This window comes from Mucilaginibacter dorajii (assembly GCF_024808255.1).
Lineage (GTDB): Bacteria > Bacteroidota > Bacteroidia > Sphingobacteriales > Sphingobacteriaceae > Mucilaginibacter > Mucilaginibacter dorajii.
On sequence record NZ_JANTYS010000007.1, the window covers coordinates 1 to 230,686 of the forward strand.

Here is a 230,686-nt window from a genome sequence, read left to right on the forward strand (position 1 = left end):
AAAACAAATTAAACAATAAATAGATATTTGAATTTACAGCAATAAAACATTAGTAATAAAAAAGAGGCTGATCATGATTTATGATACAGCCTCTTCTTTGTTTTGTACCCGGCCTGGGTGTAAATTATAAGGTATAAGTCCTGAATGCGCCTTGATCGTTGGAAACATCAGTTAAGACAAGGGTATCCTTCGCAAGAAAGAATCTGAAAGAAGTCGATGGCAAATGAACGGGCCAATGCTGTCGCGTTAACAACGTAATTCCCCAAAACAAACGTAAAGCACTGTTCGCGATTATTTTGTGCCTCCACCAGTTATAAAAACAGGAGTCATCCTGAACTTGTTTCAGTACCCCACAGAACAGGTACCTGCGTCAAGTAATCTTAGCGCGTGGGGTGCCAAAATAAGTTCGGCATGACATTGGCTTTAAGGTCGCCTGCCTGCTCCCCTACAGCAGCGTCCCCTTCATAAACAGCAATGCTATTGAAAAGTAAATGATCAGCCCTGTAACATCAACCAAAGTAGCCACAAATGGTGCGGATGACGTAGCGGGGTCGGCGCCTAATTTTTTTAGGATGAGCGGCAACATGGAGCCTGCCAATGATCCCCATAAAACCACACCTACCAGTGCGCAGCCTACCGTTAAACCAACCAGCATCCAGTGCGGACCATATAGCGGCGAGAACAGCGTCCACGCGTAAATGCGGAAGAAACCGATGATGCCTAAAGTTGCACCCAGCATCAGGCCCGATAGTAGCTCACGACGCATTACGCGCCACCAATCGGCCACGGTAACTTCGCCAAGCGCCATGGCCTGTATAATTAGGGTGGAAGCCTGCGAGCCGCCATTACCACCACTTGATATAATCAGCGGGATAAACAAGGCCAGCACCACCGCTTTTTCTATAGATTTTTCAAAAAATCCCATCGCGGTAGCCGTCAGCATTTCACCTAAAAATAAAATAATGAGCCAGCCAACGCGTTTTTTTACCAGTTTAAAAAGGTTAATATCCAGGTAAGGCTCATCCAAAGCCTCGGTACCACCAATCTTTTGAATATCTTCGGTGTATTCCTCGTTGGCTATCCAAAGGATATCATCAACGGTAACAATACCTAATAATATATTTTCCTGATCAACCACGGGCAGGGCTGTGCGGTTATTCATCCTAAAAACGTTAATAGCCTCCTCCTGCGGATCGCTGGCACTAAGAGCAATAAGGCGACCGTCCATCAGGTCGGATACCTTGGTTTCGGGTTTTACCAACAGGATCTCACGGATCCGGATGTCATCCAGCAAAATACCATTTTCGTCAATTACATAGATAACATCAATGGTTTCGGAGTTTTTACCGTACCGACGGATGTGCGATAGCACCCGCGTAACATCCCATGTTTTTTTAACGGCAATATAGTCGGGTGTCATTAAACGGCCAACGCTGTCTTCCTCGTAACCTAAAAGCGATAAAGCCTCTTTACGGTTCTCGGGCGATAGACTCAATATCAGTTTTTTTACCGCGTCGCCATGCAATTCACTGAATAAGGCGGTACGGTCATCGGGGGGGAGCTCATTGATCAGGTCGGCAACCTTTTGTACCGAAAGCTTTTTAATGATCCTTTCCTGGGTGGGAAAGTCAAGAATGCGGAACACGTTTACCGCGCGGTTAAGCGAAAGGGTTTCAATAAACCGGGGGCCATGTTCGGGAAGTTCGTCAATGAGTTCTTCAACATCAGATATGTTGAGGTTGTTCAAATATTCCTGTAATTTGGTATTGTCTTCCTGTTCCAGTAGCAGTTCAACTTGCTCAACCATCTCTTCCATAAAAGGCCCTCGTTTTTACATCTTATTATTAACCTGTTTCAGTTTTTTATCGACGGCAAAAGTCGTTTATTTTTTCAAATAATCGGGCAAAATTTTCTCTTATCTTTGCGCTTTTTAAAGTGAGTGGTTGATTAAGTTAAATGGTTGATTAGGTTGTCAAAATCTAAACATAGTCAACCCAATCAACCGCTCACCTAATCAACTTAATCAACTTAAAAAATGGGTTTACAATGTGGGATAGTAGGTTTACCAAACGTAGGTAAATCAACACTTTTTAATTGCTTATCAAATGCCAAGGCGCAGGCGGCTAACTTTCCGTTTTGCACCATTGAGCCAAACGTAGGCGTAATTACAGTGCCAGATGAGCGTTTAACAAAACTTACCGAAATAGTACAGCCAAAAAGCATTGTACCAAACGTTATAGAAATTGTTGATATAGCCGGCCTTGTAAAAGGCGCCAGTAAAGGCGAAGGACTGGGTAACCAGTTTTTGGCCAACATCCGTGCTACCAACGCTATCATTCACGTATTGCGCTGCTTTGATAACGATAACGTGATACACGTTGATGGCTCGGTCGACCCCATCCGCGATAAAGAGATCATCGATACCGAACTACAGCTGAAAGATTTAGATTCAATAGAAAAAAAGATCCAGAAGGTTGAAAAAATGGCCAAAACCGGTGGCGATAAAGAGGCCAAGAAAACATTTGATGTTTTAACCATCTATAAAAATCACCTGTTGCAGGGTAAATCGGCCCGTACCGCTCCTGTTGAAGAAGAGGATAAAGAATATATAGCCGATATCTGGCTGCTTACCGCCAAACCGGTTATGTACGTTTGTAATGTAGACGAAGGTTCTGTAGCCAATGGCAACGCTTATGTAGACCAGGTTAAAGCCGCCGTTGCCGAAGAAAAAGCCGAAGTACTCATCATATCTGCCCAGATTGAAGCCGAAATTGCCGAACTGGAATCATACGAAGAGCGCCAGATGTTTTTGAACGACCTGGGTTTAACCGAATCTGGCGTAAACAAGCTCATTAAAGCCGCTTACCGCTTATTAAACCTGGCCACCTACTTTACCGCCGGTGTACAGGAAGTACGCGCGTGGACGATCACCCAGGGCTTTACCGCCCCGCAAGCTGCCGGCGTTATCCATACCGACTTTGAGAAAGGCTTCATCCGTGCCGAAGTGATCAAATACGACGACTTTGTAAAATTCAACGGCGTTGAAGCCACCATCAAAGAAAACGGCAAACTGGGCGTAGAAGGCAAAACCTACATCGTACAAGACGGCGATATTATGCATTTCAGGTTCAACGTATAGGTTTTTAGAGTTAAGAGTTAAGACAGCTGCATGCTGTTGTGGTGGTAAAGGGCAATTGTCCTCAAAACCATGTCATTGCGAGGCACGAAGCAATCGCGAACATTACAGAGCGAATACGCACAGCGACAATGACGAAACTAAAAACCATGTCATTACGGGCGCAGCGCGGCAATCTCTTAGCTATACAGAGCGAATATGCATGCCGACGAGTATAACTAAGGTTCATTAATACCTACCATATCAAAAATCCCCGGTCTACAGACCTACGCTGTAAACCGGGGATTTTTTATGCCTGCCGGTAATAAAATAATTGGGGCGTACCCCTGCCGGTAGAAGCAGGGCCGGGCTTTTGTTCATACGCCTGCAGGCATTACCGCACAGGCCGGTATCCACGCAATCCCTTACGCGGGTACAAATAAAAACCGATTGACGAATCTGCTCTTTCTATAAATTATTACTTAAGAATCTTGATGGTCTGCAACCATGTCTTTATTTCATTTTGAGCTTGCTTTTCCTTTTGTCCATTCATCACAAATAAAACTCCGTCTCTTTCTATACCGCCTTTAATTGAAAATCCCTCCAATACTTTGCTGCGGGGGCATAATTGTTTAACAGAATCAAAACCACTACCCACACCATAACCGGCATTTGTATTAAAGGGAATTACTGTTTTGCCACCCAGGTTATATTCATGCAAAAAGCTTTTCATTGGCGGTGGCATTTTCATATCCCAGGTTGGGAAGCCTACAAATACAACATCGTACATCTCAAAACTGTCAATCTTTGTTTTTAAAGGAGGCAAAAAGTTGGTTTCATTTTCTTTCACCACTTGTTGCACCGTTTCGCGGTAATTTTCAGGATATGGCTTTTGCAGCTCAAGTGCTACTAACTTTCCACCTACATAACTATGTATAATTTCGGCTATCGCCCTGGTGTTATTGGTGCGCGACAGGTATACGATCAATATCTTTTTGGGCGACTTGGTTTGTCCGTTTGTAAAAACCGGCAACGTACACAAGCTAATAAGTATATAATAAAAGATTGTCCTCTTCATTTGACACGCTTACTTTTTTGGTGGCGCTTCAACATCTGAAAATGAAAGCACAAATTGTGGCAACCTTGCCCCCTCAATATGAATTGCCGATAGTTCCTCATTAAATTTTGTTAGCTCATCAGTGGTAAAGCGTACATCGGCAGCACCAATATTTTCCAGCAAGTGTGCCATCTGTGTTGTTCCTGGAATAGGCACAATCCACGGCTTCTGCGCCATAAGCCATGCCAGTGATAGCTGACCTGGAGTTGCTTGTTTCTGTACTGCCCAGCTTTGTAATAATTTCATAAGCGCAAGGTTCTTGGGCAGATTCTCTGGCGAAAACCGGGATTCGCCGCCGCGGATGTCGCCAGAAGCGAAGCGTGTATTTTCATCGATAGCGCCTGTTAAAAAACCCACACCAAGTGGGCTCCAGCACACAAACCCAATGCCTAATTCCTGGCAAAGCGGAATGATCACCTGTTCTGGCCCGCGCCATAGCAGCGAGTATTCGTTCTGGATAGCGGTAATGGGATGAATGGCATGTGCCCTCCTTACGGTTTGCGCTCCCGGTTCAGAAAGCCCGTAGCGCAGCACTTTCCCCTCGCTAATCAAATCTTTAATTGCGCCAACTACATCTTCAATCGGCACAGCCGGATCCACGCGGTGTTGATACAATAAATCGATTCGGTCGGTACGAAGCCGTTTCAGCATTCCTTCAACTACTTCTTTGATGTGTTCGGGACGGCTGTTTAGGCCAGGTAGCCGCTGACCCGTTTTTGGGTCGATGTTCCAACCATACTTCGTTTCAATAACAATTTTATCCCGAAAGGACGACGTAGCTTCCCCGAGTATCCGTTCGCATTCAAAAGGCCCATAGGCTTCTGCTGTATCGAATAATGTAACGCCGCTATCAAATGCCTTTCTGATAATATTGATCATTTCGGGCCTGGAAGGAACCGTTGTTTGATAGGTACGGCTCATGTTTTGCACACCAAGACCAATACTCGAAACCTCCAGTTTACCTCCAAGCTTTCGGCGTCCCAAAGCGGATTTTGGCACCCACGTTTCTGATACCAGGTTTTGGGCAGCGGCATTTGAAGCAAGCAACGAGCTGCCTGCCAGTGCCAGGCTTGTTTTTAAAAGATCACGACGGTTCATATCCTATTGATTGATGTTAATGTTGCGGTGTTGCCGGTTGGTTATTATCGCCCTTCATTTTAACCGGCCTAAGGAGTGTTGAAAAAGTGAGTGACCCCATTTTCCATTTGCCGTTTTCTTTAAGGTATACTTCCGTTACCATAAAGGCATGGGTAACTTCGTTGCCGCCAACTACCGCCAGCAAATCGATATCATTTAAAAGGATGGCAGTATTACCAAAAATGTTTACTGCTGCTCCATAAACTTCAGCTTTCTTATACCAGATAAAGCCACCTTTAATCGTATTTAACTCCTGGGTTTTGCCCCAACTTCCGCCCATGTGCACAAACACGCAATTTTCGTTAAACAATCCGTTTAAAGCATCTACATTTTTGTCTGCCATCCATGTCCATTTTGTTTTAGAAAGATCAAGTATTTCCTGTTCTTCTTTGGTTATGCCCGTTGCTGCGGCACCTGGTAATTTAGCCTGGGCGTAACACAACTGCATACTAACTATGCATAGGAACATTCCGATAATTACTTTTTTCATGATTTGAGTTTTAAGGTTATATGTTGGTTAGTTTTTGACACTATTGTACTCTGCATCGGTTACGCGCTGCAGCCATTGGGTTTTATTAACCGCCCCTTTAGTGCTAACCGCGATATAGGTAAATGAACTGTTAGGGGCAGCTCCATGCCAGTGTGGAACGCCGGGAATACATTTAATGATATCGCCTTTATGTACTATTTGTATCGGCTTGCCTTTTTCCTGGTAATAGCCGGTACCATCGGTGATCATCAATATCTGACCGGCCGGGTGAATGTGCCAGTCCAGTTTGGCACCGGCAGCAAAAGTTGCTGTCGCGATGTTGCAATCAATCAGGCTATCAGCCTTGTTTAATTCAGTAAGCCAAACATCGCCGGTATGATTATTTGTCTTTGACAATTCACCTTTGGCGAAAATTGGTGCGGTTTGCGCTGCAGCGCGCATGCTTAACATACTGGCCACTGATAGTAAAAACAGGATCTTTTTCATATTTAATGATGTGATTTAGTTATTCAGTTTGCGCTCTCCCAACCATTTTACCATTTTGGGATCGCGGTGGTCAAAGAAACTGCTGGCATTGGTATCTAATGTTTTGATTTTTTCCATTTCTTCGGCAGTCAGTTCAAAATCAAGGCTGTTCAGGTTTTCTGCCATGCGCTCTTTACGAACAGATTTAGGAATTGCAACAACGCCCCGTTGGGTGAGCCAGCGCAACACTACCTGTGCAATCGACTTGTTATATTTATTACCAATAGATTGTAGCAAGCCGTTTTTGAAAAGATCGTTTCTGCCTTCTGCAAATGGCCCCCACGATTCTATTTGCACGTTGTTTTCGAGCATAAACTGATGAGCGTCGTTTTGCTGATGGAATGGGTGGGTTTCTACCTGGTTAACAGCAGGAACAATTTCATTATGGATGATCAGGTCGATCAGCCTATCCGGCTGAAAATTGCTTACACCAATAGCCCGTACTTTACCTTCCTTGTAAAGTTCTTCCATAGCACGCCATTCGCCGTATACGTCACCAAAAGGCTGATGGATAAGGTAAAGGTCAAGATAGTCCAGCTGAAGTTTCTTTAAGGATTTTTCAAAAGATTCTTTGGCTCCTTCATAGCCCTTAGATTTGATGAATAATTTGGTGGTAATGAATAAATCTTCTCTCGCTACCCCGCTTTGTTTAATCGCTTTACCAACGGCCTCTTCATTCATATAAGATTCGGCCGTATCAATTAACCGGTAACCGGTTTCAATGGCATTTAACACACTTCTTTCACATTCGGCCAGGTCGGTCACCTGGAATACGCCGAATCCTAAGATTGGCATTTCCACACCGTTATTTAATTTTACTGTTTGCATAAAAGATATTTAACACCACAAAGTTCGGTGCTTTTATCGGTCAGAATGGGATACAGATTACGGATGTTTATACCATTATTACCGATTTGGATGTAGTCATCCTTATCGGAATAAATAATAACTTAAATTTGATTCAAAACAATGTAATTATGGACAACATGCTCCGTTTCAACACCATTAGCGAATACAATGCGTTTAATAATAACGAGACCAAACATCCGCTAATCAGCGTCGTTGATCTGTCAAAGGCAGCTCCGCGACAAGGTTCACGTATGTATTTTGGCTTTTACATCGTATTCTTAAAAGATGTAAAATGCGGCGACATGGTATATGGCAGAAATACCTATGATTACCAGGAGGGAACCCTGGTATTTATGGCACCGGGGCAGGTTGCAGGCATCAACAGTAATGGCGAAATTTATCAGCCTAAAGGCAACGCACTTGCTTTTGATGCAGACTTAATACACGGCACATCCCTTGGCAAACATATCCAGGATTATAACTTTTTCGGATACCAATCAAAGGAAGCTCTTCATTTATCGGATAAAGAGAAAAGTATCATTTTGGATTGTTTCTCTAAAATTGATTACGAATTAGAACGCCCTGTTGATAAGCATAGCAAAAAGCTTATTGTATCTAACGTTGAATTGTTTTTAGATTACTGTGTGCGATTTTACGATAGACAATTTATAACCCGCAACCACGTGTACCAAGGTGTTGTTGAACGGTTTGAAAAGTTGCTCAATAATTATTTTATATCTGAAAAACCTCAGACAATCGGACTGCCCTCAGTTGCTTATTGCGCCGATGAATTGAACTTATCAGCAAACTATTTTGGCGATCTTGTAAAAAAGGAAACTGGCAAAACCGCGCAGGAATACATCCAATTTAAACTTATCGACATTGCCAAAGAGAAGATCTTTGATGGCGATAAAACCGTGAACCAGGTTGCCTATGAGCTGGGCTTCAAATATCCGCAGCACTTTGCGCGCTTATTTAAGAAACGGGTAGGGCAAACACCCCACGAATACCGAAATTTGAATTGAAAGATTAGGGAGCATTTCATGGTGCACCGGGAAGGCATCGCCAGCATGAGATTGGCGATTTAGTTGATTACCTTATGGTAACGGCGTTCCGGGGTGAGATCCGGGACGCTTTATAATAAACTTAGACTACATCCCACTCGCCCCGCTGTCCTAATCTCGGACGACTATGCCTGTAGTCCTCCGCCGTTCGAAGCCTCCGACTTCGGACGACTGTGCCTGTAGTCTCTGACTACAGTGTGGTAACCTTTTATTTTTTTAGAAAACAGAAAGTATTGCCTCTTGATCCTTCCCCCGCTGTCCGAAGCCTCCGACTTCGGACGACTAAGCTTGTAGTCTCCGACTACAGTATGTCCACCCATAACTCCACCTCACCCAATAAACAAATTTAATTAACCAGTTAACCTAAAACCTTAGTATAATTACGGCTATAATTTAAAGCATGACTGATATAAACGATAAGCTTACCATTCTGTACGATGTCTTGGTTGATAATGTGGATGCATTTCAGAATGAGCTGGCAAACCTGATCACCCAACCTGATACAATAGCCGACGTCAACCGTTTTACATCGTTGCTGAGCAACCTGAAAAATACCTGGTTTGTTGATCCTTTGCTGTTTCAAATTAGCCGAGGTAATAAGGGTGACATTTGGCTATGCGATTTTTTGTATGCCGCCGGTAATTTATTAGCAGAAGCTTCGGAAAAAGATGAATTTGTTGTGCCGAAAAACTTGGTTGCGAAGCTTGAATCCTGGATTATTGATCAAACTGGTGAACTGGCCTGGATGGCAGCGGGTTTGCTCAAATACTATGGATCGGAAAAGTCAGAACAGATCCAGCTAAAAAAATTGGAAGAACGTGGGGATTTTTTCTTAACCTATGTGGAATGCATTTTAGGCCTTTTACGTTTTAACGAAGCAAAATACATGCTATTGGCACAACAAATAGCTGCGGATGAAACCAGGGACATTAAACTGCGCGAGTTTTGCGATGGTTTAATTAAGGATAGGGATAAGTAAACTCAGATTTCAAGTTCGGATCGTCCTATAAAAACTAAATGTAACCACTTTATTTTTAATACTCTATCTTGGCCAAAACAATTAAATCACGTGGCATCAATTTACCAACTTGAGAAAAATATATTTACAGAAGCCGACTTTGACCAAATGAGTTGGCATGATTGTCATATACACTCGTTTTCTTTTAACGATAACTTTGAGTTGTTAATGGATATCGATTATCTGTTTGAATGGGTATACCCTAAAAAGGGAAGCAAATACTATAAATTTTGGATTGCTCCCTGTACGTTGATATTTGAAAATGTGTATGATGTAGAATTCGAGTTGGAACATAAACAACCTATCATAGAGTATATTGAAAGGGCAAATCCCCAAACACCCAAAAATGAAGAATACATAGGTAAAGAATTTGAATATGATTGGGATATTGTGATGATTAACGGAGAGATGACTTTTACGTCGGTTGGTTTTAAGCAATATGTAAGGCAACAACCAATCTTTTTAGGTACTCAAAAGCTTGAATTGGAAACCCGGGGTGGGATTTCTTTTGATACTGTATCCTCACCGCAGGGTTAGCTGATAACTGTTTTGAAATATACGTCGCAAAGCACACTTCATTTCGCCGGATCCGGGCATGCAGGCAGTTTCCGATTATAAGGTGGCACCCCGCTGTACAAAGTCTCCGACTACTGTATGTCAGCCTGCTATTTAATGATAGGAAATCGAAGATATCCGCCTCTTGATCCCCTGGCTGTTGCGGTTTTGTTGCGCTTTGCAAAATATGACAATTCTTAATTTGCTGATTATTAAAAAGATGCACTTTTCGAGTGTTTCACTTGTTGCGCAACACAACAGTTTTGGGAGGTATTAACCGGACTAAAAAGAAGTCTTAAATCTTGATTCTAAATCCTAAAAAGTGCTCTCGACCGTACACTTTTCGAACTCTATAATAGATGAATTAAAAGTTCTATCTACAATTGGAACTTAGAAAATTCAAGTACGATTAGGTTCGTGCCCAGCCTCGGGAGGTTATTAAATTCGTCCCCAGGCTGGACTTTTTTCGAACCAATTCATCGAAAATTTGCGAAGGATTGGAAATTTAGGCGAGAGTTTTTCAATTATTTAAACCACCATGTTATTTGTCTACGATTTTTTAAATAGGGTTTATTAGCTTATCAACATAACGAATTCCGCGAGTTTGTAATTCCGACTAAGCTTCATTTAAGGTAGCCCGTAAGGAAACCTATTTTAAGATAAAACGTCTTGTCTATTCGAATTACCCGCCGCAACAGCATGAACCTGTTTGTAGCTGGAACCCGTTACACTAAGGCAGTCGGCCAGGCGGTTTTGGGAGCAGGTGGGTATCCTCTGACAGCTACCGGTAGTAGCCGTTGCTGGCAGGCTTTCTCAGGCCAGTTCTCGGTTAAAAAAGGCATCGATCAAATACTGGTCTTCTGGAAAGTTGTAAACTTTGCTGATCATTCCGTCTTTAAATTGCCACAGTAGGCAGGACATCCTTTCGATATTTTCCCCGTCCGCAAGGTTGCTCCAGTTTAGGTGACAATCGATCACGTAGTCGTCGTTCACGCCCATCACCATGGGCCTGGCTTTAAAAGAAAAGGCCTGCAGCTGTTTAAAATAGGCGAGTACCTCGTCAATGCCGGTCTTGACACCGCTTGTCGGGTTCCTGCCGGGGATAACCCACTGAATATCCGGGGATAAGATCTGCCGCATCGCTTCCAGGTCATTTCCGGTGTAAGCGGTAAAAAAGGATTGTATCAATACTAAGTTCGGGTGTTGTTCAGACATGGTCTATTGGTTTTAAAGGATGAATTTTTTTACTTCAGTTTCCCCATCAAGTTTTCCCGGTAAACTTTCCCAACGGGCAGCTTTTTGCCGGCGATGGAGACTTCGTTACCTTCGAGGTATTTAATGGCTTTCAACGAGGCGATATAGGATTTATGGATGCGCGCAAACTTCGTCACCGGCAGCTGCTCTTCGAACTGGGTCAGCGTCTGCTTGGACATCACGCGTTCCTGGTCGGTATAAATAAAAATATAGTTGCCATAGGCTTCGATATAACTGATCTCGTCAAAAAAAACCTTGGCCAGCTTTTTGTCGGATTTGACCATCAAAAACAAATCTTCCTCCTTCACCGCCGCCGGCGCATCTGCGGATCTGTTAACCACCTTTTCGGTAGCCTGCACAAACCGGGGAAAGGAAAACGGTTTGAGCAGGTAATCGGTTACCGACAGTTCGAACCCTTCCAGCGCATATTCCGGGTAGGCCGAAGTAATGATCACCGCCGGGTATTTTTTGAGCGAACGCAGCATTTCAAAACCCGTCAGCCGCGGCATATTGATGTCCAGGATGATGAGATCAATATCCTTTGCTTTGAGTACCTGCATGGCCTCAAAAGCATCTTCGCAACTGCCTACCAGCCTCAAATAAGGCACTTGCCCGATGTAGTTTTTCAGGATGTCCCTGGCGATGGGTTCGTCGTCGACAATAATGCAATTGATGTTCATTAGCTTAGGTCTATTTCCAGGTTCACTTCGAAATATTCATTTTGTTTTGCTGTGGTTAGCTTGTACTGCTGCGGATAGATCAAATCCAGGCGTTGCTTAACGTTATTCAAACCCAAGCCACCTTTGGATTTGTTTTGAACGGGCACATATTCCGGGTCTACCGAATTTTTTACCCGAAGGTGCAAATGACTGTCTTTAACATCCAGCTGAATATGCACAAATACCGGATGCCCCTTAACCGCTGAAAAATGCTTAAAGCTGTTCTCCACAAAAATGATCAGCAGCAACGGTGCGACATACTGATCCGCATAGTCACCGGAAATATCTAATTTAATATCAGTTTTATCACTTAGCCTGATCCTTTCCAGTTCCACATAGTTGCTGATATAATCCAGTTCTTTCTGAACCGCCACATAATTTTGGTTAGTATCATACAGGGAGTACCGCAATAGCTCGGACAATCTCAGCATCAGGCCCGGCAGCTTTTTCGATTCGGCCACCGAAAGCCCATACAGGTTATTCAGTGTATTAAACAAAAAATGCGGATTGAGCTGCGCTTTCAGATGCCGTAACTCGTTTTCCTTTTGCTCTTTATCGCGGATCAAACGATCTACCCCTACTTTAGCCAATGAAGCCATCACCGTAAAGGCCACCATGCTGAAAGCAAAGTGCTGATCCTGCCAGTTAGTAACCACATCAGTAATATGGAACAAGGCCGCAAAGAGCTGTCCGATCCAATTTAGCAGGTAAGGTAAAAAATTGATCAAAATAATGAGTTGCACCAGGTAGAGCCCAATGCCGGCCAACCATTTACGACGTTTTAAAAACGGCAATACTAAAAGATTTTGGGCGTAACAGGGGATAGCCAGTTCCAGCATTTCCTGTAAGATCATACAAACCAGGGTGATCCCGGTCATGCGCTGGGGATATTCCTTCAGCAAAATGTACAGGAAGAAAACGATCACCCAAAACACCAGCTGGGTGTAAACCTTATAGGGCCAGGTAAATAAACGTGTCCAGTCGAAAGTTTTCATTATTCAAATAAACGATGGTCCGGCCTTACTGCCAAATTTTGGTGATAAACATATCCATTTTGATGATGAACGTTTCATCATCGCTGCAAATACGTTCATCATCGGGTGGCGTGTGTTCAGCACTTATATTTTTTGAGGTGTTTTTGGTGAAATACTTTTGGTTCATAATCTTAAAATCATGAAAACATTCATCACATCCGTCATCGCCTTATTCCTGCTGACCAGTTCGGCTTTTGCACAAACTGATACCGTTCAGGCCAACTTGTTCAAAGACATCCCGGCCTGGATGGCCGAATACCATGTGCCTTGCGTTGGCGTGGGTGTCATAGAAAATGGAAAGATCAAATGGGTCAAAAACTTCGGTGAATTGCAAGCCGGACATCCCGCCCCTAATAACACCTTATTCAATATCGCCTCCCAAACTAAGCCCGTTGCCGCCATGCTGACCTTAAAACTGGTACAAATGGGCAAATGGAACCTCGATGAGCCGCTGGCGCATTACTGGATAGACCCCGATATTGCAAACGATCCGTACTTAATGAAACTGACCACCCGTTTTGTGCTGAGCCACCAGACAGGTTTCCCCAACTGGCGCTCAGACAATGGCGGTACCAAACTCAAATTTAAGTTTGAGCCGGGCACCGCCTCCGGTTATTCCGGTGAGGGTTTTGAGTATTTGCGCCGGGCGCTGGAAGCCAGGTTACACCAATCCCTTGCTGTATTAATGGATACTTACCTGTTTAAGCCGCTGGGTATGAATAACACGCAATACTGGAGCGAAAACCTGGACACGACCCGTTTCGCCATGTGGCATGACGGCCAAGGCAGACGCTATACCACTTCGATCCAAACCCCGGTGAACGCAGCCGATGACCTGATCACCACCATAGCGGATTATTCCAGATTGGGAATCTATGCGATACAACTGGCTAACGAAGGCGGTCCTGTTTATGCAGAAATGATCAAACCGCAAAGAAGGACCAAACCCGGCAATGCCTCCGGCCTGGGCTGGGGCCTTGTAGATGGGCTGCCTGACGGTGCCTATGCCTTGCAACATGGCGGCTCGGATATCGGCGTACGAACCATGGCCGTTTTCCTGCCGGGATCAAAAAGCGGCGTTGTGATCATGACCAATGGCGATAACGGCGCATTCATCTGCGACCGCATCATTAAACGCGCCTTGCCGGAGGGTGCGCTGATCCTGGAAACCATGAACAAATCTGCAACCAGCCACGAAAGGATCGCTATAGCCGGCCAGCTGATTCAAAGCTATACCGGCACCTATGCCCAAAGCAACGGCAAATTGGTAAAAGTAGAAGCAGCCGGCAATGCCTTAAAAATATCCGGGGATGGTGTGCCAACCGTAGTCGTATTCCCCGAATCAGCCAACAAATTCTTTATGGACGGCTACGACGTGCAGCTGCAGTTTCCTGATACCAATTCCCTGGTCGTCATCGAAAGTGGCAAACAAGTGCTAAAGGTTAACCGCCAATAACATGAAAAGATATATCATCATTGCCTTATGCTCCTGCTGCCTGTTTACAGCGCAGGCACAAACGATCAAACAATTGAAACGGGACATGTACGGCATCGCCTCGGACGCCACCGAAGGACGCTTTACCGGATCGCCTGGTTACCTGAAAGCAGCGCGCTATGTCGCCGGGCAATTAAAAGCAGCCGGACTAAAAACGACGTTCCAGGCAGTGCCTCTGCTATGGGATAATTATGACGGCAGTACGATTAGCATTAACCAAAAAATTTACCCGCATCAAGGCGGTAATTTTATCATCCTGCAACATGCAGCTCCCAAACCTGGCGATTGGGTTGTTTTAAAAGACAGGCCCGATTCCGCTAACACAGCTGCTTTAATCAAGCTAAAAGTAGCTGGAGTGATCCTGCTGCCCAATGAACAGCAGGCAAAGGATTGGGAAACGACCGTGATCCGACAATACCGCTTTGGCTACATACACTACGCAGCAGATTACGTACCAAGCCAAGCATCACTTACCATCATCCTGCTCAGCCCGAACTTAGCTGAAAAGCTAAATAAAGACCCAAAAACTATAGCCGATATCAGGTTTAAACAAGACCGGGTGAACGGCTATAATATCATCGCAACACTGCCTGGCAGCGATAAAAACCTCAAGGGTCAAACCATCATCGCCGGCGCGCACCTGGATCATATCGGCAGGCTTGGCGGTCACATCTATAACGGCGCTAATGACGACGGCAGCGGCTGCGTGGCATTATTAGCTGCAGCAAAGACACTGGCTCATCATCCCGCCAAAAGGCCGCTCCTGTTCGTCTTTTACTGCGGCGAGGAGCTGAATTTATTAGGCTCCCGTTATTTGATGGATCACCCGCCCATAACCGTCAAAAACATGCTCATGAACATTAACCTCGAACAGGTCGGCAGCAGGCACCGTTCCTTTCCTGGTGTTTGGGCCGTCGGGGACCAACAATTCAAAAACAGCTTCTTTACTTTGAGTAAAACGTTTGCTCATCCGGATCTGAAGTTCAGTCCTACGGACAGCCTGCGCGACGAACTCAGCAATACGGACAGCTATAGTTTTATGAAAAAACAGGTACCCTCGCTTTTATTAAGCTCCGGCGGTTTTGACGAGCACCATACGCCCCAGGATAAAATTGACCTGATCGATTTTCCGCATCTGCAAAAAGTAAGCAGGCTGTTAAATCAGCTGATCCGGCAAATAGCGGACCATTGATGACAATGATATTTTGTTTTTGGCATGTATATTTATCAGATGTATAGAATTTTAACCCTCGCAATTTTCCTGTTGGTTTCCTCAGGGGTTTGCGCGCAGGAATGGGATTTTCATTATACACATGCGGATACCTTATCGATGCGTGTTCAGTATCATGGCAAGATTTACTATCTGACCAGGGAATTAACCGCACCGTGTAGCGGCCAGGTTCAAAAAGCCCGGGCCATCTTCGTGTGGATCACCAACAGCATCGCCTATGATTACAAAGCTTATAACAGGCAGGTAACCAGGGGCTATAACGAGCTAACGTTTCGCTGCCCTTCTGATGATACCCTTACCTGCGTTATCAAAGAAAAGGTTTGGGAGAACCAATACATCAACCGGGCTTTAGACCGAAAGAAGGTAGTATGCCAGGGTTATGCCATGCTGTTCAAACGAATGTGCGGGATTGCAGGCATCCATGCGGAAGTTATACCCGGATATACCCGGACAGCATATTACCAGGTTGGTACGCCCGGCGAACTGGACCATGTCTGGAACGCAGTGCAGCTCGATGGTAAATATTATCTGCTCGACCCGACCTGGGCGGCAGGGAGTTGTTCAAAAGATGATAATGACCGATTAAATAGTTTTGAGAAATTATATAATGATTTTTACTGGCTGACACCTCCTGAGGAGTTTGCGAAAGACCATTTTCCCGAAGATCCTAAGTGGACCCTGCTGCCGAAGTATAGCATAGAGAAATTTTCTGCAAACCCCTATTATGATCCAGGGGAATTATCCAGGATCACTTTGTTAGCCCCATCCTCGGGAATGATCAAAGCCAAAAAGGGAGACACCATACGCTTCAAATTGAAATATATGGGCCGCATCAATAAGCTGCAGATCAATACGAATATTTTTACCAACCCGGATACCGGGTACTATGAAGATCATAAACGTCATGAGCTGGCAAGATGGATAGTCGATTCACTGGCCGTTAAAAGACAGCAATATGTGCCGTTTAAGCGCACAGGTCTCGTTTACGAATTCGTCTATGTGGTCAGGGATTACACCCTGGAATACCTGGACATTCTATTTGACCGCTACAGGGTAATGCGGTTTAAGATCGATCACTGGCGGTAACACCAGTGGTATTATTTTTAACTTTAACTCAAATACCGGAAACAGGAAAAGACCATTATCCCGTTGCTCACGCCAATGGTATTACGGTTATGCAACAGCGCTGAAAACTTTCCTGATTAAAATGAAAATGGAAGACTATAAGCATTATAATAATTGATTTTAAGACTAATTGTTAATCCTATAAAAAGTTTGAGAACAGAATAATGAAAAAATTAATCCTCCTCCTCCTGGTCAGCCTGAATACCTTAATCGTTTTTGGCCAGACACACCCCAACGACCTGCGTTTCGCCGGCATGGATATATATGCTGATAGCGTATTGAAACAATTCCATATAGCCGGTTTTGCCGTGGCTGTCGTAGAAAACGATAAAGTGATCTATGCCAAAGGCTTTGGTTACCGCGATGAGAAAAAAAAGCTGCCGGTAACACCCAATACCGTATTTCCCATCAACTCCTGCACGAAAGCTTTTACAGATGCCCTTTGCGGTATCCTGGTAAATGAAGGAAAACTTGGGTTGGACCAACCGGTGCGCGATTACGTCTCCTGGTTCAGGTTCTATAATGAGTATACGACCGAACACGCGACCATAAGGGACCTGATGGCGCATCGTACAGGACTGCCAAGGCACGACCAGGTTTCTGATTTTTTTGACAATTCACAGCCAAGGGACAGTTTGATCTATCGTATCCGGTATTTACAACCCTTTGCGGAACTGCGCCAAAAATATCAGTACAACAACCTGATGTATACCGTGCTGGGTGTCGTGACCGAAAAGCTCACCGGGCAAAGCTATGAGCAAAATATAGCAGAACGGTTGCTGAAGCCGCTGGATATGTCCAATACCAGCCTGTCGGCAACCGGCCTGATGGCCAGTCCAGATCATTCCCTGGGCTACTATTATGACGAACAAAAAGGGCAGCTCATGGCGGGCGATTATGGCAATGAACCGAACCCGAACTGTCCTGCCGGCGGGATATGCTCCTCCGTTGCGGACATGAGCAAATGGCTGATCGCCTGGCTAAACGGCGGGAAATATAACGGTAAACAGGTGATACCCGATTGGTACGTAAAAGAAGCGATACGCCCGCAGACGCCGATCGACAATTATAATTATGGGCTGGGCTGGTATTTGTCCGCATTCCGCGGCGGTCATTTCCGGGTGGAACACAGCGGTACCGGGCGGTTTTCCAATTCAACCGTGTGTTTTTATCCATCTGCAAACGGCTACAGCAGCCCGCACAAGATCGGCATCGTTGTTTTATCGAACGAGTTTGGCGACTACCTCACCAGCCTGATACGCGACTATCTTTCGGATAAGCTCTTGAACGAAGGGCGCAAAGATCTTCCGGGCAGCAATGGCGAGTGGTCGGCCTGGTTCCCGGGCTATAAAGCGTATTTTGCCAGTATGCATAAACCCAATACCGGCGGGGACGGAACGCCAGTCAAACCTTCGCCGCTTTCGCATCCGGTAAACGCTTATACCGGGAAATATTATAACGCAGGATACCGCACCATTGAAATATACCTGAAGGGGGACCAGCTGCAAGCACGGTTTAATAGGGTTGACCTAAGCCTGAAGCATTTCAATTTTGATGTTTTTGATGCGTCACCCGGCGGGAAATTAAAATTCAATACCGACAATGACGGTAAAATCGCAGATATTACGATGCCGCTTGAAGAAATGGTGAGTGATATTGTTTTTGAGCGCACTAAATGACACCGGGGTCATATTTTGCAAGAGGCCGTATCATAAATCAAATGATATAGCTTTTAGCTAAATATAACTAATTATTAAAAATGGCTTAGGTCTATTTTTGGCTACTAATATGACTCATAAATCATAAGGTCTGTTACCGGGCAGTAAAATGCCTTATAATAAGTTCAATAAATACTTCGGTAAAGTTAGGTACTACTGAAGTTTTGTTCCCACAGTGTTTTTTTTTCGAACCAATTCATCGGAAAATTACGACGAATTGGAAATTTAGGAGAGAATTTTTCAATTATTTAAACCACCATGTTATTTATCTGCGATTTCTTAAATGAGGTTTATTAGCATGTCAACATAACCCCGCTGTCCGAAGCCTCCGACTTCGGACGACTAAGCTTGTAGTCTCCGACTACAGTGTGGTAACTGTTATTTTTTTAGAAAACCGAAAGCATAATATCTTATCTTGGCTCCGCAGGCTGTTGCGGTTTTGTTGCGCTTTGTAAAATATAAAAATCCATAATTGCTTGATTTTTAGAAGTGTACTAATTTTATACAGTTACACCTGTTGCGCAACAACACAACGCTTGGGGGAGGATATCGGCGGATTTAAAAAGAAGTCTTAAATCCTGATTCTTAACTCTTGATTCTAAATCCTAAAAGTGCTCCCGACGAGATTCGAACTCATATCGATGGTACCGGAAACCATAATTCTATCCATTGAACTACGGAAGCAATTGCTGCAAATATATAAAATTGATTGAAACCATATTTGCCGCAGTTTAAATTACTCGTCTTTTTCAGCAAATTAAATTTTGCCGTAGTTAACCTTATTTGGCAAGCCAGAGGGCTGTGCCCCCTAAATGGTCGGTTTGCATTACATTCGGGTCAATCATAGAGCCGTTTACCAGCTTCTGTGTTTTTTGTAAGATTTGAAATCCTCTCGTGGCAACTTCCGGCCCATTATAGGCCCTCCAGTAGTGACTAAACGACAGGTTATTGTACAATTGTTGTGAGGTAAGTCCGCAGCCATAGCCAACATACACACCCGGCACGTAGCCCGCTGCATGTACAGCGGCATACCAGGCCTGGCAATAAGCTATTACATCGGCCGCAGGGGCATTTTTGTCAACCTCTTCCAAATCCAGCCAGATATTGATACCTGGTGGCAGTCCAACTATTTCTTTGGCGTATGAAGCGGCGTAAGTGCCGTATGCTGTTCCAAGAGTTTCAGATGGCACCCATTGCGGTAGCGCGACATGCTGTACGGCCATGAGTGCAAGCCCGGCGTTTAAAATGCGTAATGCCTCGGCATGGGTAAGGTTGTTTTTAATGAGTTTCGCGGTACGCGGAATGTAACGGATACAAAAATCGTATCCCGCGTTTTTAAAACCGGTTGCCTGTGCAGCGGTAACGTGTGAGTTAATATCGAAACCTGATAAACCGGCAGCGGCTTTCTGAACTGTTCCGGGAAGGGCGAGTGGAATTGTAGTATTAGGCATAATGTTATTGGCTTAGGTGATACACTGATAAGCAGATGCTTACATGCTAATTTACTAAAAAAAAGCGACAAAAACAAGTAAAATGCAACGTAAAATCAGGTGCTTGCGCCTAAATTGCGCGATGCATCTGTTTAATGTTAACCTTGTAAAAACACAAAACACTGATTGTTAATTATTTATAAAATATATTTCTGAAATATGTTAAGTTATGTTAACCCAATTAGGTGCGTTTGCCCTGCCTTTATGGTGGCGAATTGTAAGTTGTTTTGTGGTTAATGATATAGTATATATTGGGCTGATCATTGCTCTTGCGATTACCTTACGAAAATCAAACCAATGCTTACAAAAATCAAACAATTGGCTTTGGCCATTTGGCAAGCTACTGAAATAGCCCTTAAACTTGCAGATACAAATTGAAAAACGAGGCCCCGCTGCCAGGATAACAAAGGCATCAAAATAACCCACAATAGTGCAGATTATTCCAGATGCGAACGATGGCGAGGCCTGTAATTATTTGTACCTTAGATTACTAATCAAACAATAAAACAACAACAAACAACACTACCATGATTGAAGCAAAAGCTTATGCAGCCCAGGACGAAAACACACCGTTGGCTCCCTGGTCTTTCGAGAGGCGGGAAGTAGGTCCGCATGATGTGCAATTTGATATTTTATTTTGCGGTGTTTGCCACTCCGATTTGCACCAGATTAAAAACGATTGGTTCCCGGGCATTTTCCCGATGGTACCAGGCCACGAAATTGTAGGCCGCGTAATTAAAGTAGGCGATCACGTAAAAAACTTTAAAGTAGGCGATTTGGCCGGTACCGGCTGTATGGTTGACTCATGCCAGGTTTGCGAAAACTGCAAACAGGATTTGGAGCAATATTGCCTGGAAGGCAGCACCCAAACCTACAACAGCTATGAGCGCGATGGCAAAACCCCAACTTACGGTGGTTACTCCAACACCATTGTTGTAAGGGAAGAGTTTGTACTTCACATATCAGATAAAGTTGACCTGGCTGCGGTTGCACCTTTACTTTGTGCCGGTATTACCACTTATTCGCCATTAAGGCATTGGAAGGTTGGCAAGGGCCATAAATTAGCGGTTTTAGGCTTGGGTGGTCTGGGCCACATGGCTGTTAAATTTGGCGTAGCCTTTGGTGCCGAAGTTACTGTGTTAAGTACTTCGCCTAAAAAAGAAGAGGATGCCAAAAAATTAGGAGCTCACCACTTTGTAGTAACCTCTGATGAAGCACAGGTAAAAGCTGCCAAAGGTACTTTCGATTTTATATTGGATACCGTATCTGCCGAGCACGATTTTAACATGTACCTATCGTTATTAAGAACAAACGGCGTACATATTTGCGTAGGTGTACCACCCAAACCAGCCGAAATACAGGCGTTCAGCCTGTTAGGCGGTCGTAAAAGTTTAGCTGGATCTGGCATTGGCGGGATCAAAGAAACCCAGGGAATGCTTGATTTTTGCGCCGAGCACAACATCGTATCTGATATTGAACTGATTGATATTAAAAACATCCAACCAGCTTATGACCGTATGGTTAAAGGCGATGTACGTTACCGTTTTGTAATTGATATGGCAACCCTTTAATTTATAAACTGAATAAATTGAGTTTATAAATTATTACCATCCGTACGGTTTAGATACGGCGACTACATAAATAGTTTTTAGCGGGCTTATTATTTCTTTCAGAACTGATAAGCCCGCTTCTTTTAAATTCCTTCTCACAAAGCTACTGTGTGTACACATCTTTTAGATCCGTATCACTAAACAAAAACATTGTCATTTCGAACCCTTGGAGGGAGGGATTTTGCAGGGTAAGGGTGAGAAATCTTATACGACAGGCTACATTTGCTTGTCACTCGTAGAAGATTTCTCTTTCGCGCCCTTCTCATCCCCTCCTTCGCTCTATCGAAATGACATTTTTCTTTTTTAGAAAGATGTGCACACACTGTAGATCACAAAGGAGGACACCCTTGACTTAAACTAACACCTCTAACAATCAAGACGCACTTGGTACTTACATCCTATAGTTTACATCAATGCCGGGCACACAACAAAAAACCCTACTTCTTTTCAGAAGCAGGGTTCATTGTATTTTTAGTTTTATATGAGATTATATCTCGAATGAAAAATCTTCATCAGCAGATGCTTTGGCTACTTCGTGGCCTTCGCTGTATTCGTAGCGTTTTTCAACTACATCCTGGTTAGCCCTGATGTAATCAACGGTTTCCTTTAACCCTTCGGCGAATTTTTCAAAGTCTTCTTTATATAAAAAGATCTTGTGTTTAATGAAAACGCCATCCTCCAAACGCTTTTTGCTTTCGGTTATGGTAACGTAATAATCGTTTGATCGGGTTGCTTTTACATCAAAAAAATACGTTCTCTTCCCGGCTCTCACCTTCTTTGAAAATACCTCTTCACGCTCTCTATTGTCAAAATCTCCCATAATGAATATACCTGTAATTAGTTTTGGTTGGCATAAATATAAATAAAATTTCAAAGTGCAAGTATTTTATTCAATTTTATTGCGCTTATTAAAACAAAACAGTGTTTTTTTTGTGCAGAAGTTAATTTTATTTACGCGTCCTGCTCTTCTTCCAGCAATTGTTTTTCGTATAACTCAAAGTAGGTGCCTTTAAGCTGCATCAGGTATTCGTGGTTGCCGTGTTCAATAATTTCGCCGTTATCCATCACCAAAATCTTATCAGCATTTTTTATTGTCGAAATGCGGTGCGCTATAATAATACTGGTTTTATCCTTCATCACCCGGCCAAGATTATTCAATATCTCTTCTTCGGTACGGGTATCAACTGCCGAAAGACAATCATCAAATATCAATATCTGCGGATGTTTAAAAATTGCCCGGGCTATAGATACCCGTTGCTTTTGACCGCCCGATAATGTCACGCCCCGCTCCCCTATCAGCGTTAAAAAGCCGTGTTCCAGCTCTACAATATTATTATAAACCGCGGCATCTTTGGCGGCCTGCTCTACCACAGGCAAATCCAACACATCGGCACTAAAGGCGATGTTGTTGGCAATGGTATCCGAAAACAGGAAAACCTCCTGCGGCACAAAACCTATCTGCGAGCGGTAACTCTCCAGGTTAAGCTGCTGTAACGGAATTTTATCTGCCAGCACCTCGCCCCCGGTGGCATCATACATACGCATCACCAGGTTGGCTATAGTTGATTTGCCAGAACCTGTACGCCCAATGATAGCCACCATTTGCCCCGGCTCTATCTTAAAGGAAACATTTTTCAGGGCCTGAATGCCGGTATCGGGATAGGTAAATGATACATTATTAAATTCGATAGCACCTTTGATGGGATGTGCGGGTGCTTTGGATGATATGATCTCGGGCTGCTCATGCAAAAACTCGTTGATCCGTTTTTGAGATGCGGCCGCACGCTGAATAAGCGAGGTTACCCAACCTAACGAGATCACCGGGAAGCTGAGCATATTAAGGTATACAATAAACTCGGCGATATTGCCCGATGAGATATTGCCCTTCATCACCTCTACCCCACCCACGTACATGGTAATTACGTTGCTTAACCCCACCAACAGCAACATAATGGGATAAAACAAGGCCTGCACTTTGGCCAGCGCCATGGAGTGTGTTTTATAATTTTCACTTTCGGCAGCAAAGTTTTCGCGTACAAAACCTTCCCGTACATATGATTTGATAACCCGGATACCCGAGAAGTTCTCCTGCACAAAGCTTGACAAGCCAGATAAGCGCTGTTGAATTTGCTCGCTGCGGTAGTTGATCACATTGTTTACATAATAAATAATGCCCGCCAGAATAGGCAGCGGCAATACCGAAAATATGGCCAGCCTTACATTTACCGTAAGCATGGCGTAAATAACCAGTACAAACAGCACCACCGTGTTAATGGTATACATGATACCCGGACCAAGATACATCCGCACCCGACTCACGTCTTCGGTAACGCGGTTCATCAGATCGCCGGTGTTATGGCGACGGTAAAAGGCTAAAGAAAGACGTTGATAATGGCTATAGATCTCGTTTTTAAGATCGTACTCAATATGGCGAGACATCAGGATGATGGTTTGCCGCATAAAAAACAGGAACAATCCGCGTAGTAAAGCTAATACCAACACCAATACCCCAAACAGCATCAAACTACTGCCAAAAATATCATAGATCATGCTTTGGCGATTAAAATCCGCGAACAGCTGATAAGCGCCAATATTTTCGGTAACTAAATCGAAAGCCACCCTAATCACCTGGGCGGGCAGCACACCAAAAATGTTAGATATAATTACAAACAGCACACCAGGAATTAAACGCCAGCGGTATTTGTAAAAGAATTTATTAAGGTATGCGAGATCTTTCATTTATGTTAGTCCGGAAGTCTGGAAAGTCGGTAAGACCGAAAGACGCGACAAACCGTGCAATCAAAAGTATTAAATTTTGAGCGGATTGGTTGCGATGGAAAGTCGGATTGGTGTAAGAAAAATGGGTACTACCCGCAGCAGCTATTGCCGGCCTGTATAGGCGGGCATTTTACCGTGCCGTAACTGCAAAATACACAGCAATCGCCGGGCAGGGGTTTTAGCCGGGCCTTACAGCCCTTGCATTCATAAAAATACTGGCAAGCATCCGTCGGCATGGTTTCTTCTTTTTGAAACCCGCATTGGGGGCAGGTGATTATGGATTGGAGTTGAATTGCCTTAGCCATTTACAATTTATTACATTTAACACATCAAAGATTAGCACATTTTACGGAAATTGCACCTGCCAAATTAAATGAATAGGAGTGCCACTTTTCCAAACATACAAACAGAAAAAGAAATAAAAGATTCCTTTTCCATCGGGTATGCCGAAGGGTTAAGTTTTACGCATCAACTTGTTTGCAGATTAAACTATCACCGCATCTTTTTGATTACACAAGGTGCGGGTAGCATCCAAATCGATGGTGTATTTTACCCCGTTACAGGCAACGAACTGTTTTTGTTAGCTAAGGGGCAATGTTACAAGTTTGAAGCTGGTACTGTGATCACCGGTTTTGAGCTTTGTTTTGGCGATTGCTTTTGGGATAAAACCCCGCCAAGTGCGAACAATTGCAAAGCGGTTTTATTTAACAATGCCACCGCCAACCAGCATGTATTTGTTGGCAATACTGATATGGTCGAACTTGATCTCCATTTTCGAGCTTTGCAAAACGAATTTATAAAAACCGACTATATCAATAAACCCGATGTTTTGGCGGCCTATCTGAAGATCATCATGATTAAAATAGCCAACTTAAAATTGCTGCTAACCGATGGGCAAGAAAGTCATGATAATCAATTGTACCGGCAGTTCCTGGAATTGGTGAGTAAAAAGTACCAAAGCACACATGAGGTTAACGAGTTTGCTACATTGCTGGGCATATCAACCAGAAAGCTTACCGATATTTGTAATAAATGCGGAGGCAACGGTGCCAAGGATATTATTAACGGACAGCTTATTGCCGAAGCTAAACGGGCTTTGCAATTTTCAAACAAACCTGTTAAAGAGATAGCCTTTCAACTAAACTTTGCCACGCCCGATCACTTCAGTCACTTTTTCAAGAAAAACACACAGGTGTCACCTTTCCAATACCGGTCGCACTTTGCGCATATTGGCATGTGATTTACTTTTTCTGACATTTTTTGACGACCGCACCCGGCTAATTTTGAGCAAAATTAAATATCAAAATTATGTCTGTAAATAAATTAAAATCGGTAGCCGGGATAGCCATCCCCGATAGTGCTATTGCAAGCCAGGCTACCGAGCTTTTGCTGGAGCACGGAACCGAATTCATTTATAACCACTCGTTGCGGGTGTTTTTATTTTCATCGCTTAATGGCAAACAGCGTAACCTTCAGTACGATGCCGAGCTGCTTTACGTAAGTTCTGTTTTTCACGACCTTGGCTTAACCAATCACTATAGCAGCGCCGGTTTAAGGTTTGAGGTAGATGGCGCAAATGCCGCCCGCGACTTTTTGAAAAGCCATGGCTTACCCAAAGACCAACTGCAATTGGTTTGGGATACCATAGCACTGCACACCACCATAGGTATTGCCGAGCATAAAGAAGCCGAAGTAGCGCTGATGTACTCGGGCGTTGGTCTTGATGTAATGGGCGAAGGTTATGAAAACCTGAGCCAGGAAAACCGCGAAGAGATCATCCACGCTTTTCCCCGAAATGATTTTAAGAAGAACATTATCCCTACCTTTTTTAGCGGCTTTGAACATAAAACCGAAACCACCTTTGGTAATATTAAAGCAGATGTTTGCGCCTTTATGATCCCCAATTTTCAGCGCAAAAACTTTTGCGACTGCATTCTGCATTCGCCGTGGAGTGAATAATTGCAAATAAACAGAGCAGGTATGCTAATAGATACCTGCCCTGTTTTATAACACAGCAATTTATAAAGCGGTAAACTTAAAGCTATGGATGATAACTTCAACATTTTGTCCGTTTGATGGGGCCGAACCACCGTACAGCCATAAATTCATGTGAACCGGCATAGATAAGGTACTGATAGATGTACCCGGCGAGTTGAATGTGGCAGTTTGGAACTGGTTGGCATCCCCATCCTGGAAACCATACAAACTTTGCAGTTTTACGCTGGTACTGGTACGTTTAAAACGATGCGTGGTATACGTGCCATTCGGTGTAGTAAACGAAGCGGTGTATACACCCGGACTTGCTGTTACACCTGTCGCGGGCCAGATAGTGTAGTTGAGGTTATCCCAGGCGGCATTACCCCAGCGGGCAATTTCAATATCCATTTCGTCGTGCTGGTCATTACCCGAGTAGTTGTACATCCCGAGGACAATGTTTTTATCAAATGAACCAAGCGTACCTTCCACCTGCCACTGGTAAGTACCGTATCCTAAGCTTGCTGTGGTGTACACTTCGGCACATTCCCAGTGGCCGGTTGCCGAATTATAAGCTGCTTTTAAATGCATCCAGCCATTGGCATCAACCCAGGCATAGGAGCCGTTCCAGTAATTTGGCCCCGGATAGGTTTGGCCCGTTGGCGCATTGATAACCCAGGTATAGCCGCCGAAGGATAAGGTGCTGGCTACTCCTTTCTTTTTTTCAACGGCGTTTACCGCTGCCGGTGCTGCCGTACTAACGGCCGGTTTTTCTTTTGAACATCCCGCGGCAATCATTGCAGCCAATAAAACAAAGCAGATTTTTTTCATGTTTTTAAATGATTAAGTGATTGAATTATTTATTTGTGAGCGTATTATTTCGGTTGATTTTTTAGGCATAGCAATTCCATTAACAGCCTGTTGGCTATTTTAAATTTTCACATGATGTTGTAGTTATTGGCTTATGTTATTCCCTGGCACTTAAAATTGCAGATCATAATTGGCGTTTTTTAAAAGGTAAATTATAAATCAACAATTAATATTTTATTGTTTAACTACAAGTGCAGAGAACCTTGCTTTTTTACCAATGGAATTTGAAAATATTTTTTTGGGGGAGGGGCGATGGAGATTTCGTCGTAAGGGACGTTATTTTAACCGTAATGGGAAGCGAAGAGGAGGAAATAAGAAAGTACTTCCATACCACTGCAAAAAAGCAGCGGACTATTGGTATAAATCTGATTGCAGTTTTAAGGCGACACAAGAGCGCCCCGCCCGCAAAGAGAGTTAACAAAAATACATATAAGCCAAAACATGAGGAATCCGCCCAACAACAGCGGCCTCATGCACAGGCTAATAAATTAAATAGCTCGCCTTAAAAGAAACAGGGGCCGTGGCTGCTCCCGATAGGGAATTTGTTAACCCTACCATGCGCATGGTCGCAATGTGAATGATCGCGGTACATTTTCGAATTACGATTGGCGTCGGGGAGTACTTCTGATTTAATAGTTTCAGTCTTGTCAGGCTGATTAACTGGTGCGTTTTTCTTCTTCATGACAATTTCTCCTGATTTAAGTTTGTATTACAATTGGTAGTACTAATTTAACCATAAGCGTGCTCATTTCCAATAGGTATTTAATATTTATTTAAGATATATTTTCATTCATTTAAGGCTGGCCTGGCCCCCTCCCCATTAGCATTTTCTGATACTACTATCCCAAAGGATACCGCTATCCTTTGGGATAGTAGTATCTTTTTCATAGCCGATATGGATAGGTTTGCATATATCATTAAAAACAAAAAAAATGAAAATATTACACCTGGTATCAAGCCCGCGCGGCGCGGCCTCATTCAGCGTTCAATTGGGGAATGCAATTGTCCAAAAATTACAAACCGCTAACCCCGGCAGTATCCTAACAACGCATAACCTTGCACAAACCCCTTTCCCACATTTAGAAGATGTGCATTTCCAGTCGTTTTTTACGCCTGCCGAAAGCCGGTCGCCAGAATTGCTTGAAGCGGTTAAACATTCAGACGCTGCCATTGCCGAACTAAAAGAAGCAGATGTGATTGTAATAGGTGTGCCTATGTACAACTTCACCATCCACTCTACCCTGCAAGCCTGGATCAACCATATTGCCCGGGCCAACGAAACCTTCAGCTACTCCGGAAATGGCCCCGAAGGCCTGGTAAAAAACAAAAAGGTTTACCTGGCTATCGCAACCGGCGGTGTGTATTCTGAAGGAGCCATGAAAGCTTACGATTTTACCGAGCCTTATTTACGCACGGTTTTAGGCTTTTTAGGGATGACGGATGTAACCACCTACCGTGTAGAAGGCTTAAAAGTGCCAACATTGCAGGATAACGCTCTCAACAAAGCGGTAGAAAGTATTGAAGTATAAGCCAATTATTAATCTCCTTTGCCAATAGCCGGCAAGGGAGATTAACATCTAAATAAAATATGCTTCTGTTGATGCTGCCAGTGAGAGCAGTTCCAACACTGGCTCAACTTCCAATTCGCTTGCCCAAAGTTCGGCCGCAAACTTTTTGAACGACAGCAACTCCCGCAGCAACAGGTGGGCTTCCTCATTTTCAAACTGATCAAAGTGCATAAAGGTTTTGCCATCGGCCAGCAGCCAGGCGCCGTACTTAATGCCCGAATGGTTCAACTGTTTCAATTCATTTACTACCCCGGCAATGTTGGCCTGGTTGGTGGTGGCGTATTCTGGCTTGGTGGTATAGTGTACGCGTACTACTTTCATGGAAACAAATTTTAATAAAGATAATCATCCAACAATTAATTTCCAGATCATACCTTTTCAAACACCATTCTATTTTCAAAATGACATTCAAACCAAACTTTTACCTTAAAACCCAACCCTCGCAAGTCAATTAAACTTTGGCAAAACCAAAAAAACAGCTACTTTTGTGCCGCCTTAAAACATTTACTGCGTAGCTAATGTCCGATCAACCATCAATGCAATCTATATTCAGTCAACTCGATACTTTCGGGCACAAAAAAGTGGTGTATTGCAGCGATCCGGAAACCAATCTGAAAGCCATTATTGCCATTCATGATACTACGTTAGGTCCTGCTTTTGGCAGTACCCGCATGTGGAGCTATAAAACCGAGGCCGATGCTTTGAATGACGTGCTACGTCTTTCAAAAAGCATGACCTACAAGTGCGCCATTGCAGGCCTTAATATGGGTGGCGGCTACTCAGTGATCATCGGCGATTCGCGCAGGGATAAAACCGAAGCGCTTTTACGCAAATTCGGTCGTTTCATTAAAAATCTTAACGGCGAGTTCATTACGTCAGAAGATGTTGGTACCAATCCGCGCGATATGGAATATATCCGCATGGAAACCGAGCACGTTACCGGCATCCCTGAAACACTTGGTGGCAGTGGCGATCCTTCACCTGTTGCAGCAAAAGGTGTTTTTATGGGGATAAAAGCCTGCGTTAAAGAACAGTTTGGCAGTGATACGCTTACCGGTCGTTCGGTAATTGTTCAGGGTGTGGGTCACGTTGGCGAGCACCTGGTACGCCTGCTTCGCGATGAAAATGTGAAGGTGTATGTAAGCGATATCCAGGAAGACCGGATTGGCCAGATAGCCAAAAAATACGGTGCCGAAGCGGTATCAAACAACAGCATCTTTGATATCGATGCTGATATTTACGCCCCATGTGCGTTAGGCGGCACGGTTAATACCCAAACCATCAATAAATTAAAATGCAGCATTATTGCAGGTTCGGCCAATAACCAGTTATTGAACGAAGCCGAACACGGCACCATGCTATTAGATAAAGGCATTTTGTTTGCCCCCGACTATGTAATTAACGCGGGCGGCATCATCAATTGCTATTCGGAACTGAAGGGTTTCAGCAAAAAACGGACTATCCAGCTTACCGAAAATATTTACGACGTTACACGCAATATTTTAAAACTTTCTAAGCTCGAAAACATTTCTACTACCGAGGCGGCCAACAAAATTGCCGAGAAACGGATAGCAGATATAAAAAAAGTAAAATCATCATATTAATTATTATAAATTAACCGTTTGCTATTTTATTAGCAAATCAAATCGTTCTTACACATGTTAAACAGAAGGCACCTACGGGTAAAAGTATTACAGGCATTGTATGCGTTCCATCAATCGGACACCAGAGAGATCAAACAGCACGAAAAAAACATGCTGGGCAGTATTGACGAGGTTTTTGAAATGTACATATGGATGTTGTCGCTGATTTCTGAAGTGGTTAGTTTTGCCGAAAACGACGCCGCCGAAAGAGCCAACAAACATTTACCCACCGCCGATGACCTTAATGCCAACCTTAAAATTATCGGCAACAGGTTTATCCTTTCCTTAAATGATAACAGGGACTATCTTATCGCTTTAAAAAAGTATAAGGTTGACTGGGGCTTTGAGCCCGAGTTGGCAAAAACTTTGTTCACCACGCTTAAAAACTCACCTGAATATGCCGAGTACCTGGCTAAAACAGGCGATACTATCCAAACGGATAAAGACATCATTAAATTTATTTTCAAAAAAGTAATACTGAAATCATCATTAGCCGAACAGGTTTTTGAAGACAAGTTTATTTTTTGGCCGGTAGATAGAGATGTATTGCAGGCTTTGATTGCCAAAACATTCAAAAACTTTTCGAGCGAGGATTACAAACAAAACCACCTGGCCGAAATTACCGGCAACTGGGTAGAAGACCGCGAGTTTGTGGTTGATCTTTTTGAAAAAAGCATCCGTTTTGATACACCTTACCAGGAACTGATAGCAGCCAAAACCACCAACTGGGAACCAGATCGTATTGCGATGATGGATACCCTGCTAATGAAAATGGCTATTACCGAGTTTGTTAACTTCACCTCTATCCCGGTAAAGGTTACTATTAACGAGTATTTAGAAATTTCAAAGGAGTTTAGCACACCTAAGAGTAATTCATTTATAAACGGTATCTTAGACAAGATTTTGATTGACCTTAGGACCGAAAACAAAGTCAAAAAAATAGGCAGGGGATTAATAGAATAACCATTATAGCGCTTTCAAAAATGAAGAAACTGTTTTTAAGCTTAGTAACCGCAGGTTTGTTATTATCGGCCTGTAATCAATCAAAAACTGGCAGCACAACCGCAGCAGATAGCACTGCCACACCAGCAACGGCCGGCGCATCAACACCGGCAGCAACTGTAGATACTGCTGCCGCGCCAAAAATGACGTTTGAAAAAGAAAGCCATGATTTTGGCAAGATCAAGCAAGGCGATAAGGTTAATTACGATTTTAAATTCACCAACACAGGTAAATCGCCGCTCATCATCAGCGAAGCACATGCTACCTGTGGCTGTACCATACCCGAGTGGCCTAAAGCTCCTGTTAAACCAGGCGAAAGCGGCGTGATCAAGGTTACTTTTAACAGCGCCGGTAAAACCGGTTTACAGGATAAACAAATTACCTGTACCGCCAATACCGTACCTGCGCAAACCATGGTACACCTTATTGGCGAAGTTTTAACTAAATAATTTTAATTTAAACAATGATAGCAACTATTTTTTTACAGGCCGCTGCCGGTTCACAAGGTTATGGCATGTTGATACCAATGGTATTAATTATCGTGGTATTTTATTTTTTCATGATCCGCCCACAGGTTAAAAAGCAAAAAGATCAAAAGAAATATGTAGATGAACTTAAAAAAGGCGACAGGGTTGTTACCACCGCCGGCATCCACGGCCGTATCATCGACATCAACGAAGCTACTTTTTTAGTTGAAGTTGATAACGGTAAGATCCGTTTCGATAAATCGGCAATTTCATTAGATGCTTCAAAAGCATTGAATACACCGGCTGTTGTGAAAGCTTAAGCTTTCACGAGCAAAGATTTTTGGATTAAAGAACAAGGATCTTTTAGCGACTAAAGATTTTTAGATTAAAGAATAAGGATCTAAATATTAAGAGAATCAAAAGGCGAAAGATGATTGGTAATTTTACCTTTAACCTTTCGCCTTTTTAACGAGCAAAGATTTTTGGATTAAAGAACAAAGATCAAAAAGTCCTTACTCCAAAAATCCTTTATCTAAGAAAGTCCTTATTCCTTGCTCCAAAAATCCTTTATCCCAAAGATATGGCTATAGTAAAATTATCAGCAACAGAACGCAGGAGGCTCTCGGTATTTTTTACCTGTTTGGGCGTGGCTATTGTTGCCTGGATCTTTACTACGCTATCAAATCCGTTGCCTTATACCATTGATGCCGCGGTAACCTACAAAAACACACCTCAGCGCAGGGCTTTCCATTCCTTACAAGCCGATACGCTTAAAGCCACTGTACAAGGTACTGGCTGGCAAATGCTTTTTTCTAAGATGCGCGACGATAGTAAGCCTCTTACTATTGATCTATCGCCGCTTGAAACACGCAATTATGTGGTATTAAGCACGCAGCTAAAGCAGATCAACGCCAAACGCGATGCCAACCAGCAGATTTCTTCTATCGACCCGGATACGCTCTATTTCGATTTCAGTAACAGGCTTACCAAAAAAGTACCGGTAACAGCTTTGATGAATATCAATTACCAAAAGCAATTTGCCATATCGGGCAATGTAACCATCAAGCCGGCATATGTAACGGTAAGTGGTCCTACGGATAGATTGAAGGAGATCACTGAGTGGAGAACTGATTCTGTCCATGCCCAAAAGGTAAACGAAACCATCAATACCCGCATAAATTTGCAACCTGTTAAGGAGGGCAACTTAAATGTGTATCCTAAAACCGTACAGGTAGTTATTCCTGTTGATGAGTTTACCGAGAAAACGCTTGATATTCCTGTTAAACTGATCAACAACCACAATTACGATAATGTAAAGGTGTTTCCGCAAAAAGTGAAAGTTACTTTCACTACATCGCTAAACCGGTATAAGGATATGACCGAAGATTTATTTGAAGCAACCGCCGATCTTGACCTTTGGCGCGATCATGGCTACTCCACCCTGCCGGTAACCATCAACCGCTTCCCTCCTTTTTGCAAAATTGTTAAAGTTGTCCCTGCTAATATCGACTTCATCATTAAAAAATAATGCTTAAAATAGGTTTAACAGGCAATATAGGCAGCGGCAAAACCACAGTAGCCAAAGTATTTGAACTGCTGGGCATCCCGGTTTTTTATGCTGATGATGAAGCCAAAAAAGTAATGGTTACAGATGCTATCCTCATAGATGCCATTAAGCAAGCTTTCGGTCAGAAATCTTACTTTGCCGACGGTAGCCTTAACCGCAAGCATATCGCAGCCATCGTTTTTAACAACCCAACCGAATTGGAGAAGCTGAACGCGCTGGTACACCCAGCGGTTTTCCGGGCATTTGATAAGCTGGAAGCCAATGCCAAAGGCGCTCCTTATATCATTCGCGAAGCTGCCATTTTATTTGAGAGCGGCTCTTACAAAACGTGCGACCGTACTTTAATAGTTACCGCTCCCCTTGAAAAACGCATGGCCCGAGTGGTTGAGCGCGATGGCATTTCACAAACCGAGGTACAAAAGCGCGAAGCCCGCCAAATGCCCGAAGAAGAAAAGAAAAAACTGGCCGATGATATCATCATCAATGATGATATTCAATTGGTAATACCGCAGGTTGTGGCGCTGCATAGCCAGTACTTATCCCTCGCCAACACAATATAACAAACAAAAAAAGCTTTTAGCTTTAAGCCTTCCGCTTTGGGCTCCAATATATGATACTTGACGATTTTGTACTGATAGATGAAAAAGGGCTGTATTGCAAGTATGGCGATTTTTACCTCGACCCCAAATTACCCGCCAAACACGCGGTAATTACCCACGCCCACGCAGATCATGCCATCAGCGGCAATACCGACGTATACTGCACCCGTGCCACCGCGAATGTAATGCAATTGCGTTATGAGCGATCTGCGGCCAAGGTATTACATATCATTGCTTTTAATGAACCATTTACCATTGGTGGGGTAACTATAACATTTATACCGGCCGGGCACATGTTAGGTTCTGCACAGATCCTGATGGAGTATGAAGGCACCCGCTACCTATACACTGGAGACTATAAGCTACAACCTGATGCCACCTGCGAGCCTATTGAATGGGTAACTACGGATGTGCTGATCACCGAAAGTACCTTTGCCGATCCGGCTGTGATCCATCCCGATCCGGTAGAGGAGATTAAAAAGATCAATGCCATTAAAAGCAATATCCTTTTGGGTGCTTATGGCCTTGGCAAAAGTCAGCGGCTTATCAACCTGATCACCGAGCATGCTCCTAGGAAGAAGATCCTGGTACATCATAAAATTATGCCCATCAATGCCATTTATGAAAAGATGGGCGTTGCGATAGGCAAGTACCAGGTGTATGGCCGTAAATTGATGAAAGTACAGGATGAGTTTGTATATATAGTCCCCCCTTTTACGTTTGATAGCTACATCAGGGCTACCGGCGTTAAGCGGCTATTTGCTTCGGGATGGAAAAACTTGCAGGTTAATAACCAGGATACCCTGTTTATATCAGACCATGTGGATTGGAACGATATCCTGGAAACCATCACCCGCACCCAACCCAAACAGGTATGGACGCTGCATGGCGATGGCAGGCACCTGAAAAACTATTTTAAAGACCAGGTGCTGGTAAAAATACTCAACTAATGTTACAGAAAGGCGTTGACTACTATATAAACGAGGATGGCAATTTTGTTTTCACCAAACAGTACCACCAAAAACGTGGTTATTGCTGTAAAAACAAATGCCTGCATTGTCCCTGGGATTACGGCAAACCTACAAAAGACAACAACGGCCCAGCCCCCGAGACAGAGGAGTAACGAAATGCCGATGTTGCGATGACAACAAATTAAAAATAATTAAACATATTTGCACTTTAGTCATTAAACTATTATGCGGATAGACGACGAAATACAAAGCACTAATTTTGAGGATAATTACCATAAAGTAGTCATCAACATTAACTATACGGCAGGTTGGTTAAGCAATCATTTTCGTTGTCATTTTGATAAGCATAACCTTACACAGCAACAGTTCAACATCCTGCGTATTTTAAGGGGGCAGTATCCAAAGCCTGCAACCATCAATTTACTAAAGGAGCGGATGATCGACAAAATGTCTGATGCCAGCCGGATTGTAGACCGATTGATTCAAAAAGAGCTCGTTTCACGCTGCACCAACAATAAAGACCGCCGTGCCGTTGATATCCGCATCAGCGAACTTGGCCTGCAAACCCTTGCCAAAATGGACGCGGATTTTAAAACCCGCGAAGGGCTCAAAGACAATCTTAGCGAAGAAGAAGCCGCACAGTTGAGTGATTTGTTGGATAAGTTGAGGGGATAGATTTTGGATGTGCAGATTTCAAATGTGCTGATATGCAGATGCTCTTCTGAACCACGATTAAACAGATTAAAAGATTGACAGATTCTGCATTTTCAAATCTTCAAATCCTCAAATAGCTTATTCATCTAAAATCTGCACATCTAAACTTTCGTCTCCTGCTTTAAGATATCTAATATCCCCGGTGTTATGTGTCCGAAGAAGGAGATCCCGGCGGCACCGTTTTTTAGGGCATATTGGATGCCTGTGCGTATTTCATCGTCATTCTTAAAATCGGAGATATACAGCCCCGCGTACAGCGGGAATTTGCCGTCTAAAAAGTGAACGCCTTCGGCTACGGCATCACCTATCCAGCGAACGCCTTCTTTATAAAAACCGTGGTATATCATGGGGCAAACGCCATCCAAATGAAAGTTTGTCCAGTCCTGCCTTACGTTACGGCGGGCAACTTCCGGCGTTGGGAAAACGGCGGCGGTAATGGCTTTTTTATGTTTTTTAGCGACCTCCGATATACTGTTAACCACCCTGATGATATTTCCGTAACGGAATAACCTCCATGAAAGACTGGCATCCGGGTATTGAATTGCTTTTACATCCTGGTTGTACTGCTCTTTAAACTTGGCCTGGCAAACTTCGCAGTAGCAAAAGTCATATTCGGGCAGCTCTTTGGTTTGCTCAATTTTATAGTGATCCCAAAGGTTTACGGGCAATACCACATCGCAGTAACGAACATAATCAAGGTGGATGCCGTCAACATAGTCCAAAGCAAGTATCTTGTCAACAGTTGAGGTTAAATAATCCTGCACCTCGGGGCGCGATGGGCAAAGCCACCTGTAATAGGTTACATAAGGTGGTTTATCGGCACATGAATCGCCATTGCGGCTTTTGCTGTACCAATCGGGGTGCTCGGTAAGCAACTCGGCCCGGTTAAAAGTCCAGATCCAACGGTGGGCCTCAATACCATGTGCCTTGGCTGCGCGAAAGTGGCGCTCACTATCGTTTTCAAAAAAAATGCCCGTTATGCCCGCCGCTTTGTAGGCAGTATAGCTGGTTTCCAGGTCGGCATCAGTATCTTTTAAATTGGGATTAATCCAGATCCAGTTTTTCATCACCTTCTTTTTGATAGGCAACTTTGCTTCGGCAGCAACACCTGTTAAAGGCAATTGCGCGGCAACACCGGCTAATAAACCGGCTTTTAAAAATTGACGTTTATTCATGGCGTAACGGCTTTAATTGTTCAATAAAACCTTCATGGTTTATGGTATAGGTTGAATTATTTCTCTCGTCGGTAATTTGGGCCTCAAACTGGCTTTTGGTAGCTTCAAGTGTTAGTTTGTTGGTATTACCAGTTACATCATACCTGCCATTAATACCCAACTTACTTAATGATACAGCATACTCATGATGCTCTTTATACCATTGTTTTTGGCGATAGTATATTAGCCACAGGTATTTCTTTTGCTCTTCACCATACGGCATTTTGAACACAACGTCATCAGCCTCATGGGTGCTAAATAAAAGGTATCCCCAATGCTCGGGGCTATGCATCGCGATTTCGCCCTGCGGCGACCATGCCCAATTGTGCTCCGGCAAATCATGACCGGCTGAGTCCTTTAGTTTTACGTTATGACCATCAACTATTTTGGTATCGTACTCCACCCTCGAAAAATTTAACCGGTAGATGGTGCCGTCCTTCGGGATTTGAGGGTTAAAGCCCATGGTGATGGCTTTAAACGGAATAGCCATTTCAACGGTCCACCCCTCATCAGTATCGGTCGTATTGTTCAATGTGCCCTGGATTTTAACCGCCGAACGTAGTCCATTAGCATCCCAGCCAATAAGGCCGCCACCGTGGTTGCGATAGGGCTTGTTCAAATACAAATCGAAAATGGTATTGAAGGCATTTACCTCTACCTCGTAATAATTATGCGTTGTTGAGCCCGGCTCTATAAACAGTTCAAAATCATTATCGTGATAAACAATGTCATCATGATTTTTCAAGGTAGCCCAAACCTGCGGCTCGCTCATACGAGCGGCTATGTACAGGCAGCTATCGTCCCAAAGCATTTTCACATTGGTTTTGTAGGGAGGCTTTGGTTTTAAGTCGCCCTCAATATCTACAAAATCATTTGTCCACCTGGCTTGCTGCCAAACCGCTTCATCAATGCTGCCATCAATAACCGGGGGATTGGCTATATGCCTTACCACGTAGTTTTGCGGAACATTAAACAGGTTTTCGAGCCCGGCAAAGGGGGATTGTGCCAGCGCTGTAGCAGGTGCAAAAAATATGGCGGCTATTAAAGCCGCCTTTATCTTATTGTTTAATTTTGATACTGCAGCCATTAACTACCCAGCTCTAAAATGCGATCAAACTCTTCGCGTTTTAATGCCATAACCGATAGACGGCCCTGCTTTACCAGGCCAACATCTCTTAACTGTTCGTCGGCCTTAATAGTTTCAAGCGTTACCGGCTTTTTCAAAGTTTCTACCGGCGATAGGTCAACCACCACCCAGTTAGGGTCTTCGGTAGTTGGGTCCTGGTAAAATTCCTTTACTACTTTGGCTATCCCTACTACCTCTTTACCCTCGTTGCTATGGTAAAACAGCACCAGATCGCCCTCTTGCATCAATTTTAAATTGTTACGGGCCTGGTAATTGCGTACGCCATCCCAAAAGGTACGACCATCCTTATTAAACTTTTCCCAGCTGTATTTAAAGGGTTCACTCTTAACTAACCAATGCTGCATTGTGCTATAAAATATGTATACCGTAAAGATGTTAAAAAGCTTCGATAAGTTAAGGTGGCTTTTGAAAAAAATAGCCTCTACCTCACCCTGCCCTCTCCAAAGGAAATGGTTCCGATTTGCGTGATTGAAACAACCACATCAAAAGGCAAATCAAAAAGCCCTCTCCTTTGGAGAGGATTTAGGTGAGGCTCTTTTTACCCCACGAATTTTCAGCTTCACCTTAAATTTTGCCAGGGGAACGTTATATTTAGGGAGTTTACCCGGCATAATACATTCTTTGGCCGGTCAATTCATTTCCTGGTGCTGTTTTACTTAGATATTTAATCATGAAAAAGATCATCTTGATTTTATTGCTCATTGCAACCAACACTCTCAGCTCCTATGCTCAACATCATTTTGAAAAGGTAGATGAGTGGCTATCTGCCAATGTAGAAAAAATGGGAGGTCGGGTAATTTTGGTAGTTTATAAAGATGGCAAGGTGATATATACAGGCAGCAAAGACGACATGACGATGAAGCAAAAATTTGTCACCAAAATGATTGCCCGCAAAATGGGGAAAGCACCCAACACCGATGCCTTTACGCCAACCAGCAAAATCCCTGTGGCCAGTTGCAGCAAATGGTTCAGCGCCGCCTTGGTCATGACCTTTGTTGATGAGGGTAAATTAAAATTGGATGATACCGTTGGTAAATATCTGCCTGTGCTTACCAAAAGCGGTAAAGGCGGTATCACCATAAGCCAATGCCTATCACATCTTACCGGCGTTAGAGCGCCCGACCTGAAAGAAAGTTTACAGGAGATGCGGCAGATGAACAGTATGGACGAGGCTATTCAAAACATTGCCGATATGCCTATGGAAGGCAAACCGGGCACGGTATTCAGATACAGCAACACAGGGCTGCAAATTGCCGGTGCCATTATTGAAAAAATAAGTGGCAAAAGCTTTGAAACGCTTTTTGCCGAGCGCATTGCCCAGCCCTTAAACATGATCAATTCTGATTTTGGCAAAGGTGCGGTGGCCTTACCTGCCGGCGGCGCATACAGCACCCCAAATGATTACCTTAACTTTTTGGCGATGATCCTTAACAAAGGTATGTTTAACGGCAAGCGCATCCTGAGTGAAAAAAGCATTATCGACATGCAGATAAACAGGATAACTGCCAACATAAAAGTAGCCTACTCCCCTGCTGAAGCCAGCAACGCGGGCTATGGTTTTGGCGAATGGGTGTTGAAAGTACCAGGCACACATAAGTCGTCATTCATAAGCAGTCCGGGATTATTTGGCAGCTTTCCATGGGTCAACAACGATAAACATTATGCGGCTTTTATGATGACTTTTTATATTAATAGTGAGGGTAGGAATAAGCGGTATTATGAGTTGAACGAGTTGGTGAATGAGGCTTTGTAAAATGCCACAAAAGAAGTGAGAGTGATACATCTATGGTGAGTATGCCCCGTTACAATAATAACTCCCGTAGCTAAAAACCTGCGGGAGTTATTGTTTTTTATTTTCTATCCGGTGCGAAAGCATCAATCGCAATCGCTGTTTTATCGCCAGATACAATTTCCTGTACCAATAAACCTGTAGCAGCCCCTAAACCTAATCCCATCATACCGTGCCCGGTAGCAATAACCAGGTTACTGAACTTATTGCTACGACCTATGTAAGGCAAGCCATCAGCAGACGACGGACGGAAACCAAACCAGATATCTTTTTCGGCAGGGATGGCCGGTTTTAAACCCGGGAAATACTTTGGTACCGATTCTACAATACCCTTTACCCGGTTCATGTTAATGCGACTGTTGATCTTATCCAGTTCCATAGTACCGCCGTAGCGTAAACCGCCATTCATTGGGGTGATAGCAACACGGGCTTCGGCTAATAAAGCAGGAATTTCCATGGCCGGTATTTCCTGCTTTATGTTAAACGAATAACCTTTACCCGGCATCAGCAAAATTTTGATCCCTAACAATTTTCCAATTGCCGGCGACCATGAGCCACCTGCCACAATATATTCATCGGCAGTAAATTTTTCACTGTGCGATAATACGCCGGTTACCTTGTCACCTGTAGTTTCAATTTTGGTTACTTCTTTGTTGGTTACCAGGTTTACACCGGCACCTTTCAGGTACCTAAGCAAAGCGGCCATCAGTTTATTTGGTGATAGATGCGCATCGCAACGGTAATGCACCGCGCCCAATACATCAAGCTGCAGATTGGGCTGTAACTTCACGCACTCAGCAGGGCTAAGCACCGCCATATCCAAGCCTAATTCCCGGCCCTTTTCGGCCATGTGAGCTTCTTCTTCGCCGGCTTTTTCTGTTTTGTAAAACATCAGGATGCCCTTCTCTACCAGATCGAAATCAAAACCAGGTTCCTTGCTCAGATCCTCATAAAGCTTTTTGCTGAGTAAGGATAGTTCTGTAAGCGGCGTTGCCGATCTTTCTACGTGGCCCGCGTTTGCTTTTTGCAGAAACTTTAATCCCCAGGAAATCAGCTGCGGGTTTAATGATGGTTTTACGTAGAACGGACTTTTGCTGTTAAACATCCATTTGATGCCCTGCGATACCATGCCCGGAGTAGCCAACGGAATAAAGTGACTTGGCACTATCATACCGGCATTGCCGTATGAGCAGCTATCCGTCATATCGCCTTTATCCAACACCGTTACCTGGTGCCCGGCCTTATGCAAATAATAGGCAGAACTTAAACCAACTATTCCACCACCTATGATCAGTACTTTTGACATTGTATTATTTGGAGCTTAATGCTAAAGGCGGAAGGCCTAAAGCTTGAGTTTTGTATTTAGTTTAGTACCAGCTTTTATTGCGCGGCACTTTTTATATGTCATTGCGAAGAACAAAGCAATCGCACGCTTACAGAGCGGATCTGCATAGTTCGCGATTGCTTCGTTCCTACCCATGACAAATATAAAAATATGTCATTGCGAGCGCAGCGTGGCAATCTCGTAGCCATACAGAGCGAATATGCATGGCGACGAGATTGCTTCGTTCCTCGCAATGACAAGGGGCGATGTTGTCATTTCCACCTTCACAGTCCGCGGATTTTACTACTCGCAATGACATAATGGCTAATAAAGCCTTATATCACCTGAAACCCATGCGCGTACGGGTCATCATCATCAATTTTGATAGTGTTGTAGCCGTAAACTTTGGCCCAACCTTCTACACTTGGAATAATGGCATCCAGTTCGCCTATCTTAACCTCTTCCTCTACCCTGCCTGTAAATTTGCTGCCTATGATGCTTTCGTGGATAAAAGGCTCGCCAACTTTAAGCTTGCCTTTGGCATGCCATTGCGCCATACGTGCCGATGTACCTGTACCGCAAGGTGATCTGTCAATCGCTTTATCGCCATAAAAAACAGCATTGCGGGCAGTCGAAGTCTCATCCAACACAGCACCTGCCCAAAGGATGTGGGTACAGGTATTGATGGTAGGATCCTGTGGATGTACAAACTGGTACTTTTCGTTGATACGTTTACGTAAAACCTGGCTCCAGGCAATCAATTGCCCCGCGGTATAGTTTTCAATACCGCCAAAATTTGCCTGCGGATCAACAATAGCGTAATAGTTACCACCGTATGATACATCAATGGTTAAAGTACCCAGATCAGGGCATTCCACTTCAAGATTGGTAGCTGCCAAATAGGAGGCTACGTTTTTCAACTTAACCGATATTACTTTTTTACCTTCCTGTTTGTACTCAATGAGCACCAAACCGGCTGGTGCTTCCATACGCACAATACCGGGTACTTTAGGCTGAATCAATCCTTCTTCAATAGCAATGGTGATGGTACCAATAGTACCGTGGCCACACATTGGCAAACAGCCGCTGGTTTCAATAAATAGCACGGCCACATCATTGGCCGGGTCATGAGGCGGATACAGAATGCTGCCCGACATCATATCATGGCCACGGGGTTCAAACATCAGCCCGGTACGTATCCAATCGTACTCTTTTAAAAAGTGCTGGCGCTTCTGGCTCATGTTATCGCCCTTAAGGGTTGGACCACCGCCTGCAACAAGCCTTACAGGGTTACCGCAAGTATGGGCATCTACACAAAAAAAAGTTTTACTACTCATATATAAGCTAAAAGCTTAAGGCGCAAGGCCAAAAGCTTTAATTATTTATTTACAGATGATGTGATTATTACGCCTCAACTTCGGCTAATTTACCCCAACTGCCAACCGGCAATTCAGGACGAACGGCTATCGCATCGTTAATGATCTTTAATACTTTAGCACGTTCTTCGCCAATTAAAGGCAAACGGGGAGCACGTACATTTTCGGTACCAATGCCATTAGCTACCTCGGCCAGTTTAATGTATTGTACCAATTTGGCGTGAATATCCAATTCAAGCACAGGTAAAAACCAACGGTAAATAGTTAACGCTTCGGCAATGCGGCCTGCTTTTACCAAACGGAAAATGGCAACGGTTTCTTTAGGGAACGCGTCAACCAAACCTGCCACCCAGCCATCGGCCCCCATCACCAGGCTTTCCATAGCCAGGGGATCAACACCGGTTAAAATAGCAAAGCGGTTACCAAAGCGGTTAATCATTTTAGTAACGTTTGATACATTACGGGTAGATTCTTTTACCGCCTGGATGTTATCATAAACAGATAGCTTTTCAAACATATCCAGCGTAACTTCAATTTTATAGTCAACAGGGTTGTTGTAAATCATTATTGGCAGCTTGGTGCTTTCGGCAACCGCGCCAATGAAGGCCAAAGTTTCACGCTCTTCGCTGTTGTAACGCATTGGCGGCAACAACATTAAAGCATCGGCACCAGTATCAAACGCCCTTTGGGCACAAGCTACGGCAGCTTTGGTAGTTTGCTCGGCAATGTTAAGTATTACAGGTACTTTACCGCCTACAAAATCAATAGTGTGTTTTAATAATGCAAACTTTTCATCATCGCTCAGCACGCTGGCCTCGCCTAATGAGCCGCCTAAAATGAAACCATCAACACCAGCTTCCAGCTGCGCGTTAAGGTTTACATCAAATGCATCAAAATCCAATTCGTCATTATCGGTGAACTTGGTGGTTACCGCAGGGAATACGCCTTTCCAGTCAAAAGTTATCATTGTATTTATTTTTTAACAAAATTAAGGTTGTAACAGCTTATTATTCATTTACAATTTAGCAATCATTAGCCGGATTTTAACTTGATTGATCTTTTTTTGTTAAAAAAAATGGAATTGACAGACATTTTGGGTTAAGATATGGTTAACAGCATCGCCTGAATCAGAATTTTCAGAATTTAAGAATTAGCAGAAAAGGGGAAATTATGGGCGTATAAATCTTGAACTTTTGAATTAGAACACGCTATAAATATGCAGAAGTTTATAGCGCTATGCCGAATTGAACGACCTAAAAGCCAGACTTACGAAGTTTTAAAAACTTCGTAAGTCTTCTAATTTTTCAAAAGGTTTTAATTCTTGATTCTTGCCTCTTAATTCTATTTCTTCAAAGACGAGTTCCTAATCCTCAAATCGGTTTTCAACACGATAGATTGCGGTTTGGCAGATGATGAACGGTCGTTAAGTTTCTCTAATAATACGGTGATCACATTATCAGCAATGGCTTCAACAGGCTGCGCAATAGCCGTTACCGGGGGCGAATGCAGTTTAAACACATCATAATCATCAAAAGAGATTACCGCGATATCGGTAGGGGCCTTTTTGCCCAGTTCGTTCATTACCTTCAATCCGCAAGTACCAATGTGGTTGGTGCCAAATAAGATGGCATCTATATTGGGATTTTCTTTAAAGAAATCGCGTAGCGGAACCATGATCTGTTCTTCATCCTGGTTAAATACGATCTCTTTTACGGTAGATTTTAGTCCATCGCTTTTTACAGCATCCTCATACCCCTTTACCCTATCCACCATTTGGGTTTGGTGCGATGCAAAGGTTACAAAGGCTATATTTTTAAACCCCTGCTCTATTAAATGTTTAGTAGCATTATAGGTACTGAAAAGATTATCTATCTCAATAAAGTCGGTTTTAACACCGGGCAAGTGCCTGTCAAACAAAACCACCGGCATGCCGTCTTTGATCAGCGATTCAATATCTTCCTCTATTCCTTCAGGCGGAGCCATGATGTAGCCATCCACATGCCTGTCGCGAAACATACCTATCAGGTCCTGGGTTTTGCTGGTGTCGTTATCGGTACTACAGTAAATGATCTTGTAACCATTTTTATAGGCGCGGTCTTCAATGAGGCGTGCAATACTGGCAAAAAAGGGGTTCGAGATATCCTCAACCATTAAACCAATAGTGTTTGATTTACCGGTACGTAAACTTTTAGCCAGCGAATTTGGCTTATAGCCAACTTCGGCCACGTATTTCATTACACGTTCAACCAGTTCATTGCTTATCCTTTTTTCCTGGGCGCGCCCGTTAAGGATAAATGAGATAGTAGTTTTTGATACGTTTAGCTCGTTGGCGATGTCAACAATTGATAGTTTCTTCTTCACCCGTTTATATTAGTTATTTCAAATATAGGGCAATATAAACATATTGTAAATACAACACCATCAGTTAATCGATTTATTTTAATACTAAATCGGTTAACTGTAAATATGATGATGACGGCTTATTGGATAGCGGCACCTAAACCGCTTTTTTATTTAGCCTTGGGTACATAAAGCCAAAGGCAAATATAACAAGGTAACAAATAATAGGCAAATAATAGGCCGTGGCTACATTGTGGTTGGCGATTAAACCCATCAGGTATGGGAACAGACCACCACCGACAACTCCCATTACAATCAACGATGACGCGAATTGCGTATCCGCCCCCATATCTTTTATTCCGAGGCTAAAAATAGTAGGGAACATAATGCTGAAGAAGAAATTAATAAACAGCAAGGCCACAAATGATGGCCAGCCAAATCCTTGTGCTACTATAACACACATGATAATATTGCAGAATGCAAAAGTGGCTAACAGTTTATAAGGCTTGATAAAACGCATGAGATAAGTACCTGCAAAGCGACCAACGATCATCATCACCATGCTTAAAGAAAAGTAGTAGCCTGCATTTTCATCACTAAAATGCATAATATCGTGGCCATAGTTTATAAAAAATGCCCAAGTTCCGCCTTGTGCTGCCACATTAAATAATTGGGTTATAGCAGCAAAAATAAAGTGGCTTGATCTTTTTCCTGTGGATACCTTTATTTGAGTAACGTTTACTAAAGAATCGTTAGCATACGAGTCGTCAGAAACAGCGTGTGGATCTGTTACCGGTGGTACTTTTAGAAATGAAAAACATAAGGCAACCACCGCAATCACTGCACCAATGATGATATACAGATGTTTAACAGATACCAGGTCGTTTGAATGTTCCTGTCCGGCTTTTAATATAAAATAACTGCCTATCACCGGCCCAATTACTCCACCAACACCATTGAATGCCTGCGAAAAGTTAATGCGTTGATCGCTGGTGCGCTGATCTCCAAGGGACGCTATAAATGGGTGTGCTACGGTTTCGAGCGTCGCCATGCCGCAAGCCAAAACAAATAACGCTATTCTGAAAAATGTGAATGATTCGGCATTGGCCGCGGGGATAAATAAAAATGCTCCTATGGAGTAAAGAATCAACCCCATTAAAACACCACTTTTATAACCAAACCTTTTCATAAACATACCAGCCGGGATACCCATAACAAAATATGCCCCAAAAATGGAGAACTGAACTAAAGCCGAACGAGACTTGGTAATATGCAGTACATTTTGGAAATGCCGGTTTAAAACATCGCCAAGGGTCATTGATACTCCCCACATTAAAAACAGTGAGGTCACAAATATTAATACCACAAGGTACTTGCGTTCGGTAAAGTTGGGCTTGGTGCTCATTATAAAGATTTATTGAGTTTCAATTGGTGAGGGCAAATTAATTGAAATCTTTGAATTATGCATATCTAAAACGATTTATTTTTTTTAATTAATCATTTTTTTACCACCTCCGCGTTTACTTTTATGAATGAACGCGCTATTCGTGTATGATTTCGGGGCCAATCGCATCCCCCTAAAACTAATTGTACCTGGCAATATAGATATCGCAGGTACAATTAACACTTTCAATAAGTCAATACAATTCGCTTTATTTGTTATTGTAAAATCCCCCAGCTCTTGTTTGGTTTACTGCCCATGGTAAGCAAAAGGCTACCACCCGCGGTTATATCTTTATAGTCGATATAACATTTGTTATAAACCTTACCGTTTAACCTGGCACTTTGAATATAAATGTTGGTTGCCGAATTATTCTGCGCGGTAATAGTAAATGTTTTGCCTTTGGCATATTTAGGATCGAGCTTTAAAACTACTTTGTTGAACACCGGACTGGTAATTTCCTGCCTTGTATCCCCGGGACAAACCGGGTGAATCCCACTGGCAGCCAACACATACCAGGCCGACATCTGCCCTACGTCTTCGTTACCCACCAAACCATCAACCGAGTTGTTGTACGCCCTGCGACAGATTTCACGGGTCCATTTTTGGGTAAGCCACGGCGCGCCCAGGCGGTTGTATAAGAAAGGTACATGATGTACAGGTTCGTTAGCATGATTATAATAATCGTTCCACATCATGTTATCGGGCGTTTTTCCAAAAAAGTTATTCAAATCGGCAATAACTTTTTCATTGCCGCCCATCATTTTGGCCATCCCTTGCACATCCTGTGGCACAAACCAGCCCTGCTGATAGGGGTTACTTTCAATGGTGCCATACCATTGTTTGGTACGGGCCGAATCGGGCCAGGCTTTCCAATTGCCTTTATCATCTTTAGGCCGATACCAGCCTTTTTCCGGATCGAATACATTTTTATAGGCCTGTCCACGGTTTATATATTTTTCGGCATCAGCTGTTTTGCCCAGCCATTTGGCCAATTGCCCGGTGCACCAATCGGTATAAGCGTATTCGAGTGTGTACGAAATGCTGAGGTCGCCGCCGGTGAACCCCTTATCGCCATTACCGAATTTTTCAACAGAACCAACAGCCAACCTGTAAGCCTCAGGCACATTAAAATTGCGGATCCCTTTAGCGTAGGCATCGGCTATAACCGATACTGCAGGGTTCCCCAGCATACAACCGCTGTAAGCGTTTAACAGTTCCCAACGTTCCAGGTAATCTTTTTGCTTTTCCTGGGCCAGGGTTACCAATGAGTTGATCTCATCGTTCACCAATGATGGATTGATGATGGTTTGCAAAGGCATCTGGCTCCTAAAAACATCCCAACCGCTAAAAATAGTACGCTTGTTAAAATTGGCCGCATGGTGTGCTTTGCCATCGCCACCAGGGTAATTGCCATCTACATCGCTCACAATGCGCGGATCTATCATCGTATGATATAACGCCGTATAGAAAACCGTTTTTTGCTCTTTGGTGCCACCTTCAACGTTAATTTTTGATAGAGCATTATTCCACAAAGCAATCGCTTTTTGGTGCACACCATCAAAATTCCAGTCTTTGATCTCGGCATTTAAATTGTTTTTTGCTCCCGTCATGCTGATAAAGGAGATTCCTGTTTTCAGGATCACCTCCTCATTGGCATGTGTTGCAAACTGCGTATAAAATCCGAGGTGTTTACCTTCCGTTTCTTTAACGCCCTTTAAAACCGGGGCGGCAGCTACCTGGTTAAGATATTTGGCGCTGGTTACATCGTTAAGCTTACGGCCCCAACCATCGGGGATATCGGCACTCCAAACACCAAAATCGGTTAAGGGCTTGCTAAACTCGGCATAAAAATAAACGGTATAATCAGCATGGCCGTCGCCATCACCCCAGCCACCACCATCGGGTGTACATTTCATCCAGCCTTCAATAGTGTGATCATTTACCACCTTTACATATTGCAGGGTTGATGTGCCCCCTACCCTGCGTGCCAGGTCAATTTGTATACGCGACTCTTTGTTTTGCGGAAAAGTAAATCTTAACATGCCGCTATGCGGGGCAGCAGTAGCTTCGGCCTTAATGTTATAATCGGTTAATAACGCGCTATAATATCCGGCAGATGCTTTTTCGCTCTTTTTATCATATTTAGATCTATAACCATGTAATGAGCCATCGGCTTTGCCTGCAATGGTTTTAAGTTTGCTGGTAGTAGGCATCACCAAAAAATTGCCCAGATCGCCATACCAGCCAATGCCGCTCATTTGGGTCATGGCAAAACCTTCAATACTGGTATGCTCAAAGCTATAGCCCGATCCGTTATCGCCGCCGGTAATTGTATTGGGGCTTACCTGTACCATACCATAAGGAGTGGCCGCACCCGGAAAAGTTTTGCCCAGTCCATGATATACGCCTGCATCGTCGGTATTGGTAGTAGCACCAATAAAAGGGTTTACGTAAGCGGCCGGCGTTTGCGCTTTTACAATTAGGGTGCTGATAGCAAGTGCAGCAGTAAAAATTACCGCGCAGTATTTTTTGCCCGGCAAAGCTTTAAAAACAGCCTGTTTAGTGTTGGTCATTTTTTAATCGTGAATTTACGTTTAGCAGATGGTTTTATTTAGATTGACAATTATAGGCCAAATTATTTAATAAAATCGATTTAGCAAAATGTGATTGTAAAATAAATTCACCCTTAATAGTATAATTTCCCCGGGGCTACAACGAAGGAAACGAAATCCCTTTGATCTTCCTGAACAATTCAACCGCGTACAGATCTGTCATCCCGGATACAAAATCTAATACCGACTGGATCTTTGAATAGTCATCCTCGTTTTTAGTAAGGAATTGTTTGGGGATCAGTTCTATCAGCTTTTTATGGTATTTTGAATTGTTTTGCAGATATGCCGGTATAAACTCCTCCAATATACCGCCCATTACTTTATAACCCGCGACTTCTATCTGTACTACCGATGAGTAATTATAGATCCTTTTTATAGAAAGCTTAGTAATGTTTTTCATGATCGACCTGAATGGTTCGTCAATCAAATCCATCAACGAATGATTAAAATCGCCATCAAGGATGGTTTGCTTTTCGCGGTAAAACAGTTTGGAACATTCCTGTATCAGGGTGTTGATGGAACGCGCCCGCAGGTAGCCAACTTTGGCATCGTCGTCATCAATGTCATCCAAACGGGTACGCATTTTAGGATCGTTACATAAGGGCAGCAGCAGGTCTTCAATTTCCTGGTACGATAGAATATTTAAACGGTGCGCGTCTTCAAGGTCGATAATGTTATAGCAGATATCATCGGCTGCCTCCACCAGGTAAACCAGCGGATGGCGCTTATAGATCAGCGGGCTATCCTGTACTTTAGTTAATCCCAACTCATCGGCTATCTTTTGAAAGCCATCTTGTTCCGATTGAAAAAAGCCATATTTTTTGGTGTAGATATTTGCCTTATTGCCCCCCACTATGGATGCGCAGGGATATTTGGCAATGGCGGCTATAGTTGCATAAGTAAGCGCGAAACTTCCGTTGCCCTTGCCAGAGTAAGCGTGCGTTAAGATGCGTAGCGCATTGGCGTTACCTTCAAAGTTAATTAAATCGGCCCATTGACTTTCAGTTACCCTGTCCCGGTATTGTTTACCATCGCCTTCGGCAAAATAGTGTGAAATAGCAGATTCACCCGAATGGCCGAACGCAGGATTGCCCAGGTCATGCGCCAGGCATGCCGCCGAAACGATGGTATCAATATCGCTCATTAACGGCAGACGGGCATCTATCCCAGGATCTTCTGCCTTAAGCCTGTTATAAAAAATACGACCTAATGATTTTCCTACGCTGGCTACTTCCAAACTATGCGTAAGTCGGTTATGTACAAACACACTGCCCGGCAAAGGGAATACCTGGGTTTTATTCTGCAATCTTCTGAACGGCGACGAGAATATGATTCGGTCATAATCGCGTTGAAACTCCGACCGGGCATCAACCTGGCTCGCTACGTATTTATCCTCGTAACCCCAACGTTTTGCCGATAATAACTTTTCCCAATTCATAAAATATGCAATTACCAGGTAGCTTTTAAATTCACAGGCAATATTATCCTATAATTCTCAATAAATTATAACCGTATGGACATTTTATAATCAGAATTATTCATTGGGTAATAGGTGATGAATCTTTTTATTGAGTCGCTTTTAGAAAGGTAGCCGCTACGCGGCACCTTGCGGGTGGTGGGGATTGGCTACCAATAGGTAGCCGCTATGCGGCAAAAAATAGCAATTGGCAATGATAAGCCCAACAAGATAAAATTGTCCATATCTCACAATCATGTCTGCCGCGCAGCGGCTACCTATTTGTAGAAAAAAAAGCAGAAGATTTTTATGCGCCGTAGGTGCTACCTATCCAATGTAGATGAAATCTGACAAATCTAAAAGCGATTTCCCTGCTACCCCTGCGCCACGCCGCCCAAACTTATCTTCTTAGCAATCAATTTATAAGCCAACACTAAACCGGTTAACAATAACGTACAACCCAAAATCCAGTTAATTAAATTATGCTGCGCTTTAAGGGCATTCATTAAATAGTTGCCTGCAACCCCATAAAGCACAAATGCCAACAGCGTGCCTGTGCCTATAGCGGTAATATAAACATTGTAATCCCCTGCTTTTGAAGCCAGCACCTCGCGGCCTTTTAGTACTGCCGTCCAACCCAGCCAAAAGGGTAAATGCAGCGGGTTAAGCAGGCTAAGTACCAGGCCCGAGTAAAATGGCTGCATCCCCACAAAGGGTAAATCATCCTGAAAACTACGCATATGAAACGCAGCCTCTAAAGTTTTGTAAGCTAGAAAAAAGATCACCACACACATAAAGGCGCTCAGGTATTTGAACAGCTTTTGCAGGTGCCCAAGTTTATCCAATAAAAACAAAGCAAGCCTTACCAATACAACTTCTACTATAATTGCCGCCAGTCCAAATTCTGCAGCGCCCATAAAATTACCTTTAAGCGCGTAGTTGGCCACATTGGCATTTAAGGTGCCAATGGGCAACGCCCCTATAAAACTGATGCTGAAAGCAACAAAAAACAACTTCAAATATTTGCTCATGGGTTAGGATACTAATTTTAGGTAATTGGTATTATTTTTTAGCATGGTGATACCCTGGCGGTAGGTCATGCATTTGAGGCCTTTGTTAAGGCGGTTTTGCTTGCTGATATCGCTTAGGAGTTTCCAATGGCGCATAATCTCTTTCCAGGCAAAAAATATGGAGTGTTTGGGATCATAGATGTGCGTTGGTTCGCTGCCTGCACCGTTCAACTCCACTATCGCCAGGTTTTGGCCGGCGCAAAGTTCATCCCAGGTATTGTACATGACGTCCATCCGCCCAAAATAAAACTCGGGGATCTGCTGGCACATTTTGTCAATGTTCTCTGTTAATTCATCGGTGATTAAATGGCTGAGGTCTATAAACTTGGCCCCCCGTGCGTGGTTGCCATAGGGCACCAATGTCAATGCTTCACCTGTAGGCAATATATTGTGCAAAATATCGGCATGGGTATCTTTCAATACAGGTAACTGTAGTAAATAACGCGGCTCGTTGATAATCAGCTCGACTATTGTCGATCTTCCATCGCCGGTTACGGTTAAAAACTCCTTGCCTACAATCCCCGAAATATGCCCTTTACTTTCGCCCGGCATGCGGTGATAAAAGATCCCGACTTCATTTTTATAAGGGATATAGGCCTGCAATAAAAAGTCGACCCTGATACTTTTAACATACTGGCTTAGCTCATCCAAATTATGCACCTTTTTTACCAGCACGCCCCTGCCGCCAATATCTGGCTTGGCTATCATCGGAAAACTGAAGCGATGCTCTTCTATAGCTTGTTTTATCAATTCCATATCGGTACCAGCGGTAAAAAACATGGTTTCGGGGTTGTACTTTTCAGGCATCAGTTTATAAATAAGCCATTTGCTTTCCATCGCGAAGCCTCCATTTTCTATTAGCGGATTTGCAGCGTTAAAAAAGAAAAACGAACGTGATTTAAAGCTAAGCCAAAACCAGTAAAACATTACCGGCAAATAAACCGTGTTGAACGACCAGTATTCCCAGTTCATCAACCTGATAAAAAAGCTTCTCAATTCTAAAAACCGGGGTAAAGTAAATTGAGGCTTTACCGGCGTAATCTCTTTTTCAATATGAAGCCCGCTTACATATTGCTTATCATCTTTCAGATCATGATAAGTCATGGTTACGTTTTGCTCGCTTACATCAATATTAGTGATGCTCATGGTTTTCATTTTCCCTTCGCGGTTTATCACCAAACCATCTTTCAAATCGCCGCTGCCTCCATAGTGGTGGAAGCGTAAAATATCATCAGCGGTTTTCTGGCATTGGCCGCGGTTCCAATCGCTAAACCAGCTATTTCTTTTGGCAGTAGCCATTTTATCATACAACGTTACCGACGACCATATATAAGCCATCTTTTCATCAAGCGGGGTAATGTGCTTGCGTCCACCATCCCAACGGCATTCATACAGTTTATTGCCCGAGTACAGCACTACAGTAAATGGTTCAATGCCATACAAGTTGAGTGTACTGTAAAACTCATAAGGGTTATCGGCTTTAATAATATCCATTAAAACCAGGCCCCTGCTTTTTTTATATCCAGGCTGCGGGGTATGTTTTATAAAAGCGCCGTTCAGTAACACCACCAGGTCGCCGTTATTTTTGGCAGCAATCCAACTGCCGTTACGGTCGACATCTTTGGGGTAAAGCAGGGTATTTTTGCCGTTGCTATATTCCCGCGGCGTAATGGCCTGCCCCCTGTTTACGCTTTCGTCCCGGTTCGAGGTTAGGTAAAACCCCTCCTTTTTAGGGATGTAGGTTACTGTGCACATGCCGCCCTGAATTTCAGTGTAGATGCTGCGACACCAAACTCCGCGGGAATCTCAAGTTCGGATATAGCCTCTACCCCTATTCTTATCAATGCCATGTGGTGCACGGTATGCTCCATATTGTAAACCAGCTCGCGTAAGTAATTGGTAATTACCTGGGCGCGGTGGTCAGCTTCGGCACCATACTCTACATTTAAAACAAGCTCCCTATCTGGCTTAACCAGGCTGGCAACTATTTGGTGCAGGGTATTAATGGCCACGTATTTATCAGATTCGATAGCGTGGTTACGAATGCGTTTATCGTAATCAACTATCCTGTCTTCGTAGCCTTTATTTAGTTCGATAAAAAACTCCAGGATGTGGCGGGTATGCTGGCCGATGGTAGATTTTGATAACACCTTTACCGGCTGCGTATATTGCTGGTTGGTTAATCCTTCAATTACATATTCTAATTGCTCCATTAAGTTGGAGATAGGTTCTTTCAGTTTCATGATGGTGGTATTTAAAATGATTAAGCCTGTTGATGAATGAATGGGATGTAAGAGATGAGCTGTTTTCTGTAAATGATGAGCAAAATTGCAGAGCAGATGAAAACAGCCAGCGCGAGGGTAAACAACTGCCCGCCATCGTTTTGAACTACAATGCCCAATTTGGTCAGGTGCGATAATATGGCACCGGCCATAATACCAACTGCTAATAAAGCACCAAGACTGGTGGTTTTAGGGATAACGATGAGTATAGAGGCTACAAGTTCCAAAGAACCTATCCCTATACGCCCCCAGGGTTCTAAACCAAGGGTAGTGAAAATATATACAGACTCTGGTGCTGCGCTAAACTTAAAGTATAAGGTTTGCAGCATAATAATGGCGGCCGCCAGGCGAAACAGCCATGTTAAAATGTTAAGTGGTACGCTTGTCATGATCGTTGTGTTTTTAAGTGAGTTGTGTTTGGTTGATGGTTTTATCGGTATTTGTTTTTACCAGTTTTATGGCCGCCTGGGCTATATCCCTGCCTAATTCTGCTTTTGATTTTAGGGGTAATGCCCTGAATACAAAATCCTTGTTGATGATGGTGATTTTGTTAGTATCGAAGCCGAATGTCGCCCCACTGTCCTGGGTGGAATTAAGGACAATGAGGTCAAAATTCTTCTTGTATAACTTTTTTAGGGCGTTTTGCTCTTCGTCGTTAGTTTCTAAAGCAAAGCCCACAGCAACCTGGTCGTTTGTTTTTACCTGCCCAAACTCGTAGGCTATATCTACGTTTTTAACCATTTTAAGGTCGAACTCGCTGGCCGATTTTTTCATCTTATTGATGTAGATCTCGGCCGGTTTGTAATCGGCCACGGCGGCAGCGAAAACGGCGATTTTTGCTGATGCGAAGTAAGCCTTACAGGCCGCGAACATTTCATCGGCCGAGTTAACGTTGATGGTGGTTAGGTTTGGATTGGTAAGCGTTAAGTTGACCGGACCAGATACCAATACCACGGGGTAACCTGCCTCTAAAAAGGCAGTGGCGATAGCATAGCCCATTTTTCCTGACGAATGGTTACTGATGTAACGCACCGGATCAATGGCTTCCCGTGTTGGCCCGGCGGTAATTAATACCAAAGGTTTCTCTGTTGCTGTGTTCATGATATTTAGCGTTTTATTGGCCTTTAATTTCCGGCCATTTTTCGTCGGCTGTTTTGATCAAAGCAGGTTGGTCTTTAGTCCACAGTTCTTTTACCTTGCTGTTATAGTTAAAGTAAAGCTTATCGTTTACCACCGTCCAGGTATCGGTTTGGGTTGGCGCTTTGTGACCTTGCGTAAGACCATAAGCACAGTAACCGCCATACTGAGGCGCGTATTTATCCGGATCGGCTTTAAAAGCTTCGAGGTTTTGACGGGTGGAGAACAGCCAGGTAGCTTCTTTCCAAGTGTAGCTTAAGCTATCGGCACCTTTAACAGGTTTTGATTCTTTAAAAAAAGCAACCGGGTCATACCCTTTAATGGCTTTGCCGCCTGGTGCAAAAATTTCTGACTTTTGAGCTTTAGCCTCTACAATGGTGAATAGCGCGAGTACGGCAATGATGATGGTACGTTTCATAATGTTTGTGCTTTTGATTGATGATGATTTGCCCGGTTTATTTGATGATCTTGTCCCAGTTGGCATCAGCCTTACGTTTCAGGTTGGCTTCGTCCTTATCCCAGGTTTTTTTGGTGTTGTTGAAAAACTTGTTGTAAAACAGGTAAAGCTTACCATCCAACAGTTTGAAGGTACCGGGATCGATGTCTACTTTCTCGCCGGTGGCACCCATGGCGTAAGCGCACCAGCCGCCATATTGCGGTTGATATTTGGCAGGGTTGGCTTTAAATAAATCCCTATCCTGTGTGGTAGCAAAACGGTAGGTAATGCCCTCGGCAGTTAGGGTGATATCCTTTTTACCTTCCTGTGCTTTTTGGACAGTGAAATAGCTAACCGGGTCATAACCTTTAATGGCTAAACCCTCGCTATCAAGGTTGTAATGTTTTTTATGAAGATCTGTGGCGGTTTGTGCCGATGCCATGCTGATGGTAAATGCGGAGGCCAAAAGCAGGCTGAATAATTTTTTCATGATATTTTTATAAGTGTTATGGTGTTTTTCCCGCTTTGTCGCAGGATTGCACCAAGCCTTACAAAAAATTTGAAAATAATTTAGGGAGATGCTGGTTTGTTGGGGCGCTTTTAGAAAGGAGGCACCTACGGAGCCCATACAAGAACAAGAGATTATTTACTATAAACACGTAACTCCTACGGAGTTCTAAAACGCAGACCACCTAATGAATTTAAAAAATGACTACAGGCTCCAGAGGAGCCACGTGTTTATAGCAAAACATGCGTATTCTGGCTCCGTAGGTGCCTCCTGAATTTCAAAATCGATTTCCCACGTTTTACTTGTAAACAAACCCGACGAACGTGTTATTTAACCGTCTGTAAAGTAAGCAGATGCGCTTTGATGATATCAAAATGCTCATAGGGGATGTAGTGATTGGCACCGGGTATAATGATCACTTTAACATGCTTATTGAAAGCCAGCTTTTTGGTGCCATAATCCACATTTTTTACCGTTACCAGGGGGTCTTTATCGCCATGAATAAACGTTACGGGCATAGTTAGGCGGTTGTAGCAGGTATCCATTTGATACAGATCTTTTTTAAAATACCAGATCTCGGTATTGCAAACCCTGAAGGGGCGTGGTAACAGGTATTGTAACGGGTTATAAACCACCCAGGCCCGCCATTTTTCGGCGGGTTCATCGTAGGGGGAGATTGAGCCGGCAAGGATGGTTACAGAAGTATAAGCTTCGGGATGATCCTGGGCAAGCTTTACTACTATCGGCCCGCCCAAACTATGCCCCATCAGGTGGAAGGGCTTACCGTTTCTTTCCTGCTTTACTATGCCATAAATGAGTTTGGATTGTTCCTGCAGATGATAGGCATGCCCGGGGTTGCTGTATCCAAAACCGGGCCTGTCAATAGCTATCAGCCTGAAATGCTTTAGCAGGTCGCGGTCCATCAAATATTCGCGGTACCGTTTCCATGAACCCGGCGATCCGTGGATAATAAAAATGGTGGGCAAGGTATCGTTACCTACTTTAACGTAATGTAAGCGTACGTTATCAACATAAGTATAGGTAAACCGCGGCTGCAAACTTTGCTCATCAAATTCAACTTCGGCCTTTTTATCGGGCATACGCATGTACCTGCAGGATGTGAAGGCGATTAACATAAAGGGTATGAAAATGAGTACGAATTGCCTGAATTTCATAAAATCACAATTAATTATTGGTGATTGAGAGGCGCAGGTGTTTAAGATGGAACGACAATAAAACCATGTCATTGCGAGGCACGAAGCAATCGCGAACTCTGCAAGACCGCTCTGCAAACGTGCGATTGCTTCGTGCCTACCCATGACGTTTTGTAAGAAACGTTTGTCATCCTGAACATAGTGAAGGATCTTCTTCGCTATAAAAGTCTGCAATTAGCAGGGCGAAGAAGATCCTTCGTTCCTGCCATTGACAAATTTGTAACTTACTGATTATTAGAGCTATTTTTAGTGCCATTTGCAATGCTATTATTTGTGCGCAAATAAAACTTACTCAGGATGACAAATCTTTTACGTCATTTTCCCTTCACAGTCCGCGGATTTTACCACTCGCAATGACATGGTAGGGTTCCAATGGAAAAGAGAAACGACACAGTAACGAGATTTCCTTTTGCAATACCATTTCAAACAACATCTTCTAAAGTATCAATTTATGCATCAATTAATTTTTATTATTATTCAACTGCTGTTCTATCTTGTCCTTCATCTCTTTTTTAAACTCGTCGTTGAGCTTCATTTCGGTGTGTGTGTCATCATGTAGCAGGTTATGCACCATTTTGTTGATGTTGGCACTCTGTTGCATAAATATGCGACAAACTACACAACCGGCCAGGTGAATTTTCAATTCCAGCTTTTCGCGCATGGTTATACTACTTAGTTGCTGCTTCTCGATCAAAAACGTAGCTTTCCTGCAGTTGTAGGCTATTTTAGTTATCTCATCCATTTCCATATCCTCCTGTATTTAATTCCAATTCCGTTGTAAACATGCCCTAAGATTAAGTTTGGTGCGGTGTATGATCACCCAAAAATTGGCTGTGGTAACTTTTAGTTCGCTGCAAATTTCCTCGGTTTTGGCATCGTCCATATGTTTCATGGTAAAAACAGCCAGCCACTGCGAGGGCAGTTTTTGCAGACATCGCTGTAAAATGCTGTTCAGCTCTTTATTCAGCATCGGGCAATCATCTTCCAGACCAAAAGCCTTTGGCACATGTTCCGGTCGCCAGTTGTTGTAATCGGGCACAAAGAAATCCGTTTGTCCTGCCCCGGCATCTAATGAAACCGTTTTTTTTGCCAGGCCCGATGAGGCTTTGCGGTAATTATCAATCACCTTGTTTTTTAAAATAGCCGTGAGCCAGGTTTTTTCGGAACTCCGGCTTTCAAAACCATCCACTTTCTCCAACGCGGCCAAAAAAGTTTCCTGCACCAGGTCGCGTGCTTTATCCTCATTATTGGTGCGCGTAAAAGCGTAGGTGTACAGGTAATCGGCATATTTATCAACCCATTGATGCGGATCGATCAAATACTCACCGCCAGACTGCGTTTGCTGCGGATTGTTAAGCATGTTATAATCAGTAGAATTATCCATAGTTAGAGGTATGTTTCATGATCAGGCCTGAAGCCCTGTATGTCCTTTTTGCCGGTTAGTCGTTTTTGATTGTGAAACCTTACAAGAAAATTAAAGTTTTTTTATAAAATACATTAAGATTCACTAAATCAACAGTTTAAATAAAAAACAAGCGTCATTGCGAGTGATAAAATTTCGCGAAATTCTGAAGGAGGGGATGACAATATAAAGCTATGTCATTGCGAGGCACGAAGCAATCGCGAACTGTGCAGATTCGCCCTGTATAGCATGCGATTGCTTCGTGCCTCGCAATGACATGATGGACTTGTCATGGGTAGGAGGCATTCGATTTTACACGACCATTAGTTCCGTACGCTGGCAACGACTCACGCCGGCAACGCTTCGCTGGCCGACCCTCTCTCCGACTAAAGCCGCACAGAGGGTAAAAAAAGCTTTTTATTTTCCAAACCCTCTTTGCAACGAAGTTGGAGAGAGGGTCGCCGGCGTAGCCTGGCGGGGTGAGTCTTCCCTTGGTTTGTTTAAACGATATAAGCCCTCATAGTTTGTGGCTTACTGAACCACCTTAATCTCCGTTCTCCTGTTCAACTGATGATCTGTTTCAGAACATTTTACATGATCGGCGCATTGATTTACAAGGTTGCTTTTGCTGTAACCTTTGGCAGTCATTCTTGTAATTGCAATGCCGTTTTTGACCAAATAGGCAACTGCCGCCTTTGCCCGGCGTTGGGATAGGGCAAGGTTGTAAAGATAAGACGCCCTTGAATCGCAGTAAGATGATAACACCACCTTTAAACCGGGGTATTGTTTTAAAACATCGACAAGCTTGTTCAACTCTGCCGCGGCATCGGGCCTGATAAATGATTTATCCAGATCGTAATAAATGATCCCAGTGGTGTAGCCCGCCGCCGGTAAACCTGTGACAGAGCCAGGCAATGAAGGTACTGCCGAAGTAATAACAGACCCGGGCGTTGATCTTAAAGGTTTAATGATTTTAATACTGTCTTTCACCAAAGCAAACTCATAAATATCATCATTGCCCTGTCCGTTTTCCCGGTTCGACGACAGGTAACCGCCCAAGCCATCATGAGTAATTAAATTAAAATCGTCGCTGGTACTATTGATGGGATATTTTAAGTTTTTAGGACTGCTCCAATTTGCTTTGCTACCTATGGCTGTGTAAATTTCATACCCCCCCATACCGGGTAGCCCTTTTGAGGCATAGTACAATACGCCATTATCATCCACAAAAGGAAAGTTCTCTTCCTCTTTGGTGTTTACCTTATTACCGCAATTAACCGGCTTAGCCCATGAGCCATCGGTTTCTTTCTGGCAATACCATAAATCTGTTTTACCCAGCCCGCCAGGCATATCCGAACTAAAGTACAAAAACCGGCCATTTTTTGACAGCGCCGCATTACCAACCGAGTATTGCTTAACATTGTTATAAGCAAAACCACCGCATATTACCCAGCGATCTCCTTTTTTGCAGGCCGTTACCAATTGCAGGCGGCGGGTGTAAAGCCTTTGCCCGGTGCGTTTATCGATTGGGAGGTTTTTTGAAGCCGTTTCTGTACTTAGGGTGATGTAGGCGGTATCGCCCTGCGCGTTCAGCGCCATTGGCCCGACGTGGTACGCGCCTTTAAATTCGGGGCTGTTTCCAGCGTCGATGATCAGCGCCTTGGTTTCTTTGGTTGTTAAATCATACTCATACAATTTAAACCAGCCGTTGCCGGTGCGGTTATCTGTTTTGCCATCGCCGGTTTCTCGGTCGGACGTGAAAATGATACCCGTTTTGCCATCGTAGCTCGCACCCCAGTCAGATGATTGAGTATTGGCAGCAATGGCATTGGTTACTTTATAGGCTGACGATTGTTTCATCCAAACGATAGCCGAATCGCAATCGTTGAGCTTTAAGGCCAACGCGCCCGCATCCTCTGTAAAGTAAATGCGGTATTGTTGTTTTGCCTGCTCAAATTTTTGGTTTCTCAGCAGTACTTCGGCATAAAAATAATGACTTAACTTTTCGGCTTTGGGATTGGCTATGATCCGCTCATACCATTGCCCGGCCTCGGCGTATTGGTTAATGTAGCGATAGCAGGTGGCTACGCGCTCCATTAGCTTTACATCGGCGTTTTTTCGTTCGGCCAGTTTAAGATATAGTTGAAGACTTTTGAAATATTCATACCGGTCAAAAAGCTTATCGGCCTGTTGCTTAATAGATAGCTGCTCCTGCGCGGTGGCAGCTTTTGCTACCAACAACATCCCTATACAAGCCAGTATAAACTTTTTCATCGTCTTAAAAATATCGTGGACTAACCTCTCGCCCGTTTTTACCTGGGAAACTGATACTCAATGAAAGCTCATGCGAGCCGCTTTGCGAACTTGCCAGCTTGCTTGTGGTGAAATCATAAGAGTATCCTATCCTAAAATTATCACTGATATAAAACTGCACAATACCAGCTACCGCGTCGGTTTTATCCAGGCTGGTTTGCAGGTTACTCTTATGCCACAGATCAACACCTGTACGGTACGATGCGCCTATCCAGATCCGCTTGTTGAATATCACGCTGTTGCTAACATCCACATTGGTAGGCCCTTTAAAATCCTCCTTAACCAATAAAGAGGGCTTCAAATCTATCGTCTCATTAAGCGGGATCATAGTCCCCCCCGTTAAATAGATGGTGCGCTGCTGTTTATACTGCTGCAAATGATCAAGCGTGTTACCCAACCCGGAAAGCAGGTTAAATATCGATGCCCCAATATATACGTTTGGCGAGTAATAATAGATGCCGAACCTGAAATCGGGCGTTATATTGCTTTGGGTGCCTGCCGGTATATTGGCGTCGCCATCATCCGTAGCGTTAAATTTGGCACCATCTAACCTATACTGTATTGCGCCAAAACCGATACCAAAACACAGGCGTTTGGTATCCAGTTCGTCCAACCGCAAGCGGTAAGCATAATTCGCATAAACCGACGATGTACTTTCGGGCCCCAGTTTATCAAACGTGGCTATCAGGCCTAAGCCTACATTTTGATTGGTGTTGTTGGTTAAGCCATCCACGGCTACAGTACCCGTTTTGGGGGCATCGTTAATACCCACCCACTGGATGCGGCTACTTAGGTTAAGCGTCCAATCTTCTTTATAACCCGCATACGCCGGGTTTACCGCTAAACCGTTAAATACATACTGGCTAAATTGTATGCTTTGCTGGGCCTGTAGTTTTAGGGTGAGTAAAACCAGGCCTGTCATCAGCATACATAATTTATAGCCGCGCATCATTTGCTTAGTTTTAAAAATACCCATCCTTTAAGCGACGTAACTTCGCCGGTATGCTCTTTCCTGTTCAGGATATAGAAATAAGTGGCTTCGGCAAGGCCGCTGCCATTCCAGTCATTTTTGTAGTTATCGGCCCGGTAAACTTCATTGCCCCAGCGATTAAAGATGAGTAATTGCGAACCTGGATAACTTTCTAAGCCCACAATTTTAAACACATCGTTTTTGCCATCGTTATTTGGTGTGATGATATTGGGGATCGCCAGATCGGTAGAGATCACTTTTAACACTACGGTATCGGCACAGCCATTTATATTGGTGTATAAAAAATGATATAAACCCAATTGGTCAAGCCCGGCGATGGTGGTAGTCGGGCTGGTGATATTGGTAATTGTGGCTTTGGCGACATCGGCAGCCAACTGTGTCCAGGTACCAATTCCTGTGCCTGCCATAGTAGCCTGGGCGTATTGAAATATAGTTTGATCGGGGCCGGCATTTGGCGCCAGGGTTACATGGATAATATTGGTTTTGATATTATTGCATCCAACACCAGATGGCAATGCATCACATTCATTAGCTGCATCAGTAGGTATAGCGGCATCGGGATTAGTGGCGTCCGGGTCGGTTACATCAGCCGGGCGCAGCATACCCGCCGAAACAGCAAGATCACCGTTGGCCGTGGCAGCGATGTTGCCGGTGATGGTAAAAGTGCGCACAGCACCGTTGGCTATATCAATATTGGCATGGTAGGCGTTGGCAGTAACCGCCCCGCCAGACGAAGCAGAGATCCCCGTAATTGACGCGCTGGTAACAGCTACATCTGTTAGCGTAGCCGGGAAATCAAAACTGAACTGCCCGCCACTAACATCATCCGGGCCACTATTTTTCACCACCACTTTATATACCGCTATCTGCCCCGAACAGGCATCCGAAGCGGTGATACTTTCTACCGATAGATCAGCCTCCCGGGTTACAAAACTTACCGAACTAATTACCGGCTTACTTTTAATATAACTCCAGGTATCTATGCATTTATTATTGCCAAAATCGGCATCGTTAAGCGGATTAGTAGTTGTACTCCCCCATTTATGCCCGTTGATAGCGCTGCTTAAACCCGTCAAATTTTTAACCGGGTTTGATGGTGTGCCAACCACGGTTATCGGGCTATCGTCCCAGTAAAGTGAATCATCGGGCGCATAGGTACCGTTGGTACGGGTAAGCAATAGCCCGTTCACGTTTCGTTCCACATCAAAAAACGGAAAGTGTACCTCGCCTGCTGTTGTTGCTATGGTAATACCGGCCTGGAAGGTGCTGTTGGTTGCAGGTACTTTATTGCCGTTGCCGTCAAGTCCATCCCAAAAAACCTGGTTGTTGCCCGCATTAGCCTGCCCGGTTAGTTTACGGTCGATGGCATCGGTATATAATCCGTTATGATTAATATCAAGGGTGATCACATAAGTGCCATTACCCGTAATATTAAAATTGAAATTGCCGCCCAAAGGGCTTGTACCGGCCATCCCGGGTGTCCCCTCGGCACCGGTAAAAGTTACGTTACTTATTACAGGCACTACAGGGGCCTGCAAAAGCCAGGTAGTGGCAGCTCCGGGTGTATTTGCCGTAGCAGGCAAATCGGCTGCGGGCGTATTGAAAAAGATCTTTTGGGTAACATCTGTTTCTGTATCCGGCGCGCGTGGGTCCTGCACGTTGATATTTGGGCTTAACCCATTTATACTTTTGTACGATGCCTTGCCGTCGTCGCCCCTGAAACCTTTGTTGTTTACAAAAAAGGTGAAGCCATTACCCGCCTGCCCGTTATTGTTGAGTATATACTGATAGCCATCTTTAGTAAGGATATGAAATATGGCATTAAAGCCCACATTAAATGTACCCAATATCCCCGAAAACACCTGCGTATAAACCCGGCCGTTTACAAAGCCGGTGTTGGCGGCATTACGCACAGACACATCAAAGGCGGTTATATATTCGGCCGCAGGCTGTGTCCAGTTTGCATTAGCGGCTACTGTAGGAGGGTTGCCATTCAGGTCACTCCCCAGGTTTCCGGCAATAAAATCTATTTCCCAAACACCTTCCTGCCCCGGCTGTACTGTTTTTATAAAGGGAGTATAACCACCCGCATTGGGCAGCGGACCAGCCTGTTCCTGCGCCCGGTTTTGGATAAGACCAACAAGCGCATCGGTGCCGCTGGTATAAGTATTGCCATCGGGCGCCCTCAAATTTATGGTGCCTGTACTAATACCCTGGGCGCTTGAACCTACGTAAATACGCTCGCCTGCTTTTACATAAACTTTCATGGTACCCAACGTGGGGAACGGGAACGAGGCGTTGTTTAATGTACTACTGGAGAAAAGATAAGCACGATTGCCTCCATTGGAATTGAGTTCCTTACTGCCCTCGGCCAATAAATTATTTGTATTTATTACGTTAATAAGCATTACCACAAATGCCATAGAAAAGCATCTGACTATCAACAACCTTAGGCGCGGATAAATATTGATTGAGGTGAAGGCTGTGCTTTGCAGCATGTATTTGTGTTTACAACGCTGTAAGTTATAAAAAGGAAGGGAATTTGGGCGAAAAATATTTTGTGGGTATCGTTCCTTATAGCGATGGGTTTTAAACCTTGAGTGTTCGAAAGATTTTTTATTCCCTCCCAACTGGCTGCTATTCCTTCTCACCCCCTATTTAAATAATCGTAAAATATTGATACGGATACCGTTATTGATTACAATCTGTTTAAATAGGCATTACATATATTAACAATTTGTTAAACCCATAGCCCAACAATATATCGTTATCAAAACAAAAATCCGGTTCTCTTGCATTTTTACTAATAACTGACTACTGTTTTCATAAAAAGTAGTATTTTTAGACAACTTTTCTGACCAGTATACCGGCAACGGTAAACTATTAATACTTAAGGGTATGAATGCCATTCACAACAAGGATATTGGGACAAAACAAAAAGCCCTTGCCATTAATCTTGACCCTAAAATATACGGATCATTCGCTGAAATTGGTGCCGGGCAGGATGTAGCCGCTAATTTTTTTAAAGCAGGTGCATCTTCAGGAACTATAGCCAAAACCATGTCGGCCTATGATATGGTGTTTTCTGATGCTATTTACGGAGTACAGGCAACACGCCGGTATGTGAGCGAGGCCAGGCTGATTTCCATGCTTGATCATGAATATGGTTTGCTTATTGAGCGCCTTGCAGCGCAACGAGGTGATTCTACCACCTTCTTCGCTTTTTCTGATACGGTTTCGGCCCTTAACTATAACAAAACCAACGATGGTCATGGCTGGATGGGCGTGCGTTTTCAGCTAACGCCCAACGGCCCGTTCAATGACGTGGTTATCCACGTAAACCTGCTGGATAATGATACCAACCTGCAACAACAGGCAGCGGGCATATTGGGTGTTAACCTGATGTACGCTTGTTTTTATTATAACGAGATTCCGCCGGTATTTTTGCTGTCGCTTATGGATAACCTTTCAAGAGACAGGATCCAGATAGATATGATCCGCTTTGAAGGGCCCGATTTTACCAAAGTTGATAACCGGTTGATGAGCCTTCACCTGGTTAAATACGGTTTTTCTGACGCGGCAGTATTTGGGCCTGATGGCAAAAATATGCAGCCTACCGAAGTGTTGTATAAAAAACATATCGTAGTGATTCGTGGCCGTTTCCGCCCGCTCATTAACGTACATATGGATATGCTCAACACCGGTGTAAAGCAGTTTTTACAGGAGCCCGATGTTGATAAATCAAAAGTGGTAGTATTAACTGAGCTTACCCTGCAGGCTTTAAAAGAGCGTAATGCCGACCTGAATGCGGATATTGACGAAAAGGACTTTCTTGACCGGGTTGATATCCTTTGCTCACTTGGGCAAACGGTAATGATATCCAACTTTCATGAATACTATAAGCTGGTAGCTTTTCTTTCAAAGATCACCAGGCTTAAAATAGGTATGGTACTGGGATATCCCAACCTTGAATACATCTTCTCTGAAGAGCATTATAAAGACCTGCCGGGCGGTATCCTGGAATCATTTGCTACGCTGTTTAGCCGTAAGGTTAAACTGTTCATATACCCTACCCTGCGCGACGGTGTGATCTTTAACTGCCTGAAATTTTATCCGCCGCCACATTTAATTGACCTGTACCGCTATCTGATAGCCAACAATAAAATTGAAGATATCAGGCATTATAATGAAGGCAACCTGCATGTTGATACCGATAAGGTACTAACATTAATTAAAGAAGGTGCCGAAGGATGGGAAAGCTACGTACCAACCGAAGTTGCCGCTGTGATTAAAGAAAGGTGCCTGTTTGGTTTTCATTGCGAAGTACCGGTAAATACCGAAACTAACGCAACCGATGACACTAATGCCAAACCAGCCTTAGATACCGTTTAATCAGCTACATGACAGATCTTAAACTGGAAGCCGCAAAAGCTGCTTTACAATATATAAAACCGGGTCAAACTATTGGCCTGGGTGCGGGCAGCACCATTGCCCACCTGGTGAATTTAATAGCGACCGAAACTAAACTTGCCGGTACGCTTACCTTTACATCATCTTCATTTAAAACAACCGGCCTGCTTGTACAGAAAGGTTTAAATGTAAAAGCCCCCGCCCTACTCAAATACATTGATATCTATTTTGATGGATGCGATCAGTTTGATCCCGAATTAAACGCGCTGAAAAGTGGCGGCGGTATCCATACTACCGAAAAAATACTGGCCTCAATGGCCGCTGAATTTATTTTACTGGGCGATGCTGCTAAATTTGCCCCGCAACTTGATACAACTTATCCCATGGTTATCGAGGTTTTGCCGGCGGCCTTACAAATTGTATTACACCAATTAACTACCAATTTTCCTGGTGCTACATTAAAACAAAGGATTAGTACCCAAAAAGATGGCGCGGTAATTTCTGATAACGGTAATATGCTGATAGACGTTTATTTTGACAAACTACTTCCTCTGAATGAACTAAACATTAGCATAGGCATGATCCCGGGTATTGTAGAGCACTCGCTGTTTTACAAGGTGGCTGCTAAAGCTATTATAGCGGGTGAAGATGGCATCAGTGTAATTACACCAAGCTATAAATAGCCCAATATCCGCCCCCTATTTCTCAAATTCATCCGGATTAACCTCTGGTTGGGCTGGCTCATCTGGCGGTAACTCCTGTGGCACATTTTCAGGGGCTTCTTCGGGCATTACCGGTTCACCCGGATCCGTTGGCTGCCTGATCTCGGGACTCCCCGGGTTTACCGGCATTTCATCCGGCTCAACAGGCATGGTTTGCTTCTTGCTCATATCTTTATAACCAATTAAACTCTTGTATGGTTTTATTTTGTTGCAATGGGCACCATCCGGGTGATTAACACAAGTAAAAACAGTAAAAAAAGAATAGCCACTTATACAACAAGCTAATAAACAATAACTTAATAAGTTTATTTATAAATTTCAGCTACAACACATCCTCAAAAGATATCATATGCCTACGAATGAAAGTGAGCATACCCCCTAAAACAGCGCATGAAGAAAGGATGAACAATTGCCCCTTAACATATTTTAACTATAATTCGTTTGGTGGTTTAAGTTTGCATTCCTTAATTTAGAAGCTTAATGTTAGCATTGTTATACTCATCCAAACTTCGTAGGCTATTACTTATTGGCCTGTTTTTTTTCTTTCTGCCAAGGGTGTCTTCGGCACAAAATCTCTTTCTGCAAAAAATAGAGATCTGCGATACCGCAAGCTTTTGTGTAGACTGTGGCAGCCCCAAGGCAACCTGCGATCCGTTTACGCTCGATCAGATCTCTGACCGCATCAATCGTAAATATATTTTAAAGGATGCCAGTGGCTCATTAACCTTCCAGGTACTGGTTGAACCTTCGGGTTTTAGCTGCGTGCTGAGTTATGATGATGCAACCAACAGCCCGCTTACGGCCGATTTGATCAGGTATTTGAACGGCTGTATCTGGAAACCGGCTATGGTAAACGGTCAGGCAGTATCATCGTCGGTAAATGTTGTTTTTAAATTTGCACATGGCGCCATATCGGGCAGAATGGCCAGATTAGACCTTAGGCAAATGGAGCCTGCCGGCGCGCCTGTTATTTATAACACCGCAACAACCTATACCAATCCATCCCTAAAAAATTACGATTTTAAGGTATGGACCAAATACAACTCGCCCCTGCCTGATAACATCAGCCAAACCAGCGCGATGGATAAACTGGATGTTTTGTGGTATGCTACATCCAAAGGCCTTACCCGCTTTGATGGCAAAACCTTTAACCCCGTTAATGAATATAACTCGCCTTTTAATGCCGAAACCGCTGTACAGGACATAGCTGTAGACAAGGATAACGACAAATGGGTGTACCTTGATAACCGCATTTACAAATACCGCGATGGAGCCGGATGGCAGATCTTTGATTTTAAGAAGTTTTTGGCACCGGGTGTTACCCATATTTTGAACAGTCGTAACGGCGAATTGCTGTTTACCACCAAAAGCGGTTTGGTAGTAGTACGGAAAGAAAAAGTTGTACTGCTGAACAAGAAAAACCTACCGGAGCTACCTTCGGGCAACATCATCTACGCGTTTGACGACAGCCAGAAACGCATCTGGATAGGCACCACAAAAGGCACCATCATGATTGATAAAAACGCCAGGGTAACTACCTTCAACACATCAGAAACACCACTAAAAAATCTTTGCATTACTGGCTCGGCCGAGGATGAAAATGGCAATATTTATTTTTCACTGGCAGACGAAGACAATAAAACGGCCGGCGATAATGCTAAGGACGGCATGGCCGTACTAAGGCCAGATGGCAGCTGGACACTTTACAACGATAAAAACTCGGGTATGCCGGCAAACCATATCACCAACATGCTGTATGACAAGTTTGAGCATGTTTTGTGGATGGGTACAGATCAATCGGGCCTGGTAAGGTTTGATTTAAAAGATGGTTGGGAAAACTATCACAATAACAATTCGCCTGCGCCCGGCCACAAAATTTACCAGCTGATGCAGGATTCAAGAGGCACCATTTACGCTACCACAGCCAATGGCTTATTGAGGATTGCTAAGAAGTATTAATTAGGCAATTAAATCAACGCAAAGCACTGAAAATATATTAATCCCCGGGCAAATAATTTCCCGATATTTAAATACTTCAGCAGCTTTAAGGACAAGCTTCCCCATTATCTCCGTTATAAATAGCGTGGCCATTTTTGGTGCAGATTTTGATGTGCGCTACGCATGTATGAATTTAACCTGGCTTGTGTAATTGATGATGATAGTATAGCCCGCCTGATGTCGGAAGTAATGATCTTTAACTATAAGATAGCAAAAAACACCCTTACTTTTGAACATGGCAAAGCGGCGCTTGATTACTTCAAACTATTTAAAAATCAACCCGAATTACTCCCCGAACTTATCCTGTTGGATATCAACATGCCGGTAATGGACGGCTGGGGGTTCATCCAGCGGTTTGCCAAACTTGCCCCCGATCTTTCGAGAAAGGTAGTCATTTACCTCGTAAGCTCATCAGTAGACCCTAACGACCATAGCCGCGCCAGCGAATTGGAGTTAATATCCGGCTTTGTGATTAAACCCGTTTCAAAAAGTGCCCTTGAAAATATGGTAAAGATTAGTCTTAGCAGTGCAAACCCAATTTCGGCAAAGCTTTAAATTACTGAAGCATAAATTGGCTAAGCAGCAAACCTGTTCCCTACTTTTTCAACAAGTGTACTAATATCAAAAGGCTTGTGGATAAAACCGTCTGGCGCACCTGCGCCTTCATTACCCAGGTTAAGCTCATGCGAGCCGGAAATGAGGATAACCGGGATATGGTTGGTATCGGCACTTTCTTTTAGTTTTTTGCAAAGTTCGCGGCCATCCAAATCTGCCAGCATTACATCCATCAGGACCAGGTCGGGTTTAAAGGTTTGCATGGTTTGTTCTATCACTTCGCCACTGGTCAGGGTCCAGGTATTATAACCCTCTTCCTCCAATATCAGGCAAATGAGTTCTACCATATCAGAGTCGTCGTCAACTATTAGTATATTTTTATTCATTTTCATAGGATGTCACTACCAACAGCATTAAAATCATGCCAATTGATTACCCAGCAGTTCAAAGGCTCCATTGGGCGTTTACTGTTTCCCGGCAGCCTTATCCTGTACTTTTTTCCTGAATTTTTTGTCCTCTTTGTCCTTATTTTTCTTCGCTTTTTTCAAGGCCTTTTCCTGCTCTTTTTGCTCCCTGGCTGTCACGGGTTGACCGGGTTGTTTTTCATCGGCCTTACCAACACCGGCACCGGCTTTTAAACCGCTGAGTAGCGTAAACCAAACGGTTTTAAAGAACGGAAAATTGGCCGGGCGAATAAACGCCACATCGGCTATTCGTGGTATAGCTTTACCATCATCCGGGTTATCCTTTTTTAGAATAAAAGTATTAGCCAGTAACGAGATAATTCCTTTTTTGGCGTAGCCTTTTTCATCATCGGGTTTCAGTACATCAACCTTTAAATCATTATATAAAAAAGTGACTCTTCCTTTAGATACCTTTTGCGTGCTGCTGATATTAAAATCCAGGCTTTTCAACTGCCCAGATGTGATCTTAACCAGCCCCAACGGCATTACCGCCGAATTGACATCTACCAAATCCATCGCCCCAAGGTGCCCTTTATAACTGTAACTGTACGCTTTATCCGCCAGGTTAAACGTAAAGCCAAGCGCCAATTTAGCTTTACCCATAAACCGGCTGGTTAAGTTTACCCGGCATAAAGGGTTCTTAGCTAACAATTCTTTTTTATTGCTAATATTATAAAAGCTACCGATAGTGTGCATAAACTTTACCGTACCCGTTTTGCCCGATTCCTGCTTATGCTCACTATAGTTCACATCCAGGTTTTTAATCTGCAGGGTATCAATTTCCAAACTGGTTTTTAATTGGCGGATGGCCCAGTTAGGAAAAGTAACCAACCTATCGCCTGTTTTTAGTTTACTATTGGGATTGGTAAATATGTTGAAAAGGCCTTTGCCCAAAGTTACCTTCGCGGCGTTAAGCCCCTGCCGGCGTCCAAAAGTGCGATAGTCAAAATTTTCGGCTATTACATCATCAAAATGCAGCGTAAATCTATCGTCCTGGCTTTTTTCAAAATACGTTTTCACATCAAGCGGCATAACGTCAATGCCGGCCACCAATAAGCGGTCGTTTTTTGTACTCAGTTTAATAGATTTTATCTTATAGGTATACAACCCACCGGCAGACCGGCCTGTGTAGTTCTTTAATTCGGTAACAATATCCCGGCAATATAAAGTCCGTGAGGTATCGGCCTGCGTAGCAGAATCAATAAGCAGATCATTGGCCTGCACATCCATCTGCTTTAAAACCGAGACCGAGGGTTTAGGGCCTGATTTGTTACGGTAGGTAAGAGTAATGCCATTGAGATTAATTGCCTTAACGTGAATAAACTTAAAGCTTTTGGAGATCTTTTGATAAAGCGTGCGTTTATCTTTTGTTGCCGGCTTATGCGGTTTGTTGGTATATTTGCTGATATAGATCTCAGGATCTTTAAGCGATACCAGGTCAACCTCCATTTCTTTTTTCAGCCAGATGTTTAAAGCGTGCACACCCGATACTTTCAATCGTTTTACCCGTAACTCATACAAATTGTTAGGCCCTTTGTCGTCTTTTTGCAATTGATGATAAACAGCGGTATCGGGCATAAAACTAATATCATGCAAAACAACCGTACCGGTAAAAACATGAAGATCGGCTTCGGCAAAATCTATATGGTATAAACTATCAGTACCTTTTAAAACGGCTTCTTTAAGTTTTGCAGAAAGCTTGCCGGTTAAAAAGCTATCCAGAAATAATACAACAACCAACACCAGGATAGCTAAAGCAACTGCTATGCCCGCCACAATCTTTTGCCACCGGTGCCTTAAAAATGAAACTGCCATATTGGTATTTTTGCTTTTAAGCAACCAACCCGGCGGCTTTGTTTACAGGTAACAATAATCAGTTTAAATTGTTAAGGTTTTTTGAGTAACAAAAATGATGTCTGCCGACCGGATACGAACAGCCTGTGTATCAAAACTGAACGGGCGAACAATTTAATACAATGTAAAATATTGACAATCAAATAATTAAAACCATGGCATTTACTTTGCTCTGCATATTTTACCAAGGGATAGCACCATGAAGCACCAAAAACAGCTGGAACGGCGTACTTTTTTACAAGACCGTTTTGATATTTTAATTAAACGACAAAGAGCCGGAACCGCATCCTTTAACGAGCTTACCGAACTGGACGATATTGTTAACCGCGACCCAGCCATCCGCGAAAGCATTCTTGTTGAAATGCAGGAAGGCGATAACCAAAAGGATGATCAGTTAACAGAAGAATATACTACTATTACGCCGGTAAAACAACAAAGCTGGCTGGAAGTAATGAGGGGTTTTATAGGCCGATGGTTTATGGAGATACGCGGTTTATCAGACCAAATAAACCTTCATGTCATTGCGAGGAACTAAGCAATCGCACGCTGAACAGGGTTGCTTTGCATAGTTTGCGATTGCTTCGCGCCTATCCATAACGAGTTACAGATCCAAACTTACGAAGTTTTTAAAACTTCGTAAGTTTTTCGTCGCTTTGTCATTTCATATTCGAAGCCTGCGGATTTAAAACCTGCATAATTTCTTACTCGCTCCTCAAGCTTTTCACGGGGTTAGTCAGCGCGGCTTTTATCGCCTGGAAACTAATAGTTGCAAACGCAATAAATACAGCCAACAAACCTGCAAAGGCAAATACCTCCCAGCCTACGTTTATCTTGTAAGCAAAATCCTGCAGCCATTTGTACATGGCGTACCAGGCTAATGGTGAGGCAATCAGGATGGAAATAAACACCAGTTTTATAAAATCCTTTGCCAGCAAACCAACAATACCACTTACGCTGGCACCCAACACTTTGCGCACGCCAATTTCGCGGGTACGTACCTGGGCGGTGTAGGCTGCAAGGCCCAATAAGCCAAGGCACGATATAAAAATGGCTATGCTTGCAAAATAGGTGAACAGTTTGCCTTCCTGCTGCTCGTTTTGATACATGTTGTTAAATACCTCATCTAAAAAGCTATAGGTAAATGGGTATTCGCCATTGTATTGTTTAAATAGTTTTTGGGCCGCGTTAATGGCTTTTTGGGCATCCCTGCCGGTTGTTTTAATGTAGATGGTGCCAAAATTTTGTGGCGAGTACCAAAACATGGCCGGGGCTATTTTTTCTTTCATTGATGCATAATGAAAATCCTTCACCACCCCTACTATAACACCTTTATTACCCTGCATCCTGAAGCGCTTGCCTATGGGGTTGGTAATACCCATTTCTTTAATAGCCGCCTCGTTTAAAATAAAATGCGCGGTATCAGACGTTGAACTTGTAAACGGGCCTCCCTCTTCAAATTTCATTTTGAAAAACGATGGCAGGTCTTTATCGGCCACAATGGTGTGGATCATCATGTTTTGTTTGGGATCTTTACCGTCCCAATCCAAATCGCCACTAAAACCTCTAAACCTGATCACATTTTGGTTGGAGCGGGTTACATCCAACACGCCGGGCTGTTTCAATAGTTCGGCTTTTACGGCATCGTAATGAGATGTCATATCGCGCATCCAGAAGCTGAACACGTTGGTTTTATCATACCCCAGATCTTTTTGGCGAATGTAATTAAGCTGCCCGGTGATGATCATGGTGCCAATGATGAGCACTATAGAAAAAACAAACTGTGTTACTACCAGTATTTTACGAAAAAGCACATCACCAATACCTGCCGAGATCTTTCCTTTTAAAGCTTTCAAAGGTTCAAAGGACGATAACAACAAGGCAGGGTAAATACTTGAGGCAGCCAGTGTGCCGGTTATAGCTGATAACAGAATAACCCAGATATGATAGTCGCCCAGGTTTAGCGTCATTTCTTTGTTAACCAGGTGATTGAATGCAGGCATCAGCATAAATACCAACCCGATAGCCAGCAAAGCGGCGAATGAAAACAACAAGGCAGTCTCGACAATAAACTGGATAAACAGCTGTATTTTAGCCGCACCAATGATTTTACGCATACTGATCTCCTTAGATCGTAACATCGACCGTGCGGTTGACAGGTTTACATAGTTGATACAGGCAATCACCAATATCAGTACCGCTATAATAATGAAGATGCGTACTGTACCAATCCCATTATCGCTCAGGTCGCCATTGTATAAACGCATTTTGGTTAGCGGCAGTAATAGATATTCGGCGTCGGTATCATCGGGCTTATGGTGAAGGTGAATTTGCGTGATTTTGGCGGCAAGTCCTTTCATCGATGTGCCCGGCTTCATCTGCAAAAAGGTGATGTAATTTAAAAAGCTGAAATTGTTATTGATATCATTTTTATCGGCCAGCATTTTTTTCACATGCAAACTAAAAGGCATCAGCATATCAAAATTAAGACTGGAATTTTTTGGAAAATCGGCAATGACCCCGCTCACCACAAAGTTTGCTTTGTTAACATCGGCCACAATTACCTTACCTATCGGGTCCTGGTCGCCAAAGAATTTTTGAGCCGTTTTTTGAGTGATCACCACCGAGTAATCATCTGTAAACGGTCGCGCCTGGTTACCACGGATCAGATGAAAATCAAACACCGAAAAAAACGAAGGGTCGGCATAGGCATTCTGCTGATCGGCAAATACTTTATCCTGGTATTTGTATAGCGAGTAATCGTAATTGCCGGTAATGCGCACCGCTTCTTTAACCTGGGGCAGTTGTTGTTTGGCCATTACCCCTATCGGTGCTACACCCCAGCTATAAATTTGCCTGCTATTGCCTGTTCCGCCAAACAATTCAACCCGGTAAATATCTTTGGCGTTTTTATGGAAGCTATCAAAACTCAACTCATCCTGCACCCAAACCAGTATCAGGATCCCTATGGCCAAACCAACAGTTAAACCAAAAATGTTGATCACCGAATAAAACTTATTCTTGACCAGGTTGCGCCAGGCAGTTTTTATGTAGTTTTTAAACACAGCTTTTTGATTTGATGATTTGAAAATGGTTGAGCACGTTTTGAATCTGTATTTGATAACTCCCCGATTTATAATTTTCAAATCATCAAATTACCAAATCTTCAAATTGAGTTATTTTGCTTTCCTGATGTAAACACCGCCGAAGGTGGTTTTCATCATAATTTCGGGGCCGCCGCCAGCTATTTTGCCATAAACCCAGTCGTCAATTTTTAGGCTGTGCATGCCGTTTTCGTTGGTGCGGGTAACGTTGGGTTTGTGTGCATCGGTCACCACATCAAAATCGGTAAAAATATCACCACGATCTGATTTTAACTTTACGTTGGCTTTTAAACCGGTCGGGAAGGTTACATCAATTTTACCATTAAGGGTTGAAAATGCCATAGGCGCTTTTGGGTCGATAGACCTGAATGTTACGATAACCGGTCCGTTTACCGTAGTCGCCACAACCGAGCCGGAGATATCAGTTAATTTGATGCTGCCGTTTACGTTTGATACTTCCAGTTCACCATCCAGGTTGCTGCCGTAGATATCGCCACCGTTCACGGTCGATATTTTATAGCTTCCACCAGATTTCGGCACTTTAATGATCAGGTTAACCTGCCTGCCCATATTGCTGCGGATGTTTACCTGGTTGTCTTTTTCATCGGCATTAATATCCATACCGCTGCTGTTTAAGCGGTGCATGCCGGTTTGTTTCTCTTTTTCTTTTTCCCGTTCTTTCCTTCTTTCGTCCTGCTGCCCTTCTATCACAATGGTTTTGCCTTCGTATCCTGTTATAGTTATGGAGCCGTCTATCAAACCTACATTGAGTTTATAGGGTTTGCCCGGCTCACTCAACGGAACAACCAATTGTTCCTGCGCCAGTAACCGGCCCGTAAGTAATAGTGCTATAGTGAGTACACCTAAAAATTTCATCGCTTTCATTTTATCGTTCTTTTATTGTTGTTTTTTGATATAAATATTCCCGTTAAGGGTTTCAAATTTAAAGAGTTTCCCGCCCGAGCCGATGCGCACATCAGAGTTTGAGCTGAGTTTATAAGTAGTACCCGCGCCGCTTTTGGCTTCTGTTTTTACCACTTTGCTGGGCATCACCTGCGCATCGTCAAAATCGGTAAAAAACTGGCCGTTCATGCTTTTGAATGACAGATCTGCCGATAGGCTGGCCGGGTAAGTAATATTCATTTGCCCGTTAATGGTATGGTATGATGATTCGCCGGGAGGCGTTGCCAGGTAGTTAACCGTTACAGGGCCGTTTACGGTATGTGCAATGGTTGTGCCTTTGGCGTTGATGATCTCGATAGAACCGTTCACATTATTAACTTTCAATGCGCCGTAAACATCTTTAACAGTGATATGACCGTCGTTAACAGTAGATACCGCTATGCTCATGTTAAAAGGCACTTTAATGGTGTACTCCAATTTTACGATATAATCCCGGTGACGATCTTCATCGCGATGGTTCCAGTTGTGAGGCTTGGTGCTGTAAGGCTCGGCAGTGTAGGCTATCAGGCTGTCGGCTTTTTGATCGAAGCCCAATTTAAACTCCTTTTTTGCCAGTTCCACATCGGCTTCTGTTTTGCCTTTAATGGTTTCGTCAATTTCCATCAGCACTTTATCGCCGGCGTAGCCTTCAACTTTAATGGTTCCCCATATGTTATATACGGCAACTACACCCTGCCCCATGGTAAATTGTTTGGTAACATGCTCTTTATATTCCTGTGCGTGTGCAAGGTTTTGGGCAAAGCAAAGCCCCAGCGCCGTAAAAACGGTGATCAATGTTGTTTTCATAAAATTGTTTCTTCTGGTTAAATAAGTTGTGTTATGGTTTGCCTGATCTTGTCTTTTACGCCAGGGTTCAGGTCCTTTTGTTTCAATAATTGTTTAAACGAGTTAACCGATCCTTTTTCCTGCAGTTTAAGCATCACATCTGCAATGGCCGATTGCATGAGCGGCGAATCCTGCTGTATGATAGACTGGATCAAGCCCTGCCTTACCTCGGGGTGCGATGCCAGGTGGGTTAAAGCATCCAGCGTGCTTAAGCGTACGTTTACATTCGGATCGTTATTGAGTGTGGCAAACAAGGCATCAATCACTTCCTTATCGGCATGTTTAATCTCGCTGGTATAACTCACCCCTCTAATCCTTTCAGATGCGCTGGGGTTCTCTAACAACGCCAGCATCATGGTTTGCTTTAGCTCATGCACCTGCGAGCTTAGCGCTTTCAACTGCTCATCCTGTTTACCGGCACTACCTGTACGGAAAACAAAATATCCGCAGGTAAAACTTATCAGTACAATAACCAGGCTATAAGCCAATGGCCAGCGTGGCTGCCATTGCCAAAGGCGGGCAAGTTGTTCTTTTATTGATATACCTTTCTTTTCCTCGGCCGATTCTTTAAAGGTATTCAGCATGGCCTTAAACTTTACCGGTACATGGGCCGATGGTTCGGGTGCTTCTATCGTGCCCATTAAATCCCAAACCTGTTGCATGGCGGTAAACTCCTGCATACAGCCATCGCAGCCGGCCAGGTGTTTCTCAAATTCGGCGCGTTCGGCAGTAGTAAGTTCGTTATTTACCCACGCGCTAAATTTTTCTTCGTATTGTCCGCAATTCATCTTCATCCTTTTAACGTTCCATTTTGGTATAAATATCCTTAAGCTCTTGCATCGCCCTAAAAGCGCGCACTTTAGCAGCTCCCTCGCTGATACCCAGGATGTGGCCAATCTCCTGGTACTTCAACTCCTGGAAGCGGCTTAGCGTCAGAATTTCCCGGTTATCGTCGCTTAATTTTGCCATTGCCCGGTGCAGGCCTGCATTTTCCTGCTTTTTTTCAAACCCTTCATCGGCACTGGTGCCTCCCGGCAGCCTGTCGGCTATTTCGCCGGCATCATAATGGGTACCGGGCTTATTCTTTTTAGCGTTATCCTTAATTACATTACGTGCTATCTGGTACATCCAGGCTACAAATTCACCATCGCCGGTAAAACTGTTGCGGTACCGTAGCATTTTGTAAAACACGGTTTGTACCATATCCTCACTGGCCTCGCGCTGATAGGTCATGTGAAACAAAAAGCCATACAAAGCCCGGTAATGCCGTTCAAACAGCAAGCCCATCCTATCTAAATCCCCGGCTTTTACCCGGAGCATGATCGTATTATCACTAAGTGCGTTCAAAAAGGCCTGGTTGTTTGTTAAATTATATATTGGAGACCGCCGTAAATTTAAATGGTTACAGAAAAAATCAAAGATTTTTTGGATAAAGGATTTTTGGAGCAAGGATAAAGGACTGAAGATAGTGCTCAGGGAAATCGCTTTTACCTACAAGTAATGAATTCGTGTTATCTTAAGGTAGCTTTTTTTATACACGAATGCTCACCGACCCGGTTACAATTTAATCGAATTTCACGAATTTTGGAATTGGTCGATAGCAAAAATCAGAGCAAACGCGTCTGAATAATTAACGGGGATAAACTGTTATTTAATAATAGGTAGCTGAATAAGCTTAAGGAGTCGGGTAGATATAAGCATCAAACGATATCTTGTTTTTATTACCTGGTGCTGGTTAAATGATCCAGGTCTATTCGGCACCTGTATTGGCGACAACAGGCCCAAATATTGGGATGCGCTTATATCGCAATACACATCAGTTTAGTGTTAACCATGTTAAAATATAAAATATTGATTTTCAAATATTTAAATTGTTTTTTATCTGAAATATGTTAAGTTATGTTAACCCAAATAGGCGCGTTTTCCCTGTGGCAAAAATTTAAATGTGATTGAAAAAGTTCGTGAAATTAGCTATAATCTATCTTACAGACAGTTAAATTCGTGTTTACTCAAAGCTCAGTTTGTGAGAAAATAAAGTCAAATATTAAAAGCTATTTCCATTAGATACTGCTTTATCTTTGCTCCTTTATCCAAAAATCTTTGCTCCTTTGTCCAAAAGTCCACAAAAATGCAAATACATCAACAAGCTATCCGCCTTAGAGAACGTAAGCGGGGTTTTCATTTGATTACCGGCGAAGTGCTGCAGGCTATTCCGCAAATTGCGAATATCAGGGTTGGTATGATGCAGGTTTTTATTCAGCACACATCGGCATCGCTTACCATCAATGAAAATGCCGACCCGACCGTGAGGATGGATTTTGAGATGTACTTTAATAAAGCTGTACCCGAGAACGACCCGGATTACCGGCACGATGACGAGGGCAGCGATGATATGCCTGCGCATTTAAAAGCGGCCATGCTGGGCAGTTCGGTAACAGTGCCCATCCGTAATGGCAGACCCGCATTTGGCACCTGGCAGGGTATTTACCTTTGCGAACACCGCAACTATGGCGGTAACCGCGATTTGGTTATCACCATTTGGGGCGAATAAGGGTTTCCCTGAAACACACCTTCCTGTCACAATCATAACGGTATAAGCGCTTTAATTATCAGTTTCACAAATTAAATGCCTTTATTTGCGCCTTTATTATTGACTGATCAATGCGTTATTTAAAACTGAACAACATTTTATGTGCTGTTGGATTGCTGGCTATGGCAAATCCATCATCGGCACAAACCGATTCGATCAAGTATGATCACCAGGATCTATTTGGTCCTATCACCTGGCCGGTAACCGGGCAGGGCACACGCTCAAACAGCGGCAAACCTTCGCCAACCTACTGGCAAAACCGTGCCGACTACCAGATCAAAGCGGCGCTTAACGAAGGTAAAGACACCACCATTACCGGCGAAGTAAACATCACTTATACCAACAATAGCCCCGATCAACTGGATTACCTTTGGTTACAACTGGATCAAAACCTTTTCAGACCAGACTCGCGTGGTGCAGCTGTTACACCTTACAGCGGCGACCGTTTTGACGTTCGTGGCTTTAGTCGTGGTGGTTATCATATTGCCTCCGTTGAGGTTACCTACAAAGGCGAAACCTATAAAGTTACCCCGGTAATTACCGACGCCCGCATGCAATTGCGCCTAAATACGCCTATGGATGGCAAGGGCGAAAAGATCTCAGTAAAGATCAATTACGATTTCGCGATCCCTTTTTATGGTGCAGATCGCATGGGCCGCAAAAAATTTAAACAAGGCTACGTTTATGAAATTGCCCAGTGGTACCCACGCATGTGCGTTTATGACGATGTAGAAGGCTGGAACACCCTACCCTATATGGGCCTTGGCGAGTTTTACTGCGAGTATGGCGATTTTGATTATTACATAACCGCGCCTGCCAACATGATAGTAGTAGGTAGTGGTGATTTGCAAAACCCCGAAGAGGTTTTGACTCCTGCACAGCTTGCCCGCCTGGCCGAAGCAAAGGCCAGTGATAAAACAGTTACCATTATTACAGAACGCGAAGTTGGCAAAGCAGCCACCCGTCCGTTTAAAGGTACCTTAACCTGGCACTATAAAATGCAAAACACCCGCGATATTGCCTGGGGCGCTTCAAACGCCTTTATATGGGATGCCGCTAAGGTTAATTTCCCGTCAGGTCGTAAAGGAATCGCCATGTCGGCATACCCGGTTGAAAGCTCGGGTGTAGATAGCTGGGGCAGGTCAACAGAGTATTTGAAAAACAGCATGGAAATTTATTCAAAAGCTTATTTTGAATATCCATGGAACTCGGCAGTAAATGTATCAGGCGTGGCTTTGGGTATGGAATACCCTGGTGCTATATTTTGTTTAAATAACCTTAAGAAAGGTCAGCTTTGGGGCGATGTTACCCACGAGATTGGGCACAATTGGTTTCCGATGATTGTTGGCTCAAACGAGCGAAAATACATGTGGATGGATGAAGGGTTCAATACTTTTATCAATGAATACGCCTCACAACAGTTCAACAACGGCGAATATAACGATACCACCAAACAGGCACAGCACATTTTAGGAAGCTACCGCCATAGTAAAGATCCGTTGATGACAGCGCCAGAAGCTATCGGCCTGAATGATTATGGTCAGTATTATATTAAAACCGCTTTGGGCATGGATATACTACGTAATGTGGTGTTAGGCCCCGAGCGTTTTGACTATGCTTTTCACGAATACATCAAAAACTGGGCTTTTAAACACCCGCTGCCTTATGACCTTTTCCGCGCCATGAACGATGCCAGCGGCGAAGATTTGAACTGGTTTTGGAAAGCCTGGTTTACCACCACATGGAAACTTGACCAGGGCATTACCAGCGTAAAATACATTGATGACAATGCCGCTCATGGCTCATTGATCACCATTACCAATTATGAAAAAATGGCGATGCCTGTTGATATGAAAATAACCCAGGCCAACGGTAAAACCGAAATATTGCACCTGCCAGTTAACGTATGGCAACGCGGCGGCATCTGGACGTTTAAATATCCATCAACCGCACCCATCAAATCTATCGTGATAGATCCTGAGCACGAACTGCCTGATGTTAATTTGAAAAATAACGTTTATTACGGGGAGTAGTTAATTAGTGATTTATTGAATTATTGAATGTTAAAAAGCGATGGGTTTGGGCTCATCGCTTTTTTTGTAATTATTGAATTACTTGGTAGCTACTTAAAAATGGATTTTTGAAAATAGCATCGTTTAAAACACCGTCAATGCCTTTGTAAAATCCGCAGACGGTGAAGGGGAAAATGACGTAAAAGATTTGCCATCCTGAGGAACGTGTTTTACAATACGTAATGATCGTTCCTCCCCGCAATGACGACCTTTTTTGTTACGGGGCATTACTAATAATACAAAAGGCCCGCATGTGAAACACGCAGGCCTTTTGTATTATAAATATCTTTCAATTAAAAGGTATACCCTAAAGTAAGGAAGGCATTGTTGTTAGTTTTACTAAGCGCTGCCGATGGGCTTGAGGCACCAATCTCATAAGGGTAAACAGTTTGATTGCCGCTCAGGTGGGCGTAAGTTGCATCAATATAATAGTTGCCAAAACGTACACCAATACCACCGGTAACGGTTTTAATATCGCTGCCATTTTCCTTTAATGGACTGCCTTGTATGCTATAGCCGCCACGCAGGTAAAACATATTGGTTACACGCGCTTCGGCACCTACGTGCGCATTGATGGTTGAACGGTACAGCGCTTTGATGTTGTTATTATCAAAAGTGGCATCGTAGCTATCGTTGCTGCTCAGGTGAGTTGTTTTGTAATCGATGTAGTCAACATCGCCAGAAATAAAACCGTATTTACCAATAAATATAGCCGCGCCACCGGTTAATTTTAAAGGCGTACGCAGGTTATAGGATAATTGATAATCCTGGGGACCGTTGGCAAAATTGCTGCCGTTATTGAATTTAGTAGCCAGGCTTTCCTGGTACAAATCATCAATACTATAAAAAGTTGGCGAAGTAAAGGTAAAGCCTAAACGTACGGCGTTAACCGGTTTGTAAATTACCCCTAACTTAATGTTACCGCCAGAGCCTTTGGTAACCTGGTTTTGAATATAACCCGAATTAAAACCCACGTTTGCATCGTTACCGTTAACAAGGATACTTGCGGTACCCGTTTCGTTAAATACGCTGTAGGAGTTGTAACGAAGATCGGACAGGGAAACACCCACGCCGATGTATAATTTATTGCTGTAGTTAGCACCAAAGGCCAGGTTAACTTCTGATTGGCCGCCGGTGCGTACCGCGTTACTTGATTGATCTACCGTGCCAAAAGCGTTTCGGCGGTATTCTGAGCCCCCGCCGGTTGTGGCGTAGCTGTCAATAAGGTTATGCTGATAGGCCCATGATTCAAGACTTCCATCGGGGATAGTGGCGCCATCGCCATTGGCAAGCTTTGCATAATAATCGCCTATGGAGTTTGATGCGTTTTTGCCTCCATAGCTAATATTTTCGTAAAAATTGTTGGTACGGGCGTAAGCTGCACCGTAATTGATGCTTAGCCAGCCTTTGCCTTTATCCCTCCCTTTTGGTGTACTTAACTGCTGGTAAATAACTACCCCGGCATTATTAAAGTTGATGTTGTTTTTGCTGGCCGTACCAAACTGCCCAAGGTAAGTTGAGTTTACTTTTGATCCATCGTACTCGGGCGTGATGCTTATTTCCGAGTGGGTAAAAAAGCCAAGGCCGGCGGGGTTACCACTTATTGAACTCAGATCGCCGCCAACGGCTGTACCTGCATTACCAATGCCTTTTATGCGCGATGTAGACCCGGTTTGAAAAGTGCTGAAGCGGATAGCATCCTGCGAATATTGAGCAAAACTATCTTTAGTAATTGCTACTATAGCAATCACAGTTAGTAAATATTTAATCTTCATAGATTTAGATTTAAGCTTAGATAAAATTATGGTCTAACTGGTCGGCCGCCACCACCGCCGCCTCCGCCACCACCGCTGCTTGATCCGCTTGAGCTTGATGAGCTTGGGGCAGGCGCAGGTGATGAAGATTGTGTACGTTCAACAGGTTGAAATGCCGGCCTGGTATCGGCTTGCCTTACCGGGCGGTTATCGCGTGAGTAGCTTGCGTTGTTGTTATTGTTGTTGCCACGTGTTATGTTATCCGTATTGGTGCGGTTTCCGCGACCACCCGGCACGTAGCCAATACCTGTCCTGGTAGGTGTACCTGTAGCTACACCCGGCCTTACCGAGCGGGTATAAGCAGCTGCCTGGCCAGTACCGCTAAACGGACTCCCAGTACCACGCACCGGACGAGGGGTACCAACGGTTACATAACCAACACGACCGCCGCCACCATAATATCCGCCGCCATAATAACCACCGTAGCCAGAACCCCAGCCGTTATAATAGCCTAAGCCCCAACCGCCGTAGCCATAACCAAGCCCCCAGCTGCCTAAGCCCCAGCCGCCGTAACCGTATGGCGAATAGCCATAGCCGTATGGGCCGTAATTAAAATCTAAACCAAAACCACTATTGTAGTATGGATTGCTATAGCCGTAATATAAATTATCGTAATAACTGAATGGAGAGTAATAGCTGAAACGGTTTATGCGCGATGCATAATCATCGTAATAAAAATAGTCGTCATCATCTTCTGCCTGCTGTGCCGCGTAGTTTGCATCACTTTGGTTGTAAACGGGTTGCGTAGCATACACCGGTTCATCAGCGGCTTTGGCGTTTGAAAAATAAACGTCATCGTTACTGGCAACGGTGGCAAGCTTTTGGGTGGAGCAGGAACTCAACGCAAGCGCGCTGATGAGAAAAATTCCTATTGTGATATTCCGTTTCATGTGCAGGTATATAAAAGTTCAGATACGAATAAGTTTTAAATTTATAAATTTGGGCGCAATATACAATAATTGCAAGGTCATAAATTCTATTCCAATCAATATGAGCAAAGGTGTTATTAGTAAAGACGAAGATTATTCGCAATGGTTTAACGACTTAGTAATTAAATCTGACATGGCCGAATATTCGCCGGTTAGGGGCTGTATGATCATCAAACCGTACGGTTATTCTATATGGGAAAAGATCCAGGCAGTTCTCGATGGCATGTTTAAAGATACAGGCCACAGCAACGCCTATTTCCCGCTTTTAATACCCAAAAGTTTTTTCAGTAAAGAGGCCAGCCACGTTGATGGTTTTGCAAAGGAATGTGCCGTTGTTACTCACTATCGCCTAAAAAACGATGGCAATGGCAATATTATAGTTGATGAGGATGCCAAGCTGGAAGAAGAACTGATCATTCGCCCAACATCAGAAACCATTATCTGGAACACCTATAAGGGCTGGATTCAATCATACCGCGATTTGCCTATTTTAGTTAATCAATGGGCCAACGTAATGCGCTGGGAAATGCGTACCCGCTTGTTTTTACGTACCAGCGAATTTTTATGGCAGGAAGGCCATACCGCGCATGCTACATCAGAAGAAGCCATAGCCGAAACCGAACAAATGCTAAACGTATATGCTGATTTTGCCGAAAACTGGATGGCATTACCCGTAGTAAAAGGCCGTAAAACCGCCAACGAGCGTTTTGCAGGGGCTTTGGATACCTATTGCATCGAGGCATTAATGCAGGATGGTAAAGCCTTGCAGGCAGGCACATCGCACTTTTTGGGTCAAAATTTTGCCAAAGCGTTTGATGTGAAGTTTACCACCCGCGATAACAAACAGGATTTTGTTTGGGCAACCTCATGGGGGGTATCAACCCGTTTGATAGGGGCCTTGATTATGGCCCATAGCGATGATGCCGGCCTGGTATTGCCACCAAAACTGGCCCCAATACAGGTTGTTGTGGTACCTATTTACAAGCACCAGGAAGAACTGGATAATATAACAGCCTATGTAGATGGCCTTAAAAAAGAACTGAAGACGAAAGGCATCTCGGTTAAATTTGACAACCGAGATACCCACCGCCCGGGAGCTAAGTTTGCCGAGTATGAATTGAAAGGCGTACCATTACGCGTAGCCATTGGCAGCCGTGATATGACAAACGGTACGGTTGAACTGGCCCGCAGGGATACCAAAACCAAAGAAACTGTAAATCAAGAAGGTTTGGCCCAGCATATTGAAGGTTTATTAGAAGAAATTCAAAACAACATCTACAAAAAAGCCTTCGATTTCCGTGCCGAAAACACCACTGAGGTTGATACCTATGATGAGTTTAAACGCATGCTGGATGAACAGCCAGGCTTCCTGAGCGCCCATTGGGACGGTACGCCAGAAACCGAACAAAAGATAAAAGAGGAAACTAAAGCGACAATCCGTTGCATACCTTTGGATAACAAACAGGAAGAAGGCAAATGTATTTTAACGGGAGCACCTTCAAAACAAAGAGTATTATTTGCAAGAGCATATTAGCCCCCCAGCCCCCTGAAGGGGGAGTTTTTGATTGGCAGCTTTGATTACCAATCGAATTTATTGGGCTTTAATTTGATAATCCTTCCCTAAAGGATAATGTTAACAGGTCTCTTTTTAGGGAAAGAGGCACATCCAAAAATCCCCCTTTAGGGGGTTAGGGGGCATGAAATTCGCAACTAAAGCAATACACGCCGGGCAGGAGCCCGATCCAACTACAGGCGCTATTATGACGCCGATATACCAGACATCTACTTATTGGCAAAAATCGCCGGGGGATAATAAGGGCTATGAGTACTCACGTGGTACCAACCCTACCCGTAAAGCGCTGGAAGATTGTTTGGCGGCATTGGAGAACGCTAAATTCGGACTGGCATTTTCAAGCGGCATGGGCGCTACAGACGCGGTTATGAAACTGCTTGCACCGGGCGATGAAGTAATTACCGGTAACGATCTTTACGGAGGATCATACCGCATCTTTACCAAGATTTATGCTAACTACGGCATCAAGTTCCATTTTTTGGATCTTTCAAACCCGGAGATCATTCGCGAGTATACCAATGATAAAACCAAACTGGTTTGGATAGAAACGCCTACCAATCCAACCATGCAAATTGTGGATATAGCCGCTATTGGCAAAATAACCAAAGAGAAAAATTTACTTTTTGTTGTCGATAATACTTTTGCTTCGCCGTACCTGCAAAACCCTATTGATCTGGGTGCCGATGTAGTCATGCACTCGGTAACCAAATACATTGGCGGCCATAGCGATGTGGTAATGGGCGCGCTGATGCTGAACGACGAGGAACTGTATAAAAGACTTTGGTTTATTTACAATGCCTGCGGTGCCACCCCTGGCCCTATGGATAGCTTTTTAGTGCTCAGGGGCATTAAAACACTGCACCTGCGCATGAAAGCCCATTGCGAAAATGGCAGGCAGATAGCCGAGTTTTTGAAGACTCACCCCAAGGTAGAAAAGATCTACTGGCCGGGCTTTACAGACCATCCAAATCACGAAGTTGCCAAAAAGCAAATGCTTGATTTTGGCGGCATGATCAGTATTGTGCTGAAAGGTGCCGATTTACAGGAAACCTTCCGCATCGCATCCTCATTTAAAGTTTTTGCCCTGGCCGAATCATTGGGCGGCGTAGAATCATTAATCAACCACCCTGTAAGCATGACCCACGGATCGATCCCCAAAGCCGAACGCGAAAAAGCCGGCGTAGTAGATAACCTGCTGCGTTTAAGCGTAGGTGTAGAAGATATTGAGGATTTGCTGGAAGATATTAAGCAAGCACTTTCTTAGTAACAAGTAGTTAGTAGCGAGTAGCAAGATTTTTGAATGGATAATTGGATTCAAGAGGTTATATCGAAATGGCAGTCGGAGGGTGTTAAATTAAACCCTCCGGCAACTATTTCTGAAGTAGATGCCGTAGAGTCTTTTTTGAGTTTTAAGTTTCCAAACGATTTCAAGGAATTTTATTCACAGGCGAATGGGTTTAACGGGCTCGATTGGCAGGAACATATGTTTACCTTTTGGCCCTTGGAAATGATAGTTGAAGAATATAAAACTAATGGAAATAAAAACTTTGTAGGTTTTTCTGATTTCCTTTTGGCGAGTCATTTTATTGGCTTTAATAAAAATACTCCGGGCATTTTTAAATCATATTCCGAGGACGATAACGGCAAACATATTGCTGATTCTTTTGAAGAAGTAATATCAATGATAAACTCCAGTAACGATAACATCTACTGATATGTTTAACAATGCTAATCAAAAGCTCCCCCTTCAGGGGGCTGGGGGGCTACAGGCATTTTTGGAATCCAAAGTTGCCCAATACAATCGTCCCGAATTTATTGAGAATGATCCCATTGTGATCCCGCACCTGTTTAGTAAAAAGCAGGATATCGAGATCATGGGCTTTTGGGCGGCTACGCTGGCCTGGGGGCAGCGGGTTACCATCATCAAAAAATGTAAGGAGCTTATAGCCCTGATGGATGGCGCGCCTTACGATTTCATCATTAACCACGAAGAGCCAGATCTTAAAAAACTACTCAGCTTCAAACACCGCACTTTTAACGATATTGATACCCTGTACTTCATCAGCTTTTTCAGGCATCATTATAAGAATTTTGATTCGCTGGAGGATGCGTTCATCCCGAAGCCCCCTAACCCCCTAAATGCGGAACAGTCGGTGAAAGCCGAAATCGCGCTCAATCATTTCCGCTCCTATTTCTTTTCGTTGCCAGATTACCCCCATCGTACTAAAAAACATGTTTCCTCCCCCTTGCAAAAATCTACCTGCAAACGACTCAACATGTTTTTACGCTGGATGGTGCGCAAGGATGATGCCGGTGTTGACTTTGGCATATGGAACGGCATTAAACCTGCCAATCTGATTTGTCCGTTGGATTTACATGTAGATAGAGTTTCACGCAAGCTTCTTTTAATCACCCGCAAACAAACCGACTGGCAAACCGCCCTCGAACTCACCGAACGTCTGCGCCAGTTTGATCCGCTCGATCCTGTAAAGTATGATTTCGCTTTATTTGGATTAGGGATTGAAGAGCGCTGGGGGATAGAGGGAATACTGCCCAATTTTAGCTAAGTCATCAATATTTAGCCTGAACTCTCATTTTGGCTTCGGGCTCAAAACTAAATACTTATGACATTAAAAGACTATCCATTTAACTTTTTGTTTTTTCAACAACCACTACAGCTGGCATCGGCTCTTCAACTCGCTCCATGCGCACTAAACGTCCGTCTTTAAAATAATAGTACATGTTTGCAACCACTCTTTGGGCGTCGGTTTCAACTATCCTCTTATAAACAGATTTTCCTTGTGTAGCCTCAACAAGGCTTAAATTATATTTCTGCGACGCGGTGAATTCTGTTTCGCTCATGCCAATGGAGTACTGCTTAACCGCGCAACTTGCTAAAATAACCGACAGGAATAAAATAACGAATGTTTTTTTCATAAGGTAAATGTGACCAGTTTTATAATACAATTTGTTTAAGTACATACGACTTATCCAACACAGAAAGGTTTACTTAACAATGGCCAATCGAGCGTTTATTTATTGGTTATAATGTTATTTTCGAGGGCAAATATATGTGTTATTGTTTGGGGAATTAAGTAAACAAAGCAATAATCACTATTCACAAATAGCTATCATTTTGATAAAACCTATCATTTTGATAGGCTTTATCAAATCTATTAAAACTCATTTAACCACCGTAATAAGCTATATAATAACAACTTATTGCAAAAATCATCGCCTTGGAGCATGTTTTGTGTAGGGCGTTTTGTTATTAAAATTAGTTTATGTTGATATCATTTCCTGTTGCCGCAGCCAAAAACTCAGGATGGCTGTTAAATATCTCCGGAGCAACGGTATCAGCGCTTATTAAATCCCCTTATTTTTTAAATATTCGATGACTCACGTTAAGCAACTTACTTTTGCGGGTATAATTGTTACCCTCGGTATCATTTTTGGCGATATCGGCACCTCTCCCCTTTATGTTTTTCAAACCCTGCTTGTTGAAGGCGGCAAGGTTAATACCGCGCTGGTGTTAGGCTCTATCTCCTGCATCTTTTGGACCCTTACCCTGCAAACCACTTTTAAATACATTGTAATTACCCTGCAGGCCGATAATAAGGGCGAGGGTGGTATTTTTTCCCTTTACGCCCTGGTAAGGCGCTACGGCAAATGGCTGGCCATTCCGGCAATCATTGGTGCAGGTACACTGCTGGCCGACGGTATCATTACCCCTCCTATCTCGGTAACTTCGGCCATTGAAGGTTTAAACCTGGTGCCGTATTTTTCAAACGTGATCATCCCGGGTAATAACCTCATCCTTATTATCGTGATCATTATTATCATCCTGTTATTCTTTTTTCAACAGTTTGGCACCAAGGTGGTAGGCGCGGCTTTTGGGCCGGTAATGCTGCTTTGGTTTATCATGCTGGGCGTTTTAGGAACCCTGCAGGTGGCACATTACCCTACCATTTTTAAAGCGCTTAACCCGTATTACGGCGCGCATTTGCTAATGGATCATCCAAAGGGTTTCTGGCTGTTAGGTGCTGTGTTTTTGTGTACTACCGGTGCCGAAGCTTTATATTCCGATTTGGGTCATTGCGGTCGCAAAAACATCCAGGTGAGCTGGATCTTTGTTAAAACAACGCTGGTTTTAAACTATTTGGGCCAGGGTGCATGGGTGCTATCACAGGCTCCGGACAAAAACTTCACAGGCGTTAACCCGTTCTTTGAAATAGTACCTCACCAGTTTTTGATCCCAAGTATCGCTTTGGCTACCATGGCCACCATTATTGCCAGCCAGGCTTTGATCAGCGGCTCGTTCACACTCATAAGCGAGGCCGTGAGCATGAACTTTTGGCCACGTATCACCATTAAATATCCCTCAAATATTCGCGGTCAAATTTACATCCCCAGCATCAACTGGATCCTTTGTGTGGGTTGTATCCTGGTATCGTTGTACTTCCGCACCTCAAGCGCTATGACGGCGGCTTATGGCTTTAGTATTACCATAGCCATGCTGAGCACCACTATTTTAATGTATTACTTTATGCGCTACGTAAAGCATTGGCCGGTATGGCTGGTTACCATTATCCTTTGCGTGTTTTTATCGGTTGAATTTTCGTTTTTTGTGGCCAACGCCGTTAAGATCCTGAAAAGGCTGTTCTTTGTAGGGTTCGAGGTTGGATTGATCTTTACCATGTACATCTGGTTCAGGGCCAGGAAAATCAATAACCGCTTCCTGCATTTTATCGATATAAAAGATAAACTGCCATTATTAAATGCGCTTAGCGCCGATACTACGGTAAATAAATACGCCACACACCTTATCTACCTAACCAAGGCCAATAACAGCAAGCAAATAGAAGAGAAGATTATCTACTCTATTATGAGCCGTCGCCCTAAACGTGCCGATACCTATTGGTTTGTGCATATTGAAACCACGGCCGAGCCTTATACCATGGAGTACAGTGTTGACCAAATTGAGCCCGGTAAAGTGATCCGCATTGAATATCGCTTAGGTTTCAGGATTCAGCCGAGGGTGAACGTGCTGTTCCGTAACGTGGTAGAGCATATGGTAAAACGCGGCGAAGTTGATATCACCAGCAGATATACATCACTTAACGAATATAATATCCCTGCCGATTTTCGCTTTGTGATCATGGAAAAATTCCTGAGTTACAATAACCTGTTTAGCGTAAGTGAAGGCTTTATTTTGAACAGTTATTTCGCCATCAAGAAACTGGCCCAATCAGAAGCCAAAGCCTTTGGCCTGGACACCAGCGAAACCCGGATAGAAAAAATCCCGTTGGTAGTTAAGCCGGTGAGTAATTTGCATTTGAAAAGAATAGATCCGGTTTAGGTAGCAGTTAATTGGGTTGATTAGGTGAGTGATTGATTAAGTTTATCAGCCGCAACCAATCAACCCAATCAACCGCTCACTTAATCAACTAATTGTTTATTGGTGAGCCCGGTATTTGTTGCCGAAACAACATTAAAAACCAACGCATTGAAATGATGAAATAGAATCATTTGGTATGCCATAGTTTTCAACCCATGAATAATAACCTGGGCTAAAAACAGGGCCAACCGGTGTAGTAAGGTTAATGTCTTTATAAAATTGCCACCTGCCCGATACTACAATGAATGACGAGATCTGGTCGTTCCAGGCGTCGCCAACATAGGTGATATTAAGGTTAGTCCTGAAGTTGGCACCACCAAAATTTATATCCCAATAAACAACCACTTCTGGCAATTGAGCTGCTCCCGCAGTAAAGTCGCCTTCAATTGTCTTTGCTACTAATTCTGACATGATTTTTTGATTTGAATTTTGGCCTACTCTATTTGGTTTTCGGCATCCCCGTTGTTTTGATAAATCAAACTTAGGGCTTCGTCAAAAAGAAAACTACCGCTTTTATACCCAATTGAACAGGGTAAAAACACGGTAGTTAATTGTAAAAGTAAGGCACTTCAGCCAACGGTAAACAACAACCAACAGTTACGCCTCTTCCTTAAAGTAAACTTTATAAAAGTTCATGGCCTTACCATCGTCAAAACCTTTTTCAATCAGCTCTTTATCGCCATGGATGTAGATGTGGAAGTTTTTATCAAGCTTTAAAACGCTTTTATAATCGCGGGCTTGCTTTTTAACCGCATTGCCAGAAATTTCGAAGGTATTGGCAATGGGGGTATCAAACTCCTGCTCGTACTGGTTTTTGAAGTTTTTGAACGATTCTATGGCCTCGGGGTTGCCAATCACCTCATTGCCAAACTCATCCATATCAAAAGTTTCCTTTTCCTTAAAGTACTTCATCGATCTGTTAAGCAGGTCTATTTTATCGGCCTTGCTCATTTCAAACTGATCGTCGAGCTTTTCGGTTACAAAGTTTTTGTATATCCCCAGGGTATTGCTGGTTTGGTTATAGCTATCGTTACGGATCTTCACCTGTAAAAACTGGTCTTTCCAGTACACGGCGGCTTCCTGTCCGCCATTGGTTTTATCAACCACAACTACCTTGTAGCCATTCTCTTTTTCAATATTGAAAATCAGTACGCCTTTATCCAATTTATTAATATTGATGGCATCCTGCTCATAATCAACCTGGAAACCACCTTTGTCCGGGTAAACCTTTAAGTAGGTCTCCTTATTTTCTGATTTGAAAATGCCAATAGCATCCAGCGGATTACCTTCAATTTGCACCTTGTTAAAATAAACCACGTACAATTCGCCGCCTTTAATATTGGGGTGAGTGGTTACCTTAAACAGGTGCTTGGCTATTTTTTCAGATGCTTCATGAAACTTTTCGGGATCTTCAAAAGCCATGGTAGCAAAATGGTGAATTTCGTTAAGCGCCAGATCACTGCTGTGCATCAGGTGGTAAACCTCGTTCACTTTTTCAAAAGGCTTTAAAAAATACTGCATCAACAGGTTAGGGATAATTTCGTCCTTTAACTCCAGCGGGGCGTCAGACAAAGCGTACATTTCATCCTGCACAGGATTACCAACATGATGTACCGAAATAGTATTAAGCGAGGCTTCAAAAAAAGTTACCATAATTACTGCAAAGGTAGTTTTTTTAGTCATTGGGTCATTTGCCTCGCGTCATTAAGTCATTGAAAAGTAGTTGATGGTTTACGATTCATAGTTGAGGCTAATTTGTTTTACTTTTGCGTTTGAAGGATGATTGGTTGCTGCCATGATCCATGAACCATCAGCTATGAATACTCACAACTCACAACTCACAACTCACAACTCAGAAGATACCATCGTTGCCCTTGCTACCCCCAACGGGATTGGAGCTATAGCCGTGATCCGCCTTTCGGGGCTGGATGCTATTGCCATTGCCAACAGTGTTTGGAAGGGAAAGGATTTAACCAAACAGGCATCGCATACCATTCACTTTGGCCATATTGTTGATGGCGACCTGGTGCTCGACGAAGTGCTGGCCTCATTATTTGTTGCCCCCAAATCATACACCCGCGAAAACGTGGTAGAAATTTCCTGCCATGCATCGGGCTATATCATTGAATCGATTATTAAGCTATTCATCAAAAAAGGCGCAAGGAGCGCAAAACCGGGCGAATTTACCCTGCGCGCGTTCCTGAACGGTCAGCTGGACCTATCACAAGCCGAAGCCGTTGCCGATTTGATAGCCTCAAACTCTAAAGCATCGCAACAGGTTGCCTTGCAGCAACTGCGCGGCGGCTTTAGTACCCAGTTACAATTGCTGCGCGAACAATTGGTAAATTTCGCCTCATTAATTGAACTGGAACTGGACTTTGCCGAGGAAGACGTAGAGTTTGCCAACCGTGACCAATTGAAAAACCTCATCCACGAGATCACCAAAATAGTGGGCCGCTTAATCCAATCGTTTGAGTTGGGCAATGCCATCAAGAATGGTGTAAATACGGTAATTGCCGGCAGACCGAACGCAGGTAAATCAACTTTGCTTAACGCCCTGCTTAATGAGGAACGCGCCATTGTAAGCCATATTCCCGGCACCACCCGCGATACGATAGAAGAAGTGCTGAATATTCAAGGCATCAACTTCAGGCTGATAGATACCGCCGGCATCCGCGAGGCAACTGATGCCATCGAGCAGATAGGCGTACAGCGTACTATGGAAAAGATCAGCCAATCGGCCCTTTTGGTTTATGTGTTTGATGCTACCGAAATTACAATTGAAGAGTTGAACAGCGACATAGAAAGCCTGCAAAAGCCGGGGATAACCATGTTATTGGTAGCTAATAAAATGGATTTGTTAGAGTCGGAAAGTCCGGAAGACCGGAAGTCCGAAAGTTTAGCATCCGGCAAAATACAAAACATCGGCGATTTCTTCCGGACTTCCGGTCTTCCGGACTTCCGGACAATTTCTATCTCTGCTAAGGAAAAACAACATATTGACGAGCTTAAACAAAAGATCTACTCATCGGCAATTAAAGACCAGCTAAGCGGCGACGAAACCCTGGTAACCAACATCCGCCATCTGGAAGCCCTCCAAAAAACGGAAGAAGCCTTAATAAGGGTGTTAGGCGGTATTGATGGGAGTATTACCTCAGATTTCCTATCGATGGACATCAAGCAATCGCTGCACTATTTAGGCGAGATCACCGGTGTGGTTACTACCGATGATTTGTTGGAGAATATATTTAGTAAGTTTTGTATCGGAAAATAAATCGTGATAAAAAGCTTAACTCCGGTACTTGCTCCAGCTTAATCGATTTCTCTTTTTTACTTACTACTAAACCTTTAAATTCCTAAATTGCCTTCTCTATAACAACAACCTATGAAGAGCAAGTTCCAATTTATACAATGTTTAACATTGCTAACAGCCATCATACTATTTAGCAAAATAACCTACGCCCAGGAAACTTTCACTGCTAAAACAGCCCATAAATGGGTTAAAGCTGCAAGCTGGAAAAACGGGCTGAAATTAAACCTGCATCCCTCAACCAATGAGCTTGAATTTGCCAAACAATACCAGGCCAATAAAGCAGTGTGGGACAAGGCCTTTACATTTCTACGTGAACAAGACCTTGAAAAATTAGCCCCCGGAAAATACCCCATCGACGGAGATAATGCATATGCTTCTATCACTGAAGCGCCTTCAAAGGAGTTTGAACAATCGGGCTGGGAATCGCACAAAAACTATATCGATCTGCAATATGTAATCCGTGGCCAGGAAAAGATTGGCGTTATACCCATAGAAAGCGCGACAGTTACTTCCCCTTATGACGCCACCAAAGACGGCGCTAAATACAGCGGAGAAGGAAAATATTACATAGCTACGCCTAAAGAGTTTTTCCTGTTTTTTCCTGCCGATGTACATCGCCCCAATATTAAGATAGAGGGGTATGATGTAGTTAAAAAACTGGTAATTAAGATTAAGGTTGCTAACTAAGCTATTATATTTCCATATCAACCAGGGCAAACGCATCTAATTGGGTTAACATAACTTAACACATTTCAGATACAACACACTATAATTATCTGATAATCAATATTTTATATTTTTAACAGGGTTAACACTAAGCTGATGTATCGCGCAATTTAGGCGCATCCAAATATTTGTGCCTGTTGTTGGCCAATACAAGTCCATTCGATACCTGGATCATTTAACCGGAACTAGGCCCCCGTTAACTATTTAGATGCGTTTGCCTTGCCATATCAACGTTTTAATAAACGCCGATATGAAGATACTTTTATATTCCCGAAAAATCGCCGATCTGTTCGGTTTTTACCAGTTGCCGCACATCAAAACCTTTATTGGCTGCTCTTACCACTAATTGGTTATACGTTTGATCATCGAGTGTCGGTCGCCGGCTCAGGATCCATAAATACCTGCGGTTGGGGTGGCCAACTACGGCATAACTGTAATCTTTAGCCAGGTCAATAATCCAGTATTTCCCCTTAAAGGGCCAAAAAAATTGCACAGCCAGCTTTGAATTGGTGCCTTTATCAGTGATCCAGGCCTTGCCTTCGGTTACTTTTAATTTATTATCCTTAATACACCTGTTTTTTACAATAACAGAGCCATCGGCATTTAAGCCATAGGTGGCCGAGGTACAAGAGCAGCCTTTTTCAAAGGGCTGCGGAAAAGCGGCTATCTCAAACCAGGTACCCAAATATTTTTTTATATCAACGAAGTTTACAGTTTTTAATGGTTTTTCTGCAGCGGCATGCAGTGCTAAAGCAGTTAAACCTAAGGCAACAGAGGTTGCTAAAATTTCTTTCTTCATACAACAATAACGATTAGCCCATGTAAAAAGTTTAACCTATAAACACATATTTTACGCCTGCAACCCGGTAAATTATTTAATTACCTTTGTGCCAAAGCATTAAAATTGGGCAAAACAGCATCATTAAAACAAAACATGATTGTAAGTATTTTAGGCTGTGGCTGGTACGGCATGGCATTGGCCAAAGCATTACTAAATGATGGCATGCGGGTAAAAGGCTCTACCACATCTGCCGAAAAGATGGAGCCGCTTGCTGCTGATGGTATTGAGCCTTACCAAATCAATTTTGTTGTACACGAGGAGGTTTACAGTCCGGCTTTTTTTGATTGCGATGTATTGTTTATCGCTATCCCGCCCAAAGCGCGATCTGGTGAGGGGGCATTTTTTATTTATAAAATAAAGAACGCTATCGACTGCATCAAACTCAATAACGTGCAAAATGTGGTATTCATCAGTTCGACCGGTGTTTATGCCGATTTGAACGCCGAAGTTGATGAACTAAGTAATCCCCAACCTAATACCGAAGCCGGCAAAGTGCTCTTTGCGGCCGAAGAACTCTTCCGGACCGAAACCAGCTTTAAAACAACCATTATCCGCTTTGCGGGTCTGATTGGACCAGGCAGAAATCCGGGCCGATTTTTTGCCGGTAAAAAAGATATTCCCAACGGCGATGCGCCTGTTAACCTGATCCATTTGGATGATTGTATTGGTTTGAGCAAGGCTATTTTGCAAAAGCAGGCTTTTGGATATTTATTTAATGGCTGCTCACCAGTTCATCCTAAAAAATCTGAATTTTATACCAAAGCCGCTATTGATTCAGGGCTGGTAGCACCTCAATTTATTGACGAATTAAAAGAGTGGAAAATTGTAAAAAGTGTGCATGTGGAGGCCGTATTAGGGTATCAGTTTAAAGGCATTTGACACTTTGCTACGCGTGTACACAGCTGTCGCGAGTTTAGTGCAACGTAACTCGTGGCTTGTTAATTTAAGTTTTCAACTTAAATTATGTGTAACCTGAGAATATGTAATTTAAGTTGAAAACTTAAATACATATTCCACGAGTTACGCTATGCTAAACTCGCGGTAGCTAAGCTAACAAATACAAATCAATGAAAGACTTACGAAGTTTCTAAAACTTCATAAGTCTGGTATGCAATCCTCCTATATTGCCTTCACCGGCTTATCCCCCATCACAAATACCAACCTTCCACCTTTGGTAATTTCCTGGTGACTGATGTAATTTTTTAAATAAGGTCTGCCATTTAAGCTGATTCTTTGCACGTATTTGTTGGTGATCGATAAGCCTTTCGCTTCAATCACAAAGCTTTTATTACCGGCTAAAGCCAATGTGATCTTATTTAGCTGCGGTGCCCCAAACACATACCTGCCATCGGCGGGGTTAACCGGGTAAAAGCCCATCGCCGTAAAAATATACCAGGCCGACATTTGCCCGCAATCGTCATTACCGGATAGGCCGTCGGGCTTGTTCTGGTAAAACTGATCGGAGATTTGCCTCACCAGGCGCTGCGTTTTGGATGGGTCGCCGGCAAGGGTGTATAGGTATGCGATATGATGATTAGGCTCATTACCATGCGCGTACTGCCCTATCAAGCCGGTAACATCCAGCGTTGATCCTTTCCCAAACACTTTGGAATCCATGGTAAACAGCGAATCGAGCTTGGCTAAGAATGGCTTCTTCCCTCCCATTAGTTTGATCAAACCGGGAATATCCTGTTGCACCTGCCATGTATATTGCCAGGCATTGCCTTCGGTATAATCGCCGCCAATGGCCAGCTGACCGCTATCTAAATTGGCAAAAGGCCGCACCCAGTTACCATCCGCCAGTTTACCACGCATCAGGTTGGTTGATCTATCAAACAGGTTATTGTAAAATCCGGATCTTTTGATAAAGTAATTATAGTCGGCAGTTTTATGAAGCGATTTGGCCAGTTGGGCGGCGCACCAGTCGTCATAAGCGGCCTCAAGGGTGCGGGAAACTGCCTCACGCTTTACGCTGTCAGATGGCAGGTAACTATATTTCATATACAGCCCCCAATCGTATTTTGGGTTTTTATTAGTGGTTAAGGTTGCCTTAATAGCCATAAAGGCCTGCTCCTTGTCAAAGCCTCTGATGCCTTTTAAACTGGCATCTGCGATCACCGGGATAGCATGGTTGCCAATCATGGCGTAGCTTTCCTTGCCAAACAAGGTCCACACGGGGAGTAGTTTGGTTACGCTGAAGTGTTGTAGCATAGTTTCTACCATTTGTCCATCCATATCCGGGCAAATGAGCGTATATAGCGGATGCGCCGCGCGGTAGGTATCCCAAAGCGACAGCGTTGAATAATAAACCTTATCTGCCGATTGACGCACCTTACCATCCGCACCGCGATATTTGCCATCTACATCGGCAATATTATTGGGCTGAATTAGGGCATGATATACACTGGTATAAAAAGCTATTTTTTGTTCTTCGCCGCCTTCTGCTTTGAGCTTTGCAAAATAACTTTCCCATATTTTAGCAGCCTCGGCCTTAACCTGCGCGAAGGTTTTACCAGTTGTTTCAGCGGCAAGGTTTTTACGGGCACCGTCGATACTCACGGTAGAGATGCCAACTTTAGCTTCCACGGTTTCGCCGGGTTTTGTATCAAAATCTACGATTAGCCTCCGATGGGTTTCGCCGTCTATAAAGTGGGAACCGGTAAAAGCTTTGCTGAACTTCGCGGTAAAGAACACCTTTTTCTCTACCCATTGGCTGGTAAAAGCATAGCCACTTACACTGGTTTTACTATCAATGCTGATACTACCTTCAGACACATGCTCATTCAATTGTTCGGCATCCTCTACCAAACCGCTTTGCATATCTATCAATATATGCGATTTGCCGGCCTTTGTAAAAGTGTACCGATGAACACCCGTATGTGCCGTTGCCGTTAGCTCAACTTTAACCTGGTGATCACTTAACTCCACCTCATAGTACCCCGGCGAGGCCTTTTCTGTTTGATGCGAGAATTTACTCACGAATTTTGCCGGATCTTTTCCCTGGAAAGGAAAAAACAATACATCGCCCAGATCAACGCCGCCGGTGCCGCTGAGGTGGGTATGGGCAAAGCCCGTGATCACGGTATCTTCATAACGATAGCCCGAGCAATAGTTCCACCCGAAATTGCCAGTCTCCGGGCTCAGTTGCACCAGCCCGAACGGCACAGTAGCCCCCGGAAAAGTATGCCCCGTTGCCGATGTACCAATGAAGGGGTTCACATACCTGCCATAAGTTTGTGCATGGGCTCGAACGCCTATAGAAACAAGAAACAGTGCTAAACCGATTTTCAAAAGTCTCTTCAACTTCATGATCAGTATTTTATTGATGGAACATATAAACCTGCGGCTCTATTACCTTACCATCGGCCGATTTGATAACCAGCAGATCCTCTAACCTGTTCATATTATCGGCAATGTAATGGCCGGTTATAGCGTAGGCACCTTTTTTGAGATGCAGCATTCCTTTCTGAGGCTGGGCATATCTATCCTTACCCCGGTAAATGATCTGTTCGCCATTGATAAACAACGCCGGGCTAACCAGGAAATCCGAAGTAACCTGGTAATCACCATCGACATTGATGCGGATAAAGCCGTTTAATTTTACCCAGGTAAGGTTGCCATCTGTAACAGGCAATACCATTGGTGCTGCCGAATTGATGACGGCCATAGTAAACAGCTGCGTGGTATCTACCTTCTCAATATTATACTCTTTACTTTTGATGAGCCTGTAGCTAAAGCCCGGCGTAAGGGCAGCCTGGTCAATCACAACCGGGTTGATATCTACGTGCCGGATGGTGGCCTCCTGCAATACATGCTGTTTGTTTAAAGTCCAGGTGGTGTAGGTTTTAATGTTGAGGGTATCCTTCAGCATGGTGTTAATCTTGATAGGGAACAGCTGCGGTTTGGCGCTGCTATCGGGCATTTTGCCGTTGAGCGAGTAACGTACCTGCGCGCCCAATAATGGGTATTTAAGTACCAGGCCAAACTGATCGCTATTGGTAACAATGTTGTTCATCCCCACAATATCGGGCAGGCGGGCATTCCAGTTCCATAATTTAAAGTAGCCGTATTGCTGCTTCATTTTAAAATCAAACCTATCCAGGTTTTTATTCTCCTTTGCCGACCAGGTTAGCTCGGCCACGGCCAAAGCCCTTGGGTAAACCATGTATTGCAGGTGCGATGCCGTGGGGATCTTCTCGGCCCAGATATTACCCTGTGAGCCCAAAACATATTCGGCCTCTTCTGGACTCAACTCACTCGACATCGGCTCATAATTGTACACCATTTGCCAGGTTACGGTAGGGTTCCATCCTATCGGTTCCAGATCCTCACTGGCCTGCGGGGCATCAAAGTACATGTAAGGCAGCGGTGTCATGATCACATGGTGGTGCATTTTGGCGGCGGCTATACCACCGGCCTCGCCCTGCCAGCTCATCACCGTGGCCGATTCGGCTAAACCACCCTGCAGTATCTCGTCCCAGCCAACCAGCTTTTTATTTTTAGAGAGCAGGAATTTTTCTATCCGTTTAATAAAATAGCTCTGTACTTCCTTTTCGCTTTTCATGCCTTCTTTTTTCATTAAGGCAACAGCTGTCGGGCTTTTAAGCCAATCAACCATCTCGGCCTCATCGCCACCAATATGGATGTATTGGTTGGGAAAAAGGGCTATCACTTCGGTAAGCACATCCTCCATAAAAGTAAAGGTATGTTCACTTGGGTCCAGCATGCGCACACGGTGTTTGGCACCGGTCGAGTCCTGGCAGCCTAATTCGGGATAGGCAAAAATAGCGGCCTCGCTATGGCCGGGCATTTCAATTTCGGGCAGGATGCTTATAAACCTGTCCCGCGCGTATTTGATCACCTCACGAATTTCGTCCTGTGTATAAAAACCATCCTTGCCGCCACCATCAATCAAATTATCCAATTTGCGGAATTTGCCCTGCTTTTCATAATAGGTGATCTTAGCCCCAATTTCGGTCAGTTTGGGGTATTTATTGATCTGGATGCGCCAGCCTTCATCATCCGTTAAATGCCAGTGAAATACATTCAGCTTGTAATGGGCCATCACATCAATATACTGCTTCACCTCATCAACCGTAAAAAAATGCCTGCTTACATCCAAACTCAACCCACGCCATTGAAAACGAGGCTCATCGGCTACCGTACAAACAGCTACTTTTAGCGGGGCGATAGTTTTTGCAGGCAGTAACTGAATTAAGGACTGAACCCCGTAAAATACGCCGGCGCCTTTACCAAATACTTTTACGGTACCAGTACTTACATGTAGCGCGTATGAACCTTCTTTATCACCCGCCGTGGTAATTAACTGAATAGCTGCGCCCGCCGGCACTTTAGGGTAAACCTTCAGTTTTAAGTTGAGCTTATAATACTGAGTAAGGTAAGTTTGCAGGTATTTACCAACGGTCTCGCTTTCTTTATCAACCCCAATAACCGCTTTGCTGTTTAATAAAAACTGGCCTTTACCTTCGGTTAAGTGTAGGGGCTGTGGAATAATATGCAGCTGGGCCTTTACAGATAGCGATAAACAAATAGTGATAGCCAATACGGTTACCGATTTTATTTTTTGAAGATGATGATTGTGCATGGTGGCTATGGTGGCTGAGGAAATTAAATTTTAACAATGATCTTTTTGATATACAGGATCCAAACGGGAATGAAGATAAGGATAACCGTGAGGATTGCCGAAATAAGCGAGGCATTCTGCGGCGAAAAATTAGGTGTGAGCAAATGGAAGTACATATAGCTCCAGATATTGGTTTTATGCCCGTTATCCGTTACCGGGATAAGCGACAGTACCTCAGGGATCACATCGGCCAAAACATAGGCTGCTATGGCGTTACGACCGAATGCCAGGAATGGCGGCAGCAGTTTTTTGTAGCCTTTTATATCGATAATCCAGTAAGACAAAGACAAGATGATAATGGCCATCCCCGCGGTAAACAACACAAATGAGCTTGTCCACAATTGTTTATTGATAGGGAAAAACGTATTCCATATCAAGCCTAAAATAGCCAGCAGCACACCAGCGCCGGTGAGCTTAAAGATCTCGTTACCATTTTTAAGTGTATCACTTTTAAGCCAGGTGCCGGTAAACACCCCCAACAAACAGGTTCCAATAGCAGGGATAGTGCCCAATAGCCCCTCCGGGTCCCAGGTTTTGGATGCCTGCCACAGATGATTAGTGGTAAACACCATCCTATCGATGTAAGCGCCTAAATTGGTTTCTTTTTCCAAATTTGGATGAGACACGCCGGGCACTGGTACAAAGGTCATGATCAGATAATAACCGATTAAACAACACACAGCGATGATGATCTGCGTGCGGATATTGGTTTTCAAATACATGATAGCCGTAATGCCAAACACCACCCCAATACGCTGCAACACGCCAGGGAAGCGCAGATGCGCGAACTGAAATTCGCCAATCAGCGGCAAACAGATCCCCAAAGCTACAATGATAAGCGTACGGCGTAAAATGGAAAGCATCACCTTGCCATGGTTAGCCTCATCGGCTTTTTTGGCTTGCATGGCGTAAACAATGGATACCCCCACCATAAACAGGAAGAACGGAAAAACCAGGTCGGTTGGGGTGCAGCCGTTCCATTTGGAATGTTCCAGCGGCCAGTAAATATGCCCCCAGTCGCCGGGATCATTTACCAGGATCATGGCAGCAACGGTAAAGCCACGGAAAAAATCGAGCGAAAGTAACCTTGGTCTGCTGGTGCTGGCGGCTTTATCGCCAACTACGGTATCTGCCATGTTTTGTGTTTTTCATTTTTTATTTTCTGTAGAGACGCAATATTTTGCGTCTCCAGCTATACAGGGCGACCCTGCATATTCGATTTGCACACAGGAGACGCAAAATGTTGCGTCTCTACAGTAAAAATCGAAAAAAAATATTTAACTAACTCCGCTCTCACCCCCTTCAATTGCCATACATTAACAACAAACACCTATTTTTTCAAATCCCCTCTTGAGAGCAGGGCTGTTGCATTCTCTGCCAAATAGCGATGGGTTTGAAACCCATCGCCAAAAAAGCCTTGGAAAGTTGTCCCGCAGGCAGTTTTAGAGACATATTTAGGAGGCAAATTATATTATTACGATGGATTTTAAATGCACCAGTTCTATAAAACAGAGAATGCAACAGCCCTGCTCTTGAGAGGGGGCGCTATGGACCTGAGCGTTGGCAGGGGTGTGTTATGCAGCGTTCTCTGCATCGTGCAGAAACACACCCCTCCGCCCCTCTCAAGAGGGCAATCGCACAAACCCCCACGCTTTTGTCCTTGCTCCTTTATCCAAAAATCCTTTGTCCAAAAATTAATTCTTTTTACCCGGCACTCTTAACGTATATACAAAATGATAACTGCCGGATACTACTGCAAACTGCTCATCGTTGCCAACCTTTTTTATGTCGGTGATCTCTTTTACGGTGTTAATGTCCAATCCATTTTCGGTTATTGGGTCGGTTACCGATGGTAAAATAACCTGGGCTGTGGTATTGGGTGGCACGGTGATATCTAAGGTAAATATTCCCTGGTCAATTGTCCAGGCCGATTTAATTTTTCCGTACAAGGTTTCCAGCTCGGCCTGCGCCATAGTGAGCTTGCCACCCGGGTGCGGGGCGATGATAATTTTATGAAAGCCGGGGTCGTCCTCATCGGTATTAATACCGGCAACCACCCGGTACATCCAATCGCCAATGGCACCGTAGGCGTAATGGTTAAAAGAGTTCATTTCCGGGTCTTCAAAACTACCGTCGGGTTTAATACCGTCCCAACGTTCCCAAATGGTGGTAGCGCCGTTTTTAACAGGATACAGCCACGATGGGTATGATTCTTTCATTAGCAGGTCGTAAGCGATATCAGTGCGCCCAAAACGGCTTAAAACGTGGCAAATGTAGGGCGTACCTAAAAAGCCGGTAGTGATATGCTCATCATAATCTTCAATATTGCTCACCAGCCTTTTAGCGGCGCTTGCGCGTAGGTTTTCTGGCAGCATATCAAAATTGAGGGCCAGCACATAGGATGTTTGCGTACCTGATATCATACGCCCGTTTGGCGTTACATACTCACTGTTAAAGGCTTTTTTGATATTGTATAACAACTGCGTATAGGTTTGCACATCATCGCTATGCCCTAAAATGCGGGCCGCGTTAATAAGCAACTGGGTAGAGTGCGCGTAAAATGCCTGCGCTATCAGGTTTTTATCGGTAAGGGCGGCGCCATCCTCATAATTGGTGCCGGCGTAAAACAGCCAGTCGCCAAAGTGGTTACCGGTATCCCAAAGGTAATTGCGGCTATGGCGCTGAATATAACCTACCCAGGCTTTCATGCTGTTATATTGTTGCTGCAGTACCTGCTTATCATTATAGGCCAGGTAAATATTCCAGGGCGCTATGGTGGCCACATCGCTCCAGCCAGATGCGGCGGATAGTGTACTATCCAGCATATTGGGGATTACATAAGGTACCGCGCCGTCTTTATGCTGATCGGCCGACAGATCTTTTAACCATTTGGTAAAAAACCCGGCCACATCCATGTTAAAAGTAGCTGTACGGCAAAAGGCCTGGGCATCACCCGTCCAGCCCATGCGTTCATCGCGTTGCGGGCAATCGGTTGGTACATCTATAAAATTACCTTTTTGTCCCCATTGAATATTGTGCTGCAATTGGTTAACCAGTTTGTTTGAGGTAGAAAAGCTACCCGTTTGCGCCATATCCGAATACAAAGCGTAAGCAGCTACATTGGTTGAATCAAGCGGACCGGTATACCCTACTATCTTCATAAACCTAAATCCCTGGAAAGTAAAATGAGGTTCATAGGTTTCCACACTATCGCTTTTAAAAACATAGGTTATTTCCTGTTTGGCAGTACGCAGGTTTTTAGTGTAAAAATTTCCTTTTTGATCGAGCACCTCGGCATGATACAGCCGCACCGTGTCGCCCGCTTTTCCCTGTAATTTAAATTGTACCCAGCCTACCAGGTTTTGGCCAAAATCAACTACCCGCTCGCCTGCCGGGGTGGTAAGTACTTTAAGCGGACTAAACTTTTCGTGTTTTTTAACCGTAGGGCCAGATGTGGCTATCAAATTGGCTTTTATCGTCGTATCTGTTTTTACCGTATCCCAGGTAGCATCTTTATAAGTGCCGGTAGCCCATCCCGGTTTCTGCTTACGGGCATCATACACTTCGCCATCAAAAAACGAAGAAGAACGGATTGGGCCGTATGCTACCTTCCAGGTTTTATCAGAGTTGATGATTTCGCGCTGTCCGTTGGTATAAACCACCTCTAACTGGCAAAGCAAGCCCAGTTTTTTGCCATACACATTTTTTTTGCGGTTATACGTATAACCCCGGTACCAGCCATCGCCAATGGTTACGCCTATGGCATTAAGGCCTTTTAAAATGCTTGAGGTAACATCATATACATTGTATTGCAGGCGCTTGTTGTAGCTTGTCCACCCCGGTGCAAAATAATCATCGCCTACACGCTTACCATTTATCTGTGCTTCAAAAACGCCATGAGCGGTGATGTATAAATGAGCAGCACGAATTTTACGATCGAGCTTAAATGTTTTGCGGAACATGGGTGCCGGGCCGCCGGTTGTATCAGATAGGTAGGTATCCTGAATCCATTGGGCCGTCCAGTCGGTTTTCTTTAACAGGCCCATTTTCCAGAAGTTAACCATACTCCAGGGGCTTACCTGGTTTTTGTTGTTCCATACCCGCACCTGCCAGTAAACCTTTTGGCGCGAACCCAGCATTGGGCCGCCATAATAAATTTGTATGGATTGAGGGGAATAGATACGCCCCGTACCCCAGATGATATCCTTGCCTTTGGTTAATGATACGGCATTGCTGCCTACCCTGATCTCGTATGAAGTTTGCTGTACACCCCTATCCTGGGTAATGAGTTTCCAGCTTAGCCTTGGGTTGGCGGCGTCAACAGCTATAGGATTGGTTTTGTATTCGCAGATGAGGTTTTCAACCCTTAAAGGAACCGGCAAGGGTTGTACCTGCGAGAAGGTTTTGGCCTGTAAAAGAAATAGTAAAACGGTACTTAAGCCTGCTTTTTTAAGCACGCCCATTATTTGAATATAATTCATGCCATTAAATATAGCTTAAGAACGGATTTTGTTTTAATACCATACATATTTTAGCCGCGCTGCAGGTAAAAATGATGTGGTAATTGCAATATAGATATATAAACGCTCTGCAAATAGATTGTCATTGTTTTTTGCCATAGTATACATAGTTTAAATGGACATCCGCTAAACGCCGGCTACGACTCACCCGGCCTACGCTTCGCTGGGCCACCCTCTCTCCGGCAAGCCGCAAAGAGGAAAACAAAACAAAAATCCCCCACCCCTCTATGCGGCGCAGCCGGAGAGAGGGGAAGACGGGCGAAGCCGAGTCGGGGTGAGTCGTCTACGCCTTGTTTAAATCATGCTTTCATTCGGCGTCCACGAGATTTATAAATTGCATAACACAATTTAATTATAACCTGCAGTTTCCACGCAAATGCTCCTTGATATTTGTTCTGTTATATCAATGCTCCAGGTTACCTTCGTTCAACGGATATTGGAAAAGAAGCCGAATATTACTGTACGCCGCCGAATTGATTGTCCAGTAATCCTTTTTAAATGCTTTTTCCCTTACGGCATGTGCGGTCATTACGTCTTTAGCTTTCCCGGTACGCAACAGGTCAAACCAGCGGTGGTTTTCAAAAGCCAACTCTACCTGCCGCTCATGGGCTATAGCATCGCGAAAAGCGGCCTGGTTCGAAACATCCAGCGCGGGATCGGCATTTCCTATAGATTTATCTTCCAAACCGGCACGCTCCCTTACCAGGTTTAGATATTTAAAAGCATCGCCACCTGCAAAACCCTGTTCGTTAAGGCATTCGGCCAGCATCAGGTAAACATCAGCATACCTGTAAACCGGGAAATCATTAGCTGTTACCCCCTGCACCGCACTTTTACTCACATACTTTTTAATGAAGGGTAAATCAAAACCATACTCGTCAGATGTAAAATCAACTAACGACGCATCTTTACGGTTATCACCATCTTCATAAGCATTTATCAAATCCTGGGTGGGGATGTTCCAGCCATTTTGAGCGTTGTTACCTATGTAGTAACCGGTAATATCATTATCATAATAATCCCATGGAATAAATGTATCCACAAAATCGCTCCCCAGGCCGTTATTACCCTCCTGGTACTGGATCTCAAAGATCGATTCGGGGCCGTTTTTCTTTGTGATATCAAAGTTATCGGCATAATCGGCATTTAAGCGGTATACGTTAGATGCTATAACCGCACGCAGGAGCGGTATGGCCAGGTCGAACTTCTTTTGGGTCATGTATACCTCGGCAAGCATGGTTTCGGCGGTACCTTTGGTCACCCGGCCCTTATCGGCAGCGCTGGGGTAGCTAACCGGTAATTTGGTTACGGCTGCCTGCGCATCGGCAATAATAGAAGTATAAATATTAGCCGCCGCGGTTTTGGTCGCTATTTTATAGGCATCCCCTACCGATTGCACCTCGGTAAGCACCAGTGGGATATCGCCAAACATGCGTACCAGGTTAAAATAGTTAAAGGCTCTTAAAAACAAGGCCTGTCCGGCTATGGTATCGGCAGCCGCGGCAGGCAGGTTTGCGGCAGGCAAACGCCCCAGGATCACGTTGCAACGGCCTATATCGGTATACCCCGATTCGAAAAAGGCGGCAACCATATCATTGTTATTCAGTTCCCGAAATTCATCTATTTCCATTTTATTGGTTCCTGACTGGTCGTAGGGGTCATATTCATAAGAGGTATTATCTGACCGCATTTCGCCCAGTGCCCAAAACGTGCCATTATATAAACCCTGCAGTGGCGCATATGCGCCATTTACGGCCTGTTTAAACTGGGCAGTTGTTTTATAAAAATTGGTTGTATTTTGAGTAACGGTAGGTTGAAGGTCAAGGTAATCCTTTTTACACCCGGCTATACCAAACGCGGCAAGGATTAAAAAGAGGTATGTAATTTTTTTCATGTCGTCAGTTGTTATCAGTTGATTTAACAATAGTCATTTTTGCATCATTTGCCTTAAAATGTAACATTGCAGCCCACTGTGTAAACAGCAGAAACGGGGTAAGCATTGAAGTTTACATTTGGCGAAAGCGACCGGTTGCCCTGCTGGCCATCAATGCCAACTTCGGGGTTGCCACCTTTATAGCCTGTAATTAAAATGGCGTTTTGCGCGCTTACATAAACCCTGAAGTTTTTGCTGAACCTGGTTTTAAAGTTGTACCCCAGATCGATGTTTTTAACTGTTAAATAAGAGTTGTTCTCTACCCAGTACGATGGATAATAATCCCGTGCCAGGTTGGTGTTTGACGAGGTTGTTGGTAATAAACCCGCGCCCGGCTGCTGTGGCGAGCGCCACCGTTGGATCACCGATTGCTCTACATTGAAAATACCATCTAAATTGGTGGTAAACTGCTTATACATATCAAACACATGCCCGCCAACCGAGCCCGCGGTAATGATATTCAGATCAAATTTTTTGTAGCTAAAGTGATTGTTAAAGCCAAAGGTAAACTGTGCCCATGGATTGCCGATATTGGTTTGATCCTTGCCGTCAATTACACCGTCGCCATTAACATCTTTGTACCTTACGTTACCAACTGTTTCGCCGTCAAAATGGGGATATTTATCAAGCTCGGCCTGGTTTTGAAAAATCCCTTCAAAAATATAACCATAAAACTGACCTAAAGGCAAGCCTACTTTGGTAATACTGGTTGGGTTGTCATTGGCAGGCGCATCATATATATATGGCGTTGGCCCCAGGCTGATCACCTTGTTACGGTTAAAGGAGATATTCAGATCTGACGACCAGTTAAACTCGCGGCTTACAATATTTTTGGTGGTTAAGGTAAATTCCCATCCCCTGTTACGCACGTTGCCAACATTTGATAACGCCCCGCCAAAACCAGATACGATAGGTACCGGGATGTATTGCAGCAACCTTTGTGTATAACGGTTATAAAATTCGGCAATTAAATAAATACGCCCTTTAAGCAGGGAAACATCCATACCTATATCCAGCTGCCTGGTGGTTTCCCAGCCTAACTCTGTATTGCCAATGCCGTTTAAAGCAGCGCCGGGTGCCAAAGTGCCATTAAACGTGTAGTTACTTTGATCAACCGCGGCTATATAGTCGTAATTACCCACGTTATTATTACCCGCAAGGCCATAGCTGCCAGTAAATTTTACCTGGTCGATAGCTTCTGTTTTAGGAAAAAAAGATTCATCAGAGATACGCCAGCCCGCCGATACCGAAGGGAACGTACCCCAGCGATGGCCGGGGGCAAACCTTGACGAGCCATCCCGACGGATAGAAGCACTCAATAAATATTTATCCTTATATGCATAATTTACCCTGCCTATTAATGATAATAAGCGCCATTCCTCGTCATTAGCGCTGGCCGTAACTATAGTTGCCTTATCAACGGAGCGGATGGCGTCATCGGCAAAGCCGGTTCCATAGGTTAAACGGTTATGAGAAATTTCCTGCTGGATAGAGTAATCGGCAAGTACGGTTAACGTATGATTGCCAAATGTTTTTTTGTAATTGATGCTGTTTTCATTAAGCCAGTTAAATGAGCTTGATGAATTGAACGAGCCAACAGCTTTAACCTGCGTTCCATCTTTATTAGGGACGCGGAAACCACCCAGGAACGATGGCCGGAAATAATCGCCGGTGCTGTTTTGATAGTCAACCCCAAAAGTCGACCTGATATCTAAACCTTTAATTACCTGCCAGTTTACATAGGTGTTGGCAAGCGTACGAAACTGGGTGTATTTATTGGTAGTGTTCACCAGCTCGCTCACCGGGTTGGCATTTAAAGCCGTGCCCGCTACGTTTTCATTACCTGCCGAGCCTACCACATTGGTATAAGAGCCGTCGGGCTGCTTTACCGGCGTAAGCGGACTTTCAAGATATGCCTGGCTTAATACCCCCTGGTCAAAATGGCCATCTGTTTGCTGCAAATTGCGCAGGCTGTAGGTAGGCGCTATGCTTAGGCCAGCGGTTACGTTTTTAACAACATCGGCATCAATGTTTGCCTTTAACGAATATCTTTTAAAACCGGTATTCAACACCGTTCCCTGCTGATCAAAATACCCTAATGAAAACAGTGACCTTACTTTATCTGTACCATTAGCCACTGTAACATCATAATTTTGCATGGGCGCGTTGCGTGTTACCGCTTCAAACCAATCGGTACCCTTACCCAATGCTTTTGGATTTCTGAATACTACCGGCACCTGGCTCATATCAAAAGGCTTACCCGCGGCTGCATCAGCATCCTGTAAGGCCTCAATTCGCCATTGGGCATATTGTTCGGCAGTCATCATTTTTAATTTACTGCGCGACAGGATGGTTTGTACGCCGGTAGATGTATTTACCGTAACGCTCGACTCGCCCTTTTTTGCTCTTTTAGTGGTGATCAATATTACACCATTTGAACCCCTTGAGCCATAAATGGCTGTAGATGCGGCGTCCTTAAGTACGCTGATACTTTCAATATCATCGGGATTAATAGTGCTTATCGGATTTGAATACTGATCAAAACCCGGTGAAAGCGGAAAGCCATCAACCACATATAATGGATCATCGCCCGCGCCAATGGAACCCGCACCACGAATGTTTACAGATACACCGCCACCGGGCGTTCCGGTAACCTGGTTTACGGTAACGCCGGCAAGCTGGCCGGCAAGTTTCAGGTCGATACTGGCGGCCTTGATCTCTTTAATGTTGGCCATTTTTACTGTACCTACAGCGCCGGTAACATTCTTCCGCTCCTGGTTACCATAACCAATTACCACTACTTCACTTAGCTGTTTATTGTCTTCGTCAAGTACAATATTAATAGTGGTACGTTTATTAACCGGCTCCTCTTTGGCTTTAAAGCCTATAAATTTGAACACCAGTACGGCGTTATCATCCACCTGGATAGCATATTTTCCGTTGGCATCGCTTATAGCGCCGATGTTAGTTCCCTTAATAGTTACACTTACGCCTGGCAAAGGCTGGTTGGTAGCATCAAGTACCTGGCCGGTAACGGTAATTTTATCGGCCACAATCACCTTCTCTTCTTTCTTATTTACAATAATGGTTTTGTTGTCAATAGTATAGGTAAGGGGCTCGTCTTTAAAACATTCACGCAGTGCTTCTTCAATACTGGCATTTTTTAGCGATAGCGTAATGGGTTTAGCCTGTTTAATTTCTTTGTACTTGTAAAAAAAGCTGTAGCCACTTTGCTTTTCAATGGCGGTAAATACTTTTTCGATAGCCGTATTATCGGTGTTTAACGTGATGGTTTGAGAGAAACTCTTAGCACTAAGTTGTAAACAGCCAATAGTAATCAGAAGTGCCGTTAATTTCATTGTCAGAAACAGTTTTGAGGTTGCGTTTTTGGGCGCATAAAATACTTTAGCCCTAAAGTTTATTTGCATAACTTCGTTGTGTTTGGGTTAATGATCTGTTAAGGAAACTCAGGAAAAACCTTACCCATACATTTTGGCCGGAAGTATTGCAGTACTTCCGGCTTTTTTATGGGCAAGGTGGCAGTAGGTATTAGTGGAGATGTAGGGTTTCTTTCATAGGTAGATGATTATCCGGTTAATGTAAATGTTATTAAACTGGGATATGGTTAAGGTGAAACGGTTATCTTTTTATCTTCAACTTTAAAGTGCACATGACTAAGTTCAAGTATGTGCAGTACCCGCGATAGTTTGGCGCTTCGTTCAATCCGGCCTACAAACTCATCATCAGATATTTTGCCTTCATAAACAACCTGCATATCATACCAGCGCGAAAGTTGTTTCATGACATCCAGGATGCTGGCACGGTTAAATTCAAAATAACCATTTTTCCAGGCTACAAACTTTTCGGCTTCCACATCAACAACATTGATATGGCTGTCTTTAACAATCCCCTGCTGATCGGGCTTCAGCATGCTGCTGCGGCCACCTGCGGTTAACTGTACCGATCCTTCAAGCAATGTGGTTTTAATGGCATCTTCATCATTATAAGCCATAATGTTAAAGTGGGTACCCAATACTTTTACATTTAAGTCGTTAACACTCACTTTAAATGGCTTTTGAGGGTTTTTAGCAACCTCAAAATAAGCTTCGCCGGTTAACTGAACGTTACGCTCGTTACCGGCAAATGATGTGGGATATTTTAAGGATGATGCCGCGTTAAGCCAAACCTTACTGCCATCGGGCAATATTACCTGGTACTGGCCTCCCCGGGGGGTGCTGATGGTATTATAGGTTACCGGGCCATTTGACGAGGCTGTGTTTCCACCGTCAACGGTATAGATCAACTGGCCATCCGCCGTTTTTTGAACACTAATGTTTCCATTTTTGGCAATGGTGCCGACTCTCGCGGAATCGAGCACCACTTTTTCGCCGTTATCTAAGGTTAGGACTGCGTCATTTTTGCCGGGGTCTGCATCGTGCTTAACCGGGACTTTATTAACCGCCGTAACCGGAAGTTGTGCAGGGTACTTAAGGCTATAATAAAGCCCGGCACCAACGATTGCCAGTAAAATGGCAGCCGCGGCGGTAACCCTGTAAAAAATACCATAAAGAGCTTTAGGGTCGGGCTGTTCTTGCGATTGTTGAATCCCCGAATACAAACGTTGCAACATCCTGTCTTCCAGTTGCTGCTTTACTCCCATCATCTCTTCATCCCAGTTTGTATCTTCCTGCAAACGGTCAAATAGTTCTAACAGCAGTTGTTCTTCCTCTACAGAAGCCTGCCCGTTTAGATACTTTTGAATTAATCGCCTGAATTCCTGCTTTTGCACAACCTGGTTATTTATAGTGAGAGTAAAAAAATGAGGGTATCCCCTACCCAAAGTTTAAAAATATTATTTCCCCGCAAAGATCGCCGAGGCGCAAAGCCTGGTGTGGCGTTAATTAAGTTTTTTTGCTTTAAAGATTGTTAAATTTCATCTTTTATCAGCAGTTCATTTTCATGTACACTTTTTGCGTTTTAGCGATCTTTGCGAGAAATCTACTTTAAGTGGCTAATATAAAGCTTGCTTATATTACCACAGCAGTAAAAGTGCCATCTGCAGTAAAAAGAAACTACCCAATGAGGTGCGCAACTGCCTTAGCGCTTTGGTCAAATGATTTTCGACCGTTTTGGTGGAGATGTTTAGCCGGGAAGCTATTTGTTTGTGGCTTAAGTAATCTTCGCGGCTTAGTTTATAAACTTCGCGGCATTTATCGGGCAGGGTACTTACTACCAGGCTTACCCGGGCCATTAGTTCCTTATATTCTATATTCTCGTATTCGGCGGGTGTTTGCAGGCATTCAAACAGCCTGTCGAAAACATCGGCGGTTACCCTGCCATTCTTAACCTGGCGATACACCTCGTACCGGGTGGCGGCATATAAATAGGCTTTCAGAGAAACATTTATTTCAATGTTATCGCGGTTGTTCCATAGTTTGATGAAAAGCTCCTGAATGATGTCCTCACAAGCCAGCTTATCCTTTAACACATTATATGCTGATAGATAAAGCTGCTGCCAGTATTTTCTGTAGATGGCCGCCAAAGCAGTTTCATCGCCCAATTGTAATTGTGCAATCAATTCAACATCGCTTATGGCTACCTTGTTGGTCATATTAAAGCAGGAGGTTAACATACCACAGGGCTAAATTTAGTAAATATTAACTAAATGTTTAATATTAGTTTATCATTATTTGATATTTAGTAGCTTTTTTGTCGATAAGTATCGCTTTTTTCTCATTTATTCTCCATAATTTATCATTTGGCATCATGAAAAATAATGCCCATACTACGGCGCCGGCCAGCGGTAATTTCGCCGATGCCGTGCTTCATATTAACCCGGTGATAACCCTTGCTGCCCTTTGCCGGCCTAAAGCTGGTGGTGAACAAAACCATATCGCCCTTGGCAGGTTTAAGCACCATCGCCCGCGATTGCTCACGCGGCTTTTGCTCTATCAAAATAAACTCACCACCCTCATAATCAACACCCGGCTCATCCAAAATAAATACCGATTGGATGGGAAAAAACACCTCACCATACAAATCCTGGTGCATGGCGTTGTAGCCGCCTTTGGCGTATTGTAATATGAGCGGCGTTGGGCGTAATTGCTCCTGATTATGGCAGTGCTGTAACAATTCATCCAACGTAGCTGCAAACCGGGTTTCCTTACTTAATAGTTCCATCCAGTTGTTGGCTACCGGTGCAAGGCGCGGATATATACTCTCCCTAAGTTGTTGTATCAGCCCCGGCAGCGGGTATTTGAAATATTTATATTCACCGCGGCCGTAATTGTGGCGTTCCATTATTACGGTTTTGCGATATAGCTGATCGTCAGGATATTGAGCCGTAAGGCTATCGCATTCATCGGCAGTTAAAACAGTTTTAACTATGGTGTAACCCTTGTTGTCCAGATCGACCTTGATATCTGCCCAGTTTAAATTTTTTATTCTTTCCTTGATCTCCATAAAATTACATTGAAACAGGTTGATTAACTAAGGCAGCTTCCCAGCCTATGATGGCCGATTTACGGGTTGATCCCCAATGATATTGACCCGATTCGCCAGTTGCCCGGATCACCCTATGGCAGGGGATCAAAAATGCTACCGGGTTCGCACCTATCGCACTGCCTACCGCCCTGCTGGCATTTGGCGACTGGATAGTCTGGGAGATATCGCCGTAGCTGCACAGGCCTCCCATGGGTATTTTAAGCAGTGCTTCCCAAACCTTTAGCTGAAAGCTACTGCCTTTTAAATGCAATTTTATCGCCGGTAACTGCGACCAATCCTTTTTAAAAATATGCAAAATATCCTGTTGCAGCATATCAACCACCTGGGTATAAGCTGCGTTAGGGAAGTGTAATTTAAGCTGATCCAAAGCATCGGCATGATCATCGGCAAAGGCCATATAGCAAATACCTTTAGGGGTTGATGCCACAATGATATTCCCGAACGGGCTTTGGGCGAAACTATAGTTGATACTGAGCTCTTTGCCTCCGTTTTTATACTCGGCAGGGGTCATACCTTCTATATTGATAAACAGGTCGTGAAGCCGACCAGTTCCGGACAGGCCTGTTTCATAAGCGGTATCAAACAAGGTGGCCTGCTTGTCTTTCAGGATTCCTTTGGCATAATCCAAACTCAGGTATTGTAAAAACTTTTTGGGGCTGATGCCTACCCAATCGGTAAACAGCCGCTGAAAATGGAAGGGGCTAAGGTTTACCTTTTCAGCTACCTCATCTAAATTGGGCTGACTTTTAAAGTTGAGTTTTATGTAGTTTATCGCCTCGGCAATACGGTCGTAATTGATATTTTCCTGTGTGTTCATCATGTTGTTTGTTATTTACACTACAAATGTAGGCTGATGTTGAATGTGATAAAACCCGGAACTTGCGGAGATTAGGAGCAGCCTCACCTAAATCCTCTCCAAAGGAGAGGACTTTGAAAATCATATCCAAGAGCCTCACTTCTCCGAAAGAAAGAGTTTAAAAAGTTAAAAATCCCCCCCTACAAATCAAAAGTCCTCTCCTTTGGAGAGGATTATTCGTTTTTTTACTTTTTGTTTTTTGCACTCATGAAAGCTGCGCTATTTAGGTGAGGCTCCTCCTTGTCGCCAGCAAACCTAAACTCAAAATTAAACTGGTACCCAAAACTACTATAAAAAGCAAACCAGTGCCAACCTGTGGTATTTTTAAGTTGTCGGGCAGATTATAATAAAGCAAAACACTTATTAGCCCTCTTGGTACAATAACCAGTTCAGGCATCAGGTCGGTTTTGGATATGAGTTTGATGTACAGGAAACGCACCAGGTAAATACACAGCAAAATAGTGCCGCCTGCCAATAACAAGCTAATGTTTTGCAGTTGATAAATGTCCATAGTATAGCCAAAAACAATAAAGAAGAAGGTTCGCATTAAAAAAGCGCTCTCTGCCGATAGCTGGAACAACTGCCTGATATCATGCTGAAAAGTTGGATAGATAAACAGTTTTTTGAACCAGGGCAGATTGATTTGATTGGCGTTATTTAAAAATAAACCCAAAGCCAATACAATAATAAGCGCTGAAAGATGGAACGACTGCCCTATAGAATACACCAGTATAAGCAACGCGATGATGAGAAATGATTTAATGTGATGCGTTAACCGCCCTATCAAATAAAGCAACAACAGGCAGGAGATAATAGCCGCAATGATGATCCCAGTGAGTTCGCCGCCAAGCTTTACAAAAGATACAATATCGATATGCTGATTGCGAACAATAAAGTTAAACAGCACCACCGTAAGGATATCCGAAAAAGAAGATTCATAAATAATAAACTCCCTTTTATTCTTACTTAAATTGGCAGCCGATGGAATAGCCACCGCCGAACTCACCACGCAATACGGTATAGCATTTACAAAACACAGGTAAAAACTTTGGTATGTTAAGTACCAAATGATAGCCGTAATGGCAAACGCGCTAACCAGCAATATGCTTAATGCGGATAGGAATGCTCTTTTGATGATGGCGTTTTTGCTACTGCTGTACCTGAGTTCCAGCGCCCCTTCAAACACAATGAGTATTAAACCCAATGTGCCAAGCGTAGGCAAAATGAGATTTAAATTAAACATCTTTATCCCAAAGTAGTCAACCACCTGTTTAATACCAATCCCCAGCATTAACAGTAAAATAACTGATGGAATCTTTGTTTTACCGGCTATGAGGTCAAACAGGTAGGAGAAAATTACCAGGCCGCTGAGTATAATGAGGGTTGTGTATGTAGTCAAATTTCAGAAGGTTGATCAGGGTTAATAGCTAAATACATGGTAACATACCAAACTTAAGCATTGTTTTTAAAGATAGCCTAAGCTAAATGGTGCATCGGAGAAATCGCTTTTAAAGATTTGCGTAGCAAAAGGTAGCTCCTATGGAGCAAAAAAGCATAACTTACTTATTCTACAAATAGGTAGCCGCTATGCGGCATAGAATATTTAATAAAACCAAAGAATGCCGCATAGCGGCTACCTGTTTGTAGAAACAAAAGAACCAGATAAGATGCCGAATAGCGGTTACCTATTATGCTCATTGAAAGATGTTACTTTGTGCAAAAATGTCAAACGCGATTTACCTGAATGGTGCATTTGATTAAAAGTCAATATCTGTTATATTTACTTTTCAATTTAAACCCTTCATGGACCCTGCACAACTTTACAGCTTTAAGGTATGGCTTACCATGCTCATATTCGCACCCTTGTTGCAAACATCGGCCGGGCAGATTTTTTTTCACCAGGGCGATATTTTATCTTTTGAGTTTATTAAAAGCTACCCGGTATCCGTCGGCGTTTTATTGGTGCTAAGTGCTCCCTTAGGAGCGTTGCTTACATTTAGCATCACCAGGTTAAGCAGGCAAACCGAGGCACTATTGCTTAAACAAAGGGTTACCATAGCCATTGGCGTTACAACGTTGCTTGTATTTGGCGGCGCCATTATTCCCAAAGCCTATACACTTTTGGAGCTTTCGGTTATGATACTGCCTTATACCTTATCACTTTTGTTAGGCGTTTGGCTATGCAACCTGGATTTGGAACAATACAATAATGAAGAAGAGGAAGAATTGGAAGAATCAACCCCTAATCAATGATTTTTAAACAAATAACGCAACTATCTAACCTAAGTTTTCTTTTATGCTATGGCGGTTAATCAAAACGTTACTTGCTATCTGCGGAATCATCTTAGGAGGCTGGATGTGTGCCGTTGGCTATTCAGTCAAGATAGGGCCATTTATCAATGCATTCTTATTTTTGGGCGGTACAGTGCTGTCAGGTAGTTGTTTCACCTATCTTTTAGCCAGGCTTATCAAACGTAATATTGTTGAATAGTAATTAGCATTTCCTGTTTAACATTTCTTTGCCTATAATTAGCAAATTTTAAACCCCTCACCCTGCATTGAGATTATTTTATACCCTTCTTGCTTTTTTATTGCTGCAATTAAACTTGCGGGCCCAGGTAAAACTTACAGGCTCTGTTACAGATGTTTCCCATCATGGTTTAGGCTATGCAACACTGAGTTTAACCGATATATCCACTCAAAAAAATTATTCAACACAGGCCGATAGCGCCGGCAAATTCGGTTTTGATAAATTGGATAAAGGCGATTATCGGCTTAAAGTTACCTATGCCGGCTTCAGCAATTTTGAAACGGCATTAACTTTAAATGCCGATACTACTTTAGCTATCGTCCTGCAACAGGCCAATAATAGCTTAGGGCTTGTGATGGTTACCGCCAGTAAGCCAGTTATTGAAAACAGCCAGGAAAAACTCATTTACAACGTATCAGGCAATGTGACTGCTACCGGTAGCGACGCGCTTACCGCTATTGGAAAGGTACCAGGTATCAAAGTATCTGGCGATGAGATCAGCATTGCCGGCAAAGGCGCTGTTAAGGTTATGCTGAACGACAGGATCATTCAATTGGCTGGCACCGACCTGGCCCGTTTTTTAAAATCCATATCGGCTAACCAGATCTCCAGGATAGAACTCATTAAAAACCCATCTGCGGCCTATGATGCCGAAGGTAATGCCGGGCTCATCAATATCACTACCAAACGCAGCACCAAACAAGGTTTATCTGGCAATGTACAGCTGAACAATAAAAAATGGCTGCACACCCCGGCAACGGTTTATGGCACAAGCAACTGGTGGATGAGTGATGGCAGCGCCAATATTAATTACAACTCCAATAAATGGTCGGCTTATGCTAACCTTAATGTGGCGGCAGACCATGAGCTGGAAGGTTTTGAAACCGATGTATATTACCCCAAACAAACCTGGCGACAAACAGATACCGGCGATTATAAAATGCATAGCTTTAACGTGGTTGCCGGGGTTGACTATAAGCTAAGCCCCAAAACCACTATTGGTTTAAGCTACCTGGGCGGCCGGGAAGTTTATGTAGGATCCGACAATGTAAATAATCCCATTTACAACAGCGGCGGAGGTTTAGATTCTACCTTGCGTACTTACGCCACCTATCATCCTATCGCGCTCAGCAATTCGGGCAATATCCATGCCCTCATTAAATTTGATACAACGGGCAAAAAGCTATTGCTTAATGCCGATTACTTTAACTATTACCGCACCGACCGATCAAACTTTGAAAGCAATACCTATTCACCTGTTAATCAATCGATTCCTACCAGTAACACCCGTTATTACGACACCAATAAGCAAAACATAAAAGTATTTACATTTAAAGCCGATGCCGAGATCCCAACATCATTTGCCAAAATAGCCTTAGGGACCAAGCTTAGTTTTATCAATAATTACAGTAATGCTTTTTATTACGATAAGGACGCCAACGACAACCTTACTTATAACACCAACCTAAGCAACGAGTTTAGGTATATTGAAAACACCCAGGCTGTTTATGCCAACATCAGCAAAGAAAAAAACAGGTGGAAATACCAATTAGGTTTAAGGGCCGAGTATACCGAAACCAAGGGCGAATCGATCACCCTGAATCAAACAACACCTAACAATTATCTTAAGTTGTTTCCCTCTGTAGCGATTTCTTTCCAGGCTGATACCGATAATAGTTTCGGTTTCACTTTTGGCAGGCGCATAAACCGACCTACATTTTGGAATTTAAATCCCTTTAAATCGCTATACACGGCCTATAGTTATGGTGAGGGTAACCCGTTTTTACGCCCCGAGTATAATACCAATTTCGAGCTATCGCACACTTACAAAAACGTATTAACCTCGGCCGTGTTTTTGAACATTACGGACAATGGCTTTAATAACGTAACCATATCCAGTGCCGATACCAACCTGGTACGCACCATCCCGCTTAATTTTATCAAAACTTACCGGCTGGGAATTTCTGAAAACTTAGCGCTGCACCCTTTCCCCTGGTTTGACAATAATAACCAGGTTACCTTTTACCATACCGACGCTCATTCGGGTTTGGATTATATTAAAAGTATTAACGGGTATGGTTTGTACATAGCTACCAACAACACCCTATATTTTAATGCCGATAAAACGATGGCCGCCGCGGTAAACTTTTGGTACCAATTCCCGGAGGTGGACCACATTGGCCGATCTGACAGGTATTACAAACTGGATGCCGGCCTTACTGCCATTACTCTAAAAAAGAAACTGAACATCGCCCTTAATTTCAATGATATTTTCAGGACCAGCGCCCAGGCATCAACCTATACCGTAAACGGCATTAAAACCAAATTCACCAATTTTCAGCTCAACAGGTTTGTGCAGTTAAGCGTCGCGTACCGTTTTGGTAAAGAAACCAATACCGATAACCGGGATACAGGGAATGAGGAAGAACGGAAGAGAATACATTAGGAAGCTTAAAGCAAAAGGCCAAAAGCCTAAAGCTTTTCAATAAAATTAGCTTTAGGCTTTGAGCTTTCCGGTTTAGGCTTAAAGCAATAACTTTACAAAACATTGAAGGTACAACCAATGTTACTCACCATATTTGCATCAAACACTTAACTATGGCACATCTATTCTCGCCCCTTAAAATAAAAAATATCGAACTTAAAAACCGCATTGTGGTATCGCCTATGTGCGAGTATTCAAGCGAAGACGGCTTTGCTAACAACTGGCACCTGGTACATCTGGGTGGTATGGCTGTTGGCGGCGCATCTTTAATTATAACAGAAGCTATCGCGGTATCACCAGAAGGCCGTATCAGTGCGGCAGATTTGGGTATATACAAAGATGAGCACGTTGAGAAATTAAAACAGATCACCGATTTTATACACGCCCATGGTGCTTACGCGGGTACACAACTGGCACATGCCGGTCGTAAAGCAAGTCACCAGCAACCATGGCTTGGCGGTAAACAGATCGCGTCTGATCAGCCCGATGGCTGGAAAACTTTCGCACCAAGCGCGGTACCTTTTATTGATACTGAAGAAGCCCCCATCGCTTTAGATAAAGCAGGCATTGAACAAATAAAAGCCGATTTTAAAGCCGCTGCAGCAAGGGCAGTTAAAGCAGGCTTTGATGTGATTGAACTGCATGGCGCGCATGGCTATTTGCTGCATGAGTTTTTATCACCAGCAAGTAACAAACGTACGGATGAGTACGGCGGATCATTTGAAAACCGTATCCGTTTTCTTTTAGAAGTTATTGAAAGCGTGCACGAAACCTGGCCGAAAGAGAACCCGCTGTTTGTACGCCTGTCGACAACTGAATGGACTGAGGGCGCCTGGACAGCCGATGACTCTGTAGCGCTGGCAAAAATATTAAAGGAAAAAGGCGTTGATGTAATTGACTGCTCAACCGGTGGTAATATAGCCGGTGTTAAAATACCGTTAAAACCAGGTTACCAGGTTGAATTTGCAGAGAAAATTAAAAAAGAAAGCGGTATACTTACCGGTGCAGTGGGTTTAATAACCAAAAGCCACCAGTCCGATGAAATTATACAGGAAGGTGAAGCCGACCTGATATTTATGGCCCGCGAAATGCTCCGCGATCCACATTTCCCGCTCCGTGCAGCACATGAGCTTGGTCACGAAGTAAAATGGCCGCTTCAATACGAACGGGCGAAATGGTAATTTTGAGTGTTCATAGTTGATGGTTCATAGATCATGGCAAAAAAGCAATAAAGCCACGCTACAAAACCATAAACTATGATCAATCGGCTATGAACAATGAACCATTAACCATGAACTTTTAAATACAAAAACCACAAACTATGAAACGTACAGCAAACGCCCATTGGAATGGCACTTTACAAGCTGGTAGCGGCGAGATCACTACTCAAAGCACCGTGCTTAACAAAACCCAGTATTCATTTAAAACCCGTTTTGCCGATGGTATTGGCACTAACCCCGAAGAACTGATTGCAGCAGCTCACGCGGGTTGCTTTACCATGGCTGTTGGTGCTGCCTTAACCCAGGCCGGCTTTACCCCTGGCGATTTGACTACCGACGCTATCCTTGATTTGGATATGCAGGCCTTAAGCATCACCGGCATCCACCTGGAACTTAAAGCAACAGCTATCGACGGCGTTGACGAAGCTAAATTTAAAGCCATTGCCGAAGACGCAAAAGCCAATTGTATCATTTCAAAGGCACTGAGCGTACCGTTTACTTTGAACGTTACTTACGCGTAAGCGATAATTCTTCTCTATGTCATTGCGAGGCACGAAGCAATCTCGTAACTATACATGTTCGCCCTGTAAACTACGAGATTGCCGCGCTACGCTCGCAATGACATAGCTTTTTAAGTACTCCGCCTACTTCTGTATCAAAGCCAGCAATCCTTGTGGTGTTTCGTAAGTAGTACCTTTGTAGTCCAACGCTTTCACGCCCACACAAACGGTATCAGTAGCATTATTGGCGTGAGTGATATAGATTTTTCCCCGCACATCGGGCTGGATGCCTTCGCCGGCTAATTTCATAGCTGTGAGCAACTGCATTACACTATCAATCCCCGGGCTTTTGGTGAAATTTTTAACCTTCCCTTCCGGAAAATAATAATCAAACTTATCGCAGGGGATCCTAAACTGCGTTTCGCGACCTAACTCGGTAAATTTGAATTGGATGGATTTTACCACTTCGGCAGGGTTGGGTTTTGGCTTACAGGCTGAAAGGGTGATGATTGCGAGCAAGCCTACAACAATATTTAGTTTTCTCATGTTAGATTGTATAATGTGATATAAATTTACAATCTTTTAAATAAAAGAAGTTGTCTTTTGTTACTACGGTGCCCTCTACTTCAACACATCCAATACCCTGAACATCTTTTCCTTAATCCCCCTGCTCGATCCACTGAAGTTATTTACCATGATAGAAAAACAAAGCTCCCTGCCGTTGTGGCTTTGGTAGCCTGCATAACATAGCACACTGTTGATGCTGCCGCTTTTCATTTTCATATCGTTGTAAACGGGCAAACTCTCATACAGATCTGGAAACCAGCTTTCTTTTTTTGCCGATTGCAGCACGCGGGCCATGGTATTGGTGCTCACCCTATCGCCGGGTGAAAGGCCGCTGCCGTCATAGGTATTGATGCTGTTTGCATCGATACCGCGGGCCTGCCAAAATTTTTGAACTTCTTCTACCCCGTTTGCGGTACTTGGTTTGCGGCCTTGTTTCCAGGCGATGGTTTTAAGCAACTGCTCGGCGTATAGGTTAATACTTTTTTGGTTAAGCCAGTAAATGATCTTGCTCAATGGCGGCGACTCGATAATAGTCAGCTTTTTGGCGTTCACGGGTACCTGTAAGCCTTTTGCAGTTAATGTTGCTACAGATTCAGGATCATTATTTACAGTGATTCCTAAACGCTTCAGGGTGTCTTCTAAGCGTAAAGCGGCGTCGTAAGCTGCATCAGGTGTGGCTGCCGAAATGCTTTTTTTATCCTTATCAATGGCATAACTGCCGCGCAGATACATTACCTTACTGCCCACGGGTAAAAAGGCATAAGCATTATCGCCGCTGCCGGATGCACCGTTAACCAATTCACTTTTAAAGGTAAGGTAAGATACATTAGGAACCGTATAAGAAACCCCGATAGGATTACCTACCGCACCAGTGCGTAATTTAATATCAAACTGGTTTTCGCGCCAGCAAAGACCCGATGTTCCGGCACCATAATAATTACCTATATCCTGCCAGATCCAGCCTTCGGGGATAGATTGTGTGCCAAAGATGCTATCATCGCCAATAACCCGCCCGTTTATTTTTTTGATGCCGGCGGTTTTGAGTGCATCGGTCATCAAGGCAAGCACATGAGCTTCCTTGGTTTGCTCATAGCGCCAACTGCCCAGTGTTGGGTCGCCGGCACCTTTAATGATAATATCCCCGTTAAGCGTGCCATCAGCAGAAATTTCGCCGTTGTAGCCTAACTGGGTCTGATACTTAAAATCGGCACCCAAAACATAAAAAGCGGTAATGCTGGTTATTGTTTTTAAAGTTGATGCAGTAGCCAGGCCCATATTAGGATTGGCCGCAAATACCTGTTCGCCGGTTTTGGCATCCAACACGGTTAACGATAGCGACGCGTACCTGCACTGGCTATCGGCCTGTAACCTGCCAAATGCAGTTGATAATCTCGACTGAAGATCCTGGGCATAAACCCGCCCACTTAAAACTAATAAACTAACTATCAATAACCGCTTCATCCTCATTCTTAACGTTCCTTTGCGATATGAAATATATGGGGATACCAATTAACACAATACCTAAGCCAAATATAGAGTACGTACTTTTATATATTAACAGTAAAATGCAAAAAGCAATACCCATTAAAATGTAAATTGCCGGTAAAACGGGATATCCAAAAGCTTTGTAGGGTCTTTCGGCGTTAGGCATTTTTGCCCTTAAAATATATATGCCAATAATGGTAAGCACGTAAAATATCACTACAACCAGTGATATCATATCCAGCAAATCGCCATAACGCCCGCTTAAGCACAATACAGACGCCATCGCCGCTTGAATCCATAAGCCAAACTCCGGCACTGCTGCTTTGTTAAGCGTACCTGTGCGTTTAAAAAATACGCCATCTTTAGCCATGGTATAGTAAACCCTGGCACCAGATAATATCAATCCGTTATTACAGCCAAAGGTTGATATCATGATCATTACAGCAATAATGTAAGTACCAACATTACCAAAAATAACGTGCGAAGCCGCAACGGCCACCCTGTCCTTATCGGCTACAGAAATATCATGTAATGAAAGTACACCTGTATAAACTACGTTTGCCAACACATAAATCAGCGTTACAATGATGGTACCCAACATCATACTGAGTGCCACATCACGCTTTGGGTTTTTCATTTCGCCGGCAACAAAAGTTACACTGTTCCAGGCATCACTACTAAATATAGAGCCCACCATGGCAGCCGCGATAGCGCCTAAGGCGGTACCTAACGTTAACTGGGTTATGGTGCCATCTTTATTGAGGTTATGTAAATCCCAGGCGTTTGCCCAGTTGGCAGTCCATATATCACCTTTAAAGGCTAAAAATCCAAACCCAATTAAACCAAATAAGCTTAATAATTTGGTCAGGGTAAAAGTTGTCTGAATCCACTTTCCGCTTTTTACACCACGGGTATTGATAAAGGTAAGCAGCACAATTACAATGATAGAAACTACCTGCGCGGCACTTATTTTTATAAAACCTAAATTTAAAAGAATATTATCTTCACTAAACGGGTGGATAATATAAGCCGTAAACTTACTAAACGCCACACCAACTGCCGCTATAGTACCCGTTTGAATTACCGCGAAAAAACTCCAGCCATATAAAAACGCGATGAGTTTGTTATAAGCTTCTTTAAGGTAAACGTACTGCCCGCCTGCTTTGGGGAACATGCCGCTTAGCTCGCCATAGCTAAGGGCGGCGGTTAAGGTCATGAAGCCGGTGATGAGCCAAATGGCTATAAGCCAACCTGCTGAGCCTACATTACGTACAATATCTGCAGCAACTATGAATATACCTGAGCCTATCATGGAGCCTGCTACCAGCATGGTGCCATCAAGCAAGCCAAGCTCATGTTTCATTTTTGGTTGTCCGGGGTCTTTTGTCATATACTTAAAAGGGGTTTAAACCCCTAAACTATTCAAAAACTTTAATATTGGCAGGCTATTGTAAAGAAAATAAATTTACTATTTTGCAAGCACCAATTATACCGTGTTACACTTAGCACTAACAGTACTTACTTTATAAACCAAATTTGCGACTATGGATTTTTTGAACACTTACTTAATCTACTTAATTCCGGTTTTCGGTTTGATAGGCATTGCCTTCATGGCCGTTAAAGCCGCCTGGGTTACCAAACAAGATGCCGGCGATGGAGATATGGCCACACTGGCAGGCTACATTGCCGATGGGGCAATGGCCTTTTTACGTGCAGAGTGGAAAGTACTAAGCTACTTTGTGGTGGTTGCCGGTATTTTATTAGCCTGGAGCGGTACTACCGTAGCTACATCAAGCCCTGTTATTGCCGTTTCATTTGTTATTGGCGCATTTTTATCGGCCTTTGCCGGTTACCTGGGTATGCGCATTGCTACCAAGGCTAACGTACGCACCACACAGGCTGCCCGTACCAGTTTGGCACAGGCTTTAAAAGTATCGTTTACAGGTGGTACTGTAATGGGCCTGGGTGTCGCCGGTTTGGCTATCATCGGCCTTGGTTCGCTGTTCATTGTATTTTATACCATATATGTTAAAAATGTGGTGGGTGCCACTGTAAATGGCGAAGCCATGGCAAAAGCCCTGGATGTTTTGGCCGGGTTTTCCTTGGGTGCCGAATCCATAGCGCTGTTTGCCCGTGTAGGTGGTGGTATTTATACCAAAGCGGCCGACGTAGGTGCCGACCTTGTAGGTAAAGTTGAAGCAGGCATCCCCGAGGATGACGTACGTAACCCTGCCACCATTGCCGATAACGTAGGCGATAACGTAGGCGACGTGGCCGGTATGGGTGCGGATTTATTTGGATCGTACGTGGCAACCATGCTGGCTACCATGGTATTGGGACGCGAAATTGTATCACATGACGCGTTTGGTGGCATTGCCCCTATCCTGTTGCCTATGGTAATTGCAGGCTTAGGTTTAATATTCTCTATCGTTGGCGCTGCTTTGGTACGCATTAAAAGCGAAACCGACAGTGTTCAAAAAGCTTTAAACATTGGCAACTGGGCCTCTATTATATTCACCGCCATTGCCACTTATTTTGTGGTGCAATGGATGCTGCCAACAGGAGAATTCCACATGGTGCGTGATGAGGTTAACGGCGTGGTTAAAGAAAGCGTAATTCCATTTACCAAAAACGGCGTTTTTATGGCGATAGTAGTAGGACTTGTGGTAGGTACTTTAATGTCTATCATTACAGAATACTATACCGCTATGGGTAAACGCCCGGTATTGAGTATTATCCGTCAATCTTCAACCGGGCATGCTACCAATATTATCGGTGGTTTATCTGTGGGTATGGAATCAACCGTATTGCCTATCCTGGTACTGGCCTCGGGTATTTATGGTTCATACCACTTCGCAGGTTTATACGGAGTGGCTATTGCCGCCGCCGGTATGATGGCTACTACAGCCATGCAGTTGGCTATCGACGCTTTTGGCCCTATTGCCGATAATGCCGGTGGTATTGCCGAAATGAGCCGCCTGCCCGAAGAAGTACGTCACCGTACAGACAATTTAGATGCCGTAGGTAACACTACCGCCGCTACAGGCAAAGGTTTTGCCATCGCGTCTGCCGCATTAACCTCACTGGCTTTATTCGCGGCCTTTGTGGGTGTTGCCGGGATTGAGCATATTGATATTTATAAGGCCGATGTTTTGGCCGGTTTGTTTGTGGGTGGTATGATCCCGTTCATCTTCTCTGCCTTGTGTATCTCGGCTGTAGGCAGGGCGGCAATGGCCATGGTTGAAGAAGTTAGGCGCCAGTTTCGCGAAATTCCCGGCATTATGGAGTACAAGGCTAAGCCCGAGTATGAAAAATGTGTGGCTATCTCTACCAAAGCTTCTATCCGCGAAATGGTTGCCCCAGGTTTGATCGCATTGATCACCCCTATCGTTATCGGTTTCGCCTTCGGGCCCGAAGTTTTAGGCGGTTTATTAGCCGGTGTTACCGTATCCGGTGTATTGATGGGCATTTTCCAGAGCAACGCTGGTGGCGCGTGGGATAACGCCAAAAAATCATTCGAAAAAGGTTGTTTGATCAATGGCGAGATGTATTATAAAAAATCAGAGCCGCATAAAGCATCTGTAACCGGCGATACCGTGGGCGATCCGTTTAAAGATACCTCGGGCCCGTCAATGAATATTCTAATCAAACTGATGTCTATCGTTTCATTGGTTATTGCACCTCATTTAAATGCAAAACTTGCGGCTGCTCCAACAGCCATGAAACACGAAGTCAAAAAACAAGTGATTGTGCAGGCTTATACATCGCCAATTACAAAAGTTGAAAAGAAAGGATAATTATTCTCTTTAGATATTGGAAAAGCCGCCTGTTGAGGGCGGCTTTTTTTGTTTAAGTCGGAATATCTATATTGGCTGTCATGAAATCAGCACAGGGCATCTGTCTCAAATACATTGTTATCCTTACTTTTGCTTTGCTCGGAAACTACTATCTTCTGTTCCTTTCTTCTTTTAATATTCCCCGGTATATCCCGTTTACCAATATAGCAATCAATGGAGTAGTTATATTCACTATTTTTATGGTGGCACTCAATATTTTTATCAGGGAGCTGATAAAGTTACGCCCAGATTTCGGCGTTGGATTTTTAACCTTGTATGGAGCTACAGCAAGTTTCTTTTCAGAAACATTTTTTCAGGCCTTTCTATTGCACCTTTTTCCAGAGGGCGGCTTTTATTATTTTTTTATAGATGTATTGGTTAATTCAATCATGTTCGGCGCAATTTCTTTCTTGATAGCATTCCAACTAAAAACACAAAACACTGCAAGGCTGATATCTTTCATTGTCGTCTTCCTTTTGGTGTTAAAATTGATAACCTACTTTTTTCCTCCCTTGTTGCAAAAGCATTAATGAAAAAAGTGTTATTAGCTTTACTATCTCTGTTCGCATTATGCAGTTGCAACCACAAAAGCAAACGTGATTACAAGTACACCATTGCCAAAGACAACCACCTGTATATCGAAATTTATCGGACCGGCATTCTCAATGGTGCTGTTGAAGCCTACCTTACCGACTCACTAACCTTCAGTCAAAACTTAGGTCAATATGACGATGAGAAAGGCTATATAGATTGTACGTTTAAGGGTGATGACGTTATTACACAGCGCAAAGAATACCTGTATGGTGCAAGCCAACAGCCAGATACGATGAAAATTACAGCCGCCAAAACCTATAGCTTAAATGCGCTAAAGAAGTTGCACAATTTTAATTGACCGGCCGTGTAACTCCATGTTAAGAGTTCAATACACGAAGGTTGGGCATACATCAACAAGTATCAAATTTTATACCCTTGCATAAACATCTCATTTTCAAACTATAATTTGGATTATTTCAAAGACTCCATTGTTACATTCGGCTCTTTATGTTTTCAATAAATTTAAGTACGTTTGGGGAAATGTGAATTTTTAATTTTTTTACGACTGATCTTACTAATTAAACATGAAGTTATTTATTAAAAAACCTATTGCGCAATTGATGGCTGCTTCGGCGGCTACCGAGAAAACGCTGAAGAGAACTTTAGGCGTTGGCTCGCTTATAGCACTGGGTATTGGTGCCATTATTGGCGCGGGTATTTTTGTGCGTACAGCAGCAGCGGCAGGCGAACATGCTGGTCCGGCTGTTACCATTTCCTTCCTGATTGCAGCCTCTGGTTGCGCCCTTGCCGGCTTATGCTATGCAGAATTTGCAAGTATGATCCCTATCGCCGGCTCGGCTTACACTTACTCTTATGCCACCATGGGCGAGTTTATTGCCTGGATCATAGGATGGGATTTGGTATTGGAATACGCATTGGGCGCGGCAACAGTTTCTATAGGCTGGTCGCAGTACTTTAACGAGTTTTTACACACTTTTTTTAATGTGCACATCCCCTATCAATGGGCACACTCGTTTTTTGAAACCTCCAACACTACCACCGGTATGTACGCCGCCGAATTGGGTACAAGAGGTGTAGTAAATTTACCCGCTATATTGATCTTGTTTTTACTAACCTTACTGCTTATCAAAGGAACAGCAGAATCGGCCGTTGTAAACAACATCATTGTAGTAGTAAAAGTAGCCATTGTATTAATGATCATTGGCTTAGGCTGGCACTACATTAACCCGGCTTTACATACTCCATACATGATCCCTGCCGATGCCGGAACTGTAAAAGTAAGTACAGGAGTTATTAATTACGGCGATACTTTTAACCATGGCTGGCTTGGCGTGTTACGTGGTGCAAGCGTTGTATTCTTCGCTTTCATTGGTTTCGATGCCGTATCAACCGCAGCACAGGAAGCAAAAAATCCACAAAAAGATATGCCAAAAGGTATTTTAGTATCGTTGGTTATCTGTACTGCATTGTATATCCTGTTCTCACACGTATTAACCGGTTTAGTATCGTACAAAGAATTCCTTATCCAGGGTAAAGAAGCATCTGTTACTTATGCTATTAAAGCAGCAATGGGCCCAAGCTACCACTGGCTGGCCAATTTGGTAACGGTATCTATCCTTGCAGGTTTTTCATCGGTTATCCTGGTGATGTTAATGGGCCAAACCCGTGTATTCTATACCATGAGTACAGATGGCTTGATCCCTAAAATCTTCTCAAAATTGCATCCTAAATACCAAACTCCTTACAAATCGCAATGGTTATTCTTTGGGTTTGTATCGATATTTGCAGGCTTTATTCCTGACAGAATTGTGGGCGACATGGTAAGTATAGGTACCCTGTTTGCGTTTGTACTGGTTTGCTTCGGTATCATGATTTTACGCAATACAGACCCAAACCTGGTTCGTCCGTTTAAAACTCCTATTTATTACATCGTTTGCCCGCTTGGCGCATTGATCTGTTTAGGTATGATCGCTTCTGAAGGCTGGGAAAACTGGGCAAGGTTAATTGTTTGGCTTTTAATTGGCTTTATCGTTTACTTTGGTTACAGTATCAAACGTTCGCACGTACGTAAAGGAAAAGTTGAGCCGGCCGACGGCCCTATCAACCCTAAATATGTTGAATAATATCATTTGATAAATACACAGCAAAAAGGTTCTGATAATTCAGAACCTTTTTTGTTACCTTATATTTTTTAGGCAAAGTAGATAGTGTTAATGTAGGGATAATCGGAGAAACTCATATTTACATCCGGTGTGAACAGGTTAAATATGCAAATCCGTTTGTCTGGCCGGGAGCCGCAAATATGCGTCTCTACAAAAAAATTGCCGAAATAATTAATTCATGAAGCAGGATAAAAACCTCTGGATCTTAGTATTTATTTGCATTATCAACTCTCTGGGGTTTGGCATTATTGTACCGGTACTTTACTCCTACGGCAAGCAATACGGTATTACCGGCGAAACACTGGGCATCCTTACTGCATCGTTCTCGGTAGCGCAATTTTTTGCGACCCCGGTTTTAGGCTCACTATCTGATAAATGGGGACGCAAACCTATCCTGGTGATCAGTCTTGCCGGTACCTTTCTGTCGTTCCTGATGTTTGCCTGGGCAGGCAGCATTTATGTGCTTTTTGCAGCCCGTATTTTAGATGGCTTAACCGGCGGCAATGTATCTGTGGCCCAGGCCATGGTATCAGATACAGCCACGCCACAAAACAGGGCGAAAAAGTTTGGCATCATCGGCTCGGCATTTGGTTTTGGCTTTGTGATAGGCCCTGCCATTGGCGGCCTTCTCAATAAATTCGGACCAACCATACCATTCTTCTTCGCAGCTGGGATTTCGCTCATCGGTACCCTATGCACCATTTTCCTGTTAAAGGAAACCAACCCACCAGAAAAGCAAAACAGGTCAAGCAAGGTGAATTTCAAACTTTCGGCATTGATAACCACTTTAAAGCGCCCGGTTATAGGCACCGCCGTGTTCACCGGCTTTTTACTTACCATGGCACAGTTTACAATGATCATTGGCTTTCAAACCTTTAGTGTTGATGTATTAAGGATCAGTCCCACCCAAATTGGTATCCTGTACGCGGGCTTTGGCATCAGTGGTATTGTGATGCAGTTGTCGGTTCCGTTGTTAACCAAATGGTTCTCATCCAAATCAATCATCCTGCTTTTATCAACCGTACTTTGTATGGTAGCCATGTTTATTACCGGCCTTACCAACGAGTTTATAACCTTTATTACCGGTATTTGCACCTACGGTTTATTCAACGGATTACGCAACCCCATGATCAACGCCATCATTGCCGATCATATTGACCACAATGAACAGGGTAAAATATTGGGTATAAATCAGTCATATGCCTCAATAGGGCAAACATTAGGGCCCGTAACCGCCGGATTTGCAGCATTGATATCGGTACATAGTATTTTCTTTTTATCGTCTTGCTATATTTTATTCGCACTTTTGTTGAGTTTCCGGTTAAAGTCAAAAGAATAAAACCCTAAAGCCATGCATCCATTAATTTTCAGGGAGGTATTATCCGTTACCATGATCCTTTTCGCCATTATTGATATACTTGGCGCCATACCCGTAATTATACAGGTAAGGCAGCGTGTTGGTCATATCGAGTCGGAAAAAGCGAGCATAGCGGTACTGGTTTTAATGGTTGTTTTTTTATTTGTGGGCGATGAACTGCTGGCCATCATCGGGCTGGATATTTCGTCATTTGCAATTGCCGGCTCCCTCGTGATCTTTATCATAGCCATGGAAATGGTATTAGGGGTCGATTTTTTTAAGGAAGAGGTACCACTTTCTGCCTCCATCGTCCCTATCGCCTTCCCGCTGATAGCAGGCGCGGGTACAATGACAACGCTTTTGTCGCTAAAATCTCAGTATCAAACTCAAAATATTATTGTGGGGATCGTGCTCAACACCATTGTGGTTTACCTGGTGCTCAAAAACGTAAAGTGGATAGAAAAGCTATTGGGTCCGGTAGGCTTAAGCATTCTGCGTAAATCATTCGGCATCATTTTATTGGCTATCGCGATAAAACTATTCAGGAGCAATACGCATTTGTAGATGTGCAGGTGTGCAGATTTCAGATGTGCAGATGATTTTACCTGAACCACGATTCTTCGGATTATATTGATTTCAGGATTTTTTTTGTACTGCAGAGAACTCACCCCGACATCACTACGCGCATAGAGGGGCGGGAAAACTTTCGTTTATTTTTCAACCCTCTTTGCGGCGAAGCCGGATGGTGGTCCAGCGAAGCGCAGACCGGGTGAGTCGCAGTCAGCGTTCAACTTCCTCCCTACTTCGTACTCAGCTTATTAAATTTATAGGTAAACGTAAGCAGGAAATACCTTTTAAGGGTATTATTCTGCACATCGTAAATGATATTATCGCCCGCAAAACGATACACGCTGGTGTTTTGGTTAAACAGGTCGTACCCGGTTACTTTAATCTCTCCCCTGTCCTTTTTAAGCATTTGTAAGGCAATGGAGCTACTGATCACATTAATCCCTTTTTGAAAGCCGGCACTTACCTGCGGATTGTAAGCGTATTCCTGTTTGGTTTCCCATATGATCCTTTTGGGCCAGCGCACAACCAGGTTATTATTTAGGCCAAAGTTACTGGTGCGTACCTTTTTATGATCGTTATAATCATAAATTGTATAACCCCAGCGATAATTACCACCTGTGCTTAGTTCTACTTTATCATCATAATTGAGGTTTATGCTTTGATAACTACCAATGGAATAACTTTTTTGCCAGCCTTCTACTTCATTGATGATGTTTAAGTTACGATTAAAGTAACCATTTATCGAGGAGTTGGTATTGATGGTAAACTTGCCCATTTTTTTAAACTGCTTATACAATCCCAAAGAACTACTTACGTTGTATTGCCCGTCGCGGTTAACAAAAGAGGTGCTTTGCGCGCCGTTGCTGGCTATGGTTTGCACGTTAATAGTGGCGTTATGCTGGCTGCTTAAATTGCTGTACATGTAAATATTTACCTGCGAGGCCTGGAAATATTTATTAAGATTGATACCGAAGTTATCGTCGGTAGTTGGTTTTAGTAAAGGATTACCGGTAAAAGAGTATAACTGGTTATAAACGATGGTTTGTGGTTGTAGTGAGTTAATAGATGGCTGGTTGGCAGATCGGTTATAACTCAACGTAACGGGGCCCAGCTCTGTACGGATGGACGGCAATAAAAACAGGTAATTATGGTATTGGTTAACAGCGATGAATTTATTTTCCACCTGCTGCCAGTCAAATGCAAGGCCGGCAATTATCGATATATTTTTTACAACATCATAGGTAATCTCCGGCTTCAGGTCCTCGGTAAACTGGTTGCGCTTTAAGTTAGTGCTTTGACTTGGCAGAAAAATATCATACAGACCAGTCACTTTATTTTTATCATATGCAAAATTCTCTTCATTACTTTTAGCATACGTGCCGCTTACAGAGATATTACCCTTTATTTTTTTGCTAAAAGGATAGATGACGCTAACATTCACATTTGCCGAAAGATTGTTGTTTTTACCATTGTTATAACGCCTCATGGTATCTGATGGGGGTACCTGGGTAAATGATGTAAGATCATTGTTTTGGTAACTTTCAGACCTGCTCGGGTTCAATTGCAGGTTATGCCCAATATTTAACGATGCACCTTTTTTACCTTTAAAGCGCTTGTTGTAATAAAACTCCTGTGAAAATTGTGTGCTGTTGCGGGTATTCCGGGAATTGCTGCTGATGGTATTGATATGATTGCCAAAGTTATTATAGCTATCAGAGAAGGCATCATAGCTGTTGTTTTCGCGATTAAGTATCACCTTTGGGGCATAATGAATGGTATGTAATGTATCCGGGTTCCAATCAACCAGGCCACCTATAGAGTGTGAGTACTTATCAGATTGCTGGTTAGATCTTGAGGAGGTAAGCAACGTTGTATCCTTCAAAAACCGTTGGCTATATGCTGAATTTTGAGAAGTGTTATTTTTTTGACTGTAGAAATAAAGCAGGTTAATCTTCAATTTTTTCCCGTAATCGGTATTCAGGTTAAAACCGCCGGATGTGATTTTTTCGATCCCGCCCCAGTTTTGACCTCCTGTGTTAACCGTACCGTTATACAAACTATTCCCTCCAGATCTGTCAAAACCGCCCTGCGAGTACAAATCATCATTAGAAAATGCTGTTTTGTTTAGGTTATTACTTAAGCCGATGATGCTCACTTGCAAGGTATCTCTAAAAAGGTTAAACAGGCCGCCGCTCTCGTACCTATCGCGGGTACCGCCGCCTGCAAATACTTTACCAAAGATGCTTCGCTTAATGGCCTTTTTAAGTTTAAGGTTGATAACCTTTTGTACCTTGTTGTCGCTAATGAGGTGGTCAGGGTCATTCTCCCTGTCGTCATAAACCTGTATGGAGCCAACAATAGCGGCATCAAGGTTCTTGGTGGCTATTTTGATATCGCCCCCAAAAAACTGTTTACCATCAATCAATACCTTACTTACGCTTTTACCATTAACGGTAATGGTACCATCGCCGTTAACCTGTAAGCCGGGGAGCTTTTTAAGTAGTTCCTCAACCACGGCGTTGGGCCGGGTTTTGAAGGCATCGGCACTAAATTCAATGGTATCTTTTTTAATAGTGATGGGCACACGCTCGGCCCTGATCACAACTTCATCAAGCATCTTATTGCTCAGGGCTATATCGCCCAGGTCAACCACCTCATTTTTATTGAAGGTGAATGTTTTGATATAGCTTTTGTGCGATGTAAAGGATATCACCAGCTTTATCTTTTTGCCATGGGGCAGGTTACGCAGTTCAAAATCGCCGTTCTTTTTACTCAGGGTATAAGCAATAAGCGATGTATCCTTTGTATCAACAACAGCTATAGTACTTAATTCCAAGGGCTTTTTATCAAGAGAATCGGTTACGCGGCCTTTAATAGCTACGTGGTTTTGGCCATAGCCCACGGTAAAGCAGGTTAAAAGTAAGAGTAGTACAGGAATAAATTTCATGCAGGTAGCAGGTGTAATTGTGGTGGTATAAGGTTGTAAGGGGTATTAAGATAGCCGGTATCAGGTTTTGGCAGGTAGCATCAGGATGTTTTTGTTTTAGATGATAAGTTTAGATATGGTATCAATAAATGAGATCAGTCAATAACTCAACTCAAAAATATGCGCAATAACTAAGTAAAACAATGGACTATTATTATATCATCATGGACTATATAATTAATATCATGCAGTAATTTGCTTTTTTGGAACATAATAATTGGGGATAAGGTGCTTTCATAAATGTGATTGGGTGATTAACGCTGATAAACCAAAAGTATTATCCATCAAAGTTTAGTTTTTATCCATTTCAATAAAGTTTGCTTTGCAATAGTTTTACTGCAACCAATTAAATGCCCCTAATACAACCTGGTACCTATTGATTTCCAAGGCCCTTGCGCCCGGTAAAAGTTTTTACTTTTTACTGGTTTTTACTGGCTTACTTGTACTTGATGCTTTTGATGTAAAAGCACAGGTGGGCGACCCTATTTTTTCTATCGATTTTGGGGCGGGCACCAGCAAAATAGGCCCTCAAATTGACAACACAGATTTTAAAACGACGTACAATTATTACCCCGGCACACCATATGATGGTTCTTATACCATTGCCAACTCAACCGAGGGTATGTATACTGGAGCATGGCTGGTAACCGGCGATCATACCGGGAACCCGGGCGGCTATATGATGGTTGTTGGTGCAAGCGATATACCCGACGAGTTTTTTAACCAACGGATACGAGGCTTATGCCCCAATACCAAGTACCAGTTTAGCGCTTACCTGCTTAACCTTATGCAAGCTGATGGCATTAAACCGGATATTACGTTTTCGGTAACAACCAGTGAGGGCACAGCAACCAACCCCACCGGCCCCATTGATAATGGTTTAGGCTGGCGACAGTATAGCATCACCTTTACGACACCCGCAACCGGAGGCGATGTCATTCTTAAAATGACCAACAATGCCGGCGGCGGGTATGGTAACGATATCGCGCTTGATGATATTACTTTTAGTCCGTATGGGCCAACACTTGAGCCTGTTTTCGACAATAATAATACCTCATTTACAGCTTGCGAAGGTGGCAATAAAACTTTTACTTTAAACGCGCAGCTTGCCCCGGGATACCATTATACCAACCCCGCCTATCGATGGCAAATAAATGATGCCAGCGGATGGGTGGATCTTCCGGGTGCCACCACGCAATTGTACCAGGCTAAACAACCGGTAGCAGCGGGCATTTATCAATATCGGCTTACCAGCGCCGAGGCTATTAATATTGGTACAAATCAGTGCAGGGTGGTCTCTGCCCCCCTAACGTTAACGGTTAAGCAGCCGCCACAGGCTATTGCAACAGCCACTACGCCCGTTTGCCATGGCGAAAAACTCACCCTGTTTGCATCTATAGGCGATAGCTATGCCTGGACCGGACCCGGTGGTTTTACATCTAACCAACAAAACCCGGTAATAAATCCGGAGGACGTAAAAGCAGGAACTTACCAGGTTGCTATCACTACCGGTGAGTGCACATCTACAAGTAGCGTTAATGTAACACTAAATCCAAAGATAGATGCTCACGCGAGCGAAAATACTTCCATTTGTCCTGGTGGTGGCGCAACCTTACATGCCACCGGCGGCACCACGTATTTATGGTCACCGGCAAAGGGTTTATCAGATGTAAATAGCGCCAACCCCTTCGCCACTCCTGATGTTACTACAACCTATACCGTTACTGTAACTACAAATGATTGTAACGCTAAGGATAGCGTAACGGTTACCATAATTAAGGACCCCATAGCTGATGCGGGTACTGATAAACAGATCACTTTGGGGCAAACCACCCAGCTTGACGGCCAGGCAAGCGGCGATAATGTTAGCTATTACTGGACGCCGGCCGATTACCTGGATAACCCCAATAAAATTAATCCGATAGCATCGCCACTTACCGATATCACTTATACCTTACACGTAACATCGGGCGCGCCTTGCCTGGTAACCAAAACCGACCAGGTTTTGGTTAGTGTTTACAAAAAAGTGATTGTGCCCAACAGCTTTAGCCCAAATAACGATGGCTTCAACGATACATGGAATATTGAAGCGCTCTACACATTTCCCGAATCTATAACACAAGTATTCAACCGTTATGGCAGTGTTGTTTACAGCAGCAAGGGATATGCTAAACCCTGGGATGGTAGCACAGTCAGCGGTAAATTGGCCGCCGGCACATATTATTATCGCATCGATCTTAAAAACGGAACCGTACTTTCTGGCTGGGTAGAAATAGTACTATAAAGCGCTGTACGGCAGCAGCACTCATCATTAACCAACTCAATCTTATTCATCTTTCCTGGTGGCTATGCCCTGTACTGAACAGAACGCACAGGCTATCAAAACATGAACAAAAGTACATGGTCGCTTTATATTATTTTTAGGGTTTAAACATCTTAACTATTAAGACGGTATAATGAGGTCATTCTTTTTGGTGATATGGTTCAGGGATATCCCTATTGCAAAAAAACTGCATTTTACCATCGGCATTATGGCCTTTTTAATTATTGTTGAACTGTTTACACTTAATTTTTCAGTAAACACGCTCTCTGCAATACGTACGTTGATAGGAGCCGAAGGCTTGTGGTCAAAAGCCCAGAAAGACGGCCTATCGCATCTGCGTATTTATGCTTACTCCCATAACGAAAAAGATTACCAGGCTTTTCTTCAGTATATGAAAGTGCCGCTGGGCGATGGCGATGCACGTAGAGCGCTTGAACAGGAAAACCCAGATTATAAAGCAGCACGCAAAGGTTTCCTGGCCGGCCGCATGCACCCGGATGATGTAGATGATGCCATTAAATTACTTCATCGTTTTGTTCGTATCAAATACATTCAAACAACAGTTCAATACTGGAAAGAGGCCGAGCATATCCTGATGAAAATTATACCGGTGAGCCACCAATTACATGAAAGGGTAACATCGGGCACCATGTCTGCCGAGGAAACTAAATTTTATTTGGATTACATAGAAAAGATTAACACACAACTAACACCTATAGCTGATAATTTCTCATTCAGCCTTGGCGAAGGCTCGCGCTGGTTTGAAAACCGCATTCTTACCTTACTGGTATTTTTGGCGTTATCAATTGAACTAACCGGTATTTTGATTGCCATCTCTATAAGCAGGGGAATTCAAAATGGGATTAAGGCCATTATTGCAGGCGCCAGAATGGTTGAAAAAGAACGGTTTGTAAGGGTTAAAGTATTTTCGCATGATGAGATAGGCCAGTTGGCAACCTCCTTTAATCAAATGACAGATAAGCTGGAGCTAACCATCACCAACCTTAAAGCCGAAGAAATTAAGGCCAAGAACGAAAAAGAGCGGGCCGAGGCATCTGAAAAAATAAAGCGGGTATTTATTGCCAACATGAGTCATGAAATACTTACCCCCATGAATGCCATATTAGGTTTTACCCTGCTGATGGAAGAATCTGAAATGAATAATGAGCAAAAAGAATACATAGCTGCTATTCGAAGATCGGGTGAATTTTTGCAGATCCTGATCAACAACATTCTTGATATTTCAAAAATAGAGGCCGGTAAGGTTGTACTTGAATATAAGCCTGTTGATATTCATGATCTGGTAAAAACCACCGTATCGTTACTTAAGCCCGAAGCAGCAAAAAAAACGTTATCGCTTAACTATAAGGCAGATAAAATGATTCCCAAATTAGTTTTGGGCGATGGCATAAGGCTGAGCCAGATTTTATTGAACCTGATAAGTAACGCGGTAAGATACACCACCTACGGATCTGTTTTTACCGACGCCTATGTGATTGATAATACCGGCGACGTTGTATGGATAGAATTTAGCGTACAGGATACCGGCCCAGGCATACCTTACGAAAAACAGGATAAAATATTTGAAAGCTTTGACCAGATTAAACAAAGCCACCACCTTGGCGGCATTGGGTTGGGCCTAAGTATGGCCAAGCACCTGGTTGATTTGCATGGCGGCAAAATATTTATAAAAACAAGTACCAGCAAAGGGTCTGATTTTAGAGTGATCCTCCCCTTCCGTAAACAGGATGTTAAGCCCGACAAGCAACTGCCGGCTATCTCCACCAGGCAAACACCCGCAGGTTTGGCCCGCATCAAAGGTATTCGAATTTTAATAGCTGATGATAACCATCTTAACCAACTACTGATAAGAAAAGTACTTGAAAAACGTAATTACAACGTTGAGGTGGTAGAAAACGGGCAACTTGCTGTGGATAAACTGACCGAAAACTATTACGACATTGTATTGATGGACCTTGACATGCCCGAGCTCAATGGCTATGAAGCCACAACCGCCATCCGCAATTTTCAGGACGAAAAAAGCAACATCCCTATTATTGCAATCACAGCGCACGCCACTGCCGATGTTATGGAAAAATGCTACGCCTGTGGCATGAATGACTTTATTGCCAAACCTTTTGACGCCGAAGTATTACATCAAAAAATAATGACCTTCGCAAATCAATTTGCGGATGTTAGCGGGAAGTGAAACTACCCCGGCAAGCTTACATCACCTGCTTCTCAAACAACTCGATCACCGCACCTTCTATGATAAGGCGGGTGTGCTCATAATGAAGCTGCTTATAAAACTGCGCATATTCCATCATACCTGTTATATCGCTTTTTTTAAGCAGCAGGGTAACTATATAAAGCTTAACCAATTTGTACTTATTGGTATGCGCTATATCATCAAAATATTTATACTCCATCATTACCTGGTCATAGTTATTATCAATTAGGGCCATTTCTATTTTGTAGGCATGTAAAAGTGCCTGCATCAATGGCGTAAAAGCATGATCATGATGATTGGCGAGCCTTGAGATTGACCTGTAGCATCCTACAAAGCCATTTTTATCATTACGCATAAAACAGGCATCTGCAATAACTATGTTTAAAAAGAACGTGTACCCGGCAGCATACTTGGAGAAATTTTTATAACTGCACCTTAACGTATTTATAAAACGCAACTGTTTACCCGGGTTACGGCTAAACTGCACCGTAAACGCGGCCAGGGTGAACATAATATCATTGGCTATATGATCGTTAAACCATTCGCCCTGGCCAGGAGGATTAAAGCAAAATTTAGTAATTTCGACAAACGCACCCTTTTTTATCATACCGTATTTTAAATAATGAAAAACGGTATCGATACATTTCAATGGATTAACCGGAAACTTAAAAAGTTCTGACTGGGATATCTTCTTCAATTGCAGCAGGTAATTTTCAAGTGCCTTCAAATCAAGTTTAAACATGGCTGTGATAGCAAGACTGATCAAGACCAATAACCTCTTATCGTCCGGCAAATCAAATTTCAATAAAACGTGAAGCGTTTTTTCATAACCCGAGTCGATATTTTCCAATCCCAAAAAATAGTAGAAGAATTGGCCATCAGCATTTAATTTAAAAAACTGCCGGTTTATTACCTGTAAACCGTTACCAGAAAGTTCACGGTCAAAAAAATCGCCCATAAAGCATAATAAAGCTTTACGTTGGTTTAATGACAGATCTGTTTTAGTGATATAGCTAAGGTTGTAATGCGATTCTGTTTTAACCGCGTAAATAATGATCCATTTTATTACATTTAGTTTTACCTCATTGTTCATTACCAGGTTTATCTGCACTACCAGTTCGGCATTTAACCGGTTATTATTATCGGTAAGTAATTTTTGCGCTACTACATATTCCAATAGCTCATCTCCCCCAAATTCAATATAAGTATGATAAACCATTTCTTCGCTTTTGTTTATCTCCCGTAAAAAGCCCTGGCTTATCAGTTCATGGTAAACGTTTTGATGTTTAGCGATAACTTGACTGGCATTTAACTTGTTAACATAATATTCTCCGTTTTTATGATTCATAATTTGTACCAGCTCAAAAAGGAACATCATTCTTTCGGCCGAGTGTTTATCCATGTAAATTTTCTCCAGCATATAAGCCGATACCAGGTCATACTTTAAAAGCGAGTCGGCGTAGTTGAGAAAAAAGTCGTCTTTACGAAGCCGGTAATAAAGCTGCAGATATAAAGGATTGCATACCAATTCAATTATTGCCGGGTGCACAAAAGATTTTGGCTGATGATTGATTTTAAGGCCTATGTCTTTTATTTCGGGCAAGGTAAACCTGGGCACATTTATATAGCTGTTATCGCCATTAAAGCCGGTAAACCATTTTCCGCTTTTATCAAGCTGATGCCTGTTATTAACCCAGGTACTTGTACGCATAGTGATCAGCAACCTAAGACAGCTATGTTGGTCATAAAGCGATAAAATATCGGTGATGTGATTTATAATTAATGAAAACTGATCATTTTTAAGTGTGTGCTCATCAAATCCGTCGATAATAAGATAAAACTTACCGTCGTCATTGCTCCTGTTGTTTAGCAAAGCCACCATGTTATCGGCCCGGTTAAATCCTAATAATGATAGTAGCCATATGTGAATATCCTGCCCACTCATTAATGCCGATTGTAACGTGGATGTGCTAAAAAACAAAACAATATCGTTTGTGCCATTTACCTCGCCCAACTCCTGTTTTTCTTCTATCCAGTGCAATACAGCTATAGTTTTGCCATAAGCGGCCGGCGCTATCAACGCCGTTGCAACAGCACCCGACGCTGCAAAATCATCCATGTGATCATTAATAAATTTGCGGCCAACTGTTTTAATGTAGGGAATGCCCGAACGTCCTTTTAAAGCGCGCAATGTAAAGCCGGTTATTTTATCAGCCTGGTCGGTCAAAGTAAGCCAGTTAAGCCCTTTATCCGACTCAACTCTTTGATCATGATCTTTTAAAAAGCTTGTCCAGGTGTAATACCCACAGTATTGCAATAAGGTATCAATGGTGAATTGCGAGGGCTTAAATTCACTATTCGCAAACCCATAAACCCTTTTAAGGGTGGTTTCACTAAGTTTTAACCTGGTTTTTTGAAAAATGAGTTCACTCAGTTTTTTGCAATCTGACGGCGCAACGTAACTTAAATTAGAAACCGTAAGTACAAGTTTCTTGAGCAACTGGAAATGATGTGACAGCATGTATAGTAAATTTTTATCGATTTCTGATCAAATTTGCAGGGGGATCAATAAAACTTTGCAAGGTTTATTTTTTGCACATTGGTTAATTATTAAATTTATAATATAGTCTACAAATAATATCACTGTGAACAAAAGTGAACAAAACACAACTGCATGAACAGATCGTTTATGTAGCTATTTATACTTAAAATGTTCTGTTGACATCAATTTCAAATTGCAGCCATTATATTCAAAAGCTATGTCTTAATCCATTTTGTTCTTCACACGCTGCTTATTATGTTTTATTAATAAATAAGCCCCACAATTTTTTACGGGATTTCTGCGGGAAAACCAACTTTTTTGAACGATAATTGTACTACCAACATCCAATTACCTATTTAAATGACCGTTACTGATATTGAGCTTTGCGAGCGTATGAAGCGCGGCGACATAGATGCTTACCGGCAAATCTATGATCGGTATCACAGCCAATTGTATTATTATGCTTTACGGTTTTTAAAAATGCCAGAGTTGGCAGAGGATGTTATTCATGATGTTTTTTTGAAACTATGGGAAATTCGGGAACAATTGAAGCCCGAATTTGGGATAGTGGGCTACCTTTACAAAATAAGCCGCAACCAGGTATTTAAGCTCATCAAAAAGATATCGACAGAAGCCGAACTACGCAGTAAAGTAATAGGTATTATTGAAGAGCAATGCATTGAGGCCGAAGCTAATCTGCAATGGAACGAGTACGCTCAATTACTGGGCGGCGCAATTGATCAGCTGCCCCCGCAATGCAAAAAGGTATTTAACCTATGCCGCCAGGAAGGTAAAACCTATGACGAAGCGGCCCAGATATTAGGGATATCAAAACATACTGTAAAAGAACACATGATGACCGCCATGAAAAACATTAAAAAGTATTTCAGGCAAAACGCCGATATTGTATTTAGCCTGCTGCTTATTGAGTTGTTGAAGTAGTTTTTATCCGTTTTAAGATGTTGTCAAATAGCCGGACGCTATGATCCTCTTCCTGCTGCTTATCACCATCCCACCAATCAAACAGTTGTTTTAAAGAGTTATGAAAAGCCGGGTTTTGCTTAAGCGCAAGGTCTAATTCGGCCAGTTCCTTTTCGGTGGCTTCATTGGCTAATTTACGGGTAACAAGCATCCAGAGGTGATCTTCCATACAATTCTACGTTTAGGCAAACAGCACCACCCGATATACAAAGTAACCCTAACCGGGCATTAATTATCAGGTAGCTTTGTTAATGAGACGCAGGCTTGGCGTAAAAGGTTGCATTTCTTTTTAATCTTTACTTAAAAAAATATTTTTCAGCCTCATTTATCCGTCGATAATTACAGATGAGTTAAGTAAAAACTTGTTTGTTTAAGGTATCGGTTCGTATTCAATCGACCCTTTAACGGCGCCAGAGCAAATTGAAGCTATAAATATCGTTCACCAAAAAAATATTTTCACCCCTACCCCCCCGACCTTTAAACTTTAGGATATATACAAACGATTATGAATCCTAAAGAGAAGTATCAGCGCCTGCTGAACAAATATTTATTGAATGAATGCACGCCCCGTGAGGCCGAAGAACTGTTTGATCATCTTAAAAAAGATGAAGCGGGACGCCTGTTATTAAAAAATTTACAGTCTGGTTTTAAGGAGGAAATTAATCAACCCAAATCTATCCATCCGGAAATAAGCCAACACGTATGGAAAAAATTGGAAGTAAACATTCAACAACAGCCTGTTGCCAAAGTTTATCCTTTCAAACGCTGGATCTCAATCGCCGCGGCGGCTATTATACTCATCACAGCAGGCTTATTCTTTTTTAAATCCCAACCGCACATTACTCCATTAGCATCCCGTAAGGAAAGATTTAAAAACGATGTTGCGCCGGGCAGCAATAAAGCTACACTTACCCTGGCCAACGGAGCCGTAATTGCGCTTAACCAGGCCAAAAACGGTTTGATCACCAAACAGGGCCAAACTATTATTAATAAGGTTAGCAATGGGTTGCTATCGTACAAAACCTTATCATCAGCAAATAATACCATTCAGTACAACACCATATCAACCCCAAAAGGTGGCGAATACCAGGTGATACTCCCCGATGGTACCGCGGTATGGTTAAACGCGGCATCGTCCTTAAAATTCCCTACAGCATTTACCGGCACCGAACGTGATGTAGAACTTACCGGCGAAGCCTATTTTGAGGTGGCTAAAAACAAAGCCATGCCTTTTAAAGTAACCGCCAACAACGTAAAAGTTGAGGTATTAGGCACACACTTTAATGTGAATGCCTATGACGATGAAAGCACTTTAAAAACCACCCTGCTTGAGGGCTCTGTTAAACTGAGCAGCGGTAATGAGCAAGTGATGCTAATTCCCGGGCAGCAAGGCAGCCTGGGCAGGCAAGGCGGCAATTTCCAGGTAGCCACCGTTGATACCGATGATGCTGTAGCATGGAAAAACGGCAATTTCAATTTTGCCAAAGAAGATATTCAAAGCATTTTAAGAAAGGTAGCCAAGTGGTACAATGTAGATATTGTATACCAGGAAAACGCGCCTAAAAAACAGATATGGGGTACGGTATCAAAATTTGAAAACGTATCTGAAGTGCTTAAAATGATAGAATTAACCGGAGTTGCTCACTTTGAGATTGAAGGAAGGAGGATCACTGTGATGAAATAGTTATACATACCTCCGGGGCCTTGCCCTGCTATAATCACAGTGCATAAAAAAATCCGAAAGTGGTTGCAACACTCCCGGATCATATACATGCCTGTTGGCAATAGCCTGGGTTGCCCATCATATAAATCTTTTTGACAAACCAATATTCTGTTATAAACCCAAACTATTCAAACATATGAATTTTTTTCCTCATTATTTATGCCGGAAACCAACCGGCATTTATACAAAGATCTTGTTAATAATGAAGCTCACTTTGGTTATCATGATAGGTTTTTTACTGCAGGTTAGCGCTAAAAGCTATGGCCAGCGGATAAGCCTGTCGCAAAAAAACATCTCGCTTGAAGAGGTCTTCAAAGAGATCCACAAACAAACCAAATTCAATATTCTTTGCGATGCCGAAATTTTACAGCAAACATCGGCCGTAAGTGTAAATTTAAGGAATGCCACCATTCAGGATGCCCTGAGCACTTGTTTTGCGGGCAAACGCCTAACCTATGTTATTGATGGCAATACGATAGTTGTTAAACGTAAAACGCAGGACGAAACAGCCGCAAAAGAAAGCCAGGCTATTTTGGTTACCGGTGTGGTAACCGATGAAAAGGGAGCGGCTTTGCCCGGCGTTACCGTTACCATCAAAGGAACCTACTCGGCCACCTCAACAGATGTTAATGGTAAGTATACCATATCGGTACCATCATCTGAGTCGGTATTAATTTTCACTTTCGTGGGGTTTGAAAACACCGAGATCCCAGTTGCCGCACAAACATCTATCAATGTAAAAATGAAGGAAGCCGGCAATTTCCTTAACGAAGTTGCGGTTGTGGGGTACGGCGTACAGAAAAAAGTAAGCCTTATTGGCGCGCAGTCCACAGTAAATGTAGAGGAGTTAAAACTACCAACCTCAAACATTACTTCGGCGTTGGCGGGCCGGATCTCAGGCGTAGTGGGCGTGCAACGTTCTGGCGAACCGGGTAAGGATTTGGCCGATATCTGGATCCGTGGCATTGCCACTTTTGGGGGAGGCTCATCAAATCCGTTGGTACTGGTTGATGGCGTTGAACGCAACATTAACTATATCGATCCACAGGATATTGCCTCATTTACTATTTTGAAAGATGCATCAAGCACCGCGGTATACGGTGTACGTGGTGCCAATGGCGTTGTACTGGTGCAAACCAAACGCGGTAAAGTAGGCAAACCACAAATATACCTTGATTATAATGAAGGCGTAACCACCTTTACCCGTCGCCCGCAACTGGCCGATGGCGTAACTTATTTGAACCTGGTAAATGAAGCGCTTACCACCCGCGGCCAGCAACCCAAATACACACAGGATTACATTACCAAAACTGCTAATAAATCAGACCCTTTATTATATCCGGATGTAAACTGGCTCGATGCTACCTTCAACAAATTAGGCTACAACAGGCGCGCAAATTTTAATGCCAGCGGCGGTGTAGATAATGCGCAGTACTACGTTTCAGTAGGTTATTATAATGAAGGTGGTTTTTTAAAAACAGATCAACTTGCACAATATAACTCTGATGTAACTTATACCCGATATAACTTCACTACCAACTTAAATCTTAAATTAAGTAGCACAACCAAGCTCGATTTAGGTGTTCAAGGCTATGCGGCACAATCAAACGGTCCGGCACTTTCAACCCAGGATATATTTGTTAACGCGTTGTCGGTTCCGCCGGTTGAGTACCCTATTTCATATCCGGGTGGTTTTATTCCGGGTAAATCTGCAAATGGAGGTTTCAGGAACCCTTATGCCGATTTAACCCGCCGTGGTTACAATACCGATTTTAACAACGCGGTACAAACCAACCTGCGCATTACCCAGGATTTAAAATTTATCACCAAAGGGTTAAGCGCTACTGCTATGTTTTCTTTTGATAACTATAGTGATCATAGCATAAACCGCTCAAAACGCGAGGACACTTATTTCCCCGACACCAATAATCCTTACAATGCCGATGGCACTTTAAACCTGGTACGTACCTACACCGGTAATGGCAATTACCTAAGCTATAGCCGAAACAACGGTGGCAGAAGGCAATCATATACCGAGGCCGCTATCAATTATGACAGAAGCTTTGGCAAACACCACATCACCGGTCTTGCACTTGGCAATGCCCAGGATGGTATAGATGCGTTTGCAGGCGATTTTACTTCATCAATACCTCACCGTTACCTGAGTTTAGCCGGCAGGGGTACTTACTCTTATGCCGACCGCTACTTTTTTGAAGCTAATTTTGGCTATAACGGATCAGAAAACTTTGACCCTAAAAGGCGCTATGGCTTTTTCCCTTCTTTTGGTGCAGGCTGGGTAGTATCAAACGAAAGCTTTTTTGAACCAATTAAAAACACGCTTAACTTCTTAAAATTCCGCTACTCTAATGGTTTTGTTGGTAGCGATGATTTGGGTTCGGGTCGCCGGTTTGGTTACCTGACTATCGTATCCGAATTAACTGATGTTAATAATGGTGGTTATAGCTTTGGTAAGGGTTTTGAAAACTCAAACGGCATTAACGTTACCGATTATGGTGTAAGCGTAAGCTGGGCAAAATCGCATAAGCAGGATCTGGGTATGGAGGTACGCACCCTTAACGATAACCTATCCATCATAGTCGATCTGTTTAAAGAGCACCGCACGGGTATCTTTTTACAAAGGCAATCAGTACCTGGCTTTGTAGGTTTGGTTAGCCAGCCAGAAGGTAACCTTGGCATAGCCAACAATAAAGGTATTGATGCCACACTTGAATATAACGCCCATTTTGGAAAAGTGAACGTTGGTTTCCGTGGTACCTTTACCTACAACAAAGCTGTTGTTGTTGAAGACGACCGCCCTACGCAAGCCTATCCATGGCTTGAACACCGCGGCCAGCCAATTTTGGCCCGCTACGGCTACCAGGCAGTGGGTTTATTTAAAGACCAGGCCGAAATTGATGCCAGCGCCGTACCGGGCGATAAATCAAAAGTATTGCCGGGTGATATTAAATATAAAGACCTTAACGGCGATGGCCTCATCAACGCTTATGACCAAACCAAAATTGGCAATGGCGATGTACCTTCAACCGTATATGGTTTTGGCGTAAACGTGGAGTATAAAGGATTTTACGTAGGCGCATTCTTCCAGGGTGTTGCCAATGCCGATATTGAATTAGGTGGTGCCGGTATTATTCCGTTTAACGGCGATGGCGGCGAAACCAACATATACAGTAACGCGGTTAACAGGTGGACGCCACAAAACCCAAGTCAGAATGTATTTTACCCAAGGTTAGCTTTTGGCGATAGCGAAAACTTCAACAACTCGCAAAACAGCTCATGGTGGGTTAAGGATGTAGGCTTTATCCGCCTGAAAACTGCCGAATTGGGTTATAACCTGCCTAATGACCTGTTTAGTAAATTCCATATCAAAGGATCGCGCATTTATTTGATAGGCTACAATTTACTCACTTTCAGCAGCTTTAAACTTTGGGACCCCGAGCTAAATACCGACCAGAACGGACGTGCCGATGGTGCCAAATACCCAAGTGTTAAAACCATTTCAATTGGCCTTAACCTGAAATTTTAACCAATAGCAAGACATAATCATGAAAAAGATATTTTTATTAGCAACAATATTGGTATTAACAACGGCCACCTCGTGTAAAAAGTACCTGGACCAGGTACCAAACGACAGGCTATCGTTAGATGAAACTTTTAATAGCCGTACCAGTGCCGAAAAGTTTTTGGCTAATGTTTACAGCTACATACCTGATGAGTTTGGTCAGCGGAACCCCGGTGGCTCCCGTAATGCCGGTTTATGGACAGGCGGATCAGACGAAGCCGATTACGACTGGAGCTTTGTACAATCAAATGATGTAAATATTGGTAACTGGGATGCAAACTCGGGCTTTGTATCTGATTACTGGACCAACTTTTATAAAGGCATCCGCTCTGCAAGTTTCTTTATAGCCAATGTAGACAAGGTACAGGACATGACCCCGCAGCTTAAAACCCAATACAAGGCCGAAGCACAGGCTATTCGTGCTATGTATTACTATTATTTGATGCGTATTTACGGGCCCGTTGTTCTGTTGGGGGATGGAGTGATAGCACCCGACGCCTCATTTGCCGACGTACAACTGCCACGCAGCTCGTTTGATGAGTGTACCAATTACGTGGCTGCCGAACTAAAAACAGCATCAGACCAATTACCTATAGTGCCATCAAACGATAGCAATTACGGCCGTATCACCAAAGGGATAGCACTTGCATTTAGGGCAATGGCTTTATTAATGGATGCAAGTCCGCTATACAACGGTAACGCAGATGAATCGGCATTAAAAAACACCGATGGCAAACAACTGATAAGCCAAACAGCTGATGTTAGCAAATGGAAAGCCGCTGCCGATGCTTATAAGGATTTCATCACCCAGTTTGTTCCCGGCACTTATGACCTGTTCCGCAAAAACGACGCATCGGGCAATTATGATCCATACCTGTCATGCCGCGATATCTGGTTGACAGATTGGAACAAGGAAGTGATCCTTGCACGTGCTAACAACTCATTAAGTTCCCGCCAGTACGAAATGACTCCGTACCATAATGGCTATGCGTCAGAAGTACGTGGCTCGGGTGGTTTGGGTGCAACTCAGAATATAGTTGACGCCTTTTTTATGGCAAACGGCAAAAGCATCGACGATGCAGGATCCGGCTATGTAAAAACCGGTAACTCAACCACCGACACCAAATACACCAAAGCGGGCATTTACAACCAATGGGTAAACCGCGAGCCTCGTTTTTATGTGGATATCACTTACAACGGCAGCACCTGGTTAGATACCAACACCGGCCAGATCACCACACAGCTTTATAACCATGGTAACTCTGGGAAAGCAACTGGCGGTAACGATTACTCGCCTACCGGCTACATTGTGCGTAAAATGATGGGCTTAGGTAACTGGAATGTTGGTGGCCGTACCTTAATGCTGTTACGCTTAGCCAATATTTACATGGATTATGTAGAGGCGCTTAATGAGGCAGCTCCAGGCGATCCCGATATCCTGAAATACCTTAACCTAATCCGCGATAGGGCCGGTGTACCTGTTTACGGTTCAGCAGATTTGCCTATCCCTGCCGGGCAGGATGCTATGCGTGTTGCCATACGCAAGGAACGCCGTGTTGAACTGGCCTTTGAAAACGTTCGTTTCTTTGACGTTCGCCGTTGGAAAATTGCCGAACAAACCGATAACGGCCCTATCTATGGCCTAAACATCAATGCCGATTTGCCCGACTTTTTAAACGTTGTTCCGTTTGAAACCAGGGTATTCAGCAAAAGACATTACTTTTTCCCTATCCCTCAAAAAGATGTGGATACCGATAAAAAGTTAGTTCAAAACCCAGGCTGGTAAACAGCCTTATCACAGTAGCAGTGGCAGGACTTTCCTGCTGCTGCTTATTTAAAATCCCCAGTACTACCCATGGGGCAATGTTTCATTTAAAAACATCTACTATGAAAAAGTCATCTTGTTTTTTAGTATTGAGTTTGTTTATCGCGTTTGTAAGCTGTGGCAAAAGTAGCAGCACTACCACCACTCCCGATAAAACATCGGTAGTAAAACCGGTTAACCAAAACTTTACTGCCGGCGATGCCGACCTGGCTTACACGGCTTTTAACAATTACTTTTACAACCCAACCGCCAAACTGTATTACAGCACCACCAAAAAAGACGGCGTGGCCGCCATATGGACCCAGGCTATTTACTGGGATATGGCCATGAATGTTTACCAGCGCACCAAAGCATCATCTCAATTAAATATGATAGGCGATATTTACCAGGGTAACTACAACCAGTACGATGGTTATAACTGGAACAATACAGCCGTTTGGTTTATTTATGACGATATGATGTGGTGGGTAATGGCGTTGGCCCGTGCCAACCAGGTTACCGGCAATGCCAATTATCTGCAGAAAGCCAAAGACGGTTTCGCGCATGTATGGGCGGGTTCATATGATCCGGTTAGTGGCGGGATGTTTTGGGATTTTCAACACAGTGGTAAAAACTCCTGCATCAACTACCCTACCGTTATAGCCGCTATGCGTTTGTACACTATAACCGGCGATACCAGTTATTTTAATAAAGCTAAATCAATTTATGCATGGAGCAAAACCAATTTAGCAGACGCATCGGGCAAAATCAATGATAATAAAATAGGCAATAACCCTCCGGGAGGTCAGGATTATACTTATAACTCGGGCACTGCCATAGGTGCGGCAATGGCTTTATATAAGGCTACCAATGATGCAACCTATTTAAACGATGCCAAGCTGTATGCCGATTATGTGAAAAACAACCTTTGCACCAGCAGCATTTTACCTGCCGAAGGTGATTTTAATGAGCAGGGCGTACTTAAGGCCATTTTCGCTCAATACATTATGCAGCTGATACAGGACGGAGGCCAAAGCCAGTATCTAACCTGGATACAAAACAATGTAAACACCGGCTGGATTAACAGGGATGCAACCCGCAACCTTACCTACCGTAATTATGCGGTTAGCTGCCCGACAGGCGACATACAATCGTACGAGGCCAGCAGCATAGTAACCTTTATGCAACTGTGCCCGCCATCAAACTAAAATACCCTACCTGTACCTATGATGAAGCTGGTCATTACCACAATGGCTGGCTTTTTTAAACACAAAAAGCCTCCCGAAATACCGGGAGGCTTTTATTATGCTGTTTTGCAGCGTTAACTCATCTTAGTATAAAGTGAACTCAACCCTACGGTTAGCCTGGCGGCCAGCTGCGGTTTTGTTGGTTGCAATTGGCTGTGTTTGACCATAACCCGTTGCCTCAATACGTGACGCGTTTGCACCTTTACTTACCAGGTAAGCTTTGATAGCTTCGGCACGGTCTTTTGATAAACGCATATTCAATTCACTTGAACCGGTATTATCAGTGTGACCCGCCAATTTAAGGCTGAAGTTTTTATCAACCAATAACTGGGCAACCCTGTCAAGACTTGGTAATGAGTGGTCGCGGATGGTTGATTTACCTAAATCAAACTCCAGGTTTTTGATAGCGTCTTTAACAACTTTCTTGTCTTCCTCGGTTACATAAATAACTGGTTTAGCAAGCGGACAGCCAGAACCATCTACCTTAGTACCGGCAGGAGTGTTAGGGCATTTGTCGTTTACATCCACAACGCCATCGCCGTCGCTATCAGTTGTTAATTTAGCAAGGTTTGCGTTAGTAGTGTTCAGGTCATTTCTTAATTGGTCGTTTTTAGCTTTTTCTGCATCAATTTCTCTTTGCAAAGCAGTTTTTGTTTGTTCGTTTTCCCACAGGTATTCAGTACGCATAGATGCTACCGGGTTATGTGTTGCCATTTGTGGCTTTTTGCTGCTACCCAGGGCGAACTCTAAACCAATGTGAGCATAAGAAAACCTGTCGTTAGATGTTCCGTATTTGTACCCGTCGAAATTATCGGAGTTAACAAAGTTAACCTGGTAACCTAAATCGAGGTTGATACCCGGAGCAAGATCGAATTTTAACCCTAATCCAACCGGAATAAATACTTCATTGATTGATCCGTTACCTGTAGTTTTGTAATTTGAGGTTTGGCCGGCTGCATTAGTTATTTTGGGTGTATAGTTCATAGTACCAGCACCCAAAGTTAAATACGGCTGAATAAACGGTTTTTCATGGCGCCAGTTAATGTTGGCCAATGTAATGTTGGCGCTTAAGCTTGCCGACCAGTTAATATTGGTTTCGTAATTAGTGTAAGGTGCTACACCTAAATTGTCGGGCTGGCTTGTTGTACCTTTAACCTTACCACGCAGGAAATCGGCCTGTAAACCAAATGATGGCAATATTTGCTTTTTAATGTAAGCGCCATAGCCTATTGCTTCTTGCGGATGGCTAAAGTCCTGCCTGTTGTTACTTCCAAAAATGGTGAACGGGGTTAATAAACCACCATTTACACCTACTGACCAGGTGCGCAACTGACCACCACCAGAAAATGGTTTTACATAGTCTTTTGCTGCTGCCGAGGTATCAGGAGTTTGAGCGAATAATTTACTGCCTACCATTAATCCGCTAAGGAGCATGGTGGCTTTTTTTAAATTTGTTTTCATATTATTATTTAATTATTAGTTTACTTTTCAGTAAACCATAACCGTAGTTTGCAATACTGATGCCCTTATATCACTTTTAAGAGCTATTAGCTATATTGGCACTATAACTCACATCGTTTCAAACATTTGAACAAAATCATTGAAACCAGATCGACTTTTTGCATAAACTGGTCAATGGGTCAAAAACAGTACAATTATGTATGTCCTTTAATACTAAAAGTTATTTTTTACCACCATTACTTATTAAACCATTAGGCAACTTATTGACACTATCAACGTATACAACTCACATATATAAACCTTCTGTATCCCGGAGTCTTCTTTGGTTAACAGCAATAAATAAAATACGTTAAATGTTCAGGTGGTATCATAGCTATAAAGCCATTATTTGCATTGTACTTTTGGGTTGCATCATAATACCCTTTAGTGGCTATGCTCAAAATGAAAGCCTTAAGTTTTTGCATGTAGGCACTGCCGAGGGTTTATCTCAAATTAACGTAAACTGCATTTTTCAGGACAGCCGGGGTTTTATGTGGATAGCCACCCGTAACGGCTTAAACCGGTATGATGGCTATAAATTTACCACCTTCCGCTACGATTCAAAGGACAGTACATCCTTAAGCAACAACACGGTAACCGATATTGTGGAAGATACCAATGGCAACATATGGCTGGCAACCCAAGGTGGCCTAAACATGTACCAGCGTAACACAGAACAATTTATAAGGCATTTTCATGACGATAATGATCCAAAAAGCCTTGTCAACAATATTATAAACCGGTTGCTTTTTGAAAACGGTTACCTATGGGTGGCTACCCAAAACGGTGGCCTTGACCGTTACGATATTAAGCACAACACCTTTGAACACCACCCTCATTCAGATACCGATCCAAATAGCTTAAGTGATAACATTGCCCGTACCGTTTATCGCGACGCTCAGCATAACTTATGGGTAGGCACCGGCAATGGGGGCCTAAACTTATACAACCGCAAAACAAACACGTTCACTCATTTTCCCTTTTACGATGCAGTAACAAAAAACTTATCGGGCAAAAACATAGTCAGCATTTTTGAAGACAACTCCAAAAGGCTATGGGTAGGCAGCCAGGCCGATGGTTTGTTTTTGTTTGACAGGGATACCAAAACATTTAAACAATTTTTACATGATAAAAACGGTACTAATAGTATATCGGCCAATACTATTTATGCATTAAATGACGACGACGAAGGCAATCTGTGGATAGGAACCGAAAACGGCGGGCTATGTGTACTCAATAAACATACAGGAAAATTCAGCGTGTACGAGCACGACGAGATAGATAACAACAGCATTAACGGTAACTCGGTATATGGTATCTGTCGCGACCGGTATGGTAACATGTGGGTTGGCGCCTTTGGCGGGGGCATTAATTTATATAAAAAATCGACCGCCAGTTTTGCCCTTTACCGCCATAACAGTCATCCCGAAAGTTTGAGCAATAACTATGTTCTTGATCTTGCCGAGGATAAAGACCACCATATATGGATAGGAACAGACGGAGGCGGGCTCAACAAATTTGATCCTGTAAATAAAACTTTTATAAGTTACAAGCAACAGCCCGATGGAAAAAACGGCATCACCGGTAATTATGTACTCACTGTAAAACCTCACCCAGATGGCAAATTATGGATAGGCACCTGGGGCGATGGCTTGAGTATTCTTGATCCCAAAACCCATATTTTCACCAACTATAAACATGACCCTGCCAAACCAAACGGCATTGCCGGCAATAACATTTATTACATCTTACACACCAGCGATAACAAGACGTGGCTTGGTGCCTTCAACGATGGCCTGGATTGTTACAACCCCGATACCAAAGTATTTACACATTACAGGTTCAACGCAAACAATCCTAAAAGCATCAGTAGCGACAGAACCTACGTAATATACGAAGACAGGAAGAAGAACTTATGGCTTGGCACATCAGACGGGGGCCTTAATCTTTTTGAACCTAAAACCGGCACATTCAAACGCTTTATGCACGATGAAAAAACAAACAGCATCAGCAACAACGGTGTAACCGATATCTATGAAGACCATGCCGGCAAGCTTTGGATAGCTACCCTATCCGGGTTGGATATTTTTGATCCCGCCACCGGACACTTTACAGTGTTTACAAAAAAAGAGGGCCTGCCAAGCGATATTATTTATGCCATAAGGGAGGACAGCCATGGAAAACTATGGATCAGCAGCAACGGGGGCCTCTCAAAATTCGACCCGGTTAATCAATCCTTTTACAATTACACTATTGAAGACGGCTTACAGGGCGATGAGTACAAGCCCCATTCGGCCCTGAAAACCGACGATAAAAAGATCTATTTTGGCGGCATTAACGGTTTTAATGTTTTTGATCCCGATAAGGTATTGAAACAGGATGGTTTCGCCCCATTGGTTATTACCTCCTTTCAGTTGTTTAATAAATCGTTGACCATTGCAACAGGCCCCAATGATCCGTCGCCATTAAAAAAAGACATAACCGATACACGTAACCTTACGCTATCCTACAAACAATCTGTCTTTTCCTTTGAATTTGCGGCACTTGATTACGCTTCAGTCGACAGGAAACAATACGCTTACTATTTAGAGGGTTTTGATACAGAATGGAATTACATTGGCAGTCATAACTCCGCTTCGTATACCAATTTATCACCCGGCACTTATCATGTTAAGCTAAAATACAGAAATAGTCAGGGCTTATGGTCGCCGGTGGCTACGCCGCTAACCATTACCATTATTCCGCCATTTTGGTTAACCTGGTGGTTTGAGGTATTGGCAGTTTTGGCATTTGTTGGCGCTATTTATGGTTTATTTAAATACAGGATGCGCACTGTTAGGCGACAAAAGGAAAATTTGGAAAAACTGGTGCAGGAACGTACCGAAAGTATTACCCAACTTACTATAGAAGAAAGAAGATCGCGCGAAGCGGCCGAGAAAGCGCGCGAGGAAGCGGAAAATGCCAACAAGGCCAAAAGTATATTCCTGGCCACCATGAGTCATGAGATACGCACCCCTATGAACGGTGTTATTGGGATGGCCACCCTTTTAACCAATACCGACCTCACCGCCGAACAGGCAGAGTATACCGAAACCATCAAACAGTCTGGCGATGCTCTTTTAACGGTGATTAACGACATACTCGATTTCTCGAAAATAGAATCAGGTAATATGGAACTGGAAGAACATGATTTTAATATCAGGGATTGCGTTGAAGGCGTATTGGATCTTTTTGCCGATAAAGCCTCGCAGCTCAAGATCGATCTTATTTACCAGATAGAGCCTGAAGTGCCGGAGCATATCATTGCCGATTCGATGCGTTTAAGGCAGGTATTAATAAACCTGGTGGGTAATGCTATTAAGTTTACCAGTGAAGGCGAGATTTTTATTGGTATAAATGAAACATCCGCCAACGATGACGGGCTTGAACTTTCATTTACCGTACGCGATACCGGCATCGGCATCCCCGACGATAAATTATCGCGCCTGTTTAAAGCATTTTCGCAGGTTGACTCCAGTACAACCCGTAAGTATGGAGGAACCGGCCTTGGTTTGGTGATCAGTGAAAAACTCATTCATTTAATGGGCGGCGAGATTAGCATCAAAAGCGAATTAGGTACAGGCACAACTTTCAGCTTCAATATTAAAACCAGGGCTGGCATTAAAACTACGCCTGTGTACGCTAACCCGGATGTTAGCGGTCTTCAAAAGAAACAAATTCTTGTTGTTGACGATAATGCTACCAACCGCAACATTATGGAAACATTGCTAAAACACTGGAAGTTTACGCCTTTAATAGCAAAATCGGGCACCGAAGCGTTGGCTATGTTAACGGGTGACAACCAAATAGAATTAGTTATAACTGATATGCATATGCCCGGCATGGATGGTGCCGAACTGGCCCGTAAAATAAAAGCCGACCATCCTGGTATTCCTATGATCTTACTCAGCTCGGTAGATAAGCAAAGCAAACGCGAGGTAAATTTGTTTAATGTGGTACTAACCAAGCCGGCCAAACATAACCTGCTGCTGAAACATATCATCGATCTGTTAAAGAACGAAAGCAAAAATGCTATAGATCAAAAAACTAAGATAAGCCACCTATCAACAGAACTGGGTGTACAATATCCCATGAGTATTTTGATTGCCGAAGACAACCTTATCAATCAAAAAGTAGCCCGGCAAATCCTTCAGAAAATGGGCTACCAGGCCGATATTGCTGTTAACGGCATTGAAGCGCTGGAAGCGGTAACGGCAAAACAATACGATATTATACTAATGGATGTGCAAATGCCCGAGATGGACGGACTGGAAGCCACGCGGCAGATCAGGAAAAACTTATCCATACAACCTGTTATAGTGGCCATGACTGCCAACGCCATGGTTGAAGACAAAGAAGCCTGCCTGCAGGCCGGCATGAACGATTACCTGAGCAAACCCATGAAAATTGCCGAAATTGTAGCTGTGTTGGAAAAATATGGCAAACTGGTGAAAGAGCAGACAAATCCATAACAAAGAGCAGCACATTATCTAAAGGTTATCTTTCCGTTAAATCATCATCTTCAGTAATTTACCAAAGTAATTCCTTGATAATTTCGGCAAAAAAACATGAAAATTTTATTGCGCTGCTTGGTAGTTGTTTCCTTTTTGTCGGTCATCAATTGCGGGTATGCCCAAAATCCGTCTCTAAAATTCAACGGTGGTAAACGGGTGGTTATCATCATGTTTGATGGTTTCGGCATGAGTTATTTTAAAAACTCGCCCATGCCCTACCTGAAATCGATGATTGAGAAAGGCTTTTTTAAGCAGGTAAGCGCGCTAATGCCAACGGTAACCAATGCTAATAATACATCCATATGTACCAGCACCTTTCCCCAGGTTAATGGCATAAGCGGCAATTTCTTTTTAAACGATCAGGGGCAGGAAGAGTTTATGGAAGACAAGCACCTGGTACTTGCCCCTACCATTTTTCAAAAACTTAAAAAATATGGCGTAAAATCGGCACTGATATCAAGCAAAAAGAAAAGTACCACCCTGCTTTGCGAAGGCACCGATATGGTGGTATCGCCAGAAACCGCGGATACTTCATGGACCAACCATCTTGGTATGCCCGCCAACATCTATAGTGCCGAGATCAATTACTGGTCGATGAAGGCGGGGATTTACCTGCTTAAAAACCGCAGGGATATTGGCTGTATTTATATTCATACTACAGACTACCCCATGCATACCTGGGCACCAACCGACAGCAATTCTATCAATCATTTAAAAAATATCGACAACTACATCCGGCAGATTAGCGAGGCAGCACCCGATGCAACCATATTGATCACCGCCGATCATGACGTAAACCATAAAAGCCGTTGTATAGACCTTCAGAAGGCTTTAAAATTGCAAAATATAAATATAAAACTGGCGCTGAGCCCAGAGAAGGATAAATACATTAAACATCACCGGGGATTTGGTGGTGCATCATATGTGTATCTAAACAACCCCGCTGACGTAACCATGGTTAAAGCAGCCTTACACAAGATACAAGGCATAGAAAATATACTGACACGAGCAGAAGCTGCTAAAAAATATCACTTACCAGCAAACCGCATAGGCGACCTCATAGTTTTAGGCGATTCCACCACCGTTTTTGGTGACCTTGAAAATGAAGCTGTAGAGCTGTTACCTGATACTTACCGCAGCCATGGTTCTGTTTATGAAATCAATGTTCCTTTGATCATCCTTAACGCGCCAAAACATCCGCCTGCATCTTTTTTTAATTATAATAAAGACCTGGCGGCATGGTTAATGGATAAGAAATACTGGTAATCAATAAAAACTAAAAAATAGCTTATCTTTTGTCCCATATTGGTCTTGCTCATCGTCATGCTTGTACAGACCGATAAATCATTAAAAAAACAACCTTATGGCCTTTCCAAGCATTTTCTCGGCACCGGTTGCTGATGACGTAATTAAAAGAATCAACACGCTTACCTCCGAAACCAAACCCCTATGGGGTAAAATGACTGTAGCGCAAATGCTTGCGCATTGTAACGTGAGTTATGAGCTGGCATATGAGGATAAACACCCTAAGCCTAATGGCTTTATGAAGTTAATCCTTAAACTGCTGGTAAAAAACAAGGTAGTAAGCGAGACTCCTTACGGACACAATAACCCAACAGCCCCCGCATTTTTGATGACCACCGAAAAAGACTTCGAGATAGAAAAAAGCAGGCTGATTGCCTATATCCAAAAAACACAGCAATTAGGCGAAAAGGAGTTTGACGGGCGGATGTCACATTCTTTTGGCCCTTTGACCATTACAGAGTGGAACAATATGTTTTATAAACACCTTGACCATCACCTTACACAGTTTGGGAGTTAGCAGACGTGGAACCACTTCCATAGAAATCAACAAGCTTAAATCCTGTTAAGTTTCTGTTTACAAGCAACCTCTTTAACTCTACATTCGTTTTCTTATAAAACCCTCCTGATAAACACGAGGTTATTATATCAATATTAAAACACATCTGTATGAAAAAGACCATGTTTCCCTTGTTGCTTTTGTTTGTTGTCAGCATTTCGGCACTTGCTTTAACACTCAACACCTATAAAGTAAAAAGCCCCTATGAAGTTAAATTTTCGGGCGGCCGTATTAACGGTGTTTTTGAAGATCTGAAAGCGAATATCCAGTTTGATAAAGAAAACCCTGAAGCATCAAAAATTTCGGCAACTATAGTTGTTGAAAGCATTGCCACCGGTTTCTTTATCAAAAACAATCACGCTAAAGATGCCCTTGATGCCGATAAATATCCAACCATATCATTTGTATCTACCAACGTTACCAAAAGCGGCAGCGCTTACCAGGCAGCAGGTAAACTTACCATGAAGGGTGTTACCAAGCCTGTTACCATCCATTTTACGTTTGATGATAAAGGAGCCGAAGGCGTTTTTAAAGGCGACTTTAAAGTAATACCCAAAGAGTTTGGCATTACCCGCAATGGCTCGCCGGATGAGCTTACCATTAGCCTTACTGTACCTGTTACAAAAGCTTAACAGAAAGTATTCCAATAAAAAGGGCTGGCAATTATATAATTGCCAGCCCTTTTTATTGGATCGGGATTTAGTTGATCTATAAACCAAACCCGTAAGCCAGGCGTAAGGCTACAACACCAGAGTGATAATCTTTCATATAAAAATCCTCGTAGCGTACACCAAGATCCCAGTGTTTATCGGCATAACCTATACCACCAGCCAAATCTCGCCTGTGGAAGGGCGCCCAGCCTTGATTACCTTCTAATTTTTCCCAGGCCAAACCGCCTTCGGCAGCTACATAAAAGTTAGGGATAACAAACTCTTTAACGCCTATTTTAAGCGGGATTTCGCCATAGCTTCCGTACTTTTTGTTGGTAAGCGGGTCTGTTTTAGGGAAAAAATGATAACCGCCCGCGGCAAAAGTTACCGCGAAGTTATTGGTAACGCCATATTGGAATTTGCCAGAGGCACCCAGCACAAAATTTGCACCCAGGCGGGCTACGCCTGTAGGGACGCCGGTCTCGGCACCCAGGCTGAAGGTAAATTTATTGGCAGCTACCGTTTGTGCCTTTACGTTGGTTGAAAAAAATATAGCAGAAGCAGCGAATGAAACGGCTATTAATTTTGATAAAATTTTCATTTGGAGTGGTTTTTAGTAAATAATCATTACCTGTATTACTGTAACTTTTACCAATACGTTGCCTGAGTGTTCAATTTTTGTAACGGCACGCACTTTTTAGCTCCTCCAAAAGTGTTGCGTTGCGCAACAAGTGAAACAGCGAAAAACAATACCATCCTAACAATCAACACATTAATGAATTGTCATATTTTACAAACCGCAACAAAACCGCAACAGCAACAGCCAGAAACGCCCCAATAACTATCTTAATTCTTGACTCTTGATTTCTGACTCTTTCCTCCCTACTGTTTACATCAATTAAAAATTAACATCACAATAAGCTAATGATTTGGCAACATTGAAGCGGTACTTTTGGGTAAACAAAAAAATTATCGATGCGAACAGCAATTTTTTGCCCGAAGCACCTTAAATTCTTGTTATCCCTCTTACTACTGATCATTCTCGGTTACAACGCTTACCCCCAAAATTTAACGCTCACCAGCGGCTTCGCCCATAACGATTACTGGCATAAAAGACCATTGTATGATGCCCTTGACAATGGCTTTACCCACATTGAGGCAGATATTTATTTAAGGGGCAATAAATTGATAGTAGCCCACATCTTCCCCATATTTAAAAAACAGCATACTTTAGAAAAACTGTATTTCAATCCGCTATTGGAGTGCATTAACGGCACCAACAAGGAGATCAAATGCCCCCAATACCCGCTTACGCTGATGATTGACATTAAATCAGACGCGGATAAAACCTACCAGGCGCTGGAAGTATTACTGGATAAATACAAATCTATCTTATCCGGCTATGATGATGGTGTTTATACTCAGCGACAGGTAACCGTAGTAATAACCGGCCATAAACCGTATGAACTGATCAGGGCGCAAAAAAACAGGCTGGCCTTTATTGATGAGGATTTGATGCAGGTTAAACAGGATACCCTTTCAAAAAACCTGTATCAAACCGCAAGCTGCAAATACTCGCACCTGCTAAAATGGGATGGCAAAGGCAGTTTTTCGCCGTTTGAAAGGCAGCGGCTGCGTACCTATGTGATGATGGCACATCGCTTTGGCAAAAAAGTACGACTTTGGGCATCGCCGGAAAATGAAACCGTATGGCGCGAGCTGCTGAACTGCGGGGTGGACCTTATTAATACCGATAAACTTGTCGAACTTAAAAACTTTTTGCAAGCCGGCCCAAAAAGCTATGCCAAAGTGGATTAACTGTCATTTGTTAACAAATATCCCGCCCAAAACCTCCGCTTAATAATTTGATAATACTGGCTTCGCTTTATCTAAAAGTTGCTCGTTTACTTTTAACAAAATATTAATTAAGCGATAGCAAGCCGGTATATTTTAAACAAAGAAAAATAAATTATCTAAGTCTTGAATTTATTGCACACTCCTAATTGAAAATGGAAAAAATGAAGAAAATATTATTCATTACAGGTTCAATTAACCAAACCACGCAAATGCACCAGATAGCCAACGCGCTACCTGAATTTGATTGCTGGTTTAGCCAGCTTTTTACCGATAATAAACCACTCAACTATATACTAAACAACACCCCGCTATTTAACGGCACCGTGCTTTCCAGGAAATTCAGGCTAAAATCCGAACGTTACCTTAACCAGCATGGCCTGCAAATTGATTTCGGCGCAAAAAAAAACCAGTACGACCTGGTAGTTTATTGTACCGATATGATTATCCCCAAAAGGATGCGCCAGTGCAAAACTATTTGGGTACAGGAAGGTATGGTTGACAGGTATACCACCTGGAGTAAAATAGTAAAAACCTTAAGGCTGCCATCTACCTTTTGCGGTAATACCTCGCTAAACGGGGCTGCCAACATTTGCGATGTTTATTGCGCGGCATCTGAGGGCTATAAGCAGCATTTCACAAGCAAAGGCACCCATCTTAGTAAGATAGTGGTTACGGGCATGCCCAACTATGATGATCAGCAGCAACATTTAAATAACGATTTTCCACACCATAATTACGTAATGGTGGCTACTACCGATATGCGGGAAACCTTCCGGATAGAAAACCGTGCAGCATTCATAAAAAAGGCGGTAAAAATTGCTGGCGGCCGCCAGTTGCTTTTTAAACTTCACCCCAACGAAAACTTTACACGGGCCGAAAAAGAGATCCGCAAATACGCGCCTGCCAGCGCGCTTGTTTATAAACAAGGCAATACCGCGCACATGATAGCCAATTGCTGCGAGCTCATCACCCAATATTCAACGGTAGTTTACACAGGCATAGCCCTGGGCAAAAAGGTACACTCCTGGTTTGATGTTAATGAGCTGATGCAGCTTGCCCCTGTTCAAAACGGAGGCACATCGGCAAAAACCATAGCTGCGCTTTGCCGCCGGTATTTAAACCATAAAGGCGGCAAAAAAAGTTTCGACCCACAAAGCGCCATGCACAGGCTAATGATAGGCGAATCGGAACTGGAGCTTAACGGCGAACTAATTGTAAACTGGTAAAACTAACACCATGACAGAAAAAATTGTAATTATAGTACAGGCCCGCATGGCATCAAGCCGTTTACCGGGCAAGGTAATGCTGCCTATATTGGGCAAAAGCCTGTTGGCACGCATGATAGAGCGCTTACAAATGATGCAGCACAAAGCAGATATCATTATTGCCACATCAGAAAACCAGGAAGATGATATTATTGTAAAAGAAGCTGTTAACCTGCAGGTACCTTATTACAGGGGCAGCTTAGGTAACCTGCTTGACAGGCATTACCAGGCGGCCAAATTGTTTAAGGCCGATGTGGTATTAAAGATCCCATCTGACTGCCCGCTGATTGACCCGCGCATTGTTGACCAGGTATTGGAGTACTTTTTTGCCAACCGCGGTAAATACGATTACGTGAGCAATCTGCACCCCGCAACCTGGCCGGATGGTAACGATGTAGAAGTGATGACCATGGCCTGCTTAAGGCAAGCCTGGGAAAATGCCGGCCGCCCGATGGAACTGGAGCATACCACTCCATACATATGGGAAAACCCTTTAATTTTTAGTGTAGGTAATGTAACCTGGAAAACCGGGCTGGATTATTCCATGTCGCACAGGTTTACTATTGATTATCCTGAAGATTACTACTTTATTGAAAAAGTATTTAAGGAATTATACCCGGTTTGCCATCAGTTTACCTGCCGCGACATTTTGAACCTGATAGAGCGCAAGCCCGAAATTTATCAGCTTAACTCGCAATATGCCGGTGTAAACTGGTACCGTCATCACCTGGATGAATTGCAAACCGTTTTGCCCGATCAAACCAAAAAAGCGCCAAACGAAGTATTACACCAAAATGAAGCCTAACCATGAATAATTTTAATGAGCATGAGCTTAGGGCTACGGCTTTAAATGTGAGAGAACATATTGTACGCATGTCAACAGATGGCGGCTGTTTTACCGGGGCTTCACTGTCGGCTGTCGACCTGATTGTTTACCTGTACAGCAGTTTTTTAAATGTTAATGCGGATAACCTGGCCGATCCAAACCGCGACTACCTTTTTCTATCCAAAGGGCACGATGTACCCGCTTTGTACGGCACATTTGCCGAGTTGGGCTTACTGGATAAAGCACGCCTGGGCAATCACTTATCGCTTAACGATCATATTTACTGGCACCCTAATACCCATATTCCGGGTATAGAATTTCATTCGGGTTCGCTTGGGCATTTACCTTCGGTAGCTATTGGCGTTGCTATGGATATTAAAATAAGCGGTGGCGGTAATAAAGTGGTTTGCATTTTAGGCGATGGCGAGCTGAACGAAGGTACCTGTTGGGAAGCTATGCTGGTAGCCAATGCCTATAAACTGGATAACCTGATTTTTGTGGTTGACAGGAACCATTTCCAGGCCAATGTACGCACCGAAGACCTAATTCCGCTGGAACCGCTTGCCGATAAATTTGCCGCCTTTGGCGCAGCCGTTAAACGCATTAACGGGCACAACTTTACTGCACTGCATGAAGCCTTTAGCGCTTACCCATTTGAACAAGGCAAAGTAAACGTAGTAATTGCCGATACCGTACGCGGTAAAGGTTTGCCAAGCATTGAGGAACGGGCCGACCGCTGGTTTTGCAATTTTAATGCAGATGAAGTTGAGCAGCTTTTGCTTGAACTGCACGGCGAACATCAAACCCTATTAACATCAGAAACTTTAGTGGTACGATAACATATGACTTACGAACAACTATTGACAGAAACGGCGCTTGCCAATGAACAGGTTATTGTAATGACTGCCGAAAACCGCGCGCTGGTACGTAACCTGCCCGGTATTTTAGGCAAACGCTTTATTGATACCGGCATTACCGAGCAAACCATGATAGGTGCTGCCGCGGGCCTTGCTTTGCGTGGCCGTATCCCCGTGGTGCACGCCCTGGCCGCGTTTTTAACCATGCGCGCCTTTGAATTTGTACGTACCGATTTAGGTATCCCCGGTTTACCGGCAAAACTGAGTGGCTTTATTCCCGGCTTATTATCTGATGGTAACGGCCCTACCCACCAGGCTATTGAGGATATAGCTATTATGCGCGGCATCCCCAATGTAACCGTATTTGCCCCTGCCGATGAGGACGACCTGGTAAAAATGCTGCCTCAAATCTGGCAATCGGCACAACCAGCTTATACCCGCATCAATACGCGTAAAACATGGTATGAGCACGCACCCTTTGTTTTAGGCAAAGCCGAAGTAATTGCCGAAGGTACCGATGTTACCATTTTAACTTACGGCCTATTGTTTGAGCAGGCATTAATAGCTGTTGAGATATTGCAAAGCGAAGGCTTATCTGTAGGTCTTATTAACATGCGCAGCCTTAAACCGGTTGATGAGCAGGCTATTTTAACGGCATCGGCACAAAGCAAACTGGTAGTTACTTTAGAAGATCATTTTGTAACCGGCGGCTTATACACTATTGTGGCCGAAGTATTATTAAAACACCAAACCACAGCCAGGGTATTGCCAATCGCCCTAAACAACAAATGGTTTAAGCCGGCTTTACTGCCCGATGTGCTACAGCATGAAGGCTTTACCGGCAAACAAATAGCCGAGCAGATATTGGGTTATAAAACCACCCACCATCAGCCGGAAATATTAACTCCCGAATTTTCAGAATAAATAACATTGATTATGGCTAACAAAATAGCACTCGATAACGATTTTCCTGTTATCACCGAATCAGACAAAATATACGCCCGCGCCCTACAGGTTCAAAAACCAGTTACCCAAACTTTGGCTAAAGGACCGGGGCAGTTTAGCAATGGCGTAGCACCAAAATATATTGTAAAAGGCAAAGGATCGCATGTGTGGGATGCGGATGGCAACGAGTATATCGACTTAAATTCGGCCATTGGCCCTATTTCTTTAGGCTATGCTTACCCTGCCGTTGATAACGCTATTCGCAGGCAGTTAGAAGATGGCATTACCTTTTCGCTGATGCACCCTTTAGAGGTTGAATTGGCCGAACTGGTGCAACAAGTTGTACCTAATGCCGAAGCCGTTAAGATCAGTAAAACCGGTGCCGACGTTTGTTCGGCAGCTGTACGTGTTGCCCGTGCTTTTACAGGCCGCGATAAAATATTTTGCTGTGGCTACCACGGCTGGCATGATTGGTATATCGGCATCACCAGCAGGAACGCGGGTGTGCCTGAGCCTATCCAGGACCTTACTTATACTTTTGAATACAACGATATTGAATCGGTAAAAGCCGCTTTAGACGAAACTGTGGCTGCCGTGATCCTGGAGCCTTTCATTTTTGAGGCGCCCAAACCCGGTTACCTGCAGCAACTGGCCGAAGTTTGTAAAGCCAACGGCACGCTGTTGATCTTCGATGAGATGTGGACGGGCTTCCGTGTAGCGGTTGGCGGCGCACAGGAGTATTTTGATGTAAAGGCAGATTTGGCTGTATTTTCAAAAGCCTGCGCCAACGGTATGCCAATAGCACTATTAACCGGCAGGGCCGATGTAATGGAGCTTTTCAACTCGGAAGTGTTTAGCTACACTACCTTTGGTGGCGAGGCTTTATCATTAGCCGCCTGTATAGCCACCATTAACGAGCTTAAAGATAAGAATGTACCGCAATACCTTGATGAGCATGGTGCCTTATTAAAAGACGGTTATAACCTGCTGGCTATTGAAACCGGTATGGATAAATACACCCGTTGCGTAGGTTATAACTGCCGCAGCATGGTAACCTTTACGCCCGATGCAGGCAACGCTTTAGAGGTTAAAACACTGATGCAGCAGGAAATGATTAAACGCGGTGTGCTTTGGGCCGGTTTCCACAACATGTGCTACAGCCATGGTACCGAAGATATCAGCTACATCCTATCGGCTTATCGCGAGGTACTGCCATTGGTAAAAGAGGCCATTGAAAGCGGCGATGTTAAAAGTTATTTAAAAGGCGATGTGCTGGAGGCTGTTTTCCGTAAGGTGAGCAACTACAACATTAAACCTAAAAGCGTTATAGCCGGCTAATGAACAACCTGTTTTCGTTAAATCAAAAAACGGCAGTGGTGACCGGCGCGCTCGGTTTAATCGGCAAAAAACACTGCGAAGCATTAGCCGCGGCTGGTGCCAACGTAATTGTTGCCGATGTTAATGCCGATGAGGCAAAGCAATTTGCCCAAAGTTTAGGCGATAACCATTTAGGCCTGGGCGTTGATGTTACCAGCAAGCAATCATTAATTGACGCGCTTAACATTATCCTAAATAAATACGAAGCAATAGATGTGCTGGTGAATAACGCGGCCATCAATGATAAGTTTGAAGATCCGGCTATGGCTAAGGAGTTATCTGCTTTTGAAAACTATCCTTTGGATGCTTTTCAGCGGTCACTCAATGTAAATATCACCGGCGTGTTTTTATGCTCGCAAATATTGGGCACGCATATGGCTTTGCAGGGTAGTGGCAGCATTATCAACATTGCATCAACCTATGGCATGGTTGGGCCCGATCAAAGCATTTACCGCAACGCCCAGGGCGAACAAACTTTTTATAAATCAGCAGCTTACCCGGTTACCAAGGGGGCTATTATCAACTTTACCCGCTTTTTGGCGGCTTACTGGGGGCATACCGGCGTGCGGGTAAATACGTTATCGCCAGGGGGAGTAGAAAACGGACAAACCGAAGATTTTATAGGTAATTATTCAGCAAAAACTTTATTGGGCCGTATGGCCAAGGCATCTGATTATCAGGGCGCGCTTGTATTCCTGGCCAGCGAGGCATCGGCATACATGACCGGCGCAAACCTGGTGGTTGATGGCGGATGGACAGCAATTTAATTCACACAACATAATGAATGAAATTTTAAAACAAAAAGCGGCAGGCATTAAATTATTGCTAACCGACAACGACGGTGTATTAACCGATGCAGGTGTTTACTATAACACCGATGGCGAGCTGCTCAAAAAATTCAACATGCGCGATGGTATGGGTGTGGAACGCCTGCGCAAATTTGCGGGTGTTGAAACAGGTATTATAACCGGCGAGTTTTCGCCCTCGCTCATCAAACGTGCCGAAAAACTGCAAATAACCGAGCTGCACGTTGGCATTAAAGATAAAGTGGCGACTTTTAAAGAGATCTGCACTCGTTTAAACCTAACCGCGCAGGAAGTTGCCTACATAGGCGATGATTATAACGACCTTGAAGTAATAAAGCTTGCAGGCCTTACCGCTGCCCCTGCCGATGCTTTGCCATTGGTAAAAAATCAGGTTGATTTTGTAAGCAGCATAAACAGCGGCGACGGATGTTTCCGTGAATTTGCCGAACTGATCATTGAAGCCAAAACTACTGCTTTTATCGCCGGTAACCGCAATGGCACCATTACCCTGCAAAATGGTCGCGTAATTGGTAAAGGACAACCAAGCTATGTTATTGCCGAAATTGGCATTAACCACAACGGTTCGCTTGAAGTTTGCAAAAAGCTGATTGACGAGGCTGTGGCCGCTAAAGCTGATGCCGTTAAGTTTCAGAAAAGAACACCGGAGATTTGTGTACCGCCAGATCAGTGGAACGTAATGCGTGATACCCCATGGGGACGTATCACTTATATTGATTATAAACGCAAAACCGAATTTGGCATTGCTGAGTATGCAACCATCGATCAGTATTGCAAAAAATTAGGGATAGATTGGTTTGTATCGGCCTGGGATGTGCCTTCTGTTGAGTTTATGGAGCGTTTTGATACCATTTTATACAAACTGGCATCAGCCTCATTAACAGATTTCCCGCTTATTCAAAGCATCCTGGAAACCGGCAAGCCGTTAATGTTATCAACCGGCATGTCTACCATGAAAGAGATCGAAACCACCATGGATTTTGTGAACGCTTTTGATCCAAACTATCCTTTGTTTATAGCGCACTCTACATCGGCCTACCCATGCGCCCCGCAGGAGTTAAACCTTAAAATGATCCAAACGTTAGAGGCCAAATATCCGGGCATTCCTATTGGCTACTCTGGTCACGAAACCGGTTTAGCTACTACCGTGGCTGCTGTAACTATGGGTGCTACTTTTGTGGAACGCCATTTTACGCTTGACCGCGCCATGTGGGGATCAGATCATGCCGCCTCAGTTGAGCCTCAAGGCCTGCAACGCCTGGTACGCGACATCCGCGATGTGGAAACCGCAACCGGCGATGGTCAGAAACGGGTTTATGATTCTGAACTGGCCCCCATGAAACGCCTGCGGGTAAACATTAGCGACGAGTATAAAACAAAACCACTGGTATAATAATGCCCCAGCAACAAGTATTAACCATAACATCCATTATCCTGGCCTGTTGGGTGGTGTTCATCATCGCCTGGGAAAGAATTTCGCCCTACCGTAAAGGGCTGGCCTTTTTCAGGGAAGGATTTTGGATCGATTTGGTTTGGTACACGCTGATACAGAGCTTTTTTTTAAAGATCCTGATCTTTGATTATATCATCGCGCCCCTGCAATCGCGTTTTGATCTGTCGCATTTTCATTTGATCAGCAATTGGCCGGTGGCTTTGCAGGTATTGTTCTTTTTTGTAACACATGATCTGTACATCTACCTGTTTCATCGCTTTCAACACTCCAACAAAGTGTTCTGGCGTATTCATGAGGCACACCATTCGGGCAAGGAAGTCGATTTTTTGGCGGGCTCACGGTCGCATATTATCGAGATCATTATTAACCAAACCATAGAGTTTGCACCCATTATTTTATTGGGTGCAAACCCAATGGTTATACCTATCAAGGCTTTGCTTGATGCCATGTTTGGCATGTTCATTCACGCCAACGTAAAGGTAAACCTGGGCAAGTTCAAATATTTTATCAATTCGCCCCAGCTGCATTTATGGCACCATGCCAACTACCAGGAAGTTTTTCACGCCAACTTTGCCACCAAGCTTTCCATTTGGGATTACCTGTTTGGCACCGTTTACGATCCTGGTCACGCCCCCGGCGATAAGCCTGAAAATTGGGGATTGTACTATGATTATCCCAAAGATTATTTTTTGCAGCACGCGTTTTCGGTAAAGCGGTTTGATGAAAAAGTATTGCTTAAATACACCTGGTTTAAATGGTATTATAACTTAAGAAGCAATATGATGAACTGGATTACCAAACTGGCCGTCAATGAACCAGCGACATCAGAGGTTCATTTTCAGCCCCCGGCAATAGAGCCGGCAGTAGTTAAACAGGAAGATAACGTATTACAACAAAACTAAACCCTTGGCCTGGATCTATCTCATTATAGCCGCCGCTTTTGAAGCCGCATGGACATTTTCGTTAAAGTGGATGAAATTTGCCGACCTGAAAGCCCTGCGCTGGAACTCTGTTTTAAGTATACAGCATGGCTTACCCGCCTGGCTGCCCTTTGCCGCTTATATTCTTTTTGGCATTGGCAATATTTACTTTTTTTCGCTGGCGATAAAACTGGTGCCAACAGCCGTAGCCTACGCCGTGTGGACGGCCATTACCCTGGTGCTCATCAAACTGGCCGAAATGATGCTTTTTCACCAAAAAATATCCTGGACCGAGTTGTTTTTTATGACGCTGATTATGACCGGGATTTTGGGGCTGAAGTATTTTGGGGTTGAAGTAAAATAAAGTTGTTCAGAATCTCCGGCCCGGGCTGATATAACGCTTTAACCAATCACCTTTTATTTTGATCTACACGTTAGCTATCCAAATATTGGTATCGGCTATTGGCGGGATATTGAGTTTTTTTCTGATCCGCCGTTTTTTACCCTCAACAGAACGCACGGTGCTATTTGTATATCGGGCAATTTCTTTGGTATCGAAGTTGATTCGTAGTAATATACATACCTCTATTTCGCTTACAATAAGGTTTGGCGCAATAGCTAATAGCTTTAAATTAAACTCCGGGAATAACTCATTAAACTTCGCCAAAAAAAGCGGATTATTGTCCTTTGCAAGTTCTACTATCTCTTTTAAACATTCAATAGAGTTTTTGTTAATATTTGCTGTGGCGTCTTTTGACAGCTCTTCTATTTTTTCATTTGTTATTTTTAATTGTCTTTTATATCTACCAGATACTAAAATCAATCCAGAAACTGCAACAATAAACAAAGCAAGTACACCGGTTAACATGGTAACTAACTCAATTATATTTTCAGAAGTTTCTTTATCATTTGCTTTGATAATATCATTCAATGGTATGTTAACAGCCGCCTTATCCGCCTTATTTAAACTATCGGCCAGTTTTACGCTCAACTCCAGTAACTCCCTGGCATTTTTCTCGTCTTTCAAAGCCGTGTAAACCCTTGATAAGCCTACATAAATATCTTTTAAATCATAGCCATTGCCCAAAGCTCTTGCGGCAGCCGCGGCTTTATAATAGCAGTGTTTTGATTGTGTATACTTTTTTTGGCGGTAATAAACCTCTCCAAGGTCAGAATTTGCAAATGATTTAACTGTAAGGTCTTTATATTGGGCCGCTAAAAGGATTGCTTTATTCAGGTACACCTCGGCCGAATCGTATTTTTTAATTTCTAAAAAACCAGTTCCCACATTATTAGTTGCCAATGCCAGGCCAACTGCAAAACGGCTTTTTTTGTTAACCTTAATAAACTCCTGATAGCTCTTTTTTACAAATGCAAGTGAAATGCTCAGTTTGCCTTTGGCTTTCTCGTTATTTTCGCTCAAAGCCGCATAAATATTACCCATGCGGGAATACCTGGTATCTGGATCTGGAATATCAGACGCAACAGGCAGCGCCGCGTTTAATACCCGTTTTCCCACTTCGTAAAAACCAAGATTAGTATAACTCATTCCTTTAAGGGTCATGAGATGGGCGCGGAATGACATGCTCTTTATCTGCGTTACGGTATTTTCTGCCTGGGAAGTAAATTTAAGAACATCTTCGTTGCGCCCGGCGTTGTAACATTTTAGCGCAGCCACTATAAAACCTCCAACAATACCATCTTCGTAATTTATTTTTCGGGCGTATTCGCTCGCTTTAATGCCGAGTTGAATGGCTTGTTGAACATTTTCTGTTTTATCTGCTACGTTAAGGATGCTGTCAATTTGTTTGTTGTTGTGTTGACCATAAGCTTTTGTGTTAAGGGCAAATAGAATAAATAACGATAGTTTTGCACCTATCCTTTTCATGTAAGTTCAATTAATTGGGCCTCAATATTAGCGATAATTGAGCTACATCTGCTACAGGAACAACCCTTAATTTAATTTATGTATATAAGTTGTTACAATTGAATAAAACAAAGTCACCAGCTTTCGTAAAAACACACAAATAACTAATAAACAACGAATTATATTTAAAACAAATTAACACATAACAGGCATTTATGTATTAAATTATACCTTTTTTTAATCCGGGTAGATATGGGTAGGCTATTTTAAAGCAGATAAGATTAAAAATTCTTCTATTTGGACTCAAAAAAAAATGCGCTCCTTGCAAGCCCATAAAACACAGGTTTTGTAATCTGATTTTCTACCCCAATTTTGACGGACTGGCCTCTGATTTATATCGGCAATAACTTGTCGAACAGTACAGGCTTGATAACTATAAGTTAGGCAATCGATTACGCAAAAAAAGCAGCGCATTCCTCATCGACCCCGGCAATTGCAAGGGCAGATAAAGGTATAGTTTTAAGTTTAACGTATTAGCCCAGTCTCAATTATGCAGCAGTACCATTTTGAATTGCTAAAAAAGTCCGTATCCGAATCAGCTTCCATACCAAACGTTACCGCTTCCGATTGTAAACACCTAAGTAATCTCATTTTCAAAAAAACCAATCGTTGCTTAAGCGAAACAACGTTAAAGCGGATTTATGGCTTAGTACAAACAAAACATAATCCATCCCAGTTCACAATTGAAGCCCTATCTAAATACTGCGGGTTTGCCAACCTGGAAGAGTTTTTGAAGAGTTGCGATTATACAACATCTGCTGCAGCATCAACTAATTGGAATAAAATGGCAACCGACGCCCATAAAGTCACCAACTTTGTGATAAAGGGGCTAAAAAATCGTTCGGGAATACCTTTTAAACATACAATAGGTCGTAAATCTGTTTCATTCCACCTCGATACTTTTATTGAATCGGATGCTGTAGCAACTGCCTTGGTAGCGCCATCGGGCTTTGGAAAAACAACTGCCCTGCTGCATTGGATTGAAGATAAACTGGAACTTAACGCTTCGCAGAAATCAAACGATATTTTCCTTTTTTTTAGTAGCCAGGTGTTGATGTCAATTGTGCATGGCGGCCAAAATATCCATTGTTGGTTGCTATCATTATTAGGATGCAGTAATACTGAATACCACAGCCTCATCCACAATGCCGGGGAGAAAAGATTCTATTTAATTATTGACGGATTTGACGAAATTAAATTTAAAAACCCGCTCTTTCAACTGGTGTTAGATCAACTTATCGACATATTAAACCTTTATCATGAAAGCAGGAGCTTTAAACTTATTTTAACAACATTACCCAATACCTGGATTAACAACCGCAATAAATTGGGTTTTATTCGCAAAAAATGGTTTGATGGCTTCACGATAGATCCCGAAAACGCTATCAATATCCCGATGCTTAATGCTTATGAAATTTCGGAAATAAGCCGGTTGGTGAATCCCAAAAACGGACTAAAAATAGATGCGGATGTTGTTGAAACGCTTTGCCACCCCATGTACTTTGAGTTATACTATAAACTGAGTAATCAAAACTGTCATTGGAAAAAAATTGACCACCTATTGCGGTATGAGCTTACAAGCAATTTAATATTTGAAAAAATTCACCTGAATAAAATTGGAATAAAAACAACCCAGTTTCTGTATGAACTTATTGGATTAATGGATTTGAAAGATGAGAATAACCCGGTAGGGCGCCTTGCTACATCTACACTTATTGTTAAAAACGAAGAGGTTTACCAAACATTGCTAAATTTGCATCTTTTAAAAACAATTAACAAAAGCACCCCACTACAGCAAAATATACACATTGAATTTTGTTCAAAAGATATACTCAATTACTTCATAGCGCAGCGCCTATTATCATTGAATGACGGCAAGTTTAATGAGTCAATTATAAACTATGTAAATGAATGTTTAACTGATGAATTAAGGTTAAGTGTTGTTAAATGGTTGATATGGAATATTGTGAACACAGACGAAAAGAACGAGCTCCACAATCTTACGCTGGTTAGGTTCCCTTTGAATCTGAAAGCCAATCTTTTAACCTTTTTATGCCAGATACTGGAATACGAATATGTCTCGCTTTCGGTTGACGGGACAGACATGAGGAAATTTCACATTCAAAATAGTTTGCTCGATTATTTCCTGGGGATTGAATTTATAAACGCAAACTATTCAAAAACACTCACTACACTTCTCAGATTTGACCTTAGCCCCGATAGATGCTTTTTATTGCATTGTTATAAGGCTATAACGGCCATTGTAAACTTAAATTTAGAAACACTGCAACAGCAGATAGAGGAATTAAAAGAGCTGCCGTCGGCCATTGTTTTAAGCTATCCTATCAATCCGATAAATTGTTTTGCAGCCATTTTTAATTTTTTAAAATACGGTATCGTAAACAAAGTAGTATTAGCGCAAATTACAACCTTTAGCTTTAACCCTGTGGTTTTAGCATACAACAACTATGATGAAGCAGCTAACAATATGGTTGGTTTGCTAATGGCATCAACGTTAATAATGGGTCAAAATCCACAAAAACTGCTCCGGGTGGTAAGTATTTTAAGCAAATCTTATAAAGCTTCGCCGGTTTCTTCAATAGCCTATCCCTTTATTTTAAAGATGCTTTTTGCCGACGCCTATTTTGCGCTTAACAAGCAAAGAAAACTTTCAGAGATACAAGAAGACATTTCAAAAATTATTAGCGGGAAACAAACTACTACCCCGTACATGGAAGTACTTGTTCATATACTTAAAATTAAAATTGCTATTGGTAAAAACGAACATGAAACAATTACAAATGAATTTAGGATTATCATGCTGCTGGCTAATAATCATAATTTAAAACTTATAAAGCTATACACCACATCGCTCCTTTTAAAGAAATATACCTCAATAGATGACCCACAATTTATCCGTTTTTATCAGGAAATAAATTATGAACATACCAAAGTGGTTAGAGAGAACCAGGTGGTAGAGTTTTGGGAAAAGCAGATATTATAAAATATTTTAACGCAGGCTCAAAAGCTTTTGGGCCTGCATTAAAACAAAAAAGTGGCGGTTACATTCCGTTTTTGGGATAGCCCACTTTTAAGTCCCCCCAAATTACTTAATCAAACGTTATTAATAGCGCCTAAAACTCCATAGCAAACTGTAGCCCCAACGCCCCATTATTATACGATGGCAATAAAAGCGAGCTCTTTTGCTGTTTCTTTTTCAGTTCGTCGGGCACATCTTTATTCTTTTCCTTTTCGCGGCCAGCCTTAAACAGGTTGTTACGGATATAAGGATAAAGCAGGTAGGCTGCCTTGGTTGATAGGATCCCGAAGCCAGCCCCCGCCACAACATCGCTAAACCAGTGATCCTGGTGATAGATCCTGAACACGCCTGTTGTGGTGGCAAAGGTGTAGCCAATAATACTATATACAATAGAATTATCGCCCAACTCCTGCGACATAAACTCGGCACCGGCAAAGGCATTGCCGGTATGCCCCGATGGGAAAGAATTGTAATCGGCATGGTTGGGCCGTTCGCGGTGCGTTACCTTCTTCAATGAAAAGGTAGCCAGGTTCAACATCCCCTGCGACATCACGTAGATGAGCGTACGATCGACAAAAGTATTTTTGCCATGTACGCCAACCAGGTTTAAGCCATAAACCAATACAGGAGGTCCGTATTGAAAATAATCTTCGTAATGCTTTTTGGTCGAGAAATTATGCTCGTCGGCTTCGTTATAAATGTACTTATCAAAATGCCTTAAGGGATGAAAAACAAAAGAGGCGGCTCCGTAACCCACCAATATGGCAGGCGGAATGAGCGCCGCTGTTTTACTGTGTAAATGTTTAACAGTATCGGGCGCAGTAAAAAGGTCTTTTTTCAACGTATCCGGGATATTCACTTTTTTTTTGCCGGTATCGGCAGGTACTTGTTGGGCGTATGCTTTAAATGCTACCAAACAGATGATGAGGATGTAAATTACTTTTTTCAATTGACAGGATGTAAATATTTGCAGGTTACTTACTGTTTACAATGATATGCTTTTGTTAACAACAATTTTCCATTCATTTAATACATAGTTAACCTAATGTAAGTACATGATAGCCTTTAAATCTGTAGAAATTTTGTAGATAGCGGTTTTGAGGCTTAAAAAAGATACAGGAATGACACTTCGGTAAAATAGGTAGATAACTATTTTGTTGGGGTTACTTTCTTGATATTCATGTTTAGCGCATAGTCAGATTTCAACTTTTACTTTAATACGATGGCCCATCTGCCAAAGCTTAAGAAATTAGCCGGCTTGCGTAATAGGCTTGTCATAAAAACCAGGTAAACATGCCGTACGCAAAAATTTAACCTTGGTTTAATAAAGCCGTTGTACTTTTGCAACCATATTACATGGAAGTAAACAACACACCGGTATTCAAATTAAATCAGCCCGACGATCAATATAAGTTTTTGCCCTTGCCGGCTCCAACCGGCAATTATCCATACCATCTAAATATCGACGGGATTGTTCCTGATCCTCCCAATCAAAAAATGGTGTTTCATATGGCTGGCGATACCGGAAATGTTAAGCCCGATAGCCAGGTACATTTAATAGTTGCCGAAATGGCCGCCCAATGTAATGTAGCTAATGAGGAGAATCGCCCGCAGTTCCTGTTTCATTTAGGCGATATTGTTTATCACCATGGCGAGGCGGATAGGTATGAAAAACAGTTTTTTAAACCGTTTGAACAATACCCTGCTCCCATATTTGCCATTGCCGGTAATCACGATAGTGATGTTAACCCAATCAGTGCGGCTCCATACCAAAGCCTGGATGCTTATACTGCGGTATTTTGCGATACAGCTTCAAGGCCTATTTCCTTCAGTGGTGGCGCCGTAAGGAAAAGTATGGTACAGCCGAACCCTTATTTTAGGCTGAAAACACCTTTGGCAAATATCATCGGTTTGCATACCAACATACCCAAATACGGCATGGTAACAGCCGAACAACGGGCCTGGTTTGTAAATGAATTAATTACTGCGGATGCGGAGCGGCCGGATAAGGCATTGCTGCTTTGTTTGCACCATGCCCCCTACTCTGCCGATACCAATCATGGTTCAAGCTTGCCCATGATAACGTTATTGAACAGCGTATTTGAAGAAACCGGTATTAAACCCGATATGGTATTTAGTGGGCACGTACACAATTACCAGCGCTTTCATAAATTATATGCAGATGGTATTGTTGTGCCTTTTATTGTTGCAGGTGCCGGTGGTTTTGATGAATTGAACGCGATTGCCATTCCCGATGACATTATGTATACCAATAAAAGTGAGTTGTTTGACGATGTAAACCTTAAAGCATACCGCGACCGGGAACATGGCTTTTTGAGGATGAGTATCGAAAAGCAGGATGCTGGCTTATCAATTACTGGAGCATATTATACCGTGGCCCTTAACAACGGCAAAGGAATTGCCACACTGGCCGATCAATTTACCATACCGGTTTCGCAAAAGCAGGCCGACCAGCTGATGTATAGCTAATAACCGTAGGCGGTAATTAAATTTCGGGATGCTTGTCGTCGTGCTTTTCGGGCTTCAACTCTTCCTGGGTCATTTCCTTTATTACTTGCTTCTCGTCCTTTTTGTTTTTCCAAACCAGGAAACTTACAATGGCAAGTGCTATTATAACAATCAAAGCTATCAATGGATAGTTCATGGTTATTTATTTTTTGATGTAGAGGAAGGGATCGAACCTTCAGCATGCTGCCAACCAGCGCTCTACGCAATATTCGCTTCGGGTAACCTTGTCATTATCCCAATAAAAATTAACTGACCTTATTATTAACACTAAAGAACGTTGTACAAGTTTATTAACGCCGCAAAGGTATCCATGCCATAATACCACACCGTTAAGCCTGCATGATATAATTGTTGTACCTGGCAAATTTTTATCGTTCAAATTTACATCGACTTTTATACCCAAAAGCCCTTTATTTACAATTAACACAACTCAACCAATAACATAACAATTTGTTAATCATATATTTTACATAATTAGCTGTTTTTTGTACCAGTTATTTAAGACTCATAAATAAGCAGGCTATGATCTCATTGTTTAGTATGATTACCCTTCCATTTATAGGCCAGATTGACTTGAGTGGCTCCGTACTTATCGTATTTTTCATCTGTTTTTTTGCGGTGGTTGCCTTCGAGTTTGTTAATGGTTTCCATGATACGGCCAATGCGGTTGCCACCGTAATTTATACAAGGGCTTTAAAACCGGTTTACGCTATTCCCTGGTCGGGCTTGTGGAATTTTTTGGGTGTTTTTGTGGGTGGTGTAGCTGTAGCCATGGGCATATTAAAACTGGTACCCTTAAATGAACTGATGGGCCTGCCGGTTAAAGTGGGTGCCTGCCTGGTGCTGGCTGTTTTATTAGGTTCCATTATCTGGAATTTGGGCACATGGTACCTGGGCATCCCCTGCTCAAGCTCGCATACCCTTATTGGTGCCATGATTGGGGGTAGCCTGGCCTTTACCTGGTATTATGGCGGCAGCGGTGTAAACTGGGCCAAGGCCGGCGAGATTGGCTCGTCGCTGGTGTTGTCACCCGTTATAGGTTTCGGCGCGGCCTGGTTGGTAATGTATTTGCTGAAAAACGTTTTTAAATCGGCACATCTTTTTCATATCCCGCAGGGCGATGATGACCAGCCGCCATTGTTAACCCGATTGCTGCTTATCACCACCTGTACACTGGTAAGCTTTTTTCACGGCAGCAACGATGGGCAAAAAGGCGTAGGCCTGTTAATGCTGATCATGATCGCTTTTTTGCCTGCCAGGTTCGCGGTTAACCACGCTATCCCTAATAATAAAATATTGGCATCGCTTAACCAAACGGAGCAGGTGATCCAAAAATATACCGGCGCTAACCGGCCCGATCAAAGTCTTTTTATCACGCTAAACGCCACCATTGAGCAAACCAAGGCACAGATCAATAATAAAGATCCTAAAAACGCTGCCAAGACCTATAGCTTTCGCAAGCAGATCCAGGCGGTAATGAAAAACATTAAAGCCATTACCGAAGACGAGAAAGTAAAGCTGGATAACAACGACAAAACCGAACTGACCAAAGCTGCTACCGATTTAGATAAAGTAACGGATTTTGCACCGATATGGGTAATAGCCACCATTTCCATATCGCTTGGCCTCGGCACTATGATTGGCTGGAAACGAATTGTGGTTACCATAGGCGAAAAGATAGGCAATCAGCACCTGAACTATGCCCAGGGTGCCACTGCCGAAATTGTTGCCGCTTCAACCATAGGCTTAAGCACCGGGTTTGGCTTGCCGGTAAGTACTACGCACGTATTGTCGAGCGGCATTGCCGGGGCAATGGTAGCATCTGAGGGAACCAAAAACCTTAACAGCGGTACTATTAAAAACATCGCGCTGGCTTGGGTGCTTACACTGCCGGTATCTATTGCATTATCGTTCCTGTTGTTTATGCTTTTCCATTTATTTGTTTAAAAACCGCATTAATTGTATCTTAACATATAACAATGAAACAGATCCTTGTAGCTTCCGATTTTTCAAAAAGTGCAGCCAATGCTATGGAATACGCCTTAGGACTGGCTAAAGTGTTGCGTATGGATATTTGCGTGATCCATGCTATACACCCAACGGAGGGCATTGACAATAACATTTACAACGCCATTTTTATTGAAGATTACTACAACAACAAACGCCAGGCACTTAAAAACTGGGTTGCCGAACATACCGACAAGGATACTTACCAGGATGTGGAGGTAAGCACCTTATGCGGCGTAGGCTTTTTGAAAAACGTGATTGGCAAATATACCGAGGAAAACAAGGTAGAACTACTGGTAATGGGGATCACCGGCTCAACCGGAATAGCCGGCATAGTTGGCAGCAACGTAAGTATCGTAGTTTCTAAAATGAAGATCCCTACGCTCATTATCCCCTTAGAAAGCAAATTTTCCAAAGTACCTACCATTACGCTGGCTACCGATTATGAAACAAGACTATCGGCCGAGGATGTAAAGGCACTTAATGAAATGATCAGAGCTTTCGGGTCCGAAAAGATGCAGGTTTTATATGTGGTGGAGAAATCAGATAGTCGTTACCTCAAAACCCGCGAGGATAAGTTGAGGGACCTGGTAACCCATGCCGAACTGGAGTTTAACTACATTAACGACAGTAAGCCGTTAAACGGCATTATGGAATTTGTAGAACAACAGGAAACCGATTTGCTTTGCCTGGTTAAACATCACCATAACATAGTTTACCGCCTTTTCAACAAAAGCACAGTTAACCAGGTAATGAACCGTTCTGTAAAGGCGATATTGGTTTTGCACGAGTAGTCAGCAGACATTAACACAGCTCAAACTCCCCTAAAGCCTTTTCTTCTCCGTTCACAATAACAGATAACCCGTGCGTGCCTGTATAAAAGCGACGCGTTGTTATGGGTATAAATTTTTGTTTGCGATTGATTTTTGCTGTAGTGTTGGGCGGATAAGTTTTCTCGCTGATCTTAAACACCTTTTTAGAAGGCTGACCGTTTGCCATGCGGTAAAATATGGCATATTCCAGCCGGATCAATTGTTGGGTATCGCTTGTATTAGTGATATTAAAGCTAAACTCCAGGCCATCACCTATTTTCACTTCGGGCGTAATGATCTTAAAATCCTTGAGATTGATATTCTTGGTATCTAAACCATAGTGATTTAAGATCTCGGTATGACCCTGTTTTAACAATGTGCGACTGCCGTGTTTAATAATGGCGTCAGTTTGCTTGCTGATTCCTGCCCAACTTTTAATTACCTGCAAAACTATAACGGGATGATCTTTAGCGATATCGTTAAGGCTATTAGCCACGCTGCGCCTCACAAAATCCGATTCATCATTTTTCAGGTTTTCGAGGATGGGCAACACCGGGATTGGATCTTTTTTCAACGCGGGTACCGCGAGTCCCCATGGTAAGCGCGGGCGGCTTCCTTCACTTGCCAGGCGGCGTACTTTATGGTTTTCGTGGGTGCTCCAAATCAGCATTCTATCCAGCATTTGCTGCCCGTACCTGCTTAAAAATGGACGGACTGCAAACTCGCAGCTTACAAACTGAGTTACAAATTCTAAAGCATCAACCGATGTTTCAAAATCATCAAGCCCGTAAACCTCAATGTAATCGGCCAGGAACATGGAGGCCAGGCCGTCTTCGCCAAAGCCAACGGATCTAAACCTGTCAACCAGTTTTTTGATCAGCTTAACCGTTTCGGGATAATCGGCGGGGAAAAACTGATGCAACACAACAGAGGTATGGCGCATGCGCTGCTTTAACTCCTTCTTATCAAAACCGGGCGAATAGATCTGCCCGATAAACTGCTCTTTATCAAAACCTGGTAAAACAGCGGCGAGGCCGTCACCTACTCTGTTATAAAAAGATAGCGAATAAAGATCTTTAAGCGGCGTTCCCATACGTGTATTTCTGTGGGGCAATGATAGGGCAAAAACTTTGAGTGTTCGAAAGATTTTTTAATTCGATGTATTATAAATTATAACCATTAAAAGAGCAAGGGATCGTGCGATTCCTTCCTTGGGAAACTACTGTGTGTACACATCTTCTGAAATCGTATCATTAAACAAAAACGTTGTCATTTCGAACCCTTGAAGGGCGGGATTTTGCTGAGTAAGGGTGAGAAATCTTATACGACAGGCTACGTTTGCTCTTCGCTTGCATAAGATTTTTCGCTGCGTTCAAGAGATAGTTTCTCTTTCGCGCTCATCTCATACGCCCCCTTCACTCTATCGAAATGACATTTTTCTTTAATAAAAAAGATGTGTACACACAGTAGCCCGTTGGGAGGGAATTTAAAAAAAGGTAACGTTTAAAACTTTTCTTCCACAAGTCGCACCGGCCCAAGCAATCCCGAAGCGATCAGATCCGACTTTTTATCAAAATACTTCCAGGTAGTAAAGCAAAACCTGCCGGCAGATGGGCGGGGCTTGTTTTGCAAAAACCAATCCGGAAACTCTTTCAGATACTCGCCCCCTTTTTGGTGACCAGGCAGCCATTCACAGTCCGCAGGTTCCTGTTCGTCCCCTATCAACCTATTAGCCCAAACGTTGCTTACCTCAATTTCAAGTTGATTAACGGCCTTTAATTGCGACACAGGCACTTTAATACGCCAGGGAGCCGTCCAAACAACACCTATTTCTTTATCATTGATAAACACCTTTGCTATGCAGTTTACAATACCAAGGTCAAGGTAAACACCTCCTTCTCTCTTTTTCCGGATAGAATCGGCAAGGTTAAATGATTTGGAATACACCGCCGTTCCACTGTAATACTTAATGCCCTTATTGGCATTATCTGTCCAGTCTGATAAAGCGGCGAAATTTACAGATTCCGGGCCACCCCATTTGCTATCGAATTTCACCTCCCATGGGCCATCGATATCCAACAAAGACCTGTCCGACGGAAAGTTTAATCTTTCACTATTAACAGGCTCTACCTTTTTACGGAACACAATAAAAAAACTCTGCGAATCGGCAAATTTGAGGTTGATGATAGTATGTTTATCTTCTTCCTTAAACTGGGTAATTTCCCTCATCTCCCCGGTTACCGGGTCCCATAACTCCGGCTGCATGCCGGTGATATTAAAGTTGCAATTGACCTGCCCGCTGTAGTGCGATACGTTGGCTACAAAATAAATGTCAGTGTTTTGATCCGCGCGGTGAATACTCTTCACTACCATATTGCTACTGCCAATGGCTACGCTAAAATCTTCAATTGATTTTGACACATAATGCCCCCATTGCAGCACCCCTACGCAGCGCTGCAGGTAACTTACAAATGCTTTGGCGGGTTTCCACCAGGTTTGGGTACGGTCAAAGTGGGTACCCCATTGCCCCATGGTGTTGCCGGGCAGGTATTTATCATCCCAGGGCTGCTGCACAAACCGGTGGATCATGATCTTGTTAACACCCACACAAAAAGCCTCATCGCCTATTGATTTAAGCCATGCCGGTGTTTCCGTCCATTTACTATCACGGGGTTGGCCCGTAAATGCTTCGGCGGCCAGGATATTCTGACCATATCGCCTCAACGAATTAATTACAGGCTCCAGTTCATAAGGCGCATACACGCCATCATGCGTCCAAAACTCGCCCATTACGTTGGTTACGTTGGGCAGCACATCATCTGAGCGCCATGGACCACCATAGGGCTCGCAAAAGAATTTAAGGTTAGCGGCTTTTAATTTTTTGGCAATGGTGGTAAAATAAACCTCGTGGTATAAGTCCTCAATGGTTTCGGCAAAATCCTCTTTGAAACGGGATGTTTGTTCTTTACCCTCAATAATACGCCCGGCAAAAGCAGCCAGGTATGGATACAGGTCATAGCCCCGCCTTAATGAGAACTGTTCGCGCATTTTAGGGGTCCAGCTGGGGTCGTTATCTTCGTAGCTATCAAAATAAACATGATCTATCGTTTTGCCAACCATATCGCCTAAATGGTTTTTGATTTCATTAATCACATGATCAAGGTGAAAATCGACAGCTTCCTGGCTCATTTTATCACATTCAAAACCGGTAGCCTGCCATTGCGCCGGCTGCACTTTGGCGCCCATGGTAGTATGCCCAAATCTGTAAATGATCCAATCGCCTTTTGGAGCCTGCCAGGTTAATTTGCCTGAGGTATCCATCTTCAACGACAAGTTAATAATCTCCAATTTGTTCACCACACCTTTGGCCGGCATTGCCAGTACTACAATATCCTTGTAGTACGTTTTACGCTCGGGCACTTTAGGGATTTCTACTTTACCGTTTTGAGGGTCATAAACGGGGAAACGCTCATTTGATTTTAAATTGACATTGGGCCTATCAAGGTCAATCACCTGGGTATCCTTCCCTCCGCTGATACTCTTTTTAGAGAAACATAATTCCTGCATAGACATCTCGGGCGTAATCCACACGCCGCCGCTGGTGGCATAACCGGCGCCATTGAAAAGCCCCATGGTCATGTTTAATCGCTTTGATTCCCGGGCGGCATGTTGTACCAGTTTCCACCAGGGTTCTGTCCAGGCTATGATCTCGGGCGTGGGGTCTTTACCAATCTGGTTGGCCCATGGCGTGGTAATATCGGCCAGGCCCAGCATGGTGGTAGAATTAAATCCTTCTTCCTTTAAAGCTTCCAGGTCTTTCGTAATCCCCTTTTCGCTCACATTGGCCCCCATCCACATCCAGAGTACACCAGGCTTTGCGGATTCGGGGGGATCTAAAAACAGCTTTTCGGGATTAACAGTTGTTGTTTTGCTACCGGCAGCAATTATCTGGGCATTGGATGAATTTGTAAAAAAGAGTATGAGCAATAAGGTGGTTAAAGGTAGTCTCATTCGTGGGTTGTTGATATAAGGGGAAATTACCGAAAATTAAAACGGGAAAAAAATTAAAGGCGATTAGAAGCAAGGCAAACGCATCTAATTGGGTTAACATAACTTAACACATTTCAGATATATATTTTATAAATACTTAATAATCAATATTTTATATTTACACAAGGTTAACACTAAACTGATGTATCGCGCAATTTAAGCACATCCAAATATTTGTGCCTGATGGGGATTGGTATCATAATGAGCGGTTCATATCTACCTACTAAAAATTATAAAATAGAAGTCATCCTGAGTGGTAAAATTTCTCGAAATTCTGAAAGTGGAATGACTTTTTTATTTTTCTTACAGGATGGCGCGTCTCCTGTTTTGCAGACCAACAAGCCTTCCTTTACAATTTCAACTCGCCCCAGCCCTGCCGGTAAGTGCGACGGATATATTGGTTGGCCGGTTCAAAATTGGTGATCTTCATGTTTTCGCCATCCCATTTCAAGCCGGTGTACCGGCCGCTGAATTTATAGCCTTCCATATTGCCGTAAACCGGATCATTACGTTTTATTTTTTCGCGCAAGTTAAAGGTGCGCAGCAACAGGTTACCTATCAGCACCGTTTCTGTTAACGGCCCTGCATAACCCTCAAATGGCGAATCGACCTCCATTTTACCGTAGCCGGCAATACTGGCATCAACCCATTGCCACCAATGCCCATCCATGCCACCCGGCACGCGAGGGTATTTTTTGGGTATATTAATGTCTTTATTTAAGGCAAGCGGCAATAACCTTGGATGACTACCTCCCCATCCGCAGGATACCTTTCCTTTGGTGCCGATAAAAAGGGTACATCCCTCAAAATCATTTTCGCCTGGAAAATCGCCCAAAGCTTCATTCATATTTAATGCGGGATCAAGCTCGGCAAGGCGCTCGGGTGTTATACCGCCATCCATCCAGTGCAGATCAAGGCCTTTACCGTTTTGCTGCTTGAATTTAAATTTGATGGAGCTGGATACTGGCCCGCTTTCGGGATAAATACCTTCTTTAAAAATCCCGCTGTAAACCGTGCTGGCACTGCCCGATACCTCGGTAGGGTAACCTAAACCAAGCAGCTTAAATGGCGGGCCCATAATATGGCAACCCATATCGCCAAGTGCCCCGGTACCAAACTCCCACCAGCCGCGCCAGTTGAAGGGTACCAGGTTATCAATATAATTGGTTTGCCTGGCAGTACCCAGCCACAGATCCCATTTTAACTCCTTTGGTATAGGCGGACTTGCCTTTGGCCATTGGATGCCCTGCGGCCAAACAGGCCTGTCTGTCCAGCAATATACTTTTTCAATATCACCAATTAAACCGGCTTCAAACCATTCGCGCATGGTGCGCATACCATCGCATGAGGCACCCTGGTCGCCCATTTGCGTTACCACCTGGTATTTTTTTGAGGCCTGCGTGAGGATACGGGCTTCATAAATATCATGCGTGAGCGGCTTTTGCAAATATAGGTGCTTTTTAAGCTGCATGGCACTTAAGCCTACCAGGGCGTGGTTATGATCGGGAATGGCAACCGTAACGGCATCAAAGTTTTTGTGCTGCTTATCAAACAGCTCCCGCCAGTCATGATAAAAAGGTGCTTTGGCAAACTCTTTACGGCGTGGGGCTGCCTGCCTGTCGTCAACATCACACAAAAATGCAATTACCGCGTTCTTTTTAGGCGCGGTAGCAAAATGGTGAATATCGTTTTCGGCCTCGCCACCACACCCTATGGCGGCTATATATAATTTATCGCTTGGCGCGGTATAGCCCTTGCCGCCCAGCACAAAACGCGGCACAATGTAAAAACCTGCGGTAGCAATAGCCGCCTTTTTGATAAAATCGCCCCGGGTAATTGTTCCTGTTGCTTTGTTTGCTTCGGTATTTTCCATGGCGGTTATTTATGCAATGATTTTACAGCAACTTCTTTAAAAAATACCACATCATCGTCGCCATGGTTTTGTAAACCGATGTACCCTTCATTAGGGCGTATGCCCCTGAAAGGCTCAAAGTCAAACTTGCGGGCGGGCGTTGGGTCACCCTCTTTATAATCGGTAACTTTTTTGCCATTCACATATACAATAGTGCGTGGGCCATCCAAAGTAATTTCCATGGTGTTCCATTCAGGGCCGGGTTTACCTGGCTTGGCCAAAGGTTTGGTTAATGAATATAATGTACCGGTAATATGATAATCATCCTCTTTTGATGTTTCGGGATGGTTATCTATCTGTACCTCGTAGCCGTAAAATACCGGCATCCATTCTTCCCTTGGCTCCAGCGGTATGCGGATAAATACACCCGAGTTGCTGTTAAACTTTTGCATTTTATAAACCACACGGATGGTGCAATTGCTGAATTTTTCTTTTGTCCAATACAATAAACCCATGCCGCCGTGGCTGCCTGTCAGGCCATCTTTTACATATCTGCTACCCTTGCCTACCTGTTTCCAGCCGTTAAGGTCCTTACCATTAAAAAGCTGTCGCCAGCCATCATTACTTTGTGCCGCTACGTTAGCTGCAGCAAATAAAAAAACTAAAAATGCGCAGGCAATACCGCCTTTTTGGAGGTGTTTTTTGATCATAACAAATGGATGTAAATGGTTTTACAGTTGGTTATACTAATGTAGATAATATTTTCCGGAAGATTGGAAATCAATCAGTTGTTACTGGAATTTACTGTCAGCGAATACTTCACTCTGATTTAGCGTAAGATACTTTTCCTGCTGGGAAAACTTTTATCCTATCCTGAAGTTGCAGCATATGACATTGTAATAAAAATGTCAGATAAAGTAAAATTAACCCACAACTATGAATAACTCTACATTTAAGAAGACACTCGCATTATCGTTTGCTTCCCTGCTGGCAGCAGGTATGGCTAATGCGCAAACCGACACCACAAAAACAATGAGCACCATGTCGTCAGGAACGTCAAATGCTAAAATATTTGGCGGCATTGGTCAGTATAATACCTTCAGCATTGGTATCAATGCAGGTATTACCGATGGACTTGTTCCGTTTTCAATTAACACCACCAACAAATTCAAGGTTGATTTGGGTTATGGTGCTTCATTAAGGCAACAACTATCACATACCTTTAGCTTACAGCTTGATTACTTTGGCGGTAAAGTTCATGGTATTGACAAAGCAGGTACCAGCAAATACGGTATTACCGAATACAGAACCGATTACAATGCAGGATCATTAAGCGCGGTATTCAATATTGCCAGCGTAAGCTTTTTACACCGTAAAAACAGCGTTAACTTTTATGGATCGGCAGGTGCAGGTTTAGATTTTTACAAAACCAAAAGCGTAACACAAGATGCAGCAAGCGGCGGCGGCACATTTGGCCCGGCCGAAACTACCCGTAAAGTATTTGCCCCGGTTGGCGCAGGCGTTAAATTCCGTTTGAGCGACGCGGTTGCTTTAAACCTTGGTTACACTGTAAACTTTGTACAAGGTTATGCTTTCTCTGGCGTAAGTACTTATCCTAATTTTAGCCACTACTCTTATACTCACGGTGGTTTAGAATTTACCTTAGGTTCAAAGTCAAAACAGAACTTAGAGTGGGTAAACCCGGTAGCCATGATGTATGATGAATTGTATGATGCTGCTTTACGCCAGGAAGTTGAAGTTTTAAAAACCCGTGTTGGTACTGTTGAAGGTGCTGTTAGCGATTTGAAAAAAGATTCGGACGGCGACGGTGTTGCAGATCAGTTTGATAAATGCCCGGGTACACCTACCGGTACTGTTGTTGATGGTTCTGGTTGCGCTATTGTGTTCCCTAAACCAGATACTACTATGGCTATGAAAGCCCCGGCTACCGCTTATTCAAACATCCAGTTTGAATTTGACAGCTCGGTATTACGCACTTCATCGTATCCGGTATTGGATGCTACCTCCGCCGATTTAAGATCATCAGGTAAAAAAGTTGAAGTTGACGGTTTTGCATCTGCCGAAGGTACTGCTGCCCACAACTTACAACTATCAAAAGATCGTGCTAACTCAGTAAAAACTTACCTGGTTAACTCCGGTGTTGATGCTAAAAAAGTGAAAGTAAAAGGCTTTGGCGAAAACAACCCGATTGCTGATAATTCAACAGAAGATGGTCGTGTGCAAAATCGCCGCGTTCAGTTCAAACAAAAATAATCTTAATAAATTACCCGTGTATGAGAGGTTGTGCGTAATGCACAGCCTCTTTTTTTATGAACAGCATTTAGTTGCCAACATTAAAACCGGCCTGTTCTTTTTATCGTTATTTATCAATATAACAGGAATCAATCTTGTACAGCCGTTAAACAATAATTAAATCATTCATTACATCATCATATATTAAATCATCATCTTATGGGCGGACTTGGAGCACCAGAAATCATTTTAATACTCGTAGCCATTTTGTTATTATTTGGCGGTAAAAAAATACCCGAACTTATGCAGGGCCTTGGCAAAGGCATGAAAGAGTTTAAAGACTCGCAAAACCAGGAAGAGAAAGTTCCTGCGCCAATAAAGATTGAAGAGCAAAAAGCTTAAATCTTATTTGGGTTGTGAGATCCCAGGTATTTTAACAAGCCCGACAGTAGTGTTGGGCTTTTTTGCTGATAAAAGGTTTTTCAGCGCACTTGAGAGTAAACCATAGCTACATGGAGTAAGTATCCTCCCCAATTTTAAAGGCTGTAAATCAAGTGGTTTCGTATCTATAGGTAAACATCTGCTATGATCATCCGCTTCATTAAATTTGTGAGGAATACCGAAACCATGATGGTTGAATGGAAGGCCCGTAACGGTTTGGATATACTAAGGGTATGCCTGAGCATTGTATTTATATGGTTTGGCGTACTCAAATTTTTCCCAGGCCTGAGCGCTGCTGAAGTCATTGCAGGTAAAACCATTCTTAAATTAACTTTTGGACATGTAAAGCCCGCGGTATCGCTCCCTATATTGGCCTGTTGGGAATGCGCTATTGGTTTAGGGCTCATTACCAAACGCTGGTTAAGCTTTACCCTGGTATTGCTTTATTTTCAAATGGCAGGTACCCTGCTGCCCCTATTTTTCTTTCCTCATGAAACCTGGACGGTGAACATATTTGTGCCTACATTATTGGGCCAATATATTATCAAAAACCTTGTTTTGCTATCGTCAGGCGTTGTAATTGGCGCTACCGTGCAAGGCGGAGCCTTAATAGCCAGCCACGCGGCTGCTACAAAAGGGCAACAAACCCAAATGTTGATAGAAAGGTACCGCAGAAGATTTAAAGATAGTCCGGTTATTAAATAACCTATTACGGATGCACCACTGCCCAGCCTTCATACTGGCGAATAATGATTTCGCCATTGCCACTTGGCACATAAGAGATAAAAGGGAATAAGTCGTTCTTATCTATTTTGCGTTCCCTTACCGTGTTGCTGCACTGGGCTAATACCACACCTTTGGCCTGCAGATCTTTCAAAGATTGCTCAAACAGGCCCGATTTCATGTATACGGCTACACCATCGCCAAAAACAATCAGTTCAAGATGCAGCTTTCCCTTTAACCGGGGATCCTCCAAAGCATTATCCATGTTGCGAAGCGTGCCTTTGATCTTTTTCTCATCGGCCGAATTAAGGATATACAACGCATCGTAATGCTTTAATTTGGCGGTAGCACCGGTAAATTCAGCCGGATCTGTTTGGGCTTTTACTTTGTTAACAAATCCCATCAGCATTAATGCCGCTAAAATGAAGGTATACTTTTTCATGGTTTTATGTTTTTAAAATTGATTGCGTTTTTTGAGCGTCCTTAATTGGCTTAAACGGACCATATTTATGCTGTTGTTCGCTGAAATGATCAGGATACGGCCCAAAAGGAAAGTCAATGGGCTTTTTATCAACAACCGGCCAGTCCTCATGTTGATCTTTATGCGGCCGGGGTTGCGAATTAATAAAGGCCGCCACATTCCAGGCTTCTTCATCTGTTAACTGCGGGTTTTGATAGGTAGCCCCAAAAGGCATATTGTTTTTTACAAAACCGGCCAGGTTAATAACACGGTACATCCCCGCGCCATCGGTATAGCTGCTTTTACCCCATAAAGGCGGGTTAGTATATGATGTTTTATTAACAGCAAGCATTCCCTCGCCGTTTTGGCCGTGGCAGCTGGCGCATTTGGTCACAAATACATTTTTTCCTTTAACCGGGTTAGCAGGTTGATCCATAAACGGCAGCTTTGAGGTAGCTGTCCCATACACCTTTTGACCCTTTTTTACATCCTTACCTACCCAGGCCATGTAGGCCAATATCGCCTTCATTTCCTTTTTTGAAGTATCGGGGGCGGTGCCACCAAGACTCCGTTCAAAACATTCGGTAATGCGTTGTGAAGCAAGCTCTACCCTGCCCGATCTGTTACTTATTTTAGGATAGCTGGCGATAAAACCCGCATAATCGTTCCCAAACAAACGGTTACCAGCATCAAGATGACAGTTTTGACAATTCATACCATTAGTAATTTGGGCAACGCTACCTTTGGGGCCAAGATATTGAGCTGTATGAGCTATAAGTTCTCTGCCGTAACGAATCAACTCACCGTCTTTTCCCGCAGGTATTTTACTGGTATCAGGGGCTTTCCAGGCGATTGGTTTATCTTCTATTGCAAATGGAGAACTATCATTGGGGTGGTTAAAACATCCCATCAAACCACCTGCACATATTAAAATAGCCAACAGAACACAAAGCATAAGCCTCGATGCTTTGACCGTCTCTTTTTGTTTTGGCAACTGCATAATATAGGTACAAGTAACTGATAGCAGGTATTATTACCTTTTTATTTTATCAAAAGTAAACAACAACTACTATATGCGCGCCAGCCAGACACAAAATAAAGCTTGTTATTCCCCTTTTTGATTTACCTGCGGTTTTGAAGATTGTTGGTGCCAATAAATCATATACCGGGCATCATGTAATTTGTAAAACGGAATAAGTTCCAGTTTTTTAAATTTATCAGGTGCAATTAATTCCGGAGCTAAATAGGTTTGTGGCTTTCCCTTAACAGGTTTCAGGACTTGCGAAAGATCGGTGTTATTCATCACCAATTCCGGATCGTCACTTAAGGGATATAATTTCCCCCTGGCACGGTATCCGCCAAACTGATCTCCGTCGGCAATTAAGTTATCTAAATCGGTGGTATCTGTTTTTGCAGCCAAAACTATAGGGCCGTGCAAAAATGCTATGTAATGTGAGCTATCCGGTAATGCTTCAGTAGTTATTTTCATTGGCATTTTCACTTCAATAAAATCGCCCTTTTTCCATTTGCGGTTTAAATTTACGTATGAGCCCGGTTTAGCATCTACCGTGATAGCCTTGCCGTTAATTTTAATTGCCAGGGTACCTGGTTGTACCCAATTGGGGTATCTTATTTTAATGCTGAAAGGTTTCGGCCTTGCCGCATCGATTGAGATTTTGGTGATTTCATTATCCGGAAATTTAGTGGTTTGCGATAGTATTAAACCCTGCAAAGCCCATTTGAGGCGGGATGGGATAAATAGATTTACATATACATCGCTCTCGTTATGGCTATAAATCATTTCACCATATTTGCCATGGTTTTCCATGCCCGAGCCTACACAGCACCACATATTTACCTGCGGCTGCGAGTATACCCGGTAATGGCGCGGCCGCATAGAGGTGTAGTAAACAAAGCCCCCATGTACCGGATGCTGGCTCGATAAAATATGATTGTATAAAACCCGTTCATAAAAATCCATATACTTAACCTCACCCTGCTGTTCAAAAAGATGCCGGGTTAGCTTCAGCATATTATAAGAGTTGCATGTTTCGGGGCCAGCAACGTCGGTAATTAATTTTGAAAAATCGCCCGTGGGATTAAAGTGCTCATTAACGCTGTTGCCACCTATAACTACTGTACGGTTATTAACTACCGTTTCCCAGAAAAAGGCGGCGGCCTTACCATAGTTTTCGTCACCGCCAACTTCTGCAATCCGTTGAAAACCTACAGCCTTTGGAATTTGCATATTGGCGTGAAGGCCGTTCAGGTGGTCTTGTTTCAGGATTAAAGGATCTAAAATTTGCTTATCCGAAAATCTGCGCGCCAGGGTAAGGTACTTTTGCTGATGCGTAATCACCGATACATCTGCAAATACCTCGTTTAATCCTCCGTGCTCTGAAATCAACATGGTTTGAATTTGAGCGTCGGTTAACTTGCGCGAAATCCCGTCTATATAATCCGTTAGCTTCAATAATATATATTTAGCCTGGGACTTTCCGGCAATTAAATAAGCGTCACGTAAACCGGCCAGCAGCTTATGAAGATTATATAGCGGCACCCATTTCTTATTAAGCGCAAACGTATCGGCTACAATTTTACCGGCTTCAATATCCTTCCACATGGCAATGCCACCAGGCATGCCTCCAAGGTAACCACTTCCTATCTTATCCTGGCATTTTTTCAGTTGTGCAAGCATGTAATCCAGCCGCCTGTTTGTTTCGGTGTTTTGGGTAGCCGAATACATCAATGATAAAGCCGAAAGGTAGTGCCCGCCAATATGGCCATCCAGCCCGGTATTTTCCCAGTTACCATAATTGGGCTTTAAAGGTTTTAAGCCTGCCTCTTTCAGATAAGGTGCCAATAGCCGGTCGGGATCTAATGCCAGCATATATTTAAGATCGGTTTGCTGCGCATCGTTAAAAACACCTGGTAAAAGCCTAATATCCTGTAGTTTAAAAGACTGAATGGCAGACTGTGCTAAACCTTTAGTGGGTAAAAGAAACCAACATATAGCCGCAACAAAAAATATTGGGTAAAAAACAAACTTACGTAACATGGCGGTATGGAATAATTGTATAAATCACACTAAACTACATATAACTTACCGATGATTATAATACGCTTTTTTCCTTTACTATACTTTTTTATTACGTTGACCAATTGTTTATTATGTGTTTGGAACATAATCTCATCAACAGTTCATAGGTGCAATTATTGATTTCAGCCCTAAATTTTATCTATCCAACCCCTGGTCACGTAAAACTCTGTAATGTCCTTACCTGATGATCATCACCCACCCACTTACGGGTTTCATTGTTCCATTATTAGGCGCTATGATATAGTAATAAGTTCCTTCGGCCAATGGAGCGCCATTGAAACGGCCATCCCATGGAACATGGTAACCTTTGGAATAAAAAACGGCCTGGCCGTAACGGTTGTACACGCCCACCAGGCAATTAGGATAGTATTGCAGCGAACTTATTTCCCAAAAATCGTTAACACCATCGCCATTGGGGCTAAAACTATTGGGGGCATCAATAGGCACGACTACATTAACGGTAACCGGCACATCGGTAGTACAGCCAGATGTGGAAGTAGCCTGCAGGTGATAAACCGTGGTAACCAAAGGGCTTGCAATGGGGTTGGCTATGGTAGTATCACTTAACCCCAATGATGGCGACCAGTGATAGCTCATGATATCGCCCGTTATTACGGGTTGCAGCTGAATGTCCTTTCCGGGTTTGATGACGTACTTATCGGGAAAGCTTATTTGAGGCAAAGGGTCAATATGTACCGTGATAGGATCGCTGCTTTTGGGCAGGATACAGCTTACATTATTTGAGGTGATACACGTTACGATATCGCCATCACTAAGTTTTGTAGATGTAAATGCAGCGCTATTGGTACCGGCCTTAACGCCGTTAACCAACCATTGGAATTTTACGGTGGCATCTGTGGGTTGTATAGTGGCATTAAAAGAAATCGGATCGCCGGCGCAGGCTGTTGCATTTTTCGGACTTACCGTAACCGCAGGTGTTACAATTTGGGCGGGAAGATCTGAGCCCAGGGAATTCTCAACCGTTACCGGGAACGACATCGTAGTTTCGATGCCTACCGTTGGCGGCGTGTTGGCATTTCCATTATGATTACCTACTACCCCATTGCCGGTAATGAGCGTTAAATCGCCGGTTGGCGTAATACGCACCAGGCGTTCGTTGTAGGAATCTACAACGATAAAGTTGTCAAACAGATCCAGTTTTATACCTACGGGGTTGTTTAAAAGCGCCTTATTACCGGTGCCTGCTATGTACAGATCAAGCGTGGTTACGTTGCCTAAAGGATCTATTTTGCGGATAGTGTTGTTTTCAGAATCGGTAACATACAAATCGCCGTGCTTATCAAATGTAATGCCTTTAGGATTATTGAAGCTTGCGGCGGTACCCTTTCCATCATCGGCACCGTTTCCGCTGTGGCCTGCAATAATAGTGACATCGCCTTTGGTGTTTATTTTTTTTATCGCGCTGCTAAAATCAGTAACATATAAATTGTCTGCGGCATCTACTGTGATCCCTGTAGGAACGTACAGTTTGGCGGCCGAAGCAGGCGGCGTTACCGTAGTGACCGTGCCAAAGGGCGAAATTTTTCGTACCAGGTAGTCCGTCCCCTGGGTTACAAATAAATTACCCGCGGCATCAATAGTAATTCCACGCGGGTCACGAAAACTGGCCGCCGCGCCAATCCCGTCAACAGATTTATCTTGTCCGTTACCCGCCAAAGTGGTAACAGTGCCATCGGTGGTTACTTTGCGGATGCGGCTATTTTTATCAACAACATATAAATTCCCCAGGGGATCAATAGTAAGCCCGTTTAAAACGCCAAATTTGGCCAGGGGCGCAATGCCATCGGCAAAACCGCAATCGCCACCTGCAAAGGTTGTAACGGTACCATCTGTAGCTATTTTTCGTATTTTACAACTGTAACCATCGGCTATGTATAAGTTACCTTGTGCATCGGTAACCACATCAGTAGGTACACTAAAGGTAACTGCCCTGGGGTTAGGTCTTGAGGTACTTGCGGTAAGCGTAATGCTTGTTTTGCCAACATCGGCGCAAGTTACATTCGGCGGGCTTATGGTAGTGGTAATGTCTCCGTCATCGCAGGTGCTTACCCCGGCAAGGTCGCTTAGTTTAATATCGTAATTGCCATTCTCATCCAGTTTAAACGTAATGGGTGTTTTTACAGGATCAATAACAGGTTTACTGAACGAGGTAACCGAAAAAAAGATAGTTGCAGCCCCACCGTACTTATCGCGGGCGGTAAGGCTTATGGTAGCCGGCTTATTTACCGTGAGGGCAGTGCCCGCCACAGGCTCCTGCGTAACACTAAGCAACACATTAGGGCACAAATCCGTTACCTGCGCGCTTGACGCGTAATCCGGGATAACAGCTTTGCAATCCAGGTCGGCAGTTAGTATAACATCATCGTAATTGGCAAATATTGGGGTGCTGGCAATAGTAATATCAACTTTTTGAGTAGCGGTGTTATTGGCATCATTGGGGGATGAACTTATATTACTTGCTGTAACAGTTATAGTTTGTTTCCCTAAGGATGAGCAATCAAAAATATTGGGGCTGATTTTCACAAATGGCAAAGAATTGGCCCCTCCCCCAACTGTAACCAGGTCTGCCGGCTGCAAAATCCGGGTGCCTGTACTATCCAACGTAAAAACAAGATGGCTTTTGGGGCTAATTACCGGGGCCTGGGCATTGGCAACGCCTAATAAAAACAACACAAGCATCCCCGTTAAGGTAAGCCCTATCACAAGCTTTACCAAACCAGGCTTAGGTATTTTTATATGGTTACCGGTAAAAAAGCAAGTTGCAAACATTTTATCCCTTTGTCAAAAAAAATGAACAGGGATAAACAACTAACTAATAGATACTTAAAGATGAGTTTTTTTACCCGTTTTAACCGTGTTCGAGTTATTCATTTTTTTGAGAAATAGATGATAATCCCTGGCTTAAATCTCCGTCATTTCGATATTATCCCAGGTTTGTCTTTTATAGTACCTGAACATGAGCCAATTAATAAGCAAGGCGGGTATTATGGCTATCCACACGGCCATTTCCCAGCGCATTAAAAAGTAATGGCCAAATCCTATGGCACCAATAAATGCCAGGATCAGTAAAGAGGTGATCATTTTGCCACCACCTTGCTTTACAATTACTGGCTTTGAAAAAGGCAGGCCTTTTACCATAAACAAGGCCATCAGTATGCCGTAAATGAGGCTTACCAAAAAGGCAAGGATAATATCGTTGATTGCCTGCGGCCCCCATATAATTACAATGCCAATACTTAAAACCAGGCAGTACGGTAAAAAATAAAGGGTAATAATAGCTTTATACATGCCCGATAAAATTTTGCCGGGCTTATCAACAGGCAAGGCATAGTAAACCCAGGCCGATTTGTATTTTTCTGACATGGAAATGTTCATCAATATTGAAGAAAGGATAAACGTACACAGGTAAATCAGGAACACGTAGTTGTGCCCGTTTTGCAACTTATTCCAACGGTCGATAAGGCTATCCCCCTTTCCGTTTAAGGCAAAATATAAAAAATAGATAGGCACATAAGCAAAAGCCGGGTACACCTTCATTTTAAATTCGCGGATGCGTGCGGCCAATTTCCAGGTGATCCGGAAGCCGGCATTTTCAATGGGGTCTGGCGCTAAAAAATTAGCCAATTTAGATATCAGGCTAAATTTACCAGCTTTTTTTACCTCGGTGCCGGCGTTGCTGTTACCATCTGATGTAGCAATGATTGCCAAACGCCTGTTAAAGCCCGGCGCCAATACTTTGGCTACAAACCACAGGCCCGCAAAAGGCAGTGTAAAACCAATGATTGCCAATATACGCGTGATGTAATTTGCATGCGATGCATGAATGAGCGACTCGTTTAAAGCGGCTATCCAAACCGGGGGCAATAAATAAGCCCACCAATGGCTCAGCAGATCAACATTGCCTAAAACCGATACATTGATCAGCCTTGGCAACAAATAATAAGCCGCGAAGATCATCACAGAAAACGCAATCTGAAAATAGCTGATCACATCCTTAAACCGCTGTGGGCTTACCGATTTCATGAGCAGCAGGTAGATGACGTTCACCAAAAAGATGCTCAGAAAGGTAGCTTCCAATATCTGGAAAAAGAACAATGGTACCGCAAAAATACCATCAACAAAACCTACGATGATTAGCGCGGGAAAACCCTGGATCAAGGCCAGTCTTAACACATAAATACTGATATGCAAAATGCGCGATACCGCGATGGTGCGATCACTAACCGGGCGTGGCAATAAAATGAACTGATCACGGGTATCTATCAGCACCGTGGTAAAATCAGAGATGAGGGTTAGTGCCATCAGCACCATAAACACCAAAAAATAATAGGTTTCGCCAACGTAGGGCTTTTGGTTTAGCGTAAGCAGTAAACCAATAAAAAAGCCCATCAGCAACGTTACAAAGCTAACAAGCCAGGGCGATTGCTTTCCATCATTTTTAGCTCCCTTACGCACCGCGAACATAGCTTTGGGCCTGCGGTTGTCCATCAATATTTTTACCCGCAGTATTTCATCAAGTTGTTGCGTATCGACGCCTGTTTTGGCCAAAACAGGGTAAAAAAGAGACACCAAACGTAAAAGCAGCTTATCCATTGATAAAAGCATTAAAAGAACATCATTCATTTTTAGCAGACGGCAAATTGATTAATCAAATGCATTGATAATAGCGTCGGTTTCGGTATTGGAATCATCCCTGCCGGTAAGTTTGGAGAAAATCCTTTCCAGCGTATCGCTATGGTTTTGTTTTAATGACTCAAACGTACCATCGGCTATGATCTCGCCTTTGTTAATGAGCAGGATCCGGTCTGATACTTTTTCAACCACATCCATCATATGCGAACAATAAAATATGGTTTTACCCTCCTGCGATAAACGCATGATCAGTTCTTTGATCATGATCACTGCGTTGGCATCAAGGCCGGATAAAGGTTCATCTAATATGATGATTTTAGGATTGTGGATTATGCCCGATATAAGCAATACTTTTTGTTTCATCCCCTTAGAGAAGGTATCCATCCTATCGTCGCCATTGGTTCCCAGACCAAAGGCCGTCAGCAGTCTTCTTGCCCTGTCATTCAGCACTTTTTCTTCCATTCCATATAGTTTACCTATAAAATCAAGGTATTCCATGGGTGTAAGCACGTCATAGATCTCGGCATTCTCCGGCACATAACCTATCAGTTTTTTAATATCGAGGGCGTTGGTGGCCATGTTAAAGCCATCAACAATAACTTCGCCTTCGAAATCGGGGATTAGGCCGGTAAGTATTTTAACCGTGGTTGATTTACCGGCGCCATTTGGGCCTATATAACCAATTACCTGCCCCGGATAAATATCGAGGGAAAGCCCCTTTAATACTAATTTGGAGCCGTACGACTTGGTTAAATTGCTAATTTGAATAAGGGGTTGATCAGACATAGGTATGTATTACAATGCCCCGTAAATTAGCAAAAAAAGTAACTGGTATGATGGATGACAATAATATATTTATTCTTTTCATTTATAAACATATCTATAAATGAAAAGCTAACGTAATTACGAAAGTAATAATGATTGCAACCAACCGTTCTATATCGACTAAACCTGAATTCCTATGAAATTTCTTTCCTTACTACTCCTATTCTTAGCTGCCGCTTTAACAGGCGTGGCGCAAAAGTCAATCACTATTGCTGTTGAAAATTTAACAAAGCCAACAGAGCCGTTGCGCGTTAAAAGTTATGAAGAAATATTAAAAGGACTGATTAGGGAAGATAATGGCATATCAGGCTATTCGCAAAATACTAAGCATACAGACCCATCTTTTAACATTGTTGCGAAAAGCAAAATTACCGACAGTTTAGTAAGTTTTGGTTATCACCCATTTTTTGAAGGCATGTATAATGCTTACGCCCAACACCGGCCGTTTACCCTATCCCCGGATATGGTATGGCTGCTGATTTGCCAGGGCTTTGCCAATCATATAAACAACAATGCAGATAGTTTACGCCATTTTTTTACTGATTTTAAGGGAAAACAGGCACTGGTGGTAACTAATGGCAGTATAACGTTGGATAATCCTAATAGTCCCTGGGAAGAGATATTCCCCGATTTTGGCAACCAAATTGATGAATATACCGGGAAAGACCTATCCGATAACTTAAACGCAAACTTTAGTACCACAACGCCCATTACCAAAATGGCATCGCAAATAACAATGATGAACGCAATGAAATCGTATTTTGATTTTGTAGTTATTTATATCGGGTGCGGTATACCTAAAATAACACTGAACGGCAGCCCGGAGGATTGGAAAAAAGTTTTAGAAAAAACTGAACGGTTGCGAAAATATAAACTCGATTGGTGGGTTGACAAAATGGAACCTGTATTAAAACAATTTGTAGCTGCATCAAACGGTAATGTAAACAAAGCGTTTTGGCAAACCATGTTTAAATACCATTCAAAGAAAGACTGCGGCGCGCCAACCATTGTTGATGGCTGGGTAGTAAAGTTTTTCCCTTATAATAAAATGGGGCACCGAAATGACCTGGATTCGTTATCGATGATGGCAACACTGCCCGACGAAATTGTAAAGGTTGATATAGATTACAAGGCAGCCGACGGGAATGGAAATTTCGTGACCACTCCTTTGGAACTTTGGGCCGGTTTTGTGGGATTAAAGCAAAACAAGAGCGACTTTATGCTGAAGCCTGAGATTGGCTGGATGATCAGAAAAAAAGACAATTCTGCCGATGGTGCAACATTGTCGGCCTTGAAGAAAGGCGCTGAAAGTATCAATAAGTGGGGTGGAATAACGCTGAACGTAAAAAATTTCCCGCCGCAACTTTTATCCCTCGGCCCAATACATTTTTTAACGCTTTATTTTACAGATCAAATTAATATCCCTGACGAAATACATAATGTAAAGATAGATCACCTTAACTTATACGGCAAAGTAACCAACGAGGAAGAAAAAAGAATACGGGATTTATTCCCCGCTACAACAACGCTGTTTATCAACTCAAAGTAATAGCGATTCTTTATAAGTAGAAATTTAAGGCAATAAAAAACGGGACAACTGATCAAAATCTGATAGTGTCCCGTTAAGTTTTCCCACATGGACTCGAACCACGATTGTCTGAACCAGAATCAGAAGTGCTACCATTACACCATAGGAAAATAACAAAATAGGGTTTTCAATCCTGTATGATGCAAATATAACACAGATGGCCCAGCATGTCAAATTATTTTGAGTTAGCACCATGGCAAACGTATCTAATTGGGTTAACATAACTTAACACATTTCAGATATTTATTTATAAATATCTGAAAATCAGCACTTTTAATTTTTACATGGTTAACACTAAACTGATATATCGCACAATTTAGGCGCATCCAAATATTTGTGCCTGTTGTTGCCCAATTAGTTGCGTTTACCCGGCAATCACCGCACCCAGTTAATGCCCCTGATACCTACCTGGTGCAGGCGTTCGGTGAGTTGTCCGGTATGATGCTGCACATGCCTGATGTTGTAAAGGTGTAAGCCAAACCGGTTGAACGCAATCCAGTCGAAACCGGTAGTGTCGGTCAAATCCCCCTCGTTAATGGCATCTTCCAGGCTTTGTAAAATAACAGAAGCGTAATTCAACAAATCGGCTTTTGAGTAACTGTTTTTAATTACGATTAACTGTCCGTCATGAGCTATCGAACCCAAAACGTGGTAGTTGGCCCGATGCTGATCCCATGGAATAAACTCCGCAGGCCCTGCCGAAAGATAAAACGCGGTGTAAAAAAGCGTATGGTATACAATGCGCCAGTAAGCGTTTTCATAGGCGTTACTTTCCCATAAATCGTCGGGGCATTTGTGTACGGTATCTACCAGCATGTTTAAGCTGCCTTTGTATTCGGTTACTATTTCGTTTTTCATATGCAAACCTTATTTACAAAAAACAATATAAGTTGAAAGCCCGGTAAAAACTCACCAGGCTTTCAACTTATACCAAATCCAATTTAAACCGAGGCTTCAGTATATTTCTTAAAATTATCTAAAATAGCCTGCCAACCGCCGCGCTGCATTTCAATAGGATTAGTAGTTTCGGGATCAAATGTTTCGGTTACTTTGGTGGTATCGCCCAGGCTTTCAAAGCTGATCTTTACCTCACGGCCATCGCCTAGACCATATTCTATGTAGCTGCCTTCAATTACTTTGCTGTAAACGCCCTCAAAATCAAAGCTAAAACTACCGTTTTTAGCGGCCATGGTTGTTTTAAACTTTCCGCCGGTTTGCGGGTCGTTATCGGCGTAAGGAGCATGCCAGTCGTCAGATGCAAATGCCCATTGGGTAATATGTTTGGGGTCGATCCAAAATTCCCAAACTTTTTCAATAGGCGCGTTAACAGTAGCTTCAACCGTTATGGTGGTTTTGTTTGCAGTTTCCATTTTATTTTAAGTTGATTTTCTGCTGATAAAATTAGGGCAATAATTTTAAATTAGCCACGGCCTAATGCGACAATTATAGGGTGCAAATTACCTTTAACGCACCGCTAAATATCAGCATTGTAATTGTAATTGGGCGGCTTACTTTTTGTTTCCTGCTCCATATTTATGAAATATTCGTATCTTTATTCAACTAACTCATGATTTAATACCATGACCACAATAACACTCCAGGTTCCGGATGCCCTTGAAAAAGAGCATGATGAAACTGTACGTTTTCTGGCAGCAAAATTATATGAATCAGGCAAGCTTACTTTAGGTCAGGCTGCAGAAATGTGTGGTATGAAAAAATGGGATTTTGCCGAGATCCTGATCAACTATAACGTTCACTATTTTGATGCAAGTGCATTGGCCGCTATAAATGATGCCAAAGGAATGTAAGGTTATTATTACAGATACAAGCTGCTTTAGCCTTCTTTATAAACTAAATGCTCTTGAATTATTACATCAACTTTTTCGGACAGTAATAACCACACCAGAAATTGCTGCCGAGTTTAACGCAGAGTTACCCGATTGGGTAATTATACAAACTGTTGTTAACCGCTCTCTACAGCAAGAGTTTTTACAATACATCGATCCCGGGGAAGCAAGTGCAATTGCTTTGGCTTCAGAAATACCTTTTGATTTTCTTATTCTTGATGATAGCGACGCCAGAAGGTTTGCCGAAAAGTTAGGTATGCCAGTTAAGGGGACTATCGGCTTACTGCTTATAGCTAAAAACCGAGAACTAATACCCTTGCTTAAACCTTATTTTGATCTTATACAACAAACGAATTTTAGGATTGCCCAAACAATTCTTGATAAAGTACTACGTGATGCAGGCGAGTAAAAATTGATCTTCAATTAAAACCGCATTTCAATACGTATAATTTAAATTGGCCCCCTTTAATCAAAGTGTTCTTTTTGCACTATAGGCAATCAAATATTGTTGCATTCCTTTAATAACTTCCATTTTACCCGCGGGGGCGGGCGTTTCATTAATAAACTGCGGCAGTTTAATATGCACAAGCCCCAACATCACCGGAACAAATTCCGGTAATGTTAAGGCGGATATTGTTGGATAATATTTCTTTTCGAGTTTTATTTTTTCCTTTTCAGAAACAAGGTCAACCTCCCATAATTCGTCTTTACTGAAGCCATATTCGCTGGCACAGTTATTTAACTCGTAAATAAAATCACGGGCCTGCACTTCTGCTGATTTACCGGCCATCTATTTATTTTTCTTATTGGACGGTACTATCTCAGGTTTGGCTGTACCTGTTTTGCCTGACTGATAATCAGATGGCCCTTTTTTGCCCACCGGATTTGGTAATGGTTTCTTTTTGCTCATAGGTTGATCGCTTCAATAGCTGATTTTTTTAAAGCTAATCATTAATTAACCCATAAACGATTATAAAACTGTTTATAGAAAATATACGGCATGAAAAAGCCGCCTGTTCATCACAGGCGGCCTTCGATCTTCAACCGGTTTACTTAGTCCTCATTTACAAATGAGCGCAGCATCCAGGTGTTTTTTTCGTTAAATTGCATAAAACGGTTCACCATATCGTTGGTACCATCGTCGCCAGCGGCAGCAGTGATATCCAGAATTTCTCTTTCTTTGGCAATCAGCGCAGCCAAATCATCAATAATGGCTTTAACCATTAATGTATCTTTTAAGCCAATGGTTTGAATTTCTTTAATTGCAGATGTTTTAATATAATCATCAAAAGTGCTGTACGGCGGTTTACCTAATGACAGGATTCTTTCGGCAAGCTCATCAATAGTTAAAAGGGCCGCGGTATATAGTTCTTCAAATTTGAGGTGTAGTGTAAAAAAGCTTGGGCCTTTTACGTTCCAATGGCATCCGCGTAATTTTTGATAGTGAATATGGTAGTTGGCCAACAGATCGTTCAGATGATCTACAACGGGTTTTACTTTTACTTCTTCGAGGCTGATTTCTTCGGCATTCATATGATTAGTGATTTTAGTTTTTTAACACAGGCCTGGTAGCAATGTTTGGTAAAATTAAACAGTTTTAGATAGATTGAGCATATTTGCAAACTTTATGACAAAGCTGCTACCATATATAAAACATCAATGCAACCTGCCTATCTGGCGGTTGGAAATTGACGAAACAGGCAGTTTCATTTTCCTCGAAATAAGGGATACGGCCAGCAAACAGGTAAGCTTTACATCGATAGATCTGAATAACGGCAGGGTGCATTTCAAAGACCTAAGTATGCCCGAACGTTGGCTTACCGGCATAGAGGCGGCTTACGATGGCGTGCTGCTCATCCATAATTATCAATCAGAAAACGGACCGGTACATAAGGGACTGACAGCGATTGACGGCATCACGGGGCGGGCTTTATGGGGCAATTACACACTGGCCTTTGATCAGCTATCTGTAAACGGACCAGTAGTTTATAATGCCCAGGTGCAGCCTAAAAGATTGATGTTAACTGACATAAAAACCGGGGCTACTTTAAGGGCATATGAACCTGTGATTGATACCCTTTTGAATAACCATATCAAAACCGCCCAACTACTTCCCGCATCCTTTTTAGGTACCATTGAACTACCTGCCAAACCTTACGGAAATACGGTGCATTACATGGAGCACAATAGTTATAGAATTGTATCTTTGCACACGTTTTTGGCCGGGCAACTTGAACAGCACCTGTACATTTTTGATAACGAGGGCAATATAGTTCATTGCGATTTGTTACAAGCTGGTATACAAAAATTGCAACCCGAGGCGTTTGTAGTACATAAGAATAAGCTGATCTACCTCAAAAACAGATCGGAATTAATAGTTTTAAATTTACAAAATACTGTATTATAAGATATTATGAAATTAAAGATCCTTTTATTGATCGCTCCTTTGTTAACAATCTCTGCGTCACTTTTTGCCCGCACCGCAGTCGATTCTATCGGTGTGGAAAACCAGAATGGCAAAAAAGTTATCCTCCACAAACTCGATCCTAAAGATAATTATTACTCCATAGGCAGGCGCTACAAAGTAAGCCCGAAAGCCATCATTCAATTCAATAACAATGCCCCACTTAAAATTGGCGGCACGGTTAAAGTACCTACCGACCTTCCATTTGACGGCGCAACAGCCCAGGTAGCAGAACAGGTACAACAAACCAAAGCTACCGTGCAGCAAACAGTGGTACAGCAAAAACCACAAGTGCAGCCGCCCGTTACTAAACCCCAGGTACAAGCGCCCCCGGTTACGCAGCAACCAACACCAGCAGTACAACAACCAGTTGTAGTTGCCTCAAAACCAACAGCGCCGGCACCGGTACCAGCAACAACACCTGCGCCACAGCAAACTGCTGCTAATTTAGATAACGTGCAACAGTATAAAGTATCTGCAGGCGAAACTGTGTTTTCTATAGCCAAACGTTTCAACACTTCTGTTGATGACATCCGTACGCTTAACAACCTGAGCAATGACGACCTGAAGGCCGACCAGATCATTAAAGTACGTACCGGCATGCCGCCAGCAGAGCGCCCGGTAGCCAAGCAGGATGTTTTAAAACCCGATTCATCTGCCATGGCAATTGATAGCGCCGCCGATGCTAAGTTTAAAGCCAACCGTTTTGGTTTGTACGAAAAGAATGAAAAGGGTGTAGCCACCTGGATAGATGATACCAGCCTTGACCCTAAAAAGGAATTGGTTTTACACCGCACTGCCCCTATCGGCACCGTGATCAAGATCACCAACCCCATGAATAATCACACTACTTACGCCAAAGTGGTAGGCCGGTTTACCGATAGCGAGGCTACCAAAAACGTACTCATTGTAATGACCAAAAACACCGCCGACGCATTAGGCGCTTTAGATAAACGCATTAACGTAAATATCAGCTACGGTAGTCCGAATGAATAAACCATATATTATTGGGATTGCCGGCGGAAGCGGGTCTGGCAAAACTTTTTTTTTGAAGTGTTTTTTAGAGCATTTTACGGCCGAAGAAGTATCCCTGGTATCGCAGGATGATTATTATATCCCCGTGGCGCATAACATGACCAAGGAGGAAAACAAGCTGTATAACTTCGATCTGCCGGCAACTATAGACGACCGGCATTTTCATGATGATATTGGTAAGCTTTTAAACAAAGAACCTGTCATTAAGCACGAGTATACGTTTAACAATCCCGATGCTATTCCTAAAGTGCTGGAAATTAAGCCTGCTCCAATCCTTATTGTAGAAGGCCTGTTCATCCTTCATTTTAAAGAAATTGCCGGCATGCTGGATATGAAGATCTTTATTGAGGCCGATGATGAGATTGCCCTGCAACGCCGCCTTAAACGTGATCTGCTGGAACGTGGCTACTCGCACGATGATGTGATGTATAAATGGGAAAACCACGTTGTACCGGCCTACAAGGAGTTCCTGCTGCCTTACAAATATGAGTGTGATAAGATCATCACCAACAACACCCACGTTGCAGATGATATTATAGCGGTAACAGAAGAGATTTCGGCAGATTTGAGGAAGAAGCTTTTTTAAGGTTATTTGAAAATTCGGCGATTTGAAAATTTGAAAATGATTTTTTAGGTGGATACCCGTTAGTTAATATCTCGGTGTGTCGACGATTCCTAAACATTCAAACCGCCCTCGTTCCTATGCTCCATAGGAGCAAAAGCTTTGTAGCAAAAAACAACAACGGGAATTTTTTGCTCCGTAGGTGCAAAACCTAATAAACTATTCGGGCAATTTAAAAATGTATTGTTCTTCAAAAGGGATATCGAAATCCTTTAACATTTGGCGGTATTCATCTAAAAAGGTTTTCTTTTGATGATGTTTCTGCTGATTCGATATATATTTCACAACCTGGTCGATCTGCGACCGGCTGTGGCTGAAAGCGCCATAACCTTCCTGCCATTGAAATTTCCCAGGCGAAATCCCACGAATATACGAGTTACACAATGCTTAGGCATGGTGGTTAGGTGGAGGCCAAGGAAAATCGCTTTTGAAGATTTGCGTGGCAAAAGGTAGCTCCTATGGAGCAAAAAACATAAATTATTTGTTCTACAAATAGGTAGCCGCTATGCGGCATTCTTTCGTCTTCTTAAATATTCGATGCCGCATAGCGGCTACCTGTTTGTAGAAACAAAAGAGCCAAGCAAGATGCCGCATAGCGGTTACCTATTTGTGCTTATTGAAATATATTACCTTGTGTGAAAATGTTAAACGCCACTTCCGTAAGTGGAGGTCTTACGGGAATCTAAAATAAGGTTTGCATTATTTCTACAAAACTTTTGTTCCTACGGAACATTTAAGTCGGATAATTTTACGGCGTACATTGAAAGATCAAATCATTTTCAAATTTTCAAACGGCATAGCCCTCAACGTAGTTAATCACCGAATCCTCAAATTAAAAAATTATATCCTATTCCCTATTAGCTGGCGCGTTTGGTTGTGGTAGTCTTCTTTGTTGATAGCACCGGTATTGAACATGTCCCTGAGGCGGATGAGTTCGGCTTCAATTTTGGGGCAGCAGTTGGCGGTATTTGAGCGGTAGGCCCTGAGCGGGTCTTTATCGGTATTGAGTCCCCACACCAGCGAAATTACCCAGCCGATGATGGTCCACCCTAAAAAGATATTGAGTAGCAAAACAGTCCTGTAGTTACATTTTTCGCAGGCCAATATGGACGGCAAAAAGTAAATCGGGGTTATAATTACCAGGAATACAAACAATAGTATCAACTCAGAATATCCTATCATATTAATGTAAACTTTTGTACTTATACGCAAGTTAACAATTTTAAGGTACGAATTGATTTAAAAAGTGGCTTTTTTTTAAATTAAAATTTCGGGCACCTCTCCTTCTACTATCAATTTGCCGGCTGTTGCTTTAATAATTTCATCTACCGTAACGCCAGGGGCACGTTCGAGTAATTTAAAGCCCCCTTCTGGCAGTACATCAAACACACCTAATTCGGTCACTATTTTTTTCACACAGTGTACGCCGGTGAGCGGCAGGGTGCAATTAGACAGTAGCTTTGATTCGCCGGCCTTGTTTACGTGCTGCATGGCTACAATAATATTTTCGGCCGATGCCACCAGGTCCATTGCGCCCCCCATGCCTTTTACCATTTTACCTGGGATTTTCCAGTTGGCTATATCACCATTTTCTGATACCTCCATGGCACCTAAAATAGTCAGGTTAACTTTCCTGGCCCTGATCATCCCAAAGCTCATAGCCGAATCAAACGTTGCCGAGCCGGGCAGCATGGTAATGGTTTGTTTACCCGCGTTAATCAGGTCGGGGTCTTCTTCCCCTTCAAACGGGAATGGCCCCATACCTAACAATCCGTTTTCTGATTGTAAAACCACATCCATGGTTTCGGGAATGTAATTAGCCACCAGTGTTGGGATACCAATACCCAGGTTTACATAGTAGCCGTCTTTTATTTCTTTGGCGATGCGTTTAGCGATGCCTTGTTTGTCTAACATAATTTTTCAATTTGAAAATTTGAGGATTTGAAAATTTGAAAATGAATTTATTTTCGAATCAGCTTCCTTTTGAGCTTGCAATGATCTTTGATAGGATCTTGTTAATCACTTTTAGCTTATCTAATAGGGCTTCATTAAACGGATATCTTTTAGAGAACTGACACAATAACAAGAAATATTCTGTTTCATCGGCTTCTTTAGCAGCTATTTTAAACTTATGTATGAAATCATTTTTGCTTTCCGCATTTTGTGCTTCACGCACGTTTGCGCCAATGGAAGTTCCGCACCTGATGAGTTGTTTAGCAATAGCAAACTTTCTGTTGGCCTCCAATTCTTCCGAAAACTCAATAATATCGAGTGCAAACTCAAAAGTCAATTTAACAATCAAATTCTCTTTGTCGTTTCTCATTAAAATAATTTTAACAATTTCTAATCATTTTCAAATCTTCAAATTCTCAAATTTTCAAATTGTAATTATTCTTTTTTCCTTACCGTTCTCTGTTCTACCCTTTTCTCATAATTAACTCCCTTAAAAATCCTATGCACATAAATACCAGGCGTGTGAATATGGTCAGGATCTAACTCTCCCGGTTCCACTAATTCTTCTACTTCGGCAATGGTGATCTTGCCGGCCATGGCCATTACGGGGTTAAAGTTGCGGGCGGTTGATTTATAAATAAGGTTGCCCATGGTATCACCTTTCCAGGCTTTTACAATGGCAAAATCGGCATCGAAAGCCATTTCCATCAGGTAGTCTTTACCGTTAAAACTGCGCACTTCTTTACCTATGGCAACCTCGGTACCTACACCAGCCGGCGTAAATATGGCGGGCATGCCATAGCCGGCAGCCATACAGCGGGTAGCTAAGGTTCCTTGTGGTATCAGGTCTACTTCCAGCTCGCCGCTGAGTAGCTGTCGTTCAAATTCGGCGTTTTCGCCTACATAGGATGAGATCATTTTTTTCACCTGCCTTTGTTTCAGCATCAGGCCGATGCCAAAATCATCAACCCCGGCATTATTGCTGATACAGGTGAGTTGTTTTACGCCTTTTTTTACCAGGGCAGCAATACAGTTTTCTGGCAATCCGCATAGACCAAAACCTCCCAACATCAGCGTCATGCCATCCTCAATATCGCGGATGGCCTCATCGGCACCACTAACTACTTTATTCATGTTCAATAATTGGTTAATTCAAAATTAGACAATTTTGGACAAAAGATAGATGGACAAAGGATAAAAGACAGGGAAATTGCTTTTAAAGATTTGCATAACAATAGGTAGCTCCTATGGAGCAAAACTTACGTTACAAATAGGTAGCCGCTATGCGGCATACTTTCAGCTTATTAAATATTCAATGCCGCATAGCGGCTACCTATTTGTAGAAACAAAAGAACCAGATAAGATGCCGCATAGCGGCTACCTATTGTGCTCATTGAATGATGTTACGTTATGCAAAAATGTTAAAAGCGATTTCCCTGGGATAAAGGACTTTTACTTATTTATAGATAGAATTTGAACAGGAGCATATAGGATCATTTACTCAAGAGGGCATCCTAATTCCGCAAAAAATTCATATGCAGATCTGAAATTTACAAATCTGCATATCTGGTTTTACCATTTAATATTCTTATCCATATACCCAATCAAATCATCGGCCATGGCCTGTTGTTCTTTGGCGCTGGGGTGACCAGGCGTATTTTTATAGGGGATCATGTGGGTATAAATGGCTTTGTCATTTAAACCGGCTACTGCCTTTTCAATATAGCCTGGCCATGGCGAGCCTTCTTTGGTGGCATCCATACTGCCCAGGATACAAAGGATCTGTGCTTTGGGATATTTTTTGCGGATATTTTTTACCAGTTCGCGATAGGCTTTAGTGATCTGATCGGCCTCAGGGACTTTTGTGCCAAAACGCTCTTTAAATTGCGGGTTATCCGGTATCTTAACTATCCACGAATCATTTTGAAAAAGGTTGATCACCACTACGTCTGGCGTGTATTTGCTAAAATCCCACATACTGGTTGGGTCGGTAGGGTCTAAACGGTTATAAAGCTCGGGCATAATAAGCGGGAACCAGCTTACCAGTACACCTATACCGCTTTTGGCGGTGCAAACATACGAGGCATCATAATGACGTGCGGTAATGGCCGCGTAGCTGATGTAGCCGTTCTCGTAAGGGGCGCTTCCCCTATCCTGGCCTGTGGTATCTTCATCGGCGTAACCGCAGGTAATCGAGTCGCCAAAAAATTCTATTTTGCGTTTTTTTGTCGGTGACGGCGCTAATACCGATGCGCCTTTATCTAAAATAAACTGGTAAAAAATGGTTTTACCCATTTCCCACTCACTGCGTTTAAAAATCTCAATGCTGTGCGCCCCGTTGGGTAAACCTTCGGCAAGGGTATAAGTTCTTTTAGTATTATCAAGGTGGATGGTATTGGTTACTAATCCATCAACTATTACTGTAAAATAATTATCGCCACGCTCATCCTGTAAAAGTACCGATACGCCGGTACCATTAAAGTTGATAGCAGCCGAAGTTCCAGTCCAGTAAAACTCAGCAGCCTCATCCGTTTGGTTAATCCTACCTGTATAACGAATGTGGGCATCCTTACTTTTAAGCACCAGGCTTTGCGCCGTACAGTTTGACAACGTCCCCATGGTAATGAGGAACAGAACGATTAAGTATATTTTACGCATTTTATTTTATGGATTAAGGAGCAAAGACTTTGGGATTAAGGACAAATATCGCTAACTTGATGTCTTTTTTTACCAATGAACCAATGAACCAATGAACCAATGAACCAATGAACCAATGAACCAATGAACCAATGAACCAATGAACCAATGAACCAATGAACTAATCTATGTCTACCGGCGTGCCAAATTGCAGCAGATAGCCATTATAATCATACACGGCAAACTCGCGCATGCCATAATCAAAGGTTTCTATAGGGTAACAAATAATAGCGTGTTCTTTCAGCTCGTTCCAAATGGCATCTACCTTATCCGTACGGATGTATAACGAACCGGTAAACTTAGGCATGCTGAATGGTTCATGTTCAATCGGTAAAGAGAACATAACCTCTACCTCGTCCCTGCTCACTGTAGCCCAGCCCCAGTCGTCAGCGTAACCCACGCAGGTAAAGCCCAGGTTATTGATATAAAAATCGACAGTTGCCCGCACTTCACGGGTATATAACATAGGGGTAATGTTCTTTAAGGCCATGGGTTTATAATATTTTGAAAATATACTAACTTATTTTAAATATACATAAGTTATCCCGTCACCGCCCCTATCGGCATGTTCATCTTCCATACGGTCAACCTGGTCGTATTTTTTAAGGTATTGCCTGATCATTTTCCGCAATATGCCATCGCCTTTACCATGAATAATCTTGAGGTTACCAAAACCCATCATCAGGGCGCGGTCAAACAGTTTTTCGATATTATGCAGGGCATCCTCTGTACGCTGCCCGCGTACATCAATCTCCGGACTAAAACTGGCAAAATCACTGGTGTGTGAGTTCATGGTACGCCTGATCTCTTTAGGCACCGACGACTTGCTTACCTTTTCAACCTTTTTCTTTTTGGCTACGGTACGCAAATCGCCAATGGCAATCACTACATTGTCCCTGATGATCTCAATCACCTGACCTGTAGTTTCTGAGTCAATCAGTTTTACCCAATCGCCGGCTTTTAACCCTTCGTCAACAGCAGCCGGGTTTGGTTTTGGCGCTTCAACTTTAACCGTATTCTTTTTTAGTTCGATGTTTAAGTTTTCGCGCAGGTTACGGGTTTTCTCCTTATCGGCATTGCTGCTTTTAATTTCGGCAATGGTATTTTCAACCAATTTATTGGCGTTCAGGATAATGTTTTTGGCCTGGTCTTTGGCATCCTTAATAAGTACCTTTTTATTTTCGTCCAGGTAACTCTTCAGTTTTTCATTTTCGGCCTGTAGCTCATTAACACGGCGCTGCTGCTTATCAAGCTTTTGTTTGGTTTCAAAAATTTCGCGTTTCTCACGCTCCAGGTCAACCAATAAGGTATCCACCTTTTTTTGTCCTTCGCTGATCTTGTTTTTGGCAAGGTTAAGCACGTTTGCCGGTAAACCAATTTTTTGCGCTATCTCAAACGCGTATGAGCTGCCGGGCTTACCAACTTCCAGGCGGTAAAGCGGCTTCATCTCTACGTTGTTAAACAACATCGACGCGTTTTCGATGCCCTCGGTATTGCTGGCAAATATTTTAAGGTTACTGTAGTGGGTAGTCACCATGCCACGCACTTTTTTATGGTTAAGCGATTCCAGCACTGCCTCGGCAATTGGGCCGCCAAATTGCGGATCGGTACCGGTACCAAATTCATCTATCAGTATCAGCGTTTTACCATTGGCCTGTTCCACAAAATGTTTCATTTTGGATAGGTGGGCGCTATAGGTACTCAAATCGCTTTCTATAGATTGATCGTCGCCAATGTCAACAAACATCTGCTTAAATACGCCAACCACACTGGCTTCGGCAGCAGGGATCAATAAACCAGCCTGCACCATCATTTGCAGCAGGCCAACGGTTTTCATACAAACCGATTTACCGCCGGCATTTGGCCCCGATACTACAATAATGCGGGTGCCCTCATCTATCTGCACATTAAGTGGCACTACTGTTTTTTGTTCCTTTTTAAAATTGAGGAACAGCAGCGGGTGGCGGGCATTAAATAATTTAAGCTTTGGCTCGTTTACCACCTGTGGCATATCGCCCTCAATATCTATGGCAAACAGCGCCTTGGCGCGCACAAAATCTAACTTGGTAAGCAGACTATGGTACGATAATAAAAGCGGCGTATACGGCCTTAATTCGTTTGTTAAAGCGGTAAGGATCTTCACAATCTCGCGGCGACGCTCAAACTCAAGGTCGCGCACACGGTTGTTAAGAGTAAACACTTCCTCGGGTTCCATATAAACGGTTTGGCCCGATGCGGATTCATCATGAATAAAGCCTTTCAGCTTCCGTTTATTTTCGGCAAGCAAGGGGATACATAAACGGCCATCGCGTACGGTGAGCGATCCATCAGCCGTCCAGCCGCTTGATGACGCGTTTTTAAAGATCATATCAATCTTTTTGCGGGCCTCCTGCTCGGCTTTGGCAATACCGGCTGTTATTTCCTGCAAATCGCGCGATGCATTTGGCCTGATCTTGCCCTTAGGATCAATAACAGCATCTATTTTTTTAAGGATGGCCTTTTCAATAGGCAGGTGCTCAAACAAAGCCTCCAGGTTGGGGTATAAGCCTTCGCGCTCACTAAAATAAGCTATAACGGCAAAAACGGTTTGCAGGGAAGCCTGCACCTGGTAAAACTCTTCCTCGCTTAAAAAAACACCTTCAATGCGTGCTTTATTGGCCAGGGACTTTATATCGAAAAAATGGTGAATGGGTAGTGCGGCATCGTTTACCAAAATGTTTTTAAACTCGTTGGCCTGGCTTAAAAACTTGGCTATTAAATCGTAATTGCTCATCACCTGTATCTTATCGACCATTTGCTGGCCCATATCGCTAAGGCAATGTGCTTTTATCAGTTCTTTTACTTCGGTAAACCCAAGCTTATCTACACTATTTAATGGGTACAGCATTAGGTTTTGGTCTATATTTTAATTTTTTAATAGAGTCTATCTTTGCATCCATCGCCTTTTTGGTTTTGGCCTGCTTAACAGAATCGACTTTTTGAGCAGGGGTTTTATGCTTCAAATTCGCTTTTTTTATTGAATCGGTTTTTAACGAATCCTTTTTTAATAACCTGGTGCGCTCTTTGGCCTGTTCGGCATTAAGCGAATCGCTAAGGGCTTTTATCCGTTTATCAACGTTATCATAAATGGCAGTTAGCTTATCGGGCGTATTGGTGTAATATTCCATGCTTTTCCTGAACTGGGCCGAGTCGGTATTAAATTTACGAAAAGCATCCAGGTACTTGCCCATGCCATATTTATACAGGCTATCCGGCGCTTGTGTGCCGTTATATAACGACCCATCAATGAGGTGAATTTGCACTAACAAACCCGTCATTGCCTGGGGCTGGATATATTTACCGGGAACACCGCCGCTTTTACAACCGCACCAAAAAAGCGTAACTGAAAAAAACAAGATTATATATTTATGCATTCTGTAATTTAGCGGCTGAATTAATTAAGCAAATTTAAGGATAAATGAGCATTGCAGATAACATCAAAGGCTTAAAAAAAGAAACGGAGGCCGATAAGGTAATATTGTTGGCCGTATCAAAAACAAAACCAGCCGCCGAGCTGCAGGAAGCCTATGATGCCGGGCAGCGTTTATTTGGCGAAAACCATGTACAGGAACTGGTTGAAAAGTACGAGCAATTGCCTAAAGATATTGAGTGGCACCTGATAGGCCACCTGCAAACCAACAAGGTAAAATACATAGCGCCTTTTGTAAGCATGATACAATCTGTTGATAGCCTGAAGCTTTTACAGGAGATCAACAAACAGGCCTTAAAAGTAAACCGGGTGATTGACTGCCTGCTGCAAATTTACATTGCCGATGAAGAAACCAAGTTTGGCCTTGGCTTTGATGAAGCAATTGAACTGTTACGGTCAGAGGAATTTGCCTTGCTTAAAAACGTACGCATCCGTGGGTTGATGGGTATTGCTACCAATACCGACAACGAAAAGCAGATCAAAGAAGAATATTACGAGCTGAAGACATTTTTTGATGGCATAAAGGTGAGCTATTACCGAAAAGATGATAGTTTTAGCATTTTATCGATGGGCATGTCGTCTGACTATAAGCTGGCCATTGAACAAGGCAGCAACATGGTACGCCTGGGCAGCACCATATTTGGTAAAAGGGTAATTAAACATTGGAAAAATAATTAGGTTGGTTGATTAAGTGAGTGGTTGATTGGGTTGATTAAGTTATCGCAATCAGAATTGACAGAATTTAAGAATTTACAGAATTGGAAGATATTATAAAACAACAAGCCAATCAAAAGCTCCCCCTTCAGGGGGCGGGGGGGGCTGGACCGGGGACTATTCGCGTTGCCACCATTGAAGATTGCCCGCGCATGATGGAGCTGGTGCATGAGCTGGCTTTGTTTGAAAAAGCGCCGGAGCAGGTTACCGTTACTTTACAGGAATTTGAGGATGCCGGTTTTGGCCCCAAGCCCGTTTGGAAGGCGTTTGTGGCCGAAGTTGATGGCCGCATTTTGGGCTTTGCTATTTACTATGTGCGCTACTCTACCTGGAAAGGCTGCCGCATGTACCTGGAAGACTTGGTAGTAACCGAAGAAAGCCGCGGCATGGGCCTGGGCAAGCTTTTATTTGCCAGGCTTTTTGAGGAAGTTAAAGAGCAGGGTTTTAGCGGCATGGTTTGGCAGGTGCTGGATTGGAACGAACCCGCCATCAACTTTTATAAAAAATACAATGCTGAGTTTGATGCGGGATGGATTAACGTATCCGTTTCAAAGGAGCAGATAGAGGGGTTTTGATGAGGGTTATAAAACTATCTCTTTGCGGGTTTTAAAATCTGGAGGACTTTGAACGTGGGAATGAAGTAAACAGGGAGCAGAAGACTCACCCCGACGAGGCTCCGCCCGTCGGCCCTCTCTCCAACTTCGTTGCAAAGAGGGCAAAAAAAACTTTTACACCCTCTTTGCGGCACAGCCGGAGAGAGGGTCGGCCAGCGAAGCGTTGCCGGGGTGAGTCTTCGCCAGCGTTCAAAGCCAATGTTTATGTAAAATTGAATACGTCATTATAAGGTACGAAGCAATCGCACACTTTACAGGGCGGATTTGCACAGTTCGCGATTGCTTCGTTCCTCGCAATGACATGATTTAGATTATTGTTATTTAACAACAAGGGTTTAAACTAATAATATGATGAAAATGAAAAATTGGGGCTGGCTGAATATTATTTGGATAGGTTTTGTTTTTACTTCGTGCAGTTGGAATGCGTCCCCAAAAAAAGACGACGAAACGGTAAAAGATACGCTTACGTATACTTATAAAACCGTTCACGAACGTGCTGTCGATTGCGGTACTAAACCGGATAGCGCCTGTACGGTGCCCACTATCAAATACCCGGTTTTTACCAGCCAGCAAAAGCTGAACGATACGGCAACCCGCAAGCTTACCAGCCTGTTTGCCATGGACGGTAAGGCAGACACCAGCGTTGAGCAAATGAGCAAAAACTTTTTAAAAGCTTATGCCGATGCCAAAAAAAGTGAACCAAGGCCGGGCATGTTTTACCAGCTGAACAGCTACGCCAAAGTATTGATGCAGGATTCAAGCATTACCACGCTTGAAGTTGGCGGTTATACTTATACCGGCGGCGCCCATGGCGCTTCAACAACCACTTTTATTAACTGGAACACCAATGCCAATAAAAGCATCACCCTTGACGATCTTTTTACGGCCGGCTCAGCCGATAAGCTTAAAACCATTGCCGAAGGTATTTTCAGGAAAGAAGAAAAGCTAAGCGATACCGCATCCTTAGCGCGCGACTACTTTTTTAAGGATAACAAATTCGCGCTGAACGATAATTTTTCGGTAACGCCAATCGGACTTAAATTCATTTATAACCAGTACGAAATTAAGCCCTACGCAGCCGGGCAAACCGAGCTGTTTATCCCCTACACACAACTCAAATCATTACTACAGCCCAATTCGGTTGTGGCTAAATTCGCTAAATAAATGCTTGTTTTTAAATTCGGAGGCGCATCGGTTAAGGATGCAGATGGCATCATTAACCTGGCCAGCGTTGTAAATAAATATATCGGTGAGGAATTGCTTATCGTGGTATCGGCCATGGGCAAAACCACTAACGCGCTTGAAAAGCTTACCAAAGCTTATGTAGATCAAGCTGATGATATGCACCATATTTTTGAAGAAATTAAAAAGTATCATTTCGATATACTGCACCAGCTTTTTGAAAACGGGCATCCTGTTTTTGATGATGTAGCTAATGCTTTTGTAGAAATTGACTGGGCCATCGAAGATGAACCACATGACAGCCACGATTTTATTTACGACCAAATCGTATCTATCGGCGAATTAGTATCAACCCGCATTGTATCGGCCTATTTAAACAAAGCCGGCGTAAAAAGCCAATGGCTGGATGTACGCGGCTATATCCATACCGATAACACTTACCGCGAAGGCACCGTGCAATGGGATAAAACCAGGGAAAGCATCAATAAAGACTTGCCCGGTATGTTGGCCAAGAGCATAGTGGTTACCCAGGGATTTTTAGGCGGTACATCTGAAAACTTTACTACAACATTAGGTCGCGAAGGTTCTGACTATACAGCGTCTATATTCGCCGCCTGTTTGGGGGCTGAATCGGTTACTACCTGGAAAGATGTACCGGGGATATTAAACGCCGATCCGAAGTTTTTTTCTGATACGGTTAAGTTTGATGAGCTATCCTACACCGAAGCCATTGAAATGACCTATTACGGCGCGAGCGTGATCCACCCGAAAACTATCAAACCTTTGCAAAACGCGAAGATACCCTTGCTGGTAAAATCATTTACAGATCCTGCCGCGCCGGGTACCATCATCAAGGAAGATGGCATTAATAAGTTTGAAAAGCCGGTGATCATCCTCAAACAAAACCAGGTATTGCTGTCTATATCAGCCAAAGATTATTCTTTTGTTTCTGAGGATCATTTGAGCGATATCTTCGGCCTGTTTGCCAAAAGCCAGGTAAAGGTTAACGTAATGCAAACATCGGCCCTTAGTTTTTCAGTATGCTTTGATTTTTACGAGGAGCGCTTTGAAAAACTGCTTAGCGATCTTAAGCAGGATTTTAAAGTAAAATACAACAGCGGTTTAACGCTGATAACCATCAGGCACTATGGCGACAATTCGTTGAAGGAATTAACCATGGGTAAAACGGCATTATTGGAACAGATTAGCAGGAATACGGCACAGGTGGTGGTGAGGTAATTGTTACTTTGTATTTATAATCCTTAATAAATATTTGAGTTCGGTTTCGCCTATACTTTCCTGTTCACCTTTATCGTATATTTTAAGCAAGTAAAGGGTTTCATCGGTAATATTGGCTAACAAGTGAGTAATTACCCTTGCTCCTCCACTTTTACCTTTTCCTTTACTTGTTATTGATAAACGAATCTTATAACAGCTTTTTCCGATTGGAGTGCCAAGTTTAGGATCGGCCTTTAATTTATTGAGTAAATCGGCAAAATCACTCTTTAAAGATGGATACTTTTTCGCCAATCTCTTCAAGTCCTTTTCGAAGTCAGCAAGGATAATTATGTTAGAGTTCATCGAGTAACTCCTGAGCTGTTTTTAATTTAATTTTTCCTTCCTGATGTAATTTTATGTCGCGAAAAGCTTCTTCAAGCTCCCTCTTTACCTTTTTCCCTGCAGCGGATAATTTAGGCGCTTCATTGTCTATTACTTTTACCTTCCCTCCCAATTTTGAAATTACTTTCAAAATCATCTCAGCATCTTTTTCGGGCAGTTTGACTTCAGCGATTATCATAACTATATTTTTATTAAAGATACAAATTGCAGTAATAATCCCCAATAGCCATATTGGAGTTTAATTTTAGAATCCTTATCCCCTATATTTGGGCATGAAGGTAATGAAGATAGTAAAAGACTCCGTATCCATAGGCCTGGGAATTTTATCGGCCGGTTTTGGCCTTAAAGGCTTCCTGTTATCGAGCCATTTTATTGATGGCGGCGTAACCGGCATCTCGATGCTGGTAGCCGATCTTTCTGTGATCCCCATTTCGGTACTTATTTTTGTAATCAATGTACCTTTCCTCTGGTTGGGCTATAAAAAACTGGGGCTGTATTTTGCCATTAAAAGCACAGCTGCTATTGCATTGCTATCCATTAGCCTGGTGGTGATCCATTTTCCGGATGTAACGCATGATAAGCTGCTTACCGCTGTGTTTGGCGGCGTTTTTATAGGAACAGGCAGCGGTTTGGCCATCCGTGGCGGTGCGGTACTTGATGGTACCGAAGTAGCGGCCGTACTCATCAGCCGTAAAACACAACTCCTAAAAGTAAGCGATTTTATTTTACTGCTCAACGTTTTGATTTTTGGCCTGGCAGCATTTTTCCTGGGGATCGAGCCTGCCATGTATTCTATACTTACCTACATGGCCGCTGCCAAAATGATCGATTTTATATTAAATGGTATTGAGCAATACTCGGGCATAACGGTGGTATCCATGCATAGCGAGGCTATCCGTAAGGCCATCACCGTTACGCTTGGCCGTGGGGTAACCATTTACCAGGGCAAAAGCGGTTACGGCAAGGATGGCCATGTGAACGACCCTCGCGATATTGTTTTTACGGTAGCAACCCGCCTGGAGATCCCCTCACTTAAACAAACCATTTTACGAATAGACCCTAAAGCCTTCATTGTACAGCAAAGCGTGGACGATACCACCGGAGGATTATTAAAACGCAAAGGAATACACTAATGGCAATGAGCAAGATAACCCCATTCCACGTGGCTGTTCCGGTTTATGACCTGGAAGAAGCCCGCAAATTTTACCGCGAAGTTTTAGGCTGCACCGAAGGTCGTAGTGATACCCATTGGACAGATTTTAACCTGTACGGTCACCAGTTTGTGATTCACCTGAAGCCCAAGCCTGCCGAAGAAGCCAAACACCATTTTAACCCGGTAGATGGCCACGACGTACCGGTACCACACTTTGGTGTAGTATTGGAATGGGAAGACTGGGTGGCTTTGGAGGCTAAACTCAAAAGTCACAACATTAAATTTGTGATTGAGCCCTACATCCGCTTTAAAGGGCTACCCGGCGAACAGGCTACCATGTTCTTTTTAGATCCATCGGGCAACGCGCTGGAGTTTAAAGCCTTTAAAGATATTGGGCAGCTTTTTGCGGTTTAATTAAGCCGGGAAACTGTAATTCTTTTTTACCGCTTTAATCCATTCCCTGGCCATCAATTCGTGCCCGGCTGGCATGGGGTGTATACCATCCCAGATCCAGAAATCCGCCGGTGCTTTTTTTAGCGCCGCATTAAAAATGCTTTGTAAGGGCACAAAAACGGCGTTATATTTTTGCGCAAGTTGCTTTACTGTCGCCTGCCTGGGTGCAATTTCGTCCTGCCAGCGTTTCAAATCATTATTTACCTGGCCAACCGGCAATATAAAGGGTTCGCAAAGTACCAGTTTAATATCAGGAAGCGCGGCCCTGGTTTGGCTTAGCAACGCGTCATAATCTGTTTTAAACTGCTCGGTTGTATTGGGGTTAAGGTTATGGATTACATGGTAAACATCATTTACACCAACCAGGATATTCAGGATATCGGGCTTTAAATCTAACGTATCCTTTTGCCAGCGGGCTTGCAGATCCTTTATCGTATGGCCGCTGATACCACGGTTTAAAAACATTATTTGCTGATCGGGATGATCAAACCATAACCTACTGGAAATTAAGTACGGGAAACTTTGCCCCATAATATGGTTCCAGTCCTTATCATATGACCGGCCCCCATCGGTTATCGAATCGCCCTGAAAAAGAATGGTTTTAGCACTGCCCCCATTTTTAAATACTTTTGATAAAGGCGCAGTAAAGGCATATGGAGCCGCAATGGTACCCAACGCGGTTAGGCCAACTTGTTTAATAAAGTCACGTCTTTTGTTTGTTTTATCTATAGCCATATTCACGTTTAATGCGATTGCTAATTTAGTAGCTCATAAACCCTATGTACGGATTGATGAGCTACTAAATTATAAAACATAATTGGCTTTAAATATGCAATATATGACGCTTTATTGGCATTTGGCAGCCGCTTTAAACCACACTAACCGGGTGCTTATGCTCATCAATAGCAACAAAGGTAAATGTGCCGGTGATAGCTTTTTCGCGCACAAAGGAATACATTTCTTCTATAAAGATCTCTACCAATACTTTTAAACTGGTATTACCTATATGAGATACTGTACCTACCAGTTCAATAATAGTCCCGGCGGGGATGGGGCGTTTAAAATCGATCCTGTCTGATGATACCGTTACCATTCTTTTGCGGGTAAAACGGGTAGCGGTTATAAAGGCCACTTCATCCATCATCGCCATGGCCGAACCACCAAAAAGGGTATCGTAATGATTGGTATTATTAGGGAACACGGTTTTAAAAATGCGTGTCTCGGCCGCTTGTTTTCTTTCGTCTGTGGTCATGATGATGTTTTAGGGGAATACTATAAAAATGTCATTGCGAGGTACGAAGCAATCTCGAACTATGCAGAACCGCTCTGTATAGCATGCGATTGCTTCGTACCTCGCAATGACATCATGGGACCTTCACCCAATGGCTGAATGCTTTACACCGTCCTTAATGTGCCCCACTTCAGCAGGGTTGCACCCCATGAAAAGCCGGCGCCAAAGGCGGTAAAGATCACGTTATCGTTGTGCTTAAAGTCGTCTTTAAAATCCCAAAGACAAAGGGGGATAGTCGCGGCTGTGGTGTTACCGTATCTTTCAATATTTACTTTAACACGTTCTTCGGGCAAACCCAAGTTTTCGCCTACGGCATGAATAATACGGTAGTTAGCCTGGTGTGGTATCAGCCAGCTAACATCATCAATGGTCATATTGTTACGCTTTAAAACTTCGGTGCAGGTTTCTGTCATGCCCTTAATGGCGGCTTTAAATACAACCCTTCCCTCCTGGCGAATGTAATGCTGGTTAGCGGTAACCGAATCGACCGTAGCTGGGATTTTTGAACCGCCGCCCGGTACCAACAGATATTCACGGCCGTGGCCGTCGGTTTTAAAAACGCTATCTATGAGGCCAATATCCTCGGTGGTTGGTTCCAACAAAACGGCACCGGCACCATCGCCAAAAAGTATGCAGGTATTGCGGTCTTTATAATTAATGATGGCACTGTTTTGATCGGCACCTACTACCACTACTTTTTTGTAGCGATTACTTTCCACCAAACTGGCACCAAGCGTGTAGGCATATAAAAAACCACTGCAGGCCGCGTTAACATCGGTAGCCCAGGCATTACTTAAACCAAGCTTATCGCAAACAATGCTGGCTGTTGATAAAAGCAGGTGATCTGGTGTTGATGTAGCAATAATTAAACAATCAATTTCTGCAGCGGTAACACCGGTTGTATCCAGCAAATTTTTTACAGCAGCAACGGCCATATCTGAGGTGGCCAGTGATGGGTCGTTTAAAATCCGCCTTTCTTTAATTCCTGTTCTTGAAACTATCCAGTCGCTGTTGGTATCAACCAACTTCTCTAAATCGCTATTATTCAATATATTATCAGGAACAAAACCACCAACCCCCGTTATAACCGCGTTACTTTTTAATCTCATAAATGCACAAAATCTGAAAAAACAGGCAAGTATACGGAAATTGCCTGTTTTTTAACTGTCAGGATACTGTTGTTTCTACAACTAAAGCCCTGAGATGTTTTGAAGATGGCAAGATGTTGACGAGTACAATGCGGTAATGTGCAGATTTCAGATTACAAATGTGCAGATGGCGGATATATCCAAATACACCAAATAACATAAGCAACCTATGGTTAATTAGTTTTTTTTTCTTTGAGCCCCCCTATCGACGATTTCTCATTTGGGAATAAATTCCGTGCAACTATATAAAGTATCCCTATGAATTGAATAGGAATTTCTATAATCAAGGCAGCAATTGCTTTTTCTGATATGCACCAATCATACTTTGCATTTAAAACAATAATTGAATAAGATGCAATTGTGAAAACAGCTGTAAAAACGAGGAAAGTAATTCCAAATTGCTTTTTTAGATTCCTATCCAATTCATTGCCTGATAATGAATCATATATGGCAGGATCGGATCCAGCAATGGCTAAAGCCTGAATTAATTCCAACCTTTTATCACTTTTGGTTTTCTTTATAGCTCTGTCGTCTATTAAATTATCGAGGAAGATATCTTTAAGTTTATCATAAGCTGAATCTTTAAAAGATTTCGAGTCTTTTGCTTCTTCCTTATTCGCAGAATTTTCCATTGCTTGAATGTTGGTTTAGGTTTTTAATAATATTAAAAGCAATATACTAAAATCAATAGAAATACCTCGATAAAAAATATATAACCTCCTCTACTTCTTCAAAAACAACAAAGGCAATGCGCTTGCCGCTCCCAACCCTGCGCCGGCAGCCACATCGGTTGGGTAATGAACCCCAAGGTACATGCGGGAATAAGCGGTAGAGCCTGCCCATAAATATGCCGGCAGTATTACATACCATTTGGGATAAGCCATAGATAAGGCCGTTGCCGTGGCAAATGATGATGAACTATGCCCCGATGGGAATGAATAATTACCCGGGCGATAAACCGGCGTAATATGGATGTTTTGTAAAAATGGCCGGGGACGTTTAACCAGGTGTTTAATAATTTCGGTAAGCCCGGCAGAAATGGCTGTACTGCCCGCAACGTACAACGCGTTTTGCCGCATGGCTTTATCATTGGTAATAATCCCTCCGGCTAAAAGCCCGGCGGGTACACCTACATTACCGTACATAAGGTGGTTACTCACAAACAGGAAAAAGCCGGTTTGCTCTGGCGTGCGGTGATCCTGCAGATCGATCATGATATCATCATCAAACCTGGGGGTACGTAACTGGGCCAACGCTGTACTAACCTGCAACCCTAAAAATACCTGTAAAGTGATGATTACCAGTAAAAATTTTATACGGAGAATTTGTTTCATAGACCGCCCCTGGGTAAATAGATTGCTACGCCCAATATAAATATTTTTTGTACCGAATTGTTTGATTTGATATTAAGCTTGCATTTGGGGTTCAAATGGACGTTCGTCGACACAAACCGATCACTTAACGACACATGCTCTTTCCATATATAGGTGCCAATTACTTTTGAATCAGTAACCCACATCACACAACACAAACTAAAAGGAGACAAAGATTATGGAACGCAAAAACTTTTTAAAAAGCCTGATGGTTGGCGCAGTATCAACATCTGTATTGGTAGAAGCCTGCAAAAAAGACACCACAAGCCCTACAACTACTACAACCACCAGTACTTCAACAAGCTCGGGCAGCACAACCAGCTGTAGCGTTATTGAAACCGAAACAGAGGGTCCATACCCAACACATACACCAGCATCCTATGTGCGCAGCGATATTACCGATGGTCGCACCGGTTATGCCCTTACTGTAAAAATAACCGTTAACAACAGCAATAACAGTTGTAATGCGCTATCGGGTGCACTGGTTGATATCTGGCATTGTGATGCCGAAGGCAATTATTCTGAATACGGCGGCAGCGGCACCCAGGCTACCAACTATACTACTGTACATTTTTTACGTGGCAGGCAAACAACCGACGCGAACGGCCTGGTAACTTTCACATCTATCTTTCCGGGTTGGTACACTGGTCGTGCCACGCATATTCACGTACATGTTTATAACTCGGCAGGTACTTCATTAAAGGTTACCCAAATCGCTTTCCCTGAAGGTACCGGCACTGCACTGGCTGCAGTTGCAGGTTACACCAAAGGGATGACAGGCTATACCTATAACGCAACCGATGGTGTATTTAGCGATGGCTATGCCCTTGAACTGGCCACCATAACCGGCAGTACAACCGCTGGATTCGCATTATCAATAAGCATGAGTGTGCCTGCTTAACATCAAATATACGTTATGAGCAACCGCGTTATTACATTGTGTTACCGAAAGATCATCGACATAAATGCCGCCAAACAATGGGATAAGCTGGTGTTTGAGGCATCGTACATGGAATTTAAAATGCAGGCGCAGAACTATAGTGGTGGCACGGCATTCACCAGCTATGCCGACCTGCTAAGGCATGTACCTAACGCGCAGGCTATAGCGGGTATGGTTATGCCGGCTATTACCGGTTACGTACAGCAGTTTGCCAACATTGTGCCCGATATTTTGAACAATGTTGGCAAGCGCTTTTTAAAGTTTAACCGCTTCCAGTTTGAGATCATTAACTCGGATATCCTGGATAAAACCAAACACCAGGTAGCTGTTAACTTTTACACCGATTCATTGCTTTGGCATGATACAGTAGATAACTTTTTACTGGTATCTGATCATAAGCCAGCAGCGATCATCGATGAAGAGATGTTAAGCAACCTGTTCCAGTTACAACCCTACGTAAATATTCACACCATAAAAAATTTGCAATAAAATGGAAAAGCTTTCACCGGGACAAATCTTCCTTGCCGACCAGCGGGGAATTGCTGAAAATGAAAACTCAAGGCGCTTCAGCAGTTTTAATTACGGGCATTATGTTAATGAAAACCGTAAACCGTTTGGTCCGTTGGAAGTTTTTAATGACGAGATCCTGGCGGCGGGCAAATCGGTTAGCATAACTATTCAAAATGCCTGCTACTTAATTATCATCCCCATAACCGGTGCGCTTTTAAGTACAAATGCCCAACATAAAACCACAGTGACCGATGTTGGTGAAGTATTTATCAACTATGCAGCCAGCGGCGACGCATTTGAGCTTACCAACCCCTACCCTAATGATTGGGTGAATTTTTTATGCATCCAGATAAAGGCTAAAGCTGATGTATTTCCTTTTTTTGATCAAACCTTTAATTTCGATTTCGCAGATAAACAAAATGAGCTGATCTGTGTGGCCCCCGACTATAGCAAATTGCCTTTTAGTATCCACATAGGCCAGTTTGCAGGCAGGGCCGATGTATTGTATCACCTTAAAAACAGCGATTCGTTATTCTACGCTTTTGTAATTGCCGGCGCGTTTGAGCTACAAGGCCGCTTACTTCATGAACGCGACGGCCTTGCACTATGGGATTTGCAGGAAGCCGATATGGAAGCCTTAAGCAATAATGCCGTGATGCTGGTGATTGAAATGGCGGGGTAAAGGGACAATATAAAGCTATGTCATTGCCGTACGTTTTAAAATCTGCGGACTGTGAAGCGGGGAATGACAATATAAGGCTATGTCATTGCGAAGCACGAAGCAATCGCGAACTGTGCAGATCCGCCCTGTAAAGCATGCGATTGCTTCGTGCCTCGCAATGACATGGCGGATTTGTCATGGGTACGAACGAATTATTTCACCTTTAGTATCCGCGTATTCTGTTGCTCGTAATAACATATTACGATAATTTAAGCCTCCATTCTCCCCTCCAAAAATATTTTATCAAAAAAAGGTGATATATGTTCCCTAAATTACACTAAGTAATAAACAGTAAACAATGGATACAGTTAAATTACAGGAGCAGGCCGGGCAAAGACAGGAGCTTTTTATAGCACTGTACAAAAAAGTATTCCCTGCGGTAGCCAAATATGTGGCCCGGTGTGGCGGCTCGTTTGATGAGGCTAAGGATGTTTTCCAGGATGCCTTGCTCAGTTATTACGAAAAAACAACCGAAACCGGCTTATCCGTTAACAACAGCGATGGCGCTTATATCTACGGCACGGCACGCTACCTGTGGATCAAACGCTATAAACAAAGCAGCCAATCATCACCTATTGACGAAAACCTTACGGCTAATATCCCTTCAGAAACCGATGCTATCCCCGACGAAAATAAACTGCTTAATTTTTTAGAAACCGCCGGCAAACGCTGTATGGAACTGTTACGTTCTTTTTACTACGATAAATTGCCAATGACAGAGGTGGCCCAAACATTTGGTTTTTCGGGCGTACGATCTGCAACAGTACAAAAGTATAAATGCATTGAAAAGATTAGGGAAACGGTTAAACAACAAGCATTAACATATGAGGACTTCCTTAAATAATATAGCCACCATTGAAGCCCATCTGCATAAAAAACAGCAACCTGCCGATGCCCTGCTGTTTGATGCCAAACTATTGCTTGACGATACCCTACAGGTTAACGTACCTGCACAGCAGCAGGCTTACAGCCTGGTACAGCAATATGGCCGTAAACAGCTAAAACAGGAGATTGAAACTGTGCATCAACAATTATTTAATACCACAAAACACCTCAGTTTCAGGCAAAAAATAGCCCGGATATTTTTAAACAGGTAAGCCCTCCGGGTTTACCACAAACCACAATTTTCATGAATATCGATAAACAGGAATTCCGCAAATATGCGGTCATGCACCATGCTATTGCCGGTTCGGCGGTAGATAGTTTCATTTCGGGGGTCGAAAAAAGCGCGTTGCCAACCGCTATGACGCCCTATATTACTGAAGAGCGCGAAATGCGCGTAGCCCAAATGGATGTATTTTCGCGCCTGATGATGGACAGGATCATTTTTATGGGTCAGGCTGTTGACGATAATGTAGCCAACATCATACAGGCACAGCTGCTTTTCCTGCAATCAACAGATGCCAAAAAGGACATCCAGATGTATATCAATTCGCCCGGCGGATCAGTTTACGCAGGTCTGGGCATTTATGATACCATGCATTTCATTAGCCCCGATGTAGCTACCATTTGCACGGGCATAGCGCTATCTATGGGAGCGGTGTTATTGTGCGGCGGTGCAGCAGGCAAACGCGCAGCGCTCAGGCACTCAAGAGTAATGCTGCATCAGCCATCTGGCGGGGCGCAAGGCATGGCATCTGACATTGAAATAGCATCGCGCCAGGTACTCAAAATAAAACAGGAACTATATGAGATCATTGCCAAACACAGCGGCCAACCCTACGAAAAAGTGTACGAAGTATCTGACCGGGATTACTGGATGATAGCCAGCGAGGCCAAGGAGTTTGGGATAATAGATGAGGTGTTGGTGTAAACGGATGTGCAGGTGTGCGGATTTCAGATGTGCAGATGAAGTAAAAGCGGAGTCAATGTGATCTTTAAATCAGCAACCTTGAGGTGTGTAGGTTTGCGATGCCTACCCATGACAAACCCATCATGTCATTATAAGTTTTAAAAACCGGCCGCCTCTGAAGGGGGAAATGATGTAAAGGTTTGTCATCCTGAGTTGTAAAATTTCGCGAAATTCTGAAGGTGAAATGACAATATAAAGCTATGTCATTGCGAGGAACGAAGCAATCGCGAACTGTGCAGATTCGCCCTGTAGAGCATGAGATTGCTTCGTGCCTTATAATAACGTTCATGTAAGTTATTGATTATCAGATATATTTTTTGCAGAGACGCAATATTTTGCGTCTCCCACTATACAGAGCGGATTTGTGAGATTTTAAATTTGCGTGTTGCATTTGCACGCGGGAGACGCAAAATATTGCGTCTCTACACAAGCGCATTAACGATGTCATCACTATTTTTTTCAGGTGCCTGGTGGCTACTCGCAATGACATGGTGGACTTGTCATGGGTAGGAACGAAGGATCTTCTTCGCCCTGCTAATTGCAGACTTTTCTAACGAAGAAGATCCTTCAAACGTTCAGGATGATAAACGTTTTTTAAAAAACGTCATGGGTAGGTACGAAGCAATGACATAGCTTAATGCTGTCATTTTCCCCTTCAGAGGCGGCCGGTTCTTAAAACTTATAATGACGACTTTTTTTAGCTCAAAAACTGAAATCAATGCATCACAACCACATCACTATTAGCATCTACTTTATGCTTAATAAACCTTTTACCAATAAATAACACGCAAAAAGCAATTAAAGATGATGCCGCCATTACCGCCGCCATTGGCAGGGTGGTTTGGCTTTTGATTAAGGTGATGCCAACCGATGCCAACGATCCAATAGCCATTTGAAATGCCCCCATTAAGGCCGATGCGGAACCCGCGTTTTTGGTGAACGGCGCAAGTGATAATGCCGAGGTATTGGGACTGCAGATGCCTACACAACATAACACCCCAAATATCATGGCAATAGTACCCGCCATACCAAACCAGCCGTTAAATGAACCTATTAAAAATATGGCGGAGATGATTACCATACAAAACATGGTCACGTTAACTATCTGTTCGCTTTTATAATGTTTTACCAATTGACTATTTACCTGGCTTGAGCCTATAAAGCCAACTGATAGGCCGGCGAAGATCCACCCAAAATTTTTCTCGCTTACCTTAAAAACTTCGATAAACACAATGGGCGACGATGACACATAGGCAAACAAACCTGCAAATACAAAGGCGCCGCTTATGGCATAGGTAAAAAATTGCGGGTCTTTCAACACCGTGATAAAATGCGTAATGATGGGCAAGGGTTTGAGCGAATATGATGGATCGGGCTCATAACTTTCCGGTAAAAAGAAAATAACAGCCAGCAATATCAATACGGCCATAATGGTGAGGATCAAAAAGATCACCTGCCATTCAAAATTTGCTGTAATATAGCTGCCAGCTGTTGGGGCCAGCATAGGCGATGCACCTAACACCAATATCAACAGGGCAAAAACTTTGGCGTTATCTTCTACCGGGAAAAGGTCGCGTACCATGGCCATGGCGGCAACACTGGCAGCGCAGCCCCCCAGCGCCTGGAAAAACCGCATTACGATCAACATCTCCAGCGAGCTTGAAAAAAAGCAACCTATTGATGTTAAAATATATAGGCATAAACCAAAATAAAGTGGCTTTTTACGGCCAAACCTATCCAGTAAAGGCCCATACAACAGCTGCCCTGCCGAAATGCCAATAAAGAAACTTGATAAAGAAAGCGCCACCTCATCGGTACTGGTATGCAGGTATTTGGCT

The 230,686-nt window shown here is 43.1% G+C and carries 199 protein-coding genes and 1 tRNA gene (1 of these 200 cut by a window edge); 93 read left to right on the forward strand and 107 right to left on the reverse strand.

The genetic code is table 11. From position 1 onward, the window contains the following. Positions 1–445: 445 nt before the first annotated feature. Complete coding sequence (gene mgtE, locus FHS10_RS10855; RefSeq protein ID WP_259090431.1) at positions 446–1,816, reverse strand: magnesium transporter; 1,371 nt, start codon at positions 1,814–1,816, stop codon at positions 446–448. Positions 1,817–2,035: 219 nt separating this feature from the next. Here mgtE and ychF point away from each other — a divergent pair, with 219 nt between their 5' ends. Next, positions 2,036–3,139, forward strand: coding sequence for a redox-regulated ATPase YchF (gene ychF, locus FHS10_RS10860; protein ID WP_259090434.1), 1,104 nt, complete (start codon positions 2,036–2,038; stop codon positions 3,137–3,139). Between the two features lie 454 nt (positions 3,140–3,593). On the opposite strand, the gene FHS10_RS10865 is transcribed toward ychF, so the two are convergent. From FHS10_RS10865 to FHS10_RS10885, 5 genes are read right to left on the reverse strand one after another with little or no spacing between them, the layout of a single operon-like run. Next, a complete protein-coding gene (locus FHS10_RS10865) occupies positions 3,594–4,193 on the reverse strand; it encodes a flavodoxin family protein (RefSeq protein WP_259090435.1) in 600 nt (199 codons plus the stop codon). Between the two features lie 9 nt (positions 4,194–4,202). After that, positions 4,203–5,330, reverse strand: coding sequence for an aldo/keto reductase (locus tag FHS10_RS10870; RefSeq protein WP_259090436.1), 1,128 nt, complete (start codon positions 5,328–5,330; stop codon positions 4,203–4,205). A gap of 16 nt (positions 5,331–5,346) precedes the next feature. Beyond that, positions 5,347–5,859, reverse strand: a complete 513-nt coding sequence (locus tag FHS10_RS10875; RefSeq protein ID WP_259090438.1) for a nuclear transport factor 2 family protein — start codon at positions 5,857–5,859, stop codon at positions 5,347–5,349. A gap of 27 nt (positions 5,860–5,886) precedes the next feature. Continuing rightward, positions 5,887–6,345 (reverse strand): cupin domain-containing protein, encoded by a 459-nt coding sequence (locus tag FHS10_RS10880; RefSeq protein ID WP_259090439.1) that lies wholly within the window; start codon positions 6,343–6,345, stop codon positions 5,887–5,889. Positions 6,346–6,360: 15 nt separating this feature from the next. Further along, entirely contained in the window at positions 6,361–7,212 is an 852-nt protein-coding gene (locus FHS10_RS10885) for an aldo/keto reductase (protein ID WP_259090440.1), read from the reverse strand. Between the two features lie 149 nt (positions 7,213–7,361). Between FHS10_RS10885 and FHS10_RS10890 the strand changes: the two genes are divergently transcribed. From FHS10_RS10890 to FHS10_RS10900, 3 genes are all read left to right on the forward strand, one after another. Then, positions 7,362–8,258, forward strand: a complete 897-nt coding sequence (locus FHS10_RS10890) for a helix-turn-helix domain-containing protein (protein WP_259090442.1) — start codon at positions 7,362–7,364, stop codon at positions 8,256–8,258. Positions 8,259–8,697: 439 nt separating this feature from the next. Continuing rightward, positions 8,698–9,276, forward strand: a complete 579-nt coding sequence (locus FHS10_RS10895; protein ID WP_259090444.1) for a hypothetical protein — start codon at positions 8,698–8,700, stop codon at positions 9,274–9,276. A 90-nt stretch (positions 9,277–9,366) separates the two neighbouring features. Further along, on the forward strand, positions 9,367–9,852 hold the full coding sequence (locus FHS10_RS10900) for a hypothetical protein (protein WP_259090445.1): 486 nt from the start codon (positions 9,367–9,369) through the stop codon (positions 9,850–9,852). Positions 9,853–10,683: 831 nt separating this feature from the next. On the opposite strand, the gene FHS10_RS10905 is transcribed toward FHS10_RS10900, so the two are convergent. Genes FHS10_RS10905 through FHS10_RS10920 form a run of 4 tightly spaced genes read right to left on the reverse strand, consistent with a single transcriptional unit; the run spans position 10,684 to position 13,004 of the window. Next, positions 10,684–11,085 carry a nuclear transport factor 2 family protein gene (locus tag FHS10_RS10905; RefSeq protein WP_259090447.1) on the reverse strand — a complete coding sequence of 134 codons (402 nt, stop codon included), beginning with the start codon at positions 11,083–11,085 and terminating at the stop codon, positions 10,684–10,686. Positions 11,086–11,114: 29 nt separating this feature from the next. Beyond that, complete coding sequence (locus tag FHS10_RS10910; RefSeq protein ID WP_259090449.1) at positions 11,115–11,804, reverse strand: LytR/AlgR family response regulator transcription factor; 690 nt, start codon at positions 11,802–11,804, stop codon at positions 11,115–11,117. Then, positions 11,804–12,838 carry a sensor histidine kinase gene (locus FHS10_RS10915; RefSeq protein ID WP_259090451.1) on the reverse strand — a complete coding sequence of 345 codons (1,035 nt, stop codon included), beginning with the start codon at positions 12,836–12,838 and terminating at the stop codon, positions 11,804–11,806. The genes FHS10_RS10910 and FHS10_RS10915 overlap by 1 nt, the downstream gene beginning before the upstream one ends. A 25-nt stretch (positions 12,839–12,863) precedes the next feature. Further along, on the reverse strand, positions 12,864–13,004 hold the full coding sequence (locus FHS10_RS10920; RefSeq protein WP_259090452.1) for a hypothetical protein: 141 nt from the start codon (positions 13,002–13,004) through the stop codon (positions 12,864–12,866). A 12-nt stretch (positions 13,005–13,016) separates the two neighbouring features. On the opposite strand from FHS10_RS10920, the gene FHS10_RS10925 reads away from it, so the two are divergent. From FHS10_RS10925 to FHS10_RS10940, 4 genes are all read left to right on the forward strand, one after another. After that, positions 13,017–14,333: a serine hydrolase domain-containing protein gene (locus tag FHS10_RS10925; protein ID WP_259090453.1), complete on the forward strand. Its 1,317-nt coding sequence runs from the start codon at positions 13,017–13,019 to the stop codon at positions 14,331–14,333. A gap of 1 nt (position 14,334) precedes the next feature. Next, positions 14,335–15,564: a M28 family metallopeptidase gene (locus FHS10_RS10930; RefSeq protein WP_259090454.1), complete on the forward strand. Its 1,230-nt coding sequence runs from the start codon at positions 14,335–14,337 to the stop codon at positions 15,562–15,564. A 39-nt stretch (positions 15,565–15,603) separates the two neighbouring features. Continuing rightward, a complete protein-coding gene (locus tag FHS10_RS10935; protein ID WP_259090455.1) occupies positions 15,604–16,689 on the forward strand; it encodes a transglutaminase domain-containing protein in 1,086 nt (361 codons plus the stop codon). A gap of 203 nt (positions 16,690–16,892) precedes the next feature. After that, a complete protein-coding gene (locus FHS10_RS10940; RefSeq protein WP_259090456.1) occupies positions 16,893–18,407 on the forward strand; it encodes a serine hydrolase in 1,515 nt (504 codons plus the stop codon). Positions 18,408–19,058: 651 nt separating this feature from the next. On the opposite strand, the gene FHS10_RS10945 is transcribed toward FHS10_RS10940, so the two are convergent. Further along, a tRNA-Arg gene (locus FHS10_RS10945) sits at positions 19,059–19,130 on the reverse strand. 95 nt (positions 19,131–19,225) lie between these two features. Beyond that, entirely contained in the window at positions 19,226–19,897 is a 672-nt protein-coding gene (locus FHS10_RS10950; RefSeq protein ID WP_259090458.1) for a DUF1906 domain-containing protein, read from the reverse strand. 566 nt (positions 19,898–20,463) lie between these two features. Here FHS10_RS10950 and FHS10_RS10955 point away from each other — a divergent pair. Next, positions 20,464–21,507 (forward strand): NAD(P)-dependent alcohol dehydrogenase, encoded by a 1,044-nt coding sequence (locus FHS10_RS10955; protein ID WP_259090460.1) that lies wholly within the window; start codon positions 20,464–20,466, stop codon positions 21,505–21,507. Positions 21,508–22,033: 526 nt separating this feature from the next. On the opposite strand, the gene FHS10_RS10960 is transcribed toward FHS10_RS10955, so the two are convergent. The 3 genes from FHS10_RS10960 to FHS10_RS10970 form a co-directional block, all read right to left on the reverse strand. Then, complete coding sequence (locus FHS10_RS10960) at positions 22,034–22,366, reverse strand: DUF3276 family protein (protein ID WP_259090462.1); 333 nt, start codon at positions 22,364–22,366, stop codon at positions 22,034–22,036. A 131-nt stretch (positions 22,367–22,497) separates the two neighbouring features. Next, entirely contained in the window at positions 22,498–24,285 is a 1,788-nt protein-coding gene (locus FHS10_RS10965; RefSeq protein ID WP_259090463.1) for an ABC transporter ATP-binding protein, read from the reverse strand. A 128-nt stretch (positions 24,286–24,413) separates the two neighbouring features. After that, the gene (locus FHS10_RS10970) at positions 24,414–24,629 is read right to left on the reverse strand and encodes a GDCCVxC domain-containing (seleno)protein (protein WP_259090464.1); all 216 of its coding nucleotides are present in this window, start codon (positions 24,627–24,629) and stop codon (positions 24,414–24,416) included. A 68-nt stretch (positions 24,630–24,697) separates the two neighbouring features. Between FHS10_RS10970 and FHS10_RS10975 the strand changes: the two genes are divergently transcribed. Beyond that, positions 24,698–25,564, forward strand: coding sequence for a helix-turn-helix domain-containing protein (locus tag FHS10_RS10975; protein ID WP_259090466.1), 867 nt, complete (start codon positions 24,698–24,700; stop codon positions 25,562–25,564). A 68-nt stretch (positions 25,565–25,632) separates the two neighbouring features. Next, positions 25,633–26,283: an HD domain-containing protein gene (locus tag FHS10_RS10980; RefSeq protein ID WP_259090467.1), complete on the forward strand. Its 651-nt coding sequence runs from the start codon at positions 25,633–25,635 to the stop codon at positions 26,281–26,283. Between the two features lie 60 nt (positions 26,284–26,343). Here FHS10_RS10980 and FHS10_RS10985 read toward each other — a convergent pair whose 3' ends face one another. Next, positions 26,344–27,129, reverse strand: coding sequence for a LamG domain-containing protein (locus FHS10_RS10985; RefSeq protein ID WP_259090468.1), 786 nt, complete (start codon positions 27,127–27,129; stop codon positions 26,344–26,346). Positions 27,130–28,100: 971 nt separating this feature from the next. Between FHS10_RS10985 and FHS10_RS10990 the strand changes: the two genes are divergently transcribed. Next, on the forward strand, positions 28,101–28,697 hold the full coding sequence (locus FHS10_RS10990) for an FMN-dependent NADH-azoreductase (RefSeq protein ID WP_259090469.1): 597 nt from the start codon (positions 28,101–28,103) through the stop codon (positions 28,695–28,697). A gap of 48 nt (positions 28,698–28,745) precedes the next feature. Here FHS10_RS10990 and FHS10_RS10995 read toward each other — a convergent pair whose 3' ends face one another. Beyond that, entirely contained in the window at positions 28,746–29,057 is a 312-nt protein-coding gene (locus FHS10_RS10995) for a hypothetical protein (RefSeq protein ID WP_259090471.1), read from the reverse strand. 197 nt (positions 29,058–29,254) lie between these two features. On the opposite strand from FHS10_RS10995, the gene FHS10_RS11000 reads away from it, so the two are divergent. The 9 genes from FHS10_RS11000 (at position 29,255) to FHS10_RS11040 (ending at position 35,660) form a co-directional block, all read left to right on the forward strand. Next, entirely contained in the window at positions 29,255–30,340 is a 1,086-nt protein-coding gene (locus tag FHS10_RS11000) for a Glu/Leu/Phe/Val family dehydrogenase (protein WP_259090473.1), read from the forward strand. A 54-nt stretch (positions 30,341–30,394) separates the two neighbouring features. Beyond that, on the forward strand, positions 30,395–31,342 hold the full coding sequence (locus tag FHS10_RS11005) for a transcription antitermination protein NusB (protein WP_259090474.1): 948 nt from the start codon (positions 30,395–30,397) through the stop codon (positions 31,340–31,342). Positions 31,343–31,362: 20 nt separating this feature from the next. Further along, complete coding sequence (locus tag FHS10_RS11010; RefSeq protein ID WP_259090476.1) at positions 31,363–31,830, forward strand: DUF1573 domain-containing protein; 468 nt, start codon at positions 31,363–31,365, stop codon at positions 31,828–31,830. A 14-nt stretch (positions 31,831–31,844) separates the two neighbouring features. Beyond that, positions 31,845–32,168: a preprotein translocase subunit YajC gene (gene yajC / locus FHS10_RS11015; RefSeq protein WP_259090478.1), complete on the forward strand. Its 324-nt coding sequence runs from the start codon at positions 31,845–31,847 to the stop codon at positions 32,166–32,168. A gap of 260 nt (positions 32,169–32,428) precedes the next feature. Next, positions 32,429–33,376 carry a CdaR family protein gene (locus FHS10_RS11020; RefSeq protein ID WP_259090479.1) on the forward strand — a complete coding sequence of 316 codons (948 nt, stop codon included), beginning with the start codon at positions 32,429–32,431 and terminating at the stop codon, positions 33,374–33,376. Continuing rightward, complete coding sequence (gene coaE, locus FHS10_RS11025; RefSeq protein WP_259090481.1) at positions 33,376–33,975, forward strand: dephospho-CoA kinase; 600 nt, start codon at positions 33,376–33,378, stop codon at positions 33,973–33,975. The genes FHS10_RS11020 and coaE overlap by 1 nt, the downstream gene beginning before the upstream one ends. 50 nt (positions 33,976–34,025) lie before the next feature. Continuing rightward, positions 34,026–34,964, forward strand: a complete 939-nt coding sequence (locus FHS10_RS11030) for an MBL fold metallo-hydrolase (protein ID WP_259090482.1) — start codon at positions 34,026–34,028, stop codon at positions 34,962–34,964. Next, on the forward strand, positions 34,964–35,137 hold the full coding sequence (locus tag FHS10_RS11035) for a C1orf53 family protein (RefSeq protein WP_259090483.1): 174 nt from the start codon (positions 34,964–34,966) through the stop codon (positions 35,135–35,137). Before FHS10_RS11030 ends, FHS10_RS11035 begins: the two co-directional genes overlap by 1 nt. 73 nt (positions 35,138–35,210) lie before the next feature. Beyond that, positions 35,211–35,660 carry a MarR family winged helix-turn-helix transcriptional regulator gene (locus tag FHS10_RS11040; protein WP_259090484.1) on the forward strand — a complete coding sequence of 150 codons (450 nt, stop codon included), beginning with the start codon at positions 35,211–35,213 and terminating at the stop codon, positions 35,658–35,660. A gap of 140 nt (positions 35,661–35,800) precedes the next feature. Here the strand turns inward: FHS10_RS11040 and FHS10_RS11045 are convergent, their stop codons facing one another. From FHS10_RS11045 to FHS10_RS11055, 3 genes are read right to left on the reverse strand one after another with little or no spacing between them, the layout of a single operon-like run. After that, entirely contained in the window at positions 35,801–36,874 is a 1,074-nt protein-coding gene (locus tag FHS10_RS11045; protein WP_259090485.1) for a family 10 glycosylhydrolase, read from the reverse strand. Then, positions 36,867–38,000, reverse strand: coding sequence for a carbohydrate-binding family 9-like protein (locus tag FHS10_RS11050; protein WP_259090486.1), 1,134 nt, complete (start codon positions 37,998–38,000; stop codon positions 36,867–36,869). Before FHS10_RS11050 ends, FHS10_RS11045 begins: the two co-directional genes overlap by 8 nt. Then, a complete protein-coding gene (locus tag FHS10_RS11055) occupies positions 38,000–38,404 on the reverse strand; it encodes an EVE domain-containing protein (protein WP_259090487.1) in 405 nt (134 codons plus the stop codon). The genes FHS10_RS11050 and FHS10_RS11055 overlap by 1 nt, the downstream gene beginning before the upstream one ends. Before the next feature lie 326 nt (positions 38,405–38,730). Between FHS10_RS11055 and FHS10_RS11060 the strand changes: the two genes are divergently transcribed. Beyond that, entirely contained in the window at positions 38,731–39,813 is a 1,083-nt protein-coding gene (locus FHS10_RS11060; RefSeq protein WP_259090488.1) for a serine hydrolase domain-containing protein, read from the forward strand. Between the two features lie 97 nt (positions 39,814–39,910). Here the strand turns inward: FHS10_RS11060 and FHS10_RS11065 are convergent, their stop codons facing one another. The 20 genes from FHS10_RS11065 to FHS10_RS11160 all read right to left on the reverse strand — a co-directional run bounded on the left by FHS10_RS11065 (position 39,911) and on the right by FHS10_RS11160 (position 64,252). Continuing rightward, a complete protein-coding gene (locus FHS10_RS11065; RefSeq protein ID WP_259090489.1) occupies positions 39,911–41,155 on the reverse strand; it encodes an NAD(P)/FAD-dependent oxidoreductase in 1,245 nt (414 codons plus the stop codon). A gap of 353 nt (positions 41,156–41,508) precedes the next feature. Beyond that, entirely contained in the window at positions 41,509–42,510 is a 1,002-nt protein-coding gene (locus tag FHS10_RS11070; RefSeq protein WP_259090490.1) for a 4-hydroxyproline epimerase, read from the reverse strand. 67 nt (positions 42,511–42,577) lie between these two features. After that, positions 42,578–43,516 carry a dihydrodipicolinate synthase family protein gene (locus tag FHS10_RS11075; RefSeq protein ID WP_259090491.1) on the reverse strand — a complete coding sequence of 313 codons (939 nt, stop codon included), beginning with the start codon at positions 43,514–43,516 and terminating at the stop codon, positions 42,578–42,580. 374 nt (positions 43,517–43,890) lie between these two features. After that, the gene (locus FHS10_RS11080; RefSeq protein WP_259090493.1) at positions 43,891–44,910 is read right to left on the reverse strand and encodes a LacI family DNA-binding transcriptional regulator; all 1,020 of its coding nucleotides are present in this window, start codon (positions 44,908–44,910) and stop codon (positions 43,891–43,893) included. Positions 44,911–45,046: 136 nt separating this feature from the next. Beyond that, entirely contained in the window at positions 45,047–46,294 is a 1,248-nt protein-coding gene (fucP, locus tag FHS10_RS11085; RefSeq protein ID WP_259090494.1) for an L-fucose:H+ symporter permease, read from the reverse strand. A 254-nt stretch (positions 46,295–46,548) separates the two neighbouring features. Further along, on the reverse strand, positions 46,549–48,906 hold the full coding sequence (locus FHS10_RS11090) for a GH92 family glycosyl hydrolase (RefSeq protein ID WP_259090496.1): 2,358 nt from the start codon (positions 48,904–48,906) through the stop codon (positions 46,549–46,551). Positions 48,907–49,042: 136 nt separating this feature from the next. Next, positions 49,043–50,383 carry a deoxyguanosinetriphosphate triphosphohydrolase gene (locus tag FHS10_RS11095; RefSeq protein ID WP_259090497.1) on the reverse strand — a complete coding sequence of 447 codons (1,341 nt, stop codon included), beginning with the start codon at positions 50,381–50,383 and terminating at the stop codon, positions 49,043–49,045. A 392-nt stretch (positions 50,384–50,775) separates the two neighbouring features. Continuing rightward, positions 50,776–51,432: a LysE family transporter gene (locus FHS10_RS11100; protein ID WP_259090498.1), complete on the reverse strand. Its 657-nt coding sequence runs from the start codon at positions 51,430–51,432 to the stop codon at positions 50,776–50,778. 3 nt (positions 51,433–51,435) lie between these two features. Then, positions 51,436–53,226 (reverse strand): NRDE family protein, encoded by a 1,791-nt coding sequence (locus FHS10_RS11105; RefSeq protein ID WP_259090499.1) that lies wholly within the window; start codon positions 53,224–53,226, stop codon positions 51,436–51,438. Next, positions 53,214–53,714, reverse strand: a complete 501-nt coding sequence (locus tag FHS10_RS11110) for a hypothetical protein (protein WP_259090500.1) — start codon at positions 53,712–53,714, stop codon at positions 53,214–53,216. The genes FHS10_RS11105 and FHS10_RS11110 overlap by 13 nt, the downstream gene beginning before the upstream one ends. A 20-nt stretch (positions 53,715–53,734) precedes the next feature. After that, positions 53,735–54,142, reverse strand: coding sequence for a DoxX family protein (locus tag FHS10_RS11115; RefSeq protein WP_259090501.1), 408 nt, complete (start codon positions 54,140–54,142; stop codon positions 53,735–53,737). 13 nt (positions 54,143–54,155) lie between these two features. Further along, positions 54,156–54,854 (reverse strand): phosphopantothenoylcysteine decarboxylase domain-containing protein, encoded by a 699-nt coding sequence (locus FHS10_RS11120; RefSeq protein WP_259090502.1) that lies wholly within the window; start codon positions 54,852–54,854, stop codon positions 54,156–54,158. 13 nt (positions 54,855–54,867) lie between these two features. Beyond that, entirely contained in the window at positions 54,868–55,308 is a 441-nt protein-coding gene (locus FHS10_RS11125; RefSeq protein ID WP_259090503.1) for a YHS domain-containing (seleno)protein, read from the reverse strand. Positions 55,309–55,345: 37 nt separating this feature from the next. Next, on the reverse strand, positions 55,346–55,816 hold the full coding sequence (locus FHS10_RS11130) for a YHS domain-containing (seleno)protein (protein WP_259090504.1): 471 nt from the start codon (positions 55,814–55,816) through the stop codon (positions 55,346–55,348). Positions 55,817–56,160: 344 nt separating this feature from the next. After that, positions 56,161–56,970, reverse strand: coding sequence for an alpha/beta fold hydrolase (locus FHS10_RS11135; protein WP_259090505.1), 810 nt, complete (start codon positions 56,968–56,970; stop codon positions 56,161–56,163). Positions 56,971–57,508: 538 nt separating this feature from the next. Next, complete coding sequence (locus FHS10_RS11140; protein ID WP_259090506.1) at positions 57,509–57,796, reverse strand: hypothetical protein; 288 nt, start codon at positions 57,794–57,796, stop codon at positions 57,509–57,511. A gap of 12 nt (positions 57,797–57,808) precedes the next feature. Then, positions 57,809–58,432, reverse strand: a complete 624-nt coding sequence (locus FHS10_RS11145; protein WP_259090507.1) for a sigma-70 family RNA polymerase sigma factor — start codon at positions 58,430–58,432, stop codon at positions 57,809–57,811. Between the two features lie 549 nt (positions 58,433–58,981). Further along, complete coding sequence (locus FHS10_RS11150) at positions 58,982–60,724, reverse strand: OmpA family protein (protein WP_259090508.1); 1,743 nt, start codon at positions 60,722–60,724, stop codon at positions 58,982–58,984. A gap of 4 nt (positions 60,725–60,728) precedes the next feature. Further along, positions 60,729–61,715: a PorP/SprF family type IX secretion system membrane protein gene (locus FHS10_RS11155; protein WP_259090509.1), complete on the reverse strand. Its 987-nt coding sequence runs from the start codon at positions 61,713–61,715 to the stop codon at positions 60,729–60,731. Next, positions 61,712–64,252 (reverse strand): T9SS type B sorting domain-containing protein, encoded by a 2,541-nt coding sequence (locus tag FHS10_RS11160; protein ID WP_259090510.1) that lies wholly within the window; start codon positions 64,250–64,252, stop codon positions 61,712–61,714. The genes FHS10_RS11155 and FHS10_RS11160 overlap by 4 nt, the downstream gene beginning before the upstream one ends. 400 nt (positions 64,253–64,652) lie before the next feature. On the opposite strand from FHS10_RS11160, the gene FHS10_RS11165 reads away from it, so the two are divergent. Together FHS10_RS11165 and rpiA are read left to right on the forward strand one after the other, a co-directional pair. After that, positions 64,653–66,146 carry a TonB-dependent receptor gene (locus FHS10_RS11165; protein WP_259090511.1) on the forward strand — a complete coding sequence of 498 codons (1,494 nt, stop codon included), beginning with the start codon at positions 64,653–64,655 and terminating at the stop codon, positions 66,144–66,146. Between the two features lie 8 nt (positions 66,147–66,154). Beyond that, positions 66,155–66,847: a ribose 5-phosphate isomerase A gene (gene rpiA, locus FHS10_RS11170; protein WP_259090512.1), complete on the forward strand. Its 693-nt coding sequence runs from the start codon at positions 66,155–66,157 to the stop codon at positions 66,845–66,847. Positions 66,848–66,862: 15 nt separating this feature from the next. Here the strand turns inward: rpiA and FHS10_RS11175 are convergent, their stop codons facing one another. Then, positions 66,863–67,054, reverse strand: coding sequence for a hypothetical protein (locus FHS10_RS11175; RefSeq protein WP_259090514.1), 192 nt, complete (start codon positions 67,052–67,054; stop codon positions 66,863–66,865). Positions 67,055–67,366: 312 nt separating this feature from the next. On the opposite strand from FHS10_RS11175, the gene FHS10_RS11180 reads away from it, so the two are divergent. Further along, entirely contained in the window at positions 67,367–68,845 is a 1,479-nt protein-coding gene (locus tag FHS10_RS11180; protein WP_259090515.1) for a ligand-binding sensor domain-containing protein, read from the forward strand. A 162-nt stretch (positions 68,846–69,007) separates the two neighbouring features. Next, entirely contained in the window at positions 69,008–69,439 is a 432-nt protein-coding gene (locus FHS10_RS11185) for a response regulator (RefSeq protein WP_259090516.1), read from the forward strand. A gap of 20 nt (positions 69,440–69,459) precedes the next feature. Here FHS10_RS11185 and FHS10_RS11190 read toward each other — a convergent pair whose 3' ends face one another. Together FHS10_RS11190 and FHS10_RS11195 are read right to left on the reverse strand one after the other, a co-directional pair. Continuing rightward, the gene (locus tag FHS10_RS11190) at positions 69,460–69,825 is read right to left on the reverse strand and encodes a response regulator (protein ID WP_259090517.1); all 366 of its coding nucleotides are present in this window, start codon (positions 69,823–69,825) and stop codon (positions 69,460–69,462) included. A gap of 78 nt (positions 69,826–69,903) precedes the next feature. Next, complete coding sequence (locus FHS10_RS11195) at positions 69,904–71,718, reverse strand: hypothetical protein (protein ID WP_259090518.1); 1,815 nt, start codon at positions 71,716–71,718, stop codon at positions 69,904–69,906. A gap of 238 nt (positions 71,719–71,956) precedes the next feature. Here FHS10_RS11195 and FHS10_RS11200 point away from each other — a divergent pair, with 238 nt between their 5' ends. Further along, positions 71,957–72,292, forward strand: coding sequence for a hypothetical protein (locus FHS10_RS11200; protein WP_259090519.1), 336 nt, complete (start codon positions 71,957–71,959; stop codon positions 72,290–72,292). 166 nt (positions 72,293–72,458) lie between these two features. On the opposite strand, the gene FHS10_RS11205 is transcribed toward FHS10_RS11200, so the two are convergent. The 5 genes from FHS10_RS11205 to FHS10_RS11225 form a co-directional block, all read right to left on the reverse strand. Further along, entirely contained in the window at positions 72,459–74,819 is a 2,361-nt protein-coding gene (locus FHS10_RS11205) for an ABC transporter permease (protein ID WP_259090520.1), read from the reverse strand. Positions 74,820–74,930: 111 nt separating this feature from the next. Then, positions 74,931–75,743, reverse strand: a complete 813-nt coding sequence (locus tag FHS10_RS11210) for a DUF4097 family beta strand repeat-containing protein (RefSeq protein WP_259090521.1) — start codon at positions 75,741–75,743, stop codon at positions 74,931–74,933. A 12-nt stretch (positions 75,744–75,755) separates the two neighbouring features. Continuing rightward, entirely contained in the window at positions 75,756–76,607 is an 852-nt protein-coding gene (locus tag FHS10_RS11215; RefSeq protein WP_259090522.1) for a DUF4097 family beta strand repeat-containing protein, read from the reverse strand. A 17-nt stretch (positions 76,608–76,624) separates the two neighbouring features. Beyond that, positions 76,625–77,440: a zf-HC2 domain-containing protein gene (locus FHS10_RS11220; RefSeq protein WP_259090523.1), complete on the reverse strand. Its 816-nt coding sequence runs from the start codon at positions 77,438–77,440 to the stop codon at positions 76,625–76,627. 4 nt (positions 77,441–77,444) lie between these two features. Beyond that, a complete protein-coding gene (locus tag FHS10_RS11225; RefSeq protein WP_259090524.1) occupies positions 77,445–77,993 on the reverse strand; it encodes an RNA polymerase sigma factor in 549 nt (182 codons plus the stop codon). A gap of 781 nt (positions 77,994–78,774) precedes the next feature. Between FHS10_RS11225 and FHS10_RS11230 the strand changes: the two genes are divergently transcribed. Then, positions 78,775–79,197: a secondary thiamine-phosphate synthase enzyme YjbQ gene (locus FHS10_RS11230; protein ID WP_259090525.1), complete on the forward strand. Its 423-nt coding sequence runs from the start codon at positions 78,775–78,777 to the stop codon at positions 79,195–79,197. 110 nt (positions 79,198–79,307) lie between these two features. After that, entirely contained in the window at positions 79,308–81,269 is a 1,962-nt protein-coding gene (locus tag FHS10_RS11235) for a M1 family metallopeptidase (RefSeq protein WP_259090526.1), read from the forward strand. Positions 81,270–81,601: 332 nt separating this feature from the next. On the opposite strand, the gene FHS10_RS11240 is transcribed toward FHS10_RS11235, so the two are convergent. Together FHS10_RS11240 and FHS10_RS11245 are read right to left on the reverse strand one after the other, a co-directional pair. Further along, positions 81,602–83,083, reverse strand: a complete 1,482-nt coding sequence (locus tag FHS10_RS11240) for an OmpP1/FadL family transporter (protein WP_259090527.1) — start codon at positions 83,081–83,083, stop codon at positions 81,602–81,604. A 26-nt stretch (positions 83,084–83,109) separates the two neighbouring features. Continuing rightward, complete coding sequence (locus tag FHS10_RS11245) at positions 83,110–84,012, reverse strand: hypothetical protein (RefSeq protein WP_259090528.1); 903 nt, start codon at positions 84,010–84,012, stop codon at positions 83,110–83,112. A gap of 100 nt (positions 84,013–84,112) precedes the next feature. On the opposite strand from FHS10_RS11245, the gene proS reads away from it, so the two are divergent. The 4 genes from proS to FHS10_RS11265 all read left to right on the forward strand — a co-directional run bounded on the left by proS (position 84,113) and on the right by FHS10_RS11265 (position 88,191). Then, a complete protein-coding gene (gene proS, locus FHS10_RS11250) occupies positions 84,113–85,585 on the forward strand; it encodes a proline--tRNA ligase (protein ID WP_259090529.1) in 1,473 nt (490 codons plus the stop codon). A 163-nt stretch (positions 85,586–85,748) separates the two neighbouring features. Continuing rightward, complete coding sequence (locus FHS10_RS11255) at positions 85,749–86,888, forward strand: cystathionine gamma-synthase (RefSeq protein WP_259090531.1); 1,140 nt, start codon at positions 85,749–85,751, stop codon at positions 86,886–86,888. A 36-nt stretch (positions 86,889–86,924) separates the two neighbouring features. Then, positions 86,925–87,338, forward strand: coding sequence for an SMI1/KNR4 family protein (locus FHS10_RS11260; protein ID WP_259090532.1), 414 nt, complete (start codon positions 86,925–86,927; stop codon positions 87,336–87,338). 1 nt (position 87,339) lies between these two features. Beyond that, complete coding sequence (locus FHS10_RS11265; RefSeq protein WP_259090533.1) at positions 87,340–88,191, forward strand: TIGR02757 family protein; 852 nt, start codon at positions 87,340–87,342, stop codon at positions 88,189–88,191. 79 nt (positions 88,192–88,270) lie between these two features. Here FHS10_RS11265 and FHS10_RS11270 read toward each other — a convergent pair whose 3' ends face one another. Continuing rightward, positions 88,271–88,561, reverse strand: coding sequence for a hypothetical protein (locus FHS10_RS11270; RefSeq protein ID WP_259090534.1), 291 nt, complete (start codon positions 88,559–88,561; stop codon positions 88,271–88,273). 457 nt (positions 88,562–89,018) lie between these two features. Here FHS10_RS11270 and FHS10_RS11275 point away from each other — a divergent pair, with 457 nt between their 5' ends. Beyond that, positions 89,019–90,983, forward strand: a complete 1,965-nt coding sequence (locus FHS10_RS11275) for a KUP/HAK/KT family potassium transporter (RefSeq protein WP_259090535.1) — start codon at positions 89,019–89,021, stop codon at positions 90,981–90,983. Between the two features lie 132 nt (positions 90,984–91,115). Here the strand turns inward: FHS10_RS11275 and FHS10_RS11280 are convergent, their stop codons facing one another. Next, positions 91,116–91,433, reverse strand: coding sequence for a peptidase inhibitor family I36 protein (locus tag FHS10_RS11280; protein ID WP_259090536.1), 318 nt, complete (start codon positions 91,431–91,433; stop codon positions 91,116–91,118). Between the two features lie 186 nt (positions 91,434–91,619). Beyond that, the gene (locus tag FHS10_RS11285; RefSeq protein ID WP_259090967.1) at positions 91,620–92,675 is read right to left on the reverse strand and encodes a nucleoid-associated protein; all 1,056 of its coding nucleotides are present in this window, start codon (positions 92,673–92,675) and stop codon (positions 91,620–91,622) included. Between the two features lie 163 nt (positions 92,676–92,838). Here FHS10_RS11285 and mnmE point away from each other — a divergent pair, with 163 nt between their 5' ends. Both mnmE and FHS10_RS11295 read left to right on the forward strand, forming a co-directional pair. Beyond that, entirely contained in the window at positions 92,839–94,296 is a 1,458-nt protein-coding gene (gene mnmE / locus FHS10_RS11290) for a tRNA uridine-5-carboxymethylaminomethyl(34) synthesis GTPase MnmE (protein ID WP_259090538.1), read from the forward strand. A 111-nt stretch (positions 94,297–94,407) separates the two neighbouring features. Next, positions 94,408–95,022, forward strand: a complete 615-nt coding sequence (locus FHS10_RS11295) for a NanQ anomerase/TabA/YiaL family protein (protein ID WP_259090539.1) — start codon at positions 94,408–94,410, stop codon at positions 95,020–95,022. 301 nt (positions 95,023–95,323) lie between these two features. Here the strand turns inward: FHS10_RS11295 and FHS10_RS11300 are convergent, their stop codons facing one another. Beyond that, entirely contained in the window at positions 95,324–95,860 is a 537-nt protein-coding gene (locus FHS10_RS11300; RefSeq protein WP_259090540.1) for a lipocalin family protein, read from the reverse strand. A gap of 135 nt (positions 95,861–95,995) precedes the next feature. Here FHS10_RS11300 and FHS10_RS11305 point away from each other — a divergent pair, with 135 nt between their 5' ends. After that, on the forward strand, positions 95,996–96,781 hold the full coding sequence (locus tag FHS10_RS11305) for an SDR family oxidoreductase (protein ID WP_259090542.1): 786 nt from the start codon (positions 95,996–95,998) through the stop codon (positions 96,779–96,781). 240 nt (positions 96,782–97,021) lie between these two features. Here the strand turns inward: FHS10_RS11305 and FHS10_RS11310 are convergent, their stop codons facing one another. The 11 genes from FHS10_RS11310 to FHS10_RS11360 form a co-directional block, all read right to left on the reverse strand. Further along, positions 97,022–99,211 (reverse strand): GH92 family glycosyl hydrolase, encoded by a 2,190-nt coding sequence (locus FHS10_RS11310; protein WP_259090547.1) that lies wholly within the window; start codon positions 99,209–99,211, stop codon positions 97,022–97,024. Between the two features lie 10 nt (positions 99,212–99,221). Next, on the reverse strand, positions 99,222–101,507 hold the full coding sequence (locus tag FHS10_RS11315; RefSeq protein WP_259090549.1) for a beta-N-acetylhexosaminidase: 2,286 nt from the start codon (positions 101,505–101,507) through the stop codon (positions 99,222–99,224). 23 nt (positions 101,508–101,530) lie between these two features. Further along, complete coding sequence (locus FHS10_RS11320; protein ID WP_259090551.1) at positions 101,531–102,682, reverse strand: acyltransferase family protein; 1,152 nt, start codon at positions 102,680–102,682, stop codon at positions 101,531–101,533. 558 nt (positions 102,683–103,240) lie between these two features. Then, positions 103,241–106,027, reverse strand: coding sequence for a family 78 glycoside hydrolase catalytic domain (locus FHS10_RS11325; protein WP_259090552.1), 2,787 nt, complete (start codon positions 106,025–106,027; stop codon positions 103,241–103,243). Between the two features lie 442 nt (positions 106,028–106,469). After that, a complete protein-coding gene (locus FHS10_RS11330; RefSeq protein ID WP_259090553.1) occupies positions 106,470–107,960 on the reverse strand; it encodes a RagB/SusD family nutrient uptake outer membrane protein in 1,491 nt (496 codons plus the stop codon). 53 nt (positions 107,961–108,013) lie between these two features. Next, entirely contained in the window at positions 108,014–111,427 is a 3,414-nt protein-coding gene (locus FHS10_RS11335; RefSeq protein ID WP_259090555.1) for a TonB-dependent receptor, read from the reverse strand. Between the two features lie 197 nt (positions 111,428–111,624). Then, on the reverse strand, positions 111,625–112,788 hold the full coding sequence (locus tag FHS10_RS11340; RefSeq protein WP_259090556.1) for a FecR family protein: 1,164 nt from the start codon (positions 112,786–112,788) through the stop codon (positions 111,625–111,627). A gap of 243 nt (positions 112,789–113,031) precedes the next feature. Beyond that, positions 113,032–113,610, reverse strand: a complete 579-nt coding sequence (locus FHS10_RS11345; protein WP_259090557.1) for an RNA polymerase sigma factor — start codon at positions 113,608–113,610, stop codon at positions 113,032–113,034. Between the two features lie 143 nt (positions 113,611–113,753). Continuing rightward, positions 113,754–114,461 carry a 2OG-Fe(II) oxygenase gene (locus FHS10_RS11350; protein WP_259090558.1) on the reverse strand — a complete coding sequence of 236 codons (708 nt, stop codon included), beginning with the start codon at positions 114,459–114,461 and terminating at the stop codon, positions 113,754–113,756. Positions 114,462–114,465: 4 nt separating this feature from the next. Continuing rightward, positions 114,466–115,320, reverse strand: coding sequence for a bifunctional helix-turn-helix domain-containing protein/methylated-DNA--[protein]-cysteine S-methyltransferase (locus tag FHS10_RS11355; protein WP_259090969.1), 855 nt, complete (start codon positions 115,318–115,320; stop codon positions 114,466–114,468). A 262-nt stretch (positions 115,321–115,582) separates the two neighbouring features. Beyond that, the gene (locus tag FHS10_RS11360) at positions 115,583–116,758 is read right to left on the reverse strand and encodes a cation:proton antiporter domain-containing protein (RefSeq protein WP_259090559.1); all 1,176 of its coding nucleotides are present in this window, start codon (positions 116,756–116,758) and stop codon (positions 115,583–115,585) included. Between the two features lie 404 nt (positions 116,759–117,162). On the opposite strand from FHS10_RS11360, the gene FHS10_RS11365 reads away from it, so the two are divergent. The 4 genes from FHS10_RS11365 to FHS10_RS11380 all read left to right on the forward strand — a co-directional run bounded on the left by FHS10_RS11365 (position 117,163) and on the right by FHS10_RS11380 (position 122,115). Next, positions 117,163–117,612, forward strand: a complete 450-nt coding sequence (locus FHS10_RS11365; protein WP_259090561.1) for a hypothetical protein — start codon at positions 117,163–117,165, stop codon at positions 117,610–117,612. Between the two features lie 305 nt (positions 117,613–117,917). Continuing rightward, on the forward strand, positions 117,918–120,335 hold the full coding sequence (locus FHS10_RS11370; protein WP_259090562.1) for a TonB-dependent receptor domain-containing protein: 2,418 nt from the start codon (positions 117,918–117,920) through the stop codon (positions 120,333–120,335). 152 nt (positions 120,336–120,487) lie between these two features. Then, positions 120,488–121,555: an NADPH dehydrogenase NamA gene (gene namA / locus FHS10_RS11375; protein WP_259090563.1), complete on the forward strand. Its 1,068-nt coding sequence runs from the start codon at positions 120,488–120,490 to the stop codon at positions 121,553–121,555. 140 nt (positions 121,556–121,695) lie between these two features. Beyond that, the gene (locus tag FHS10_RS11380; RefSeq protein WP_259090564.1) at positions 121,696–122,115 is read left to right on the forward strand and encodes an OsmC family protein; all 420 of its coding nucleotides are present in this window, start codon (positions 121,696–121,698) and stop codon (positions 122,113–122,115) included. Positions 122,116–122,238: 123 nt separating this feature from the next. Here the strand turns inward: FHS10_RS11380 and FHS10_RS11385 are convergent, their stop codons facing one another. The 3 genes from FHS10_RS11385 to FHS10_RS11395 form a co-directional block, all read right to left on the reverse strand. Then, positions 122,239–122,640 (reverse strand): hypothetical protein, encoded by a 402-nt coding sequence (locus tag FHS10_RS11385; protein ID WP_259090565.1) that lies wholly within the window; start codon positions 122,638–122,640, stop codon positions 122,239–122,241. Positions 122,641–122,715: 75 nt separating this feature from the next. Further along, positions 122,716–124,122, reverse strand: a complete 1,407-nt coding sequence (gene dacB / locus FHS10_RS11390) for a D-alanyl-D-alanine carboxypeptidase/D-alanyl-D-alanine endopeptidase (RefSeq protein ID WP_259090569.1) — start codon at positions 124,120–124,122, stop codon at positions 122,716–122,718. Beyond that, positions 124,100–125,536, reverse strand: coding sequence for an APC family permease (locus FHS10_RS11395; RefSeq protein ID WP_259090570.1), 1,437 nt, complete (start codon positions 125,534–125,536; stop codon positions 124,100–124,102). Before FHS10_RS11395 ends, dacB begins: the two co-directional genes overlap by 23 nt. A 154-nt stretch (positions 125,537–125,690) precedes the next feature. Here FHS10_RS11395 and FHS10_RS11400 point away from each other — a divergent pair, with 154 nt between their 5' ends. The 6 genes from FHS10_RS11400 to FHS10_RS11425 all read left to right on the forward strand — a co-directional run bounded on the left by FHS10_RS11400 (position 125,691) and on the right by FHS10_RS11425 (position 132,620). Then, a complete protein-coding gene (locus tag FHS10_RS11400) occupies positions 125,691–127,943 on the forward strand; it encodes a sodium-translocating pyrophosphatase (RefSeq protein ID WP_259090571.1) in 2,253 nt (750 codons plus the stop codon). A gap of 80 nt (positions 127,944–128,023) precedes the next feature. Beyond that, positions 128,024–128,512: a hypothetical protein gene (locus FHS10_RS11405; protein WP_259090572.1), complete on the forward strand. Its 489-nt coding sequence runs from the start codon at positions 128,024–128,026 to the stop codon at positions 128,510–128,512. Continuing rightward, positions 128,512–128,874 carry a hypothetical protein gene (locus FHS10_RS11410; protein WP_259090574.1) on the forward strand — a complete coding sequence of 121 codons (363 nt, stop codon included), beginning with the start codon at positions 128,512–128,514 and terminating at the stop codon, positions 128,872–128,874. The genes FHS10_RS11405 and FHS10_RS11410 overlap by 1 nt, the downstream gene beginning before the upstream one ends. 226 nt (positions 128,875–129,100) lie before the next feature. Next, positions 129,101–130,660, forward strand: a complete 1,560-nt coding sequence (locus FHS10_RS11415; protein WP_259090575.1) for an amino acid permease — start codon at positions 129,101–129,103, stop codon at positions 130,658–130,660. A 217-nt stretch (positions 130,661–130,877) separates the two neighbouring features. Continuing rightward, positions 130,878–132,038 (forward strand): MFS transporter, encoded by a 1,161-nt coding sequence (locus FHS10_RS11420; RefSeq protein ID WP_259090576.1) that lies wholly within the window; start codon positions 130,878–130,880, stop codon positions 132,036–132,038. Between the two features lie 12 nt (positions 132,039–132,050). Beyond that, positions 132,051–132,620, forward strand: a complete 570-nt coding sequence (locus tag FHS10_RS11425) for a MarC family protein (protein WP_184549563.1) — start codon at positions 132,051–132,053, stop codon at positions 132,618–132,620. Positions 132,621–132,855: 235 nt separating this feature from the next. Here the strand turns inward: FHS10_RS11425 and FHS10_RS11430 are convergent, their stop codons facing one another. Then, on the reverse strand, positions 132,856–135,573 hold the full coding sequence (locus tag FHS10_RS11430; RefSeq protein ID WP_259090577.1) for an outer membrane beta-barrel protein: 2,718 nt from the start codon (positions 135,571–135,573) through the stop codon (positions 132,856–132,858). Positions 135,574–135,988: 415 nt separating this feature from the next. On the opposite strand from FHS10_RS11430, the gene FHS10_RS11435 reads away from it, so the two are divergent. Then, entirely contained in the window at positions 135,989–137,896 is a 1,908-nt protein-coding gene (locus tag FHS10_RS11435) for a T9SS type B sorting domain-containing protein (RefSeq protein ID WP_259090578.1), read from the forward strand. Between the two features lie 172 nt (positions 137,897–138,068). Continuing rightward, a complete protein-coding gene (locus FHS10_RS11440) occupies positions 138,069–140,144 on the forward strand; it encodes a response regulator (RefSeq protein WP_259090579.1) in 2,076 nt (691 codons plus the stop codon). 16 nt (positions 140,145–140,160) lie between these two features. Here the strand turns inward: FHS10_RS11440 and FHS10_RS11445 are convergent, their stop codons facing one another. Beyond that, the gene (locus tag FHS10_RS11445) at positions 140,161–142,686 is read right to left on the reverse strand and encodes an NACHT domain-containing protein (protein ID WP_259090580.1); all 2,526 of its coding nucleotides are present in this window, start codon (positions 142,684–142,686) and stop codon (positions 140,161–140,163) included. Between the two features lie 381 nt (positions 142,687–143,067). On the opposite strand from FHS10_RS11445, the gene FHS10_RS11450 reads away from it, so the two are divergent. After that, a complete protein-coding gene (locus FHS10_RS11450) occupies positions 143,068–143,649 on the forward strand; it encodes an RNA polymerase sigma factor (RefSeq protein ID WP_259090581.1) in 582 nt (193 codons plus the stop codon). Here FHS10_RS11450 and FHS10_RS11455 read toward each other — a convergent pair. Next, the gene (locus FHS10_RS11455) at positions 143,630–143,857 is read right to left on the reverse strand and encodes a hypothetical protein (protein ID WP_259090582.1); all 228 of its coding nucleotides are present in this window, start codon (positions 143,855–143,857) and stop codon (positions 143,630–143,632) included. The two genes, FHS10_RS11450 and FHS10_RS11455, sit on opposite strands and share 20 nt — an antisense overlap. A 336-nt stretch (positions 143,858–144,193) precedes the next feature. On the opposite strand from FHS10_RS11455, the gene FHS10_RS11460 reads away from it, so the two are divergent. From FHS10_RS11460 to FHS10_RS11475, 4 genes are all read left to right on the forward strand, one after another. Further along, entirely contained in the window at positions 144,194–145,372 is a 1,179-nt protein-coding gene (locus FHS10_RS11460; protein ID WP_259090583.1) for a FecR family protein, read from the forward strand. 241 nt (positions 145,373–145,613) lie between these two features. Continuing rightward, the gene (locus tag FHS10_RS11465) at positions 145,614–148,955 is read left to right on the forward strand and encodes a TonB-dependent receptor (RefSeq protein ID WP_259090584.1); all 3,342 of its coding nucleotides are present in this window, start codon (positions 145,614–145,616) and stop codon (positions 148,953–148,955) included. Positions 148,956–148,974: 19 nt separating this feature from the next. After that, positions 148,975–150,777, forward strand: a complete 1,803-nt coding sequence (locus FHS10_RS11470; protein ID WP_259090585.1) for a RagB/SusD family nutrient uptake outer membrane protein — start codon at positions 148,975–148,977, stop codon at positions 150,775–150,777. 101 nt (positions 150,778–150,878) lie between these two features. Next, complete coding sequence (locus tag FHS10_RS11475; protein WP_259090586.1) at positions 150,879–152,003, forward strand: glycoside hydrolase family 76 protein; 1,125 nt, start codon at positions 150,879–150,881, stop codon at positions 152,001–152,003. A gap of 123 nt (positions 152,004–152,126) precedes the next feature. Here FHS10_RS11475 and FHS10_RS11480 read toward each other — a convergent pair whose 3' ends face one another. Then, the gene (locus FHS10_RS11480; protein WP_259090587.1) at positions 152,127–153,503 is read right to left on the reverse strand and encodes an OmpA family protein; all 1,377 of its coding nucleotides are present in this window, start codon (positions 153,501–153,503) and stop codon (positions 152,127–152,129) included. Between the two features lie 353 nt (positions 153,504–153,856). On the opposite strand from FHS10_RS11480, the gene FHS10_RS11485 reads away from it, so the two are divergent. From FHS10_RS11485 to FHS10_RS11500, 4 genes are all read left to right on the forward strand, one after another. After that, positions 153,857–158,053: a hybrid sensor histidine kinase/response regulator gene (locus FHS10_RS11485; protein WP_259090588.1), complete on the forward strand. Its 4,197-nt coding sequence runs from the start codon at positions 153,857–153,859 to the stop codon at positions 158,051–158,053. 96 nt (positions 158,054–158,149) lie between these two features. After that, on the forward strand, positions 158,150–159,361 hold the full coding sequence (locus FHS10_RS11490; protein ID WP_259090589.1) for an alkaline phosphatase family protein: 1,212 nt from the start codon (positions 158,150–158,152) through the stop codon (positions 159,359–159,361). 97 nt (positions 159,362–159,458) lie between these two features. Further along, positions 159,459–159,917: a DUF1569 domain-containing protein gene (locus tag FHS10_RS11495; protein ID WP_259090590.1), complete on the forward strand. Its 459-nt coding sequence runs from the start codon at positions 159,459–159,461 to the stop codon at positions 159,915–159,917. Between the two features lie 149 nt (positions 159,918–160,066). Next, positions 160,067–160,588, forward strand: coding sequence for a YceI family protein (locus FHS10_RS11500; RefSeq protein ID WP_259090592.1), 522 nt, complete (start codon positions 160,067–160,069; stop codon positions 160,586–160,588). Between the two features lie 76 nt (positions 160,589–160,664). Here the strand turns inward: FHS10_RS11500 and FHS10_RS11505 are convergent, their stop codons facing one another. Further along, positions 160,665–161,207 carry a hypothetical protein gene (locus tag FHS10_RS11505; protein WP_259090593.1) on the reverse strand — a complete coding sequence of 181 codons (543 nt, stop codon included), beginning with the start codon at positions 161,205–161,207 and terminating at the stop codon, positions 160,665–160,667. 374 nt (positions 161,208–161,581) lie between these two features. Here FHS10_RS11505 and FHS10_RS11510 point away from each other — a divergent pair, with 374 nt between their 5' ends. The 10 genes from FHS10_RS11510 (at position 161,582) to FHS10_RS11555 (ending at position 171,294) form a co-directional block, all read left to right on the forward strand. After that, positions 161,582–162,424, forward strand: coding sequence for a phosphatidylinositol-specific phospholipase C/glycerophosphodiester phosphodiesterase family protein (locus FHS10_RS11510; RefSeq protein ID WP_259090594.1), 843 nt, complete (start codon positions 161,582–161,584; stop codon positions 162,422–162,424). Positions 162,425–162,624: 200 nt separating this feature from the next. Continuing rightward, entirely contained in the window at positions 162,625–163,689 is a 1,065-nt protein-coding gene (locus tag FHS10_RS11515; protein WP_259090595.1) for a hypothetical protein, read from the forward strand. Between the two features lie 10 nt (positions 163,690–163,699). After that, the gene (locus FHS10_RS11520) at positions 163,700–164,533 is read left to right on the forward strand and encodes a cytidylyltransferase domain-containing protein (protein WP_259090597.1); all 834 of its coding nucleotides are present in this window, start codon (positions 163,700–163,702) and stop codon (positions 164,531–164,533) included. Between the two features lie 2 nt (positions 164,534–164,535). Beyond that, on the forward strand, positions 164,536–165,393 hold the full coding sequence (locus tag FHS10_RS11525) for a transketolase (protein ID WP_259090598.1): 858 nt from the start codon (positions 164,536–164,538) through the stop codon (positions 165,391–165,393). 3 nt (positions 165,394–165,396) lie between these two features. After that, complete coding sequence (locus FHS10_RS11530) at positions 165,397–166,335, forward strand: transketolase family protein (protein WP_259090600.1); 939 nt, start codon at positions 165,397–165,399, stop codon at positions 166,333–166,335. 12 nt (positions 166,336–166,347) lie between these two features. Beyond that, positions 166,348–167,694: an aminotransferase class III-fold pyridoxal phosphate-dependent enzyme gene (locus tag FHS10_RS11535; protein ID WP_259090605.1), complete on the forward strand. Its 1,347-nt coding sequence runs from the start codon at positions 166,348–166,350 to the stop codon at positions 167,692–167,694. Further along, positions 167,694–168,500 carry an SDR family oxidoreductase gene (locus tag FHS10_RS11540; RefSeq protein ID WP_259090607.1) on the forward strand — a complete coding sequence of 269 codons (807 nt, stop codon included), beginning with the start codon at positions 167,694–167,696 and terminating at the stop codon, positions 168,498–168,500. Before FHS10_RS11535 ends, FHS10_RS11540 begins: the two co-directional genes overlap by 1 nt. Before the next feature lie 13 nt (positions 168,501–168,513). Further along, positions 168,514–169,950 carry an N-acetylneuraminate synthase family protein gene (locus tag FHS10_RS11545; RefSeq protein WP_259090617.1) on the forward strand — a complete coding sequence of 479 codons (1,437 nt, stop codon included), beginning with the start codon at positions 168,514–168,516 and terminating at the stop codon, positions 169,948–169,950. Positions 169,951–169,952: 2 nt separating this feature from the next. Further along, positions 169,953–170,912, forward strand: coding sequence for a sterol desaturase family protein (locus FHS10_RS11550; protein WP_259090621.1), 960 nt, complete (start codon positions 169,953–169,955; stop codon positions 170,910–170,912). A 4-nt stretch (positions 170,913–170,916) separates the two neighbouring features. Continuing rightward, the gene (locus tag FHS10_RS11555; protein ID WP_259090631.1) at positions 170,917–171,294 is read left to right on the forward strand and encodes a DMT family transporter; all 378 of its coding nucleotides are present in this window, start codon (positions 170,917–170,919) and stop codon (positions 171,292–171,294) included. Between the two features lie 63 nt (positions 171,295–171,357). On the opposite strand, the gene FHS10_RS11560 is transcribed toward FHS10_RS11555, so the two are convergent. Next, positions 171,358–172,818 carry a tetratricopeptide repeat protein gene (locus tag FHS10_RS11560; RefSeq protein WP_259090633.1) on the reverse strand — a complete coding sequence of 487 codons (1,461 nt, stop codon included), beginning with the start codon at positions 172,816–172,818 and terminating at the stop codon, positions 171,358–171,360. A 529-nt stretch (positions 172,819–173,347) separates the two neighbouring features. Here FHS10_RS11560 and FHS10_RS11565 point away from each other — a divergent pair. Further along, positions 173,348–175,861 (forward strand): hypothetical protein, encoded by a 2,514-nt coding sequence (locus tag FHS10_RS11565; RefSeq protein WP_259090634.1) that lies wholly within the window; start codon positions 173,348–173,350, stop codon positions 175,859–175,861. Positions 175,862–175,991: 130 nt separating this feature from the next. On the opposite strand, the gene FHS10_RS11570 is transcribed toward FHS10_RS11565, so the two are convergent. Further along, complete coding sequence (locus FHS10_RS11570) at positions 175,992–176,846, reverse strand: phosphatase PAP2 family protein (protein WP_259090637.1); 855 nt, start codon at positions 176,844–176,846, stop codon at positions 175,992–175,994. A gap of 407 nt (positions 176,847–177,253) precedes the next feature. Here FHS10_RS11570 and FHS10_RS11575 point away from each other — a divergent pair, with 407 nt between their 5' ends. Beyond that, positions 177,254–178,387: a metallophosphoesterase family protein gene (locus tag FHS10_RS11575; RefSeq protein WP_259090640.1), complete on the forward strand. Its 1,134-nt coding sequence runs from the start codon at positions 177,254–177,256 to the stop codon at positions 178,385–178,387. A 16-nt stretch (positions 178,388–178,403) separates the two neighbouring features. Here FHS10_RS11575 and FHS10_RS11580 read toward each other — a convergent pair whose 3' ends face one another. After that, entirely contained in the window at positions 178,404–178,562 is a 159-nt protein-coding gene (locus tag FHS10_RS11580; protein ID WP_259090642.1) for a hypothetical protein, read from the reverse strand. 386 nt (positions 178,563–178,948) lie between these two features. Between FHS10_RS11580 and FHS10_RS11585 the strand changes: the two genes are divergently transcribed. Next, on the forward strand, positions 178,949–180,373 hold the full coding sequence (locus FHS10_RS11585; protein WP_259090645.1) for an inorganic phosphate transporter: 1,425 nt from the start codon (positions 178,949–178,951) through the stop codon (positions 180,371–180,373). A gap of 32 nt (positions 180,374–180,405) precedes the next feature. Then, positions 180,406–181,227, forward strand: coding sequence for a universal stress protein (locus tag FHS10_RS11590; protein WP_259090647.1), 822 nt, complete (start codon positions 180,406–180,408; stop codon positions 181,225–181,227). A gap of 10 nt (positions 181,228–181,237) precedes the next feature. Here the strand turns inward: FHS10_RS11590 and FHS10_RS11595 are convergent, their stop codons facing one another. From FHS10_RS11595 to FHS10_RS11610, 4 genes are all read right to left on the reverse strand, one after another. Beyond that, complete coding sequence (locus FHS10_RS11595; protein WP_259090649.1) at positions 181,238–182,338, reverse strand: DNA alkylation repair protein; 1,101 nt, start codon at positions 182,336–182,338, stop codon at positions 181,238–181,240. Positions 182,339–182,748: 410 nt separating this feature from the next. Then, the gene (locus FHS10_RS11600) at positions 182,749–185,256 is read right to left on the reverse strand and encodes a glycosyl hydrolase (RefSeq protein ID WP_259090651.1); all 2,508 of its coding nucleotides are present in this window, start codon (positions 185,254–185,256) and stop codon (positions 182,749–182,751) included. A gap of 388 nt (positions 185,257–185,644) precedes the next feature. Continuing rightward, the gene (locus FHS10_RS11605) at positions 185,645–187,168 is read right to left on the reverse strand and encodes a Gfo/Idh/MocA family protein (RefSeq protein WP_259090654.1); all 1,524 of its coding nucleotides are present in this window, start codon (positions 187,166–187,168) and stop codon (positions 185,645–185,647) included. A gap of 5 nt (positions 187,169–187,173) precedes the next feature. Then, positions 187,174–187,857: a 3-keto-disaccharide hydrolase gene (locus FHS10_RS11610; protein ID WP_259090657.1), complete on the reverse strand. Its 684-nt coding sequence runs from the start codon at positions 187,855–187,857 to the stop codon at positions 187,174–187,176. Between the two features lie 226 nt (positions 187,858–188,083). On the opposite strand from FHS10_RS11610, the gene FHS10_RS11615 reads away from it, so the two are divergent. The 3 genes from FHS10_RS11615 (at position 188,084) to FHS10_RS11625 (ending at position 190,546) form a co-directional block, all read left to right on the forward strand. After that, complete coding sequence (locus FHS10_RS11615; RefSeq protein WP_259090659.1) at positions 188,084–189,421, forward strand: OmpA family protein; 1,338 nt, start codon at positions 188,084–188,086, stop codon at positions 189,419–189,421. A gap of 198 nt (positions 189,422–189,619) precedes the next feature. Then, positions 189,620–189,802, forward strand: a complete 183-nt coding sequence (tatA, locus tag FHS10_RS11620) for a twin-arginine translocase TatA/TatE family subunit (protein WP_259090661.1) — start codon at positions 189,620–189,622, stop codon at positions 189,800–189,802. Between the two features lie 183 nt (positions 189,803–189,985). After that, on the forward strand, positions 189,986–190,546 hold the full coding sequence (locus FHS10_RS11625; protein WP_259090663.1) for a hypothetical protein: 561 nt from the start codon (positions 189,986–189,988) through the stop codon (positions 190,544–190,546). 4 nt (positions 190,547–190,550) lie between these two features. Here the strand turns inward: FHS10_RS11625 and FHS10_RS11630 are convergent, their stop codons facing one another. The 6 genes from FHS10_RS11630 to FHS10_RS11655 all read right to left on the reverse strand — a co-directional run bounded on the left by FHS10_RS11630 (position 190,551) and on the right by FHS10_RS11655 (position 199,563). After that, on the reverse strand, positions 190,551–191,006 hold the full coding sequence (locus tag FHS10_RS11630; protein ID WP_259090666.1) for a DsrE family protein: 456 nt from the start codon (positions 191,004–191,006) through the stop codon (positions 190,551–190,553). A 4-nt stretch (positions 191,007–191,010) separates the two neighbouring features. After that, entirely contained in the window at positions 191,011–192,024 is a 1,014-nt protein-coding gene (locus FHS10_RS11635) for a c-type cytochrome (protein ID WP_259090669.1), read from the reverse strand. Positions 192,025–192,129: 105 nt separating this feature from the next. Further along, on the reverse strand, positions 192,130–194,082 hold the full coding sequence (locus tag FHS10_RS11640; RefSeq protein ID WP_259090671.1) for a glycoside hydrolase family 127 protein: 1,953 nt from the start codon (positions 194,080–194,082) through the stop codon (positions 192,130–192,132). 219 nt (positions 194,083–194,301) lie between these two features. Then, the gene (locus FHS10_RS11645; protein WP_259090681.1) at positions 194,302–196,914 is read right to left on the reverse strand and encodes a T9SS type B sorting domain-containing protein; all 2,613 of its coding nucleotides are present in this window, start codon (positions 196,912–196,914) and stop codon (positions 194,302–194,304) included. 132 nt (positions 196,915–197,046) lie between these two features. Then, entirely contained in the window at positions 197,047–198,738 is a 1,692-nt protein-coding gene (locus tag FHS10_RS11650) for a hypothetical protein (RefSeq protein ID WP_259090683.1), read from the reverse strand. A 51-nt stretch (positions 198,739–198,789) separates the two neighbouring features. After that, entirely contained in the window at positions 198,790–199,563 is a 774-nt protein-coding gene (locus FHS10_RS11655) for an ABC transporter ATP-binding protein (RefSeq protein WP_259090685.1), read from the reverse strand. A gap of 175 nt (positions 199,564–199,738) precedes the next feature. Between FHS10_RS11655 and FHS10_RS11660 the strand changes: the two genes are divergently transcribed. After that, positions 199,739–201,151, forward strand: coding sequence for a DUF4419 domain-containing protein (locus tag FHS10_RS11660; protein WP_259090686.1), 1,413 nt, complete (start codon positions 199,739–199,741; stop codon positions 201,149–201,151). Positions 201,152–201,565: 414 nt separating this feature from the next. Here FHS10_RS11660 and FHS10_RS11665 read toward each other — a convergent pair whose 3' ends face one another. Together FHS10_RS11665 and FHS10_RS11670 are read right to left on the reverse strand one after the other, a co-directional pair. Beyond that, on the reverse strand, positions 201,566–202,048 hold the full coding sequence (locus FHS10_RS11665; protein WP_259090688.1) for a hypothetical protein: 483 nt from the start codon (positions 202,046–202,048) through the stop codon (positions 201,566–201,568). An 83-nt stretch (positions 202,049–202,131) separates the two neighbouring features. Then, positions 202,132–202,560, reverse strand: coding sequence for an SRPBCC family protein (locus FHS10_RS11670; RefSeq protein WP_259090689.1), 429 nt, complete (start codon positions 202,558–202,560; stop codon positions 202,132–202,134). A gap of 210 nt (positions 202,561–202,770) precedes the next feature. On the opposite strand from FHS10_RS11670, the gene FHS10_RS11675 reads away from it, so the two are divergent. Then, positions 202,771–202,998, forward strand: coding sequence for a UPF0175 family protein (locus FHS10_RS11675; RefSeq protein WP_259090691.1), 228 nt, complete (start codon positions 202,771–202,773; stop codon positions 202,996–202,998). Further along, positions 202,979–203,446: a PIN domain-containing protein gene (locus FHS10_RS11680; RefSeq protein ID WP_259090692.1), complete on the forward strand. Its 468-nt coding sequence runs from the start codon at positions 202,979–202,981 to the stop codon at positions 203,444–203,446. Before FHS10_RS11675 ends, FHS10_RS11680 begins: the two co-directional genes overlap by 20 nt. 60 nt (positions 203,447–203,506) lie before the next feature. Here the strand turns inward: FHS10_RS11680 and FHS10_RS11685 are convergent, their stop codons facing one another. Both FHS10_RS11685 and FHS10_RS11690 read right to left on the reverse strand, forming a co-directional pair. Further along, a complete protein-coding gene (locus tag FHS10_RS11685; RefSeq protein WP_259090695.1) occupies positions 203,507–203,827 on the reverse strand; it encodes a hypothetical protein in 321 nt (106 codons plus the stop codon). A 263-nt stretch (positions 203,828–204,090) separates the two neighbouring features. Further along, complete coding sequence (locus FHS10_RS11690; RefSeq protein WP_259090699.1) at positions 204,091–204,570, reverse strand: Dps family protein; 480 nt, start codon at positions 204,568–204,570, stop codon at positions 204,091–204,093. Between the two features lie 94 nt (positions 204,571–204,664). Here FHS10_RS11690 and FHS10_RS11695 point away from each other — a divergent pair, with 94 nt between their 5' ends. Genes FHS10_RS11695 through FHS10_RS11705 form a run of 3 tightly spaced genes read left to right on the forward strand, consistent with a single transcriptional unit; the run spans position 204,665 to position 207,122 of the window. Continuing rightward, positions 204,665–205,444 (forward strand): DUF4905 domain-containing protein, encoded by a 780-nt coding sequence (locus FHS10_RS11695; protein WP_259090700.1) that lies wholly within the window; start codon positions 204,665–204,667, stop codon positions 205,442–205,444. 6 nt (positions 205,445–205,450) lie between these two features. Beyond that, entirely contained in the window at positions 205,451–206,497 is a 1,047-nt protein-coding gene (locus tag FHS10_RS11700) for a LysM peptidoglycan-binding domain-containing protein (RefSeq protein WP_259090707.1), read from the forward strand. After that, a complete protein-coding gene (locus FHS10_RS11705) occupies positions 206,490–207,122 on the forward strand; it encodes a uridine kinase family protein (RefSeq protein WP_259090708.1) in 633 nt (210 codons plus the stop codon). The genes FHS10_RS11700 and FHS10_RS11705 overlap by 8 nt, the downstream gene beginning before the upstream one ends. Before the next feature lie 195 nt (positions 207,123–207,317). Here FHS10_RS11705 and FHS10_RS11710 read toward each other — a convergent pair whose 3' ends face one another. From FHS10_RS11710 to FHS10_RS11750, 9 genes are all read right to left on the reverse strand, one after another. After that, a complete protein-coding gene (locus tag FHS10_RS11710) occupies positions 207,318–207,542 on the reverse strand; it encodes a transposase (RefSeq protein ID WP_259090709.1) in 225 nt (74 codons plus the stop codon). Between the two features lie 456 nt (positions 207,543–207,998). Continuing rightward, on the reverse strand, positions 207,999–208,340 hold the full coding sequence (locus FHS10_RS11715; protein WP_259090710.1) for a superinfection immunity protein: 342 nt from the start codon (positions 208,338–208,340) through the stop codon (positions 207,999–208,001). 75 nt (positions 208,341–208,415) lie between these two features. Beyond that, positions 208,416–209,072 carry a 3-oxoacid CoA-transferase subunit B gene (locus FHS10_RS11720; RefSeq protein ID WP_259090712.1) on the reverse strand — a complete coding sequence of 219 codons (657 nt, stop codon included), beginning with the start codon at positions 209,070–209,072 and terminating at the stop codon, positions 208,416–208,418. Positions 209,073–209,130: 58 nt separating this feature from the next. Next, positions 209,131–209,481 (reverse strand): four helix bundle protein, encoded by a 351-nt coding sequence (locus FHS10_RS11725; protein WP_259090713.1) that lies wholly within the window; start codon positions 209,479–209,481, stop codon positions 209,131–209,133. A gap of 65 nt (positions 209,482–209,546) precedes the next feature. After that, complete coding sequence (locus FHS10_RS11730; protein WP_259090715.1) at positions 209,547–210,245, reverse strand: CoA transferase subunit A; 699 nt, start codon at positions 210,243–210,245, stop codon at positions 209,547–209,549. Between the two features lie 438 nt (positions 210,246–210,683). After that, positions 210,684–211,769, reverse strand: a complete 1,086-nt coding sequence (locus FHS10_RS11735) for an SGNH/GDSL hydrolase family protein (RefSeq protein ID WP_259090717.1) — start codon at positions 211,767–211,769, stop codon at positions 210,684–210,686. Positions 211,770–211,929: 160 nt separating this feature from the next. Further along, positions 211,930–212,298 (reverse strand): bleomycin resistance protein, encoded by a 369-nt coding sequence (locus FHS10_RS11740; RefSeq protein ID WP_259090718.1) that lies wholly within the window; start codon positions 212,296–212,298, stop codon positions 211,930–211,932. Between the two features lie 30 nt (positions 212,299–212,328). After that, positions 212,329–214,695, reverse strand: a complete 2,367-nt coding sequence (locus tag FHS10_RS11745; protein ID WP_259090720.1) for an endonuclease MutS2 — start codon at positions 214,693–214,695, stop codon at positions 212,329–212,331. After that, on the reverse strand, positions 214,676–215,221 hold the full coding sequence (locus FHS10_RS11750; RefSeq protein WP_259090722.1) for a DUF4296 domain-containing protein: 546 nt from the start codon (positions 215,219–215,221) through the stop codon (positions 214,676–214,678). Before FHS10_RS11750 ends, FHS10_RS11745 begins: the two co-directional genes overlap by 20 nt. Before the next feature lie 44 nt (positions 215,222–215,265). On the opposite strand from FHS10_RS11750, the gene FHS10_RS11755 reads away from it, so the two are divergent. The 4 genes from FHS10_RS11755 (at position 215,266) to FHS10_RS11770 (ending at position 219,026) form a co-directional block, all read left to right on the forward strand. After that, the gene (locus FHS10_RS11755) at positions 215,266–215,955 is read left to right on the forward strand and encodes a YggS family pyridoxal phosphate-dependent enzyme (protein ID WP_259090728.1); all 690 of its coding nucleotides are present in this window, start codon (positions 215,266–215,268) and stop codon (positions 215,953–215,955) included. A 188-nt stretch (positions 215,956–216,143) separates the two neighbouring features. After that, on the forward strand, positions 216,144–216,566 hold the full coding sequence (locus tag FHS10_RS11760; RefSeq protein ID WP_259090971.1) for a GNAT family N-acetyltransferase: 423 nt from the start codon (positions 216,144–216,146) through the stop codon (positions 216,564–216,566). Positions 216,567–216,953: 387 nt separating this feature from the next. Beyond that, entirely contained in the window at positions 216,954–217,769 is an 816-nt protein-coding gene (locus FHS10_RS11765; RefSeq protein ID WP_259090730.1) for a PdaC/RsiV family protein, read from the forward strand. After that, the gene (locus FHS10_RS11770) at positions 217,770–219,026 is read left to right on the forward strand and encodes an aspartate kinase (protein WP_259090732.1); all 1,257 of its coding nucleotides are present in this window, start codon (positions 217,770–217,772) and stop codon (positions 219,024–219,026) included. 3 nt (positions 219,027–219,029) lie between these two features. Here the strand turns inward: FHS10_RS11770 and FHS10_RS11775 are convergent, their stop codons facing one another. Beyond that, positions 219,030–219,368 carry a hypothetical protein gene (locus tag FHS10_RS11775; protein WP_259090734.1) on the reverse strand — a complete coding sequence of 113 codons (339 nt, stop codon included), beginning with the start codon at positions 219,366–219,368 and terminating at the stop codon, positions 219,030–219,032. After that, positions 219,358–219,585, reverse strand: coding sequence for a hypothetical protein (locus FHS10_RS11780; RefSeq protein WP_259090735.1), 228 nt, complete (start codon positions 219,583–219,585; stop codon positions 219,358–219,360). The genes FHS10_RS11775 and FHS10_RS11780 overlap by 11 nt, the downstream gene beginning before the upstream one ends. 103 nt (positions 219,586–219,688) lie before the next feature. On the opposite strand from FHS10_RS11780, the gene FHS10_RS11785 reads away from it, so the two are divergent. Beyond that, the gene (locus FHS10_RS11785) at positions 219,689–220,540 is read left to right on the forward strand and encodes a YitT family protein (RefSeq protein WP_259090737.1); all 852 of its coding nucleotides are present in this window, start codon (positions 219,689–219,691) and stop codon (positions 220,538–220,540) included. A 5-nt stretch (positions 220,541–220,545) separates the two neighbouring features. Further along, the gene (locus tag FHS10_RS11790) at positions 220,546–220,974 is read left to right on the forward strand and encodes a VOC family protein (protein WP_259090739.1); all 429 of its coding nucleotides are present in this window, start codon (positions 220,546–220,548) and stop codon (positions 220,972–220,974) included. Here FHS10_RS11790 and FHS10_RS11795 read toward each other — a convergent pair whose 3' ends face one another. The 5 genes from FHS10_RS11795 to FHS10_RS11815 form a co-directional block, all read right to left on the reverse strand. Then, positions 220,975–221,748 (reverse strand): SGNH/GDSL hydrolase family protein, encoded by a 774-nt coding sequence (locus tag FHS10_RS11795; RefSeq protein WP_259090742.1) that lies wholly within the window; start codon positions 221,746–221,748, stop codon positions 220,975–220,977. It lies immediately after the preceding gene. Between the two features lie 133 nt (positions 221,749–221,881). Continuing rightward, positions 221,882–222,265: an acyl-CoA thioesterase gene (locus tag FHS10_RS11800; protein WP_259090744.1), complete on the reverse strand. Its 384-nt coding sequence runs from the start codon at positions 222,263–222,265 to the stop codon at positions 221,882–221,884. Between the two features lie 143 nt (positions 222,266–222,408). Then, the gene (locus tag FHS10_RS11805) at positions 222,409–223,413 is read right to left on the reverse strand and encodes a beta-ketoacyl-ACP synthase III (RefSeq protein ID WP_259090746.1); all 1,005 of its coding nucleotides are present in this window, start codon (positions 223,411–223,413) and stop codon (positions 222,409–222,411) included. A gap of 212 nt (positions 223,414–223,625) precedes the next feature. Continuing rightward, a complete protein-coding gene (locus FHS10_RS11810; RefSeq protein ID WP_259090748.1) occupies positions 223,626–224,084 on the reverse strand; it encodes a hypothetical protein in 459 nt (152 codons plus the stop codon). Between the two features lie 90 nt (positions 224,085–224,174). Continuing rightward, positions 224,175–224,786, reverse strand: a complete 612-nt coding sequence (locus FHS10_RS11815; protein ID WP_259090751.1) for a phosphatase PAP2 family protein — start codon at positions 224,784–224,786, stop codon at positions 224,175–224,177. 217 nt (positions 224,787–225,003) lie between these two features. Here FHS10_RS11815 and FHS10_RS11820 point away from each other — a divergent pair, with 217 nt between their 5' ends. From FHS10_RS11820 to FHS10_RS11845, 6 genes are all read left to right on the forward strand, one after another. Further along, positions 225,004–225,726, forward strand: a complete 723-nt coding sequence (locus FHS10_RS11820) for a dioxygenase family protein (protein WP_259090753.1) — start codon at positions 225,004–225,006, stop codon at positions 225,724–225,726. Between the two features lie 15 nt (positions 225,727–225,741). Beyond that, positions 225,742–226,254 carry a hypothetical protein gene (locus tag FHS10_RS11825; RefSeq protein WP_259090755.1) on the forward strand — a complete coding sequence of 171 codons (513 nt, stop codon included), beginning with the start codon at positions 225,742–225,744 and terminating at the stop codon, positions 226,252–226,254. Between the two features lies 1 nt (position 226,255). Further along, positions 226,256–226,957, forward strand: a complete 702-nt coding sequence (locus tag FHS10_RS11830; RefSeq protein ID WP_259090756.1) for a pirin family protein — start codon at positions 226,256–226,258, stop codon at positions 226,955–226,957. Positions 226,958–227,294: 337 nt separating this feature from the next. Continuing rightward, a complete protein-coding gene (locus tag FHS10_RS11835) occupies positions 227,295–227,840 on the forward strand; it encodes an RNA polymerase sigma factor (RefSeq protein WP_259090758.1) in 546 nt (181 codons plus the stop codon). Further along, on the forward strand, positions 227,821–228,093 hold the full coding sequence (locus FHS10_RS11840; RefSeq protein WP_259090760.1) for a hypothetical protein: 273 nt from the start codon (positions 227,821–227,823) through the stop codon (positions 228,091–228,093). Before FHS10_RS11835 ends, FHS10_RS11840 begins: the two co-directional genes overlap by 20 nt. 32 nt (positions 228,094–228,125) lie before the next feature. Continuing rightward, positions 228,126–228,809 (forward strand): ClpP family protease, encoded by a 684-nt coding sequence (locus tag FHS10_RS11845; protein WP_259090768.1) that lies wholly within the window; start codon positions 228,126–228,128, stop codon positions 228,807–228,809. A 754-nt stretch (positions 228,810–229,563) separates the two neighbouring features. Here the strand turns inward: FHS10_RS11845 and FHS10_RS11850 are convergent. Beyond that, a protein-coding gene (locus FHS10_RS11850) for a multidrug effflux MFS transporter (protein ID WP_259090770.1) crosses the window boundary here: on the reverse strand, positions 229,564–230,686 show its 3' portion. Its footprint extends 101 nt past the window's final position; the window shows 1,123 of its 1,224 coding nt (coding positions 102–1,224); the start codon falls outside the window, past its right edge; it ends in the stop codon at positions 229,564–229,566.

What these genes read in the sequence shown, in the direction of transcription:
- FHS10_RS11030 (WP_259090482.1), top strand. Translation starts at nt 34,026, where the DNA reads ATGATACTTGACGATTTTGTACTGATAGATGAAAAAGGGCTGTATTGC.
- FHS10_RS11350 (WP_259090558.1), bottom strand. Translation starts at nt 114,461, where the DNA reads ATGGAGATCAAGGAAAGAATAAAAAATTTAAACTGGGCAGATATCAAG.
- FHS10_RS11450 (WP_259090581.1), top strand. Translation starts at nt 143,068, where the DNA reads ATGACCGTTACTGATATTGAGCTTTGCGAGCGTATGAAGCGCGGCGAC.
- FHS10_RS11545 (WP_259090617.1), top strand. Translation starts at nt 168,514, where the DNA reads ATGAATGAAATTTTAAAACAAAAAGCGGCAGGCATTAAATTATTGCTA.
- FHS10_RS11240 (WP_259090527.1), bottom strand. Translation starts at nt 83,083, where the DNA reads ATGAAGATTAAATATTTACTAACTGTGATTGCTATAGTAGCAATTACT.
- FHS10_RS11780 (WP_259090735.1), bottom strand. Translation starts at nt 219,585, where the DNA reads ATGATAATCGCTGAAGTCAAACTGCCCGAAAAAGATGCTGAGATGATT.
- FHS10_RS11405 (WP_259090572.1), top strand. Translation starts at nt 128,024, where the DNA reads ATGAAATCAGCACAGGGCATCTGTCTCAAATACATTGTTATCCTTACT.
- FHS10_RS10980 (WP_259090467.1), top strand. Translation starts at nt 25,633, where the DNA reads ATGTCTGTAAATAAATTAAAATCGGTAGCCGGGATAGCCATCCCCGAT.
- FHS10_RS11735 (WP_259090717.1), bottom strand. Translation starts at nt 211,769, where the DNA reads ATGCGTAAAATATACTTAATCGTTCTGTTCCTCATTACCATGGGGACG.
- FHS10_RS10985 (WP_259090468.1), bottom strand. Translation starts at nt 27,129, where the DNA reads ATGAAAAAAATCTGCTTTGTTTTATTGGCTGCAATGATTGCCGCGGGA.
- FHS10_RS11110 (WP_259090500.1), bottom strand. Translation starts at nt 53,714, where the DNA reads ATGAAACTGAAAGAACCTATCTCCAACTTAATGGAGCAATTAGAATAT.
- FHS10_RS11495 (WP_259090590.1), top strand. Translation starts at nt 159,459, where the DNA reads ATGGCCTTTCCAAGCATTTTCTCGGCACCGGTTGCTGATGACGTAATT.
- FHS10_RS11070 (WP_259090490.1), bottom strand. Translation starts at nt 42,510, where the DNA reads ATGAGTAGTAAAACTTTTTTTTGTGTAGATGCCCATACTTGCGGTAAC.
- FHS10_RS11300 (WP_259090540.1), bottom strand. Translation starts at nt 95,860, where the DNA reads ATGAAGAAAGAAATTTTAGCAACCTCTGTTGCCTTAGGTTTAACTGCT.
- FHS10_RS11345 (WP_259090557.1), bottom strand. Translation starts at nt 113,610, where the DNA reads ATGACCAACAAGGTAGCCATAAGCGATGTTGAATTGATTGCACAATTA.
- FHS10_RS11065 (WP_259090489.1), bottom strand. Translation starts at nt 41,155, where the DNA reads ATGTCAAAAGTACTGATCATAGGTGGTGGAATAGTTGGTTTAAGTTCT.
- FHS10_RS11365 (WP_259090561.1), top strand. Translation starts at nt 117,163, where the DNA reads ATGGACCCTGCACAACTTTACAGCTTTAAGGTATGGCTTACCATGCTC.
- FHS10_RS11275 (WP_259090535.1), top strand. Translation starts at nt 89,019, where the DNA reads ATGACTCACGTTAAGCAACTTACTTTTGCGGGTATAATTGTTACCCTC.
- FHS10_RS11560 (WP_259090633.1), bottom strand. Translation starts at nt 172,818, where the DNA reads ATGAAAAGGATAGGTGCAAAACTATCGTTATTTATTCTATTTGCCCTT.
- FHS10_RS11640 (WP_259090671.1), bottom strand. Translation starts at nt 194,082, where the DNA reads ATGTTACGTAAGTTTGTTTTTTACCCAATATTTTTTGTTGCGGCTATA.
- FHS10_RS11655 (WP_259090685.1), bottom strand. Translation starts at nt 199,563, where the DNA reads ATGTCTGATCAACCCCTTATTCAAATTAGCAATTTAACCAAGTCGTAC.
- FHS10_RS10930 (WP_259090454.1), top strand. Translation starts at nt 14,335, where the DNA reads ATGAAAAGATATATCATCATTGCCTTATGCTCCTGCTGCCTGTTTACA.
- FHS10_RS11020 (WP_259090479.1), top strand. Translation starts at nt 32,429, where the DNA reads ATGGCTATAGTAAAATTATCAGCAACAGAACGCAGGAGGCTCTCGGTA.
- proS (WP_259090529.1), top strand. Translation starts at nt 84,113, where the DNA reads ATGAGCAAAGGTGTTATTAGTAAAGACGAAGATTATTCGCAATGGTTT.
- FHS10_RS11150 (WP_259090508.1), bottom strand. Translation starts at nt 60,724, where the DNA reads ATGAAAAAGTTTATACTGGCTTGTATAGGGATGTTGTTGGTAGCAAAA.
- FHS10_RS11005 (WP_259090474.1), top strand. Translation starts at nt 30,395, where the DNA reads ATGTTAAACAGAAGGCACCTACGGGTAAAAGTATTACAGGCATTGTAT.
- FHS10_RS11280 (WP_259090536.1), bottom strand. Translation starts at nt 91,433, where the DNA reads ATGTCAGAATTAGTAGCAAAGACAATTGAAGGCGACTTTACTGCGGGA.
- FHS10_RS10995 (WP_259090471.1), bottom strand. Translation starts at nt 29,057, where the DNA reads ATGAAAGTAGTACGCGTACACTATACCACCAAGCCAGAATACGCCACC.
- FHS10_RS10865 (WP_259090435.1), bottom strand. Translation starts at nt 4,193, where the DNA reads ATGAAGAGGACAATCTTTTATTATATACTTATTAGCTTGTGTACGTTG.
- FHS10_RS11645 (WP_259090681.1), bottom strand. Translation starts at nt 196,914, where the DNA reads ATGTTTGCAACTTGCTTTTTTACCGGTAACCATATAAAAATACCTAAG.
- FHS10_RS11705 (WP_259090708.1), top strand. Translation starts at nt 206,490, where the DNA reads ATGAATAAACCATATATTATTGGGATTGCCGGCGGAAGCGGGTCTGGC.
- FHS10_RS11215 (WP_259090522.1), bottom strand. Translation starts at nt 76,607, where the DNA reads ATGAAAACAACATTGATCACCGTTTTTACGGCGCTGGGGCTTTGCTTT.
- FHS10_RS11600 (WP_259090651.1), bottom strand. Translation starts at nt 185,256, where the DNA reads ATGAGACTACCTTTAACCACCTTATTGCTCATACTCTTTTTTACAAAT.
- FHS10_RS10910 (WP_259090449.1), bottom strand. Translation starts at nt 11,804, where the DNA reads ATGAACATCAATTGCATTATTGTCGACGACGAACCCATCGCCAGGGAC.
- FHS10_RS11395 (WP_259090570.1), bottom strand. Translation starts at nt 125,536, where the DNA reads ATGACAAAAGACCCCGGACAACCAAAAATGAAACATGAGCTTGGCTTG.
- FHS10_RS11145 (WP_259090507.1), bottom strand. Translation starts at nt 58,432, where the DNA reads ATGGATAATTCTACTGATTATAACATGCTTAACAATCCGCAGCAAACG.
- FHS10_RS11010 (WP_259090476.1), top strand. Translation starts at nt 31,363, where the DNA reads ATGAAGAAACTGTTTTTAAGCTTAGTAACCGCAGGTTTGTTATTATCG.
- FHS10_RS11000 (WP_259090473.1), top strand. Translation starts at nt 29,255, where the DNA reads ATGTCCGATCAACCATCAATGCAATCTATATTCAGTCAACTCGATACT.
- FHS10_RS11615 (WP_259090659.1), top strand. Translation starts at nt 188,084, where the DNA reads ATGAATAACTCTACATTTAAGAAGACACTCGCATTATCGTTTGCTTCC.
- FHS10_RS11155 (WP_259090509.1), bottom strand. Translation starts at nt 61,715, where the DNA reads ATGATGCGCGGCTATAAATTATGTATGCTGATGACAGGCCTGGTTTTA.
- FHS10_RS10970 (WP_259090464.1), bottom strand. Translation starts at nt 24,629, where the DNA reads ATGGCTAAGGCAATTCAACTCCAATCCATAATCACCTGCCCCCAATGC.
- FHS10_RS11540 (WP_259090607.1), top strand. Translation starts at nt 167,694, where the DNA reads ATGAACAACCTGTTTTCGTTAAATCAAAAAACGGCAGTGGTGACCGGC.
- FHS10_RS10895 (WP_259090444.1), top strand. Translation starts at nt 8,698, where the DNA reads ATGACTGATATAAACGATAAGCTTACCATTCTGTACGATGTCTTGGTT.
- FHS10_RS10990 (WP_259090469.1), top strand. Translation starts at nt 28,101, where the DNA reads ATGAAAATATTACACCTGGTATCAAGCCCGCGCGGCGCGGCCTCATTC.
- FHS10_RS11770 (WP_259090732.1), top strand. Translation starts at nt 217,770, where the DNA reads ATGCTTGTTTTTAAATTCGGAGGCGCATCGGTTAAGGATGCAGATGGC.
- ychF (WP_259090434.1), top strand. Translation starts at nt 2,036, where the DNA reads ATGGGTTTACAATGTGGGATAGTAGGTTTACCAAACGTAGGTAAATCA.
- FHS10_RS11680 (WP_259090692.1), top strand. Translation starts at nt 202,979, where the DNA reads ATGATGCCAAAGGAATGTAAGGTTATTATTACAGATACAAGCTGCTTT.
- FHS10_RS11740 (WP_259090718.1), bottom strand. Translation starts at nt 212,298, where the DNA reads ATGGCCTTAAAGAACATTACCCCTATGTTATATACCCGTGAAGTGCGG.
- FHS10_RS11325 (WP_259090552.1), bottom strand. Translation starts at nt 106,027, where the DNA reads ATGAATTATATTCAAATAATGGGCGTGCTTAAAAAAGCAGGCTTAAGT.
- FHS10_RS11750 (WP_259090722.1), bottom strand. Translation starts at nt 215,221, where the DNA reads ATGCATAAATATATAATCTTGTTTTTTTCAGTTACGCTTTTTTGGTGC.
- FHS10_RS11585 (WP_259090645.1), top strand. Translation starts at nt 178,949, where the DNA reads ATGATCTCATTGTTTAGTATGATTACCCTTCCATTTATAGGCCAGATT.
- FHS10_RS11095 (WP_259090497.1), bottom strand. Translation starts at nt 50,383, where the DNA reads ATGAATTGGGAAAAGTTATTATCGGCAAAACGTTGGGGTTACGAGGAT.
- FHS10_RS11465 (WP_259090584.1), top strand. Translation starts at nt 145,614, where the DNA reads ATGAAGCTCACTTTGGTTATCATGATAGGTTTTTTACTGCAGGTTAGC.
- FHS10_RS11460 (WP_259090583.1), top strand. Translation starts at nt 144,194, where the DNA reads ATGAATCCTAAAGAGAAGTATCAGCGCCTGCTGAACAAATATTTATTG.
- FHS10_RS11035 (WP_259090483.1), top strand. Translation starts at nt 34,964, where the DNA reads ATGTTACAGAAAGGCGTTGACTACTATATAAACGAGGATGGCAATTTT.
- FHS10_RS11125 (WP_259090503.1), bottom strand. Translation starts at nt 55,308, where the DNA reads ATGAAACGTACCATCATCATTGCCGTACTCGCGCTATTCACCATTGTA.
- FHS10_RS11580 (WP_259090642.1), bottom strand. Translation starts at nt 178,562, where the DNA reads ATGAACTATCCATTGATAGCTTTGATTGTTATAATAGCACTTGCCATT.
- FHS10_RS11295 (WP_259090539.1), top strand. Translation starts at nt 94,408, where the DNA reads ATGAAGAGCAAGTTCCAATTTATACAATGTTTAACATTGCTAACAGCC.
- FHS10_RS11230 (WP_259090525.1), top strand. Translation starts at nt 78,775, where the DNA reads ATGCAAATACATCAACAAGCTATCCGCCTTAGAGAACGTAAGCGGGGT.
- FHS10_RS11200 (WP_259090519.1), top strand. Translation starts at nt 71,957, where the DNA reads ATGAAGCACCAAAAACAGCTGGAACGGCGTACTTTTTTACAAGACCGT.
- FHS10_RS11270 (WP_259090534.1), bottom strand. Translation starts at nt 88,561, where the DNA reads ATGAAAAAAACATTCGTTATTTTATTCCTGTCGGTTATTTTAGCAAGT.
- FHS10_RS11625 (WP_259090663.1), top strand. Translation starts at nt 189,986, where the DNA reads ATGATCATCCGCTTCATTAAATTTGTGAGGAATACCGAAACCATGATG.
- dacB (WP_259090569.1), bottom strand. Translation starts at nt 124,122, where the DNA reads ATGAAGCGGTTATTGATAGTTAGTTTATTAGTTTTAAGTGGGCGGGTT.
- FHS10_RS10935 (WP_259090455.1), top strand. Translation starts at nt 15,604, where the DNA reads ATGTATAGAATTTTAACCCTCGCAATTTTCCTGTTGGTTTCCTCAGGG.
- FHS10_RS11100 (WP_259090498.1), bottom strand. Translation starts at nt 51,432, where the DNA reads ATGAGCAAATATTTGAAGTTGTTTTTTGTTGCTTTCAGCATCAGTTTT.
- FHS10_RS11380 (WP_259090564.1), top strand. Translation starts at nt 121,696, where the DNA reads ATGAAACGTACAGCAAACGCCCATTGGAATGGCACTTTACAAGCTGGT.
- FHS10_RS10925 (WP_259090453.1), top strand. Translation starts at nt 13,017, where the DNA reads ATGAAAACATTCATCACATCCGTCATCGCCTTATTCCTGCTGACCAGT.
- FHS10_RS11635 (WP_259090669.1), bottom strand. Translation starts at nt 192,024, where the DNA reads ATGCAGTTGCCAAAACAAAAAGAGACGGTCAAAGCATCGAGGCTTATG.
- mnmE (WP_259090538.1), top strand. Translation starts at nt 92,839, where the DNA reads ATGAATACTCACAACTCACAACTCACAACTCACAACTCAGAAGATACC.
- FHS10_RS11575 (WP_259090640.1), top strand. Translation starts at nt 177,254, where the DNA reads ATGGAAGTAAACAACACACCGGTATTCAAATTAAATCAGCCCGACGAT.
- FHS10_RS10870 (WP_259090436.1), bottom strand. Translation starts at nt 5,330, where the DNA reads ATGAACCGTCGTGATCTTTTAAAAACAAGCCTGGCACTGGCAGGCAGC.
- FHS10_RS11595 (WP_259090649.1), bottom strand. Translation starts at nt 182,338, where the DNA reads ATGGGAACGCCGCTTAAAGATCTTTATTCGCTATCTTTTTATAACAGA.
- FHS10_RS11105 (WP_259090499.1), bottom strand. Translation starts at nt 53,226, where the DNA reads ATGTGCACAGTAACCTACATCCCTAAAAAGGAGGGGTTTTACCTAACC.
- FHS10_RS11320 (WP_259090551.1), bottom strand. Translation starts at nt 102,682, where the DNA reads ATGGCAGATACCGTAGTTGGCGATAAAGCCGCCAGCACCAGCAGACCA.
- rpiA (WP_259090512.1), top strand. Translation starts at nt 66,155, where the DNA reads ATGACAGATCTTAAACTGGAAGCCGCAAAAGCTGCTTTACAATATATA.
- fucP (WP_259090494.1), bottom strand. Translation starts at nt 46,294, where the DNA reads ATGAGCACCAAGCCCAACTTTACCGAACGCAAGTACCTTGTGGTATTA.
- FHS10_RS11810 (WP_259090748.1), bottom strand. Translation starts at nt 224,084, where the DNA reads ATGGAAAATTCTGCGAATAAGGAAGAAGCAAAAGACTCGAAATCTTTT.
- FHS10_RS11790 (WP_259090739.1), top strand. Translation starts at nt 220,546, where the DNA reads ATGAGCAAGATAACCCCATTCCACGTGGCTGTTCCGGTTTATGACCTG.
- FHS10_RS11815 (WP_259090751.1), bottom strand. Translation starts at nt 224,786, where the DNA reads ATGAAACAAATTCTCCGTATAAAATTTTTACTGGTAATCATCACTTTA.
- FHS10_RS11775 (WP_259090734.1), bottom strand. Translation starts at nt 219,368, where the DNA reads ATGAACTCTAACATAATTATCCTTGCTGACTTCGAAAAGGACTTGAAG.
- FHS10_RS11210 (WP_259090521.1), bottom strand. Translation starts at nt 75,743, where the DNA reads ATGAAAGCGATGAAATTTTTAGGTGTACTCACTATAGCACTATTACTT.
- FHS10_RS11455 (WP_259090582.1), bottom strand. Translation starts at nt 143,857, where the DNA reads ATGGAAGATCACCTCTGGATGCTTGTTACCCGTAAATTAGCCAATGAA.
- FHS10_RS11760 (WP_259090971.1), top strand. Translation starts at nt 216,144, where the DNA reads ATGATGGAGCTGGTGCATGAGCTGGCTTTGTTTGAAAAAGCGCCGGAG.
- FHS10_RS11730 (WP_259090715.1), bottom strand. Translation starts at nt 210,245, where the DNA reads ATGAATAAAGTAGTTAGTGGTGCCGATGAGGCCATCCGCGATATTGAG.
- FHS10_RS11050 (WP_259090486.1), bottom strand. Translation starts at nt 38,000, where the DNA reads ATGGCTGCAGTATCAAAATTAAACAATAAGATAAAGGCGGCTTTAATA.
- FHS10_RS11285 (WP_259090967.1), bottom strand. Translation starts at nt 92,675, where the DNA reads ATGGTAACTTTTTTTGAAGCCTCGCTTAATACTATTTCGGTACATCAT.
- FHS10_RS11830 (WP_259090756.1), top strand. Translation starts at nt 226,256, where the DNA reads ATGGAAAAGCTTTCACCGGGACAAATCTTCCTTGCCGACCAGCGGGGA.
- FHS10_RS11665 (WP_259090688.1), bottom strand. Translation starts at nt 202,048, where the DNA reads ATGAAAAACGAAATAGTAACCGAATACAAAGGCAGCTTAAACATGCTG.
- FHS10_RS11500 (WP_259090592.1), top strand. Translation starts at nt 160,067, where the DNA reads ATGAAAAAGACCATGTTTCCCTTGTTGCTTTTGTTTGTTGTCAGCATT.
- coaE (WP_259090481.1), top strand. Translation starts at nt 33,376, where the DNA reads ATGCTTAAAATAGGTTTAACAGGCAATATAGGCAGCGGCAAAACCACA.
- FHS10_RS11795 (WP_259090742.1), bottom strand. Translation starts at nt 221,748, where the DNA reads ATGGCTATAGATAAAACAAACAAAAGACGTGACTTTATTAAACAAGTT.
- FHS10_RS11415 (WP_259090575.1), top strand. Translation starts at nt 129,101, where the DNA reads ATGAAGTTATTTATTAAAAAACCTATTGCGCAATTGATGGCTGCTTCG.
- FHS10_RS11190 (WP_259090517.1), bottom strand. Translation starts at nt 69,825, where the DNA reads ATGAATAAAAATATACTAATAGTTGACGACGACTCTGATATGGTAGAA.
- FHS10_RS10885 (WP_259090440.1), bottom strand. Translation starts at nt 7,212, where the DNA reads ATGCAAACAGTAAAATTAAATAACGGTGTGGAAATGCCAATCTTAGGA.
- FHS10_RS11565 (WP_259090634.1), top strand. Translation starts at nt 173,348, where the DNA reads ATGCAGCAGTACCATTTTGAATTGCTAAAAAAGTCCGTATCCGAATCA.
- FHS10_RS11720 (WP_259090712.1), bottom strand. Translation starts at nt 209,072, where the DNA reads ATGTTAGACAAACAAGGCATCGCTAAACGCATCGCCAAAGAAATAAAA.
- FHS10_RS11485 (WP_259090588.1), top strand. Translation starts at nt 153,857, where the DNA reads ATGTTCAGGTGGTATCATAGCTATAAAGCCATTATTTGCATTGTACTT.
- FHS10_RS11195 (WP_259090518.1), bottom strand. Translation starts at nt 71,718, where the DNA reads ATGGCAGTTTCATTTTTAAGGCACCGGTGGCAAAAGATTGTGGCGGGC.
- FHS10_RS11410 (WP_259090574.1), top strand. Translation starts at nt 128,512, where the DNA reads ATGAAAAAAGTGTTATTAGCTTTACTATCTCTGTTCGCATTATGCAGT.
- FHS10_RS11165 (WP_259090511.1), top strand. Translation starts at nt 64,653, where the DNA reads ATGAATGCCATTCACAACAAGGATATTGGGACAAAACAAAAAGCCCTT.
- FHS10_RS11090 (WP_259090496.1), bottom strand. Translation starts at nt 48,906, where the DNA reads ATGACCAACACTAAACAGGCTGTTTTTAAAGCTTTGCCGGGCAAAAAA.
- FHS10_RS11045 (WP_259090485.1), bottom strand. Translation starts at nt 36,874, where the DNA reads ATGAATAAACGTCAATTTTTAAAAGCCGGTTTATTAGCCGGTGTTGCC.
- FHS10_RS11745 (WP_259090720.1), bottom strand. Translation starts at nt 214,695, where the DNA reads ATGCTGTACCCATTAAATAGTGTAGATAAGCTTGGGTTTACCGAAGTA.
- FHS10_RS10940 (WP_259090456.1), top strand. Translation starts at nt 16,893, where the DNA reads ATGAAAAAATTAATCCTCCTCCTCCTGGTCAGCCTGAATACCTTAATC.
- FHS10_RS11315 (WP_259090549.1), bottom strand. Translation starts at nt 101,507, where the DNA reads ATGCACAATCATCATCTTCAAAAAATAAAATCGGTAACCGTATTGGCT.
- FHS10_RS11765 (WP_259090730.1), top strand. Translation starts at nt 216,954, where the DNA reads ATGATGAAAATGAAAAATTGGGGCTGGCTGAATATTATTTGGATAGGT.
- FHS10_RS11180 (WP_259090515.1), top strand. Translation starts at nt 67,367, where the DNA reads ATGTTAGCATTGTTATACTCATCCAAACTTCGTAGGCTATTACTTATT.
- FHS10_RS11630 (WP_259090666.1), bottom strand. Translation starts at nt 191,006, where the DNA reads ATGAAAAAGTATACCTTCATTTTAGCGGCATTAATGCTGATGGGATTT.
- FHS10_RS11685 (WP_259090695.1), bottom strand. Translation starts at nt 203,827, where the DNA reads ATGGCCGGTAAATCAGCAGAAGTGCAGGCCCGTGATTTTATTTACGAG.
- FHS10_RS11075 (WP_259090491.1), bottom strand. Translation starts at nt 43,516, where the DNA reads ATGATAACTTTTGACTGGAAAGGCGTATTCCCTGCGGTAACCACCAAG.
- FHS10_RS11690 (WP_259090699.1), bottom strand. Translation starts at nt 204,570, where the DNA reads ATGAATGCCGAAGAAATCAGCCTCGAAGAAGTAAAAGTAAAACCCGTT.
- yajC (WP_259090478.1), top strand. Translation starts at nt 31,845, where the DNA reads ATGATAGCAACTATTTTTTTACAGGCCGCTGCCGGTTCACAAGGTTAT.
- FHS10_RS11820 (WP_259090753.1), top strand. Translation starts at nt 225,004, where the DNA reads ATGGAACGCAAAAACTTTTTAAAAAGCCTGATGGTTGGCGCAGTATCA.
- FHS10_RS11785 (WP_259090737.1), top strand. Translation starts at nt 219,689, where the DNA reads ATGAAGATAGTAAAAGACTCCGTATCCATAGGCCTGGGAATTTTATCG.
- FHS10_RS11385 (WP_259090565.1), bottom strand. Translation starts at nt 122,640, where the DNA reads ATGAGAAAACTAAATATTGTTGTAGGCTTGCTCGCAATCATCACCCTT.
- mgtE (WP_259090431.1), bottom strand. Translation starts at nt 1,816, where the DNA reads ATGGAAGAGATGGTTGAGCAAGTTGAACTGCTACTGGAACAGGAAGAC.
- FHS10_RS11255 (WP_259090531.1), top strand. Translation starts at nt 85,749, where the DNA reads ATGAAATTCGCAACTAAAGCAATACACGCCGGGCAGGAGCCCGATCCA.
- FHS10_RS10905 (WP_259090447.1), bottom strand. Translation starts at nt 11,085, where the DNA reads ATGTCTGAACAACACCCGAACTTAGTATTGATACAATCCTTTTTTACC.
- FHS10_RS11590 (WP_259090647.1), top strand. Translation starts at nt 180,406, where the DNA reads ATGAAACAGATCCTTGTAGCTTCCGATTTTTCAAAAAGTGCAGCCAAT.
- FHS10_RS11265 (WP_259090533.1), top strand. Translation starts at nt 87,340, where the DNA reads ATGTTTAACAATGCTAATCAAAAGCTCCCCCTTCAGGGGGCTGGGGGG.
- FHS10_RS11310 (WP_259090547.1), bottom strand. Translation starts at nt 99,211, where the DNA reads ATGAAGTTGAAGAGACTTTTGAAAATCGGTTTAGCACTGTTTCTTGTT.
- namA (WP_259090563.1), top strand. Translation starts at nt 120,488, where the DNA reads ATGGCACATCTATTCTCGCCCCTTAAAATAAAAAATATCGAACTTAAA.
- FHS10_RS11160 (WP_259090510.1), bottom strand. Translation starts at nt 64,252, where the DNA reads ATGCTGCAAAGCACAGCCTTCACCTCAATCAATATTTATCCGCGCCTA.
- FHS10_RS11515 (WP_259090595.1), top strand. Translation starts at nt 162,625, where the DNA reads ATGAAGAAAATATTATTCATTACAGGTTCAATTAACCAAACCACGCAA.
- FHS10_RS11670 (WP_259090689.1), bottom strand. Translation starts at nt 202,560, where the DNA reads ATGGAAACTGCAAACAAAACCACCATAACGGTTGAAGCTACTGTTAAC.
- FHS10_RS11120 (WP_259090502.1), bottom strand. Translation starts at nt 54,854, where the DNA reads ATGAACACAGCAACAGAGAAACCTTTGGTATTAATTACCGCCGGGCCA.
- FHS10_RS11055 (WP_259090487.1), bottom strand. Translation starts at nt 38,404, where the DNA reads ATGCAGCATTGGTTAGTTAAGAGTGAACCCTTTAAATACAGCTGGGAA.
- FHS10_RS11185 (WP_259090516.1), top strand. Translation starts at nt 69,008, where the DNA reads ATGTATGAATTTAACCTGGCTTGTGTAATTGATGATGATAGTATAGCC.
- FHS10_RS11835 (WP_259090758.1), top strand. Translation starts at nt 227,295, where the DNA reads ATGGATACAGTTAAATTACAGGAGCAGGCCGGGCAAAGACAGGAGCTT.
- FHS10_RS11700 (WP_259090707.1), top strand. Translation starts at nt 205,451, where the DNA reads ATGAAATTAAAGATCCTTTTATTGATCGCTCCTTTGTTAACAATCTCT.
- FHS10_RS10975 (WP_259090466.1), top strand. Translation starts at nt 24,698, where the DNA reads ATGAATAGGAGTGCCACTTTTCCAAACATACAAACAGAAAAAGAAATA.
- FHS10_RS11525 (WP_259090598.1), top strand. Translation starts at nt 164,536, where the DNA reads ATGAATAATTTTAATGAGCATGAGCTTAGGGCTACGGCTTTAAATGTG.
- tatA (WP_259090661.1), top strand. Translation starts at nt 189,620, where the DNA reads ATGGGCGGACTTGGAGCACCAGAAATCATTTTAATACTCGTAGCCATT.
- FHS10_RS11490 (WP_259090589.1), top strand. Translation starts at nt 158,150, where the DNA reads ATGAAAATTTTATTGCGCTGCTTGGTAGTTGTTTCCTTTTTGTCGGTC.
- FHS10_RS11660 (WP_259090686.1), top strand. Translation starts at nt 199,739, where the DNA reads ATGAAATTTCTTTCCTTACTACTCCTATTCTTAGCTGCCGCTTTAACA.
- FHS10_RS11505 (WP_259090593.1), bottom strand. Translation starts at nt 161,207, where the DNA reads ATGAAAATTTTATCAAAATTAATAGCCGTTTCATTCGCTGCTTCTGCT.
- FHS10_RS10950 (WP_259090458.1), bottom strand. Translation starts at nt 19,897, where the DNA reads ATGCCTAATACTACAATTCCACTCGCCCTTCCCGGAACAGTTCAGAAA.
- FHS10_RS11675 (WP_259090691.1), top strand. Translation starts at nt 202,771, where the DNA reads ATGACCACAATAACACTCCAGGTTCCGGATGCCCTTGAAAAAGAGCAT.
- FHS10_RS11470 (WP_259090585.1), top strand. Translation starts at nt 148,975, where the DNA reads ATGAAAAAGATATTTTTATTAGCAACAATATTGGTATTAACAACGGCC.
- FHS10_RS11235 (WP_259090526.1), top strand. Translation starts at nt 79,308, where the DNA reads ATGCGTTATTTAAAACTGAACAACATTTTATGTGCTGTTGGATTGCTG.
- FHS10_RS11060 (WP_259090488.1), top strand. Translation starts at nt 38,731, where the DNA reads ATGAAAAAGATCATCTTGATTTTATTGCTCATTGCAACCAACACTCTC.
- FHS10_RS11245 (WP_259090528.1), bottom strand. Translation starts at nt 84,012, where the DNA reads ATGAAACGGAATATCACAATAGGAATTTTTCTCATCAGCGCGCTTGCG.
- FHS10_RS11480 (WP_259090587.1), bottom strand. Translation starts at nt 153,503, where the DNA reads ATGAAAACAAATTTAAAAAAAGCCACCATGCTCCTTAGCGGATTAATG.
- FHS10_RS11445 (WP_259090580.1), bottom strand. Translation starts at nt 142,686, where the DNA reads ATGCTGTCACATCATTTCCAGTTGCTCAAGAAACTTGTACTTACGGTT.
- FHS10_RS11430 (WP_259090577.1), bottom strand. Translation starts at nt 135,573, where the DNA reads ATGAAATTTATTCCTGTACTACTCTTACTTTTAACCTGCTTTACCGTG.
- FHS10_RS11845 (WP_259090768.1), top strand. Translation starts at nt 228,126, where the DNA reads ATGAATATCGATAAACAGGAATTCCGCAAATATGCGGTCATGCACCAT.
- FHS10_RS11330 (WP_259090553.1), bottom strand. Translation starts at nt 107,960, where the DNA reads ATGAAAAAAATTACATACCTCTTTTTAATCCTTGCCGCGTTTGGTATA.
- FHS10_RS10875 (WP_259090438.1), bottom strand. Translation starts at nt 5,859, where the DNA reads ATGAAAAAAGTAATTATCGGAATGTTCCTATGCATAGTTAGTATGCAG.
- FHS10_RS11650 (WP_259090683.1), bottom strand. Translation starts at nt 198,738, where the DNA reads ATGGATAAGCTGCTTTTACGTTTGGTGTCTCTTTTTTACCCTGTTTTG.
- FHS10_RS11550 (WP_259090621.1), top strand. Translation starts at nt 169,953, where the DNA reads ATGCCCCAGCAACAAGTATTAACCATAACATCCATTATCCTGGCCTGT.
- FHS10_RS11535 (WP_259090605.1), top strand. Translation starts at nt 166,348, where the DNA reads ATGGCTAACAAAATAGCACTCGATAACGATTTTCCTGTTATCACCGAA.
- FHS10_RS11115 (WP_259090501.1), bottom strand. Translation starts at nt 54,142, where the DNA reads ATGACAAGCGTACCACTTAACATTTTAACATGGCTGTTTCGCCTGGCG.
- FHS10_RS11220 (WP_259090523.1), bottom strand. Translation starts at nt 77,440, where the DNA reads ATGAAGATGAATTGCGGACAATACGAAGAAAAATTTAGCGCGTGGGTA.
- FHS10_RS11335 (WP_259090555.1), bottom strand. Translation starts at nt 111,427, where the DNA reads ATGCAAATAAACTTTAGGGCTAAAGTATTTTATGCGCCCAAAAACGCA.
- FHS10_RS11440 (WP_259090579.1), top strand. Translation starts at nt 138,069, where the DNA reads ATGAGGTCATTCTTTTTGGTGATATGGTTCAGGGATATCCCTATTGCA.
- FHS10_RS10915 (WP_259090451.1), bottom strand. Translation starts at nt 12,838, where the DNA reads ATGAAAACTTTCGACTGGACACGTTTATTTACCTGGCCCTATAAGGTT.
- FHS10_RS11355 (WP_259090969.1), bottom strand. Translation starts at nt 115,320, where the DNA reads ATGAACACACAGGAAAATATCAATTACGACCGTATTGCCGAGGCGATA.
- FHS10_RS11130 (WP_259090504.1), bottom strand. Translation starts at nt 55,816, where the DNA reads ATGAAAAAATTATTCAGCCTGCTTTTGGCCTCCGCATTTACCATCAGC.
- FHS10_RS11140 (WP_259090506.1), bottom strand. Translation starts at nt 57,796, where the DNA reads ATGGAAATGGATGAGATAACTAAAATAGCCTACAACTGCAGGAAAGCT.
- FHS10_RS11400 (WP_259090571.1), top strand. Translation starts at nt 125,691, where the DNA reads ATGGATTTTTTGAACACTTACTTAATCTACTTAATTCCGGTTTTCGGT.
- FHS10_RS10965 (WP_259090463.1), bottom strand. Translation starts at nt 24,285, where the DNA reads ATGAAAGATCTCGCATACCTTAATAAATTCTTTTACAAATACCGCTGG.
- FHS10_RS11425 (WP_184549563.1), top strand. Translation starts at nt 132,051, where the DNA reads ATGCATCCATTAATTTTCAGGGAGGTATTATCCGTTACCATGATCCTT.
- FHS10_RS11135 (WP_259090505.1), bottom strand. Translation starts at nt 56,970, where the DNA reads ATGTTAATCGCCTTCACATCCTGCAGGTACATGCGTATGCCCGATAAA.
- FHS10_RS10890 (WP_259090442.1), top strand. Translation starts at nt 7,362, where the DNA reads ATGGACAACATGCTCCGTTTCAACACCATTAGCGAATACAATGCGTTT.
- FHS10_RS11755 (WP_259090728.1), top strand. Translation starts at nt 215,266, where the DNA reads ATGAGCATTGCAGATAACATCAAAGGCTTAAAAAAAGAAACGGAGGCC.
- FHS10_RS11175 (WP_259090514.1), bottom strand. Translation starts at nt 67,054, where the DNA reads ATGAGCAAGAAGCAAACCATGCCTGTTGAGCCGGATGAAATGCCGGTA.
- FHS10_RS11825 (WP_259090755.1), top strand. Translation starts at nt 225,742, where the DNA reads ATGAGCAACCGCGTTATTACATTGTGTTACCGAAAGATCATCGACATA.
- FHS10_RS11040 (WP_259090484.1), top strand. Translation starts at nt 35,211, where the DNA reads ATGCGGATAGACGACGAAATACAAAGCACTAATTTTGAGGATAATTAC.
- FHS10_RS10960 (WP_259090462.1), bottom strand. Translation starts at nt 22,366, where the DNA reads ATGGGAGATTTTGACAATAGAGAGCGTGAAGAGGTATTTTCAAAGAAG.
- FHS10_RS10920 (WP_259090452.1), bottom strand. Translation starts at nt 13,004, where the DNA reads ATGAACCAAAAGTATTTCACCAAAAACACCTCAAAAAATATAAGTGCT.
- FHS10_RS11695 (WP_259090700.1), top strand. Translation starts at nt 204,665, where the DNA reads ATGACAAAGCTGCTACCATATATAAAACATCAATGCAACCTGCCTATC.
- FHS10_RS11475 (WP_259090586.1), top strand. Translation starts at nt 150,879, where the DNA reads ATGAAAAAGTCATCTTGTTTTTTAGTATTGAGTTTGTTTATCGCGTTT.
- FHS10_RS11800 (WP_259090744.1), bottom strand. Translation starts at nt 222,265, where the DNA reads ATGACCACAGACGAAAGAAAACAAGCGGCCGAGACACGCATTTTTAAA.
- FHS10_RS11840 (WP_259090760.1), top strand. Translation starts at nt 227,821, where the DNA reads ATGAGGACTTCCTTAAATAATATAGCCACCATTGAAGCCCATCTGCAT.
- FHS10_RS10955 (WP_259090460.1), top strand. Translation starts at nt 20,464, where the DNA reads ATGATTGAAGCAAAAGCTTATGCAGCCCAGGACGAAAACACACCGTTG.
- FHS10_RS11510 (WP_259090594.1), top strand. Translation starts at nt 161,582, where the DNA reads ATGCGAACAGCAATTTTTTGCCCGAAGCACCTTAAATTCTTGTTATCC.
- FHS10_RS11805 (WP_259090746.1), bottom strand. Translation starts at nt 223,413, where the DNA reads ATGAGATTAAAAAGTAACGCGGTTATAACGGGGGTTGGTGGTTTTGTT.
- FHS10_RS10880 (WP_259090439.1), bottom strand. Translation starts at nt 6,345, where the DNA reads ATGAAAAAGATCCTGTTTTTACTATCAGTGGCCAGTATGTTAAGCATG.
- FHS10_RS11530 (WP_259090600.1), top strand. Translation starts at nt 165,397, where the DNA reads ATGACTTACGAACAACTATTGACAGAAACGGCGCTTGCCAATGAACAG.
- FHS10_RS11260 (WP_259090532.1), top strand. Translation starts at nt 86,925, where the DNA reads ATGGATAATTGGATTCAAGAGGTTATATCGAAATGGCAGTCGGAGGGT.
- FHS10_RS11305 (WP_259090542.1), top strand. Translation starts at nt 95,996, where the DNA reads ATGATTGTAAGTATTTTAGGCTGTGGCTGGTACGGCATGGCATTGGCC.
- FHS10_RS11420 (WP_259090576.1), top strand. Translation starts at nt 130,878, where the DNA reads ATGAAGCAGGATAAAAACCTCTGGATCTTAGTATTTATTTGCATTATC.
- FHS10_RS11605 (WP_259090654.1), bottom strand. Translation starts at nt 187,168, where the DNA reads ATGGAAAATACCGAAGCAAACAAAGCAACAGGAACAATTACCCGGGGC.
- FHS10_RS11725 (WP_259090713.1), bottom strand. Translation starts at nt 209,481, where the DNA reads ATGAGAAACGACAAAGAGAATTTGATTGTTAAATTGACTTTTGAGTTT.
- FHS10_RS11520 (WP_259090597.1), top strand. Translation starts at nt 163,700, where the DNA reads ATGACAGAAAAAATTGTAATTATAGTACAGGCCCGCATGGCATCAAGC.
- FHS10_RS11610 (WP_259090657.1), bottom strand. Translation starts at nt 187,857, where the DNA reads ATGATCAAAAAACACCTCCAAAAAGGCGGTATTGCCTGCGCATTTTTA.
- FHS10_RS11715 (WP_259090710.1), bottom strand. Translation starts at nt 208,340, where the DNA reads ATGATAGGATATTCTGAGTTGATACTATTGTTTGTATTCCTGGTAATT.